This window comes from Ruegeria sp. ABV4_181 (assembly GCF_056158465.1).
This window is the reverse complement of sequence record NZ_JBSWTI010000006.1, coordinates 230,685-461,370: the sequence shown is the minus strand read 5'-3', so window position 1 is coordinate 461,370 and position 230,686 is coordinate 230,685. Positions and strand designations below refer to the sequence as shown.

The 230,686-nt window shown below is 57.7% G+C and carries 194 protein-coding genes and 13 pseudogenes (2 of these 207 only partly in view); 96 read left to right on the top strand and 111 right to left on the bottom strand.

The window, feature by feature from the left end; translation table 11 throughout:
- The 3 genes from ACXAC3_RS21580 to ACXAC3_RS21570 form a co-directional block, all read right to left on the bottom strand.
- Positions 1-1,377 carry the 5' portion of an amino acid ABC transporter permease gene (locus tag ACXAC3_RS21580; protein ID WP_475164746.1) on the bottom strand. It extends 270 nt beyond the left edge of the window, so 1,377 of the gene's 1,647 nt are visible here — the first part of the coding sequence; it begins with the start codon at positions 1,375-1,377; its stop codon lies beyond the left edge, outside the window.
- Between the two features lie 65 nt (positions 1,378-1,442).
- Positions 1,443-2,192, bottom strand: a complete 750-nt coding sequence (locus ACXAC3_RS21575) for a basic amino acid ABC transporter substrate-binding protein (protein ID WP_475164744.1) — start codon at positions 2,190-2,192, stop codon at positions 1,443-1,445.
- Between the two features lie 22 nt (positions 2,193-2,214).
- On the bottom strand, positions 2,215-3,261 hold the full coding sequence (locus ACXAC3_RS21570) for a LacI family DNA-binding transcriptional regulator (RefSeq protein ID WP_475164742.1): 1,047 nt from the start codon (positions 3,259-3,261) through the stop codon (positions 2,215-2,217).
- Between the two features lie 416 nt (positions 3,262-3,677).
- On the opposite strand from ACXAC3_RS21570, the pseudogene ACXAC3_RS21565 reads away from it, so the two are divergent.
- From ACXAC3_RS21565 to ACXAC3_RS21540, 6 genes and pseudogenes are all read left to right on the top strand, one after another.
- A pseudogene (locus ACXAC3_RS21565) lies at positions 3,678-4,979 on the top strand (GH1 family beta-glucosidase); the annotation flags it as partial.
- Between the two features lie 42 nt (positions 4,980-5,021).
- Positions 5,022-6,002: a glucokinase gene (locus ACXAC3_RS21560; protein WP_475164811.1), complete on the top strand. Its 981-nt coding sequence runs from the start codon at positions 5,022-5,024 to the stop codon at positions 6,000-6,002.
- Between the two features lie 37 nt (positions 6,003-6,039).
- On the top strand, positions 6,040-6,966 hold the full coding sequence (locus ACXAC3_RS21555) for a carbohydrate kinase family protein (RefSeq protein ID WP_475164741.1): 927 nt from the start codon (positions 6,040-6,042) through the stop codon (positions 6,964-6,966).
- 17 nt (positions 6,967-6,983) lie between these two features.
- Positions 6,984-7,655, top strand: a complete 672-nt coding sequence (locus tag ACXAC3_RS21550; RefSeq protein WP_475164739.1) for a D-lyxose/D-mannose family sugar isomerase — start codon at positions 6,984-6,986, stop codon at positions 7,653-7,655.
- A 268-nt stretch (positions 7,656-7,923) separates the two neighbouring features.
- On the top strand, positions 7,924-8,262 hold the full coding sequence (locus ACXAC3_RS21545; RefSeq protein ID WP_475164736.1) for a hypothetical protein: 339 nt from the start codon (positions 7,924-7,926) through the stop codon (positions 8,260-8,262).
- A 10-nt stretch (positions 8,263-8,272) separates the two neighbouring features.
- The gene (locus ACXAC3_RS21540; RefSeq protein ID WP_475164735.1) at positions 8,273-8,734 is read left to right on the top strand and encodes a hypothetical protein; all 462 of its coding nucleotides are present in this window, start codon (positions 8,273-8,275) and stop codon (positions 8,732-8,734) included.
- Positions 8,735-8,749: 15 nt separating this feature from the next.
- Here the strand turns inward: ACXAC3_RS21540 and ACXAC3_RS21535 are convergent, their stop codons facing one another.
- Together ACXAC3_RS21535 and ACXAC3_RS21530 are read right to left on the bottom strand one after the other, a co-directional pair.
- Positions 8,750-9,919 carry an acetate/propionate family kinase gene (locus ACXAC3_RS21535; protein ID WP_475164733.1) on the bottom strand — a complete coding sequence of 390 codons (1,170 nt, stop codon included), beginning with the start codon at positions 9,917-9,919 and terminating at the stop codon, positions 8,750-8,752.
- Entirely contained in the window at positions 9,912-11,306 is a 1,395-nt protein-coding gene (locus ACXAC3_RS21530; protein ID WP_475164732.1) for a bifunctional enoyl-CoA hydratase/phosphate acetyltransferase, read from the bottom strand. The genes ACXAC3_RS21535 and ACXAC3_RS21530 overlap by 8 nt, the downstream gene beginning before the upstream one ends.
- A 349-nt stretch (positions 11,307-11,655) precedes the next feature.
- Between ACXAC3_RS21530 and napF the strand changes: the two genes are divergently transcribed.
- From napF to ACXAC3_RS21500, 6 genes are read left to right on the top strand one after another with little or no spacing between them, the layout of a single operon-like run.
- Positions 11,656-12,171, top strand: coding sequence for a ferredoxin-type protein NapF (napF, locus tag ACXAC3_RS21525; protein WP_475164730.1), 516 nt, complete (start codon positions 11,656-11,658; stop codon positions 12,169-12,171).
- Positions 12,168-12,452, top strand: coding sequence for a chaperone NapD (locus ACXAC3_RS21520; RefSeq protein ID WP_475164729.1), 285 nt, complete (start codon positions 12,168-12,170; stop codon positions 12,450-12,452). The genes napF and ACXAC3_RS21520 overlap by 4 nt, the downstream gene beginning before the upstream one ends.
- Before the next feature lies 1 nt (position 12,453).
- On the top strand, positions 12,454-14,946 hold the full coding sequence (gene napA / locus ACXAC3_RS21515; RefSeq protein WP_475164727.1) for a nitrate reductase catalytic subunit NapA: 2,493 nt from the start codon (positions 12,454-12,456) through the stop codon (positions 14,944-14,946).
- A gap of 57 nt (positions 14,947-15,003) precedes the next feature.
- A complete protein-coding gene (locus ACXAC3_RS21510) occupies positions 15,004-15,432 on the top strand; it encodes a nitrate reductase cytochrome c-type subunit (protein ID WP_475164725.1) in 429 nt (142 codons plus the stop codon).
- Positions 15,433-15,461: 29 nt separating this feature from the next.
- Entirely contained in the window at positions 15,462-16,163 is a 702-nt protein-coding gene (locus tag ACXAC3_RS21505) for a NapC/NirT family cytochrome c (RefSeq protein ID WP_475164723.1), read from the top strand.
- Positions 16,164-16,176: 13 nt separating this feature from the next.
- Positions 16,177-16,434, top strand: coding sequence for a hypothetical protein (locus ACXAC3_RS21500; RefSeq protein ID WP_475164721.1), 258 nt, complete (start codon positions 16,177-16,179; stop codon positions 16,432-16,434).
- 16 nt (positions 16,435-16,450) lie between these two features.
- On the opposite strand, the gene ACXAC3_RS21495 is transcribed toward ACXAC3_RS21500, so the two are convergent.
- Positions 16,451-17,365, bottom strand: a complete 915-nt coding sequence (locus tag ACXAC3_RS21495) for a GlxA family transcriptional regulator (protein ID WP_475164720.1) — start codon at positions 17,363-17,365, stop codon at positions 16,451-16,453.
- 98 nt (positions 17,366-17,463) lie between these two features.
- On the opposite strand from ACXAC3_RS21495, the gene ACXAC3_RS21490 reads away from it, so the two are divergent.
- The 6 genes and pseudogenes from ACXAC3_RS21490 to ACXAC3_RS21465 all read left to right on the top strand — a co-directional run bounded on the left by ACXAC3_RS21490 (position 17,464) and on the right by ACXAC3_RS21465 (position 25,851).
- Positions 17,464-18,624: an acyl-CoA dehydrogenase family protein gene (locus ACXAC3_RS21490; protein WP_475164718.1), complete on the top strand. Its 1,161-nt coding sequence runs from the start codon at positions 17,464-17,466 to the stop codon at positions 18,622-18,624.
- A 7-nt stretch (positions 18,625-18,631) separates the two neighbouring features.
- Positions 18,632-20,647 carry an acetate--CoA ligase family protein gene (locus tag ACXAC3_RS21485; RefSeq protein WP_475164717.1) on the top strand — a complete coding sequence of 672 codons (2,016 nt, stop codon included), beginning with the start codon at positions 18,632-18,634 and terminating at the stop codon, positions 20,645-20,647.
- 3 nt (positions 20,648-20,650) lie between these two features.
- Complete coding sequence (locus ACXAC3_RS21480; RefSeq protein WP_475164716.1) at positions 20,651-21,430, top strand: carnitinyl-CoA dehydratase; 780 nt, start codon at positions 20,651-20,653, stop codon at positions 21,428-21,430.
- A gap of 328 nt (positions 21,431-21,758) precedes the next feature.
- Positions 21,759-22,634, top strand: coding sequence for a LysR substrate-binding domain-containing protein (locus tag ACXAC3_RS21475; RefSeq protein WP_475164714.1), 876 nt, complete (start codon positions 21,759-21,761; stop codon positions 22,632-22,634).
- A gap of 178 nt (positions 22,635-22,812) precedes the next feature.
- Complete coding sequence (locus ACXAC3_RS21470; RefSeq protein ID WP_475164712.1) at positions 22,813-24,534, top strand: type I secretion system permease/ATPase; 1,722 nt, start codon at positions 22,813-22,815, stop codon at positions 24,532-24,534.
- Positions 24,534-25,851, top strand: a pseudogene (locus tag ACXAC3_RS21465) (HlyD family type I secretion periplasmic adaptor subunit). Before ACXAC3_RS21470 ends, ACXAC3_RS21465 begins: the two are co-directional and overlap by 1 nt.
- Positions 25,852-25,864: 13 nt before the next feature.
- Here ACXAC3_RS21465 and ACXAC3_RS21460 read toward each other — a convergent pair.
- Positions 25,865-27,904 (bottom strand): M10 family metallopeptidase C-terminal domain-containing protein, encoded by a 2,040-nt coding sequence (locus ACXAC3_RS21460; protein WP_475164711.1) that lies wholly within the window; start codon positions 27,902-27,904, stop codon positions 25,865-25,867.
- 210 nt (positions 27,905-28,114) lie between these two features.
- Between ACXAC3_RS21460 and ACXAC3_RS21455 the strand changes: the two genes are divergently transcribed.
- The 5 genes from ACXAC3_RS21455 (at position 28,115) to ACXAC3_RS21435 (ending at position 37,607) form a co-directional block, all read left to right on the top strand.
- Positions 28,115-31,942, top strand: a complete 3,828-nt coding sequence (locus tag ACXAC3_RS21455) for an Ig-like domain-containing protein (protein ID WP_475164707.1) — start codon at positions 28,115-28,117, stop codon at positions 31,940-31,942.
- A 57-nt stretch (positions 31,943-31,999) separates the two neighbouring features.
- On the top strand, positions 32,000-32,818 hold the full coding sequence (locus ACXAC3_RS21450) for a SapC family protein (protein WP_475164706.1): 819 nt from the start codon (positions 32,000-32,002) through the stop codon (positions 32,816-32,818).
- Positions 32,819-32,924: 106 nt separating this feature from the next.
- The gene (locus tag ACXAC3_RS21445; RefSeq protein ID WP_475164702.1) at positions 32,925-34,169 is read left to right on the top strand and encodes a TolC family protein; all 1,245 of its coding nucleotides are present in this window, start codon (positions 32,925-32,927) and stop codon (positions 34,167-34,169) included.
- Positions 34,166-36,313, top strand: coding sequence for a type I secretion system permease/ATPase (locus tag ACXAC3_RS21440; RefSeq protein ID WP_475164699.1), 2,148 nt, complete (start codon positions 34,166-34,168; stop codon positions 36,311-36,313). The genes ACXAC3_RS21445 and ACXAC3_RS21440 overlap by 4 nt, the downstream gene beginning before the upstream one ends.
- The gene (locus ACXAC3_RS21435) at positions 36,297-37,607 is read left to right on the top strand and encodes an HlyD family type I secretion periplasmic adaptor subunit (protein WP_475164698.1); all 1,311 of its coding nucleotides are present in this window, start codon (positions 36,297-36,299) and stop codon (positions 37,605-37,607) included. Before ACXAC3_RS21440 ends, ACXAC3_RS21435 begins: the two co-directional genes overlap by 17 nt.
- 124 nt (positions 37,608-37,731) lie before the next feature.
- Here the strand turns inward: ACXAC3_RS21435 and ACXAC3_RS21430 are convergent, their stop codons facing one another.
- The 4 genes from ACXAC3_RS21430 to ACXAC3_RS21415 form a co-directional block, all read right to left on the bottom strand.
- Complete coding sequence (locus ACXAC3_RS21430; RefSeq protein ID WP_475164695.1) at positions 37,732-39,507, bottom strand: ABC transporter ATP-binding protein; 1,776 nt, start codon at positions 39,505-39,507, stop codon at positions 37,732-37,734.
- 290 nt (positions 39,508-39,797) lie between these two features.
- Positions 39,798-40,499 carry a response regulator transcription factor gene (locus tag ACXAC3_RS21425; RefSeq protein ID WP_475164693.1) on the bottom strand — a complete coding sequence of 234 codons (702 nt, stop codon included), beginning with the start codon at positions 40,497-40,499 and terminating at the stop codon, positions 39,798-39,800.
- Positions 40,499-42,400 (bottom strand): hybrid sensor histidine kinase/response regulator, encoded by a 1,902-nt coding sequence (locus ACXAC3_RS21420; protein ID WP_475164691.1) that lies wholly within the window; start codon positions 42,398-42,400, stop codon positions 40,499-40,501. Before ACXAC3_RS21420 ends, ACXAC3_RS21425 begins: the two co-directional genes overlap by 1 nt.
- Before the next feature lie 89 nt (positions 42,401-42,489).
- Complete coding sequence (locus ACXAC3_RS21415) at positions 42,490-44,022, bottom strand: sulfatase-like hydrolase/transferase (protein WP_475164689.1); 1,533 nt, start codon at positions 44,020-44,022, stop codon at positions 42,490-42,492.
- A 308-nt stretch (positions 44,023-44,330) separates the two neighbouring features.
- Between ACXAC3_RS21415 and ACXAC3_RS21410 the strand changes: the two genes are divergently transcribed.
- Genes ACXAC3_RS21410 through ACXAC3_RS21395 form a run of 4 tightly spaced genes read left to right on the top strand, consistent with a single transcriptional unit; the run spans position 44,331 to position 48,229 of the window.
- Positions 44,331-45,443 carry an ABC transporter permease gene (locus ACXAC3_RS21410; protein WP_475164688.1) on the top strand — a complete coding sequence of 371 codons (1,113 nt, stop codon included), beginning with the start codon at positions 44,331-44,333 and terminating at the stop codon, positions 45,441-45,443.
- Position 45,444: 1 nt separating this feature from the next.
- The gene (locus tag ACXAC3_RS21405; RefSeq protein ID WP_475164686.1) at positions 45,445-46,260 is read left to right on the top strand and encodes an ABC transporter ATP-binding protein; all 816 of its coding nucleotides are present in this window, start codon (positions 45,445-45,447) and stop codon (positions 46,258-46,260) included.
- 5 nt (positions 46,261-46,265) lie between these two features.
- Positions 46,266-47,582 (top strand): MlaD family protein, encoded by a 1,317-nt coding sequence (locus ACXAC3_RS21400; RefSeq protein ID WP_475164684.1) that lies wholly within the window; start codon positions 46,266-46,268, stop codon positions 47,580-47,582.
- A complete protein-coding gene (locus ACXAC3_RS21395; RefSeq protein WP_475164682.1) occupies positions 47,579-48,229 on the top strand; it encodes an ABC-type transport auxiliary lipoprotein family protein in 651 nt (216 codons plus the stop codon). Before ACXAC3_RS21400 ends, ACXAC3_RS21395 begins: the two co-directional genes overlap by 4 nt.
- 13 nt (positions 48,230-48,242) lie before the next feature.
- Here ACXAC3_RS21395 and ACXAC3_RS21390 read toward each other — a convergent pair whose 3' ends face one another.
- From ACXAC3_RS21390 to ACXAC3_RS21380, 3 genes are all read right to left on the bottom strand, one after another.
- On the bottom strand, positions 48,243-50,225 hold the full coding sequence (locus ACXAC3_RS21390; protein WP_475164681.1) for a vWA domain-containing protein: 1,983 nt from the start codon (positions 50,223-50,225) through the stop codon (positions 48,243-48,245).
- A complete protein-coding gene (locus ACXAC3_RS21385; protein ID WP_475164678.1) occupies positions 50,222-50,761 on the bottom strand; it encodes an RNA polymerase sigma factor in 540 nt (179 codons plus the stop codon). The genes ACXAC3_RS21390 and ACXAC3_RS21385 overlap by 4 nt, the downstream gene beginning before the upstream one ends.
- 62 nt (positions 50,762-50,823) lie before the next feature.
- The gene (locus ACXAC3_RS21380; RefSeq protein WP_475164676.1) at positions 50,824-52,404 is read right to left on the bottom strand and encodes an FMN-binding glutamate synthase family protein; all 1,581 of its coding nucleotides are present in this window, start codon (positions 52,402-52,404) and stop codon (positions 50,824-50,826) included.
- 215 nt (positions 52,405-52,619) lie between these two features.
- Here ACXAC3_RS21380 and ACXAC3_RS21375 point away from each other — a divergent pair, with 215 nt between their 5' ends.
- Positions 52,620-53,027: a fluoride efflux transporter FluC gene (locus ACXAC3_RS21375; RefSeq protein ID WP_475164674.1), complete on the top strand. Its 408-nt coding sequence runs from the start codon at positions 52,620-52,622 to the stop codon at positions 53,025-53,027.
- Complete coding sequence (locus ACXAC3_RS21370; RefSeq protein WP_475164673.1) at positions 53,024-53,386, top strand: fluoride efflux transporter FluC; 363 nt, start codon at positions 53,024-53,026, stop codon at positions 53,384-53,386. The genes ACXAC3_RS21375 and ACXAC3_RS21370 overlap by 4 nt, the downstream gene beginning before the upstream one ends.
- Positions 53,387-53,472: 86 nt before the next feature.
- On the opposite strand, the gene ACXAC3_RS21365 is transcribed toward ACXAC3_RS21370, so the two are convergent.
- The 4 genes from ACXAC3_RS21365 to ACXAC3_RS21350 are packed head-to-tail and all read right to left on the bottom strand — an operon-like array spanning position 53,473 to position 57,470.
- Positions 53,473-53,799 (bottom strand): cytochrome o ubiquinol oxidase subunit IV, encoded by a 327-nt coding sequence (locus tag ACXAC3_RS21365; RefSeq protein WP_475164671.1) that lies wholly within the window; start codon positions 53,797-53,799, stop codon positions 53,473-53,475.
- Positions 53,792-54,424 (bottom strand): cytochrome c oxidase subunit 3, encoded by a 633-nt coding sequence (locus ACXAC3_RS21360; RefSeq protein WP_475164670.1) that lies wholly within the window; start codon positions 54,422-54,424, stop codon positions 53,792-53,794. The genes ACXAC3_RS21365 and ACXAC3_RS21360 overlap by 8 nt, the downstream gene beginning before the upstream one ends.
- A complete protein-coding gene (locus tag ACXAC3_RS21355; RefSeq protein WP_475164668.1) occupies positions 54,421-56,511 on the bottom strand; it encodes a cbb3-type cytochrome c oxidase subunit I in 2,091 nt (696 codons plus the stop codon). The genes ACXAC3_RS21360 and ACXAC3_RS21355 overlap by 4 nt, the downstream gene beginning before the upstream one ends.
- Positions 56,508-57,470, bottom strand: coding sequence for a cytochrome ubiquinol oxidase subunit II family protein (locus tag ACXAC3_RS21350; protein ID WP_475164666.1), 963 nt, complete (start codon positions 57,468-57,470; stop codon positions 56,508-56,510). Before ACXAC3_RS21350 ends, ACXAC3_RS21355 begins: the two co-directional genes overlap by 4 nt.
- Before the next feature lie 177 nt (positions 57,471-57,647).
- On the opposite strand from ACXAC3_RS21350, the gene ACXAC3_RS21345 reads away from it, so the two are divergent.
- From ACXAC3_RS21345 to ACXAC3_RS21315, 7 genes are all read left to right on the top strand, one after another.
- Positions 57,648-58,883, top strand: a complete 1,236-nt coding sequence (locus ACXAC3_RS21345) for a lytic murein transglycosylase (RefSeq protein WP_475164665.1) — start codon at positions 57,648-57,650, stop codon at positions 58,881-58,883.
- Positions 58,884-59,288: 405 nt separating this feature from the next.
- The gene (locus tag ACXAC3_RS21340; RefSeq protein ID WP_475164662.1) at positions 59,289-60,917 is read left to right on the top strand and encodes a peptide ABC transporter substrate-binding protein; all 1,629 of its coding nucleotides are present in this window, start codon (positions 59,289-59,291) and stop codon (positions 60,915-60,917) included.
- A 66-nt stretch (positions 60,918-60,983) separates the two neighbouring features.
- Positions 60,984-61,907, top strand: a complete 924-nt coding sequence (gene oppB, locus ACXAC3_RS21335; protein WP_475164661.1) for an oligopeptide ABC transporter permease OppB — start codon at positions 60,984-60,986, stop codon at positions 61,905-61,907.
- 10 nt (positions 61,908-61,917) lie between these two features.
- Positions 61,918-62,847, top strand: coding sequence for an ABC transporter permease subunit (locus ACXAC3_RS21330; protein ID WP_475164659.1), 930 nt, complete (start codon positions 61,918-61,920; stop codon positions 62,845-62,847).
- 1 nt (position 62,848) lies between these two features.
- Positions 62,849-64,654, top strand: a complete 1,806-nt coding sequence (locus ACXAC3_RS21325; RefSeq protein ID WP_475164657.1) for an ABC transporter ATP-binding protein — start codon at positions 62,849-62,851, stop codon at positions 64,652-64,654.
- A 244-nt stretch (positions 64,655-64,898) separates the two neighbouring features.
- Positions 64,899-65,792, top strand: a complete 894-nt coding sequence (locus tag ACXAC3_RS21320; protein ID WP_475164654.1) for a UTP--glucose-1-phosphate uridylyltransferase — start codon at positions 64,899-64,901, stop codon at positions 65,790-65,792.
- Between the two features lie 198 nt (positions 65,793-65,990).
- Complete coding sequence (locus ACXAC3_RS21315; protein WP_475164651.1) at positions 65,991-67,067, top strand: DUF2793 domain-containing protein; 1,077 nt, start codon at positions 65,991-65,993, stop codon at positions 67,065-67,067.
- Positions 67,068-67,100: 33 nt separating this feature from the next.
- On the opposite strand, the gene fcl is transcribed toward ACXAC3_RS21315, so the two are convergent.
- Together fcl and gmd are read right to left on the bottom strand one after the other, a co-directional pair.
- Positions 67,101-68,078: a GDP-L-fucose synthase gene (fcl, locus tag ACXAC3_RS21310; RefSeq protein ID WP_475164649.1), complete on the bottom strand. Its 978-nt coding sequence runs from the start codon at positions 68,076-68,078 to the stop codon at positions 67,101-67,103.
- A gap of 10 nt (positions 68,079-68,088) precedes the next feature.
- Positions 68,089-69,213 carry a GDP-mannose 4,6-dehydratase gene (gmd, locus tag ACXAC3_RS21305; RefSeq protein WP_475164646.1) on the bottom strand — a complete coding sequence of 375 codons (1,125 nt, stop codon included), beginning with the start codon at positions 69,211-69,213 and terminating at the stop codon, positions 68,089-68,091.
- A 159-nt stretch (positions 69,214-69,372) separates the two neighbouring features.
- On the opposite strand from gmd, the gene ACXAC3_RS21300 reads away from it, so the two are divergent.
- The gene (locus tag ACXAC3_RS21300) at positions 69,373-70,677 is read left to right on the top strand and encodes a UDP-glucose dehydrogenase family protein (protein ID WP_475164643.1); all 1,305 of its coding nucleotides are present in this window, start codon (positions 69,373-69,375) and stop codon (positions 70,675-70,677) included.
- A 13-nt stretch (positions 70,678-70,690) separates the two neighbouring features.
- Here the strand turns inward: ACXAC3_RS21300 and ACXAC3_RS21295 are convergent, their stop codons facing one another.
- Complete coding sequence (locus ACXAC3_RS21295; RefSeq protein ID WP_475164642.1) at positions 70,691-71,692, bottom strand: sterol desaturase family protein; 1,002 nt, start codon at positions 71,690-71,692, stop codon at positions 70,691-70,693.
- A gap of 109 nt (positions 71,693-71,801) precedes the next feature.
- Between ACXAC3_RS21295 and ACXAC3_RS21290 the strand changes: the two genes are divergently transcribed.
- Positions 71,802-72,692, top strand: coding sequence for a LysR family transcriptional regulator (locus ACXAC3_RS21290; protein ID WP_475164640.1), 891 nt, complete (start codon positions 71,802-71,804; stop codon positions 72,690-72,692).
- Here ACXAC3_RS21290 and ACXAC3_RS21285 read toward each other — a convergent pair.
- From ACXAC3_RS21285 to ACXAC3_RS21275, 3 genes are all read right to left on the bottom strand, one after another.
- Positions 72,665-73,744, bottom strand: a complete 1,080-nt coding sequence (locus ACXAC3_RS21285) for a helix-turn-helix domain-containing protein (RefSeq protein WP_475164637.1) — start codon at positions 73,742-73,744, stop codon at positions 72,665-72,667. The genes ACXAC3_RS21290 and ACXAC3_RS21285 overlap by 28 nt on opposite strands.
- A gap of 61 nt (positions 73,745-73,805) precedes the next feature.
- Positions 73,806-74,552 (bottom strand): hypothetical protein, encoded by a 747-nt coding sequence (locus ACXAC3_RS21280; RefSeq protein WP_475164636.1) that lies wholly within the window; start codon positions 74,550-74,552, stop codon positions 73,806-73,808.
- Positions 74,549-75,121: an RNA polymerase sigma factor gene (locus tag ACXAC3_RS21275; protein ID WP_475164632.1), complete on the bottom strand. Its 573-nt coding sequence runs from the start codon at positions 75,119-75,121 to the stop codon at positions 74,549-74,551. The genes ACXAC3_RS21280 and ACXAC3_RS21275 overlap by 4 nt, the downstream gene beginning before the upstream one ends.
- Positions 75,122-75,169: 48 nt before the next feature.
- On the opposite strand from ACXAC3_RS21275, the gene ACXAC3_RS21270 reads away from it, so the two are divergent.
- From ACXAC3_RS21270 to ACXAC3_RS21260, 3 genes are all read left to right on the top strand, one after another.
- Positions 75,170-76,108 carry a c-type cytochrome gene (locus ACXAC3_RS21270; protein WP_475164628.1) on the top strand — a complete coding sequence of 313 codons (939 nt, stop codon included), beginning with the start codon at positions 75,170-75,172 and terminating at the stop codon, positions 76,106-76,108.
- Positions 76,109-76,194: 86 nt separating this feature from the next.
- The gene (locus tag ACXAC3_RS21265; protein WP_475164627.1) at positions 76,195-77,217 is read left to right on the top strand and encodes an Ldh family oxidoreductase; all 1,023 of its coding nucleotides are present in this window, start codon (positions 76,195-76,197) and stop codon (positions 77,215-77,217) included.
- A gap of 74 nt (positions 77,218-77,291) precedes the next feature.
- The gene (locus ACXAC3_RS21260; RefSeq protein WP_475164624.1) at positions 77,292-79,598 is read left to right on the top strand and encodes a Tex family protein; all 2,307 of its coding nucleotides are present in this window, start codon (positions 77,292-77,294) and stop codon (positions 79,596-79,598) included.
- A gap of 39 nt (positions 79,599-79,637) precedes the next feature.
- Here the strand turns inward: ACXAC3_RS21260 and ACXAC3_RS21255 are convergent, their stop codons facing one another.
- On the bottom strand, positions 79,638-80,906 hold the full coding sequence (locus ACXAC3_RS21255) for a replication initiation protein (RefSeq protein WP_475164623.1): 1,269 nt from the start codon (positions 80,904-80,906) through the stop codon (positions 79,638-79,640).
- 580 nt (positions 80,907-81,486) lie between these two features.
- Between ACXAC3_RS21255 and ACXAC3_RS21250 the strand changes: the two genes are divergently transcribed.
- From ACXAC3_RS21250 to ACXAC3_RS21240, 3 genes are all read left to right on the top strand, one after another.
- On the top strand, positions 81,487-82,872 hold the full coding sequence (locus ACXAC3_RS21250) for an AAA family ATPase (RefSeq protein WP_475164622.1): 1,386 nt from the start codon (positions 81,487-81,489) through the stop codon (positions 82,870-82,872).
- A complete protein-coding gene (locus ACXAC3_RS21245) occupies positions 82,865-83,932 on the top strand; it encodes a ParB/RepB/Spo0J family partition protein (RefSeq protein WP_475164619.1) in 1,068 nt (355 codons plus the stop codon). Before ACXAC3_RS21250 ends, ACXAC3_RS21245 begins: the two co-directional genes overlap by 8 nt.
- A 300-nt stretch (positions 83,933-84,232) precedes the next feature.
- Complete coding sequence (locus ACXAC3_RS21240) at positions 84,233-85,534, top strand: cytochrome-c peroxidase (protein WP_475164618.1); 1,302 nt, start codon at positions 84,233-84,235, stop codon at positions 85,532-85,534.
- Here ACXAC3_RS21240 and ACXAC3_RS21235 read toward each other — a convergent pair whose 3' ends face one another.
- Together ACXAC3_RS21235 and ACXAC3_RS21230 are read right to left on the bottom strand one after the other, a co-directional pair.
- Positions 85,535-87,046: a CRTAC1 family protein gene (locus ACXAC3_RS21235; protein ID WP_475164617.1), complete on the bottom strand. Its 1,512-nt coding sequence runs from the start codon at positions 87,044-87,046 to the stop codon at positions 85,535-85,537.
- Positions 87,036-88,253, bottom strand: a complete 1,218-nt coding sequence (locus ACXAC3_RS21230) for an ROK family transcriptional regulator (protein WP_475164614.1) — start codon at positions 88,251-88,253, stop codon at positions 87,036-87,038. The genes ACXAC3_RS21235 and ACXAC3_RS21230 overlap by 11 nt, the downstream gene beginning before the upstream one ends.
- A gap of 151 nt (positions 88,254-88,404) precedes the next feature.
- Between ACXAC3_RS21230 and xylF the strand changes: the two genes are divergently transcribed.
- The 4 genes from xylF (at position 88,405) to xylA (ending at position 92,905) form a co-directional block, all read left to right on the top strand.
- Positions 88,405-89,424, top strand: coding sequence for a D-xylose ABC transporter substrate-binding protein (xylF, locus tag ACXAC3_RS21225; RefSeq protein WP_475164613.1), 1,020 nt, complete (start codon positions 88,405-88,407; stop codon positions 89,422-89,424).
- Between the two features lie 62 nt (positions 89,425-89,486).
- Entirely contained in the window at positions 89,487-90,785 is a 1,299-nt protein-coding gene (locus ACXAC3_RS21220) for a sugar ABC transporter permease (protein ID WP_475164611.1), read from the top strand.
- Positions 90,785-91,588, top strand: coding sequence for an ATP-binding cassette domain-containing protein (locus ACXAC3_RS21215; RefSeq protein ID WP_475164609.1), 804 nt, complete (start codon positions 90,785-90,787; stop codon positions 91,586-91,588). Before ACXAC3_RS21220 ends, ACXAC3_RS21215 begins: the two co-directional genes overlap by 1 nt.
- 9 nt (positions 91,589-91,597) lie before the next feature.
- The gene (gene xylA / locus ACXAC3_RS21210; RefSeq protein WP_475164608.1) at positions 91,598-92,905 is read left to right on the top strand and encodes a xylose isomerase; all 1,308 of its coding nucleotides are present in this window, start codon (positions 91,598-91,600) and stop codon (positions 92,903-92,905) included.
- A gap of 242 nt (positions 92,906-93,147) precedes the next feature.
- Here xylA and ACXAC3_RS21205 read toward each other — a convergent pair whose 3' ends face one another.
- From ACXAC3_RS21205 to ACXAC3_RS21190, 4 genes are all read right to left on the bottom strand, one after another.
- Positions 93,148-93,756, bottom strand: coding sequence for a uridine kinase family protein (locus ACXAC3_RS21205; RefSeq protein WP_475164606.1), 609 nt, complete (start codon positions 93,754-93,756; stop codon positions 93,148-93,150).
- Positions 93,757-93,908: 152 nt separating this feature from the next.
- Positions 93,909-94,370 (bottom strand): GNAT family N-acetyltransferase, encoded by a 462-nt coding sequence (locus tag ACXAC3_RS21200; protein WP_475164603.1) that lies wholly within the window; start codon positions 94,368-94,370, stop codon positions 93,909-93,911.
- 195 nt (positions 94,371-94,565) lie between these two features.
- Positions 94,566-95,225 carry a hypothetical protein gene (locus ACXAC3_RS21195; protein ID WP_475164602.1) on the bottom strand — a complete coding sequence of 220 codons (660 nt, stop codon included), beginning with the start codon at positions 95,223-95,225 and terminating at the stop codon, positions 94,566-94,568.
- A 33-nt stretch (positions 95,226-95,258) separates the two neighbouring features.
- Positions 95,259-95,912 (bottom strand): peroxiredoxin, encoded by a 654-nt coding sequence (locus tag ACXAC3_RS21190; protein WP_475164600.1) that lies wholly within the window; start codon positions 95,910-95,912, stop codon positions 95,259-95,261.
- Positions 95,913-96,042: 130 nt separating this feature from the next.
- On the opposite strand from ACXAC3_RS21190, the gene ACXAC3_RS21185 reads away from it, so the two are divergent.
- Entirely contained in the window at positions 96,043-96,993 is a 951-nt protein-coding gene (locus ACXAC3_RS21185) for an AraC family transcriptional regulator (protein ID WP_475164599.1), read from the top strand.
- Between the two features lie 187 nt (positions 96,994-97,180).
- Here the strand turns inward: ACXAC3_RS21185 and ACXAC3_RS21180 are convergent, their stop codons facing one another.
- The 3 genes from ACXAC3_RS21180 to ACXAC3_RS21170 all read right to left on the bottom strand — a co-directional run bounded on the left by ACXAC3_RS21180 (position 97,181) and on the right by ACXAC3_RS21170 (position 99,181).
- Positions 97,181-97,816 (bottom strand): glutathione S-transferase family protein, encoded by a 636-nt coding sequence (locus tag ACXAC3_RS21180; RefSeq protein WP_475164597.1) that lies wholly within the window; start codon positions 97,814-97,816, stop codon positions 97,181-97,183.
- Positions 97,817-97,906: 90 nt separating this feature from the next.
- On the bottom strand, positions 97,907-98,710 hold the full coding sequence (locus ACXAC3_RS21175) for an isochorismatase family protein (protein ID WP_475164596.1): 804 nt from the start codon (positions 98,708-98,710) through the stop codon (positions 97,907-97,909).
- 36 nt (positions 98,711-98,746) lie between these two features.
- Positions 98,747-99,181, bottom strand: coding sequence for a VOC family protein (locus tag ACXAC3_RS21170; protein WP_475164593.1), 435 nt, complete (start codon positions 99,179-99,181; stop codon positions 98,747-98,749).
- A gap of 85 nt (positions 99,182-99,266) precedes the next feature.
- On the opposite strand from ACXAC3_RS21170, the gene ACXAC3_RS21165 reads away from it, so the two are divergent.
- A complete protein-coding gene (locus ACXAC3_RS21165; protein ID WP_475164590.1) occupies positions 99,267-100,163 on the top strand; it encodes a LysR family transcriptional regulator in 897 nt (298 codons plus the stop codon).
- 95 nt (positions 100,164-100,258) lie between these two features.
- On the opposite strand, the gene ACXAC3_RS21160 is transcribed toward ACXAC3_RS21165, so the two are convergent.
- From ACXAC3_RS21160 to ACXAC3_RS21135, 6 genes are all read right to left on the bottom strand, one after another.
- Positions 100,259-101,404, bottom strand: coding sequence for an ABC transporter permease (locus ACXAC3_RS21160; RefSeq protein WP_475164587.1), 1,146 nt, complete (start codon positions 101,402-101,404; stop codon positions 100,259-100,261).
- Positions 101,401-102,327 carry an ABC transporter ATP-binding protein gene (locus ACXAC3_RS21155; protein ID WP_475164584.1) on the bottom strand — a complete coding sequence of 309 codons (927 nt, stop codon included), beginning with the start codon at positions 102,325-102,327 and terminating at the stop codon, positions 101,401-101,403. Before ACXAC3_RS21155 ends, ACXAC3_RS21160 begins: the two co-directional genes overlap by 4 nt.
- Positions 102,324-103,184, bottom strand: coding sequence for an HlyD family secretion protein (locus ACXAC3_RS21150; protein WP_475164582.1), 861 nt, complete (start codon positions 103,182-103,184; stop codon positions 102,324-102,326). The genes ACXAC3_RS21155 and ACXAC3_RS21150 overlap by 4 nt, the downstream gene beginning before the upstream one ends.
- 212 nt (positions 103,185-103,396) lie before the next feature.
- Positions 103,397-104,287, bottom strand: coding sequence for a haloalkane dehalogenase (locus ACXAC3_RS21145; protein ID WP_475164580.1), 891 nt, complete (start codon positions 104,285-104,287; stop codon positions 103,397-103,399).
- Positions 104,284-104,709 (bottom strand): GFA family protein, encoded by a 426-nt coding sequence (locus ACXAC3_RS21140; RefSeq protein ID WP_475164579.1) that lies wholly within the window; start codon positions 104,707-104,709, stop codon positions 104,284-104,286. The genes ACXAC3_RS21145 and ACXAC3_RS21140 overlap by 4 nt, the downstream gene beginning before the upstream one ends.
- 27 nt (positions 104,710-104,736) lie before the next feature.
- The gene (locus tag ACXAC3_RS21135) at positions 104,737-105,267 is read right to left on the bottom strand and encodes a hypothetical protein (protein WP_475164576.1); all 531 of its coding nucleotides are present in this window, start codon (positions 105,265-105,267) and stop codon (positions 104,737-104,739) included.
- Between ACXAC3_RS21135 and ACXAC3_RS21130 the strand changes: the two genes are divergently transcribed.
- The gene (locus ACXAC3_RS21130) at positions 105,241-105,834 is read left to right on the top strand and encodes a TetR/AcrR family transcriptional regulator (RefSeq protein ID WP_475164574.1); all 594 of its coding nucleotides are present in this window, start codon (positions 105,241-105,243) and stop codon (positions 105,832-105,834) included. The genes ACXAC3_RS21135 and ACXAC3_RS21130 overlap by 27 nt on opposite strands.
- Positions 105,835-105,999: 165 nt before the next feature.
- Here ACXAC3_RS21130 and ACXAC3_RS21125 read toward each other — a convergent pair whose 3' ends face one another.
- Positions 106,000-106,920 carry a LysR family transcriptional regulator gene (locus ACXAC3_RS21125; RefSeq protein WP_475164573.1) on the bottom strand — a complete coding sequence of 307 codons (921 nt, stop codon included), beginning with the start codon at positions 106,918-106,920 and terminating at the stop codon, positions 106,000-106,002.
- 111 nt (positions 106,921-107,031) lie between these two features.
- Between ACXAC3_RS21125 and ACXAC3_RS21120 the strand changes: the two genes are divergently transcribed.
- The 5 genes from ACXAC3_RS21120 (at position 107,032) to ACXAC3_RS21100 (ending at position 110,906) form a co-directional block, all read left to right on the top strand.
- Complete coding sequence (locus ACXAC3_RS21120) at positions 107,032-107,955, top strand: SDR family NAD(P)-dependent oxidoreductase (RefSeq protein WP_475164572.1); 924 nt, start codon at positions 107,032-107,034, stop codon at positions 107,953-107,955.
- Positions 107,956-107,972: 17 nt separating this feature from the next.
- On the top strand, positions 107,973-108,347 hold the full coding sequence (locus tag ACXAC3_RS21115) for a DUF4345 family protein (RefSeq protein WP_475164570.1): 375 nt from the start codon (positions 107,973-107,975) through the stop codon (positions 108,345-108,347).
- Between the two features lie 275 nt (positions 108,348-108,622).
- Entirely contained in the window at positions 108,623-109,141 is a 519-nt protein-coding gene (thpR, locus tag ACXAC3_RS21110) for an RNA 2',3'-cyclic phosphodiesterase (RefSeq protein ID WP_475164568.1), read from the top strand.
- A gap of 176 nt (positions 109,142-109,317) precedes the next feature.
- Complete coding sequence (locus ACXAC3_RS21105) at positions 109,318-109,818, top strand: GNAT family N-acetyltransferase (protein WP_475164566.1); 501 nt, start codon at positions 109,318-109,320, stop codon at positions 109,816-109,818.
- Between the two features lie 164 nt (positions 109,819-109,982).
- A complete protein-coding gene (locus ACXAC3_RS21100; RefSeq protein ID WP_475164563.1) occupies positions 109,983-110,906 on the top strand; it encodes an alpha/beta hydrolase in 924 nt (307 codons plus the stop codon).
- A 92-nt stretch (positions 110,907-110,998) separates the two neighbouring features.
- On the opposite strand, the gene ACXAC3_RS21095 is transcribed toward ACXAC3_RS21100, so the two are convergent.
- A complete protein-coding gene (locus ACXAC3_RS21095) occupies positions 110,999-111,469 on the bottom strand; it encodes an aminoacyl-tRNA deacylase (RefSeq protein ID WP_475164558.1) in 471 nt (156 codons plus the stop codon).
- A 390-nt stretch (positions 111,470-111,859) separates the two neighbouring features.
- Positions 111,860-112,180, bottom strand: a complete 321-nt coding sequence (locus ACXAC3_RS21090) for a tetratricopeptide repeat protein (RefSeq protein WP_475164556.1) — start codon at positions 112,178-112,180, stop codon at positions 111,860-111,862.
- Between the two features lie 139 nt (positions 112,181-112,319).
- Here ACXAC3_RS21090 and ACXAC3_RS21085 point away from each other — a divergent pair, with 139 nt between their 5' ends.
- The 3 genes from ACXAC3_RS21085 to ACXAC3_RS21075 all read left to right on the top strand — a co-directional run bounded on the left by ACXAC3_RS21085 (position 112,320) and on the right by ACXAC3_RS21075 (position 114,491).
- Positions 112,320-112,625 carry a sulfotransferase gene (locus ACXAC3_RS21085; RefSeq protein WP_475164553.1) on the top strand — a complete coding sequence of 102 codons (306 nt, stop codon included), beginning with the start codon at positions 112,320-112,322 and terminating at the stop codon, positions 112,623-112,625.
- Positions 112,626-112,643: 18 nt separating this feature from the next.
- Positions 112,644-112,916 (top strand): hypothetical protein, encoded by a 273-nt coding sequence (locus tag ACXAC3_RS21080; protein WP_475164551.1) that lies wholly within the window; start codon positions 112,644-112,646, stop codon positions 112,914-112,916.
- 441 nt (positions 112,917-113,357) lie between these two features.
- On the top strand, positions 113,358-114,491 hold the full coding sequence (locus tag ACXAC3_RS21075) for a DUF4172 domain-containing protein (RefSeq protein WP_475164549.1): 1,134 nt from the start codon (positions 113,358-113,360) through the stop codon (positions 114,489-114,491).
- Between the two features lie 143 nt (positions 114,492-114,634).
- Here ACXAC3_RS21075 and ACXAC3_RS21070 read toward each other — a convergent pair whose 3' ends face one another.
- A complete protein-coding gene (locus ACXAC3_RS21070; protein ID WP_475164546.1) occupies positions 114,635-115,702 on the bottom strand; it encodes a LacI family DNA-binding transcriptional regulator in 1,068 nt (355 codons plus the stop codon).
- A gap of 113 nt (positions 115,703-115,815) precedes the next feature.
- Here ACXAC3_RS21070 and ACXAC3_RS21065 point away from each other — a divergent pair, with 113 nt between their 5' ends.
- Genes ACXAC3_RS21065 through ACXAC3_RS21045 form a run of 5 tightly spaced genes read left to right on the top strand, consistent with a single transcriptional unit; the run spans position 115,816 to position 121,772 of the window.
- On the top strand, positions 115,816-117,327 hold the full coding sequence (locus ACXAC3_RS21065) for a tripartite tricarboxylate transporter permease (RefSeq protein WP_475164544.1): 1,512 nt from the start codon (positions 115,816-115,818) through the stop codon (positions 117,325-117,327).
- Positions 117,324-117,779: a tripartite tricarboxylate transporter TctB family protein gene (locus tag ACXAC3_RS21060; protein WP_475164542.1), complete on the top strand. Its 456-nt coding sequence runs from the start codon at positions 117,324-117,326 to the stop codon at positions 117,777-117,779. The genes ACXAC3_RS21065 and ACXAC3_RS21060 overlap by 4 nt, the downstream gene beginning before the upstream one ends.
- Positions 117,780-117,823: 44 nt before the next feature.
- Positions 117,824-118,783 (top strand): Bug family tripartite tricarboxylate transporter substrate binding protein, encoded by a 960-nt coding sequence (locus ACXAC3_RS21055; RefSeq protein ID WP_475164541.1) that lies wholly within the window; start codon positions 117,824-117,826, stop codon positions 118,781-118,783.
- A gap of 59 nt (positions 118,784-118,842) precedes the next feature.
- The gene (gene sauS, locus ACXAC3_RS21050) at positions 118,843-120,264 is read left to right on the top strand and encodes an acylating sulfoacetaldehyde dehydrogenase (RefSeq protein WP_475164540.1); all 1,422 of its coding nucleotides are present in this window, start codon (positions 118,843-118,845) and stop codon (positions 120,262-120,264) included.
- The gene (locus ACXAC3_RS21045) at positions 120,261-121,772 is read left to right on the top strand and encodes a class I adenylate-forming enzyme family protein (protein WP_475164538.1); all 1,512 of its coding nucleotides are present in this window, start codon (positions 120,261-120,263) and stop codon (positions 121,770-121,772) included. The genes sauS and ACXAC3_RS21045 overlap by 4 nt, the downstream gene beginning before the upstream one ends.
- 220 nt (positions 121,773-121,992) lie before the next feature.
- Here the strand turns inward: ACXAC3_RS21045 and ACXAC3_RS21040 are convergent, their stop codons facing one another.
- From ACXAC3_RS21040 to ACXAC3_RS21025, 4 genes are all read right to left on the bottom strand, one after another.
- Positions 121,993-122,481: a universal stress protein gene (locus tag ACXAC3_RS21040; RefSeq protein ID WP_475164536.1), complete on the bottom strand. Its 489-nt coding sequence runs from the start codon at positions 122,479-122,481 to the stop codon at positions 121,993-121,995.
- 25 nt (positions 122,482-122,506) lie between these two features.
- Complete coding sequence (locus tag ACXAC3_RS21035; RefSeq protein WP_475164535.1) at positions 122,507-123,847, bottom strand: TRAP transporter large permease; 1,341 nt, start codon at positions 123,845-123,847, stop codon at positions 122,507-122,509.
- Positions 123,847-124,422, bottom strand: coding sequence for a TRAP transporter small permease (locus ACXAC3_RS21030; protein WP_475164809.1), 576 nt, complete (start codon positions 124,420-124,422; stop codon positions 123,847-123,849). Before ACXAC3_RS21030 ends, ACXAC3_RS21035 begins: the two co-directional genes overlap by 1 nt.
- A gap of 62 nt (positions 124,423-124,484) precedes the next feature.
- Positions 124,485-125,501 carry a TRAP transporter substrate-binding protein gene (locus ACXAC3_RS21025; RefSeq protein ID WP_475164532.1) on the bottom strand — a complete coding sequence of 339 codons (1,017 nt, stop codon included), beginning with the start codon at positions 125,499-125,501 and terminating at the stop codon, positions 124,485-124,487.
- 157 nt (positions 125,502-125,658) lie between these two features.
- On the opposite strand from ACXAC3_RS21025, the gene ACXAC3_RS21020 reads away from it, so the two are divergent.
- Positions 125,659-126,585, top strand: coding sequence for a LysR family transcriptional regulator (locus ACXAC3_RS21020; protein ID WP_475164530.1), 927 nt, complete (start codon positions 125,659-125,661; stop codon positions 126,583-126,585).
- Between the two features lie 42 nt (positions 126,586-126,627).
- On the opposite strand, the pseudogene ACXAC3_RS21015 reads toward ACXAC3_RS21020, so the two are convergent.
- The 17 genes and pseudogenes from ACXAC3_RS21015 to ACXAC3_RS20935 form a co-directional block, all read right to left on the bottom strand.
- A pseudogene (locus ACXAC3_RS21015) lies at positions 126,628-127,423 on the bottom strand (IS5 family transposase).
- 115 nt (positions 127,424-127,538) lie between these two features.
- The gene (locus ACXAC3_RS21010) at positions 127,539-129,263 is read right to left on the bottom strand and encodes a caspase family protein (RefSeq protein WP_475164527.1); all 1,725 of its coding nucleotides are present in this window, start codon (positions 129,261-129,263) and stop codon (positions 127,539-127,541) included.
- Positions 129,264-129,876: 613 nt separating this feature from the next.
- Positions 129,877-130,474 (bottom strand): annotated as a pseudogene (locus tag ACXAC3_RS21005) (transposase).
- Between the two features lie 95 nt (positions 130,475-130,569).
- Positions 130,570-131,265: an RraA family protein gene (locus ACXAC3_RS21000; protein ID WP_475164525.1), complete on the bottom strand. Its 696-nt coding sequence runs from the start codon at positions 131,263-131,265 to the stop codon at positions 130,570-130,572.
- The gene (locus tag ACXAC3_RS20995) at positions 131,262-131,957 is read right to left on the bottom strand and encodes an alpha/beta fold hydrolase (protein ID WP_475164522.1); all 696 of its coding nucleotides are present in this window, start codon (positions 131,955-131,957) and stop codon (positions 131,262-131,264) included. Before ACXAC3_RS20995 ends, ACXAC3_RS21000 begins: the two co-directional genes overlap by 4 nt.
- On the bottom strand, positions 131,954-133,078 hold the full coding sequence (locus ACXAC3_RS20990) for a cobalamin-independent methionine synthase II family protein (RefSeq protein WP_475164519.1): 1,125 nt from the start codon (positions 133,076-133,078) through the stop codon (positions 131,954-131,956). The genes ACXAC3_RS20995 and ACXAC3_RS20990 overlap by 4 nt, the downstream gene beginning before the upstream one ends.
- Positions 133,079-133,180: 102 nt before the next feature.
- Positions 133,181-134,143, bottom strand: coding sequence for a cupin domain-containing protein (locus ACXAC3_RS20985; protein ID WP_475164518.1), 963 nt, complete (start codon positions 134,141-134,143; stop codon positions 133,181-133,183).
- Between the two features lie 151 nt (positions 134,144-134,294).
- The gene (locus tag ACXAC3_RS20980; protein ID WP_475164516.1) at positions 134,295-135,269 is read right to left on the bottom strand and encodes a nuclear transport factor 2 family protein; all 975 of its coding nucleotides are present in this window, start codon (positions 135,267-135,269) and stop codon (positions 134,295-134,297) included.
- Positions 135,266-136,285 carry a LacI family DNA-binding transcriptional regulator gene (locus ACXAC3_RS20975; protein ID WP_475164514.1) on the bottom strand — a complete coding sequence of 340 codons (1,020 nt, stop codon included), beginning with the start codon at positions 136,283-136,285 and terminating at the stop codon, positions 135,266-135,268. The genes ACXAC3_RS20980 and ACXAC3_RS20975 overlap by 4 nt, the downstream gene beginning before the upstream one ends.
- Positions 136,285-137,052, bottom strand: coding sequence for an SDR family NAD(P)-dependent oxidoreductase (locus tag ACXAC3_RS20970; protein WP_475164512.1), 768 nt, complete (start codon positions 137,050-137,052; stop codon positions 136,285-136,287). Before ACXAC3_RS20970 ends, ACXAC3_RS20975 begins: the two co-directional genes overlap by 1 nt.
- 1 nt (position 137,053) lies before the next feature.
- Complete coding sequence (locus tag ACXAC3_RS20965) at positions 137,054-138,103, bottom strand: ester cyclase (protein ID WP_475164510.1); 1,050 nt, start codon at positions 138,101-138,103, stop codon at positions 137,054-137,056.
- Between the two features lie 82 nt (positions 138,104-138,185).
- A complete protein-coding gene (gene hisD, locus ACXAC3_RS20960) occupies positions 138,186-139,526 on the bottom strand; it encodes a histidinol dehydrogenase (protein ID WP_475164508.1) in 1,341 nt (446 codons plus the stop codon).
- An 11-nt stretch (positions 139,527-139,537) separates the two neighbouring features.
- Positions 139,538-140,068 carry an ester cyclase gene (locus tag ACXAC3_RS20955; RefSeq protein WP_475164505.1) on the bottom strand — a complete coding sequence of 177 codons (531 nt, stop codon included), beginning with the start codon at positions 140,066-140,068 and terminating at the stop codon, positions 139,538-139,540.
- A gap of 135 nt (positions 140,069-140,203) precedes the next feature.
- The gene (locus tag ACXAC3_RS20950; protein WP_475164502.1) at positions 140,204-141,085 is read right to left on the bottom strand and encodes a carbohydrate ABC transporter permease; all 882 of its coding nucleotides are present in this window, start codon (positions 141,083-141,085) and stop codon (positions 140,204-140,206) included.
- A gap of 9 nt (positions 141,086-141,094) precedes the next feature.
- Positions 141,095-142,126: a carbohydrate ABC transporter permease gene (locus tag ACXAC3_RS20945; protein WP_475164501.1), complete on the bottom strand. Its 1,032-nt coding sequence runs from the start codon at positions 142,124-142,126 to the stop codon at positions 141,095-141,097.
- A 70-nt stretch (positions 142,127-142,196) separates the two neighbouring features.
- Positions 142,197-143,441, bottom strand: a complete 1,245-nt coding sequence (locus ACXAC3_RS20940) for an ABC transporter substrate-binding protein (RefSeq protein WP_475164498.1) — start codon at positions 143,439-143,441, stop codon at positions 142,197-142,199.
- Positions 143,442-143,539: 98 nt separating this feature from the next.
- A complete protein-coding gene (locus ACXAC3_RS20935; RefSeq protein ID WP_475164495.1) occupies positions 143,540-144,586 on the bottom strand; it encodes an ABC transporter ATP-binding protein in 1,047 nt (348 codons plus the stop codon).
- A gap of 158 nt (positions 144,587-144,744) precedes the next feature.
- On the opposite strand from ACXAC3_RS20935, the pseudogene ACXAC3_RS20930 reads away from it, so the two are divergent.
- The 4 genes and pseudogenes from ACXAC3_RS20930 (at position 144,745) to ACXAC3_RS20915 (ending at position 148,952) form a co-directional block, all read left to right on the top strand.
- Positions 144,745-145,745 (top strand): annotated as a pseudogene (locus tag ACXAC3_RS20930) (ester cyclase).
- Positions 145,742-146,632, top strand: coding sequence for an amidohydrolase family protein (locus ACXAC3_RS20925; RefSeq protein ID WP_475164493.1), 891 nt, complete (start codon positions 145,742-145,744; stop codon positions 146,630-146,632). The pseudogene ACXAC3_RS20930 and the gene ACXAC3_RS20925 overlap by 4 nt, the downstream one beginning before the upstream one ends.
- A 688-nt stretch (positions 146,633-147,320) precedes the next feature.
- Positions 147,321-148,076, top strand: a pseudogene (locus ACXAC3_RS20920) (IS5 family transposase).
- Between the two features lie 564 nt (positions 148,077-148,640).
- Complete coding sequence (locus ACXAC3_RS20915) at positions 148,641-148,952, top strand: DUF1963 domain-containing protein (RefSeq protein ID WP_475164807.1); 312 nt, start codon at positions 148,641-148,643, stop codon at positions 148,950-148,952.
- A 586-nt stretch (positions 148,953-149,538) separates the two neighbouring features.
- Here the strand turns inward: ACXAC3_RS20915 and ACXAC3_RS20910 are convergent.
- Positions 149,539-150,221, bottom strand: a pseudogene (locus ACXAC3_RS20910) (IS6 family transposase).
- Positions 150,222-150,641: 420 nt separating this feature from the next.
- On the opposite strand from ACXAC3_RS20910, the gene ACXAC3_RS20905 reads away from it, so the two are divergent.
- The 5 genes from ACXAC3_RS20905 (at position 150,642) to ACXAC3_RS20885 (ending at position 160,690) form a co-directional block, all read left to right on the top strand.
- On the top strand, positions 150,642-150,983 hold the full coding sequence (locus tag ACXAC3_RS20905) for a hypothetical protein (RefSeq protein ID WP_475164491.1): 342 nt from the start codon (positions 150,642-150,644) through the stop codon (positions 150,981-150,983).
- Positions 150,980-154,570: a choice-of-anchor D domain-containing protein gene (locus ACXAC3_RS20900; protein ID WP_475164488.1), complete on the top strand. Its 3,591-nt coding sequence runs from the start codon at positions 150,980-150,982 to the stop codon at positions 154,568-154,570. Before ACXAC3_RS20905 ends, ACXAC3_RS20900 begins: the two co-directional genes overlap by 4 nt.
- Before the next feature lie 319 nt (positions 154,571-154,889).
- On the top strand, positions 154,890-156,080 hold the full coding sequence (locus ACXAC3_RS20895) for an MFS transporter (protein ID WP_475164487.1): 1,191 nt from the start codon (positions 154,890-154,892) through the stop codon (positions 156,078-156,080).
- A gap of 273 nt (positions 156,081-156,353) precedes the next feature.
- Positions 156,354-158,438 carry a galactose oxidase-like domain-containing protein gene (locus ACXAC3_RS20890; protein WP_475164485.1) on the top strand — a complete coding sequence of 695 codons (2,085 nt, stop codon included), beginning with the start codon at positions 156,354-156,356 and terminating at the stop codon, positions 158,436-158,438.
- A gap of 641 nt (positions 158,439-159,079) precedes the next feature.
- Positions 159,080-160,690 carry an arylsulfatase gene (locus ACXAC3_RS20885; protein WP_475164482.1) on the top strand — a complete coding sequence of 537 codons (1,611 nt, stop codon included), beginning with the start codon at positions 159,080-159,082 and terminating at the stop codon, positions 160,688-160,690.
- Between the two features lie 508 nt (positions 160,691-161,198).
- On the opposite strand, the pseudogene ACXAC3_RS20880 reads toward ACXAC3_RS20885, so the two are convergent.
- A pseudogene (locus ACXAC3_RS20880) lies at positions 161,199-161,788 on the bottom strand (transposase); the annotation flags it as partial.
- Between the two features lie 214 nt (positions 161,789-162,002).
- Entirely contained in the window at positions 162,003-162,179 is a 177-nt protein-coding gene (locus ACXAC3_RS20875) for a hypothetical protein (RefSeq protein ID WP_475164480.1), read from the bottom strand.
- Positions 162,180-162,690: 511 nt separating this feature from the next.
- On the opposite strand from ACXAC3_RS20875, the gene ACXAC3_RS20870 reads away from it, so the two are divergent.
- Complete coding sequence (locus ACXAC3_RS20870) at positions 162,691-163,659, top strand: DUF3179 domain-containing protein (RefSeq protein ID WP_475164477.1); 969 nt, start codon at positions 162,691-162,693, stop codon at positions 163,657-163,659.
- 514 nt (positions 163,660-164,173) lie between these two features.
- Here ACXAC3_RS20870 and ACXAC3_RS20865 read toward each other — a convergent pair.
- The 7 genes from ACXAC3_RS20865 to ACXAC3_RS20835 form a co-directional block, all read right to left on the bottom strand.
- Positions 164,174-165,556 carry an FGGY-family carbohydrate kinase gene (locus tag ACXAC3_RS20865; RefSeq protein ID WP_475164475.1) on the bottom strand — a complete coding sequence of 461 codons (1,383 nt, stop codon included), beginning with the start codon at positions 165,554-165,556 and terminating at the stop codon, positions 164,174-164,176.
- Positions 165,553-165,867 (bottom strand): L-rhamnose mutarotase, encoded by a 315-nt coding sequence (gene rhaM / locus ACXAC3_RS20860; protein ID WP_475164472.1) that lies wholly within the window; start codon positions 165,865-165,867, stop codon positions 165,553-165,555. Before rhaM ends, ACXAC3_RS20865 begins: the two co-directional genes overlap by 4 nt.
- A complete protein-coding gene (locus ACXAC3_RS20855) occupies positions 165,867-166,850 on the bottom strand; it encodes an ABC transporter permease (protein ID WP_475164470.1) in 984 nt (327 codons plus the stop codon). The genes rhaM and ACXAC3_RS20855 overlap by 1 nt, the downstream gene beginning before the upstream one ends.
- Positions 166,847-167,830 carry an ABC transporter permease gene (locus ACXAC3_RS20850; protein ID WP_475164465.1) on the bottom strand — a complete coding sequence of 328 codons (984 nt, stop codon included), beginning with the start codon at positions 167,828-167,830 and terminating at the stop codon, positions 166,847-166,849. Before ACXAC3_RS20850 ends, ACXAC3_RS20855 begins: the two co-directional genes overlap by 4 nt.
- 12 nt (positions 167,831-167,842) lie before the next feature.
- Positions 167,843-169,375, bottom strand: a complete 1,533-nt coding sequence (locus ACXAC3_RS20845; RefSeq protein ID WP_475164461.1) for a sugar ABC transporter ATP-binding protein — start codon at positions 169,373-169,375, stop codon at positions 167,843-167,845.
- A gap of 67 nt (positions 169,376-169,442) precedes the next feature.
- Positions 169,443-170,441 carry a rhamnose ABC transporter substrate-binding protein gene (gene rhaS, locus ACXAC3_RS20840; RefSeq protein WP_475164458.1) on the bottom strand — a complete coding sequence of 333 codons (999 nt, stop codon included), beginning with the start codon at positions 170,439-170,441 and terminating at the stop codon, positions 169,443-169,445.
- Positions 170,442-170,479: 38 nt separating this feature from the next.
- Positions 170,480-171,280, bottom strand: a complete 801-nt coding sequence (locus tag ACXAC3_RS20835) for a DeoR/GlpR family DNA-binding transcription regulator (protein ID WP_475164455.1) — start codon at positions 171,278-171,280, stop codon at positions 170,480-170,482.
- Positions 171,281-171,465: 185 nt separating this feature from the next.
- On the opposite strand from ACXAC3_RS20835, the gene ACXAC3_RS20830 reads away from it, so the two are divergent.
- The 4 genes from ACXAC3_RS20830 (at position 171,466) to ACXAC3_RS20815 (ending at position 176,176) form a co-directional block, all read left to right on the top strand.
- A complete protein-coding gene (locus tag ACXAC3_RS20830; protein ID WP_475164453.1) occupies positions 171,466-173,568 on the top strand; it encodes a bifunctional rhamnulose-1-phosphate aldolase/short-chain dehydrogenase in 2,103 nt (700 codons plus the stop codon).
- Positions 173,569-173,579: 11 nt separating this feature from the next.
- The gene (locus tag ACXAC3_RS20825) at positions 173,580-174,818 is read left to right on the top strand and encodes an L-rhamnose isomerase (RefSeq protein WP_475164449.1); all 1,239 of its coding nucleotides are present in this window, start codon (positions 173,580-173,582) and stop codon (positions 174,816-174,818) included.
- Positions 174,819-175,088: 270 nt separating this feature from the next.
- Complete coding sequence (locus ACXAC3_RS20820) at positions 175,089-175,508, top strand: hypothetical protein (protein ID WP_475164446.1); 420 nt, start codon at positions 175,089-175,091, stop codon at positions 175,506-175,508.
- A gap of 131 nt (positions 175,509-175,639) precedes the next feature.
- Positions 175,640-176,176 (top strand): AAA family ATPase, encoded by a 537-nt coding sequence (locus ACXAC3_RS20815; protein ID WP_475164445.1) that lies wholly within the window; start codon positions 175,640-175,642, stop codon positions 176,174-176,176.
- A gap of 179 nt (positions 176,177-176,355) precedes the next feature.
- Here ACXAC3_RS20815 and ACXAC3_RS20810 read toward each other — a convergent pair whose 3' ends face one another.
- The 7 genes from ACXAC3_RS20810 to ACXAC3_RS20780 form a co-directional block, all read right to left on the bottom strand.
- Positions 176,356-176,700: a RidA family protein gene (locus tag ACXAC3_RS20810; protein ID WP_475164442.1), complete on the bottom strand. Its 345-nt coding sequence runs from the start codon at positions 176,698-176,700 to the stop codon at positions 176,356-176,358.
- Positions 176,701-176,747: 47 nt separating this feature from the next.
- Entirely contained in the window at positions 176,748-177,764 is a 1,017-nt protein-coding gene (locus ACXAC3_RS20805) for a D-cysteine desulfhydrase family protein (RefSeq protein ID WP_475164438.1), read from the bottom strand.
- A gap of 16 nt (positions 177,765-177,780) precedes the next feature.
- Positions 177,781-178,509, bottom strand: coding sequence for a TSUP family transporter (locus ACXAC3_RS20800; protein ID WP_475164436.1), 729 nt, complete (start codon positions 178,507-178,509; stop codon positions 177,781-177,783).
- Positions 178,510-178,546: 37 nt separating this feature from the next.
- On the bottom strand, positions 178,547-179,287 hold the full coding sequence (locus tag ACXAC3_RS20795; protein WP_475164433.1) for an aspartate/glutamate racemase family protein: 741 nt from the start codon (positions 179,285-179,287) through the stop codon (positions 178,547-178,549).
- 28 nt (positions 179,288-179,315) lie between these two features.
- Positions 179,316-180,554 (bottom strand): NAD(P)/FAD-dependent oxidoreductase, encoded by a 1,239-nt coding sequence (locus ACXAC3_RS20790; protein WP_475164430.1) that lies wholly within the window; start codon positions 180,552-180,554, stop codon positions 179,316-179,318.
- 4 nt (positions 180,555-180,558) lie between these two features.
- A complete protein-coding gene (locus ACXAC3_RS20785; RefSeq protein WP_475164427.1) occupies positions 180,559-182,772 on the bottom strand; it encodes a TRAP transporter permease in 2,214 nt (737 codons plus the stop codon).
- 80 nt (positions 182,773-182,852) lie between these two features.
- Positions 182,853-183,860 (bottom strand): TAXI family TRAP transporter solute-binding subunit, encoded by a 1,008-nt coding sequence (locus ACXAC3_RS20780; RefSeq protein ID WP_475164424.1) that lies wholly within the window; start codon positions 183,858-183,860, stop codon positions 182,853-182,855.
- Positions 183,861-183,988: 128 nt separating this feature from the next.
- Here ACXAC3_RS20780 and ACXAC3_RS20775 point away from each other — a divergent pair, with 128 nt between their 5' ends.
- A complete protein-coding gene (locus tag ACXAC3_RS20775; RefSeq protein WP_475164422.1) occupies positions 183,989-184,957 on the top strand; it encodes a LysR family transcriptional regulator in 969 nt (322 codons plus the stop codon).
- 200 nt (positions 184,958-185,157) lie between these two features.
- Here the strand turns inward: ACXAC3_RS20775 and ACXAC3_RS20770 are convergent.
- The 4 genes and pseudogenes from ACXAC3_RS20770 to ACXAC3_RS20755 all read right to left on the bottom strand — a co-directional run bounded on the left by ACXAC3_RS20770 (position 185,158) and on the right by ACXAC3_RS20755 (position 188,216).
- Positions 185,158-186,531, bottom strand: a pseudogene (locus tag ACXAC3_RS20770) (transposase).
- Between the two features lie 105 nt (positions 186,532-186,636).
- A complete protein-coding gene (locus tag ACXAC3_RS20765; protein WP_475164420.1) occupies positions 186,637-187,341 on the bottom strand; it encodes an SDR family NAD(P)-dependent oxidoreductase in 705 nt (234 codons plus the stop codon).
- Positions 187,342-187,621: 280 nt separating this feature from the next.
- Positions 187,622-187,840 carry a GDCCVxC domain-containing (seleno)protein gene (locus ACXAC3_RS20760; RefSeq protein WP_475164418.1) on the bottom strand — a complete coding sequence of 73 codons (219 nt, stop codon included), beginning with the start codon at positions 187,838-187,840 and terminating at the stop codon, positions 187,622-187,624.
- Positions 187,841-187,844: 4 nt separating this feature from the next.
- Entirely contained in the window at positions 187,845-188,216 is a 372-nt protein-coding gene (locus ACXAC3_RS20755) for a hypothetical protein (RefSeq protein WP_475164416.1), read from the bottom strand.
- Positions 188,217-188,268: 52 nt separating this feature from the next.
- Between ACXAC3_RS20755 and ACXAC3_RS20750 the strand changes: the two genes are divergently transcribed.
- The 3 genes from ACXAC3_RS20750 (at position 188,269) to ACXAC3_RS20740 (ending at position 190,818) form a co-directional block, all read left to right on the top strand.
- Positions 188,269-188,667: a MerR family transcriptional regulator gene (locus ACXAC3_RS20750; RefSeq protein WP_475164413.1), complete on the top strand. Its 399-nt coding sequence runs from the start codon at positions 188,269-188,271 to the stop codon at positions 188,665-188,667.
- A 103-nt stretch (positions 188,668-188,770) separates the two neighbouring features.
- On the top strand, positions 188,771-190,174 hold the full coding sequence (locus ACXAC3_RS20745) for a sensor histidine kinase (protein ID WP_475164411.1): 1,404 nt from the start codon (positions 188,771-188,773) through the stop codon (positions 190,172-190,174).
- Positions 190,171-190,818: a response regulator gene (locus tag ACXAC3_RS20740; RefSeq protein ID WP_475164409.1), complete on the top strand. Its 648-nt coding sequence runs from the start codon at positions 190,171-190,173 to the stop codon at positions 190,816-190,818. Before ACXAC3_RS20745 ends, ACXAC3_RS20740 begins: the two co-directional genes overlap by 4 nt.
- Before the next feature lie 75 nt (positions 190,819-190,893).
- Here the strand turns inward: ACXAC3_RS20740 and ACXAC3_RS20735 are convergent, their stop codons facing one another.
- Both ACXAC3_RS20735 and ACXAC3_RS20730 read right to left on the bottom strand, forming a co-directional pair.
- On the bottom strand, positions 190,894-191,676 hold the full coding sequence (locus ACXAC3_RS20735; protein ID WP_475164407.1) for a hypothetical protein: 783 nt from the start codon (positions 191,674-191,676) through the stop codon (positions 190,894-190,896).
- A 162-nt stretch (positions 191,677-191,838) separates the two neighbouring features.
- The gene (locus tag ACXAC3_RS20730) at positions 191,839-192,720 is read right to left on the bottom strand and encodes a cation diffusion facilitator family transporter (protein ID WP_475164405.1); all 882 of its coding nucleotides are present in this window, start codon (positions 192,718-192,720) and stop codon (positions 191,839-191,841) included.
- Positions 192,721-192,954: 234 nt separating this feature from the next.
- Here ACXAC3_RS20730 and ACXAC3_RS20725 point away from each other — a divergent pair, with 234 nt between their 5' ends.
- A complete protein-coding gene (locus ACXAC3_RS20725; protein WP_475164403.1) occupies positions 192,955-193,653 on the top strand; it encodes a hypothetical protein in 699 nt (232 codons plus the stop codon).
- A gap of 536 nt (positions 193,654-194,189) precedes the next feature.
- Positions 194,190-194,879, top strand: a complete 690-nt coding sequence (locus ACXAC3_RS20720) for a hypothetical protein (RefSeq protein ID WP_475164401.1) — start codon at positions 194,190-194,192, stop codon at positions 194,877-194,879.
- Positions 194,880-195,119: 240 nt separating this feature from the next.
- On the opposite strand, the gene ACXAC3_RS20715 is transcribed toward ACXAC3_RS20720, so the two are convergent.
- The 4 genes from ACXAC3_RS20715 to dctP all read right to left on the bottom strand — a co-directional run bounded on the left by ACXAC3_RS20715 (position 195,120) and on the right by dctP (position 199,415).
- Positions 195,120-195,809 (bottom strand): hypothetical protein, encoded by a 690-nt coding sequence (locus ACXAC3_RS20715; protein WP_475164399.1) that lies wholly within the window; start codon positions 195,807-195,809, stop codon positions 195,120-195,122.
- Between the two features lie 823 nt (positions 195,810-196,632).
- Entirely contained in the window at positions 196,633-197,925 is a 1,293-nt protein-coding gene (locus ACXAC3_RS20710; RefSeq protein ID WP_475164398.1) for a TRAP transporter large permease, read from the bottom strand.
- Positions 197,922-198,422: a TRAP transporter small permease gene (locus tag ACXAC3_RS20705; protein ID WP_475164396.1), complete on the bottom strand. Its 501-nt coding sequence runs from the start codon at positions 198,420-198,422 to the stop codon at positions 197,922-197,924. Before ACXAC3_RS20705 ends, ACXAC3_RS20710 begins: the two co-directional genes overlap by 4 nt.
- On the bottom strand, positions 198,423-199,415 hold the full coding sequence (dctP, locus tag ACXAC3_RS20700) for a TRAP transporter substrate-binding protein DctP (protein WP_475164394.1): 993 nt from the start codon (positions 199,413-199,415) through the stop codon (positions 198,423-198,425). It lies immediately after the preceding gene.
- Between the two features lie 291 nt (positions 199,416-199,706).
- Between dctP and ACXAC3_RS20695 the strand changes: the two genes are divergently transcribed.
- Entirely contained in the window at positions 199,707-199,988 is a 282-nt protein-coding gene (locus ACXAC3_RS20695) for an HlyU family transcriptional regulator (RefSeq protein WP_475164393.1), read from the top strand.
- A 644-nt stretch (positions 199,989-200,632) separates the two neighbouring features.
- Here the strand turns inward: ACXAC3_RS20695 and ACXAC3_RS20690 are convergent.
- Positions 200,633-200,776 (bottom strand): annotated as a pseudogene (locus tag ACXAC3_RS20690) (IS5/IS1182 family transposase); the annotation flags it as partial.
- A gap of 313 nt (positions 200,777-201,089) precedes the next feature.
- Between ACXAC3_RS20690 and tnpA the strand changes: the two are divergent.
- Positions 201,090-201,500: pseudogene (gene tnpA / locus ACXAC3_RS20685) on the top strand (IS200/IS605 family transposase).
- Positions 201,501-201,504: 4 nt separating this feature from the next.
- Here tnpA and ACXAC3_RS20680 read toward each other — a convergent pair.
- The 4 genes from ACXAC3_RS20680 to ACXAC3_RS20665 are packed head-to-tail and all read right to left on the bottom strand — an operon-like array spanning position 201,505 to position 204,927.
- Positions 201,505-202,233, bottom strand: a complete 729-nt coding sequence (locus tag ACXAC3_RS20680) for an ABC transporter ATP-binding protein (RefSeq protein WP_475164391.1) — start codon at positions 202,231-202,233, stop codon at positions 201,505-201,507.
- Positions 202,230-203,051, bottom strand: a complete 822-nt coding sequence (locus ACXAC3_RS20675) for an ABC transporter ATP-binding protein (protein WP_475164388.1) — start codon at positions 203,049-203,051, stop codon at positions 202,230-202,232. The genes ACXAC3_RS20680 and ACXAC3_RS20675 overlap by 4 nt, the downstream gene beginning before the upstream one ends.
- The gene (locus tag ACXAC3_RS20670) at positions 203,048-203,950 is read right to left on the bottom strand and encodes an ABC transporter permease (RefSeq protein ID WP_475164385.1); all 903 of its coding nucleotides are present in this window, start codon (positions 203,948-203,950) and stop codon (positions 203,048-203,050) included. The genes ACXAC3_RS20675 and ACXAC3_RS20670 overlap by 4 nt, the downstream gene beginning before the upstream one ends.
- Positions 203,947-204,927, bottom strand: a complete 981-nt coding sequence (locus ACXAC3_RS20665; RefSeq protein WP_475164805.1) for an ABC transporter permease — start codon at positions 204,925-204,927, stop codon at positions 203,947-203,949. The genes ACXAC3_RS20670 and ACXAC3_RS20665 overlap by 4 nt, the downstream gene beginning before the upstream one ends.
- Before the next feature lie 120 nt (positions 204,928-205,047).
- Here ACXAC3_RS20665 and ACXAC3_RS20660 point away from each other — a divergent pair, with 120 nt between their 5' ends.
- The 4 genes from ACXAC3_RS20660 to ACXAC3_RS20645 are packed head-to-tail and all read left to right on the top strand — an operon-like array spanning position 205,048 to position 208,853.
- Entirely contained in the window at positions 205,048-205,677 is a 630-nt protein-coding gene (locus ACXAC3_RS20660; protein WP_475164381.1) for a helix-turn-helix domain-containing protein, read from the top strand.
- Positions 205,674-207,269, top strand: a complete 1,596-nt coding sequence (locus ACXAC3_RS20655; RefSeq protein WP_475164378.1) for an ABC transporter substrate-binding protein — start codon at positions 205,674-205,676, stop codon at positions 207,267-207,269. The genes ACXAC3_RS20660 and ACXAC3_RS20655 overlap by 4 nt, the downstream gene beginning before the upstream one ends.
- Before the next feature lie 52 nt (positions 207,270-207,321).
- Positions 207,322-207,780 (top strand): GAF domain-containing protein, encoded by a 459-nt coding sequence (locus ACXAC3_RS20650; RefSeq protein WP_475164374.1) that lies wholly within the window; start codon positions 207,322-207,324, stop codon positions 207,778-207,780.
- Positions 207,777-208,853 (top strand): M24 family metallopeptidase, encoded by a 1,077-nt coding sequence (locus ACXAC3_RS20645; RefSeq protein ID WP_475164372.1) that lies wholly within the window; start codon positions 207,777-207,779, stop codon positions 208,851-208,853. The genes ACXAC3_RS20650 and ACXAC3_RS20645 overlap by 4 nt, the downstream gene beginning before the upstream one ends.
- Before the next feature lie 532 nt (positions 208,854-209,385).
- Here the strand turns inward: ACXAC3_RS20645 and ACXAC3_RS20640 are convergent.
- From ACXAC3_RS20640 to nthA, 5 genes are all read right to left on the bottom strand, one after another.
- On the bottom strand, positions 209,386-210,033 hold the full coding sequence (locus ACXAC3_RS20640) for a MarC family protein (RefSeq protein WP_475164371.1): 648 nt from the start codon (positions 210,031-210,033) through the stop codon (positions 209,386-209,388).
- A gap of 429 nt (positions 210,034-210,462) precedes the next feature.
- Positions 210,463-212,016: a class I adenylate-forming enzyme family protein gene (locus ACXAC3_RS20635; protein WP_475164369.1), complete on the bottom strand. Its 1,554-nt coding sequence runs from the start codon at positions 212,014-212,016 to the stop codon at positions 210,463-210,465.
- Between the two features lie 283 nt (positions 212,017-212,299).
- Positions 212,300-212,647, bottom strand: coding sequence for a nitrile hydratase accessory protein (locus ACXAC3_RS20630; protein WP_475164368.1), 348 nt, complete (start codon positions 212,645-212,647; stop codon positions 212,300-212,302).
- A complete protein-coding gene (gene nthB, locus ACXAC3_RS20625; RefSeq protein WP_475164366.1) occupies positions 212,634-213,290 on the bottom strand; it encodes a nitrile hydratase subunit beta in 657 nt (218 codons plus the stop codon). Before nthB ends, ACXAC3_RS20630 begins: the two co-directional genes overlap by 14 nt.
- A 3-nt stretch (positions 213,291-213,293) precedes the next feature.
- The gene (nthA, locus tag ACXAC3_RS20620; protein ID WP_475164365.1) at positions 213,294-213,941 is read right to left on the bottom strand and encodes a nitrile hydratase subunit alpha; all 648 of its coding nucleotides are present in this window, start codon (positions 213,939-213,941) and stop codon (positions 213,294-213,296) included.
- Between the two features lie 505 nt (positions 213,942-214,446).
- Between nthA and ACXAC3_RS20615 the strand changes: the two genes are divergently transcribed.
- Positions 214,447-214,734, top strand: coding sequence for a DUF3303 domain-containing protein (locus ACXAC3_RS20615; RefSeq protein WP_475164363.1), 288 nt, complete (start codon positions 214,447-214,449; stop codon positions 214,732-214,734).
- Positions 214,735-214,782: 48 nt separating this feature from the next.
- Here the strand turns inward: ACXAC3_RS20615 and ACXAC3_RS20610 are convergent.
- From ACXAC3_RS20610 to ACXAC3_RS20600, 3 genes and pseudogenes are all read right to left on the bottom strand, one after another.
- Positions 214,783-215,643: pseudogene (locus ACXAC3_RS20610) on the bottom strand (DDE-type integrase/transposase/recombinase); the annotation flags it as partial.
- Between the two features lie 33 nt (positions 215,644-215,676).
- Positions 215,677-215,823, bottom strand: a pseudogene (locus ACXAC3_RS20605) (IS3 family transposase); the annotation flags it as partial.
- Between the two features lie 493 nt (positions 215,824-216,316).
- Entirely contained in the window at positions 216,317-217,264 is a 948-nt protein-coding gene (locus ACXAC3_RS20600; RefSeq protein WP_475164361.1) for a 1-phosphofructokinase family hexose kinase, read from the bottom strand.
- Between the two features lie 435 nt (positions 217,265-217,699).
- On the opposite strand from ACXAC3_RS20600, the gene ACXAC3_RS20595 reads away from it, so the two are divergent.
- The gene (locus tag ACXAC3_RS20595) at positions 217,700-219,577 is read left to right on the top strand and encodes an adenylate/guanylate cyclase domain-containing protein (RefSeq protein ID WP_475164357.1); all 1,878 of its coding nucleotides are present in this window, start codon (positions 217,700-217,702) and stop codon (positions 219,575-219,577) included.
- Positions 219,578-219,710: 133 nt separating this feature from the next.
- On the opposite strand, the gene ACXAC3_RS20590 is transcribed toward ACXAC3_RS20595, so the two are convergent.
- The 6 genes from ACXAC3_RS20590 to ACXAC3_RS20565 form a co-directional block, all read right to left on the bottom strand.
- Positions 219,711-221,084, bottom strand: coding sequence for a hypothetical protein (locus ACXAC3_RS20590; RefSeq protein WP_475164355.1), 1,374 nt, complete (start codon positions 221,082-221,084; stop codon positions 219,711-219,713).
- A gap of 3 nt (positions 221,085-221,087) precedes the next feature.
- A complete protein-coding gene (locus ACXAC3_RS20585; protein WP_475164353.1) occupies positions 221,088-223,913 on the bottom strand; it encodes a peroxidase family protein in 2,826 nt (941 codons plus the stop codon).
- Positions 223,914-223,929: 16 nt separating this feature from the next.
- Entirely contained in the window at positions 223,930-225,660 is a 1,731-nt protein-coding gene (locus tag ACXAC3_RS20580) for a thiamine pyrophosphate-binding protein (RefSeq protein ID WP_475164350.1), read from the bottom strand.
- A gap of 176 nt (positions 225,661-225,836) precedes the next feature.
- On the bottom strand, positions 225,837-227,246 hold the full coding sequence (locus ACXAC3_RS20575) for a tetratricopeptide repeat protein (protein WP_475164345.1): 1,410 nt from the start codon (positions 227,244-227,246) through the stop codon (positions 225,837-225,839).
- Positions 227,246-228,121, bottom strand: a complete 876-nt coding sequence (locus ACXAC3_RS20570; RefSeq protein WP_475164340.1) for a hypothetical protein — start codon at positions 228,119-228,121, stop codon at positions 227,246-227,248. The genes ACXAC3_RS20575 and ACXAC3_RS20570 overlap by 1 nt, the downstream gene beginning before the upstream one ends.
- Positions 228,118-228,843, bottom strand: a complete 726-nt coding sequence (locus ACXAC3_RS20565) for a hypothetical protein (protein ID WP_475164336.1) — start codon at positions 228,841-228,843, stop codon at positions 228,118-228,120. The genes ACXAC3_RS20570 and ACXAC3_RS20565 overlap by 4 nt, the downstream gene beginning before the upstream one ends.
- Before the next feature lie 237 nt (positions 228,844-229,080).
- On the opposite strand from ACXAC3_RS20565, the gene ACXAC3_RS20560 reads away from it, so the two are divergent.
- The 3 genes in view from ACXAC3_RS20560 to ACXAC3_RS20550 are tightly spaced (at most 12 nt apart) and all read left to right on the top strand, a layout consistent with a single transcriptional unit that may run on beyond the window.
- Complete coding sequence (locus tag ACXAC3_RS20560; protein WP_475164334.1) at positions 229,081-230,100, top strand: hypothetical protein; 1,020 nt, start codon at positions 229,081-229,083, stop codon at positions 230,098-230,100.
- Between the two features lie 12 nt (positions 230,101-230,112).
- The gene (locus ACXAC3_RS20555) at positions 230,113-230,307 is read left to right on the top strand and encodes a hypothetical protein (RefSeq protein WP_475164331.1); all 195 of its coding nucleotides are present in this window, start codon (positions 230,113-230,115) and stop codon (positions 230,305-230,307) included.
- Positions 230,308-230,686, top strand: the 5' portion of a protein-coding gene (locus ACXAC3_RS20550; protein ID WP_475164330.1) for a carboxymuconolactone decarboxylase family protein. 191 nt of this gene lie beyond the right edge of the window; only the first 379 of its 570 coding nucleotides appear in the window; the start codon lies at positions 230,308-230,310; the stop codon falls past the right edge of the window.

The window sequence follows — 230,686 nt, the reverse complement described above, 5'->3', positions numbered from 1 at the left end:
CCAGCGCGACAATCCCAATGAGCCGCCGGCTTCGATCTGACCCCTTGGAATCGCCTCGATCCCGGACCGGAAGATTTCCGCCATGTAGGCCGAGTATCCAACCGAAATGGCGATGATGCCACGGGTCATGTTCGTCATATCGATGCCACCTCCGGTCGCGTCCTTGACTGCGCCTGCCAGCGGCAGACCGATATAGAGGATGATCACCAGCATCGGAATCCCTCGAATGGTATCGACAAAGAACTCGGATCCGACAGCCAGAGGGTGCAGTTTGTGCTGGGCTCCGCCAACCGTGAGGGTCAGCAGCAGAAATCCAAAAACCGCAAAGGCCAGCGCGGCGTTGCGAATGGTGTCTGGCAGAAAGCTGGTCCGCCAGATAACCGGATGGCCTTTGGTGTCCATGTCAACCGGAACAAAGGCGCCGGACACGCTGTCGACGGTGTCGATCTGCGCCAGCGCGCTGGCCGCGTCCGGGGCGCTGCGGATGCGGTATTGCTGATCCCCGCCGCCGTCGAACTCGCCAAACCGGATGATGTCCGCCTGCGCCTGTGGCGTGCCGCGCACAATCGCGACCCGTGCATCAAGGCTGCCGACAAGTTGATATTCCACTTTCGGCTGCATGAAGAAGAACGTAGACACCGCAAGCAGGGCCAGACTGACGGACCCGTAGACAACCGTTGTCCGCGCCCTGGGTTTGAACGATTGCAGCCCAACCCAGATCAGACCCAGGATCGCCGCGAAGATATAGGCGAAAATGGCCGCGCGGAACGTGATGGCCACACCGGTCGCAAATTGCCAATGCGCCATGAACATAAGGTAAAACAGCGCGACTCCGGTCAGAATTTCTAACCCGAGCCGAACCTTCCCCCGCACTGCTTCGGGCAGAAGCACGGTCAGCAGGATGATCGCAACCATCACCGCGTAGGACAAAAGCAGCACCTGAAGCCCGGCGCGTACCTGCCCTATAACTTCGGGCAACAGCACCCAGGTCTGTGATGACCTGTCGATCAGTGGCGAGGTGTTTTCGCTGAGCGCGTGTAAGAACACGGATTCGGCAAAAGGCATCAGCACCTGCGGCGCTGCATAGCCAAGGGCGGCCAGTGCCAGTGCAGCCGGCAACGCCGCCAGCGCGGACAGGCGCAGCCAACCGGGTGCCCCGGCCTGAAACCGGGTGTAGCGGGCGCAGAGATATCCCAGAACAGCCACCACAAGAACCAGAAGAAACCCGACAAAAATCGGCCCGGCATTGTTGCCGATCCCAAGGATGGCGGTTAGCGACCGCAGGTATTTCGAAGAGGTTGCGAACAGGTAGATGATGAACGGGGCGGCGGCGAGCAGAACAAGATTGCTCGGGCGGATCGAGCTTAGACGCGACATGAAACCTCTCTGCTGAAATGCGGCCCGGCACTTAGGGGTGTCGGGCCGTTACGTGCCGGTTGGGCTTATTCGGTGCCCCAGTACTTTGTGACCAGCTTGTCCAGAGTGCCGTCGGCCTTGATTGCCTCAAGCCCTTCGTTGATGGCGTCGACGGTGGCGTCACCTTCCTGAAACACGATGCCCAGCGGATCGGATTGCAGCCCGGTAATCCCGACCGTCAGTTCGCCCGCGAACTCCTGCTCATAGGCCGCAGCCGAGGTGCCGTCGATGATGACGCCCTGCACGTCGGCATTCTGCAGGGCCAGAATCGCAGCCGAAAAGTTGTCATACAGGCTGACATTCTCGCGCCCGACCAGGTCTTCGGCCAGTTGGGCGTTGGTGGTGCCGGTCTGCGCCGCGAGCTTCTGGCCGCCCGCCTTGAAATCGTCCAGCGTCATGTCGGCATTGTCGACCTGCAAAAGGATGGCCTGGCTGACCACGATATAGGGTTCCGAGAAGTCCATCGTCTCTTCCCGTTCCGGCGTGATCGAAACGCCCGAGATCACCAGATCGAATTCGCCCTGCTGTAGCGCGGCAAAGATGCCGTCCCACGCGGTATTGACGAAGTTCGGGACGCAATTCACTTTTTCGCAGATTGCGTTCATCACATCGACGTCAAATCCCACAATCTCACCAGTGGTCTCATCCACGGTTTCCATGGGCGGATAGGTCGCGTCGGTTCCGATTTTCAGAACCCGCCCTTCCAGATCTGCGGCAAATACGGCCGGTGTGGCAAGCGCTGTCAGCGCTGCTGCAGCAATCAGGTTTTTGAACATCTCCGGTTACTCCTCTGTTGGTTTAGTTGGCATGCGCACGTTGCGGCGCAGGGGTGTCAGGTTGCCGCTCGATAAGGGTGGCCCTGATCTTTTTTTGGGTTTCCGTCGGCTCGGCGCCGTCCAGCACCTTCAGCATGTATTCGCCCAGCAGGCGGCTGGTATCCTCGATGGGGACGTAATAGGTGCTGGGCGGCGGCACGAAATAACGGCTCAGTTGCAGATCATCGGTCGAAATCACAACGAGATCGCGACCAACCCGAATTCCGGCCTCATGAGCAGCCGACAGCACACCCAATGTCATGGCTTCGTTGGCGCAGATACACGCCGTGGGACGCTCTGTCATTTGCATCAGTGCCTCAAAGGACTTTCGGCCCATGGATGCGGTGGTCGGGCCGTTGAAGATCAACGTTGAATCCGTCGCAAGGCCCGCAGCGTTCAGGGCGCTGGAATATCCGCGCTGGCGCTGGGTCGCATAAATCAGATCGGCCGGAGGATTGATCAGCGCAATCCGCCGATGACCCAGCCGTACAAGGCGCGCGGTCGCGTCAAAGGCCGCGGCCTGACTGTCGAAATCAACATAGGCATGGGGCGTTGCGCTATCGCTCATCCCCATGGGCACAAAAGGGAAGCCATGTTGTTGCAGGAAGGTGATGCGCGGGTCATCATGCCGCGTACCCGAGAATATCACCCCATCGGCCAGACCGTCATGGACGATCCTGGCCAACACGGTCATCGCATCCGAAATGTCGACGACGTTGAAAACGCTCAATTCATATTTTGAACCCTGTATCGCCTTCGAAATCCCGCCGAGAATGCGAGTGAATTCAACCCCCTCCCATTCTTCCGCAGCCTCAGCCGAAACGCTGACCAGAACGGCGATGCGATAGGATTTGTTGGTGCGCAGCTTTAGTCCGTCCATGTTCACGCGATACCCAAGCTTTTTGGCAGCGGCCTGAATCTCCTGTCGTGTCTCATCCTTGACTGAGGCAACACCCCGCAGAGCATTTGACACGGTTCCGACCGAGTAACCAGTTACCCTAGCGATAGACTTTATGGTCGCGCGGGCCATTACCCGACCCCTCCGGACACCTGATCCAGCAGAAAACAGCGCCAGTCCCAATGTTCCCCGACCGCCTCGCCATCGGTAAAGCCACAGCTCGCAACCTGACCGGGTTGGGTTGCCTGATTTCCCTCCTGCCTGACGGTATTAGGTTGCGCCGATGCACGCATCTCCCGGGGTTCCACCGTTAATTGAAACGTTTCAATTAGGTTGAAGCAGCGGCACGGCTCTTGTCAAGCGCTGCGAGTGGACGGGTATTTTGACGTGAAACGGCGCCCAGGAAACAAAAGATATCGTTGCCACCGGTCGGCTGAACCGTCGATGCGACGGGTCAATTCACCGGCGGATCCGGTTAAAACTAGATTGCCGGTGACCGACCTGCTAGTTGGTGGCTCGACCGGCCCTACCCCCAACAGGTTCTGACCATGAAGTACACCCGCTCTGACTTCCCCAAGGATTTCCTTTTTGGCGTTGCCACATCGGCTTATCAGATCGAAGGGCATGCGCAGGGCGGCGCGGGGCAAACCCATTGGGATACGTTTGCGGCGTCTCCGGGCAATGTGCTGCGCAACGAAAACGGCGATCTGGCCTGTGACCATCTGAACCGCTTTCAGCAGGATTTCGATCTTGTTCGGGACGCCGGATTCGACTGTTACAGGTTTTCCACAAGCTGGGCACGGGTGCTGCCCGAAGGACGCGGCACGGTGAATCAGGCAGGGCTGGATTATTATGACCGGCTGGCCGATGCGCTGTTGGAGCGCGGCATACGCCCCTGCGCCACGCTGTATCATTGGGAGTTGCCTTCGCCACTGGCGGATCTCGGGGGCTGGCGCAACCGGGACATTGCCGGTTGGTTCGCGGATTTCACCGAGGTCATCATGGGCCGCATCGGTGACCGCATGTACAGCGTTGCCCCCATCAACGAGCCCTGGTGTGTTAGCTGGCTCAGCCATTTCGAGGGCCATCACGCCCCCGGCTTGCGCGACATTCGCGCAGCGGCCCGCGCGATGCACCACGTTCTGCTGGCCCACGGCCGCGCCATCGAGGCGATGCGCGGTTTGGGAATGACCAATCTGGGTGCGGTGTTCAATCTGGAATGGGCCGAGCCCTCCGACGACACCCCCGAAGCCCGCCGCGTCGCCGACCTGTACGACGGCATCTACAATCGGTTCTTCCTGGGCGGCGTATTCAACAAGGCCTATCCCGAAAACGTGCTTGAGGGGCTGGAACCCCATCTGCCCGAGGGCTGGCGGGACGATTTCGACACGATTGGCGCTCCGGTCGACTGGTGCGGGCTGAATTACTATACCCGCAAACTCATCGCCCCTGCCAACACCGCATGGCCCGGCCTGAAAGAGGTTCCCGGACCGCTGCCAAAAACGCAGATGAAGTGGGAGATTGAACCCACCGCCCTCACCCGCTTTTTGACCCGTACCCGGCAGGATTACACAGGTGATCTGCCGATCTATGTCACCGAAAACGGTATGGCCAGCCCCGAGCGGGTGCAGGATGACGACCGGATCGACTATCTCAACCAACACCTGACAGCGGTTCAGGATGCGCTGCAACAGGGCGTGCCGGTAAAGGGTTATTTCATCTGGTCGCTGCTGGACAATTATGAGTGGGCCTTTGGCTATGAAAAACGCTTTGGCCTAGTCGACGTGGATTTCGAAACGCTCGAACGCAGGCCGAAAGCCTCATATCACGCGCTGAAAACCGCACTGGCCGGCAGCACGGTATCCGTTCCGTTGGCCCAACCTGCCGGAGCGATGCACGAGCATTGGAACTTGGTTGCCGATATCGGCGGCACCAACACACGACTGGGCGTAATCTCGAACGGTATACTGACCGATCTGCGCAAATACCCCACCGGGACCCTGCCCGAATTGCTGGAGGCGTTTCACAGCCTGCGCGACGAGATCGGCACTGACCCGCGCGCCGTTGTCGCCGCCGGGGCCGGTCCGGTGCGGGACGGAACAATCCGCCTGACAAACGCGCATCTCGACCTGTCTGAAAGCGATATCGGCAAGGCAACCGGTGCGCAGCACACATTCGTGATCAACGACTTTACCGCCGCGGCGTGGTCCGTGGCCGAAGTCACCGCTGCCGATGTCGAGGTTCTGCAGGGGACCGCGACGCCTCCGCAGGGAACGCGGCTGGTGGTTGGCCCGGGCACCGGGCTTGGCGTCGGAGCATTGATCTATTCCGGCGGCCGCTATCACACCGCTTCGGGCGAAGGTGGTCACGTCGGGCTGTCGCCGCGCCACGCTGATGAGGTCGAGATTTTCCGGGCCGCCCGCCACATCGCGCCGGATAGTTTCTTTGATGACGGCCTGACACTTGAGGCCGAAATGTTCCTGAGCGGGACGGGGCTGCCGGTTCTGTACCGGGCGGCGGGAATGGCCGCAGGGCAAGCGGATACGCCGATGCGCAACGCCCGCGACATTCTGGAGGATGCGCGCACCGGGTCTGATCCGATTGCCGAAAAAACCGCTCAAATGTTCACCACCCATCTGGGGGCCGTTATGGGCGACCTTTCTGTGGTCCTCATGCCCGTAGGCGGCGTGTTCCTTGTGGGGGGCGTTGCCGAGAAAAACCGATGGCTGTTCAAGGATGCCTTCCGCGACGCCTTCAATGCCGGCGGGCGGTTCAGCGGGTTGCGGCGTTCCATGAACCTTTATGTGTCGGAACAGGATGAATTTGGCATTGTTGGCGCTAACAACTTCTGCAAAAGTGCGCTTGCGCGGTAAACTGACCGCCTGACGACGCAAACAGAAAGGACCGGGCATGATCCTGTGCTGCGGTGAAGCCCTGATCGACATGATCGCCGCCCCGACCGTTTCCGGAGGCGAAGGATTCGTGCCTCACTCTGGCGGCGCTGTTTTCAACACGGCCATTTCGCTGGGGAGGTTGGGGGCACCGGTTGGCATGCTGACCGGCCTGTCCTCTGACATGTTCGGTCTGCAACTGGGCGATGCCCTGCAAACCAGCCATGTCGATGCAAGCCATGTCATCCGCTCGGACCGCCCGACGACGCTGGCCTTCGTGCAGTTGAAGGACGGGCACGCATCCTACAGCTTTATGGATGAAAACTCGGCCGGTCGCATGCTGACGCCCGAAGACATGCCCGCTCAGCTCCCTGCGGTGTCGGCGCTCTATTTCGGCGGTATCAGCCTGGCCTGCGAACCTTGTGCCGACGCTTATGCCGCGCTGCTGGATCGTCATGGGTCGGACCGGGCCGTCATGCTTGATCCCAATATCCGGCCCGGGTTCATCTCTGACCAGACCCGGTATCGCACGCGCCTGAATCGGATGATCGGACAGGCCGATGTCATCAAGGTTTCAGATGAGGATCTGGACTGGATCATCCCCGGACCGGAAAGCGTTTCCGACAAAGTCCGGCTGTTGCTGCAGGCTGGCCCTGCTGTTGTCATCGTGACCCGGGGCAGTCAGGGTGCCTCCGGATTTCTGGCCGACGGCACCGAAACGTCGGTGCCGGTTCAACCGGTCCAAGTGGTCGATACAGTAGGTGCCGGTGACACGTTCAACGCCGGCGTACTGGCAGAGTTGGACAGGTCGGGCCATCTGACCAAGGCCGGCGTGCGTGCGCTGACACCCGATACTTTGCGCGCCGCCCTTGCCAAAGGTGCCGAAGTTGCCGCCGTCACCGTTTCCCGCGCCGGGGCGAACCCGCCCTGGGCGCACGAGCTTTGACCGACGAGGGAACACACATGAAACGCTCAGACATCAACACCATCAAGACCGAGGCCGAGGCTTTCATCCAATCCTTCGGGGCGGTTTTGCCGCCTTTCGCCAACTGGTCCCCGGACCGGATGCGCAGCGATGAGGCGGCAGGCATTCGCGAACGGGGGCTGGGCTGGGACATCACCGATTATGGGCAGGGTCGTTTTGACGAACTGGGCTTGTTCCTGTTCACCCTGCGCAATGGGGACTTTGGCGATCTGAGCCAGGGTCGGGGCATGCTTTACGCGGAAAAGCTGCTGGTTTCGCGTGACCGGCAACTGTCCCCGATGCACCGTCATGTTGTCAAAGCCGAAGACATCATCAACCGCGGCGGCGGCGATCTGGTGATGGAAATCTATGCCTCGGACCCGCAGGGCGGCATTGACCGGGATACGTCTGTGACCGTGCCCAGCGATGGCTGTCCCGTGACGATCCGCCCCGGCGAACTGCTGCGCCTGAAACCCGGTCAGAGCGTGACCCTGATGCCCGGCATCTGGCATGCCTTCTGGGCGGAAAAAGGCGATTGCCTGATCGGGGAAGTATCGACCGTCAATGACGATCGCACCGACAACGTGTTCGAAGAACCGATTCCGCGTTTCGCAACTATCGAAGAAGATGCCGAGCCCGACTTTTTGCTTGTCGCAGATTATTTCGCGTGAAACCCGGGGCGCTTAGTGCGTCCCGCGCGGCAAGCCGCGTCCCTTCCGCGTTCCAACAACAAACATTGTCGACTCCCTTGGCGTCGACAATCCGGCCGGAAGAGATCGTCAAAACGCCGATCTTGCTGCATTGCGCCACCAGCTCTCCGCTGTAGGGTCACGACTGCGCCTGGTCAACGTGCGGGTCATCAGCAAGTACCCAGCTAGCCGCGCAATTTCCATCGGCTCTGGATAAGTCCCTTTTCCTGAACCGGAAAAGCGCATTAACATGAACGTCGAAACAAGGTTGAATGCCGCAGACCCGTTTGCGGGCGATCATGCAAGGATCGGTGTCATGGTAACAAAAGCTGAACTGGAAGCGCAGGTCGCGGAACTCCGCCGTCAGTTGGCCGAGCAATCCGGCAGTGGTCCTGCGCAGGCCGATGCGAACCATGGCGCCGCCGACCCGGAAGAAACGGTTACAGAGCGCATTGCCGATAGCCTTGAGGCGTGGTCAGCCCAGTTGGAAGAGGCGCTGACGGAACTGGAAGACCTGCCGCACAAAAAGCCGATCCTGTTTGCCCTTGGCATCTTCACGCTTGGCTATCTGCTAGGCCGTTCCCGGTAGGAGCCCAATCATGAGCCGCATTTCCCGCAACATCTCAATCATTCTGCGTGCCGAACGGCTGATTGCGCAACGGCATCTGACCATCGCAGCGAAGCGCACCGGCTTTTATGCCGCGGCAGGGCTGGCGGTGGGGCTGGCCGTTGTCATGCTGAATGTGGCGGGTTTTTTCTGGCTGTCTGCGACACTGTCGAAGCCGTTGTCGGCCCTGATCCTGGCCGCCGGAAACCTGCTGCTGGCACTTGTGCTCGCCTTGGTGGCAAACACTCAGAACGCGCAGGCCGATACCACGGCGGCCGTCGAACTGCGCGACATGGCTCTGCAAGATATCGAAACGGAAATAAAGGACAGCCTGTCTGATGCCCGCAATACGGTTCAGGGTATCCGGCGCGACCCGATTGGCGCACTGACACCTGATGTCGTCAGCGCGATCCTCAGCACCCTGATCAAATACGCGCGCAGACGCAAAGACTAGGCGAATTGACTAGTTTCAGATCATTTGCGCGGCGGCCCGCGCGATCACCATTTCTTCGTTTGTGGGGATCGCCAGAATACGGACACGGCTGAAATCTGTCGACAAAACCGTGCCTCCGTCGGCATTGCGGTTGTGGTCCATCTCAATTCCGATCCAACGCATACCGTCACACACCATCTGACGGATCCGGGCCGAGTTTTCCCCGACACCACCGGTAAAGACCAATGCATCGATCCCTTCCAGCGCGGCGGAGAGCGCGCCAAGTTCGCGCCGGATACGGAACACGTAATAGTCGATGGCCTTGCGCGCCTCGGGCGTGGCAGCCGCCAGCAGCGTGCGCATGTCAGACGAGATCCCCGACAGACCCAGCAGCCCGGATTTGCGATAGAGGACCTCGGCGATTTCTTCCGCCGTCATCCCGTCCTGCTGCATCATGTAAAGTACGACGCCCGGGTCCAGCTGACCGCTGCGTGTCCCCATCGGCAAGCCGTCCAGAGCAGAAAACCCCATGGTGGATGCAACGGCCCGCCCGCCGGACACCGCACACATCGAAGCCCCGTTGCCCAGATGCGCGATGACCACGCGGCCGTCATAAAGCCCCGGTGCAATTTCCTTCAGCTTCTGAGAGATATAGTCGTAGCTCAGCCCGTGAAAGCCGTACCGGCGCACACCCTTATCATAATAGCTCTGTGGCAAAGCGAATGTATCGTTCACCCAAGGGTGCTTGCGGTGAAACGCAGTGTCGAAACACGCGACCTGGGCCGTTCCCGGAAACGCAGCACTGGCGGCGCGAATTCCGGCAAGGCTGTAGGGTTGGTGCAACGGCGCAAAAGGGATGAAGCCCTGCAATGTGTCGATGACGCTGTCATCAATCTTCACGGGCTCGGAATAAACTGTGCCGCCATGTACGACGCGATGACCAATTGCGCGCACGTGAATATCCGGCAGGTTTTCGCGAGCCATTTCCAGAAAGGCGTGAATGGCCTCATCATGGCTATTTGTGTTGGTCAGTGGCTGGTCGATCGACCGACCACCGGCGGATTGTGCCAGCAGCCGGGGCGCATCGCCCAGACGTTCGACCTGCCCGCGCCACCGCATGCTGGGCCGATTGGCTTCCACCAGCTCATACAGTGCGAATTTCAGCGACGAGGACCCGGCGTTCAGCGCCACCACATGATCAGCCATGGAATTTCTCCTTGCTCGCAATCGCATGCAAAGCCGCCACCGCGCAGGACACCAGACGCGACGCGTCATCATCCGCGCGCGATGTCAGGATAATTGGCGCCGCAGCACCAACAACGATCCCGGCGGCTTCGGCATGAGAGATATAGGTCAGCTGTTTCGCCACCATGTTGCCTGCTTCGATATTCGGCGCCACCAGGATATCGGCGGCACCGGCGACCTCGGATGTAAGGCCCTTGGTGCGGGCTGCATTCAGGTCCACCGCGTTGTCCATGGCCAGTGGCCCGTCAACGATGCCGCCGGTAATCTGGCCGCGTTCGGCCATCTTGGACAACAGCGCGGCATCGACCGAAGACGGCATGTGCGGGTTGATCGTCTCAACAGCCGACAGCACCCCGACCTTGGGAGTTTCGATGCCGATGGAATGCGCGAGGTGGATTGCGTTCTGAACGATATCGGCCTTGGTCTCCAGATCAGGGGCGATGTTGACCGCGGCATCCGTGACCATGATCGGCCGGGACATGCCCGGCACATCCATCACAAACACATGCGACAACCGTCGCCCGGTCCGCAGGCCCTTGTCGCGGCGCAAAACCGCGCGCAGCAGAACATCTGTATGCAGATGCCCCTTCATCAGTGTCTGTGCTCGGCCCTCAACCACAAGATCGACGGCGCGATGAGCAGCTTGTTCGTGGCTGCGGGCCTCGATGATCTCGATCCCGGAAATGTCCGCATTCAATTCGGCCGCCGCGGCCGCAATCTTGTCGGGATTTCCGATCAGGATCGGTGTGATTATGCTGTTGGACTGGCCCAGCAACGCCCCGCCCAGCGAATTCGGTTCCTCCGGGGTAACCACAGCAGTTGGCATCGGATCCAGCGGTCTGGCTTTTTCCAACAAGGCGTCAAAATGGCGATGACGCTGCACGATCAGACCCGGTACTTCGATGGATTCAAATTCCAGATGTTGTGCCGGCGGCGTGACCTGCACTTCGCCGCTCATGATCAAGGCATTGTCCCCGACACGGCGCACTTCGGCCGCGCAGAGCAGATCACCATCGTCTCGCTTCTCAAGAATTGACACAACGGCCGTCAACTCATCCCCGGCCAGAACCGGGACATGAAAGGTCAGGCTTGCCTGCCGCGTCTGCGTCCCGGCCCCCGGAAGAATGTTGCCGAGAACGGCCGCGACCAGACCCGCGGGCCAAAGCGCAGGTGCCACGGCCTCGGGGCGTCCGTCGCCGTCACCGTCATATCCAGCCAGATGCAAAGGGTTGTGATCGCCCGACGCCGACGCAAAGGCATAGAGATCATCAACCGTGCATAACCGCGTCAGCTGTGCTTCGTCGCCGACCTCAAGCTGCGAGAACGTGCGGTTTTCATGTATCTTCATAGCAAGCTGATCCTGTTCAGCGTGGTCCCCTTGCACGCCTGTGATTTGGTCGCAACCTTTGGGCCACAGCCGGTATTTGGTTTGCGAACAGCAAGATCCGGCGCTGTTCTGTAGCGTTTACCGCCTTGGGGTTTAGCACGTTCTATGCCGCGCCGCCGCATAACAGTCAAATGTAACAGCTTCATCTTCTGGTGCACCGGATCACCTGCGCCTCGCCAACGCCCGGACAACTCCCGAGAACATGAAGCGCGCGAGGCTTGGGGCACGAAATTAATGAAAAAGCGTCGGTAATTCAGGCGATTTGGGGTAGGCTGGAACAGGGAATCAAGCTTAGCCAGGTCACAGCGATATGAGCGAACTGACCAGCCGGCGCGCTTTTCTCAGCGCCAAACCGCTGATGGAGGACCGCAGCATTGTCCGGCCCCCCGGATCGGCTGTGCCGGGGTTTGTCGATCAGTGCACCAAATGTGGCGACTGTGTAGAGGCCTGCCCCGAGGCCGTGATCGACATCGGGGCGGATGGCTACCCCGTCTTGCAGACTAGCACGGGACCCTGCACCTTTTGCGGCGTATGCGCCCTGTCCTGTCCGACCGATGCGCTGGATATCGAACGCCTGTCAGATTGGCCCTGGCGTGCCGCCATCAAGGGCGATGCCTGCCTGTCGATGCGCGGCGTTAGCTGCCGCCTTTGTCAGGACAATTGCGACCAGCGCGCCATCGGATTCAGATTGCAACTGGGCGGCCGCGCCGAACCCGTTCTGGACCCTGACGCCTGCACCGGATGCGGCGCCTGCACGTCGCTTTGCCCGGCCAGTGCCATTGCGCTTGAACGCATGACCCTGTCCCAGACGGAGGCGATCCAATGAATATCTGCGGGTGCCTCGCCCATGTTCTGCCGGAAAAGGCAGAAGCCGTTGCAAAAACGATGACAGAGATACCGGGCGTCGAAATACACGCCCGCGCCGAAGACGGCCGTTTCGTCGTCGTCATCGAAGACACCCCGACACGCCTGGCCTCTGAGACCATCATGGATCTGCACCAGATCCCCGGAGTGATCTCGGTGAGCCTGACCTATCACCATTTCGAAGATCTCGCGGCCCCAGCCGCGCCCCAACGCCCCACGCCAACCGACAAGCAGGAGGCTTGAAATGACCATTTCTGAATCGCGCCGGACCTTTCTGAAATCGACCGCTGCGGCGGCAACCGCTTCTGCTGCCGGGCTGCCTTTTGCAACAGGGGAAGCCGATGCTCAGATCGGTATCCCGGATATCCGGTGGGACAAGGCACCCTGCCGGTTCTGCGGAACGGGATGCACTGTTCTGGTCGGCACAAAGAACGGCCGCGTGGTTGCCACGCAGGGTGACCCGCATGCCGAGGTGAACCGGGGGCTCAACTGCATCAAGGGCTATTTCCTGTCCAAGATCATGTATGGCGAAGACCGTCTGACACAGCCCATGCTGCGCAAACGGGACGGCAAATTCGCCAAGGACGGCGAGTTCGAACCGGTCTCGTGGGACGAAGCCTTCAACATCATGGCCGAAAAATGGAAGGAGACCCTGAAGAACAAAGGCCCCGACGGTGTCGGCATGTTTGGTTCGGGGCAATGGACCGTGTGGGAAGGATATGCCGCGTCCAAGCTGATGAAGGCGGGCTTCCGGTCCAACAATATTGACCCCAATGCGCGTCACTGCATGGCTTCGGCCGTGGTGGGATTCATGCGCACATTCGGCATTGACGAGCCCATGGGGTGCTATGACGATTTTGAAGCTGCTGATACGTTTGTCCTCTGGGGGTCGAACATGGCCGAGATGCACCCCATCCTGTGGTCGCGGCTGACCGACACGCGCCTGACCAAAGAAGGCTGTGAGGTCCACGTTCTATCCACGTTCGAGCACCGCTCATTCGAACTGGCAGACAACGGAATCGTATTCCATCCCCAGACCGATCTGGCGATCCTCAACTATGTCGCCAATCACATCATAGAAACCGGGTCGGTCAACGAGGAATTCCTGTCCAAACACGTGAACATCACACGGACAGCCACGGATATCGGCTTTGGTCTCAGGGATGAGATCCCGTTGCAACAAGCCGCCGGCAACCCCAATTCCGGAGAGCTGACACCGATCAGCTTTGACGAATACGCGGAATCCGTAAAACCCTATACGCTGGACTACACCGCCGAACTTTCGGGCGTGCCCGCAGAAAAGCTGGAACGTCTGGCGCAGCAATACGCCGACCCGGACCGCAAGGTCATGAGCCTTTGGACCATGGGTTTCAATCAGCACACGCGAGGGTCCTGGGTGAATTCGCTGTGCTACAACGTGCATCTGCTGACGGGTAAAATCTCTGAACCGGGCAATTCGCCCTTCTCGCTGACCGGCCAGCCATCGGCCTGCGGCACGGCCCGCGAAGTGGGCACCTTTGCCCATCGTCTTCCGGCGGATTACGTGGTGACCAACCCGGAACATCGCGCCAAGGCCGAGAAAATCTGGAAACTGCCGGACGGCACGATCCCCGACAAAGTCGGTTTTCATGCCGTTCTGCAGCACCGCATGCTCAACGACGGGGTGCTGAACGCCTATTGGGTTCAGTGCAACAACAACATGCAGGCCGCGCCGAACATGAACGAGGAAGGCTGGCCGGGCTACCGTAACCCCGACAATTTCATCACGGTCTCCGACCCCTACCCGACCGTCACGGCCCTGTCCGCGGACCTGATATTGCCGACGGCTATGTGGGTTGAAAAGGAAGGCTGTTACGGCAATGCCGAGCGCCGCACCCAGATGTGGCGCCAGCAGGTACATGCCCCGGGCGAGGCGAAATCCGACCTTTGGCAAGTCATGGAGTTTTCCAAACGATTCACGGTTGAAGAAGCCTGGGGTGAAGAGTTTCTGGCCACTGCACCCGAGATGGCCGGCAAGACCCTGTTCGAGGTGCTTTTTCAGAACGGCAACGTCGACAAGTTCCCCCTCAGCGAGATCCAGCCCGGTCACCCGAACGATGACGCCAATCACTTTGGATTCTACGTTCAAAAGGGTCTGTTCGAGGAATACGCCGAATTTGGTCGCGGGCACGGGCATGACCTTGCGCCGTTTGAACGCTATCACGAGACACGCGGCCTGCGCTGGCCCGTGGTGGACGGAAAAGAAACGCTGTGGCGGTATCGCGAAGGTCACGACCCATATGTCGAGGCGGGTTCCGAAGTTCAGTTCTATGGGTTCTCGGACAAGAAGGCCCGGATCATCTTTGCACCATACGAAGCGCCACCCGAAGCGCCGGATGACGAATTTGACCTGTGGCTCTGCACCGGTCGGGTGCTGGAACACTGGCATTCGGGCTCGATGACCCGCCGTGTCCCCGAATTGCACCGGTCCTTCCCGCTTGCGGTTCTGTACATGCATCCCGACGATGTTGAAGATCGCGGTTTGCGGCACGGTCAGGAAATCAAAATTACGACCCGCCGCGGCGAGGTAACCAGCCGGGTGATGACCAAGGGCCGCAACAAGATGCCGCGCGGGCTGGTGTTCATGCCTTGGTTCGACGAGGGGCAACTGACCAACAAGCTGACACTCGATGCAACCTGTCCGCTTTCCAAACAGACCGATTTCAAGAAATGCGCCTGCAAGGTCGAGCGTGCCTGACGCCGGGACACAGATCGAAAGATTTGCCGCCCGGCCAAACAAGAAGGAACATGCAAGATGAAAAAGTTAATCGCCCTGGCAGCCGCCCTTCTGACCGCAATAGGCGGTTTTGCCGTCGCACAAGAGCTTCAGGATTTGCGTGGCGCCCCGGCCAATAGCCCAAGTGTCGTGAACATGAACCTTCAATGGGACACTCGCGAGGGGCGAATGGTCCGGAACTATCGCCAGCAACCGCCGCTGATCCCGCATTCCGTGACCCAGTACCAGATCGACCTGCGGACCAACCAGTGCCTTTCCTGCCACGACTGGACCAAGGCGGGCGAACGCAACGCCCCGACGCTGTCGATGACGCATTATCTGGATCGCGACGGCAACGAATTGGATTACATCGCCGGCACGCGGTATTTCTGCAACCAGTGCCATGTCCCGCAGGCCGATACGTCGCCGCTGGTTGAAAACGTGTTTCAACCATCGTCCGTCGACTGATCCGACGCTGATTTGAAAGGAGCACCGAAATGGCCGACTCCCCTGAAAAACGCGGTTGGATTGGACGGGTGTGGAACGCGATCTGGACACCCACCGCCCTGTTCAGTTCCGGTTTTCTGATTCTGGCGGGCTTTCTGGCGGGGATCCTGTTCTGGGGCGGTTTCCACTGGACGCTGGAGCTGACCAATACCGAAGAGTTCTGCACCTCTTGCCACACGATGGAAACCAATCTGGGCGAATACCGCGAAACGATACACTACAACAACCATTCCGGCGTGCGGGCGATCTGCTCCGACTGTCACGTACCGCATGAATGGAACCACAAGATCAAGGCCAAGATCATGGCCGTCAAAGACGTCTATCATGAAGTGGCCGGCACCATCAGCACCACCGAGAAATACGAGGAGCACCGGCTGAGCATGGCTGCGGCCGTCTGGAAAAAGATGAAAGCCTCGGACAGCCGCGAATGCCGGAACTGTCACAATTTCGATTACATGGACTTCACCATTCAGGAAGCCCGCGCCGCGTCAGAACACCAGCGCGCGATCGACAATGACATGACCTGCATCGACTGCCACCAGGGCATCGCCCACAACCTGCCACCGGGATATCTTGAGCGCTATCAGGAAGTTACGGAAACACTTGCCGGACATGCCGCAGGGGCGGACCCGCAACAATTGGCGGATAGCAGTCAAGAAATCCGGTCATATCTGACCACACGGGCAGACTGAAGAGGGGCGCGATATGCTGGAACTGCTTGGAACCATCGGCGCAAACATCATCAGCCTGCCGGGTATCCTTGGCCTGGCGCTGGGAATGATGACGCGCCGCCTCTGGCTGGGTGCCGCGATGGGCGGCTTGGTGGGTGTTGTCGAAACGATGATATTCGCACATTGGAAATTCGCCTCTGTCGAAACCTTCGAACTTCTGATCGCGGTGATCATCGGCCTTTGCGCGGGCACGCTGGGATCGTTGATCCGCATCAAGGGCGCCACGGTCTGAACAGGCTAGCCGGATGTCACTGGCCGCGAAACGATGTCGGGGTTTGACCAAACTCAGCCCTGAACGCCCGGGTCATGGCGCTGGCGTTTTCATACCCGCACCGAGCGGCGATTTCCGCGATGGATTGTTCTGTCTCTTCTGCCAGCCTGCGCGCAAGAATTAGGCGCAGCCGCCGGTACAATGCCTGTGGGGTGGTTCCGAGCTGGGCCTGAACCCGCATTTCGATCCGCTTTTGCGAGCATCCGATCCTGCGGGCGAGCTCGCTGATCGTCAGCGGGGTTTCCAGATTTGCCTGCATGACCGACAACGCGCGATTGACCAGAGTGTCCTCGGATTTCAGCGGCAGCGCGTAGTGATCGGCAGCGCCGCGGCTCATCAGCAGATGAGCCACCTCCATCGACAGAAACGGACCGTGATCGCGCCGGATCAGGGCTGAGGCAAGATCAAACGCCGCCATCGCTCCGGAACAGGTCATCCGATTGCCATCTATGACGAAACGCTCCCGAACTGCGTTGACCGCAGGAAAGCTCTCTTCGAACCGCGACAGCTCATCCCAATGGATGGTTGCGCGGTGATCATCCAGCAACCCCGCGCGGGCCAGCAGCCAGCTTCCGGTATCCAGCCCGGCCAATTGCGAATGCCGTCTGGCCGCCGCCAGAAGGACACGGATGGTTGGGTGCGTGTCAAGCTTCAGGTAGCCATAGGACGGCATGACAACCAGCACATCACCGGTCTGATCGCTCAGCGCCGCATCGGGTGTGACGACAAGACCGCTGGAACTGCGGATGGGGTGTCCGTCCAGAGAACAGAACTGCCACGCATAGAGCGCCTGCCGCGCCAGCGTATTGGCGGCTCGCAACGGTTCGACCATGTTGGCAAGGCAGTGGTTCGAAAAGCCATCAAACAGCAGAATATTGAAACGCTGGGCCAAAATTTACCAACTCTGCATGTTTTTGCTCCAACTCTGCATACCGCCAACATGTCTTGTACCGTTTCATTCGTCAATCACCCAGCCAAGGAAGGCGTGACATGCAGTTTGGTCTGTCAGACGAACAGGAAATGATCGTTTCCACGGTTCGCAGTTTTGTCGAAAACGAAATCTATCCCCATGAGGCGGCTGTCGAACGCAACGGCTCTGTACCGTTGGAACTGGGCGCTGAGATCAAGCAGAAATGCATCGATCTGGGGTTCTATGCCTGCAACTTCCCGGAAGAGGTCGGCGGTGCCGGACTGTCCCATCTGGATTTCACACTGGTCGAGCGTGAACTTGGGCGAGGATCCATGGCGCTGACCCATTTCTTTGGCCGGCCGCAGAATATTCTGATGGCCTGCAATGACGACCAGCGCGCGCGCTACCTGCTGCCTGCCGTGCGCGGCGAAAAGATGGACGCGCTGGCAATGACCGAACCGGATGCGGGATCGGATGTGCGCGGCATGAAATGTCAGGCCGTGCGGGACGGCGGCGATTGGGTCGTCAACGGCTCGAAGCATTTTATCTCGGGCGCTGAGCACGCGGATTTCTTTATCGTTTTCATCGCCACCGGCGTGGACGAAACCCCGAAGGGGCCGAAAAAGCGCATCACCACGTTTCTGGTGGATCGCGGCACGCCCGGTTTTGAAGTGCGCGAAGGCTATAACTCGGTCAGTCATAAAGGATACAAGAACTACATCCTCTACTTCGACAATTGCCGCCTGCCCGACGCGCAGGTTTTGGGTGAGGTCGATGGCGGCTTTGCCGTGATGAACGAATGGCTTTATGCGACGCGTCTGACGGTTGCCGCTTTTTCAGTTGGCCGCGCGCGCCGTTGCTTTGACTATGCGCTGAACTACGCCGCCGAGCGCAAACAATTCGGGCAGCCCATCGGCAAGTTTCAGGGTGTCGGCTTTCAGATCGCCGACATGATCACCGAGATCGATGCGGCAGACTGGCTAACCCTGTCCGCCGCCTGGCGTCTGGATCAGAACCTGCCCGCGAATCGCGAAATCGCCTCGGCCAAGCTATATGCGTCCGAGATGCTGGCGCGGGTGACCGACAGCACACTGCAAATCTTTGGCGGAATGGGTCTTATGGATGACTTCCCGATCGAACGGTTCTGGCGCGATGCGCGCGTTGAACGCATCTGGGACGGGACCAGCGAAATTCAGCGCCACATCATCAGTCGCGACTTGCTGCGCCCCCTGGGTGCCTAATCCGGTCATGACCAAAGATTTGACCCGCCTGCTGCGCCCGAACTCCATCGCTGTCATTGGCGGCGGCGCCTGGTGCAAGCAGGTTATTCTGCAATCGGAACGCATGGGATACTCCAGTGAAATCTGGCCGGTGCATCCCAAATCTGATCAGGTTGCGGGGCACCGGGCCTACGCCCGGCTCGAAGACCTGCCCGCCGCGCCGGATGCCGTGTTTATCGGCATAAACCGGCACTCCACGATCGAGGCCGTAAGGGCCTTGTCCGACATGGGTGCCGGGGGTGCGGTCTGCTTCGCCTCGGGCTTTTCCGAAGCCTTAGCCGAGGATGACAGCGGCGAGGGCTTGCAGGAAAAACTGATTACTGCCGCCGGTCAGATGCCGATACTGGGCCCGAACTGCTATGGCTTTATCAATGCTCTGGACGGGGCCTTGTTGTGGCCGGATCAGCATGGGGCTGCTCCGGTTGACAAGGGGGTGGCGATCCTGACGCAAAGTTCGAACATCTCGATCAACCTGACCATGCAGAAACGCGGATTGCCGATTGCCTATATGGTGGCCTGCGGGAATATGGCGCAAACCAGTCAGGCGGAAATCGCCGCCTGCCTGATCGACGATCCGCGCGTGACGGCCGTGGGCCTGCATGTTGAAGGGTTCAAGGATATCCGCGAATGGGAGGCGCTGGCGGCGAAGGCGCATGACAAGGGCGTCCCGCTGATCGCGCTCAAGGTCGGGGCTTCGGAACAGGCGCAGGCCGCCACGGTTTCCCACACCGCGTCCCTGGCCGGCAGCGATGCCGGCGCGCAGGCCCTGCTGGAACGGCTGGGTATTCCACGCCTGACGGCTCTGCCCGATTTTCTTGAAACGCTGAAGTTGATTCATTGTTATGGCCCGCTGCCCGGCAGCAATATTGCCTCAATCAGCTGTTCGGGTGGCGAGGCAAGCCTGATCGCAGATATGGCTGTTGGAACCGGTCTGACTTTCCCTTGTCTTACAAAGGACAAGAAGACCCGATTGCGTGCAGCCCTCGGGACCATGGTCGCCCTGAACAACCCGCTGGACTACCACACCTATATATGGCGCGACGAGGCGGCGATGACACAGGTGTGGTCCGGCATGACCGGCGAGGATATCGACCTGACCCTCTCGATCGTGGACTACCCGACCACAGATCCGACGGACTGGGCCCATGCAACCCGCGCTGCGCTGAATGTGCGGGCCGAGACCGGCGCGCGTTTTGCCATTGCCGCGACATTGCCAGAACTTTTGCCGGAAGATATCGCACGAGAACTGGTCGCAGGCGGCGTGGTGCCGTTCATGGGGCTGCGCGAAGCGCTGTCCGCCATTCGCGCGGCCGGTCAGATCAAGGCCCCGGCTGCGGACCCGGTGTGCCTGCCGGGCTCGGCCGGGGCAATGCGTACCCTGTCCGAGGCTGACTCCAAGCAAGCACTGGCCGATTGCGGCATACAAGTTCCGCAGAACCGCACGGTGCGCAGCCCAACCCAGGCACACGCCGCGGCACAGGCTCTGAACGCCCCGTTTGCTGTGAAGGGCGTGGGTCTGGCGCATAAAACCGAACATGCAGCGGTGAGATTGGGTGTCGAGACCGCGGAGGTGGCAGATGTCGCGGCAGAGATTGGCACCCAGGACATTCTGATCGAAGAGATGATCACCGGCGCTGTGGCCGAAGTGTTGGTCGGAGTAGTTCGCGACCCGGCGCATGGTTTCGTTCTGACGCTGGGCGCGGGCGGGGTGCTGACCGAAGTGCTGCGAGATACCGTCTCTCTGCTTGTGCCCAGCACGTCCGAGGATATCCGTGCCGCGTCCCAGAAACTGAGTATCGCGCCGCTGTTGACAGGCTATCGTGGCCAGCCGGCGGCTGATATGGACGCGGTTATTGCCACGGTCGAGGCCGTTCAGGACTATGTCATTCGAAACGCCGACTCGCTTGGCGAGGTCGAAATCAACCCGCTCCTCTGCACGCCGGATAGGGCTGTCGCGGTGGACGCTCTTATCAGAAAGGCCTGAGCCATGGACCCGATCAGAACCCGACGCGACGGTGCAATCCTTGAGGTGACGCTGGACCGGCCCAAGGCCAATGCCATCGATCTGGCCACCAGCCGGATCATGGGCGACGTGTTTGCCGATTTCCGTGACGATCCGGATCTGCGCGTGGCCATCCTGACCGGCGCAGATGAGAAGTTCTTTTGCCCCGGCTGGGACCTGAAGGCCGCTGCTGACGGAGATGCCGTGGATGGCGATTACGGTGTGGGCGGTTTCGGCGGGTTGCAGGAACTGCGCGATCTGAACAAACCTGTGGTCGCCGCCGTCAACGGCATCGCCTGTGGCGGCGGGCTGGAGCTGGCGCTGTCCGCCGACATGATCCTTGCCGCTGACCACGCCACTTTCGCGTTGCCGGAAATCCGGTCCGGCACCGTGGCAGACGCCGCCAGCGTGAAGCTGCCGAAACGCATCCCCTATCACATCGCGATGGAACTGCTGCTGACGGGCCGCTGGTTCGATGCCGAAGAAGCCAACCGCTGGGGTCTGGTGAACGAAGTTGTTCCGGGAGATCAACTGATGAACCGCGCGCGGGAGCTTGCCCGCCTGCTGGCATCGGGTCCGCCGCTTGTTTACGCGGCAATCAAGGAAATCGTGCGCGAGGCCGAGGACAGCAACTTTCAGGACACAATGAACCGCATCACCAAACGCCAGCTGCGTTCAGTGGACGTTCTTTACGCCAGCGAGGATCAGTTGGAAGGCGCACGGGCATTTGCAGAGAAACGTGATCCGGTCTGGAAAGGGAAATAGCCGGGCGTTTCGGCGCTGGATTTCGCCGGACCCGTTTCTGAGGCTCTCTGCTTCTGTCACCGGGGCGCGGTATCCGTTCGCGAAGTGGCCGAAGATCGCCGGGTTCTTTTCAATCTTGCCTGTTCCGTCCCGGAAGGGACGGTTCGCCATGCGGCCAACACCCAAGGTTTGCCCGGGTTTCTACGCGAAGTTCGCGTAGTAGCTCAAGCAGGAAAACAGTGAGACCCGAGCGCATTCGTGGCACACTGTGCAAGCAAATCCGCTCTGATACCGATGGCAAATCCATCGATCCAATTGATTTCATCCGCCCGTTCCATATTCTGAGCCTATGTTAAAATCCGAGCTCAGATCCTTTCACGCCGTGGCTACGTTTCGCGGGTTTTCCGCCGCCGCCAATGAGCTGAATATCAGCCAGCCTACTCTATCGACTCAGGTGCGCGACCTGGAGAGGCGCTATGACGTTCAGTTGTTCAACCGCGTCGGGCGCGACGTTCGCCTAACCCACGCGGGGCAGGAATTGCTGGCGATCACATCCCGGCTGCATCAGGCCGAGGTCGATGCCGAAACCTTGCTGGATTCATTTCGCGGGTTCCACGCCGGTCGTCTCAGCATTGCAGCCGTCGGACCCTTTCATGCGACCGACATGATTGTTGCCTTCAAGTCCAGATATCCGGCCATTGATCTTGAGGTCTGGTTCGGAAACTCGCAGCGATGCTTTGAGCGGGTTCTTTCCTACGAAGCCGACGTTGCGATTCTGGCCGAGGTGCAATCCGACCCGCGCGTCACGACTCGGCTCTACAGCACGCATGAGGTGGTCGCTTTTGTCAATTCGGACCACCCGTTCTTTCAAAAGGACGGTATCCTGATGTCCGACCTGCACCGGCAAAAGGTCGTCCGCCGCGAAGCCGGGTCAACAACCAGAGCAGCCATCGAGACCGAAACCGGAAAACGTGAAATCGAAATGGAACCGATACTGGAACTTGGCAGCCGCGAGGCGATCTGGAAAGCTGTCGAACAGGGGATCGGCATTGGATTTGTTGCAGATTTTGAATTTGTTCCCCACCCCAATCTGCGCGCGATCCCCATCAAGGATGCACGTGTGGAAACCAGATATTACCTTGCGCATCTCAACGACCGCGCCGAGTCTCGACTGGTGCGGTCGTTTTGCGAAACAGCGATGGAAACCAGCCTTGGCGGCATGTGATGTGGCGCAGGTCCGCCTGCGCCGGGGTCCCGTTGTTGACAGGCTGGGGCATTTCGCCGATACACCGACTTCTTCGTTTTCAGCCCTGCGACAATAAAATAAGGTGGCGCGCATCGCAGGCCTGCCTGTGCCACAATTACCTGCTGCAAAGGTCCGCTTCGTGAACATCGGAAGACACATGTCCGTACCGCCCCGCTATGAGCTGCGCAAAGTACGCAATCAGGGCGTTGTATTTCTGGCTCTGGCGTTTCTGTTCAGCGTTTTCGTCAACCTGCTGATGCTGACCGGACCATTGTTTATGCTTCAGGTCTATGACCGCGTTCTGGGATCGCGCGCCGTCGAAACCCTGACCGCGCTGTTTCTGCTGGTGGCGCTGCTTTACGGCCTGATGGCGATGCTGGATTACGCTCGCGGCAGGATCGTGGCGCGCTTCGGCGCACGGTTTCAATCGCAGCTGGACGAGCGGGTTTTTGATGCAACCTTGCGGCGGTCGCTGTTTCCCAAGGCGCGGTCGGCCCCGGCCACAGCCCTGCGGGATCTGGAAACCATTCAAAACCTCTGTTCTTCGCCGGTTCTGCTGGCGGTGATGGACATCCCTTGGACCCCTGTCTTTTTGGCGGCAATCTTCCTGTTCCATCCCCTTTTGGGCTGGCTGGCCGTGGCCGGCGGGACATTGCTGGTCGTCATTGCCCTGCTGAACCAGTTTCTGACCCAAAGCAAAGTTGCCGAGGCACAGCGCGCCTCGGCGCAGGCCAACGCCTTTTCCGAACATGCCAGACAGGCTGCCGAAGTGGTGCGGTCTCAGGGAATGCAGGAAGACATCACCATGCGGTGGCAAAAGCAGCGGACCAACGCCCTGCGCCAGACAATTGCGGCCAGCGACTGGACCGGCAGCTTTACGTCACTGACCAAATCGCTGCGACTGTTTCTGCAATCCGCCATGCTGGCGCTTGGCGCGTGGCTGGTTTTGCGCAACGAACTGACGCCCGGCGCAATGATCGCCGGTTCGATCCTGCTGGGACGGGCGCTGGCACCTGTCGAACAGGCCGTGGGTCAGTGGGGGCTGATCGAACGGGCGCGCACGGCGTGGACATCGCTGAACATGTATCTGGACGCGACCCCACCGGAACCCAAGCGCACCAAATTGCCGGTCCCCGAGGCGCGGCTGACCGCCAAGGGGCTGACTGTAATTCCGCCCGGCGCGGATACGCCTACGCTTCGCAATGTCAAACTGCGTCTGGAACCGGGTAAAGCCCTTGGGGTCATTGGCAAAAGCGGGTCGGGCAAGTCGACCCTGGCCAAAGCGTTGCTGGGATTGTGGCGGCCCGCCGCCGGTGAAATCCGCCTGGGTGGTGCCGCTCTGGATCAGTACGACCCGAATGACCTGGGTCAGCATATCGGCTACCTGCCGCAAGAGGTCACCTTGTTCAACGGTACCGTGGCCGAAAACATTGCCCGGATGTCCGAAGAACCGGACCCGCAGGCAATCGTCGCGGCCGCCAAGAAAGCCAAGGCGCACGAGCTGATCCTGTCCCTTGAAAAGGGTTATGACACATTCTTGGAAGGCAATGACAGTCAGTTGTCCGGCGGTCAGAAGCAGCGTATCGCCCTGGCCCGTGCGCTCTATGGCGACCCAGTCCTGCTGATCCTGGATGAGCCGAACTCGGCACTGGACGCCGATGGCACCGAGGCGCTGAATGCCGCTGTGAGAGAGCTCAAATCCGCGGGCAAATCAGCGATTATCATGACCCATCGCCCGCAGGCGATTTCGGAATGCGACGATCTGGCCGTTGTCGAACGCGGGCAGGTTGTGAAGTTTGGCAGCCGCGACGAAGTGCTGGGTGCCATGGTGCAAAACGCCGGCGCCATCAAACGCGGTCTCAGCCAGGTGGGCGAATGATGAAGAACAAGGCAGCAAATAAAAATCGCCCGGTCTGGCAAATTACGGTCCCCGCTTTTGTCGGCTTTCTGGCCCTGATCATTCTCGTCGGCGGTCTGGGCGTCTGGTCCGTCAAGACGCGCCTGGCCGGTGCCATCATCTCTCAGGGCGCCATTGAGGTTCAGAGCAACCGGCAGGTGGTCGAACACCCGGATGGTGGCGTCGTGGGCGAGATTTACGTGCGCGACGGTGACGCGGTTTCCGAAGGCGACCTGCTGGTGCGTCTGGACGATACCTTTCTGACGTCGGAAAAAACGATCGTCGAATCTGCAACTGTTCGAGTTGCTGGCTCGCAGAACCCGGCTGGAGGCGGAACGCGATGGGGTGGACGCCGAAACTCTGGCGGCGCAGATGCAGGCCATTCAGGAAAAGGAAGGCATCGATCCTGAACTGGTAGATGGCCAGAAAAGCCTGTTCGAGGCGCGCCTGGAGACGCTGACGCAGCAGACCGAACAACTGGGCAAGCAACTGGTTCAGATCGAAAGCGAGATCGAAGGCACCGATGCGCAGCTTGTGTCCCTGCGCCGTCAGGTGGAGCTGATTCAGGTGGAACTGAAGGACCAGCAAAACCTGCTTGTACGCGGTCTGACGCAGGCCAGCCGGGTATCGGCCCTGCAACGGGAAGAAGCCAGCCTGACCGGCGAAATTGGCCGGCTTGAATCCGCTGTTGCGCGTCTGAAAGGTCAGATCGCTGCGACAGAGATCGAAATCGTCGAACTGACCGCCACTCGGCGGGAAGAGGCGATCACCGAGCTGCGCGATGTTCAGACTCAGATTTCTGAACTGGCTGAACGCCGCCTCTCGCTGGATGTGCGGCTGTCCCGACTGGACATTCGCGCACCCGTCACCGGAACAGTTTACGGCAGCCAGGTCTTTGCACTGCAATCAGTGATCCAGCCGGCCGAGCCGATGATGTATGTCGTGCCGCAGGACACGCCCCTGCTGGTGGCTGCCCGCGTGGATGCGATCCATGTTGATCAGTTGCATATCGGGCAACCCGTGGCCCTGCGCTTTCCCGCGTTCAACCAGCGCGAGACGCCGGAGATTGACGGGCGCGTCATCACGGTGTCGGCTGATACGTTTACCGATGAAAACTCGGGCCAGACGTTCTATCGCGCCGAAGTTGTGCCCGAGGATGATCAGCTGGAACGCCTGAACGGGCAGGCGCTGTTGCCGGGGATGCCGGTTGAAACCATGATCAAGACCGACGAAAGAACGCCGCTGTCTTATCTGGTCAAGCCGATGGCCGACTATTTCAACCGGGCTTTCCGGGAGTAACTTAGCCTGCCGGTCAGAACGGTTCCAGATTGCCCAGCAGAATTGATGTCATGTCGGTGGATATCACATTGTCCACCGCAACCACATCGACGCCCGTCTGGTAGGTGACATTGGTCTTGGTGATTGCCGACAGGTCCGCCGCGCTGTCCAGAAACACCCATTCCGCGTCATGCGTGCCCGGTTGCCCAACGGCAACCTGCAAGATGGCCAGCGCATCAAGCGCGCTGACGTTTCCATCCTGGGTAATGTCAGCGGCGATCAGGATTTCGGGCGACGCCGGACCCCAGGTCGGGTCCAGCCCCACCGAGATGCGCAAAACCTGCAAGGCGTCCAGTGCGGTAATCTCTGTGCTGGCTGTCGAATAGGTCTTGATGATGTCAAGTTCGACCGCAAAGGTTCCCGCTGGCAAATCCAGATCAAACCGGCCTTCTGCATCCGCTCGGACACTGACGGTTCCGCCGCCATCGGGGGTGAACCGGATTTCTGCGTCCGACAGACCGGCGTTTGCCGTATCGGAGCGGATCGAAATATTCCCCTGCACCCCGCTTGAGCTGTCGGGGTCCAACCCTCCGAAATCTCCGAAATTAACGGGAATATGATCCGGACCCCCAAAGCCCGCACCGAAGACGTCGGCGCTGGTCAACGGCCCGCCCGAGGCCGAGATGATCTCGATCATTTCGTTGAGGTATTCGATCTGCGCCCCCTGCGCCGTGGACGTAAAGGTGAGTTGCCCGGGGCTTCGCAACATCGGATAGTCGAACAGGTCCAGCCGATCCGTGCCAGCCTGAAAGTCGTTGATGGTGGTGGGATCGCCGCCATATTGCATGACAAAGATATCGGCACCCGGCCCGCCATTCATCGTCGTGGCACCTGTACCTGCGATCAGAATGTCGTCGCCGGACCCGCCATATAGGGTCGACTCCAGAATGCTGCCGCTCAGCATGTCGTTCTGCGCAGTTCCGGCCACCGCGCCAAATCCGTCGCGCACAATGCCCAGATCGGCAATCGACACGCTCAGCTGCGTCAGCCCCGCCTCCTGCTGTGATCCGGCGATGATCTGCAACTCGTCCCCTACATGGGCAACGCTGAGCGTTTCCACATTCTGCAATCCGCTTTGAAGCGTGTCCGCAAAACTGTCCAGATGCACCAACTGACCATCGGGGGTGAGTGTGAACAGGCTGACCCCGTCGTCACCGCCACCGGCCACAACGAACACATGCCCGTCCGCTTCGATGACGGCCATGTCCTGAACCGACTCGAAACGCGTATCCAGCGTATCCAGTACGTGATCGGTGGGGATCAGGCGACCGTCACCCGCCAGTTCCATCACACTGAGAGAGTTGCTGTCCGCCCCCGCCACAATGACCCAGGTTTGCCCTTGCGCCTGCACGACCTCAACCGCCGTTGGCGTCGCAATGCCCAGTGTTGACAGCGCATCACTGTTGTCGATCATGCTCAGCGCGCCAGTGGCCCCTTCGATACTGAAGGTGCTGACTGTGCTTGTGGCCGCATCCGACGCGACCGCAAAAAAGTCACCGCCGGCTTGCACCACCTGCATCGAATCGGCCTCACCTGAAACAGATGCCGCAAGGCTCAGCGTCCCGTCACCGTTTACAATATAAGTCGCGATCTGACTGGTTGCGTCATGCGCGACAGTCAGGAGATTGCCGATCTGAACCAGCGCCGAGATGTCGCCGCCACCCACCAGAGTCCCGGTCTCCTGAAGGGTGCCCACCGTCCCATCGGGATTAAGTGCGTACCCGACCAGCCCCGTTGCTGAGTTCACGTCCAGCACCAACTGTTCTTCTCCGGCGAGGGAAATTGGTGAGCCGCTGCGACCAACCTGAAACGTGATTGTTCCGCTGAAATACTTGGTGTCCTGTAACTGCGGTACCGCGCCTTCGACCAGCTTCCAGACCGCAACGCCGCCGCCGGGACCCGTCACGCTGTACAGGTACGTTTCCCCGTTAAACGTTTTTAAAGCCGTATCGCCGATACCTGAATCGAGCGCTGCGCTTCCTGTTGCAACCACGCCTTCGAACTGAAGCATCATACCAAATCACCCCACGCCACACCTGGCACCAAATGCAGGATGATCCGATGCAAGGTCCGAAACCCGAGCGGGATTGTGGTGAAAACGAGGAGTTCGGCTTCAGTTTAACTCAATTTTTTCTGGTCCGGCCGCATGAGTCACCGATGGGGAAGACAGATGAACAAAACCTGGACCCGTCGGGCGGGCGCGGAAACCACATGTGAGGGCAAGATGACCAAAGAACCTGATCGCAAGTTCAATCCAGCCGATCTTCTGCCGGACGCAGAGCGTAAGCAGGGCATCCGCCGGTGGATCGACGGAAAAATGCGTCGCTGGGCCGGGCGTGGAATTGCCGGCGGGCTTGGATCCACGCTTTTGGCTTTGCCGGCACTGGCACAGGCGACCATCGAGGAACTGTATGCCTATCAGTTTGCGGAAACGATTCCCGGAGTGCGGTCGGTCAAGCTGCTCAAAAATGGCGATGCTCTGCTGAAACTTGCGGATGGGCGCACGATGATCGTCGCGGCCGAAAATGTTCAGGTGCTGGAAAGTGGCGCGATCATGATCGCCGAAGAGGCCGTGGCCGAAATCGCCCAGTTCAGCCTTGCCGCCGAAGCTGGTGGCGCCGCAGCGGCCGGCGGCATCAGCGGCACCGGCGCCGTATTGGGCGGCCTTGGCCTTGCCGGCGCGGCTGCTGCTGGCGGCGGCGGCGGTGGGGGTGGCGATGATGAAGAAACCGCCCCCACGCCCGAACCCCGCTATCCCAGCCTCAACCTTACCGGATCACAGGCAAACGCCCTGAGCAGTGCAAGCACAAAGATACTTGCCCCGGACGGAACGGAGACCGTGGAAATCTCGATCGGGTCTCTGACCAAAACCGTGACTCCGAAAGCGGACGGAACTTGGAGCGTTTCGCTGACGGCTGACGAGGCCGCCAACCTGCCGCAAGGGGTCAGGACGGTCACAATCCGCAACCTGGACAGCGACGGAGAGGAGCTTTCGGTCGAAACCGTCAGGTTCGATGTCGATACCGTTCCCCCCACCCTGTCGATATCGGGGTTTTCCGGCGGCGCGGTCTTGAACGCGTCGGAACAGGACAGCGATCTTAGGGTGACCGGAACGACGAATGCGGAAGACGGCCAGACGGTAACGGTCACGATCAACGGGCAGGATTATTCTGGCACCGTCTCCGACGGGAAGTGGAGCGTGAGTGTCCCCGCGACGGACCTAAATTCGCTGCCAGACGCCTCGACAATTGCCGTCACCGCAAATGTCAGTGACCAGGCAGGCAATTCGGCGGCTCAGGTCAGCGCCAGTTTTGATACGGATTTCACCGCTCCGACAATCTCGCTGAACCAGATTTCCGGGGGGGCCATCGGATTGGCCGATATTGGTGGTGATCTGGTTCTGACCGGGACAACCACCGCCGCTGACGGTCGTCCGGTTTCGGTGATGTTCGACGGGCAAACCTATTCCGGTACCGCCTCGGCAGGTGGTTGGAGCATCACCATTCCAAGCGCCGATCTGGGCGGGCTGTCCACTGGCGTTCCGGCCGAGTTCAGCGTCACGGTCCGCGACGCTGCCGGCAACACGTCGGTTCCCGCCTCCGCTTCGGTTCCGGTGGATTTGACAGGACCGTCGGTCAGCATCGCGCCGCTTTCTGTCGGCACAGTTCTTAATGCGGCCGAAATTGCCTCGGATCTGACGATTACGGGCATAACGGGAAATGTGCCGGATGGGCAGCAGGTTTCCGTTTCTCTGAACGGGCAGACCTACACCGGAACGGTCGCCGGCGGCAGTTGGAGTGTGACTGTCCCCGCCGTGGATCTGGCGGCATTGGCGGATGGTGGGACCTTTTCCGTCACAGCGGATGTGTCGGATTCCGACGCGATCCCGGCCCCGCAAGCCAGCGTTTCGCTGGCAAAGGATGTCACGGCACCTCTGCTGAGTATCGACACCTTCTCGGACGGCGCGGTCATGAACGCCGCCGAACAGGGCACGGATCTGATGATTTCCGGCACGACAACCGCAGAAGACGGGCAGAGCGTGTCCGTTTCAGTGAACGGTCAAGCCTATTCTGGCACCGCAGTCGGTGGCGCATGGTCCGTAACAGTGCCGGCGGTGGACCTTTCATCTTTGCCGGACGGTTCAACCGTGAATGTGACAGCAGATGTGACCGACGCCGCCGGAAACCCTGCGGTGCAGGCCAGCAACAGTTTTGATACGGATTTCACCGCCCCGGCTGTCGCGATCACCGGATTGTCCGATGGCGCGATCATGAATGCCGCCGAACAGGCCACGGACCTGACGGTCACAGGCACCTCGGACGCGGCGGACGGCACGCAGGTAACGGTTGAAATTGCCAGGCCAGACGGCACGGTCGATGTCAGCGGCACTGCGATTGTCACCGGTGGAAACTGGAGTTTTACGGCCCCGGCAGCAGATATGGGCGCATTGCAGGACAGTGTTTCATACGATGTCACCGCATCCATTTCGGATGCCGCGGGCAACGGTGCCAGCGCATCGGCCGGGTTCGGCACAGACTTCTCGGCACCATCTATTACGCTTGATCCACTACCGACCGGAGCGGAGCTGGACGTAATCGAACAGGGAAGCGACCTGACGATTTCCGGCACGACGAACGCCGAGGATGGTCAATCCGTTTCCGTCACCCTGAATGGTCAGACCTATACGGGCTCAGCATCCGGAGGGACATGGTCCGCCACCGTTCCCGCCAGCGACCTGGCAGCACTGTCGGACAGCACGGGCTATTCGGTAACAGCTGCAATTGCAGACGCGGCAGGCAACGCAGCGACGCCAGCGACAACTACGCTGACCACCGACCTTCGACCGGTTCTGACCCTAAACCCGGTGGGCACAAACAACGCCGTGTCGCTGTCGGATGCCCAGTCCTCGGGCGTGACGGTTTCAGGGACGTCAGTGGGTCTTGGCGCAGGGCAGGCCGTGGATGTAGCGTTGAACAGCGTTTCCATCGGCACGGCCACAGTGGGCGCTGATGGCAGTTGGTCGCTGAACCTTCCGGCATCGGATTTCACCGGGGTAACCGCAGGGGATGACTTGATCTTCTCGGCGCAGGCAACTGTCTCGGGCGGGCCGGATCCATTGCCGGCAACCAACCAAAACGCGGCGCATGTGCCCGCGGCTTACATCATCACCCAAGCGGGTATCAGCGGGTCGACCGTGACATTCGAGATCTACGCCGATGCGGATCGCGACATCTCAAGCGGCTTGGCCATGACCGCGGAACTTGGGTTCGATCCATCTGTTGTTACCTTCGATACCGGGTCCAGCATAGAAAACGGGGCTTTTGACCTGTTCCTGCCGAACCCGGTCGGGGGCTCGGCCATAAATTTCGGCGGTATTGCAACTACGTTTACTGACCTGTCGCAGCCCTTGGTAACCTTCACCATGACCGTTCAGGACCCGAGCCAACCTATCGAACTGACGATCACAACGCCTGATGGAGGTCCTTCTGTCCTGCAACTTGGCACCAGCGGCGACGACACTTTGATCGCAACCGACACCGACAATATCCTTCGCGGCCAGGAAGGAGACGACGCGATCGACGTCTCTGATGCCGGACGAGACGTGATTGTGTTCGAGGCGGATCCGACGGCGAACGGCGTGGATACCATCACCGGCTTCTTCGTTGGCCCGGCCGCCGAAGTGACCGATGCGCTGATGTTCAGCGGTCTGGAGTTCGGGACTCTGCGCGGTGATGGGCAGGACGTGGAAGCACTGGCTGTCGGGGATTCCATTGGGGCGGACACCGGCGTCGTGGGTCTGACAACGGTATTGGGCGACCTGTCCGCAGGAACGATCGAAGCCGCAGTCGAAAGCTTTGCCGGAGTTCAGGCCGGCGACGAAATCTATGTGATGGCAACGGACGGCTCAGACAGTGTTCTGGTCAAGGTCGACTATTCGGCTCCGAACTCGGCGGCTGTCGAAACGGTTGCGCAATTCACGGGTCTGGACGATCTGAGCACCCTGAGTGCGGACAACATCCTCCATACCGACCCAACAGGGGCAACCGCCTGATCCCACCAATGGCCGCTGGTTTCAATCGGCGGCCACGCCCTTTGCAAGAGGAAATAGATGGCACAGAATGGCCTGTATCCAGTGAGCTTTGCCCGTCACGGACAGCGGTTTTGGAGGCGCTTCACCTCCTACAAATTTGCTTCACACCGGACGGATTGTGCCATTGTTCTGCACGAGGTTTCGCAGATCGCTGCGGCCTTTCCAATAGTTTTCCGTGAAACCGAACGGGGCATGGAACCGCATGCCCTTTTGTCCCTGACGGAAGAAACAGACACGCCGTTTGTATCGCAGGATGGTCGATGGCTGGCCGTCTATGTGCCGTCCGCACTGCGATGCCACCCATTTCAGGCGAGTGCGACAGAAGGCCGAAATGCGCACGGATGTTCGAATTTTCAACTGCTTGTGGATGAATTGTCCGGGTTGGTGTCGACCAACCCTGATGATGTACCGTTTTTCGATAGCAAAAACGAACCGTCGGCTGAGTTGCTAAAAGTCGCGTCGTTTCTGCAGGCCCGTTTTAGGGCCAGGACTGCGACCCTCGAATTGTGCCAATTGATAGGTCAGATGGGCCTGTTCGAACCCCTGTCTTCGCACAAAAAAACCTTGCTTCCACCCGGCACTCTTGGTGTTGCGCCGTCGCGCCTGAATGACCTGTCGCGGGATCAGAAACTGCAATTGGCGGAATCGGACGCCCTTTGGCTGATACACGCCCACCAAATATCGCTGTCGCATATTGAATGGCTGAGTAAGATCCAAAACCAGTGGCGACAGCAAGTTAAACACCAAAAATATACTGAAAATTCAGACTTTTCCGATTTTCTTGATGCCATAGCCAATGCTCAGAATGGCGCCAATTTTGGAATCTGTGGGGTGTGAAACACCTATGCTCAATCGCAACCGCTCATTAAAGAGTTTCGCTTTCCTTCTTCTCGCCGCAGCCATTTCTGCCTGTGCCCCCGCACCTGATCTGGCCGGCGCTGAGATGTCGTTTTCACCCGGATCGGTAGGTGCAGGTGCGAGCGCCCCGTCACCTCGGCTGGCGCAAAGTGGGTTTGGGCAACGTATCCGGTCGGCTGTCGAGACAAGTCCGGATCTGGCGCAAAGCGCCACACGGCTGGATGTTGCTGCGGCCAATGAAGACGCCGCGAAGGGCGCGTTTCTGCCGCAGATGTCGGTTGGATTGAACGCCCGAACCGAGCGTATCGACTCGGATATAGCGGATGTCACACCCTATCTGCGCGTTTCGCAACTGGTCTATGACGGTGGTGCCGCTTCGGGTGATCTTGCCGCAGCAAAGGCGCGTGTTCTGCAAAGCCGGGGCGATCAATTGCAGACTGCAGCGGCAGCCGCGCTTGCCGCGATCGAAGCCTATGTGGTTGTGGTGGACAGGCGAAGAGTTTTGGGCATTTCGACCCTGAACCTCGCGGTCCACGAAGAGCTGGTGCTTCAGATCACTGAACGATCTGCACAGGGCGTCGGCTCCAACGCGGACGTCCTGGCTGCCCATTCGCGAATGGCGGATGCTCGCACACGTCTTGCCGATGCCAGAGCGCGGCTGGACCGGGCTGACGCGCAATTTCGGGAAGTTTTCGCGGTTCCACCGGGAAATCTGCCGTCCCCAGTCCCCGCCCCGACGCTGTCCCGAACTGACACTCAGATCGTGATGGACAGCCCTTTGGTCAGGCGGGCTGACGCTGCCCTGCTGGCGGCCAAAGCGGATCAGGCAGCCGCGCTTGCCCGGCGCCGACCCAACGTTCAGATTGCAGCTTTCGCGGATCGGGATGCTGCCAATGACGCCAATTTTGGCGTCGATCTGTCCTTCAACTACGAGTTGGACAGCACAGGTCAGCACCGCGCCGCCATAGCTGCGGCAGAAGCGCAGGTGAAGGAGGCAGAATTCGCGCGGGAATCCGTAGTCCGGGACATCAAGCGAGAACTGGAATTCATCCGCTCTGACCAATTGGCGGGCGCGGAACGGTTGCGGGCGGCGAGGATAGCCGTTCAGGCCAACGCCGACAGTGTCACCGCTGCGCGGGCGCAATTCACCATCGGGCGGCGCAGTCTGATCGATATTCTGGATGCGCAGCGCGATTACGTGAACGCGCAGGAAAGGCTGATTCTGGCCGAACAAAGCTATTTCCTGACCAACTATGCGGTGCTGAGCCTGACGGGCGACATTCTGGACCTGCTCGGGGTTTCCATGATCAGACAGAGCGAGGGACCATGACACAGCCAAACCCTGCTGCGACGACAACCGTCATGTCCGCCCTGGAAACCTGCATTCTGCACGTTGCTGCTTATCTGGACCGGCCACTGACAACGGCCGCGTTGCACGCGATTAAATCCGGACCTTCCGAGGAGTTGACCTTGCGCGACGCGATCGAAGTGACGCGGCGGGTCGGATTGCAGGTCGGGTATGGCAAGCGCAGACTATCGGCGTTTGACGCAAGCCTGGCACCCGCGCTTTTGTTGCTGAAAGATGGCAGAGCGGTCGTTCTCCATGGTCGCGCCCGCGACAATTCGCTGTTGATGTTCGATCCGGATCTGGGTGACGGTGTCGGCGAAATTGCGGAAGAAACGCTGCGCAGCGTTTACACCGGCTATGCCATATTGTTTCGACGAAACCACGAAGCAGAGGTTTCAACCGGTGACGCCTCGCCTATGAACCACTGGTTCTGGTCGGCGATGGCCGCAAATAGATGGTCCTATTTGCAGGTGGCGCTGGCTGCAGCACTTGCAAACCTTCTGGGTCTGTCCACGTCTATATTCATAATGGTGGTTTACGACCGGGTACTTCCGAACGAAGCCACGGAATCTCTGATCGCGCTGACCATGGGCGTTGGTCTGGCACTCGGCTTTGACTTTGTCCTGAAGTTGCTGCGCGCCGGTTTCATTGATCGTGCGGGCCAGAAGGCTGACATGCAAATGGGGCGGCGTGTGTTCGATCAGGTTCTGAACATTCGGATGAAGTCGCGCACGGGATCCACTGGCGCCATGGCCAGTACGGTGCGCGAATTTGAAACTCTGCGTGAGTTTTTTACGTCTGCGACACTGGTCGCGGTGGTCGATCTGCCGTTCATTGCCCTGTTTGTCTTTGTGATCCATCTGGTCGGTGGTCCACTGGCCATCATCCCCGCCCTCGCCGTACCCGTTGTTCTGCTGACCGGACTGGCCGTGCAACCGCTGTTGTCCCGCCTTGCCGAACGCAGTTTTTCCGATGGTCAGTCCAAGCAATCGGTTTTGGTCGAAGCCGTCTCTGGCCTTGAGACAATCAAAACGACCGGCGCGGCCAGACAAATGCGCAACCGTTGGGAAAGCGCGATCGAACGGCAGTCGATGCACGGTGCCCGCAGCCGCGCAATCACGCAGTTTGCGCTGAACCTGACCGGGTTCACGCAGCAGGCGGCGCAAGTATTGATTGTTTTTTGTGGCGTTTTTCTGATTACGGACGGCCAGGCAAGCATGGGCGCGCTGGTTGCCTCTGTCATGCTGACAGGCCGGGCGCTGGCACCGCTGGGGCAACTGGCGCAGACACTGACCCGCGTGAACCAAGCGCGCAGTGCCTACCGAAATCTGAATGCTTTGATGCAGGCCGAAAGCGAACGCCCGGACGGGCGCAACTGGATCAGTCGACCCGGGTACAACGGGCGCATCTCGTTTAGAAATGTCAAATTTGCCTATCCTGATCAGTCCGAGGACACATTGAAGGGCGTTTCGTTTTCGATTGAACCCGGTGAGAAGGTCGCAATTCTGGGGCCGATCGGCTCTGGGAAGAGCACTGTCACGCGTCTCATTCTGGGCCTCTACGAGCCCCGGGCCGGGTCGGTTATGCTGGACGGTGTGGATATCCGCCAGATCGACCCGGGCGATCTTCGCGGAAATGTCGGGGCCGTGTTGCAGGATGTCTGGCTGTTTTCGGGCACTATACGCGACAACATAAACAGCGGAGCCATCCGCCCGAGTGACGCCGATTTGGTGCGCGCGGGCAAGGTGGCGGGTGTCGAAGACTTCATCGCCCACCATCCCAACGGTTATGACCTGAAACTGGCGGAACGCGGCGAAGGGTTGTCGGGCGGGCAGCGCCAGTCCATTGCGCTGGCCCGGGCTTTGATAGGTCGCCCTCCGGTGCTGCTTTTGGATGAACCGACCAGCGCTATGGACATCCAAACCGAAGCCGAGGTTATTCGCCGTCTCAAAGACGAGACGCGGGATACGACGATGGTGATCATCACTCACCGCACAAGCCTGCTGGACCTGGTGGACCGGGTGATCGTGATCGAGGGTGGGCGCGTCAGCACCGATGGACCAAAAAGCCTGCTTGCACGGCATGCCCGCAAACCAAGGAACCACTTGAATGTCGCGGCATCCTGATCTCGCCGCCCTCGCGCGCGAAATGCGCGGCCGCTCTCCGGTACGCGGGTCCCTGCTGTTGCTGGCGATCTGCGTCTGCCTGATCGCCTTGGGCCTGTGGGCAAAATTCACCGAACTGGACGATGTCACACGCGTTGACGGCAGAATCGTCCCCTCGGCGGATATCCAGGTCATCGAGGCGACAGAGCCCGGCGTCCTGCGATCGCTGAACATTCGCGAAGGACAAGTTGTTGAAAAAGGGATGTTGCTGATGGAATTCGATACCACCCAGATCGACAGCCAACTCAGCCAGGAACAACAGCGAGCCTTCGGATTGATGGCCCGCGCCCACAGACTGCAGGCGGAAATCGACGGCACAGACCTCAGCTTTCCGAAGAGACTGATCAAAGGCGCGCCTGACGTCGTCAGTTCGGAAACGGCGCTGTATCAGGGGCGCCGGTCAGAATTGCAGGCAGAAATCACCATTCTCGAACGTCAGCGGGAACAGCGACAAAAGGAATATGAGGAAGGTTTGGTGGACCAGGTGACCGCCGACGAAACACTTCGCCTGCTGGCGGAAGAACGCGAGATGATGGAACCGTTGGTCGAAAAGAAAATGGAACCGGCAACGACCCTCCTGACATTGCGCCGGAGCGAGGCGGAATGGCAAGGCCACAAGACACGCGCCAAAGCCGCAACCAACAGATTGAAAACCGGGCTGGATGAGGTGGATGACCGGATTCGCGCGGCGCGCAGCCGGTTCAGGACTGCCGCCTTGACAGACCTGGCGCTGGCCACGACCGAGTTGGCAGCGCTGCAACCAGCATTACCCGCGCTGCAGGATCGGGCGGATCGCGCTCTGGTCCGGTCGCCGGTGCGTGGTATCGTCAACCGGGTTCACCGCAGCACGATCGGAGGGCTTGCGCGCAGCGGCGAAGAACTGGTCGAAATTGTGCCGCTGAATGATACCTTGCTCGTTGAGGCTTATGTCCGGCCGGAAGATATCGCCTTTCTGCATGCAGGACAGGCGGTTAAGGTCAAAATCACCGCTTACGACTTTGCCCGATACGGTGCACTCGGCGGCCGGATCACACGCATCGGCGCGGATACGATCACACGATCCGAGCGAAATGACGAAGAGGTCTTCGTTGTCGAAATCGAAACCAGCAACTCCATGCTGGACGGCAGCGGCGTCGCTGTGGAAATCATCCCGGGAATGATTGCCGAAGTGGATATCCTGTCCGGCAGGAAGACGGTCATGGACTATTTGCTGCAACCCGTTGTCAAAATAAAGGACCGCGCGTTGCGAGAGTAGACAGTTGATTGCCGCTGCGGTTTGCCCGTTTAGGGCAGCCGAAAAAATTGGCACGACGCCGGAATCTTCCCTGTTTCACGGAAAGTCCTGCCAGATCGGGGTCGCTCTCCTTAAGCCGGACGCTCTAGCCGTGATCTGACACCGGTTGCTTGAACTGCTGGTCGAACAATTGCCGGAACGTCCCGTCCTTTTCGATCAAGGTGTCAAGATTGCCTTCCTCAATAACTTCACCGTCCTGAACGACCATGATTTTGTCTGCCTCTAGTACTGTGGACAAGCGATGCGCGATTACAATCGTGGTCACGTTTTTCGTCAGCTTGTCCAATGCAGTTTTCACCAGCGCCTCAGACTCGGCATCCAGAGCACTGGTTGCTTCGTCCAGCAGCAGGATCTCGGACTTGCGAAGAATGGCACGGGCGATCGCCAGTCGCTGCTTTTGACCACCGGACAAAAACGCCCCGTTCTCTCCGACCTGAGTGTCATAGCCTTTGCGCAACTTGGTAATAAAATCATGCGCGTGGGCGGCACGGGCGGCTTCCATCACCTCTTCGTCGGTTGCGTCGGGTCGAGCAAAGCGAAGGTTCTCCATAACAGTTGCCGAGAACAGGAATGTGTCCTGCCCTACATAGGATATTTTCCGGCGCAGGGACGCGAATGTGACATCCTGCAGGTCCTGATCATCAATTTCGACTTTACCGCGGTCAGGGTCGTAAAACCGCATGATCAGACCGAAGATCGTCGACTTACCACCGCCAGATTGCCCAACAAGCGCGGTCGTTTTCCCCGCCTCGAAAGTCACGTTCATCTTGTCGATGACCCTCGGCTTTCCCTTGTAGCCAAAGGTCACGTTTCTCAGCCTAATTTTGCCAGGTCCGGTGCTCAGCTCTTTGGCATCGGGAATTTCACGCATCGGCTCTTCCTGATCCAGCAAGTCGAACATCATGCCGATCGGAACCAGCGTCGTTTCAATGACAACGCGCATCTTCGACAGGCGTTTTGCGGGTTCATAAGCCATCAGCAACGCGGTGATGAAGGACATCAGCTGGCCCGCGGTTGTCGGCTCGCTTCCCGCGATGCCCATAGTGCTGATAATTAAAACACCCGCGACGGCGAGCCCGGCCAGAAACTCCATCAGCGGGCTTGCGACCGACTGGAGCTTTGAGATGGAGTTGGCGCGGTTTTCTACTGATCTGATTGCACCGTTCATGCGCTGGGTCATGTGGTCTTCAAGTGCGAAGACTTTGATGATTGTAATGCCACCGGAGGTTTCCTGAAGAACCTTGATGATTTCAGACAGCGCCCGCATCTCGGATTGCATGATCGCACGCACGCTTTTCAGAAGGTATCGCACACAAAACAGCGCAACCGGGCCAACGACGAAGAACAACACCGACAACAGCGGTTGCTGGTAGACCATGACAAAAACCAACCCAACCAGGGTCAGCGCGTCGCGAACAAAGCTGGTGACGATTACGTCAACTAGGCGCCGGGCGGCCTGTGCACCCTGCGTCACGCGCATCAGAAGGCTGGAGGATTCCGTTTTCGCAAAAAAACCAACACCGCGCTTGATCAGTTTTCCGTAAAGCCGCTCTTGCTGAACAGCGATGATCCGGTTCCCGGCGCGGGCCAGAAACACCGCCTGAACGTATGAGGCCGCTGCCTTGCCGAAAAACAGCGCCACGACCGCGCCGGCCACCAGATACACTTGCGACCGCATTTCCGGCTCGGTCATTGCGTTGACGATATTTTCCATCATCCAGGCCGTACCGGCCGTTGTTGCCGCCACGATGACCATTGCGATCATGGCAATCCCGTACAGCCACCCCTGGCTTCGGAGGCTTTCGCCCAGAAGACGGCCAATATGACCCGTTCGCCATTTAGCCAAGGCTTCTTTGAACATTCTAAACTCCAAAACCTTTTGTAGCTTCGATGCCTGGCCGCGACATGGTCAGACTGTTGATCCGGCGGCATAGATGCGTGGTTACTGCCGGAAGATCGGGATGCTGTTAGTTATGCGCGACCGGTCCAAGAATCCATAGTTAGCGCTCAGATAATGAAAACGGGTGTCATTCATTTCAAACCATGCGCCGGCGTGAATACCCAGACCCTCGCTCAATTCATTGTTTGCACACACTTAATTCACCAGATTACCAATAACAGATCGTGCGGTTCACAATCTGGATCAGCGTATTACCGCCACTCGACATCCCCAAGAAAAATATATCCGGCCCCATAGATCGTTTTGATTAATCGGGGATTTTTCGGATCTTCGCCCAGTTTTGTGCGCAGGCGTGAAATGCGAACATCCATGGCGCGGTCGAAACTGTCGCCTGCGGCACCACCGAACGCCTCTTGCATCTGAGCGCGGCTGATCAGGCGTTTCGGGCTTTCGAGAAACAGCCGCAATACCTCGCCTTCCGCGTGACTGAAAGGCGTTTCCGCGCCGCTTCCATCCTCAAGCACGTAGCGGTCGAAATGCGCGGTCCAGCCATTGAATTCGGCAATGTCTGACTGAGTCATCTGCGTTCGCGGAGCGCGCAATCTGGCGCGTATCCGCGCCACGACCTCGGCAGGATCAAAGGGTTTGGTGATGTAGTCATCCGCCCCAAGTTCCAGCCCGGTCACACGATCCTGTACCTGCGCCCGCCCTGATATGATGATGACTGCCGCCCCCTGTTCCAATGCCAGCCTGTGCACCAGAGCCAACCCATCCGTATCCGGCAAAGACAGATCTACCAGGCACACATCCGGGGTCACGCGCTTTAGCGATGCCTCGAATTCCCGCGCGCGCGAAAAGCTGTGCGTCCGAAAACCGGCATCCTCCAGCGCTTCGGTCAGGATGCGCCGGATTTCAGGCTCGTCATCGACAATGGTTACCAGCGGTTGCGTCATCAGGCGGCCTCGGTGCGGATCAGGGCGGACAGCTGTGCCCGGGTGAACGGTTTGCGCAGGACCGGTGCCTGCGTCAGCGCCTGCCGGTGCAACGGGTCGGAATAAGGAAGCGACGTCATCAGGATGCAGGGCAATGCCGGCCGAAGCTGGGCCAGCAGATCAAGCCCGGTTCCCGCCCCTTCCAGGCGAATGTCGGACAAGACCAGCGCGATATCCCTGATATCCGCCGTCAAAGCCAGCGCCTCATCGGAAGATGTGGCTTCGATCACCGTAAATCCAAGATCCACGAGCATTTCGCGGAACTGACCACGCAGGTCGTCATTGTCCTCGACCAGAAGAACCAGACCTTCCTGCACCGGCGGCGCGGGTCGGTATGGCAAGCGCAGAATCACGGATGCGCCGTAGGGCGTGTTGCGCAGGCTCAGGTCACCTCCGGCAAGCTTGACCGTGTCGTAAACCATCGGCAGACCCAGCCCGGAACCCTTGCTGCCTTTTGTGGTGAAAAACGGGTTCAGGGCTTTTTCCAGTGCCTCCTCTGAAAATCCCGGGCCTGTGTCGGACACCGTGATCTCAACCCAGATCGCACCGATCGTGTGCGCGCTGATGGTGATCTGCCCGAACCCGCCACAGGCGTCGCGCGCGTTCAGCACAAGGTTCAGCAAGGCGTCCTGAACCATGCCCGGATCCAGCATCAGCGCTTCGTCCGGCAGGGTATTGACGACCGACAGGCCAACCCCGCGCGGCAGCGATGGTGAGGCCAGAACGCGCAAATCCTCCAACAGACCGTGCATATCGGTCGCCTTCGGCTGGGGTGTCCGGTTCCCGGTCATATCCGCGATCCGGTTCAGCAACTGCCCGCCCCGGCGCGCGGTCTGCTGCGTCGCCGCCACCAGTTCGCGCGCGTCTTCGGACAGATCCATCTTTTCAAGCCGGGATTGCATCCCCAGAATGATGGTCAGCAGGTTCGAAAAATCATGCGCCAACCCGCTGGTCATCTGTGCTGCCATCGCCCGGCGTCGTGTCTGTTGCAGCGCCACACGGGCCTGCGTTTCTTCGGTGATATCCACGGACATCACATATACGCCCCCTTCACCGTCCGGCGTGAACGACACGCGAATGCGGCGGGAATCCTGGTCCTCGGTAAATTCAAAAACGGATGTTTCGCCAGCATACGCCTTATTCAGATAGGGTTCGACCCGCCCGAACGCCGTGGCACCAAGGGCGTCAGAGATATGCATCTTTAGGATTTCCGACGGGCGCCCCGGCATCACAGAACTGAGGCGCCGGTTCGAATAATCATACCGCCCGTCCTCGTCGAGATGCGCGATATGGGCGGGCATCATTTCGGTTGTCATCCGTGTCCGGGCTTCGATCTCGGTCAGTTGCCGTTTGGCTTCGACCAGCGCAGCGTTGGTGGCGGCAAGTTTCCGGTTTGCGGCCGACAATTCCTCGGCCCGATCCAGCAGCTGCCCGGACAGTTCCTCGGACCGGGCGCGCAGCAGGGCCTCGGCCTGTTTTGTGTTGGTGATATCGGTATAGACCGCAACCCAACCTCCTTTGGGCAGCGGCGCGCCCTCGACCGAGATGACCTGTCCGTTGGCGCGGACACGTTCCAGATAATGGGGTTCGAAGGCCAGCGCCTGCGTGACCCGCAATTCCACCATTTCCTCGACATCGGCATCCTCGCCATATTCGCCTTTGGCGGCAAGAAAGCGGATCGTGTCGCGGAACAGGGCACCCGGCTGTACCAGTTCGTCCGGCAGATCGAACATCACTTGAAAGGGCCGGTTGCTGACCACCAGCCGCAACTGGCTGTCATAGATCGACAGGGCCTGACCGATCAGGTTCAGGCCCGCGGTCGTCATTTCCTTGATATGCCGTTCGGTTATGTCCAACATCATCCCCCTGCGACATATGCGTAACATCCGATCTGTCGCAGGTGTAGGGGTCTTGGACGCGACACTTTGGGCCAGCCCGCTAAGGCATCCGGTTAATATCGCAGCTTTGATTTCGGCCCTTCGGCCGTGATCGAGTGCAGGGACAACGTATGATCCATGTTTCGCATCCGGTGCCGCAACATCTGCCGCCCCAGACGGGCCAGATCCGCCGCGTAGTCCGGGTTAGGGGCGACATTCTCCAACTCTCCCCGGCCCGCGTGGTCGAACAGGATCGGCGGCAGGTCGGCGGCAAATTCGACCAAAGTGAACCTGTTGTCCCGCAGGATACCAAGGCACGAGTCGCTGTTGCCCGTCCGCAGTCTGTCCTGCCACAGCGTCGGGCTTTCCGGGTCCGCGAAATCCAGCTCGCTGAAAGAATAGGCGCGCCAGTCAGCCGGTGTCTGACCTTGCAGCAGCGGCATCAAGGAGCGCCCGTCCATCGCGTTCGGGATCGGCTGGCCGACCCAGTCGAGTATTGTCGGTGTGATGTCGATGGATTCCGTGGGCACCGACACCATCTCGCCCGCCTGCGCCTGATTGCCCGGCACCCGGATCATCAGCGGCGTGTGGTAAGCCGCGTCATAGACCGTCATTTTGCCCCAGCTGTGCCGGTCCCCCAGCATTTCTCCGTGATCGGCGGTGATCACCAGCAAGGTGTCATCGTATTGACCGCTGTCTTTGAGGTGCCGGATGACGCGGCCGATATGGTGGTCCACCTCGGTCGCAAGGCCCAGATAGATCGCACGCAAGGTCTGAATGTTCTCGATCGTCGGCGCGACAGTGTCGAAACCCATCACAAAATCCACGGGTTTTTGCTTTTCGATTGTCGGACCAAAGAACGGGTGCAGGGCCAGTTCCTCGGAAACTGTGGGAAAGCCAGCCGGTTGGGGCAGCGCGGACGGGTCGTACATATCGTTATAGGGTGCCGGGGCGACCAGAGGCGGATGTGGTCTGATATATGTCAGATGCGCAAACCAATTCTGACCGGCAAGCGGTGTAATTCCGTCAAGAAAGGCATCGGTCAGAAAGGCCGTATCGCTGTCTTCTGCGCGGTAGAGCGCAGGGTCGTTCAACCTCGGCGCGCCGCCATCCGGTGAAACCGGCTTGTGCACGTCCCAGTAGTCATCGAACACATATCCCTTTTGCATTAGATGCGACCGCCACGGAAACGACTCCTCAAGCCGCATTTCGATGACCTCGTTGAATCCGGCCATGGGCTGTTCGTATGACTTCAGAATGGGATCGTTCGGGTCGTGGACCCGCGGATCCGCCGAAGTGTCCGTGTAACCGAACAACATCGGCATATAACCGGCCTTGCGCATCTCGGTCGCGATATTAGGCGTGTCGTGCCGCAGAGGCGTGCCATTGCGAACCGAGCGATGGTTCATCGCATATTGCCCGGTCAGGATCGAAGCGCGCGACGGGCCACACGGGTTGGTAACCGAGAAATGCCGCTCGAACGTAACCGCCTCATTCATGAACGCACGCAGGTTCGGCAGATCGACATGCGCCGCCAGTGCACCGTTCAGGCAGTCGGCCCGCAGTTGGTCAATGATGATGAACAGGACATTTCCGGCTTGCCGCATATTGCTTCCCCTGATTCCACAGTCGTGGTTTTCCGCGAACTCTGTCGTGGTTCGGCAATTCCGGCAACAGGATTGTCAGCCCATGGCGTGCAAGGTGGACAGAACACCGCACCTGCCCGGGACCAAAGAAAAACGCCTGTCAGATGCGGACAATCGTTAGTCTGACACGCTACCCGCGCGCGATGTCTGTCCCGCGCTTTTGAAACTGTCACCTGCACGCAATTGCATCGCAGCAATTCCCGTGCCCTTGGCAGAAATGCGTTGCAGCACAAGGCGGTTTCACATCACATACGCCCATGACGCAGCCAATGATACAATCGGACCGCGATGCCAATGGTGTCTGCCTGCGCATTTCAGGTGAGTTGCTGACGCAATCGCTGGACAGGGTTGAAACAGCATTTGCGTCCTTCCAGCCCGAAGGCGGCAACGTCACCGTTGATCTCTCGGAAGTTGAGGCGCTGGATACCGGCGGCGCATGGCTGGTTGCCGATCTGGCGCGCCGCGCGCGGGCCGTTGGCGCGCGGGTCACGTTTAAGGGACTGAACCCCGCGCATTCCATGCTGCTCGACACCGTATCGCACAGCATACCTGACGAACCCGGAACCGAGGCAGGTCAACGCAGCTTTGTCGATTGGGTGGCCAGCGTGGGTGCCCGTACAGTGGGGGCGTGGAAAGACACGCTTTCGATGATCGGGTTTCTGGGCCTGACGCTGCATCGGCTTGGCCGAACAATCGTGATGCCGTGGCGACTGCGCCGTGCGGCTCTGGTTTCGCAAATGGAGCAGACCGGGTTCAAGGCGATACCGATTGTGGCCCTGATGGGGTTTCTGATCGGCGTTGTGCTGGCCTTTCAGGGGGCCACCCAGTTGAAACAGTTCGGGGCCGAGATTTTTGTCGTCGAACTGATCTCGATCTCGGTTCTGCGGGAATTGGGCATTCTGCTGACCGCCATCATCGTTGCGGGCCGGTCGGGGTCGGCCTTCACCGCGTCCATCGGCTCGATGAAGGTGCAGGAAGAGATTGACGCCATGCGCACATTGGGTCTGGACCCCATCGAAGTGCTGGTCATCCCGCGCGTCGTGGCCCTTTTGATCACCCTGCCGATCCTCGGTTTCATCGCCGACATCGCAGCCCTGATCGGCGGCGGGCTGATGAGCTGGATCGACCTTGGCGTCAGCCCCGGCATGTTCGCCACACGGCTGAAGGAAAACACCGGCGTCTGGCAATTGGCGATCGGCATGATCAAAGCCCCGTTCTTTGCGCTGGTTATCGGTGTCATCGCCTGCTGGCAGGCGATGCAGGTCAAGGGATCGGCCCAAAGCGTCGGTGAAAGAACAACGGCGTCGGTCGTACAGTCCATTTTCATGGTCATCGCGCTGGATGCCTTGTTCTCGATCTTCTTCTCGGTGCTTGGGGTCTGACATGGACGGAACCGTGCTGGAACAGACCGCTAAGACCGACGCGCAGCGCGAGGCTGTGATCCGCGTGCGCAATCTGACCAACCAGTTCGGGCCGCAGGTGGTGCACAAAGACCTCAATCTGGATGTCTGGCGCGGTGAGGTTCTGGGCATCGTTGGCGGCTCTGGTACGGGCAAGTCGGTATTGCTGCGCACCATCGTGGGGTTGAACAAACCCGCCGCCGGCAGCATCGAGGTGCTGGGGGTCGATGTGCTGAACGGCCCGGAACAGGAACGGCGTCGCATAGAAAAACGCTGGGGTGTTGCGTTCCAGGACGGGGCGCTGTTTTCATCGCTGACCGTCCTTCAGAATGTAATGGCACCGCTGCGCGAGCACACAGGCATCAGTGAACACCTGATGCAGGCGCTTGGCAGTCTGAAGATCAGCCTGGTCGGACTGCCACAGCTTAGTTGCGGCAAGTTTCCGTCGGAACTGTCCGGGGGCATGCGCAAACGCGCGGCTCTGGCCCGCGCCCTGTCACTAGACCCCGAGATCGTGTTCCTAGACGAGCCGACCGCCGGGCTGGATCCGATCGGGGCCGCCGCCTATGACGAATTGATCGGTGAGTTGCAGCATGCTTTGGGCTTGACGGTGTTTATGGTCACGCATGACCTCGACAGCCTGTACGCCATTTGCGATCGGGTCGCAGTTCTTGCAGAAAAACGCGTGCTGGTTGAAGGGCCGATTGAAGAAATGACCAAAGTCGACCATCCTTGGGTGCAGGAATACTTCACCGGCCCCCGGGCGCGCGCAGCGCAAGAGAAGGGGCAGGACAGGTAAAGGCGATGGAAACCCGAGCGAACTATATCCTGATCGGAGCATTCACCCTTGCGGGTATTCTTGGCGCGTTCGGCTTCTTCCTGTGGCTCGCGAAATTCGAGGTTTCGCGGCAATACGCCTATTACGATGTTCTGTTTGACAACGTGTCTGGCCTGTCGGCTGCGGGCGGCGTCAGCTTTAACGGCCTGCCGGTCGGTCAGGTCATTTCACTGCAACTGGACGACGACGACCCGTCGAAAGTACGGGTGAAACTTGAGGTCGATGCGGACATCCCGGTGACCAAGGACACGATTGCGCAATTGCAGTCGCTTGGCGTGACCGGCGTGAGCTATGTCGAATTGTCCGGCGGGTCCCCGGGCGGTGAAAAGCTGCCGCAGAACAGTGTGATCCAAAGCAAACGCAGCACCATTCAATCACTGTTTGAGGGTGCACCGAAAGTGCTGGACGAGGCGGTGACCCTGCTGGAAAACCTCAATGCGGTGGTCGACGACAGGAACCGTAAATCGGTCAGCGACATCTTGGAGAACCTGGCATCCGCGTCCGGCAGGCTGGACAAGACATTGTCCGATTTCGAAAACCTGTCCACCGATCTGGGTGGTGCGGCGAAAAAGCTGGGCGACTTTACGGATCGGCTGGACAAGCTGGCCGATACCGCCGAAACGACGCTGACCACCGGCACGGACACGTTGAAAAGCGTGAAAACCGCCTCGGAATCCGCGACCGCCGCGCTGAACAGCGCCAAAGGTACAATCGAAACGGCCGACCGGGTGATCCAGCAGGATCTCAAACCTTTCATCGAACAGGCATCGGCCCTGGCCGAACGTCTGTCGGGTTTGTCGGATGAAGGCAGCGTGGCGCTGGCGACGGTTACCGAAACTTTCCTGAATGCCAACAAGACTCTGGGGTCCATCACCGCTGCAATGAACAGCGCCAAGGGTACGCTAACCTCGGCTGAACGCGCTTTTGACTCGGCCAACAAGGTTATCAATGAAGATATCGGGTCGGTGATGGACGATGTCCGAAACGCCGCAAACGAAGTGGCCGCCACCGTACAAAACGTGACCAAGCGGCTGGATGACATCTCGGCCGATATCCTCAGCGCGTCAAAATCAGCCTCGGAACTGCTGGGCACCATCGACGGTATCGTGCAGGACAACCGCCGTCAGCTGTCCGATTTCCTGCGCGTCGGCCTGCCGCAGTTCACACGTTTCATCGAAGAGTCACAGCGTCTGGTGATCAGCATGGATCGTTTGGTGGATAAGGTCGAACGTGATCCTGCGCGGTTCCTGCTGGGGACCCAAGCATCGGAGTTTCGCCAATGATCAGGCATATTCTTGTGGCTCTGGCGCTTGTGTCGCTGGGGGGGTGCACCGGGCTGGGCACTTTGCGTCAGGCATCCAAGCCAAACGATTTGTACCTGTTGACGCCGAAAAGTACGTTTTCCTCTTCGCTGCCGCGCATCCAAAAGCAAATCGTCGTGCAGGAACCAACCGCGACGGCGGCCGTCAATACAGATCAGATCGCGGTTCAGCCCTCTCCGTTGCAGGTCCAGTACCTGCCGCGCGCGCGCTGGGTTGATCGGGCCCCGCTTATCGTCCAGGCGCTGCTTGTCGAAAGCTACGAAAACAGCGGCAAGGTGGCCGCTGTCGGCCGATCCACAGTTGGCCTTCGGGCGGATTACGTCATCGTGCCGGACCTGCGTGAGTTTCAGGGGATCGTGGTCGGCCAAACCGAAGACTCGCCCACCATTCGGGTCGAGGTGCGCATGAACATCAAGATCATTGATGAGTTCGAAGACAAGATCATCGCCTCGGATTCTTTTCAGGAATTTGTAGTTGCCGCCAGTGACCAGACTCCGGATCTGGTCACCGCATTTGATGAAGCCCTGGGCAAAACCATGCGCGACGCGGTGGAATGGAGCGTGCGCAGGATCAATGCCCACGCTGCCAAAAACCCCAGGCAATTCTGAAGCCGCGAACCTGTCAGCGGGTCAGCGTTTCGGCCAGCCTCATCAGCGTGACCGCTTCGGCCCGATATCCAAACGGGTCGTCGCCCTTTGAAGAATTGGCGAGTTCTATTGCGTCTGCATAGGACCACGAACCCAGGTAATCGCCGCCACGCAGCAACTGACCGAACCCGGCAATGGCATAGGAAAATTGGACTTCTCCGGTAACGCGCCCCTGCCCGGGCAAAATCGGCTGTTCAATCAACTGGCTATCGGACGCGCCGGGCGTCTTGTAGCGCAGTTTGAAGAAGCCAATTTCATCCGTTCCCTCGGATACCGCCTGTTCGGCATAGCGCAGCGGACCATTTCGGATCGCATCCGATCCCACCGGGGTAACTTCGTAAATTGCCGTCACCGAGTGGCCGGCGCCGATATCACCGGCATCCACCTTGTCATTCGCAAAATCTTCTCGCCGAAGGGCCCGGGTCTCATACCCGATCAGGCGGTATTCGGCGATCCGCGCCGGATTGAATTCGATCTGAATCTTGACGTCATTGGCAATCGGAAACAGCGCCCCGGTCAGTTGATCGACCAGCACCTTGCGCGCCTCGCTCAGCGTGTCGATATAGGCGGCCTGCCCGTTGCCGTTCTGCGCCAGCGCCTGCATGGTCGCGTCGTCCAGATTGCCCCGGCCAAAGCCCAGGACGCTCAGAAACGTGCCACTGTCGCGCTTTCCTGCGATGAAGTCTTTCAGCGCTTCGGCGTCGGACAGTCCCACGTTGAAATCGCCATCCGTGGCCAGGATCACACGTGTCACCTCTCCGTCCCCGGACATCCCTTCGGCAACCTGGTAAGCCTGCTGCAGCCCGGCCTGCCCCGCTGTCGAGCCGCCTGCTTCCAACTGGTCCAGAGATGTCAGGATCTTGCTCCGCTCCGAAGCCGCCGTCGGCTCCAGCACCTGCCCGGCGCTGCCCGCATAGGTCACGATCGAGACCTGATCTTCGGGTCGCAATTCCGACAGCAGCAGGCGGAAGGACTGCTTTAGCAGGGGCAATTTGTTCGCATCCTGCATGGACCCGGACGTGTCGATCAGAAAGACCAGGTTCAGAGGTGGGCGGTTCTCGATCTGCGGCAACGCACCCTGCACCCCAATATGGACAAGCTGCGTGCCTTCGTTCCACGGTGTGGGTGTCACGGTGATCGACGGGCGGAAGGGCGCGGCCCCGTCGGGCGCGGGATAGGAATAGGGGAAATAGTTCACCATCTCTTCAACTCGCACCGCATCTTTCGGCGGCAGTTGACCGCGCATCAGTGACGACCGGACAATCGAATACGAAGCCGTGTCGACGTCTATCGAAAATGTCGAAACCGGGTCTTCGCTTGTGACCTTTAGCGGATTGGTGTCCGCGTTGGCGAAATCCTCGGTTTCAGTTTGAATTTCCTGGCGATCACCGGACTCCCGAGTAAGAAGATTGCTGATCGCAGGTTCGGTTGCCGGGGACGCGGCAAGAGGCGCGCTTTCTGTCAATCCAAACAGGTCGGAACTTTGACTTTGTGCCGCAAACCCGAGACGGCGTTTAAGTTCGGGCACCGCCTGTTCTTCCACGACAACTGGAGCTTCGACGACCGGCTCCTCCAGATTTCCTTCGTATAGATCCGCTGAGGCAGCCTCATCGTCCAGTTCGGCGATCTGCGTTTGCCGCTGACTGTCACTTACCTGCGTCGGGTCCATCACATAATCGCGTGTCTGTGGTACGATCATCACCAGCGCCACGGCGGCGATTGCAGTTGTCGCGGTCAGGGCACCGCGGTGTGAGAGGGCATTCAACATGGACTTCGCTCCTTCTGTCAGGCGGGCCAGTGGGCCTCGCTTGACAGTCGGACGCATGGCGTGCGGCAATTCTTGGCTGTGCGAGAAATTTTTCTGCGCCAGTTCCAGATTTTCGGCCCGGCGCTGCGCGTTCGGAGGTGGGGTTGCATCCTCCATCAGCCTTTTGAGGTGTTCAAGATCGTCTGTCATTCTGCCAGTTCCTCTTGCCGAAGGGCGCGCAGGCGCTTGCGGATGTCCGACATGCGCCACGACACTGTGCCCTCGGACACGCCCAGCACCTCGGCGGCCTGGGCGTGGGTCATCTCGTCTTCCAGTGTCAGCGCCAGCGTGTCCTGCAATTCTTGTGGCAGGGACCGCATGGCGCGCTGCAGCCAATCGACGGCTTCCGCGGTTTCGGCTGCTTCGGCCCGGCGCATCTGTTCGATGTCGCCCCACCCTGCCGCTGCGCGGCTGTGGCTGGCCTGACGACGGCGTGCGTCTTCGGCGGCATTCACAACCACACGGTACAGCCAGGTGGTAAACCGGGCCTGTGCCCGAAACCCGGCAATTTTCGCGGGCAGGGCCGCACATATGTCCTGCGTCAGGTCCTCGGCCTGATCCGCCCGTCCTGTCAGACGGAAAGACAGGCGAAAGACGCGGTCATAATGCCGTGCCAACAGGGCGGCAAACGCATCAGCGTCCCCTTTCGCGGCGGCCTTTGCCAAATCCTCATCCGATGTAGTCATGCGCATCACGATGGGTAAGACGGATCAAAACTGTCAATCCTTGGCGGAGGAACAAAAAAATTTCAGAAATGCGCGGCCGATGCCATTTGCCAGTCTGCCGCAAAGCCGTTCGGGATCGCCTCGGACAGCAGAGCGCCCTCGTCTATGAAAGTATAAAGCTCGGCATAAGATCTTTCGCGTTCATCCGCCGTGCGGCGACGGATATCGGCGGGGCGCAGGTCTGCCACCCTTTCTTTGCCCATGGCACCCAGAAGCTCGCGAAAGCTTTCCAGCGTGGCGTCGTGGAAACGGCGCACCCGCTGACGTTTTTGCGGAATGTTAACGGCCCGCCCCCGGATCGGATCCTGTGTGGCCACCCCAGACGGGCATCGGTTGGTGTTGCAGTGCAAGGCCTGAATGCAGCCCACCGCAAACATCATTGCCCGCGCCGCATTGCACATATCGGCCCCAAGGGCGAATTTCTCAACCATGTCATACCCGGTGGCCACCTTACCCGAACAGATGATCCGGATCTTGTCCCGCAGACCCACGCCGCGCAGACAATTATTGACGAATATCAAAGCCTCGTTCAGCGGCATCCCCAGCCGGTTCGTAAATTCCACCGGGGCCGCGCCCGTGCCCCCTTCGGACCCGTCGATGGTGATGAAGTCCGGCAGGATTTCCGTCTCCAGCATTGCCTTGCAGATTGCCATGAATTCCGACGGTCTGCCGATGCACAGTTTGAAGCCGACGGGTTTACCATCCGACATCTCCCGCAGATGCTGCAAAAAATGCATCAATCCCGTCGGGCCCTCAAAGGCCGAATGAATGGGCGGGGAAATCACGTCCTGATGTTCCGGGACGCCGCGGATCTCTGCGATTTCCTTGTCCACCTTGGCCGCGGGCAGCACCCCGCCGTGCGAGGGTTTGGCACCCTGTGACAGCTTGATCTCGATCGCTTTGACCACGTCCTTTTTTGCCTTTTCGGCGAACATTTCCGTGTCAAACCCGCCCTCGGGCGTGCGGCATCCAAAATAGCCGGTGCCGATCTGCCAGATGATGTCGCCGCCTTCGGCCAGATGGTGCGGCGACAGACCTCCTTCGCCGGTGTTATGCGCAAATCCCCCATCCTTTGCACCGCCGTTCAGCGCCCGGATCGCGTTGGCGCTGAGCGCGCCGAAACTCATCGCCGACACGTTCAGGCGCGAGGCGTTGTAGGGTTTGGAACATTGCGGACCGCCCAACATGACCCGCTCTTCGCTTTCCGGCACATCTTTTGGCGCAAGCGAATGATTGGCGCGGTGATAGCCAACCGTCATGATGTCGTATTGTGTTCCAAAGGCCTGCGTGTCCACCTGCCCTTTGGCGCGGGAGTAAACCAACCCGCGAATGATCCGGTTGAACGGGCGGCCGCTTTCATTGGTTTCCACGAAATACTGCCGGATTTCCGGGCTGACGAATTCCAGCATATAGCGGAAGTGACCCAGCACCGGATAGTTGTTCAGTACGTTATGTTTGGTCGTCAGCATGTCATACAGGCCGACTATGGCGTACGGGATCAGAAATACCAGCAACCAGTGGGCGGGCGGCCAGAAGAACCCCCAAAGCAGAGTCAGCGGCAGGCAAACGTAACTCAGGATGTAATAGAGTCTGCGTACAATCATTCGTGCTCTCCCAATGTGGCGCCGGCCCGGTTTGTTCAGACAGGGTTGCCCAAGGCCAACCGTGGTACAAGTCGGCTTTTGATTGCAAGCGTTTGTGCCTGGCCTCACGCGATCGGGCGGTTTTGTGAAATTGGCAAAGCCTTTGGCGGCGGTTGATCCCCGCGGCGTCAATCGGTATCCCCGGTCAGAGGTGAATTTGGGCAGGACCATTGGCCGTGACAAAGACCCGAACCGCAGTCCGGACCACTGCCGTTATGTTCCTGGCCGTTTTCGTCGGCGGTGCAGCCGGTTCGCTGCTGCGCGAGGTGTTTTCGACGAGCCTTCCCGGCACCGCAATATTCACAGCGACATTCGGCATCAACGTCGTCGCGTGCTTTATCCTCGGCTGGCTGTATTCCATCCGGCACCGCGTTCATGCCCATGTTCTGCACCTCGGGGCCGTGGGGTTCTGCGGCGGATTGTCTACCTTTTCGTCCTTTGTTGCCGAGCTTGAGCGTATGGCCATGTCCAGCCCGTGGGCCGCAGTTTCCGCCGCCACATTGGAAATCGTCTTTGGCCTCGCCGCCGCAATTCTGGGCGAAACAATCGGGCGGCGTTTTCATTCCGCGAGGTCGCGGGAATGAACGAGCTTTACCTGCACGCCATGTTTGGGCTGGGCGGCGGCCTTGGTGCCGTGTTGCGTCACTGGATGGCACTGCGGGTCCGTCATGACCTGCCCTTGTCGACCTTGATCGTGAATGTTCTGGGCAGTCTGCTGCTGGGTTTGTGGATTGGTTACCTCGGCGGACCGGTGGACATGGGCGAGGAAGAAAGGCGGCTGGTTTTTGGGTTTTGCGGCGGGTTCACCACGTTTTCCAGCTTTGCCTTTCAATCGCTGGAACTGAGGCGCGACCGCACGATTGCACTGGCTGCCGGCAATATCCTGTTAAGCCTGATCCTGTGTTGGGCAGCGCTGTGGCTGGGTCTTGCCCTGATGAGCTAAGGCGATGGCACCGGGCCTTTGCTGCAACGATGACCGTTATCACGGATTTCAATGTCTGGGCTCTTCGCTGCTCGTAGGGTCCGTCTTTACATCGGGTAGGTATGCATCCGCACCGCAAGGTTGCCCATGATCCAAACCGTCCCCAGTATGATGATCAGCAGGACGAGTGTCGAAAACAGAACAAGGTCCAGATCCTCGCGGCTGCTGCGACGGCGGTCGATATGCAGGAAATAGACCAGCTGAACGACCAGCTGTGCCAGTCCAAGAAGGCCGATGGACAGGTAGACACCTCTGGTTTCGATCCCAAACCTGTGCGCGATGGCAAATACCGCCAGCGTCAGCAGCAGCGATCCGCCATAGCCGATCACATAGCGGCGCCTTTCGCGGCGGTGCATCTCGCTGCGCTTATCCATAGGTCAGCCCTCCGAAATAAACGATGGTGATGATGCCGATCCAGATCAGATCAAGGAAGTGCCAGAACAGAGCCAGCCGCACCACACGCGACATCAGCAGATCGGTCAGACCAAACATGCGCAATTGAATGCCCAGCACGATCAGCCACACACAGCCCGCCGCCACGTGCAAGCCATGCAGCGGCACCAGCCCGTAAAAGGCGGACAGGAACCCACTGCGCTGCGGTACACCGCCTTTTTCCGCCATCGCCATGAAGTCCCGGATTTCCAGAAACAGAAAGCTGAGCCCCAGCACCAGCGTTACGCAGAACCACAGCACGATCCGGGTCCTCGGCAGGTTGTATTTCAACGCCAGCATCGCCAGCCCGACCGTCAGGCTGCTGGTCAGCAGGATCATTGTCTGCGCGAATATGCTTGTCAGGTCGAACAACTCATGCGGACCGGGCCCGCCCGCCTGCGCGTCGATCATGGTGATGTAGATGGCGAACATCAGGCCGAAATAGACCAGATCGCTCATCAAAAAGACCCAGAAGCCAAAGGTGACGACCTCGGTGGCCTTGTGGGCGCTGGCGTGACGCCGCCCAAGGTTTAGCCCCGGATAGCTGTGCGTGGGCGCGCGTTTCATGTCGTGGCCTCCAAATCCGGGCGGGCCAGCCCGCGGTTTTCGGGCGCGGTTTCGTGGTCGCGGTCAACGGGCGTGGATGTGTGGACCAGATCAAGCCAGGCCTCGTGCTGTCTGCGCACTTCTTCGGCCGGAATGACCTCTTCGGTGTCGGTTTTGAAGGTCCAGAGAATGAAAGACAGGAGCATCGCAACAGTCATCAACGCCGCCAGCCACCAGATCCACCAAACCAACGCGAACATCCAGACACCGCTGAGCACGCAGAGGATGAACCCGATCCCCGTATTGCGGGGCATCGCGATGTCTTCATAGGCGTCCGGCTTTGGATATGCGTCTCCGCGTTCCTTGGCAGCGGCAAAGTTGTCCCGGTCCGTCACGTTTGGGATGACCGCGAAGTTATAGGGCGGCGGCGGAGCGGGGATCGACCATTCCAACGTGCGCGCGTCCCAGGGATCACCGACCGGAACGCGGGTCTTGTCACGCTCACGGATGCTGACCCACAGTTGGACAATGACCGACAACAGCGCCGCAAGGATGACCAGCGCGCCCAACACCGCGACGATCATATATGGGTGGAAGCTTGGGTCTTCCCAACTGAAGGATCGGCGGGGCATCCCCATCAGCCCCACGAAATACAGCGGCAGGAAGGTCAGCATGAAGCCGACGGTCCACAACACGACCGTCACCCGCCCCCAAAACTCGTTCAGACGGAAACCGAAAGCCTTGGGGAACCAGTAATTGTACCCGGCCAGCAGGCCGAACAGCACACCAGGCAGCAATACGTTGTGGAAATGGGCAACCAGAAACAGCGTGTTATGCACCTGGTAATCGACCGTCGGGTTGGCAAGGATCACGCCGGACAGGCCGCCGATGACAAACAGCATCAAAAAGGCCAGACCGTACAGCATCGGCACCGAGAACCGGATGCGCCCGCGAAATAGCGTCGCCATCCAGTCATAGACCTTTACCCCGGTGGGGATGGCGATCAGCATGGTGGCAATGCCGAATACCGCGTTGATCAGGGCGCTTTGCCCCATGGTGAAGAAATGGTGCAGCCAGACGGTAAAGGACAGGACCGCGATCGACATCGTCGCTATGACCAGCGAATTGTAACCGTATAGCCGCTTGGCCGAGAACGTGGCGAACACTTCGGAATAGATGCCATAGGCGGGCAGAACCAGCAGGTAGACCTCGGGGTGGCCGAACAGCCAGAACAGGTTGGCATAGTTCATCATGTTGCCGCCCAGATCATTGGTGAAAAAGTGGAAATCCAGGTACCGGTCAGCGGCCAGCATCAGCGCCGCGACCCCAAGCGGCGGCATTGCAAAGACGATCAGGATCGAGCTGCAGATGATTGTCCAGCAATACATCGGCAGCCGCATGAACTTCATGCCGGGCGCGCGCAGCTTGTAGATCGTGACGGCAAAGTTGATCCCCGTCAGCGTCGTGCCGATACCTGATACGACAATGGCCCAAATCCAGTAGTCCGGCCCCACGCCGGGATTGAACGCCGCACCGGTATATGGCGGGTAGGCAGTCCAGCCGCCGGTCGAAAACTCTCCGACGACCAAAGACACCATCAGCATCATCCCGGCCGAAACCGTCAGGCCAAGGCTGATCTGGTTCATCACCGGAAAGGCCACATCGCGGGCGCCGATCATCAGCGGGATCAGGAAATTCGCCACGCCGAACACAAAAGGCACCGCAACAAAGAACACCATGATCGTACCGTGGGTGCTGAACAGCTCGGCAAAATGCTCGGCCTCAAGAAAACCGTCGCCGGGCCCTGCTGCCTGCTGGGCGCGCATGACGACGCCTTCCAACACACCGCGTGCCAGCATGACGATAGCAAAGACGATATACATGATGCCGATTTTCTTGTGATCCGCGCTGGTCAGCCAATCGCGCCACAGCGGCCCCCACAGCCGGAACCAGGTCAGCACCCCCACCACGGCAATGACGCCAATAATGACAACCGCCGCCGCGGCATTGGCAACGATCTCATTGGTGTTTGGCGTCTGGATCAGCCCGGCGATCGGGAAGGCATCCCAGTTCAATCGCCCGAAAAAACCGGAATCGGCGGTGGTCATTGTGCGCCCTCCTGCCCGAATTCGGCGGTGCCCGGCTGTTGATCTGCCGGCAGAGGTTGGTCGCCGTGATACCGATGCAGGATGGATTGGAACAGATCACCGCCCTGCAAGGTAAAATACAGGGCGTTGTCCGGCATCTGTGCTGTTCCCAACGCCGCCTGTACCTCATCCCGATCCGTTCGCATTGCCAATGTGCGATAAGTCTCGGAATCCAGGGGAATGCCATTGGCGCGAACCGTGGCTACCCAGGCATCGAAATCCTCGGTCTGCATTGCCAGCGTTTCGAACTTCTGCTTGGTGAAACCCCGGCCATTATATTGCGTGTTTTCGCCCTGCATCGTCTCGGGCCGGTCGGCGACAACGTGCAATTGCGTGGTCATACCCGGCATGGCGTAAATCTGACCGGCCAGTGCCGGGATCATGAAAGACTGCATGACCGTGTCGGTCGTCAGAGTCATCGCCACCTGCTGTTTAACCGGAATCCCCAGTTCACCCACACTTGCGATGCCCAGATCGGGATAGATGAACAGCCATTTCCAATCCAGCCCGACGACCTGAACCTGAAGTGCCGGCATTTCGCCGAATGTGGCCGCGTACGGGTCCAGCCGATGCGTTGCCTTCCACAGATAGAACGACAGGATGGCGACAATCAGAACCGGCACGCCCCACATGACAAATTCCAGCTTCGCCGAGAAATCCCATTTGGGTTCGTAGGCGGCGTGGCCGTCTTTGCGTCTTCGGTATCGCAGGGCGATCAGGGGCACCAAAACCAGGACAGGAACCACGGCTATCAGGATCAGAAATGTGGCACGCAAAAGATGGGTCTTCTGGATCGTCGCTATCGGGCCCTGCGGTTCCATGAAGCTGTCGCTGGCCCCTGCCATCTGGGCTGACGCGGCAACGATCACAGCGGCCACCAGAATTACCGGTGACACAGTTGAGCGTCTGTATGGGGCCACGCCTGATCGTCCTCTCATGCCATCGCTTTCGGCCAACTATCGGCAGAGTCATAAGATTTCTCAAGGGTTTTTCCAAAACCAGTGATTGTCCGGTGCCGAATCCGAACAACCTTTCGTGCATCAGGCAGACGGCCTGTGGTTGACTTGGGGTCCGGGACAGGTGAGACATTTTTTTAAATGCGTTGGATCATTCTCGCCATTGGCCTGATGTGGCTGTCAACAAGCGCAACCGCGCAGGACCGCGTAGCAGTCGAGCGGCAGTTTCAGACATGGTTGCAGGAAACTGTCTGGCCGCGCGCCAAGACACGAGGCGTATCCCGCCGCACGTTTCAGCAGGCTTTTGAGGGTGTTAGCCTCAACTGGAAGTTGCCGGATTTGGCCCCGCCGGGGCAGGCCAAACAGACCCCGAAGCAGCAAAAGCAGGCCGAGTTCGGATCGCCGGGGCGCTACTTCAAAGCAGGTTCGGTTCAGGGGGCGGCGTCAGTTGGCCGTCAGATGGCGGACCGCCATGCGCCCACGCTGAGCCGCGTGGAAGCGGAAACCGGGGTTCCGGCCCGGATCATTCTGGCTATCTGGGGTCGCGAAAGCGGGTATGGGCAGGTTCCCATTCGCCATAATGCGTTTCAGGTGCTGGGGACCAAAGGTTTCATGAGCACCCGCGCCGCGTATTTCACCGATGAGCTGATCGCCGCGCTACAAATCGCCGAAGCCGGGCATGCCCCGCCCGGAGCTTTGAAAAGCAGCTGGGCCGGGGCGCTGGGTCAGCCGCAATTCATGCCCTCGAACTTTTTGGCCTATGCCGCCGATGGAAACGGCGACGGGCGGGCGGATATCTGGACCTCAGCCGACGACACTATCGCTTCGATCGGGAATTTCCTTGCGCAACATGGCTGGATCACGGGGCGGGACTGGGGGTTTGAAGTGAACGTCCCGGCCAGTGTCTCTTGTGCCCTGGAAGGGCCGGATCAGGGCAGGCCCGTTCAGGACTGGGCCGCGATGGGGATCGCACGGGTTTCCGGCAGGCCCTTTCCGGCACATGAAATGACAGGCGAAGGGTACCTGATGATGCCTGCCGGGCGACACGGCCCGGCCTTTGTGGTGACGCCCAATTTCTACGTGCTCAAGGATTACAACAAAAGCGATCTGTACGCCCTGTTCGTGGGCCATGTCGGGGATCGGATACAATATGGTGTCGGCAATTTCAGCGGACGCTGGGGCAAGGTCGGCAATCTGTACCGCTCGGATGTGGCAGCGATGCAGCGCGCATTGGAGCAGCAGGGCCATGATGTCGGCGGTGCCGACGGGTTGCCCGGGTTCAAGACCCGCCGCTCGATCGGACGCTGGCAACAGGCGACCGGCCGCGCCGCGACCTGTTTCCCCGAAGCCCGCATGAAAGCGGAACTGATTCGTTAGCGATTCGCCCTGACGTTAAGGCAATCTGCACACGGTCCCGGAAAAGGGCGGTCAATAATCAGCGTTCCGCTTTCACGAAAATGTCACGAAGTCCCAGAGTTTCATCATAATATTTCTGTCGCAGACCTCGTTTCATTCACAATCCACCTCCGGTTGCTCAATTTGCAGCCAAAGGCTTTAACCTTTTTTGAAATAGTGCCACCTTCTGCGTCAGTGAAAGGCGACTTTCGCAAACACGTTTCCGACTGCAAACCGAAAGACTGCGACGCGGTGTTCATTGCGATCTGACAAAGCAAAATTCGAACCAGTCCCGGTCTTGTACAGGGTCGGACAAACATGGTGGCAACCCGCCATCCTGTAGGGATGCGCGTGTTGTGCCGCTTCAAAAAACGGGAGTAGAAAAATATGAACAAGTACATTCGGACGTCTCTGGCGAGTCTGCTGACCTCGACCATGATCACCGGCGCCGCTTTTGCCGCTGGCACCCATCCAGAAACCGGCGAAGCGCTGGCGGATGACCAGACCTTTACCTACCGCATCCTGGACGAACACAGCTCGGTCGACCCGCAGGTTGTTGAGGACGTATCCGGCGCGGAAATCGTCCGTGACCTGTTCGAAGGCCTGATGAACCAGGACGAGGACGGCAACCTGATTCCGGGCGTCGCCACCGGATTCACCACCAACGACACCAAGGACGTCTACACCTTCACTCTGCGTGAAGATGCCAAGTGGTCGAATGGCGATCCGGTCACCGCAGGTGATTTCGTCTTTGCCTGGAAACGTGCCGTCGATCCCGCCCTGTCCTCGCCTTATGCGTGGTTCATGGAACTGATGTCGATCGAGAACGCCTCGGAAATCATCGCGGGCGACAAACCGATCGACGATCTGGGTGTGACCGCCATCGACGACCGTACGCTTGAGGTCAAGCTGAGCGCGCCGCTGCCGTATTTCGCGCAGATGACCACGCACTCCACCACCTTCCCTGCCCCGCAAAAAGTAATCGAAGAGTTCGGCGACGCCTGGACCAAGCCTGAAAACATTGTCTCGAACGGCGCTTATGTTCTGACCGAGCATCTGCCGCAGGAACGCTCGGTCCGCGAGCGCAACGAGATGTACTGGGACAACGACAACACCATCATCGAAAAGGTTGTGGCGCTGGTCATCAACGATGAAAACGTCGCCCTGACCCGCTATCTGGCCGGTGAGCTGGACCGTACCGAAGTACCCGCAGGCCAGTTCCCGCGTCTTCAGGGCGAGCACCCCGAAGAGGCCATCAGCTTCCCACGTCTGTGCAACTATTACTATACGTTCAACATGTCCGACAGCGGCCCCGAGGCCTTCAAGGACCCGAACGTGCGTCAGGCGCTGTCGCTAGCCGTAGACCGCAAGATTATCACCGAGAACATCATGGCAGGTGGTCAGCCGCAGGCTTATACCTTCGCGCCTGAAGCAACCGCCGGGTTCACCGTTCCCGAAGTTGAAATGGCCTCGATGTCGCAGCAGGAACGCGACGAACTGGCCAAGGAACTGCTGGCTGCTGCAGGTTACGGCCCCGACAACCCGCTAAGCTTCGAGATGGTCTACAACACCTCGGAAGCGCACAAGAAGGTGGCCGTGGCGCTGAGCCAGATGTGGAAGCAGAAACTGGGCGTGAATGCCGAACTGGCAAACATGGAGTGGAAGATTTTCCTGGAAGAGCGCGGCAACCAGAACTTCGATCTGGCTCGTGGCGCATGGTGTGGCGACTATAACGAAGCCTCGACCTTCCTGGACCTGCTGCAGTCGGATTCCGGCTATAACGACGGCAAGTACAACAACGCCAAGGTTGATGAACTGCTGGCCCAGGCCAAGACTGCGGACGACGCCGCACCTCTGTACACCGAGGTTGAGCGCATCATCGCGCAAGAGACCCCTGTTATCCCGATCTACCACTATGCTGGTGTCTACATGATGGACAGCGATGTCGGGAACTGGCCCGTCAATAACGTAGAGCAGAACTGGTACTCCAAGAACCTCTACAAAATCGCCGAGTAATCTTCCTTTGATCACGCTTTGCCCCGGAGTTCTCTCCGGGGCAAAGTCAATAATTGGGGGCATGGAATGCTTGCCTATATCATCCGGCGACTGCTGATCGCCGTCCCAACGATCCTTTTGCTGATCGTTGCAAGTTTCTTTTTAATGCACTTCGCACCCGGTGGCCCGTTCACCTCGGAACGGCCCTTGCCGCCCGCGGTTCTGGCCAATATCGAGGCGCGCTATGGGCTGGACCAGCCGCTTTGGAAGCAGCTTTGGGACTACCTGTACAACATCGTCGTGCATTTCGACTTTGGCCCGTCCTTCAAATTCAAGGACCGGGATGTAAATGACATCATCGCGCAGGGTTTCCCGATCTCGCTGACTTACGGTTCGCTGTCCTTCCTGGTCGCAACCGGTGTCGGTGTGGCGCTCGGTATTGCCGCGGCGATCAAGCACAACAGCTGGATCGACTATTTTGCCGTGGGTCTGGGGATCGCGGCGCAGGCGCTGCCGAACTTCATCATGGGCCCGATCCTGATCCTGACCTTCACGCTGTGGCTGGGATGGCTGCCCGGCGGTGGCTGGAACGGCGGTCAGTGGCAATATCTGATCATGCCGGTGATTGCGCTGGCGACGTCCTATATGGGATCGATCGCGCGCATCACGCGCTCGTCGATGCTGGAGGTTCTGAACTCGAACTTCATCCGCACGGCGCGCGCCAAGGGGCTGCCAACCAGAACCGTGATCTGGCGACACGCGCTAAAGCCGACGCTTTTGCCCGTCGTATCTTATCTGGGTCCGGTCTTTGTCTACGTCCTGACCGGATCGGTTTTCGTGGACATCTATTTCTCGACCGGCGGTCTGGGTCAGGCCTATGTGGGCTCTGCCCTGTCGCGTGACTATGCCGTTCTGCTGGGGGTTACGATCCTCTACGGCGTTCTGACCGTTCTCGTGAACCTGCTGACCGACCTGGCTTATGCCTGGTTCGATCCGAAAATCCGTTACTGAGGGGCTGGCAATGCTTGGTAAATCACAAAAAGCCGCCCAACTGGCCGAAGACGTCACCGACTTCACGGCCGTTCAGGGGCGTTCACTCTGGCAGGACGCGCGGATGCGGTTCGTCCGCAACAAGGCCGCAATGGCCAGCGTCTTGGTTCTAGGTCTGATCGTTCTGTTCACGATCTTTGGCCCGTATTTCGCAGTCTGGACCAACGAAGAGATCGACTGGAACGTTATGGGCGACGTGCGCGGCATGGGCATGCCGTCCGTCGAATCCGGGCACTTTTTCGGTGTCGATGACCTTGGGCGCGACCTTTACAGCCGCGTCATCCAGGCCACCACAACCTCACTGCTGGTTGGTCTGATCGGGGCCGCAACGGCGCTGATCGTCGGGACCTGCTATGGAATCGCGGCCGGATATATCGGCGGCCGGACCGACAGCGTGATGATGCGCTTTGTCGACATCCTGCTGGCGATCCCCGCGACGCTGATCATCATCCTTCTTCTTGTCGTGGCGGGACGGTCCTTCTTTATGCTCTTCATTGCCCTGGGCGCCGTTGGCTGGCTGACGATGTCCCGGATCGTGAGAGGGCAGACACTGGCGCTGAAGAACCGGGAATTCATCGAAGCCGCGCGCGCTGCCGGTGTCAGCGAGTTTACGATCATGTACCGCCACATCCTGCCCAACCTGCTGGGCGTGGTGATCGTCTACGCCTCGCTTCTGGTGCCCGAGATGATCCTGACCGAAAGCTTCATCTCGTTCCTCGGCCTCGGGATTTCCGAACCCTACACCTCGCTGGGGCGGCTGATCGCCGAGGGTGCCGGTACAATGGGCTACGGGACCCTGTGGCAGCTGCTGTTCCCCCTGACATTCTACGTCGCCATCATCATCACGATGTTCTTCATCGGCGATGGCCTGCGCGACGCTCTGGACCCGAAGGATCGCTGATATGAGTTTGTTTTCCGTCAAGGACCTAAGCGTCCAGTTCAACACCCCCGATGGTGTCGTCGAGGCCGTCAAAGGCATCAGCTTTGACATCAACCCGGGTGAATGCCTGGGCATCGTGGGCGAAAGCGGGTCGGGCAAAAGCCAGACCTTCATGGCCGCGATGGGGCTGTTGCCGCCGGCCGGGCGGGCCGCGGGCTCGGCCATGCTGAACGGCAAGGAAATTCTGAACCTGCCGGTCAACAAGCTGAACCAGATCCGCGGCGACGATGTCGGTATGATCTTTCAAGACCCGCTGACCGCTCTGACCCCGCATCTGCGGATCGGGCAGCAGATGCGGGAAGTTCTGCAGGTTCACGAAGGGCTGCAGGGGTCCGCTGCGCGGGCGCGCTGCCTTGAGTGGCTGGATCGTGTGCGTATCCCCGAAGCCAAGCGGCGTCTGGATCAGTACCCGCACGAACTGTCCGGTGGGATGCGCCAACGCGTCATGATTGCCATGTCAATGCTGTGTAACCCCAAGCTGCTGATCGCGGACGAACCCACCACCGCGCTGGATGTAACCGTTCAGGCTGACATTTTGGACCTGATGGTGCGCCTGCAAAAGGATGAAGGCACGGCAATCGCGCTGATTACCCATGACATGGGCGTCGTCGCGCGGATGTGCGACCGGATTCAGGTCATGCGTCTGGGTCAGTTCGTCGAGGCCGGAGACACGCGCGAAATCTTCCGCACGCCGAAGCACGAATACACCCGCACCCTGCTGGAAGCGATGCCGCGCATCGACGCCGGCGACGCGCCCAAGGCGCTCGACAAGGTCGACGATCCGCTGCTGCGGGTCGATGATGTCAAGGTGCACTTCCCGATCCATGTTTCGGGCGGATTGTTCGGGCGCAAGGTGCCCCTGAAGGCAGTCGACGGTGTCAGTTTTGACATCCGTAAGGGCGAAACGCTGGGGGTCGTGGGCGAATCCGGCTGCGGCAAGTCCACTCTGGCGAGGGCCGTGTTGCAGCTGATCGAACCCAGCGCGGGCAATGTCAGCTGGCTGGGCCATCCCATCGTTGGCCTGAAACGCGCCGAGCTCAACAAGTACCGCAAGGACCTGCAGATCGTGTTCCAGGACCCGCTGGCCAGCCTTGACCCGCGGATGACGATTTCAGCCTCGATCGCAGAGCCGCTCAAGACCTACCGCCCGGACCTGACCGAGCGGGAACGCAAGGAACTGGTCGCCGAGATGATGGAGCGGGTCGGTCTGAAGGCCAACATGATTAACCGTTATCCGCACGAGTTGTCCGGTGGTCAGAACCAGAGGGTGGGCATCGCACGTGCGATGATCAACAAACCCAAACTGATCATCTGCGACGAGGCGGTGTCGGCGCTGGACGTGTCCATTCAGGCGCAAATCGTGGAACTGTTGCGCGAACTGCAACAAGAGTTTGGCCTGTCGATGATTTTCATCAGCCACGATCTGTCGGTTGTGCGCGCGGTTTCGAACCGGATCATGGTGCTGTATCTGGGCCGGATCGTCGAGCTGGGTGATGGTGAGGTGATCTGTTCCGAGCCGATCCACCCTTACACAAAATCGCTGATCTCGGCCGTGCCGATCCCCGATCCGGATGTCGAACGCACCCGCCAGAGGCTAAAGCTGCCGGGCGAGCTGCCATCGCCTTTGGATCCCAAGGCGGCCCTGCGGTTCCTGCCCAGCCGCCTGTCCGTTGGTGAAACGGACTATGTGCCACAACTGAGCGAAGTTAAGCCCGATCATTTCGTGGCCGAACATGACCCGCTTGAGGCGATCATGGCCCGGACCTGACGCCCGCACCCCGAAGCCGCCATCCGGCTTCGGGGTCTTTCATTGGCATCGGATTGCACTCCGAGCATCCGGATAAGAAATCGCGCCACAGCGGGTCTTTTGACATCTTTGCCCCCCGGTGGCACCATCCCTGCGGTTCGACATCCGTATGTCTGCCGCCGTTGATTGTTTGGTCCGCAGGGCTTATGAGATGGTCCAGTGTACACGAGGACCACCCCGCGTAGTTTAAGACTTGAGAGGTAAAATGGCACGCAAGGTCACAAAGGCGATCTTCCCCGTCGCGGGGCTGGGCACCCGGTTTCTGCCTGCAACGAAATCGGTCCCGAAAGAGATCATGACCCTGGTCGACCGCCCGTTGGTTCAATACGCCATCGACGAAGCCCGCGCGGCCGGTATTACCGAGTTCATCTTCGTGACCTCCCGCGGGAAATCCGCGCTGGAAGACTATTTTGACCACAACCTCGTTCTTGAGCAGGAATTGAAAGCCAAGGGAAAAGACGCGCTGCTGGAAACGCTGAACGCGACCAATATGGAAAGCGGTGCCATTGCCTATATCCGTCAGCACAAGGCGCTGGGTCTGGGCCACGCGGTTTGGTGCGCGCGCCGCCTGATCGGTGACGAACCCTTCGCGGTGATGCTGCCCGACGATGTCATTGCGGCGGATAAACCCTGCCTTCAGCAGATGGTCGAAGCCTATGAAGACACCGGCGGCAACATGGTTGCGGCCATGGAAGTTCCCGCAGACAAAACCAGCTCGTACGGGGTTCTGGATGTGGGCGAGAACATCGGCCCGGTGGTCCGCGCACGTGGCATGGTCGAAAAACCCGAACCCAATGAAGCGCCGTCAAATCTGGCCGTCATCGGCCGTTACGTGCTGGGCCCCTCGGTGCTGTACAATCTCAACCAGTTGAAGAAGGGCAGCGGCGGTGAAATCCAGCTGACCGACGCCATCGCCGAAGATATCGGCAACGGCGTTCCGGTATTCGGCTACAAGTTCGACGGCCAGCGCTTTGATTGCGGATCCAAGTCCGGATTCCTTCAGGCCACTGTTGCGTTTGCCCTTGCTCGGCCCGACCTGCGCGACGATCTGAACACCTACCTGCACGATATCGTCGCCACAGGCCAGGCGGCCCAGTAGGCAGCGGGTTTCCTCACATCCCAACCAATGACACATCAAACCGGGCAACCCGCTGGCGGGTGCCCGTTTGTGACGTGCGGCGTGCATATTAGGAAATAGTTTCACGGGCGTTCGGCCCGGTCAGACCGGATTCATGGGCATCACGGCAATGTGGCGCGCAATGCAAGTGTCGGACCGACAGCCACAGGAGGACGCGCCGTGTCACAAAACTCGCCCCGTTTGAAACTGCCCTTTCTGCAACCCTCGCAAGCCCAGAAACACGTCACGCATAACGAGGCGCTGCGTCAGCTGGACCTGATCGTTCAGATGAGCGTTTCCGCGACAAACGCATCCACCCCGCCCGCTGTCCCGAATCAGGGTGAGGTTTATGCTCTTGGCGACACGCCAACCGGTGACTGGGCGGGACAAGGACGAATGCTTGCAGCGTGGCTGGACAATGCCTGGCACTTTGTCACGCCGGGCACGGGCTGGCGCGTATGGGACGAAGGTGCCGGGCAGATGAAGATCTGGGATGGCAATACCTGGATCACCCCCCCGGTGGAGACACAGAATCTGGAAGGGTTGGGGATTGCCACAGGCTATGACGGTACAAACCGCCTGTCGGTCCGGTCCCCGGCAACCTTGTTCAGCCATGATGGCGGCGGGCACCAGCTGAAGATCAACAAGGCCAGCGTGGGCGACACGGCCTCGCTGTTGTTCCAGTCCAACTGGACCGGACATGCCGAAATGGGTTTGTCCGGTGGCGCCGGCTTTTCCATCAAGGTCTCGCCAGATGGCGGTAGCTGGACAGAGGCGCTGAGCTTTGATCCAGCAACCGGAGCCGCGAGCGGTTCGGCGATTCAGGAAAGCGCCAGCGATACAACCACCGGTCGCCTGATGCGGGCGGATTACGGATATAGCCCGGGCAATGTGTTGGGACCGGTCACCGAAAATGCCGGAACGCCAACTGGCGCAGTGATCGAACGGGGGAGCATGGCAAACGGTTCATATGTCCGGTTTGCAGACGGAACACAGATCTGCACGGCCACGTTGCCGGCAATGGGCTGCACGATCGCAGAGGGGGCGATGTTCGCCAGCGACGCCGCGTCCTGGGATTTCCCGATTGCCTTTGCCTCCGGCGCCGAGGTCGCCGTCAGCGGCAGCGGCGGCTCGGCCGCCCGGTTCGTCGGCTTCGATGCACCGACCGAGACTGCGGTGACCTTCAAAGTGTTGGCGGCTGCGCCGGATGCAACGGCCTTGCAACCAACGGCCACGGCAATTGGCCGCTGGTTCTGAGCTTTGCTGCCGTCCGGCTCTGCGTTCGGGCGGTTAACTGGCGCGCAGGTCCGCGTCGGCCTGTTCCAGAAACCAGGCATAGGTTTCGCGGATACCATCTGCGAGACCGACCCGTGCGCGCCAGCCCATATCCGCCAGACGGGAAACATCCATCAGCTTGCGCATGGTGCCATCCGGTTTGCTGGCATCCTGCGTGATGCGCCCGGTGAACCCGGTTGTTTCGGCCACCAGAGCGGCAAGCTCTGCGATCGAGACATCCTGACCGCAACCCACGTTGATATGGCTCAGCATCGGTTGGGTATTCGCCTCATAGACGTCGCGCGGCAGGTCGAGCACAAATAGCGATGCCTCGGCCATATCGTCCACATGCAGGAATTCGCGGCGCGGCTTACCTGTGCCCCAGATCACCACCTCGTCCAGACCGTCGCGCCGCGCCTCGTGGAAACGGCGGATCAGGGCAGGCAGAACATGGCTGTTCTCCGGGTGGAAATTGTCGCCCGGACCATAGAGGTTGGTCGGCATGACCGAGCGGTAGTCGACGCCGTGTTGACGGTTGTAGCTTTCGCACAGTTTGATCCCGGCAATCTTGGCCACGGCGTAAGGCTCGTTAGTGGGCTCCAGAACGCCGGTCAGCAAAGCGTCTTCCCGCATCGGCTGCGGGACGGCGCGCGGATAGATGCAAGAACTGCCAAGTTGCAGCAGGTGTTTGACCCCGGCGGCAAAGGCCTGATGGATCACGTTGCACTCGATCATCAGGTTTTCGTAAATGAAATCCGCCGGGTAGGTATTGTTCGCATGGATGCCGCCAACTTTCGCAGCGGCCAGAATGACCACATCGGGGCGCTCGGCCTGCATGAAGTCGCGCACGGCGGTCTGATCGGTCAGGTCCAGCTCGGAATGCGTGCGGGTGATCAGCTCAATCGGCTCGCCGGCCCCCTGACGATCCCGCAGGCGACGCAGGATCGCACCACCCACCATGCCGCGGTGACCTGCCACATAGATCTTGCGCATGTCGCTCTCCTCAGCCGTTTTCCAGACTTACCGGCAGTTCATAACCATGCTCTTTTAACAGGGCATGACGTTTCGCGGTCCTGAGATCCTCGACAACCATCTCGGCGCACATTTCCTGCACGGTCAGTTCCGGTTCCCAGCCCAGCTTGGTCTTTGCGTTGGACGGATCGCCCAGCAGGGTTTCCACCTCGGCCGGGCGGAAATATTGCGGGTCGATGCGCATGATCACATCTCCGGGCTTCAGGGCCGGCGCGTTGTCGCCTTCGACGGATTTGACGGTCGCGATCTCGTCGACGCCCTCGCCTGAAAACTCAAGCGAGACGCCCAATTCCGCTGCAGACCATTCGATGAACTGGCGCACCGAATACTGTACGCCGGTGGCGATCACGAAATCCTCGGGATTGTCCTGTTGCAGCATCAGCCACTGCATCCGCACGTAATCCTTCGCGTGGCCCCAATCCCGCAGGCTGTCGATATTGCCCATGTACAGGCAGTCTTCCAAACCCTGCGCGATGTTCGCCAGACCGCGCGTGATCTTGCGCGTCACAAAGGTTTCGCCGCGGCGCGGGCTTTCGTGATTGAAGAGGATGCCGTTGCAGGCATACATGCCATAGGCTTCGCGATAATTCACGGTGATCCAGTAGGAATACAGCTTGGCCACCGCATAAGGCGAACGCGGGTGGAACGGGGTCGTCTCGCGTTGCGGGATTTCCTGCACCAAACCATAAAGTTCCGAGGTCGAGGCCTGATAAAAGCGGGTCTTTTTCTCCAGCCCCAGGAAACGGATCGCTTCGAGCAGACGCAGAGTACCGATTGCATCCACATCCGCAGTGTATTCCGGCGACTCGAAACTGACCGCCACATGGGACTGCGCGCCCAGATTGTAAACCTCGTCAGGCTGAACTTCCTGAATGATTCGCGTCAGATTCGAAGTGTCGCTCAGATCCCCATAATGCAGATGCAGCTTGGGGTTGGGCACATGCGGGTCCTGATAGATATGGTCGATCCGCTGAGTGTTGAAAGACGATGCCCGGCGTTTAATCCCATGAACTTCATAACCTTTTTCCAGCAAAAATTCGGCCAGATATGATCCGTCTTGCCCGGTAATACCGGTAATCAATGCCTTTTTAGTCATAGTATTTTCCCACGGATACTTGTGTTCCTATTTGTGGCCTCAAAAACAGCAAGAAGTACCGAATTGCAACCCAAGGCACGGCGAGGCCATTGAAACAGGCGGAACTTTCCTGAATGAATGCATTTCTAAGGCAACGATCGCGAAAAAGGATTTTCAGGTATGCGTATTGCGATGATCGGCACCGGGTATGTTGGGCTTGTCTCTGGTGTGTGTTTCTCCGATTTCGGTCATGACGTGATCTGTGTCGACAAAGCCGAACAGAAAATCCAGACGCTGCAAACGGGCGAAGTTCCGATCTATGAGCCCGGCCTGGACGTGCTGATGGCGAAAAACGTCGCCGCCGGGCGCCTGAGTTTTACCACCGATTTGGCCTCAGCTGTCGACGGGGCCGACGCGGTGTTCATCGCCGTTGGCACTCCCACCCGGCGCGGCGACGGCCACGCCGACCTCACTTACGTAATGGCGGCGGCCGAAGAAATCGCGCAGGCGGTGACAGGCTATACCGTGATCGTGACCAAATCGACCGTCCCGGTTGGGACCAACCGACAGGTTCAGAAGGTTGTCGCCGCCGCCAACCCCGATGCCGAGTTCGACGTGGCCTCGAACCCCGAATTCCTGCGCGAGGGCGCGGCCATTGACGACTTCATGCGCCCGGACCGGGTAGTTGTCGGGGTTGAAAGCGATCGCGCGGCTGATGTCATGGCCGAGATCTACCGGCCGCTCTACCTGCGCGACTTTCCGATCCTGACCACCGATCTGGAAAGCGCCGAGATGATCAAATACGCCGCCAATGCGTTTTTGGCGACCAAGATTACCTTCATCAACGAAATCGCGGGCCTGTGCGAACGCGTCGGCGGTGACGTCAAGGAGGTGGCGCGCGGGATCGGACTGGACGGCCGAATTGGCAACAAGTTTCTGCATGCCGGTCCCGGCTATGGCGGGTCGTGCTTTCCCAAGGACACTGCGGCGCTGGCCCGGATCGGTCAGGAACATGCCCATCCGATGCAGATCACCGAAACCGTCATGCGTGTGAATGACGAGGTCAAGAAACGGATGATCGAAAAGATCCGGGAAGCCTGCGGCGACAGTTTCAACGGCAAGACGATCGCCATCCTCGGCGTTACTTTCAAACCGAATACGGACGACATGCGTGATGCGCCGTCGCTGACGATCGTTCCGGCACTGATCGGCGGCGGGGCAAAGGTGCGCGTCGTCGATCCGCAGGGCAAGTCCGAGGGCGAAGCGCTTTTGCCGGGGGTCGAATGGCTTAGCGATCCATACGAGGCCGCGAAAGGTGCCGACGCTGTGGTGCTGCTGACCGAGTGGAATGAATTCCGTGCGCTGAACCTGACGGATCTGGCCGGGGCGATGCAAAGCCCCCGCATGGTCGATTTGCGCAACATCTATTCCAAACGCAAAGCCCTGCAATCGGGCTTTGACGCCTATGTCGGCGTCGGGCGCTGACCGCCCTGCCCCATTATTCCGCCAGCCAGATTTTGCGGCGACGTTCCTTGACCAGTTCATTGCCGTCTTCGGTGCCATCGTGGAAGGTATTGAACCACTCGTCCCACGGGGTTTCCCACGTGCCATAATTGCAATCGAAGAACCTGTGGTGCAGTTGATGAAAGAAATCCCCGACTTGAAACCTGGCCTTGTTGCCAAGTTTCACATGCTCGAACCCGGCATGTGAGGTCGGCGCGCCGATGCCGTGGTGAAACAGCAGGAAAATCGCGTGGACCGGGTGCGACGGCAGCAGGAAGAAGATCATCGTGTCGAACATCAGGAAAAAGCTTTCAACCGGGTGCATGGCAAGTCCGGACCACGGGCCGGTGTTGATGTTCCGGTGATGCCAGGCATGCACCCTTGTATAAAGCGGGCCGACATGCAGCAGGCGGTGCAGCCAGTAGAAGTGAAACCCTGCCCAGATCGGCACAAAGATCACCATCACAACAAACCAGACCGGGTTTGACCCGAATGTGATCATCGTGACCCAGCCATTGGCATAGGCGTACAGGATCAAACATTCCCAAAACGTCCAGAAGGTCAGCGCCGGGCCAAGCGTCCAGAACATGTTGTCCCAGACCTGATTTCTGAAGGTAAAGACCTTGGTCCCTTTCATCATCGGGCGCATGTCATAGCGGTACTCGTCCTGCTGCGTGCGGAACTTCCAAAGCGCCAGATGCAACCCGCCGGCGACCACCATCAGGATGCAGAAATTGCGGAACCAAATCTCGGCCACCCAATCCCAGCTGAACGTTTCGATCCTTGCCAGTGACGGCGTCAGGAACGTCCAGGTGATGATCGCAAAGATCAGAAGAAACGCGCGCAGAGCCAGCGGATTCCAGCTTTGCAGCAGGTATTTCAGCGCGGCCAGCGGTTTCATCGGCCAGTCCCAATAGGGCGATGTCTGAATTGGCAGGTGCGGTGTATAGTTCCAGATCTTGCGTTTGGGGCGCGGTGGCAGGGCCGGGTCTGACATGGCGGGGGCTCATCGTGTTTGCTTGATGCTGGCAAGTGTATGGGTGCGGCGCCAAAGCTCAGAACGTATTGTCTTGCCGGTCAGGCTAAGATTTGCTTAGCCTACTTCTATGTCGTCGCGTATCCCCTCGCTCAACTGGCTACGTGTGTTCGAAGCCGCAGCCAGAACCGAAAGCTTCGCGCGCGCCGCCGCGCAGCTGAACATGTCGGCCGCGGCGGTCAGCCAGCAGGTCAAGGCGCTGGAAACCCGGCTGGGAACCCCGCTGTTCCATCGTCATGCGCATGCGGTGACGTTGACGGAAGCCGGACGCGCCTATCTGCCATCGGTCCAGCAATCCCTGCTGATGCTGGAAACCGCCACCACCGGTCTGTTCGGTGAAACGCGTGCGCAGCGACTATATGTTCAATCCGTTCTGCTCTACGCGCACGGGATTCTGGCGGTTGGGTTGCCAGCCTTCCAATCCGGCCACCCCCAGATCAACCTGTCCCTTTCGACAGGAAATCTGATATCAGACTTCGCCAACCGCTTCACCGATCTGCAAATCGTGTTCGGCAATCCGACCCTGTTTGGCACTGAAGGCGACGAGTTGTTGCGCGAACGCCTGTATCCCGTCGCCCCGCAAGAGATCGCAGAGCAGATCACGCACCCGCAAGACCTGTTCGGGTTTCCGCTGATCGAAGTGTCGACCCACCGGGCCAGTTGGCCACATCTGTTCGAGTCCCTTCGACTGCCGGCCGGTCAGGCGCGATACTTTTTTGCCGACAATTCCCTGATGGCGGCGGAACTTTCCGCAAGTGGCGGTGGAATTGCGCTGGCCCGCGCCCCCGCCTCGGACCGGATCATGACACTGTCGGGGCTTGTCCCCTGCCTGCCCGGGATTGAGGTCGCGGGGCAGGAAGCCTATCACCTGATCTACCCGTCACGCACCGCGCTGCGCCCCGCCGCCCGCGTCTTTCGCGACTGGCTGCTGGACTACAGCGCCGCTGTCCAAACCCGGTAACGCCCCTGCCCCGTCACTTCGCGGATCAGGCCGCGCCGGGTGAACCGGTCAATATTGCGTTGGACCGCCGCGCGCGATGCCTGCGTCTTTTCCTGGGCAAGCGGGGCTGAAACCATGGGCCATGCCGTCAGAACATCGACAAGCAGGGGCGGCGTTCGTCCGCTGAGTTCGGCCGTGGCTTCGCGCGCGCGCCGTTCCCAGGCGCTGACCCGGTCGAGATGCAGCAACGCGGCCAGCGCGGCCTGCCCCACCCCTCTGATCCACGCAGACAGTTTCTCTGCCGGCTCTCCCACACCGCGCAGAGCGCCCGGACCGGACAGCGCCAGCGGCATGAACATCGCCCCGCCCCGCCCCATCGTCGCGGCGTGGCGCGCGGCGATAATGGCGGCTTCGGTATCCTGCCCGATCCCCGGAGATAAAGCCCGCCACGCATGAAACCCCATCGCGGCCTGGGTGACCGGATGCAACCCTTCGGCATTGCGCATAACCTCGGCCAGATCAGCGACCGCATCGGGAATCTCCTCGATCCCCTGCGCCATCCGGTCCAGAAACGCGGTCAGCCCGGATTCCCAACCGCCTTCTGACGGGCCCGGACCCGATGTCAGTCGCCGCACCGCCCAACCGGCGCGAAACAGCGCCTGAACGTCATCGCCGGTTGCTCCGATCCGCAGGCCGGTCCACAACGCCAGCCGGTCCACGCTGATCCGGTCCCCGGTCCACCAGCCAAGGTCCGAGACGTCCATCAATGCCAGACGATGTGCCCACCCTTTGGGACCGGCGCGCAGGCGTTCATCCAATGCACCGAAGGTCACCGCCAGATCGGCAAGCTCGAACGACAGATCCGACTGCGCCGCGCGCCAGTCTCGGGGATCGAACAGCAGGCGCTGGTCGGTCCTTGGCCCCGGAGGCAGGAAATCTTCGGAAGGTTCGCCTTCGTCGGATGGAAGAAACCAGAGATCGTCCTCTTCGGCCGGGTCAGCATCATAAATGCTCGGAGGGCCGATCGCTTCGGCGTCCTCATCAGGATCAGGCGAGACAGGGTTCGACGTCATACCCTGTATATTTCGAACATTTCCACCGGTTCACAAGGCGCTTTTCGGCACTTCCCGGGCATCAGCCGGCGAAAGTTGCGGACAGGATGTCCAACTCTCCGCCCAGATCCGTCTGATCATCGCTGCCGATCAGCATGTAACCATAGCCGTCCTGCGCCCAGGTCGCGGTAGCCAGCCCGCTGAGAACAGCGTGTTTCACATCCCGGCTCGGCGCGCCTTCTCCCTGACGGATCACGCAAAAGGCAAAGGGTCGCCCCTGTTCGTCTGCAAATACCACCTGAACCAGCGGTTTGCCCCTGAAGGAAAGCGTCTGCGCCCGCTTCAGTTCCATGCCGGGCAGCGCCTCAAGCGCCGCGCGGTTGAGCGAGCGGCCAAGCTGTTCTTCGGCCTGCGCAAACTGCGCGTCCAGAGCTTTGGGCGAACTGTCCAGCTCGGCAATCGTGTGCGGCGCGTAGAGCGACTGGTAAATGGCCGCCTGTTCGGCCCAGCCCATCGGCTCGGGACGCATCACCCAATAGGTCGCCGAGACCGCGATAACCGCGACCGAGGCCGCAACGGCCAGCAACCGCAACGGCCCTCCGGCAGGCTGCGCCGGGCTGGCAGGTGCTGTTTTGGGCAGATCGGGCTGCGGTGTTTCAGCGGGTATGCGGCTGAACACGGCCCCGACCACCGGCGCAATCGGATCCAGCGCCATCAGGCGGCGTTCAAGTTCCGGATCGGTCTCGACGGCAGCTTCGATCGCGCCGGCCTCGGCCTCATCCAGATTGCCTTCCAGATACGCCAGTAGCGTTTCGTCGGAAAACTTCATTTGCCACTCCGTCGAACGGCGTCCGCCGCGTCATGCTGCATCAGGTTCTTCAGTTTTTGCCGGGCATTGGACAACCGGCTCATGATGGTTCCTATCGGCACCTCCAGCAGCGCAGCGGCTTCGCGGTAGCTGTAGCCTTCGACGAATACAAGCACCACCGTTTCCCGCTGCGCTTCCGGTAGCTGCATCACTTTCGTAAACACTTCGGCGGCGAAAATATTCGTTTCCGGGTCCGGTCCGGACGAAATTAATTCCGCTTCCGGAGTAACCGACAGCGCCTGCGCCTTGCGCACCGAGCGCGACCGCACCTCATTCAGCCAGATCGACCGGCAGATCGTCATCAGCCAACTGTCCAGCCGTTCATAGGAGGTTACCTGATGGTGACGCTCAAGCGCACGCAGGCAGGTGGATTGCAGCAGGTCATCCGCCACGTCCGAGGCCCCCGACAGCGCAAGCCCGAACCGCCAGACGCGTTTCGAATGCGTCTGGATCGCGGCACGCACGGCCTGTTCGGAAGTTATCTCACCACCCATCGAATAATTCGCGACCTGTGTGTGTTTGTCTGTCACGGACCGGGCCCGCGGGGTCAGGACTGACATAACCCGAGGAGGAAAGAAATGAAACTTCTGTTGAAGGTGGTCACGATTGCGTCGTCAATTGTTGCAACCCCGATACTTGCCGACAGCTGGACCCTGTCGCCGGAGGGGTCGCATCTGGCCTATGGCACCATCAAGAAGAACACTGTGGGTGAGGTCAATTCTTTCACCGGTCTCAGCGGTCATGTCACGCCGGATGGCAAGGCCGAGATCCGGATCGACCTGTCTTCGATCGAGACCAATATCGACATTCGCAATGAGCGGATGATCGAGCATGTGTTCCAAGGGATGGACACCGCCTTGCTGATTGCCTCCTTTGATATGGCTGAAGTTTCGCATCTTGGCACTGGCGAGACCACCACGGTCGATGCCGAGGCCGTGTTGTCGCTGGCCGGGACGGATATCGCATTCGATGCCGAGATGTTTGTGGCGCGCCTGTCCGAGACATCGGTGATGGTATCAACCAACGATATGGTGTTCCTCGGCACCGGGGATGCAGGTGTGAACGCAGGCGTCGATAAGCTGATGGAACTGGCCGACCTGCCTGGCATCACCCGAACCGTGCCCGTGACCGCGCGGTTGATCTTCAACCTGGATGGCGCTCAGGCCGCAGCGGAACCCGCTGCGCCGGTTGCCGTTGCTGATATCGCAGGCGACGTCAAAGCGGGCAAGAAAGTATTCCGCAAATGCAGCGCCTGCCACAAGCTGGACCCGGACCGCCATACCGTTGGCCCTTCGTTGCATGGCATTATCGGAGCGACGGCCGGGCAAGCCGACGGGTTCCGGTTCTCAGAGCCGCTGCAATCCTCCGGCATCGTCTGGACGGCCGAAGCCCTGACCGCCTTCCTGTCCGACCCGCGCGGCACCGTCCCCGGCAACAAGATGCAGTTCCCCGGCCTGAAGAAGGACGAGGACATCACCAATCTCATCGCCTATCTGAGGGCCGAAACGCAGGGCTGATCCGGGTTCCGGCGGAAACCGGGCTTTCCAATCCCTGCATTGCCACGCTATCCCTTGTCCCACCTCAGACAAGGGAGAAGCGGGGCATGGGCGATACGGTCAAACTGACATTGGATGACATCCGGGATCTCAGCCTGTCCATCCTGACCAAATCCGGGTTCGGTCCGGATCATGCGTCTGCGATCGCCAACACGTTGACCACCTGCCAGATCGACGACTGTCAGTCGCACGGCCTGTTTCGCCTGTTCATGTGCGTCGACACAATCAAGGCCGGAAAAATCGACGGGCACGCGGAACCCGTCCTTGCGCCTTCGGACAACGCCCTGGTCCGGGTGAATGCGCAAGGTGGAATGTCATTGCTGGCCTTCGAGAAGGCATTGCCCGATTTGATCGAGAAAACCCGCACACACGGAATCGCGGCCATGGCCATCAACCGCTGTTTCCACTTTTCCGCGCTCTGGCCCGAGGTAGAGCGCTTGTCCGCAGCCGGTCTGGCGGCGATGGCGATGGTGCCCAGCCACGCCTGGGTGGCGCCTGCCGGGGGCACGCGCGGAAGTCTGGGTACAAACCCGCTGGCCTTCAGCTGGCCGCGTCAGGGACAGGACCCGTTCACCTTCGATTTCGCCACCAGCGCCTTTGCCCGGGGCGAGATAGAACTGTATCGCCGCGCCGGAAAGCCCCTGCCCGAAGGCGTCGCCATCGACAAACACGGCAACCCGACCACCGATCCGCAAGCCGCTATGGACGGCGCGATGCTGACCTTCGGCAGTTACAAGGGCTCGGCCCTGTCGATCATGATCGAGCTGATGGCCGGGCCGCTGATCGACGACCTGACCAGCCTGGAAAGCATGGCATTTGCGGAAGGTGCAGGTGGCGCGCCCTATCATGGCGAGATCATCCTCGCCTTTGACCCGGAACAGTTCAGCGGGGGCCGCGTTGCCGAAAACGATGCCCGGGCCGAGCGCCTGTTTGCCGATATCACAGATCAGGGGGCCCGCCTGCCCTCGCAACGGCGCTTTGCCGCCCGGGCCCGAAACACCGCCCGCGGATATGTCGAGATTGCGAAAACCCTGCACGATGATCTGCGGGCTTTGGCTGATCAGGCATAGCAGCGCCAAGACCCCTTCCCCTGGCTCCCGGCGCTGGCTAAGAAGCTCCTCCAACCCAAAGTCAGGAGGCCCCCTTGGACCGAATTGCCCGCACCATCGCCACCGAGATCAATGCCCGGCCTGAACAGGTCGGTGCCGCGGTGAGGCTGCTTGACGAAGGGGCGACCGTGCCATTCGTTGCCCGCTATCGGAAAGAGGTGACCGGCGGGCTGGACGACACGCAACTGCGCACGCTGTCCGACCGCCTGACCTATCTGCGCGAGCTGGAAGCGCGGCGCGACACGATCCTGAACTCGATCAGGGAACAGGGCAAGCTGACCGACGATCTGGCCAAATCCATCGCGCAGGCGGACACCAAAGCGCAACTGGAAGATATCTACCTGCCCTACAAACCCAAGCGCCGCACCAAGGCGATGATCGCGAGGGAAAACGGGCTGGAGCCGCTGGCCGATGCGATCCTGGCGGATCGCGCCACCGGTCCCGAAGTTATGGCGCAGGGTTACGTCACCGAAGCGGTGCCCTCGGTCCGCGACGCCCTGAACGGAGCCCGCGATATTGTCGCCGAGCGACTGACAGAGAACGCCACCCTGCTGGGCGAGTTGCGCAATTTCATGCAGCGCGAGGCCCTGCTGAATTCGAAGGTGATCGACGGAAAGGAACAGGAAGGGACGAAGTTCAGCGACTATTTCGATCACACCGAATTGTGGGCCAAAACACCGTCGCACCGGGCGCTTGCCATGCTGCGCGCTTCGAAGGAAGGCATTGTCACACTTGACATTGCGCCCGAGCCCGAGGCCGGCGCTGCCCGGGCCGAAGCCATTGTGGCGGCCCAACTGCAAACCCGCGGCGACGGTCCCGGCGATGTCTGGCTGCGCAAAGTGGCGGGATGGACCTGGCGGGTAAAGCTGTCGCTGTCGATGATGGTCGAACTGATGGCTGACCTGCGGTGCCGGGCGCAGGACGACGCGATTCAGGTTTTTTCGCGAAATCTCAAAGACTTATTGTTTGCAGCACCTGCCGGTGCACGTGCGACCCTGGGTCTGGACCCGGGCATTCGCACCGGCGTCAAGGCTGCGGTCGTCGACGCCACGGGAAAAGTGGTTGCAACGGACACCCTGTACCCCTTTCAGCCTAAAAACGACCTGCGCGGCGCGCAGGCCACCCTTCTGACCCTGATCGCCAGCCACAAGATAGAACTGATCGCCATCGGCAACGGTACGGCCAGCCGGGAAACCGAGAAGATGGTTGCGGATACCCTGAAACTGCTGCCGAAGTCTGTCGCCACGCCCACCAAGGTCGTTGTGTCCGAGGCCGGCGCGTCGGTCTACTCTGCATCTGAACTGGCCGCCCGCGAGTTTCCCGACCTCGACGTCTCGCTGCGCGGGGCCGTTTCGATTGCCCGACGGTTGCAGGACCCGCTGGCCGAACTGGTCAAGATCGAGCCGAAGTCCATCGGCGTCGGTCAGTACCAGCATGACGTGGATCAGCATCGTCTGTCGCAATCGTTGGAATCGGTGATCGAGGATGTGGTCAACGCGGTAGGCGTCGACCTGAACACGGCATCTGCGCCCCTGCTCTCTCATGTGTCGGGTCTGGGCCCCGGTCTGGCCGAAGCCATCGTCCTGCACCGCGATCAGCACGGGGCGTTTCAGTCGCGCCACGATCTGTTGAAGGTTGCGCGCCTCGGACCTCGGGCCTTCGAACAAAGCGCCGGGTTTCTGCGCATTCGGGACGGCTCGGAACCGCTGGACGCCTCTTCTGTCCACCCCGAAGCTTATGAGGTCGCCCGGCGGGTCGTTTCCGCCTGTGGCCGGGATATTCGTCAGATCATGGGCCACGAGGGTGCGCTCAGAGGTTTGCGGGCCGAGCAATTCGCCGACGGCACCTTTGGCCTGCCTACCGTGCGGGACATCTTCGCCGAACTTGAAAAGCCCGGCCGCGACCCCCGACCCAGTTTCGTGACCGCAACCTTCACCGATGGCGTCGAGGACATAACCGATCTGAAACCCGGAATGGTGCTGGAAGGCACCGTAACCAATGTCGCCGCTTTCGGAGCGTTTGTGGATATCGGGGTGCATCAGGACGGTCTGGTGCATGTCAGTCAACTGGCTGATCGTTTTGTCAAGGACCCGCATGAGGTGGTCAAAACCGGCCAGGTTGTCAAAGTCACCGTGGTCGTTGTGGATGTGCCGCGCAAGCGGATCGGGTTGACCATGCGCAAGGATGGCGGGGCCTCAGCCCGTGAGGATCGTGCCAGTCAGGGCCCAAAGAAGAGCACAGGTCATTCAAAACGCAACGGATCGCAACGCGCAAAATCCGGGCAAAATGAGCAGAACAGCGCAATTGGCGATGCGCTGCGTTCCGCGATGAAGAACCGGTGACGAAATGAGGGGCTGCTTCAGGTGCCTCATGTGCGATGGTTAATGGATGGGTTCAAAGGCGTCGGGTTCGAGTTCCTGCCAGAATTCAAAGATGGCGGCGGCATTCAGTCCCGAACGCCACCCATGCGCGCGGAAATGTTCGCGGTCGAGATCATTGTCCAGACCGGCAAGGAACAGCCGTTTATCCGCATCGCGCTGCGTGGGGTTTCGCCGCGAAACCAGCTCTTCCACGACTTTGAATTTACGGGACCGCTCTGCCCGATCCGCCGCACGCGCGGCATAGGCCTGATCCTCCAGCGCCTTTTCAGCGTCTCTCTGCCGCGCAGCTTCAACCGCTTCGGGGCTGGGTTCCTGGCGCGCGTCCTTTTCCGGCTGCTGATAGTTGTCGCGCAAGGCTGCAGACAGATACCCGACCGTGGACTTCACCCCATCCTGACCGGTGACATAGTCCAGCTTCTGCTGAACGTAATCTTCACCGTGTTCCGAAATCCATTGACGGGCCAGCCGGTCCGATACCCCTTGCTTGCGTAGCGTTTTGTATACCTGCAAATTGCGGACGCCATCGCTGTCATCGATCTCGAACATCGCCTTTTGCGGGTTTCCCTTGATCAGAAACCGAATCTCGGTGACGGTGCGTCCTTTTTTTTGAAACTCGGGCTCGATCAGGATGTCCGAGCTTTTGTTCACTTCGGCGACGGCCGGCTTGATGATCTTAGCGTTCAGATGTTTGAAGCTGCTGTAGTAATCACTGCCATCCACGCCCATGAGCTTCCGAAAGACCTCCAGCGCCCACCACCCGGTCGAACCGGTTCGCACAAAACGATAGCAGTTTTCGTAAAGCGCCAATCCGTGACCAGAGCTGAAATTCCTCTGGATCTGGACATTGATCAAAGCATAGATTTTCGGGTCGTACAGCTTCTGCGCCAATGCCGGAGAATAGGCATACTCACACACACCGTTCTTGAGCTTGGCAAAACTCAGCAGCGACGACACCCCCCATTCCTGGCGCCCTTGCTCGTCCAGCATGTCCCACTCGGCCACAGTTTCCGCCAGCGCCCGCAAGCTGGCACGCAACGTGTCGAAGTCGTTGGAATTGTACCCCACCATCATCGCCAGAGTGCGCGCGTCGATCGTGTGCGTTGCGGCGGATGTCAGGGCGTCATAGGCGTTCAGCAAAAGCACATTGGACAGCTTGCGCTGCAATAGCGTGAGCTTTCCGCTGATATGAATCGCGGCGACATTTTTTTTCACCGTCTCCCGGCGCAATGCCCCGGTCAGGTGATCCATGTTCAGGTCTGTATCCGGCATGATTCTGCCTGGCTGCTCGTTTTGGTATTTGTGGCATGAAAAGTACCTGTGGATCAATCTTCTTTGGGTACCCAAATACGGGGGCACATGAATCCCGTGTTTGGGTACCTGAATGCGAGTGCGGTCGAGTTATCCCCAGAAACATCGGGGACAATCCAGGATGCCGAGTCCCAACACCTCGGATCGCGTACAGTTCGATGCCGGATTAGGGTCTAAAAGTCACAGAAAATCAGCAACCTGCGAATCGGAGCCCTTCTTCCCGGATTCGGGCGCTATCTCTCCTGTAAGCGGGTACCTTCAGTCCTGTATTCTGGTGCCTTTCGCACCGGAATCGGGTACCCATTTGTATTTTAGTGTTTGAAATATATCGCCTTTTTGGGAGTAAAGAATCTAAACTCTCTAAAAAGAATAAACTCTTTGTTCTTCCTGGTGTGCTTCGTTCTTTGGGTTTCGTGGCGAAACCGGACTTCTATGGCGAATTCTGTGGAAAACCCGCGTACAGAGGATAGCTTTGAATGCTGATGTTCGCTATATTGAGCTATATACGCCGGTAAGGCGAACATTACCTGAGGCATCGACAGTGAATAAATCTAACCAACCTCCCTTGCCCCCTTACCTGAATCTGGATCCCGAACTCGCGGCGGCAAAGTTGCCCGATCCTATCGGAACCTCACGATTCGCAAAAGCAGCGGCATTCTGCGCCAAGGGGCGTGAAGACCTGGCCCGTCGCGGCTATGCACCCGATGGTGAAAAGCGCCTGCGCCGATTTTCGATCTGGGAAATTACCAAGTACCTGATCCCCATTGCTCCTGCCCATCTCCGACGGGTTCTGAAAGCACATCCCGAACTGCCGCAGGGCGAAGGCGAGGCCGGTTCCAAATGGTTTACGCTGGAAGAGGTTCTGACGCTCAGAAAGCACTTTGCCGCCGAAGGTGTCAGCACCAAGGAATACCTGCCTTACCGGCCGGAGGGACTTCCGGCAAAGGTGGTCGCTGTTGCGAATTTCAAGGGCGGTGTCGGCAAAACCTCGACCGCCGCGCATCTGGCCATGTCTGCCGCTCTGGACGGGTACAAGGTTCTGGTCATCGATCTCGACAGCCAGGGCTCGATGACGTCCATTCTCGGCGGCAATGTCGCTGATGAGTGGCAAACGGTATTTCCGCTGATCGCCAAGGACTATGCCCGGGCGGTGCAAGAGGAAAACCGGGTGCGGGCCGCTGCGGCGCAGCCGGAAATTCCGCTGGATGAAACCCTGCAGGAGGCGTTGAACACCCTGCCCCGCGACGTGATTCAAAAGACGCACTGGCCGAATATCGATCTGATCGGCGCGCAGCTGAACCTGTACTGGGCCGAGTTTCAGATACCGGTTTGGCGCATGGGATTGCGCAGCTGGCCGTTATGGGACGGGCTGACCAACTTTCTGAACGATGAAGGTGTATTGAATGACTATGACATCGTCTTCCTCGATACCCCTCCTGCACTTGGGTACCTAACGATCAACGCACTGGCCGCCGCCGATATCCTGCTGGTGCCATTGGGGGCGTCTTTCCTTGAGTTCAACTCAACGGGGCGGTTTTTCGACATGCTCTACACCACCTTTGCCAGCATTGAGGATGGTGAGAATGCAGCCCAGAGGGCAGCCGGATTGCCGGAGCTGAAGTTCGAGTGGGACGTCGTGAGGGCGATCGTGACCCGGTTTGATGCCAGTCAGCAAACAGACATGGCCAATGTGATCCAGGCCTATTTTGGGGATTTCATGAATGCCTACCGACAGGACTATACCGCGCTGGTCGGTCAGGCGGGGGAGCAGGTCAACGGAATTTACGAAGCGGATTACCGGGACTTCAACCGGGACACTTATGTGCGGGGCCGTGAAACCTTTGATCGGACCTATGCGGAATTCAAAGAGGTTCTGATCGGATGCTGGTGGCGCGACGCACAGATGGGAGAAGAGGCAAATGGCTAAACGCAGAAGACTGACCGCACCGGACACAGCCGAGCTTGAACAGCTTGAAGCCGGTTTCGCCGCGAAACCCTCGATCAGCCCGTTCGAGGGGAAATCGTCGACCCCGCCCATAGCGCAGGTTGCAGCAGAGGCGGCGACCCTGAATGGCATGACAGCCGTGACTGATCGACTGGCGCTGGCGCAGGATCAGGGTGACGCCGCACGTTGGCGTGATGCGCAGGATGCCGGGCTGGTGGCCGAGATGCTGCCCCTTGATCGGATCGACGCCGATTTCATTCGCCGGGATCGCATGGTCGAGGATGAGGAGGCCATGGCTGAGCTTCTGGACTCGTTGCGGGTCCACGGATTGCGCACCCCGATCGAGGTCACACGCGATGGTGACGGTTGGGGGCTGATCTCGGGGTTCCGGCGATTGAACGCATTCCGGCGGCTGGTGGAAACGGACGCCCGGTTCTCCGAGATCCCGGCCTTCATCCGCGATGCGGGATCGGGGCAGGGTGCCTATGTCTCAATGGTTGAAGAGAATGAACTGCGTGCCAATCTCAGCCCGTATGAGCGTGGGCGGATATCGGTTTTAGCGGCGGGGCAGGGAGTATTTGCCACGACCGAGGCGGCGGTCGATGTGCTGTTTGCGGCCGCATCGAAGGCAAAGCGGTCCAAGGTTCGCAGCTTTGCGGTTGTGCACGAGGCCCTTGGCGACTTGCTGCAACATCCCGTCGCGCTGTCCGAGAAGGCAGGATTGAAGCTGGCCGCGGCGTTGCGCGACGGCGCGCAGGCAAAGCTTCGCCAGGCGCTGGCCGGGGCAGGGACGCTGGACCCGAAATCCGAATGGGCTTTACTTGAGACAGCATTGAAGGATGCGCCCGCGCCGGAAAAAGACACGTCGCGCGGAGGCCGCCCGCAACAGGTGCAGCGTCTGGTGTCGGTATCCCTGCAGGGCGGAGGAAAAATCTCGGGTGAAGTTTCTGCAGACGAGTTGCGAATTCGCATTCGCGGTCGGGAGTTTTCGGCCGAAGATGCTCAATCGCTTCTGGAACAGATCGCCGAACATTTCGAGTAGTTTCGCGGCGAAACCGGGTTGGGTGCGGGATAGAGCGAAAGGAAAACAGGGTATCCTGCCACAGTCTGTGCGAATCCTTCGCCCGCGTCTTTAGAGTGGTTTGGTCATCGTGAAAATTGACTTCGCTACCTAGTGCGCAAAAAGAATCATTTTTGCGCACTAGGTTTGACAAGCCCTGACAGATGGGGATGTGGCGTAAACCGCACCGAATCCAATTTTCCCAACGTTTCCGCCGATGACGTGCTCACCTGAATTACTCTACAGTCCAACACAGAGTCCGAAGTCCACCGAGGGAGAGATATGCGGTTCGCGGCAAGAGTTACGGTTTGGGGTCTTATTCTTGCGACTTGCTCTGGCGTCGCTGCCCAGGAATTGGGACCGCGCCCGGAATTTGCCGAGCCCGACTTTGAGGCCGTTGAGTTGGGGCAGTTGCTTTTCTACGACCCGATCTTGTCCGGAAACAAAAACATCAGCTGTGCAACTTGTCATCACCCCGATTTGGGCACGTCAGACGGCCTTTCGCTTGGCATCGGCGAGGGCGGGGTCGGGCTTGGGACAAAGCGCAGGTTCGACCCGGACAACCCGCCGGAACAGCGCATCCCGCGCAATTCCCCGGGCCTGTGGAATCTGGGTGCCACCGAGTTCAAATCCTTTTTCCATGACGGGCGGCTTGAGGCCGACCCGACAAAACCCAACGGTATCCGCACGCCGCTCGGCCAACATATGAGACCCGGTTTTCAATCTGCTCTGGCCGCTCAGGCGATGTTTCCGGTTCTGTCGCCTGATGAGATGGCGGGCCATTATTCTGAAAATGACGTGAGCAAGGCGGTAAGGCTTGGTCTGCTCACGCAGGAGGGGGGTGCGTGGGATCTGATTGCGGCGCGCGTCGCGGCAATCCCCGAGTATCGGGATCGTTTTGCGCGGGTGTCCCCCGGGGAAGAGATCACGTTCACAGCCATCGCCAATGTGATTGCGGATTTCATCGCCTTCGAATGGCGCGCCGACAACAGCCCGTTTGATCGTGCGATGCGGGGCGAGGCGACGTTGCCGGAAGAAGCCCGGATCGGGATGGAGCTATTCTATGGTAAGGCCGGGTGCAGCGCCTGCCATTCGGGCTGGTTTCAAACGGATCACAGTTTTCATTCCATCGCGCTGCCACAGATCGGCCCCGGGAAGGCGGCCAGATTTGAAAACCATGTCCGGGATGACGGCCGCCTGCGGGTGACCGGCAACACAGAGGACGCCTTTACTTTCCGCACACCTCCCCTGCGAAATGTGACCCTTACCGCGCCTTACGGGCATAACGGTGCATATGCGCGGCTTGAAGACATTGTGCGTCATCACCTGAACCCCGCGGATGCGCTGCGCAGCTATTCTCTGGACATGGCGCTGTTGCCGGATTTTCCGGGCTCGGATGATCAACGGCCCCTGATGGATGCCGAGCATGTAGCAGCAATCGCCAGAACCGGGGACCTGACCGAGATCAGCCTGACGGATCGGGAAGTTGACGCGATCCTCAGCTTTCTGGGCAGTCTGGAAGACCCGGCCGTGCGGCTGGGCGTTCCGGACAGCGTTCCGAGCGGTCTGCCGGTCGAGCGTTGATCATCGCTCAATCCGAAGGGTCTGGTCGAGGTCATACTCCTGCCATTCACCGGCTTCGCCGTCGGGCCAGATAATCCGTAGCTCGGCTGTTTCTGCGTCCGCCATCCCGAAATGATGAGGCCCCGCGATGCCACTGGCATGCCCGCCGCCGACTGTGATTTCGCGGGTCTGGACGCCCGATGCGGTTCTGACCTCGATAAAGCCGCCGATGGCGAACCGGTTCGGATGGTGCTGCGCAACATCCACCAACAACCAACCTCCCGTCCCGGGCTGGTTCTGAAAAACCTCAAGTGCCGCGCCGCGATTGACGACCACCAGATCCAGCCATCCGTCATTGTTGAGATCGGCCAACGCCGCGCCCCGCGACTTTGCCATCGACGCAACACCTGATTGAACCGAGGTTTCGACGAACCGCCCATCCGTGTTCTGCAAAAGCAGGTTGTTGGGGTCGCTCAAGGCCGCGTCCGGCATCTGCTCAACATTTCCCTTGGCCACGAAGATATCGTCCAGGCTGTCATTGTTGACGTCGCCAAACTGTGCATGCCAGCCGGTCGATGGGCGGCCATCTTCACCGACATGTGGCCGATGCGCCGTGGTGCCTTTGTCATAGGTCGCATCGCGCCAGGTCGGGCCGCCTGCTTCAGGATCGAACACCTGCAGTTTCTGGTCGCCCATCGATGTCAGATAGACCTCGGGGAAGCCGTCGCCGGTCAGATCCCGAGAGGCAATTCCCATGCCCCAGATCGAATAGGGCAGCCATCCGTCCGCGGGCGCATAAAGAACGGGTATCTCCTCCATCGCCCAAAGCTGTTCCTGTCCGTTCCGCACATAATAGTGGCGGTCATTGCTGACACGCAGGTCCGCCCGGCCGGTCCGCGACCAGTCTGAGAACAGAAGAGACAAAGAGCAATGGCCCGGTTCAAGGGTTTCCGGTTGGCGATATTTGTCCCCATCCGGCCGATACAAAACCGTTGGCCCGCAGGCTTCGAACGGTCCGTCGGGGTTGCTGCGGTCCACATATGTACCGAAGGCCAGCGTGGGCAGGGTCTGATCCGCCTCCCAGGTTGCTGAGAACCCGGTTGTCCAATAATCGCCTGACTGAAAGCCGAGAGCGTCAAAGGGGCTGAATGCGCAATCCGGTGCGCCCTTCAAAAGCAGATCGGCACCGACGCGCAGAACGGCCAGATCCATCAGGCCATCCCCGTCGATATCCAGCGGGTAGGCACCGGTGACACCGGTCAGGGCCAATTGATCCGGGGTGTCCGCGCGAAACGCGACGCCGTCGCCTGATATGTTCCGGAACAGTTTGGATGGATTGGCACCGCCTGCCGCAAAGAGCTCGGGCAGGCCATCCACGTCGCAATCGAAAACGGCCACGCCGCCGCCCACAAAATGCTCCCAGGCGCCGTCATAGACATGTTCCTCTATGTCAACCGGCGTGAATTGGGGGGTCCGGACCTCGGCGCTGGCTGCTGAGGCAAAGGCAATGAGGATAAAAAGTTCAGGACGCATTTTTGGCCAGTTCTTTCACCTTGAGGATCGAGACCTGTTCGATGCCGTATGCCGCTGCACCCTTGGCCCACATCAGGTCGCCCCAGTGATGAACCTTTATTTCCGGCAGCGGGGTGTCAACATTCACCACGCCGCTGCGGATACGGTTCATCACGTCTTCGGAATACAGGTGTTCCAACCCCATCTGCGCCCCGGAAAGAATAATGCACTCGGGGTCAAACAGGTTGATCAGGTTCGAGATTCCCAGACCAAACATCTGGCCCGCTCGAGCAAGGACAGAGATTGCCATTTCGTCTCCGGCGCCGGCCCGGTCGTGGATATCGGCGACCGTACTGGTGTTCTTGCTCTGGTCGCCGACCGTCATTTCCCGGATCAGCGCATAGTCTCCGACATACGCTTCCAGACATCCACGCTGGCCGCATTGGCACAGCGCACCGTCCAGCTGAACTTTGGCGTGCCCAAATTCGGCACCGCAGCCCCGTTCCCCCCGAAACAGCTTGCCGTCCAGCACGATGCCAAGGCCGACACCATGTTCGATCGTGACCACCAGAAAGTTTCTGAGACCCTTACCAAAGCCGAAATGCTGTTCTGCCTTGGCCACGAGGTTGGCGTCATTCTCGATAAAGGCCGGGCAGGGCAGGGCGGTGGACAGCAGCTGGCTGAAATCGACATTTCTTTCCGTCAGGGATGACGACCAGTGCACAAAATTCCGGTTGGCGTCGACAAGACCGGCGACGCCGATTGAGACGCCTGACAGGTTTTCAAGCGTCCCGTCGATCTGGGCGCAGGCTTCTTCCAGCACGGTTCGAATGGTCTTTACGAATACTTCCGGTGTCATCTGGGCGTCGGGCAGCTGATGTTTGTACGAGGTAACAGAGGTGCCTTCGAAATCCACCAGGATCACCGACAAGACGTGACGCGCAACCTTCAGACCCGCGACCAGGTGGGTGCCGCCGTCCAGTTGAAGCAGTACGCGGGGTCGTCCCCTTTTCGCGGTTTTCGATTGCTGTTCACCTTCGATCTCTTTGATCAGGCCGGCCGAGATAAGATCAGCCGTGGCTGCCGTGACCGTCGCCGGACTTGTCTGCAACGCGCTGGCGATGTCGATCCGCGAAGTCGAACCCCTGGTCCGGATGTGTTCCAGAACCCTCAGCCGGGTCACGTTTCGCTGGTCCATGGAGTTTTGAGAATCTTTGCTTTTCAGCATCTTGTTCCCCTGATTCTGGTATTCGCCCCAATTTATTGGGTTTCCGCAGGTTCTGATAGAGTAAATATTTTACTAGCTAAAATAAATATGATATTCAAAATTCTGAGAGTCACGAATCGAGATACGATGGCTCGGCAAACGGGAGGAAGTCATGAAAAGAATTCTCAGCTTTTCGGCTGTGGTTGCATTGTTGGGCTCGACAGCGTTCGCAGAACCGGTCGTCGGCGTCAGCTGGTCCAATTTCCAGGAGGAGCGCTGGAAAACGGATGAAGCCGCGATAAAATCCGCACTGGAAGCCGGTGGCGCCGAGTACATTTCGGCGGACGCACAGTCGTCATCCGCAAAACAGTTGTCGGACATCGAAAGCCTGATCGCGCAGGGCGTGGACGCCCTGATCATTCTGGCGCAGGATGCGCAGGCGATCGGACCGGCTGTTCAGGCCGCTGCGGATGAGGGGATTCCGGTTATCGCTTATGACCGCCTTATCGAAGATGATCGCGCGTTCTATCTGACCTTTGACAATGTCGAAGTTGGGCGGATGCAGGCTCGCGCTGTGTTCGAGGCGATGCCCAAGGGCAATTACGTGATGATCAAGGGATCGCCCACTGACCCCAACGCTGATTTCCTGCGCGGTGGTCAGCAAGAGATCATCGGGGGCGCGGTCGACAGCGGTGATATCGTGATCGTGGGAGAGGCCTATACCGATGGCTGGCTTCCGGCCAACGCCCAGCGGAACATGGAACAGATTCTGACCGCGAACGAAAACAACGTTGATGCGGTTGTTGCCTCGAATGACGGGACAGCCGGCGGCGTCGTTGCTGCACTGACCGCGCAGGGTATGGAAGGCATTCCGGTCTCGGGTCAGGATGGCGACCACGCGGCGCTGAACCGGGTTGCGCTTGGCACGCAAACCGTGTCGGTCTGGAAGGATGCCCGCGAGCTTGGCAAGGCAGCGGGTGAAATCGCCGTCGCCCTGAGCAGCGGCACCAGCCCGTCCGACGTTGATGGTGCGGTAAGCTGGACATCGCCCGGTGGGACCGAGATGAATTCGGTCTTCCTGGCACCGGTTCCGATCACCAAGGACAACCTGTCGGTTGTTGTGGATGCAGGATGGATTCCGCTGGAGGACCTGTGTCAGGGCGTCGAAAACGGACCCGCCCCCTGTAACTGAACCCATCATCCCTGGCCCGCAACGACGGGCCGGGGATATTTGCTGAATTTGAAAGATCGGAAATGACCGAAACTTCGTCTCAGCCGGTACCTCAGAAAGCCAAACCCAGCCTGTTCCAGCAATTGGAACTGGATATGCGGCTATTGGGCATGATCGGCGCGTTTGTCATCCTGTGCATCGGGTTTAACATCGTCACGGATGGGCGATTCCTGACGCCCCGAAACCTGTTCAACCTGTCGATCCAGACGGTATCTGTGGCCATCATGGCCTGCGGAATGGTGTTTATCATCGTCACCCGCCATATCGACCTGTCGGTCGGCGCGCTGCTGGCGACGACTTCGGCGGTGATGGCAATGACACAGACCGAACTGCTGCCGCATATGTTGGGGCTGGGGCTGAACAACCCGGCGACATGGGCGATCACCATAGTCGTCGGATTGTTTGTCGGCACACTGATCGGCGCGTTTCACGGCTGGATGGTGGGTTACCTGACGATCCCCGCCTTCATCGTGACGCTTGGCGGGTTTCTTGTCTGGCGGAACGTTGCCTGGTATCTGACCAGCGGGCAAACGATCGGGCCGTTGGACAGCACATTCCTGATGTTCGGCGGCACCAACGGAACTTTGGGCGCAACGACAAGCTGGCTGTTCGGATTGTTTGCCACGGCCGTCGCCATTTGGGCCTTGTGGAGCGGCCGGCGTGCGAAAGCTGCGCATGGCTTCCCCGTCAAACCCGTCTGGGCGGAATCCACATTGGCGGGCGTCATCGCGGTCGCGATCCTGGGATATGTCTTTATCGTCAACAGCTACTCTATCCCGACCCGCAGATTGCAACGCATGTTTGAAGCCCGCGGCGAAACGATGCCGGAGGGGTTGGTCGTTGGATACGGCATTCCAATCTCGGTCCTCATCCTGATCATTGTTGCGGTGACCCTGACCGTTGTGGCCCGTAAGACCCGATTTGGCCGATATATCTTTGCCACCGGCGGCAACCCGGATGCGGCCGAGCTTTCAGGCATCAACACCCGCCTGTTGACGGTCAAAATCTTCGCCCTGATGGGGTTTCTCTGCGCCGTTTCAGCCGTTGTCGCCTCGGCCCGGCTGGCCAACCATTCCAATGATATCGGCACGCTGGACGAGCTGCGCGTGATTGCCGCTGCGGTTATCGGCGGAACGGCATTGTCGGGCGGCATCGGCACCATCTATGGCGCGATCCTCGGTGCACTGATCATGCAGGCGCTGCAATCCGGGATGGCCATGGTGGGGGTCGATGCACCGTTCCAGAACATCGTCGTCGGCAGCGTTCTGGTGCTGGCCGTATTTATCGACATCGTCTACCGCAAGCGATTGGGGGCTAAGTGATGCAGGTTCAGGATACGAAAAAGACGCCTTCGAACACCGGTCGCGGGTCAGGTGCCGCACCCCTGGTCGAAATGCGCGACATCTCGATCTCATTCGGCGGTATCAAGGCGGTCGATCATGTCTCTGTCGATCTCTACCCGGGTGAGGTTGTCGGCCTTCTGGGGCATAACGGGGCGGGGAAATCCACGCTGATCAAGGTTCTGTCCGGTGCCTATCAGATGGACCACGGCGAGATTCTGATCGACGGCAAACCGGTTGAGATCGGCAACCCCCGCGATGCGCGGGCCAACAATATCGAGACGATCTATCAGACGCTGGCTTTGGCCGACAATCTGGATGCGACGTCAAACCTGTTCCTGGGGCGCGAGATGACGACGCCCTTCGGCCTGGTCAACGACGCCGCGATGGAGGCCGAGTGCCGCAAGATCATGGCGCAGCTGAACCCGAATTTTCAGAAATTCAACGATCCTGTCTCGGCCCTGTCCGGCGGGCAGAGGCAATCCGTCGCCATTGCCCGGGCTGTCTATTTCAACGCGCGCATCCTGATCATGGATGAGCCCACCGCGGCCCTGGGACCGCATGAAACGCAAATGGTGGCCGACCTGATCCACCAGCTCAAGGCGCAGGGTATCGGGATCTTCCTGATCGACCATGATGTGCACGCGGTCATGGAACTGTGCGACCGCGCGTCAGTGATGAAAAACGGCAAACTGGTGGGAACGGTCGATATCGCCGACGTAACAGACGACGACCTGTTGTCGATGATCATTCTCGGCAAACAACCAGGTCAGAAAGCAGAGTAGGGGGCAGGAATGACAAGCGGTTTCTTCGAAGGGATCGAAAAGGTCCGGTATGAAGGCGTGGACAGCAGCAACCCGCTGGCCTTTCGCCACTACAACCCGGACGAGGTCGTCATGGGCAAACGGATGGAAGACCACCTTCGGTTTGCCGTTGCCTGGTGGCACTCCTTTGCCTGGGAAGGCGGCGACCCCTTTGGCGGACCCACGTTCGAACGCCCCTGGCATCCGCAGGACGACATGGGCCGCGCCCGGCTGAAGGCCGACATCGCCTTTGAGATGTTTGAACTTCTCGGCCAACCATATTTTTGCTGGCATGACGCAGATATCAGACCCGAGCAGGGCAATTTCGCCGACAATCTGAGAACGCTGGAGGAAATCACCGACTATATCGGTGAAAAGATGCAGACGGCAGGAACAAAGCTTCTGTGGGGTACGGCCAATTTGTTCAGCCACCGCCGCTGGATGTCCGGTGCCAGTACAAATCCCGACCCCGAGGTTTTCGCCTTTGCAGCCGCGACCGTGAAATCCTGCATTGACGCGACCCACAAACTGGGCGGCGAGAACTATGTGCTGTGGGGTGGCCGCGAAGGGTACGAAACCCTGCTCAACACGGATATGAAATCCGAACTTGATCACATGGGACGCTTTTTGAACATGGTGGTCGAGTACAAGCACAAGATCGGGTTCAGCGGCACCATTTTGGTCGAACCCAAGCCGCAGGAACCTTCGAAACACCAGTATGACTACGATGCCGCCACCTGCATCGGGTTCCTCAGAAAATATGGGCTGGAAGATGAGGTGAAGCTGAACCTAGAACAGGGTCACGCCATCCTTGCCGGCCATAGTTTCGAGCATGAAATTGCCGTGGCGACGTCCGAGGGAATGCTGGGTTCGATAGACATGAACCGCAACGACTATCAGTCAGGGTGGGATACAGATCAGTTCCCGAACAACACGCCCGAGGTTGCGCTGGCGTATTACCACATTCTCAAATCGGGCGGGTTTACCACTGGCGGAACGAATTTCGACGCCAAAATACGCCGCCAGTCAATTGATGCCGAGGATCTGGTTGCCGCGCATATCGGTGGCATGGATATCTGTGCCAGAGGGCTGAAAGCCGCAGCGGCAATGATCGAAGACGGTGGACTGGATGCTGCGTTGACAAACCGGTACGCAGGTTGGACCTCAGCGGAAGCACAGTCCATGCTGTCCTCGGGCCTGGAAGACATCACCGCGCGCGTCCTGTCGCAGAACATCAACCCGGCTCCGCGATCGGGGCGTCAGGAAATTCTGGAGAACTATGTGAACAGGTTTGTCTGATCGCCGTCAGTTGCCGCGCGCTTTTTGGTTGATGGTGGCATTCGTAAACCAACTAAGGGCAGAAGAGAGCGGGTTAGCCGAACCTGCATGTCGACATGGTGTTTATCCCTGATGAAATCGACCGCACGAAATGACGACTGAAGGTCCCTGGGTCATCGCGTTTTTTGCCCGTTTGTTCCCTTGGCAGACGTGAGTTCAACGAAAACTCATGGCGGCGGGCAATCATACGATCTGCAAAAAACCTAATTCTCGATGATCAAATCAAAGTCGTCGGCGGCAACCCGATTGGCAAAATACCAATCCTCGGCCTCGTGCCACTGCTTTTCCCAGGTACCCAGTCTGCCTTCGCGCACTGTCATCCGCCTAAGTCTTTCGGTTCTGCTAAGTCGCACGAGCACCGACAAGTCTATGAGATCACGCAATTCGGGACGCGCTGAATATACGCCCTCCAGAATGACAACCGATTTGTTTTGCAGAGAAATTCTGTGGGGTATGCGCGAGCCATCGAATTTCTCCCAATCAAACCGGGAGTAGTCACAGGCACCTTTTTCTTTGAGCGCCTTGATCACCCGGGATTGAAAGCGCCAGTCGATACACTCGTCTGCAAGGATCTGAGGCGGGTCGCTTCTGATTCCAATACCGCCGGCAAAAAAGTCGTCCCCTTCGATAATCACTGCATCAAGTTCTGGGCCAAGCGTTTTGGCGATGGTCGACTTGCCGGACCCGCTTTTGCCGTCAATTGCGATGATGATCGGTGAGTTTTGTTTATGGGCAATTACCAGCCCATCTATGCACCCGACAATTTCGCCGATGTGGTCGGGAAATCTGAACATGGTCGAGCCTTTTCTCATCCAAGACGCTCCGGTTGGCGGTTCCGTCTAATCCTCCGGCAGGGCGTGAACCGCGGGCTAAAGTTCAGGCATTCATCTGACAGGATACAGAACATTCAAAAGTTTCTCGCCTGAGCTGGAATCCGACCCTAGTCCCAGCTCCCAACAACGTTTCAAGTTTCGCCTGTTTCGAAAACAAGGCGGGGCAGGTGCCGCCCCGGAACGGAGCCAGACGGTACGCTGCCCGATTCCACGCAGCCCATTGTCTTGTAAAAAGGAACGGCATCCGGATCGGCCTCAACAATCATGCACGAAGCATGTCCGAGTCGCGCCTTGCGCGCAGCCCATGCAAACAGACGACGCCCGATACCCTTTCCCATATGCGCGGGATCAACAAACAGCTTTTCCAGATGGCAATTCCCGGCGCTGACAGAAACCTGCGCCACGCCGGTGATTTTGGCGCCGTCCACGGCCAATGTGACTAAATCGGTGGCCAGGTCTTTTTGCGTAACGGTCAGTTCCTCACGGCATGCGCGCAGGAAATTCGCGTCATATCCCCAATGGGCTTTGGAACGAAGGCACAAGTCAGATACCGCCTTAAGCTCACTTTGTTCGGGGGAACGCAGTTTCGTCACCTTGGACCCTCCTTGTCGATTGTTGGGCTTGGTTGCATTTCGAAGCAATATTACTGGCGCATGACGCGGCCATCGTGCTGAGTTTGGCCGGGGTTGCTCGGGCCGCCAAAATATCCGAACAACCCCGATCATCGCAGATTTCAATTGCCGGGCATTCGTCGGCTTAGTCTGGCCGCATGATCACCCATTAACCCATCACGATTTTTGGGCATCCGTGGATGGCGGGAAGATCACCGTTTGCTGGTTGGAACAATCGTAGTAACCCACCAGCCCGTCGCCTCTGGCCGTCTCGGGCACGGTATAGGAAACGCTTTCATCCGTGCACCCGGCCCGGAACGTCGACAGCATCTGACGCTCATTGCCCATTTGCAATGGTCCGTGGTCGCGCAACACAAGATGGATTTCCGCGTCTGAATGGACAAGCCCCGTTCCAAACCAGGCGTTTGGCAGGTTGCCCAAGGGCTGAAAGGTCGCGAACCGCGCATGTCCGTCGGGGTCCGCGATGGCCCCATCGGCAAGCCCGAGATCCGAGCCCACCTTGTCCGGAGACCCGAGAACATCCGTGCTGGGGCAGGGCGTCGCGCTGCAGTTTTGCGGCTGATTGATCGCCACAAACCACATCGTGTAGGCATGGCCGGGTGTCAGGTCCGTGGATTTTACATCAACAAATATCCCCTGTGCGGACCGAACCATGGTCGCCGACGCGCCGTCGACCACTCGGACTTCGCCCTGCGACCGGTGTGTGTTTACACTCGCATGCTGCATGCTCAGGTCCATCGCGTGGGTTTGCGTTGCTGCAACTGCGGCGAAAATGCAAAGGACCTGCGGCAGTCTGAAATTTGACGGGTTTTTCATGGTAACAATTCCTTTCAATCAAAGTCAGGCTGGTTATTGCGGCTGATCGACCACGCGCATGTAGGGTTTGATTGTCTGCCAGCCCTGAGGATAGCGCCTGCGCGCTTCCTCATCTGTGACCCATGGCAGGATCATGACCGGGTCGCCGGGGTGCCATCCCGCCGGCGTGCCGACATCGTGCCGCGCGGTCAGAAGGATCGCGTCGATCACCCGCAGCACCTCTTCGAAGTTCCGGCCTGCCGTCATCGGATAGGTCATCGCCATCTGAAGCCGTTTGTCCGGTGAGATCAGAAACGTGCTGCGGATGGTGAACAGGTCTTGCGCGGTTCTGCTTTTCAGGTCGAATTCCGCAGAGGCCGGGATCATGTCGTAGAGCTTGGCGACCTTCAGATCGGTATCCGCGATAATCGGGTATCTCGGGCGCGCGCCCTGGGTTTCCTCGATGTCGCCCGACCATTTGATGTGGTCTTCGACGCTGTCCGTGCCAAGCCCGATGACCTTGACGCCCCGTTCGGTGAAGTCAGCATGGTACCGCGCCATCGACCCCAGCTCGGTCGTGCAGATCGGGGTAAAGTCCTTTGGGTGACTGAACAGCAGGCACCAGTCCGTTCCAATCCAGTCGTGAAACCGGATTTCACCCGCTGTACTTTCGGCGGTGAAGTCCGGAACAATATCTCCAAGTTTCATTGTCGTTCCTTTCTGTGTCTGGGCTGTTCGATTGCCCGAGGCAGAGGTAGACCTTTGCGAAAACCTGATGAATGATCGTCTGACCGGATTGCATTGCCGATCTGCCGGAAATCGGGTGGCGAGGGCTGGAATGGATGCGTTATCAGAAATTCTGCGGGCTGCACGGCTGACGGGTGGCGTGTTCCTGCATGCTGAATTCAGCGAACCCTGGTGCGTTTCTTCGGCGCTGAAAGCGTCCGATTGCAGCCATCTTCTGGGTCCCGCCGATCACATGGTGCTTTATCACTACGTTCTTGAAGGCTGCCTGACCGTGGTTGACCCGGACCACAAGGCGCATGTCTTTTTGCCGGGGCAGGCGGTCATACTTCCACGCAACGATCCGCATATTCTGAAAGGGCAGATGGCAGCCGCGACAGTTCCTGCCCTGGATGTCACAGACCAGAGCCGACCGGGCGAGCTTATGGTCATTCGCCACGGCGGCGGGGGCGCGCAAACGCGAATTGTCTGCGGATTTCTGGGTGGGCAGGGGCTGAGAAATGATCCGCTTCTGTCCGCTCTGCCACCGGTGTTCCGCTATAACGGTTCCGACAGCCGGTCCGGTCGCGTCGTGGAAGCTTCGTTGAAGTTCGCGGCGACAGAGATTTCCGAAGGAAGGCTGGGATCCGAGGCTGTTCTGGCGCGGATTTCCGAGCTCTTGTTTGTCGAGGCCGTCCGGGATCATATCTCGAATTCACCAGCCGACGGTCTGCTGGCGGCTTTGAAGGATCGCGCCGTCAGTACGGCGATTGGGCTGATCCACAGGTATCCCGGGGAACGCTGGACAATCGAATCCCTAGCCCAGAATTGCGCCGTTTCCCGTACGGTACTCGGTGAACAATTCAATCGGTTTTTGGGCTGCTCGCCCGGAGAGTTTGTGCAAAACACCCGCATGCAACTGGCAGCGCGCGACCTTGCGGAACAGCAACTGAGCATCGCCGATGCCGCGGCGCGGGTCGGCTACGCATCAGAAGCCGCCTTCAGCCGGGCCTTCAAGCGCCATTTTGGCACGCCCCCATCTGAGTGGCGGAAAAGCAAGACGTAGGTCCGGGCGATGACCTTTTTCGGAAACTTACAGGTTTGAAAAGGTGGCGTTTTTTGCTGCCATCGTGTCCAACGGCGTTGGGACGCAGGCGTTCCGTTCGGAAGCCTCCACGCGGATCGGGCGATTCAGCAGCGGCAAATCGCCCGAAAGCGCGGCCAGGGGGTAGGCCGCGGGGTGGCGGCGGGGGTCAGGCCGCCAGTTTGACTCTGGGGGACGTTCCCTGCGCCTTGTGAACGGCTTGCACGGCAGGGTCTGCCGCGAGTTTGCGGATCACGCGATCAATGTTCTGATATTCGGAGGTTGATTTATCAAAGCCATAGGCCCAACTCGCCATCGGATACAGAAAAGCGTCCGCCACGGATTTTTTGCCGTCCACCATCCAATCGCGACCCTCCAGGTGCTGGTCGATCAGGGTCAGTGCCTTGTCGACAAGCATATGGCTGGCGGACTGAACGGCGGCGTGCCCGCTTTCGTCAGTGGTAAACCTCATCGGCATAAAATGCGGCCAGAAATAGGGATGCAGCGTACCGGACAAATAGACCAGCCATTTGTGCAATTCGATCCTGTCGGGCGAACCGGCAGCCGGACCGATTTCGGCATCCGGGTTCTGGTCTATCAGGTAAAGAAGAATGGCCATACCTTCGGGCAGGGCGAGGTCTCCATCCACCAATGTTGGCACCACCCCGGACGGGTTCAGCTTCATGTAGTCCGGTGACTTCATACCTGCAAAATCGAGATGCTCGACGTCGTAAGGCTTGCCGATCCATTCAAGGGCAATATGCATCGCAGTGGCACAGGTGCCGGGTGCCGAGTAAAGTTTCATACCGTGGTTTCCTTGTTTTGATTAGGGGCGATCGTGACGTTTTGTGGTTCGAAGCAGGGCCAAGCCACATGACCTGACCCTGCCATTCCTTCAATTCCACTCGGCGTTGGGGTCGACTTTGAACAGATGCTCCATGAAAATCGGGATCAGCCCTTCGGTGTTTGCCGAGCGCGCGTGATCGCGGGAAAGCTCAGCCGGAACCACGTTCCAGGTAATCGGCTCGACACCGGCGGCGATCATCCGTTTCATCCCGTTCTCATGGCTTTTCTGCGAAATACTTCCAACGGTGTCTTCGGGGACGTAGACGTCATACCCTTCCCGTTCGGCTTCGATAGCGGGATAGGCCAGGCAAACATCTGTCCACAGCCCGCCCATGATCAGCTTTCTGCGACCAGTGGCCTCTACGGCCGCAACAAATTCCGGCTCTTCCCAGGCGTTCACATTTGTGCGGTCGACAAAAACAGCGTTTGGAGCCAGTTCGCCAAGCTCTTCGATCATCGGTTCATACCCTTCGTAACCGACGGACACGTGGCTGAAGATGATCGGGATGTCATAGAGGACGGCCGTCTTGATCAGCCCGGTCGTGTTGTTGATCAGATCCTCATGATCAATGCTGTTGACGCCACGCAAGATGGGCGGTTGGTAGTCGATCAGGATCAGCGCCGAATTCAGTGGCGACAGAAACGGATCTTCGCTGGCTGGACGTATCGGCGTGCCTTGGTAACCTTCGGGGTATTGACCGATGCGGTCCTTGGTCTGGATCATCGTCTGGGTCGCAAAGCGCTCCAGGCGTTGGGCGCGCAGCGTGTCGGAGGATGCGACATCCGCGATGGCAGATCCTGCGGTCAAAGTGGCTATGGCCACCAGTGTGGTTGTTCGGATGAGGTTGTACATGATTTTCCTTTCTGCCCGGGTCCTACCCGGAGTCATCTATTCTGCGTGAACGTGTTCGGCGATCAGTTGCGCGACCGAGGGGCCGGGGCCGACAAGCTCCAACACGTTGCGGTCGGGATCGCGGATAAAGATCGTCTTGGTGCCGCGAAACTCGCGGCGCCCGGTGATCGCAATTTCGTTCTGAGTGACGAATGCTTCGGTTGCTTCGGCGTCCTTTACCTTTAATGCGAGGTGCGTGATGCCGGGGTATTTTTCGGCCTCGTCCATCAGGACGTTTTCTCCGGCTTTGGCCGTTGCAGGACCGAGCAGGTTGATGTTGATGCCGGACGGGTGCAGCATCACCAGCGGATGGCCCGCGTCATAGCCACCATCGGCGATCAGCTCGAACCCGAGTAGTTCATAAAAGGCAACAGACGCGTCGCGCTCGCTGATCCGGATACCGATGTGATCGAAATTTCTGATGTCCAACATGGCATAGCCCTTTCCTTGCTTGCCACGAAGGTAGTAGGGCCTGTATTGAACTTTAATAGCGCAAAAAGAACGGCATCTTTTCCAAATGGATTATAGTAAGGAACTTTTTGACGGCATGGTTCTGTTCTGCGCGGTTGTGGAACAAGATGGTATGAGCGCGGCAGCCAAGCGGCTGGGACACACGCCCAGCCATGTGAGCAAGGAAATCGCCCGGCTGGAGACCCGGCTGGGAACCCGCTTGCTGAACCGGACGACCCGCAGGATCAGCCTTACGGAATCCGGTCGGATTTACTATGAAAACGCCTTGCGGATGATCAATGACGCGCACGCCATGCAGGACCGATTGCAGTCAATCGGAGACCGGCCGTTCGGAGAATTGCGGATGAGCGTGCCGGTCGTCTTTGCGCATGGCTGGCTCAATCAATGGCTGCCCGAGTTTCTTGAGCGATGTCCGGATGTCGATCTTCATATCGACATTTCTGAGCGGCATGCAGATATGATCGGCGAAGGTTTCGACCTTTTGGTGCGTATGGGCGTGTTACCGTCCACTGACCAGATATCCCGAAAGCTGTTCCAAACCCGGGGTCTTACAGTTGCGTCACCCGCCTACCTGAAACGGCATGGAACGCCGGTTCACCCGGAAGAGTTGCGAGATCATGCGCTCATTGATTTTTCCTTTCACATGAGAAATCAAACCTGGAGCTATGCCGGTCAGGCAGGAGAAATTTTCACTGTGCCTGTTTCACCAAGAGTTCGATGTGATGATGCACATACCGAAAAAGCCCTTGCTATCGCAGGCAGAGGGATCACGCGCCTTCCCGAGGTTGCATGTCAGGTGGAACTGGATGCCGGTAATTTGGTTCCAATTCTAGTTGAATTTGAGAAACCTCCGCTCGGTGTCCACGTGATTTACGCAAGCCGCGACAACCTGCCGGCCAAAACCCGTGCGATGATTGATTTTCTAGTGGAGAAAAGCCGTTAACGACAGGCTGGCACGCCGAGCCGGGCGCGGAAAGAAAATTGCGCAAGACGGGAAAAGGGTCCTTCGCTTTCAGCTCAGAAAAGCTGGGCCACTTGCTAACCCAACCGTTTCTTGAACCTCAGGGTCGCAGCAACCAACCCGAAGACAGCAAACCCGACCATCCAGAGGATTTCCCAGCGCAATTCATACAGCGAAGCGTCACGCAGAACGACACCCCGGATCATATCCATGAAATGGGTTGCGGGCAGAACCTGTGCGATGATCTGGACCGGTTGCGGCATGCCGTCGAAGGGAAACATGAACCCGGACATCAGGATTGACGGAAGCAGAACGAAGATCGTCATCTGCATCGACTGAAGCTGGTTCTGGGCGAGAGTGGAAATCACCAGCCCCAGCGACAGGCTGGCGATGATGAACAGCAGTGTCACCACCAGCAGCGTGCCCAACCCGCCATTTATCGGGACATCAAACAAAAGGTGCCCAAGACCCAGAATGATCGCGACCTGCACAAGCCCCAGAAAGATGTAGGGTATGATTTTGCCGATCATCAGTTCGATCGATCTGATCGGCGTGTTGATCAGCATCTCCATATTGCCGCGTTCGCGTTCCCGGACGATAGCGGCCGAGGTGAACAGGATCATTGTCATGGTCAGGATGACGCCCACAAGCCCGGGAACAATGTTCACAGCGGACCGCTGTTCGGGATTGAAATAGAGCGTCACTTCGAAGGTGGGAACCTGCCGGTTCGGCGGTAGTTTCAGTAACTCGGTCAGGGGCATCATCCGCAGGGATTTGATGGCACTGGCGACCATCGTGTCCGAGCCATCCACGATCCAGTGGGCGACTGGCCGGCTGCTGGTCTGATCAGTTGCGTTGGGCAGGCCCAGCCCGACAGAAGGGCTGCGTGCGACGCGGTTGGCCACATCAGGCGGAATGATCAGCGCAGCGCGCACACGTGATTCCGTAATCGCGCGTTCGGCATCCTGCGGGGTGGTCAAATCTTCGGTAATTGTCACCACTTGCGTGGCCTGAACCAGCTGCGCCAGCGTTCGGGACAGCTCTGTCCGGGATTGGTCCACAAGCGCGACGGGCACGTGGCGCAGGTTGGTGTTGATCGCATAGCCGAACAGCAACAGCTGGATCAACGGGATCATGATAACCATCGCAAATGTCATCCTGTCCCGCCGCAATTGAAGCAGTTCTTTCTTCAGAACGGCGGTGATGCGACGCGGAGAAATCATGACTCCGGCCCTCGCGTTGCGCTGACAAACACGTCTTCGAGGTTTGGTCGCTGCGGCGTCAGGGACAGGTCCGGAAATGCGTCCAGCCGGGTGTGCAGCATGTCCACCGGTTTCGGTTCGGACTTATCCACCAAAACGCGCAGCCGCGACCCGACCTGCGCGGTCGACAAAACCTTGGGCGTGCCATCCAGCGCGTGCTTGACCTTTCGCAGGTCCGGACCTTCGACTTCGACGACGTCGGCCTGCAGATCATCCATCAACTGACGCGGGGACCCGTCGGCCTTTTTTACGCCGTGCTGAAGAATGGCCAGACGGTGACAGCGTTCCGCTTCGTCCATGAAATGGGTGGACACAATCATGGTTGCACCCTGATCGACCAGATCGAACAATTGCTCCCAGAAAGTCCGGCGTGTTTCCGGGTCGACCGCCGATGTCGGTTCATCCAGAAACAGCAGTTTCGGTCGATGCATGACGGTTGCCGCAAGGGCCAGTTTCTGTCGCTGGCCGCCACTCATACTGCCGCTGAGCTGATGGACATTCGCCGTCAAATCATAGGTATGCAACAACTCTTCAATTCGCGTTGCCGCGTCTTTCGGGTGGATGCCGTAGATTTCCGAAGCGAACCTGAGGTTTTCCAGCACGGTCAGGTCGCGGTAATAGGAAAAGATCTGGGTCATATACCCGATTTCGTTTTTCAGGGGCTCTGCCGCCTCGGGCATGGAGCGTCCCAGAACCGAGATTGATCCGCTGCTGGGCGTCAGCAACCCGGTCAGCATGCGCATTGTCGTTGTCTTGCCGCAACCGTTGGGGCCGAGAAATCCGTAAATCTGTCCGGTTCTGATCTCCAGATCCAGATTGTTGACCGCTGTATTGTCCCCAAACTGCCGGGTCAGCCCCTGCGTCGTGACGACGACATCCTTCATGGCATGCGGACCTGCACCGGCACGCCAGCAGGTAAATCCGGAGATGCGGCTGGCAGGTCAATTTCGGCCAGATACACAAGGCGCGTCCGATCATCCTTGTTCAACCCGTAATAGGGCGTGAACGATGCGTCGTCGCTGATCCACCTGACGATGCCTTCCAATGGCGCCTCAAGCCCGTCAACGCGCACCTCAAGTGTGTCGCCCGGCTTCAGACTTACGCGATGCGGTTCCGGAACGTAGACGCGCGCATAGGGTACTTGCCCACTGACCAGCACCGCCACCGGGCTTCCTGTGGTCACACGCTCTCCGAGGTTCCAGGGGAGCGAGTCCAGCACACCGTCGCGGGTCGCAACAACGGTCAGATCGTCCAGAACGGTCTGTTCCGCATCAACCAAAGCCTCGGCCGCCCGCACATTGGCCTCGGCCACGGCGAGGTCTTCGGGTCGGGTGCCGTTTTGCAGTTCCTTCAACGACTCCCTCGCGCTGGACAGTTCGGCCTGCGCGGAATCGCGCAGTGCCAGATCATTTGCCACCTGCGCTTCGGTTACGACCGAGTTTTCGACCAGTTTCGCGTTTCGGAGGTATGTTGCCTCGGCATCGGCCAATCGCGCGACTGCGCCGGCGACCTTGGCTTCGGCGATGGCGATTTCTTCCACGCGCGGGCCGACCTGTAGCTTCAGAAGCGTGGCCTGTGCCTTTTCAAGCTCGGCCTGCGCCAGATTCAGCTTTGCGGTCTGCAAGGTGCCATCGAGTTGAACCAGCGTATCACCGGCTTTGACGACAGCCCCTTCGGCTACCGGCAGATCCACGACGATCTCGTTGGCCGTCGCGGTCAGGGCCACACGGTCACGAGCCAATATGCCCAGAGCCAAACTCGTATCGGAACCGGAGCATCTGTCCAGAAAAGCTGGCAAAACCGCTGCGAGTATCAAGGGTATTGGGATCGTCATATTCAGCAAGGTTCAACTCCCGTGACCGGCCTCTGGTCGTGTTGAGGCAGTTATCAAAGCATACAATCAGGAAATCCAATTTGTATATGCGGTCCGGCCGACACCCGCGCCGCCCATGCTCAAACGGCAAGATGACTCAGCCAATCCTCCAGCTTTTCGCCGATCAGATGCGGATTGTCTTCCTGAAGGAAATGGATACCTGCGCCGATATCCACCACCTCAAGATTTTGAATAGTCTGACGACACCAGGCGACCTCGTCAGGGCCGATTGTGCCGCCGGGCGTGGCGTGGAACATCAGCATCGGGGTCCGGGTTTCACCGAGCCAGCGGCTATAGCGGCTGACGATGTCATGAACATCCGTCGGTGTTCCGTCGATCGGAATCTCGCAGGGCCAGACCCGAACTGGTTTGCGGCTGCGGGCGGTGGGGAACGGGGCGCGGTACTGCTCCATCTCTTGCGGTGTCAGATCACGCACGATGGCGCTTGGCAGTATCTTGTTTACGAACATGTTCAGGCCCGAGATCATCACCCATCCCAGCGCGGGGGTCCGCATCATACGAAACCCGGCGCGGAAATCGGGTGGGAATCCAGCCCAGGTCATCGGCCGGATTACAGCCTCCATGAACGCGATGCCGCGCACGTTCTCCGGGTGCCTGCAGGCATAGTGAAACCCCAGGGCCGAGCCCCAGTCATGGATGACAAGCGTGACGTTTTTCAGCCCCAACGCGTCGATGAACCCGTCCACGAACGGGACGTGGTCGACAAAACGATAGGGAATGTCAGGCTTGTCGGACTTACCCATGCCGATCAGGTCCATCGCGATGGCACGATGCTGCCGAGCAGCGTAAGGAATGATATTGCGCCACAGATAGGAGGAGGTCGGATTGCCATGCAGAAACAGAACCGGCGCGCCTTGGCCTTCGTCGACATAGTGGATGCGCTGCCCGTTCACCTCGACGAATTTGGATTCAAACGGAAAATCGGGTGAAATCGCCTGTTCAGTACTCATTGAGCCGTCCTTTTGGATTTTCGTGTCTCTTCGATCATACCCAGCGCGTCATCGTACCACGCGGGCCGGGACGCCCATCCGGCAATCGTGTCAACGGGGCCGGATGGCGGGCGGGTCAGACTGCTTACGGGAACGACAAGAAACCTCCCATTCTGCGTCTCGAAGGGCAGGGATGTTCCGCAGAACCGGCAAAACACCCGCCGCACTTGAGAATTGGGTGCGTCGAAGGATGTCAGCACGTCTTTACCCTCAAGCCATTCGATTTGATCGGGCCTTGTGAACGCATTTGCAACATGGGCTGATCCCGACGCTTTTTGACAATAATTGCAGTAGCATAACTTGAACGCGGTCATGTCATCCTGCACCCGAAAGCGTACCGCGCCGCAGATGCACTGCCCGTCTATTCCACAGCTATTGGTCATCGGTACGCCTCGTGCTTTGCGATTGCTTCAGCCGCGATTCGCAAAATACGCCCGCACAGATGCGGTAAAGGTCAGAGCCATGCTGATGATCGCGATCACAAAGCCGATGATCGCGGTCGCCGGGATCGAAACCAGAAAGTCTACGGCGATCGCTGCGCGAATGCCGATCATGCTGCGCTTGAGGATGGACGCGACAATGCAGGCAAATGTCAGCATGTACCCCAGCATCGTATACAGCATCAAATTGGCCGCTGGCGTGCCTGCCAGTTCTCCGACCTGCAGCCCGAAAAATTTGAATGCGGCGAAAAAACCAAGGGCGAGCAGGATTTTGAGCGCGTTCAGAATGAAGATGACGCGCAAGGTTACAGGCTTTGTTGCCCCGGGTGTCGGGTCGATGGCGGCCATTTCAAATCTCCCTTTTTTGTTGGAACGGCGTTGCGCCGAGTATTTGCCGCAGCGCGCCCGGAATGCTATCCATGTGGATAGAAACCAATTACTATCCACATGGATAGAAAAATCAAGGAGATTTCTGTGGCGCGTAAACGCAAGACGGATCACGACAGCGCGGTGGCGGGCGCGCTCGACCTGTTTTGGCGGCGTGGATATCACGGTGCCAGCACGCGGGAACTGGAGCAGGAGACGGGGCTGACCCGCTTCACGCTGCAAACCACCTATGGCGGGAAAGAGAAGTTTTTCTTAAAGACATTAGATACTTACCTGGACAACGCAGAGGCGCGGCACTTCCCCGACCCTGACACCTGTTCGCTGGATGATCTGGGCAACTGGTTCAGAGGCATAGCGTCGCGCGAACGCATGCCCAGGATCGACGATGCCGGATGCCTCGCCTTCAATTCAATCAGCGCATTTGATCGCTCGGACCCGGAGATTAACGCCCGAATCGAGAGATACCTGAACACGCTGGAAGGCCGGTTTGCTGAGATCCTGAGCCGCGCAAGAACCGAGGGCGCGATCCGGACAGAAGTCGATCCGGATGAATCTGCGAGGCTGCTCATAAGTATTTTGTTGGGGCTGCACACGATTTTGAAGGCGCGCACATCGGATCAGTTCCCCCAAAGTTACGCCGAGGCAGCGGTTGGGCTCATCGAAGGATGGAAGGCTTGTTAGACCCCGTGCGTAAAATGACGCCGGGGAATCAACGTCGATGCCTCGAATGGCAAAGTTACCAGTTGGAGGGAAAAAGCCGTGCCGAACACGGGACCGGCAGTGTCGGAGCGATCCGATCTATAACGCCCAAGGAGACAACGTTTCTGCGGGGTCGTTGAACGTCGGCTAACCGGTCGGCACGGTACCAGAGACCCAGAACTCGTTTCGCCTCGACCTGACACGCTCGGCCAGAAAATCGACGAATAACCGAACCCGTGCCGTGTTTCGAAGATCGCGATGCAACAGCAGCCAGATGCTCCGATAGGGTATTGGCTTTTGGAAGGGCGCCCGGATCAGATTGGGATGGCGGTCTCCGAGGTTGCACGCAAGATAGGCCATGCCCAAACCGGATGCCGCCAGTGTGATCAAGGGCACCAGTTCCGACACCCGGTGTTTCAGCGTGGCCTTGGGATAGTAGCTGGCCTTTACCCATTTTGCCGTGGTCGCTTCTTCGGGTTCGTGCCACCCGATAAGGTGCAGCCCCTTCCCGTCGTTGTCCCTGATCCGTTCGGCGTAGTCGCGCGAACAGTAGGCTGCCTGAGACATCTGGACGAGCTTTCTCCCGACCACATCATCCGTCACTTCGTCCGCGACACGCAGGGACACATCCGCTTCCCGGCGCATCAGGTCGCGGATATCGTTGGTGAAGTTCATGTTGAGGTTGATGTCCGGGTAGAGATCGGCGAAGGCGGCAAAGTCATCCATCAGGGATGTCATCGCCAGCCCATGAGGCAAAGTGACGTAGATCGTGCCAGACGGCTGTGCATCGCGGCCGACGATGACCCGCGACGCAGCGGTCATCTCAGCCTCGACCCGCTCGGCATGCGGCATCAGGTCTTCGCCAAGCTGGGTCAGGGCCAGACCGGATTTTGAGCGATCAAAGAGCCGGCTGCCCACGCGCTCTTCCATGATCGACAACCGGCGCGTCAGCGTGGTGTGGTTCACCCGGATGCTTTCCGCGCCCCCCCTGAGGGTTCCAGTCCGGGCAACGGCCAGAAAATACTTCAGATCGTCCCAGTTGAAGGAATGGCTTTCCTGTATCGACATGGGCGCAGTGTTTCAATTTTGAGCCATTGTGTCCAGAAATTGCCATCTACAGTTCAATTTTCGACCGCTTTACCCTGGACCCACCAAACACGAAACCAGGGAAACCGTCCCATGAAACCAATTCAATCCGTTTTGATTACCGGCGCAAATGCCGGGCTGGGCCGCGAGGCCGCCCGGCAGCTTGCCCTGCAGAAGGGCATCGACAGGATCTATCTGGCCTGCCGCAACCGAGGCAAAGCCGTGGCTGCAAAGACCGCTCTGGAGAGCGAAACCGGGCGCGAGATTTTCGAGATTGTCCTGATGGATGTGACCGATCCCGCCTCGGTCCGCGCCGCCGTGGGGGACCTCAAAACCCCCGTTGACGCTGTCTTGCTGAATGCGGGCGGCACCGGCGGGCGGCAGCCCAACAGCCTTACCGATGCGGGTGTGACGAACATATTCGCAACCAATGTTCTGGGCCATGTGGTGCTGGTGGATGAGTTGTTGGAGCGTCAACTGGTGACGTCCACGGTGCTTTACGCCGGGTCCGAAGCCGCCCGGGGCATTCCAAAGATGGGAATGCACCGACCCGACCTGTCCGACGGAACCGTGGCTGAGTTCCGGTCCATCGCTGACGGCAGCAAGTTTGGCCCTGAGGGCGATCCGATGCAGACCTATGGCTATGCCAAGCTGACCGCGACCTTGTGGATGGGGGCGATGGCCCGCCAGCACCCGCATATCCGATTTGTCACCATGAGCCCGGGCGGCACGGCTGGTACGGCGGGCTTTGACGATCTGCCCCTCATGAAACGGATCTTTTTCAAACATGTGGGCGGCGTGCTGATGCCCCTGTTCGGCATGATGCACAGCGTCGAAACCGGGGCAAAACGGTATCTGGACGGGTTGCTGAACCCGGAATTCAAGTCCGGCCATTTCTACGCCAGTCAAGCGGGGTATCCGACAGGGCCGATCGTGGATCAGGCCGGCATCGATGCGGCTCTGTCGGACATCACCGCTCAGGACAATGCCAACCAGGCTCTGCGCCAATTCGCCTGAAACCAAGGAGAAACGAAATGGAAACCACTCTGAACATTCTTGTCATCCTCGCAACCCTCATGCTGGCGGGACTTGGCATCATGTCGATGTTCGCGCCCCGGCGCATGGTCGCCAACTTTGCCATTGAACCGGTGGGCGCGGCGGGGCTCAGCACCATCCGCTCGGTGATCGGCGGGCTGTTTCTGGCCTCGGTGGCCTTACTGGTTACTGCCCTGATGACCTGTCAGACGCTGGGCTTTCTTGCAGTGGCGATCCTGATGGGGGTCGTGGTTTTCGGGCGCATCGTCGGCCTTCTGGCCGATGGGTTCGACAAAGCAGTTTTGCCGCCCCTGCTCGCTGAGTTGCTGATCATCGCGGTATTGATCTCGGCATATGGGCAGTTTTCCGCATAACCGGATTGGCGTTGGGTGGACGGCCGCAAAGACCATGCGCTGTCGTTCACCCGGGTTTCAGACCACAATCGTGCGAGGTTTCACCAGTTTCCGCGCCGTTCAGATAGGCGATCGGCATGACTACCCCCGCCATGCGGGGCACTCACCTTGATGCGGGATTGATGCAAATTCACGATGCCAATGCGTGCGTTTTGTCTGTGCCCGGACCTGACAGTGCCCGGTGGAATGGTTAGTGTGATACGAACCCGATCCCGCAGTCAAACCAAGAGAAGCCCATGAGGTCCTTCGTTGCCATTTCACTTTGCGATGAGGTGAAGGCGGCCCTTGCAGCGCTGCAGCGCGCATTGCCGGTCGGTCGACCGGTACCGCCGGATAACTTGCATCTGACGCTGGCCTTTCTGGACCATCAGCCTGAAGAAGCGCTGGAAGCGCTGCATGAGGAGCTTCTGACGCTGTCAGCCCCGCCCTTCAGCCTCTCTTTCACGGGGATCGAGTGTTTGGGGCGGGTTCTGGCCGTCGGGGTTGCAAGTTGTGATGCGCTGACCGCTTTGCACAGGAAGGTCCAGACCGCCACGCAGCAGGCCGGGATCGTGCTGCCTCGGCGACGTTTTCGCCCGCATGTCACGATCATCCGGTTAAGACCCGGTCAACCCGAAATGGGCCGGCAGAGCCTGATAGACCTCAATTCGGACCCATTGCCGGATGTTATGGTCACCAGCTTCGCACTCTACCAATCCACCCTGCGCCCCGAAGGCGCCCGACACGACGTATTGGCGCGCTACCCTCTCACCTGAATTGGCGCCGGAAGAGCGATTTTGATCTGTTCCGATTGATTGTTCGGCCTGCGGCACCGCAGGTGAACGGGTAGTTGCGCTCTGAAGAGTGTGCGATCCAATCATTTCCACACGCTATAGTTTCAAAAATGTTCGGTGATGCGAATATTCTAGGCTGAAGATAAAGGCACCTTTACATGACCCTGATCCCTACTCTGACAACCCCGCGTCTGACTTTGCGCCCTATGCGGGCGAAGGATTGGGATCGTTACTCCCGCCTCATGGCGTCTGACCGTTCGGTCCACATGGGCGGACCTTTTTCCCCGTCCGTCGCATGGGGGATGTTCTGCGCGGACCATGCTCAATGGGAATTCTTCGGATGCGGCGCACTCATGATTGAGAGCACGGCCAACGGTATTTGCCTTGGACAGGTCGGTATCAATTCCGGGCCGCTGTTCCCGGAGTTCGAACTGGGCTGGTTTCTTTACCCGGACGCGGAAGGACACGGGTTTGCATTTGAGGCCGCAAGCGCACTGCGGGCATGGGGGCGTGATGTCCGCCAACTCGAAGCACTTGTAAGCTACATTGACCCGAACAACACAAGATCGGCACGTCTGGCAGAACGGTTGGGCGCAACGCTGGATTCAACTGCCCAGCGGCCAGATCCTGCGGATCTGGTTTACCGGCACTTTGGGTAAGAAGTGACTATTCATGCCGTAACCAGAATCTACTGGTTCCATGAGGTAAGTCGCAATTCCAAGACCCGGAACTCTGTAACCGGCCAAAACGACTGGCCCCGATGTCTTTGCGGAAAAGGTGTTTCGTGGCAGACTTCCCGGATTGAACGAAAGGAGTAATCCGGATGGCCCTGTTCTTTTCCCGTCGTACCTATAATGCATCAAAGAAGAAATTTACCATAAAGCCCGCGGCCAAGACGCGCTATGTCAATATCACCCAATCCAGTTCAGATGGGCGGATCCGAAAGGGAAGCATTGTCAAAAAGGCAAAGTGGCTTGAGCTTGTTGGCGACCAGGGCAGCGACAATGAGGTCCTGATCTACGTTCACGGGTTTAACACGTCCCAAAAGGGCATGCTGGACCGGTTGGCAAAGATCGAAGCGGGCGTCAGATCCAATGGTTATCGGGGTGCCGTGGTGGCTTTCGACTGGCCAAGCGACGGGTCTGTGCATGCCTATGACAGGGACCGTTCCGACGCAAAAACGGTTGCGCCTTTTCTGGTCCAGGACGGCATTTTGCCTTTGCTGTCCATGTCACCGCGTCCAAAGGTTCACATAGTAGCGCATTCCATGGGCGCTCTGGTTGTCCTGCGCGCCTTCTCCGATTTCGGGGATTCCGCCGGGCCGGGCAACACCTGGAGCGCGGACCAGGTCATGTTTGCCTCAGCCGACGTGGATTCAACCTGGCTTGAGAAAGGCGCCTGGGGCGGGTTGGTACTGAAAAAACGCAGCAAACGTTTCACGAATTACTACAGCGGGCGGGACAAGGTTCTGGCTCTGTCCGGAGGGTTGATAAACGGCGGTCGCGACCGCGCGGGTCACGTCGGAATGCCGGACCTCACGACAAAAGGTCATTGGGACATTTACTGCAACGAGCAATACAAACGCGATGTGCCCAAACCAAAGCGGACCCGGATCTATTCGCATCGCTGGTGGTTCGACAATGACGGGTTTTACAAGGACCTCGCGTTGACAATTGGGGGCAAAGACTCAGAGACAATGCCGACCCGAAGAAAGACAACCGGAAGCGATTTGGCCTTGCTGACCTGACGGAGCCTGACTGGCCCCGTGTATTAGGCAGTTTTTCGGACCCAAACGCCCGCAGGTCCGGATTGCGGTGCCACGTGGATAGCCAGACCGACCTAATGCATGCAGCAGAATGCGCCGTGTTGGACATCTTTCATCAGCGTGTCGAAATCTTCGCCGCGCATTTCGATCAGGGTTTTGTGGTCGCCGGCCTCGAACCAGATTTTATCAAGCCCGGTCAGGCTGTTGTCGACGACCGTAGGCAGGTTATAGGCTTCGCCCACAGGGGGAACTGCGCCAAGAGCACAGTCATCAAAAAGATCCCGCATTTCGGATTCCGGGGCCAGCCCGAGACGGCGGTTCATCATTGATTGCAGGGCGGTAAGGTCGACCTGGTGATTGCTGGGCAGAACAGCAAGCATCGGGCCCTCCTCCATGTGGATGAGAACGGATTTGGCAAGGTGATCACCGGGCACATGCGCCGCCTCGGCGCATTCGCTGGCGGTGGCGGCATAGGGGTGTGGGACAGTGTCAAACGGCAGCCCTTGGGCGTCCAGATGATGTTTCAGACGAGTTGCAATAGTCATGGTGCCCTCCGTATCGTCGAAGGCGTCCCGGTCGCGAAACGAACCACCGTGCGCATCCAGGGCGCGAATGAGTGTGTGAGTCCATATTGTGCGCCTAATACGCCAGTCGGGCAAGGGTGCGGGACGCCGCACGAAAAGGGCCGGACCGAAGTCGAATAGTACGACAAACAGGGGCGCGGCTTTCCCAATCGCCCGTTTTCGGATCATTTTGCGCATGGCCTGCGAGGGTAGATGGTCGATGTTCCACAACGTCCTAGCAACCGCCTAACGTTCCGGCAATCCGCCAAGCTTCAGGCCGGTCAACAGCAGCGTCTTCGCCTCACACTTCAATATTCGAAATGCCCTTCGATATAGCGGACCGAAAATTCAGGTCTGAGGGCGAAATGATTTTCAGGACTTCTTCGGCCTATTCCCTGCGCGCCTGATGGCCAAGTGCCGCCAGTACAAAGGCATGCACCTATCTCGGCTGGGGTACATTATCGCCTTGCCGCCCCACACAACGACGCCGTCATAGTTCAATCGGAAAAACTCGATAAGAGATATCCGGGCCAGAAAAATGCCGATCAGCGTATCGCGCGGGCTGGTGCGGATCGCAGTATCTAGGAGGTCGCTGGCCTCATCCAAATGGCCAAGATGGACTTTCGTCGTCGCCAACAGGTGATACGACCGGGCGAAACTGGGGTTCAGCTCGATGGCCCGCTGAAACGCCATCAAGGAGCTTTCCTGGTTGCCGACGACAAAGTGCATCGCACCAAGGGCGTGGATGCGAACGATTCTCTTGGATCAAGCTCAATGCTTTTTGGGCATAGCGAAAGCCAAGGTCAAAACCTGCCTGCCTCTGGCCTTCAGTATGGATCCAATACTCCCCGAAGGCTTGCCCGGCATTGGTCAACACAAATACCAGGATCAACTGCCGGTCTGGCGTCAGGCGGTTGACGGGGAACATCCCGACTCGCCGACTTTTCTTGAGGGTTGCAGCGCCTGCGTGGAATGGCCCAGTGCCCATTTTGGGCGCGTGTTTTGCGACGCGTTTCCGGGCGCGAAGGTGATCCTGCCCTCGCGATCGGCTGAAAGCTGGTGGGAAAGCTATTCGGAAACCACCAATGAGTTTGTAGTGATCGCTCTGAAGGGTGAGCCGAGACTGACAATAGTCTAGGCCGAGCTGCGCCGGGCGATGATCGGCGAACGGTGCTTCAAGTCGCACTACGCGGACAAGCCGGCCACGTTCGCCGCCTATGAAACCCACGCCCGGGACGTCAGCGCGCATGTGGAACGGCATTACCTTGTTGAAGGTTGGCCCCTTATTTTTTTCAAAAGTGCGCAATATCCAAAGAATGTGATCCTGTTTTCAGTGCTCAACTATTTGCGATGGTGCTTCCTTTCAAACTTGGAAGAAATCATGTCTGAGCGTGGCTTACCCGTTGACCACTCCACGATGAACCGTTGAGTCAAACGTTTTTCCTGTGCATTCGCTGAAGTAGCTGTCGTCTAAATGCGCCTAATTTCTGCTGCTGGCAAACTGACTTCGGTAAGACCGCTGAAATACTCGGTATGCTCAATAACATGGTACAAAGACCATGGCCCAACTATACGCTTCATGGTTCTCGAATATCTTCCAAAGTGCTGAGAACATACAGTCTCCAGGGGCTTACTAAATTTCATTGCTGGCCAAGATTGAAAATGGAGAACTGTCTTTAGGTGAATTGCTATCGCGGACCTCGAATGCTTCGTATGTATTAGCAAACTGGAAGAGATTTTCTGTCGTCAGTTTGCCCTTCTGATCAATGATTGAACTGAACTGTTCGGGAAGAGGTGAGCTATAGGATTGACCCCTATGGATCAAAAAGTAATAAATAATGAGTTATAGATTGGATCCTTATACCTCACGATGTGGAACTGGGAGAACCCTGATTGGCCGGCTTTTCGTTACGATGCCGCAAGACTCGAACCGTACGAGCAACAGTTCCTGTTGTCCTCAGGGAAAGTTCTCGGAGCGGTTCATCATGTGAACACATCGGATCGAGATCAACTGCGTATCGACCTGCTAAGCGAAGAAGCGATGAAGACCAGCGCAATCGAAGGTGAGATGCTGGATCGGCTCAGTGTGCAATCGTCACTGCGTCGGCAACTTGGGCTGGCTCCTGACAGCTATCCATCCAAACCGCGCGAACAGGGTGTTTCAGAAATGATGGTGGATGTTTATTCCACCTATTCGGAACCACTGTCACACGACACCCTGTTTCGGTGGCATGACATGCTTCTGTCTCATGACAGGCATCTGGAAACGATTGGAGCATACCGGAGCCATGAGGATGCGATGCAAATCGTCTCAGGCCGTCTCGACCGTCCAACAGTGCATTTCGAAGCGCCGCCTTCACGTCAGGTTTCGACTGAAATGAAACAGTTCATAACCTGGTTCAATCGGACCGCACCGGATGGTCCCGAACCATTGCGCGCACTGATCCGGGCCGGATTGGGCCATCTGTATTTCGAAAGCATTCACCCCTTTGAAGACGGCAATGGCCGATTGGGGAGGGCGCTGGCGGAAAAGTCCCTGGCGCAGAACATTGGTCAGCCAAGCCTGATTGCGCTTGCTTTCACGATCGAGCGAGAACGGAAGGCATATTATGATCAGCTTGAACGTCATCAAAAGACTCTGGACGTGACACCATGGCTTATCTGGTTTGCCGAGACTGTCCTGACAGCGCAGCAGGTGACTCTTCAGCGCGTCGGCTTCTTTATAGCCAAGACGCATTTCCATGACCGTCACCGTGATCAGTTCAACGCCCGCCAAAACAAGGTAGTCGCCCGTTTGTTCATGGCTGGGCCAGAGGGGTTCCAAGGGGGGTTGAGCGCCGAGAACTATATCTCGATCACGGGAACATCGCGCGCCACTGCGACGCGGGATCTTCAGGATCTGGTAGAAAAGGGCGCTCTGACTCGAACAGGTGAACGCCGGTATACACGCTATTGGCTAAAGTTGGACAGGGACGAGGAAAAAGGGTTGAGTAAACAGCAATAAGTTCCTTCATACGAAGTTGCAGTCTCGCCTGCGACAGCGCCTTCTCCCGTTAAGCGAAAACGGACATTCAATTCAGTTGGCATCCAGAAACTTCAGTAATCCAGGGCAAGTGCTCGTTGTTTTTCGCCAAACGTACAATGCGATTACGGTCCGCGGGGCAATTGGATTGCCTTGGATGGGTGGCAAACCGCCACCGGACCAGTTGTTCCTCTGACGATGCGCTCCAATTCGCAGCAGATTCTAAAAGGCTCCGGATCGTCCGAGGTAATGTAGTCGGTGAACCTCTCGCCGGCGAGTTTTCCTATGGTTTCTGCCGGGATGCGAATGGTGGTGAGCCCTGGCTCAACATCCGCTGATCCTTTGAAATCTCCTATGCCGATGATGGACAGATCATCGGGAACCTTCAGTCCCAGACACTGGGCAGCATACAAAGCGCCCTGTGCAATGACGTCATTTCCGCACAGCAGAGCCGTAGGACGAGAGCCTTCAGTCAAAAGGGACATGGCTGCCTGCTTGGCCTGAGATACACTGTATGGCGCTTCGTACTCATGCTCACGTGGAACGGATATACCCCATTCGTCAAGCACGTCATGCACGGCGGAAAGCCGGTTTTGGGCCCTGTCATTGCCGGTGGTTTTGGGAAAGATCAGTCCAATGTCACGATGTTCCAGGGCCAGCAGGTGTTCTGCCGCAAGGCGCCCCGCCAAGCGATTGTCAGCCCCGACACACGGTAGGAGCGAATCTTCCGAGTAGTTCCATATGGCAAGCGCAGGTGTTCTCTGCTGCTCGATCAGCCGGGCGGTGGCTTCGGAATGTTCCAATCCAACCAGCGCTACCCCATCCACGCGATGCTCTAACAGCTTGCGGACCATCGCGTATTCACGATCGAGATCATAGCTATGCGACGCAAGTAACAGACTGAATCCGGCTGTGTCGATGGAATCCGAAAAGGCCTGAATGACTTCGGCAAAAATGGCGTGGTTGATCGTAGGGACAACAAGGCCGATTGTACCAGAGCGTTTGCCATGCATCGTCTGCGCCGCCCGGTTTCGGATGTACCCCAACCTTTGCACTGCCCGATTGATCTTTTTCCGAGTTGCGGGGCTGACCAAATTCGGGTGATTGAAGGTGCGTGATACCGTGGACGGTGACACTTTGGCGGCCTTTGCAACTGCTACAATATCCACCTTATCCTTTTGATAATTAGCCATAATATTCTTCCATCTGGCCGAATTTATGAAAACATTTGCAATACTATTTTCATCGCCTAACCTGATTTGTCAACAAAAGTAAAAGTGTGACCCGACGGGTTGGGAGGCCCTGAATGGAATTCATTTATTACTTCGGAGATGTGTTCACACCGCTGTCGTTTTTGCTGCTGTTGGGCGGCACGATCGGAGGGTTGATCCTGGGCGCGACGCCCGGTCTGTCACCCACGATGGCTGTCGCTCTGCTGATCCCGTTCACCTTCCAACTTGAAGCGGCGCAGGGGCTGATCCTGCTGGGCGCCGCCTACACCTCAACCGTGGCGGGCGGTGCGGTCAGCGCCATTTTGCTCAAGATTCCCGGCGCGCCGGCCAACATTGCGACGACGTTGGACGGGCACACCATGGCCAAGCAGGGTCAGGGTGCGCGGGCGCTGCAACTGTCCTTTCTGGCCTCGGCCGTGGGTGGCATCTTTGGCGTGCTGTTGTTGATCTTTCTGACCCCGGTTCTAGCCAAATGGGCGTTGGCGTTCGGTCCCTCGCACCTGTTCTGGCTGGCCATTCTGGGCGTGACGGTGATCGGGACGCTGGATTCCGCCTCGGTGGTCAAAGGTTTGCTGTCGGGCTGTATCGGGTTGTGGCTGGCGACCATCGGGTTTGACGACATCATGGGGGCGCAGCGCTTTATCTTTCACCCGGCCTTGGGCGGAGGCATCAACATCATTGCCGCGCTGATTGGTTTGTTTGCGATCCCTCAGGTGCTGACGATGTTTGCAAAGGGTCGCCACAACACGGGCGCCGAGGTCATCGAAGTTCAGCGCCATTCGATCCTGGCCGCGTTTCGAGAGCTGTTCCGCCGGACCCGCGCGCTCAGCATCGGAACACTGACTGGTTCGATCATCGGACTGATCCCGGGTGTTGGTGGGCAGATTGCCGGGCTGGTTGCCTATGATCAGACCAAGAAGTTTTCGGCAGAGAAGGACAAGTTCGGCACAGGGCATTCCGAAGGCGTGATTGCCGCGGAATCCGCCAATAACGCGATGGTCGGCCCGTCGCTGGTACCGTTGCTGACACTGTCGATCCCGGGCAGCCCAACTGCTGCCGTTCTGCTGGGCGGGTTGCTGATCCACGGGATTTTTCCGGGCTCGGATCTGTTCGACAATCACCCGGACGTGGCGTGGACCTTCATCAACTCCATGCTGATCGGGCAGGTCTTGATGTGCATTTTCGGGCTCTATGTGGCCGGTTTGGCCGCGCGCGTCGCGCAGGTGCCGCAATCGGTCATGGCGGCCATCGTTCTGGCCCTGTCGGTCTTTGGAGCCTATTCGGTTCAGGGCTCGATGGGTGATGTCTATGTCATGGCGTGCCTGGGCATCGGCATGTTCTTTCTGGAACGTTTCGGCTTTTCTGCCGCGCCGCTTGTTCTGGGTCTGATCCTTGGACCCATCGCCGAGGCCAACTTCATTCAAGGCGGGATGATCGCTGACGCGACCGTGGGCAAGGCGTCGTATTTTCTGACCGGCGGACTGAACCTGCTGCTGATCGCGGTGGTGCTGGCCTCAGTTGCCTACTCGGTCTGGATGGAACTGCGCCACCGTCGCTACACCACCAAAGAGGAGGCACAGGCATGAACCGCTCACAGCATGTTTTCGGGTCCGGTCTGGTTTTTGCAGTGGGCCTTTGGGTGACCTGGGTCAGCTATACACAGCAACCTGCCGAGGCGTTCCTGTTCCCGCGCCTTATCGCATCGGTCTTTGTGGTTCTGGCCGGGTGGACCTTCGGCAAAGCGATCATGGGATTGTCCAAAGTCGGGAACGGTGTGACACGCACGATGTTTGTAAACATGCTGCCGGGGCTGATCGTCACGCTGATCTACGTCTTCTGGGCGGCAAAGTCGCTGGGCTTCTACACGGCGACGGCAATCGCGTTTTTCATTCTGCTGTCGATTTACGATCCGGCCCCGCATTCCGAAACAAAAACCTGGGTCAAGCGTGGCGTCATCACGGCGATCTTTGTGGCGGTGATGTACGGCCTCTTTGCCATGCTTCTGAACGTCTACACACCAAGGGAAATTCTGTTCTGACCGCACAGAGGATGCGGGTGAACCAAAATAGGGAGGAAACGCAAATGAAACGAATTATTGCTGGCGCGGCATTAGCCCTTATGAGCCTGACAAGCGCGGCTCTGGCCGAGGAATACCCCGAGCGACCGATCATGATGATGGTCAGCTATGGTGCGGGTGGTGCGACCGACTTTCAGGCGCGGATTGTCACCATGACGTCCGGGAATGAAGATGCGCTGGGGATGCCCATTGCCATCATCAACAAACCCGGCGCCGGCGGGCGCGTAGGCTGGAACTGGTTCGCAACCCAGGCTGACGCCGATGGCTACACACTGGCTGCTTACAACGTGCCGCACTTCATTGCCCAGTCGATCAAGGGTGGGGTCGAGTATTCGGCTGACAGCTTTGAACCCATTGCCAACTGGGGTGCGGACCCTGCGGTATTTGTTGTTGGTGCGGATAGCCCGTTCAATTCGATGGAAGATGTCGTTGCGTACGCCAAGGAAAACCCGGGCAAGCTTACGGTGTCCGGCGCTGGCCTTTTTGTGGGTCACCACATCGCGGCGCTGCAGATCGACAAGGCTGCGGGCACCAAGATGGCCTATATCCCGACCAAAGGTGGCGGGGCCGCGGCCATGAAGGCGGTAATTGCCGGTGAAGTTATGGGCGGTATCAACAATCTGTCGGATGCATTCCGCGCTCAAGAGGCGGGCAACGTCAAAATCCTTGGTGTCGCAGATCTTGAGCGTAACGCGTTCCTGCCGGATGTTCCGACGATGATGGAACAGGGACTGGACGTCGACAATTCGTCGGTCAACTTCCGGGGTGTGATGGTGCCCAAGGGGACTCCGCCCGAGGTGATTGAGAAATTGGCGGCAACGGTACCTGCGATGTTCGGCAACGACCGCGTGGCCAAAAAGATGGAGGCTGGCGGATCACCCATGCACATAATGACACGCGATGAGGTGATCGAGATGTGGGCGCAACGCCAGCAAACACTGAACGAATTGCTGGCGGGGCTCTGATCTGAACAACCTTTCCGGGGCGGAAGCGATCCGCCCCGAATAAACAATCGAGGACCAAGATGAACGCTCAGGACGGGATTTCCCCAGAAATCGCTGAAGTAGATCGTATCGTTGCACGCGCGCGGACCGCTCAAAGAGCCTATGAAAATCGCGGCAGCCAGGTACTTTATGACAAAGCGGCGCTGGCGGCGGGCTGGGCCATCATGGAACCTGCCCGCAATCGGACACTGGCCGAGATTGCGGTGGAAACGACCGGTCTGGGCAATGTGCCCGACAAGATCACAAAGAACCACCGTAAGACACTCGGCCTTCTTCGTGACATAGCCGGCGCGAAAACCTACGGCATCATCAGTGACGACCCGGCGACTGGTATCACCGAAATTGCCCGCCCTATCGGCGTGATTGGCGCGGTTGTGCCATCGACCAACCCTGCCGCAACGCCCGCAAACAACATCATCAATGCGCTCAAAGGCGGCAATTCCATCGTGGTGGCACCGTCGCCCAAAGGCGTGGCGTCTTGCGAGTTGCTAGTCAGCTACATCCACTCTGAATTCGACAAGCTTGGGCTGGATCGTGATCTGGTTCAAATGGTCCCCGCGCCGGGCTCAAAAGCCAGGACACAACGGCTGATGGAATCTGTTGACCGGGTGATCTGCACCGGCAGTCAAAACAACGTCCATCGTGCGCAATCCTGCGGTACACCGGCCGTGGCGGTTGGTGCCGGCAATGTCACTGTGATTGTGGATGAGACCGCCGACTTGCAGGCAGCGGCGGCCAAGATCACCGCCTCGAAGTGTTTTGACAACGCAACATCCTGCTCATCGGAAAATGCTCTGGTCGTGGTGGATGCCGTCTATGACGCCTTTGCCGCGGCGATGGCCATTGAAGGCGGCGCCCTGGTGCCGTCTTCCGAAGCAAGTGCCATCATCACCAGGCTTTGGCCCGATGGTCTTCTCAACCGTTCAGCCATAGCGCAGGATGCCGACAAAATGCTCGAAGCCCTGGGGATGGCAGGCAAGGTACCTGAAGGGACCAGGTTTCTGGCGGTCGAAACCGACGGCATAGGCCCGGATCACCCGTTATCCGGTGAAAAACTCAGCCGGGTATTGGCGCTCTACCGCGCAGCGGATTTTGAAGAGGCCAAGGCCATCGCCACGCGCATTCTGGAGCATCAGGGGGCCGGGCATTCGGTCGGCATTCATACGGATGACGACACTCGTGCGATTGGGTTGGGACGCGACCTGCCCACCTGTCGGGTCATCGTAAACCAGGCACATACCTTTGCCACTGGCGGCAGTTTTACAAATGGCATGCCCTTTTCACTTTCGATGGGTTGCGGCAGTTGGGGCGGGAATTCCATCGACACCAACCTGCATTGGCGGCATTTCGTCCAGACCACCAAGATCGTGCGCGAAATACCTCTGCGGGAACCCGCGCTGGAAGAGATTTTCGGCGACTACTGGTCGGAGGCCGGTCAATGATGGATCCGCCCACAGGAACCGTCCGCGACTGGCTGGATCACCGAGCAAGTCAGGGGGGAACCGGGTTCGTTTTCCCGGACGGGGCGCCGGATCTGAGCTGGCGAGAACTGCGCGAGACGGCCCGCCGTGTTGCGGTCATGTTAACCGGAAAGGGTGTGGCAAAAGGCGAAAGCGTTGCGATCCTCTACCCCAATTGCCGTGAGGCGCTTGAGGTTTTGTTCGGCGTTCTCTACGGCGGATTTCGAGCAACGATGATTAACCTTGTCGCGGGCGACAGCGCCGTCGCCTATGCGTTGGAACACAGTGGTGCACGCTGTGGTTTTGTGCATTCCGGACAAACGGAACTGTTCGAACGCACAGCCGATCCCAACAGCATCACCCGGCTGCAAGTTACTGATGCGGCTGATGCCGAAGGTGAACTGCATAACATTTCATCCAATAGCCATGCGCTGTTGATGTACACGTCGGGAACGACCGGTCGCCCCAAGGGTGTGGTCCACACGCATTCCAGCCTGCTGGCAGGTGGCTGGACGACAACGGTAGCGCACGAGTTGACCGAGGTTGATCGCGGGTTTTGCGTATTGCCGATTTATCACATCAACGGGCTGTGCGTGACAGTTATGGGCACGCTTGTGTCCGGGGGATCGTTGGCCATGTGCGAACGATTTTCGGCCAGCCGGTTCTGGGACAATCTGGGTAGGGTTCAGGCGACCTGGTTTTCGGTTGTACCAACCATCATTTCTCACTTGCTGCACTCGGATGCCACGCCGGATGCCCATGTCTGCCAGCGCGTGCGTTTTGGTCGCTCCGCATCTTCGGCATTGGCACCGGACGTGCAGCGGGCCTTCGAAGACCGTTTCGAAATTGCCATCGTGGAAACGATGGGATTGACCGAAACCGCCGCACAAATCCTGTCCAATCCCCTGCCTCCGGGCGTTCGCAAGATTGGGTCCCCTGGCATCCCTTACGGAAACGAGGCAGCCATTTTCGACGCGAACCTGCGCCCTGTTCCACACGGAACGGAAGGCGAACTGGTCATTCGCGGACCGAATGTGATGCTGGAATACCTCAATAACCCCGACGCCACCGCAGGCACGTTTAGCTCCGACGGATGGTTGCGAACAGGAGATCTGGCACGGATGGATGAGGACGGATACGTTTTCGTCACCGGGCGGCTGAAAGAGCTTATCATCAAGGGTGGTGAAAATATTGCGCCGCGCGAAATTGACGAGGCCCTTTATTCTCATCCCGACGTTGTCGAAGCCGCAGCTTTCGCACGTCCCTGCGACAGCTACGGTGAAACCGTTGAAGCCGCTGTCAAAATTCGAGAAGGTTCCGAGTTGACTTCTCAGGACTTGTCGGAGATTTGCCAGGCCCACTTGGGCCAGTTCAAGTCCCCCGACAAAGTTCATATTTTGCTGGATCTTCCGAAGGGACCGTCGGGGAAAATTCAAAGAAACAGAATTCTTGAGATCGTCAGTGAGAAGGCTGAGGGCCGCAAGATTTAAAATCAACGACTAATCAGTTAACCTCCGTCCGCTTTCTGTGCGACGAAAGGGGAAGAACAGCCCCGTTTCAACAGGTGCTGCATCTTGCAAGACTGACTGTTATTGGAAATGCTCCACCGGGCAAGTTTCACGACATCATCATTACCGGCTCAACTGAAATAACGTGTCAAAAAATGGCGGCACGAGGCCGCCATAAGTTCCAACAGGGAGGGTGGTATCATTACTTGCTGTTGGGCACGACCAGCGTTGGGATCGTTGATCGCCTGAGCACCCGTTTTACAACAGTCCCGATAAACGTGTGGCCGGTGCCTTGTTCGTGAGTACCCATCACAATCAGCTGACATTCCAGTTCCATTGCGCGCTGCAAGATCATTTCAGCGGAATGGCCGTCAACCAGCTCGACTGATCCAACGGCTTGATAGGCATCCTTGTCGTCGTCAGACAGTGAGCTTAAAAAGTCCTTCTGATTTTTCTTAAGCAACTGCTTCACTGAATTATGCCTTTCGCCGATTGCCTTCGCGCGGGATTCATCATCCTGCAAGAACATCTGCAGCGTGACGATGGCGTCCTGTGACAGAGGTTCGGTCACGTGCAAGACGTGAACTTTGGCTCCATGGGCGCGCGCGATCGACAGAGCGTGTCGCAGCGCGTTGTCTGAGTTCCGGGACAAGTCAGTTGCGAACAGAATATCTTTGATTTCAGGTAGCATTAGGAAATCCTTTCCGTTCCAACGATCAGTAGCCCATCACGCGTGGCAACCACAGTGCGATCTCCGGGAAGAACGCAATGATGAAAATCGCGACTGTGTTGATGGCGGCAAAAGGCAGGGCCGCCACCGATATCCGTTCTATTGAGATGTTGGATATACCCGATGCGATGAACAGGTTCTCACCAAGCGGCGGGGTCTGAAAGCCGATACCCAGGGTACAGACCATAACGACACCAAAGTGAATCGGATCGATCCCCATGCTGTAAGCCACCGGCAGCATCACCGGCACCAGGATCAGGATGGTGGCCAGTGTCTCCATGAACATGCCCACGAAGAGCAGGAAGAAAATGACCAATGTCCAAATCACATAAATGTTGTCAGTGATCGACAGCATGCCATCCGCGATCACCGCCGGGATCTGGTTTTCAACCAAAAGGCGGCCAAACACGGTGGCAGTGAACATGATCAGCAGAACACGCCCGGTCAGCCAGGTGGTGGTTTCCAACGAGGTGAACAGCTTCTCCCATGTCAGTTCGCGGTAGATGAACGCGCCGACAACCAAAGTGTAGAAAATCGCAACGATCGCGGCTTCGGTTGGCGTGAAGAACCCGGAATAGATACCGCCGAGGATCACGACCGGAGCCATGAGTGCCCAGAATCCTCTGTACATTTCGCACCAAATCTCACGCACAGACCATCCTTCGGCTGAACCTCTGTAGCCGCGTTTCCTGGCTAGAAAATAGTTCATAGTCAGCAGGCTGCCTGCGATCAGGAAGGCGGGCATGAACCCGGCGATAAACAGTTTAGGGATCGAAACGGTCTGGAACTGACCGTGTTCGGCAACCGCTTCGGGTGGGGCAGGCATACCCAAAGCCGCAATTCCGAAGATGATCAACGGGATCGAAGGCGGGATCACAATACCCAGTCCACCCGACGATGCGGTGATTGCCGATGAAAAGCTGCGGCTATAACCGCGTTCGATCATCGCCGGTATCATGAGCATGCCTACGGCGGCCGTTGTCGCCGGGCCCGAACCCGAGATCGCGCCAAAGAACAGGCAGGCGAAGACGGTTGCGGCTGACATGCCGCCAGTGAAAGGGCCGGCAAAGCTCTCCGCGACATTGATTAGCCTTCGGGAAAGACCTGACGCTTCCATTAACGCCCCAGCCAGAATGAAGGCCGGCAAGGCCATCAACGGGAACGATCCCACGGACGTGAAGGCGATCTGGACGAATTTGATCGGGTTTTCGCCCAGGTAAAGGAATGTCAGCAGGGTTGAGACACCCAGAGCAACTGTGATCGGTGCGCCGATAAACAGCAGCAGCAAAAAGGCTCCAAACAGGAGGAGTACGATTTCGGATCCCACTATTTCTTCTCCTGATCTTGAGTAATTGAGTCGAGATCGATTTCGGTGGCGCCGGTTTCGGCGCGCACTTCATCAAGGTCGATAGCATCGGGATCGGCCAGATCCTCATCAAGGATGATCTTTTTGTAGTTCACCTGAAGGATGCGGATCGTCATCAGCGTGAAGGCGATGGGCAGAACGATATAGACCCAGCTGAGATGGAACCCCAATGTCTGAGAAGACTGGAAACGGTTCATTCTGTTGAAGATGAAATCAATCGCCAGGTAGATGAAGTAGACGTTGAAAAACAGCCAGAAAAGATCCGCGAATGCTTCGATGAATTTGATCGCACGCGGTGGCAGGAATTTGAACTGGAAGGTTACCCGGTTATGGGCATTCATTTTGGCCGCGTAGCTGGCCCCGAAAAAGACGAACCAGACAAACATATAGACTGAAAGCTCTTCGACCCAGGAAAAGGAAAAATTGAAGAGAGTTCGGACGACGACCTGCAAGAACAGAAGGCAGACAAACAGCGCAAGGAGAGTGCGGCAAATGTAGCTTTCTATATTATTGAGTATACCCCAGAATTTTGTCATTGGCCCCTCGCTGTTTTGAGGAAAGCGCCCAAAGGCGCTTTCCATTTATTGCTACCGGAAGATTATTCCGAAACAGGGTCGCGACCAATAGCGGCCAACACTTCGTTCAGCTTTTCGACGCCGCCGATGCTATCGTAAAACTTCGGCCATACGGCCGCGGTGGCCAGGTCGATGAACTCTTGTTCGTTGTTTTCCGGATCATCGATCTGCATTCCCTTGTCGAGCAGGATTTGCTTGATCTCAGCTTCCTTGTCGCGCAGGAACTGGGCTGACGCTGCGGTGGCTGCCTTACCGGCTTCCAGTACGATGGCCTGATCCTCGGGTGACAGGTCCTGGAACACTTGCTCGGAAATGATCAGCGGTTCGATCGAGAAGATGTAACGAATATTCGTGACGTATTTCTGAACTTCGTAGAACTTCATCGCGTTGATGGTGGTGTAGGGGTTGTCCTGACCATCCACAACTTTCGTTTGCAGACCGGCAAAGGTTTCCGACCATGCCATCGGCGTCGGGCTGATGCCCCAGGCCTTGTATGTGTCGATCATGATCTCGTTCTTGGGAACGCGAATGACCAGACCTTCAAGATCCGCAACCGATTTGACCGGCTTCTTTGAGTTCGTGAGGCGGCGGAACCCAGTATAGGTCCAGGCGATGATACGAACACCCGCGTCATTGATGGTGTTCTCGGTCAGTTCCTGGCCAATCGGACCCTGGGTCAGCGTTTCTGCATCTTCCAGGCTAAGAATAACGTAAGGCAGGGTGAAAACGCCGACGGTGGGCGAGAACGGTGTCACATTGTTGATCGCCAGCAGCGACATATCCAGCGTGCCGATGGCCGCATCGTTGACAGTGTCTTGCTCCGAGCCAAGCTGGCCGTTTAGGAACAATGTCGCTGTGTGCTTTCCGCCCGATAGTTCTTCTAGGGCATTCTTGAAGCCCAAACCGGTTGCTTCCTGGCTGGAGCCGCCGCTGTCGCCAACCGCGATCTTGAAGTTCTTCGCAAATGCCGGAGCCGCGAATGTCAACGCGGCAACCGACGCCGCAGCTGTCGCAGCCGATAGTGTTTTGAACATTTTCATGAATAGGTTCTCCCTTTGTTTTTCTTAGCCTTGGCAGAAATGCCCCGGCTGCCGTGTCGCTTACGGACGCCGATCATTGTACGGGTTATAGTTTGCGGAAAGGTCGCAGTTAATACAAAGTTATTGACCCATGGTTCGATAAATTGGAAACTTTAACATGGCCAAGAAACATGCCTTACATCGGGTATCGGATGCAGATATTCGGCTCCTTAATATCTTCAAGACTGTTGTGGCGTGTGGTGGTTTCACCGCTGCCGAATTCGAGCTGAACATAGGCCGCTCAACAATCAGCAAACACATATCCGACCTGGAAACCCGTTTAAAACTGAAACTGTGTCACCGAGGCCCTGCGGGATTTTCACTTACGTCTGACGGGCAGCATGTCCTTGAATCTTCGGAGATCCTTTTTGCCTCCATCGACAAGTTTCAGGAACAGATCGCTGAAGCGCGAACGGAACTGACCGGCAAGCTTAAGATCGCATTTTTTGATCATTCTTCTTCGAACCCGATGGCAAATGTATATGGCGCAATTCAAATGTTCCGCGACAAGGCGCCGGGCGTCACGCTGGACATTTCGATGGAACCGCCAAACATTATTGAAGAAGGTGTCATTAACGGCGGTTATAACCTGGGTATAGTACCTCTACATCGTCAATCACCGATGTTGACTTACACGCATCTCTATACAGAAGATATGCTGCTGTTTTGTGGTCGGGGTCATGAGTTGTTTGAACACCAAAACTATGAGTTCAACATCAAAGAGCTGAGGCGCCACTCATTTGCGGGGCTGAGTATCAACTCCCCCAACATGGCGGTTCATCAAAAGTTAAAGTTGCGAAAGTCCGCCTTTGTGCAAAATGAAGAGGCATTGGCCCTTCTGATATTGTCGGGCCGCTATCTCGGGTTCTTGCCAACCCACACAGCCCGTCCATTCTTGGAAACCGATCTGGTTCGGGTAATAAATTGTAAGGTTGCAAGATTTTCGACCACCATGGCAGCAATTGTACGAAAAAGCGCCTCCGAAGGTCGACGGCTGAATTTATTTCTTGATTGCTTAACAAACTCTCATTGCAACATTGAATAGTTTTCAAAAGAAGCCAGTCGACTCGCACCTTAGGGTCAGGATTCATAACCAATAAATGACGGTCGCAGCGAGAGCGATTGCTGATAGAAAGACCTTTGGGCATCTGTCGTAGCGTGTCGCTACGCGCCACCAATCCTTCAGCCTGCCGAACATAATCTCAATTCGGTTATGCCGTTTGTATCGGCGCTTGTCGTACATTATTGTGGTCTTATGTTGCTTTCGACCTGGGATGCAGGCACGTATCCCCTTGTCTTTCAATGCATCTCGGAACCAGTCTGCATCATAGCCGCGATCCTCGAGCAGCCAGTCGACATCTGGAATACTGCTCAGAAGTGCCCGCGCACCGATGTAGTCACTGACTTGGCCTGCGGTTACAAAAAGGCTGATCGGTCGCCCTTGGCTATCACAGATAGTATGCAGTTTGGTATTCATGCCGCCCTTGGTTCGACCAATCAGGCGGCCACACTCCCCTTTTTTGCGGCCATGCTGGTCGCGGTACAAAGTGCTTTCAGATAGGTCGCGTCCACTGCCTGGCAGTCGAAACGCAGTTTCGATGAGAGGGGACCATCACTGTCTTTTCCTCGCCGTGTTCGGCTGCCAGACCGACCATCATCCGAGCGAAGATGCCTTTCTCGCTCCATCGTTTCCACCGGCTATTAAGCGTTTTGTGGGGTCCGTGTTCTTTGGGAGCGTCACGCCACCGCAACCCATTGTGATTGATGAAGATAATCCCGCTAAGTACCCCTATATCATCGACCCGTGGTCTGCCGTGCGACTTCGGGAAGAAAGGGGAAAGCTTGGCCATCTGCTCGTCGGTCAGCCAGAAAAGGTCGCTCATGTCACCGCTCTGGTTTTCGAGCCGTGAATCATGCAGCGCATAGAAAATCTATGCATCTTGACCCTAATCTGACGGAAGGCCAGAAGGCCCGCTACTAGCGCAAGATGCGGAATCTTCACATGCCCGACGCGACGATGAACAAAAATACAAATAAAACGACAAACAGCAGACCAATATAACTACAGACACGCATGAACTTGTCCCACGGACTTAGTGACTTCCATAGCCTTTTTTTCGACGTCGCGGAGGATTGAGTTTCTGATACGGACGATGTGTTTTGGAAGGTTTCCTTTGTTTCATTCGCGCGCTGTTTGGCCGAGGAAACTACCTCGTTTGCACCAGACTTGAGACGTTCCCATTTCTCGCCGAAATTCACTGCATTAGAAGTTTCAGGCGGTGGCAACTTCGCCTGCTTTCGCGGCGTAGAAGGTTTGTTCGCACTCAACCGCTCCCATTCATCGAAAAACAAGCCCGGTTTGAAATCACCTTGCAAATGAGTATCTAACAGCCGAAAACGACGGCGCTGCACCGGGTCCATTTGGTCGAGATTCAGCTTCAACAATCCGGTCAGTCGATCCGACTGGCTTTCTGAAAGAAGTCCTTCATGTTGCAAGTCGTTGACCTGCTTGCGAAGACGCCGTGCGAGGTCGCGATGTGGTTGCAAGCCGGTTTTTCGCAGGGTGACAGCGCCACTGCCTGAAAAGTTGAATTTCTGCGGGCGCTGAAGGTGTTCGACCTGCATCATCTCTTCGAGGTAATCAAATAGTTCACGAGTATCGACTGTACCATCACCGTTTCGGTCAGCCGCACCTTTCAACCCGTTCAAGAGGTGTTTCGTGAACACACCATGGCGATAGCTCTCGGTTTCCCGAGCTACTTGCGTGCTGGTAGCCGAAGTCATCACCAAAGTGCGGCTGTTTGCTCCAAGCTCCATTTTAAGTTGCTCACTCAGGGCTGAGCGAGAAGCATCCTCTCCAGCAGCGCCCGCATAGCAGCAATCGAGTATCACCAATCGGAAACGCGCCGTTGCCTGCTCAACAACATCAAGCAGGTTGCCGTATTTCAAAGCTGTTGAATGGACAAGATCTGAGCGCGTATTTGCAAATGCCAAATGTAATTTTTGATTTCTTACCAAACCGTGACCTGCGTAATAAATCAGTAAAAGATCACTGCGCTGTGTCCCGGTGGTTATCCGTTCAATCGTTGTCAGTGCATCGGAATGGTTGCCTTGGGTTATCAGTTCGACATGATCAAATTGTTCGCCAGTCTCACCCTGTAGCAGATTGTGAAGCGCCGTAGCGTCGTTACGTGCGTAGCTCAGATCGTCCAATTCAGGGTCTTCGAATTTGTCCATTCCTACGACAACCGCAGTCTTCTTCGTTGTTTGGCTGGATCCAGTTTGCTTCTGTGAGGGCTCGAAAAGTTCGATTGTCACGTCTGATTGATCGGTTTCCGCAACAGCTTGAGATGAAGTTTGCGAGGCATCTGGGGCAAGTCTGGATAGAACGTCAAATACCTTTTTCTCGCTAAAGTTTTTGGCGTCAAATGCTATCTCTGTACCGTCATCTGTACGCAGTGCGAATGCGACTGATTTTTCTCGGACAACGTAAGCTTTCAAAACTTGGATTAACGACGACACTGCGGCTGATTGCGCAACTTCGATCCAGAGCTGCGGGTCAAGCAGTAACTCAAATGCGCGCTCTCCTGGTGCGGGCTTGCGCTTCGCACGGGCAGATTTGACACCGGCCGCTTTGTTCAAGTCACGATCAAGCAGCGCCACAAATGTCGACAGCGCTTGATCATCCAGTTCAGAAGATTGAATATCCAGCTTAATAGCCATGATTTATTACCCGACACAGCAAAAAAAATCTAATACGATTGCCGTAACAGACTTAGGAATAATAACAGAAATCGTGCTAAGTGTCCAAATAGCGGCTGCGTATGAGATTCCTTTTGCAGCAAACAAAACGACAGCGCTATCAAGTTAGAAGCGCCTCTGCCGCTTGTAGAGCAGGTTCAGTCTTAACTTTCACACCCATGAGCTACAAAACAGGCCAAGCAGATTGGAGCGCCGATCTCAGGTTTTTGATAGGCTGGGATAATACTTGAAGCTTCCATTCAATCGAAGTCATTGAATGGGGAATTGCGGTGCGACGTATGAACCAGTGCGGGTCTTGGTCTTACGCTCGTAACGAATGGTCGGCATGCTGGCACGCCTGCAAAGTCGTGGATACGTGCTTTATGACCAGAACGGGCCGCAACTTTGAGCGATCCTTGCAGACAACCGGTAAATTCGGAAGTGATGCTGACGCTGGCTGCTGGCTCATCAAGCGGTGATGGAGCTCAGATAGCAGATATCCGTATTATGAACGTTGGCGCCCTGCCATTTTCAAAAAAACGTCACCGGATTTCACTTCATCCAGCATCTGATCGAGACGTCATAGGGTCCGGATTCATAACCAATAGATGACAGGTGCTGCGAGCGCGATGGCAGAAAGGAGGACTTTGGGGCAGCGGTCATAGCGGGTTGCGACGCATCTCCAATCCTTGAGCCTGCTGAACATGATCTCGATCCGGTCGCGGCGTTTGTACCTCCGCTTGTCGTATTTGACCGGGGTTTTTCGTTGTTTGCGGACGGGGATGCAGGTGCGTATCCCTTTGTCTTTTAACGCCTCTCGGAACCAGTCTGCGTCATAGCCGCGATCCCTGAGCAGCCAGTCGACTTTGGCAGGCTGCTGAGCAACGCCCGCGCGCCCTTTTGGCGACCATGCTGGCCGCCATTCGATGTGCCTTCAGGTGGATCGCGTCGATCATCACGGTCTTCAGTTCGCCGTAATCAGCGGCCAGATCAGCCATCATACATGCGAAGATGCCTTTCTCGCTCCAGCGCTTTCAGCGGCTTTTGAGCGTTTTGTGCTGGCCATAGGCTGCCGGTGCATCGCGCCACTTTAACTCTTTGCGGTTGATGAAGATAATCCCGCTCAACACCCGCTTGTCATCAACCCGAGGCTTGCTATGCGATTTCGGCAAGAAGGGTTTAAGACGCACCATCTGCGCGTCGGTCAGCCAAAAAGACTGCTCATGTCACCGCTCCGTTTTCGGAGCCGTGAATCACGCGGCGCGGCGGAAATCAATGCATCCTGACCCTAAGTCCGCGAGGCTTCAAACGCCGCCCATGCTTTTTCAAAGGTGTCGAAATCGAACCCTGACGCGCGGGCGGGTTCCAGGATAAGTTTTTCGGTTTCAAGCAGCTTGATGATCGCCTGTTCAAGCTCGGCCACAACTTCGGGCGGGATTACCAGAGCGCCATGCCGGTCGGCATGCACCAGATCGCCGTCCTTGATCGACAGGCCGAAGATTGTCACCGGCGTTCCAACCTCTGTCACGTGCACGAATCCGTGGCTTGGCCCGACAGACCCGGCAACCACCGGAAATCCATCCGGCAGGTCGCCAAGGTCCCGCATCACGCCGTTGGTCAGCGCACCGCTGATGCCGAAACTCTTGTGGACGGTCGTATTGATCTCACCCCAGTACGCACCAATGCAGTCGGGGTAATCCGAATCTTCCACCACGGTCACAGCAGGACCGGTGCCTGCGGCCATGTGCCGGTAGTAATCCATACGGCGCGCGCGGATCACGTCGGGGGCCTCGGTCGGCGGGTTCACGGCGGCAATCTTCGCGGTACGGGCATATCCCACAATCGCGCCCACATCGGGATCAGAGCACAACATTGTGCCCCGGGTAAAACCATTGAAACCGCGCTTGCCCTGGGCGACTTCGATGGCGTTGCAAACAGTCGGGGTGTCGACCTTTTTCAGCAGGTCCAGCAGGGATTGTTTCATATCATCTCCAGCCAGCGGGTCAGAGCCGCCGTGGTTTGTTGCGGTTGTTCCAGAGTCGGCAAATGGCCGGCGCTTTCGATGATTTCCAACCGGCTCTGCGGCATCAGATCGTGCATCAATTCATGCCTTGAGACGGGGCACAGGGCATCGTCGCGCCCACAGAGAACCAGCGCGGGGCCGGTGAAGTTGCGCAGCGTATTGCTCTGATCAGGTCGATCGCGCAGAGCTTTGGATTGATTGATGAAAACGTCCGGCCCAAGAGCTATGGCCATATCCATGCACAAATCCAGAATGGCGGCGCGGTGCGGGCCGTCGGTCAGGTAGTTCGGCTTCATCTCTTCGGCCATTACCTTGCGCAGATTGCCGAGTTCGACGGCATTGATCTGAGGGCCGCGTCTGGCCTTGACCTCGTCCAACTCTGCCAGAGGATTGGTATCCATCAATGCCAGACCTGCCACACGGTCTGGGGCCTGCCGCAGGATCTCCATCGCCACGATGCCACCCATGGAGAGCCCCGCCATAGCGAAACGTTCAGGCGCATAGGCCAACACATCGGCGGCCAGCGCCTGCATTGTGTCCTGTCCGCCGATTGGTGCGGCCAGGACCGGGTATTTGCCTGACAAGGCGTCAATCTGTGGTGTGAACAACCGCGCATCGCACATCATGCCGGGCAGAAGGATAAGCGGCGTCATTTGACCAGGGCAGCCCCTTCGGCAAGCGCGCCCAGCTTGGCATAGGCGATATCCGGATCGACCGCGCCAAAGCCTGCAAAGGTGCCAAAGCCGCAATCCGATCCGGCAATCACGCGTTTGGCACCGACAATATCGACAAAGCGTAGGGTGCGTTGGGCGACCACCTCGGGGTGTTCCACAAAATTGGTCGTGGTGTCGACCACACCGGGCACCAGAATCTTGTCATCTGGAATCTCATCCTTGCGGTCACGGAACACCGTCCATTCATGCGCATGTCGTGGGTTCGAAGTTTCGAACAGCACATAACGAGACTTGGTGGACATCAGCGTCGAAAATACCTTGTCCATGCCGATATCACAGCAATGCGGGCCCTCGTAGTTGCCCCAGCAAATGTGAACGCGCACTTTGTCAGATGGGACGTTTTGCAACGCGTGATTTAGCGCCTCGACATGCATGTCGGCGATTTTCACGAAATCATCGTCGGACAGATCGGTGAACAGCATGTGGCGCGACAAGGCAAGATCCGGGCAATCCAGCTGCAAATCCAGACCCGCACCAACGATGGTTTCATATTCTTCCTTCATCGCATCGGCCAGCGCGGCCAGATAGGCCTCGCGCGTCGGATAGAAATCATTTTGCAGAAAGAGGGAAATCACCCCGGGGCTGGCGGCGTTCATAAAACCGTGCTCGACCCCGTGTTCGGCCATGGCCGCCTTGAGATTGTCGATATCCTTCTGCAGTTCACCCTGTCCTTTCGAGCGCACCTCGCCGACGCACATGGGTCGCGCGTATTGCGGCGTTCCACCGTCATCCGCCAAACGTTGCAGAAAGCCCGGGAACATCTTGAGATCCGCCGGCGCATTGCGGGGACTGTCCCCATCAAAGCCGATATAGCGATCCTTCACATAAGTGGCATAGGAGATTTTCGAGGTCTCACCGTCCGAGACGATATCAACCCCGGCCTCAATCTGTTTTCGCACTGTCTCAGACACGGCAGCGGTTATGCAGGCATCGAACGCGGCCTGATCGAACGGTTCCTCCCGCTCGCGCGCGAAGATGAAGTCCACGACCTCCTGACTGCGCGGCAGGCTTCCCACATGGGTGGTTAAAATGCGGGTCATGTATTCATCTCCCTTCAAATCTTGTTCCTGCGCCGGGCCGGAAACCTGGTGCAGGATGCGCTGAGCATGCCCCGATTGAAATCGGGACACGCAATTATGGCCTCATGCACCTGTCCAGGTCGCTCCAGCCGGATCGTCGGTGGCAGTGATACGGTACAAACCCGCTTCGCCGGTCATCGAGGGCTCGGCGCTGTAGCTTTCATCGGGCAGAACCAGCGCGGTATCCCCTTTGGACAGAGTGGTTTCGACCTCATTGATCGTGACGCGCCAATGGCCGCTGGCCGGCATCAGAACCACAGGCTTTTCTGCCTTTAACTGATCAGCCACGGCAGAGCCGCGTGTCAGGAATTCCACCTCGAAACCGGGCTTGTCCTTGATCAGACCATTTTCGCCGATCACAATCGCCGGCTTGTCCGCCGACAACGCCATTAGGTCCCAGTAGCGGGCGACATATTTGCCTATCACCCCATCAACGGGAACTTCGGGATACGCTTTCAGCTCCTCCTCGGTCAGCAATGGCATGGGCTGCACGTTGTGCGGCAGTTCTTCGCCCTTTTTGCTGTCATAAAGTACGCCGTTATTGCCCAGCACCAGCCCATGGGCCTGCGCGTCCTGAATAACTTGCGGAGCCCATGTCACACCGCCACCGGCGTCATCCCCGCCCAGCATCGACATGATCATGCCGTAGTCCTGGCCGACATTCTCGAACCCGCGGAAGATGCCGGTTGGGATGTTGAAGATGTCCCCTTCTTCGGCGATGAACTCACCTGCGGTCCCGTAACGGCCCCAGAAGAACCGCCAGCGCCCCTTGGCGACAAAGAACACCTCGGCGGTGGTGTGGCTATGCAGCGAGTTACGGCATTTCGGCGGTTGCCCTGCTGCGCCGATGTTGAACCCGATCTTGTCGGTGATGTGGACGTGCTGATCAGGGCTTTCGCTGACGCCGCCGCCAATGATGGTAAAGTTCTCTTTCTGGTCCGAGCCCGGTGTGTGGGCGTCAATGAACGCGGTTTTACAAGGTTTCAGTTCGCCATAACGGACGATGCGGCTTTCGATGGTACTCATATATTGTCTCCTTTAGATTTGGGTTTGATCGGATCAAACCAAACCTCCCGGCGGGCGATTGTTCAGCCGCCGGGCGCGCAGGCTGGCGCGGTGGGCGTGGAACCGCCGCAACGCCTGCCCGGCATCCAGATTTGAGACAGGGCGCGACATTCTAGAGATCGCCAGTTTTCAGCAGGATCTGTTTCCAGATCGAAGTTTCGTCAAACAGCGTGTATTCCTTGCGCAGACCCCAGGGACCAAACTCGGCCTGGCTGATGCCAAGCACGAAGACCTCGGCCCCGGTCGGCACGCCGAAAACGCCCCAGCCGTCATGCTTGCCGTGCAGCGTCCAGCGGATCGCCGCGCGTGGTGGCATCATCGGATCGTCCCGTCCGATCTGATGGTGGATCTTGAACTCGGCATTCGGGAAAGAGGCGCGCAAACCCATCCAGAACCGATCAACCGGCCTCCAGCTATGTCCTGTGGTGCCGCCGGGATATTCCGACAGGACGGCGCGGTCATATTCTGCCTCGATCACGCCCATATCGGCATTCATGATCCGAGACAGAATGTCGGCATATTTTTGGCCCCATTCGTTGTCGTTGCCATGGCCTTTATAAGGACCAGACTGATCGTTTGCGGGCGTGTAGGGCTGAATACAGGCGTCAGGTCCGCCCTCGCGGGCGATCAAGTCGCTGGCGTATTCCTTGGGATCCCAGCCCAACTGTTGGACAATCGCGCTTTGGTCGCGGATCAGCCATTCGTCGTTGATCTGGTTATTGATTGCGTGGCAGTCGGCGAGGATGCGATAGACCAGCTTTTTGCCGGTTGCCTTGCCATAAACGCCATCGCCCAAATGCGTTGCCGTGGACAGCAGGCGGTGCGACGACAGCATGCCCTCTTCCGGTGTGCCCGACCAGATCACATCCTCGCCAAGCAATGTTCGATCCGGAAACTCGGCCAAAGTCGCCATCGTGGCGGCGATAACCCCCTGATTGCCGACCACAACCGAACCAGGCGAGCGCACCACGATATCCGGCGCATAATAGTGGTGCAGGGTGGCGATACCGCGATCCTCCCAAATCTCTTTGGTGATCCCGATGATAAAGTCGGGGAAATCTTTGAATTTGGGATCAAATCCCTTCATGTCTTCCATCCTTCAGGTATACGGGCCGAGCCGCGAACAATTAGCGGTCCGTCAATTTCAACCCTGCGCGGGCCTGCATCGGAGTCCTCAATCTTGCTGAGCAAAATATCCACCGTTTCCGCGACCATACGGTTGGCGGGCTGTCGAATTGTGGTCAGGTTGTAGGCTGGCCATGAGGCGACGGTCACATCGTCATACCCGATGACCGAAACATCGTCCGGAACAGACAACCCCAACTCGAACCGCAGAGTATCCATCACGGAAATGGCCATGTGATCATTGGCGACAAAAACGGCATCGGGCGGGTCGGAATCGAACATCTTTAGCGTGGCTTGCCGGGCTTCTTCAGCCACAAAATTTCCGACGCCGCGAGCGTGCAGGTTAACACCGGCCTCCTGCAAGGCCGCAACGAAGCCAGTTTCGCGGTCACGCTGGGTAGAGGCGCCTTCCCATCCAGCAATATATCCGATCTTCCTGTGCCCTCCGGCCAGCAGGAATTCAGCGGCCTTTCGTCCTCCGGCGACGTTGTCGGATGTGACCGACGACATTGCAGTGTCGTCTTGTGCCCGGTTGAACAGCACCATCGGAACACCTGCGGTTCGGCAGCGGTCGGACAGATCCGACGACAAAGCCACCGAAGCAGCGATGATTCCGTCGACCTGAAAATCGAGTATTTCCTCGACCACACTGTCGATGTTGCCAGCCTGATGTGAGGCCATGAATATCAGCACGTGGTATCCACGCTCCTGCAAAGCGTTCGTCAGCTTTTCCAGCGCTTCGGGGTAGAACTGGTTGTTCAGGTAAGCCACGACCAGGCCGATGATCCGGCTTTTCCCGGACACTACGGCACGGGCCAGAACGTTCGGGCGGTAGCCCAGTTCTTCGGCGGCCTTGCGCACCTTTTCTATAGTTTTCTTGGACGCCGATGCACCAGGCGTGAAAACGCGACTGACCGCAGATTGGCTGACCCCTGCGAGGCGGGCAACTTCCATGGATGTAACCTTGTTTGTCGCCATCAGTCCGCCGTCCAACCTCCGTCCACCATCAATGCCGTACCGGTCACCAATGCCGACGCATCCGAGGCCAGGTAAACGACGGCCCCCATGATGTCTTCAATCTCTCCCGGGCGACCAAGTTTGATCTTGTCCAGGATCCAGGCCCGTTTGTCCGGGTCGTCGAAGGTCGATTTTGTCAGATCCGTCAGGATGAAGGTGGGGCAGATCGTGTTGACCCGGATCTTAGAAGGACCGAATTCCAGCGCCATCGCCTTTGAGAAACCTTCAACCGCGAATTTCGATGCGCAGTACACGGCGCGTTCGCGACCGCCGACATGGCCCATCTGACTGGAGATATTCATCAGCGAACCGGGGCGACCGGCGTCGAGCAGGCCCTTGGCAACGGCCTGGGTCAGGAAATAGGCCCCTTTGACATTAACGCCCATAACGGCGTCAAAATCATCCGGTTGCGTATCCACGGCCTTGCTATGGCGGGCAAGCCCGGCGGAGTTCAGCAGAATATCGAATGGCCCGTTCTGTGCCACGGCTTCAGTTGTTGCCGCCACGTCCGAGACATCCAGTTCCAGAACCTCTGCCAACCAACTCCGCGCCGACATATCCTGTGCGATGTCTTGCAGCGCACCAGTACGTCGCGCCGCCAGTGTGACCTCAGCACCATGTTCCGCCAGCGCCACGGCGCAGGCCATACCGATGCCGGACGAGGCTCCGGCAACCAGCGCGCGCTTGCCGCTCAGGTCGAAACTCGGTGTGCTGGGGAATTGGGGCATATCAGACCTCGCCGACCGGGAACGGAATTGTGCCCGGAACACGTGCCTTGTTGAACTCGCGCAGGCGGGCAAAGACATCTACGCCCAGTTGCCGGTAGGCGTCCAGCAGATCGACCATGACCCAGTTCTCGCGGATCAGCCCGCCTTCCAATCGCCAGAAATCAAGACTGCGCATGGTGATCCGCTTGCCCGAGGGTGCAATGCCCATCCAGCCATCATGAGTGACGGTCTGGATCATATCGGGCCAACCGGTCACAGCGGCATAGTCGCCATCGCCAAAGAAGTGATAGTTGATCTCGTCCACGTATTTTCCGCGGTCGGGCATACCGTTCAAAAAGGGTATCTGGTGCCAGTTGCGGAAGCCCGCGATGCCGCGCCCGGTTCCAATCCCCGCAGGGCCGTACCAGTTCATGCGCGGATGCCAGAATTTCTCCATCTCCATCACTTCGGGCCCACCCTGACTGGGGTGTTTCTTCAGATGGTTCAGCATATCGACGATATGGGTACACGAGGCCATTGAATTCGCCTCATCCCAAGGCCCGGGCACGATGCCGTCCAGCGTCGCCGGGCCGGGAATGCAAAATTCCAGCCCTAGCGACGGGGCCATCGGCCATGCCCCGGCCTGCATCATCACTTCGGGAATGTCCCAAAGCGTCTGGATCTCGACAATTTTGTCATTTTCGAAGCGGTAGAATTCGTGGAACCGCATATGGGTCAGATGCCCGGTCGGCGGGATGTCCAGCCAGGGGGTCACGAAGGTCCCAACGTAATGGCCGCCACAGCCGATCCAGTCATTGCCATGTTCCGTAACCCCGCCCATCACGATCCAATCCCGGCGTTCCAAATCAGGCATGGATTTTAAAAGCGGTGCGTAGCAGGTGTCGTAGAGTTCCTGGGGCCCGGTCAGGTCGCCGAATGGATGCGGCATATGGATGACGGCATCGGGCGCAATCACCGCGTCCAGCGCGGCCCGGACGCCGGTTTCGTCAAAGTTGTACATGGCCTCGCGCAAGGGCGCGATCAGGGCCTTGTGGGTGGAATGTGTGTCCATTGCGAAATCTCGCATTTTGTTAACTGCTTCTTTCTCAAAATCCGTGACGCCCGGGCGGTCCCGGGCGCAAGCTCTGTGGCGGTCACGAGGATGCCTCGGCAGTCTCGCGATAAGCCGCACCCTCGCCGTACGGCACGTTGATGCCCCCATAACGCCGGACGCGGATGTTGCATTGCTCGGCATGGCCGACAAAACCTTCCAGCATGCACAGGCGCGAGCCGTATTCGCCGATCATCGTCGCAGCCTCATCAGTGACGACTTTCTGATAGCTGTGCGTTTTCAGGAACTTGCCGACCCAGAGGCCGCCGGTATAACGCCCTGCCTTTTTGGTCGGCAGGGTGTGGTTGGTACCGATCACCTTATCTCCGTTGGCCACGTTGGTGCGCGGGCCAAGGAACAACGCGCCGTAGCAGGTCATGTTTTTCAGAAACCAATCGTCGCGATCTGTCATGACCTGAACATGCTCGGAGGCGATGTCATCGGCGACTTGCAGCATTTCGTCATAGCTGTCGCAAACGATGACCTCGCCATATTCCGCCCAGCTGACCTTGGCGGTGCCTGCAGTGGGCAGGATGCCGAGGATACGGTCAATCTCGGCAAGGGTTTCTTCGGCCAGTTTGCGCGAGTTGGTAACCAGGACACAGGGGCTGTTATAGCCATGTTCGGCCTGCCCCAGCAGATCGGTCGCACACAGCTCGGCATCGGCTGCGGTTTCATCAGCGATGACCATGGTTTCGGTCGGACCAGCGAAGAGGTCAATGCCGACGCGGCCAAACAACTGGCGCTTGGCTTCGGCCACAAAGGCGTTGCCGGGGCCAACCAGCATATGAACCGGGTCGATGGTCTCGGTCCCGATTGCCATAGCGCCGATGGCCTGAATGCCGCCCATGACATAGATCTCATGCGCGCCGCCCAGATGCATCGCCGCGATCACTGCCGCATTCGGCTTGCCCTGAAACGGCGGGGTGCAGGCGATGATACGCGGCACACCCGCAACCTTGGCCGTCGCCACCGACATATGCGCCGAAGCCACCATCGGGAATTTACCGCCCGGCACATAGCAGCCAACAGATTGCACCGGGATGTTCTTGTGACCCAAAATCACACCGGGCATCGTTTCAACTTCGATATCCAGCATCGAGTCTCGCTGCGCCTGCGCGAAGTTCATCACCTGTTTTTGGGCGAATTTGATATCGGCCAACTCGCGTTCGGTCAGCGATGCGATCAGGTCGTCGATCTGCTGTTGGCTCAGGCGGAAACTCTCAGGCGAATAGTTGTCGAATTTCTCGGACAATTCGCGCACTGCCGCGTCACCGCGGGTTTCGATATCCTTCAGCGTCGCCTCGACAACGGCGCGTGTTTTAGCGTCGTCTTCGGCCCGGTCGGCGTCAGATTTGCCGCGTTTCAGATATTCAATTGCCATTGTCCTAATCCTCAATTGTCGGGCCGGGGCGGAGTTTTCTCTCCCCGGTCGAATGTTTCCCAGCCTTCGCCGTTGAACAGATCAACGCCAAGCTGCGCGGCGACATGGGCGAAGTCGACGTTCACCCAATTGTCGACGATCTTGCCGTCGACGACTTTCCAGAAATCCATATAGCGGATCTCGACCCGCTTTCCGGTCGGGGCGATGCCCAGGAATTCACCGGAATGGGTTGCCTCTTGCCGGCCAAAAGCCGCAGCCCATTCGCCCATGTAGAGGCGCGCTTCGTCGATGCAGGTCTTATCCGAAAAGGCGGCCTGAAACGGGCGTTGCCAGTTTTCCTGAAACTCTTTCAACCCGGTCTTGGTACCGCAGCCCTGATTGCCCAGCCAGCGGAACCCTTCCGAGAAAAACTCACCAATATCGTCGATACGGTGGTCGTTCAGACCGTCGACCATCGCTTCGATTACCGCGCAGGTCTCATCGGTTTTGCTCATGTCCGTGTCACGAGTCAGCACGGCCTGTTCTGGGCGGGAGCCCTTCATATCTCTCTTCCTTTTATGGCTACCAAGGGACTTTCTGTGTGGACTGGGAGGGTCAATCGGCCGTCAGAAAATCCCTTGGCATCCGGTTGAGCGCCGGATGGCGCGCAACGGCGTTATGTCTGGCTGATGCGCTCATCAGCCCTTGACCGCCCCTGCTGTCAGACCGCTGACGATCTGGCGCTGGAAGAACAGGATCAGGACAAACAGTGGTGCAGTGGCCGAAACCACGGCCGCGACCGCGTACATGACCTTGCCTTCGACCTGGGTTGTTCCCATGAAGCTGTTGATGGCGGGAATGATGGTCTCATTCTCTTCACTCAAGAGCATCACTGCCACGGTAAAGTCGTTATAAGCCAGCAGGAAGCTGAACAGGCCGGTGGTGATCACGCCGGGCCACATGACCGGTACGATTACATGCCGGAAGGCCTGGAACCGGGTGCAGCCATCAACCATGGCGCTTTCGTCCATGTCCTTGGGGATGTTCTTGAAGAACGAGTGCAGCATCCACAGGGTAAAGGGCTGATTGATCGCCACAAGCACGATGATGGTGGTCGGCAGGATGCCCCAGACATTCCACTCGAAGAACCACAGCAAGTAACCCGAGACCAATGTCATATGCGGCATCGCGCGGAACACAAGTGCAGCCATCAGGATCCAGAACGCATAGCGGAAACCGGACCGCGCCAACGCATACCCCCCGAGCGTTCCGAAGGTCAGCGAGATGAGCACAGTGAAGAAAACCACGATGCCGGTGTTCTTGAAGTTGAACCAGAAATCTTCCAGAACCCATGCCCCGTGATAGCCGGCACCGGTAAAGGCACTGCCGGTTTGCTCGATCGTGTTGGCTCCGGTCAGGGCATTCATCCAGTCGGCCTTGGACAAGAAGTCGGCCTGTACCTTGAAGCTACCCCAGAAGGTCCAGAAGAACGGGAAGGCGGCGATAATCAGCCAGAAAGCCACGAACCCGTAAGAGAACAGTTTTAGCGGGGTCATGCGGGATTGTGCTTTGGTCGCCATGTCGTGTCCTCAGTGAGATTTACGGGTGAAGTCACGCCAGGTGCGAACAAGCACCGGTGACATCAGGATGACCGCAAGAATGATGGTAATCAGCGATGTTGCGCCTGCTGACGCGTAGAGCGGATTGCCGCTTTCGCGCAGGTCGTTGTAGATGATCCAGCTGAGCGACTGTGCATGGGCTTCGGCCTTGAAGCTGACGATCGGCTCAAAAACCCGGAAGTTATCCATGATCAGCATGAGCGTCACAAACGAAACCAGCGGCATCAGGTGTGGCACGATCACGTGGATCAGGCGCTGCCACTTCGTCGCGCCATCGATCTGCGCCGCTTCCATGGTGTCATCGGGGACGGTTTGCAGACCCGCGTAGAAGGTGATGAAACTGAACGGCAATGTGTGCCACACGCCGTAGACCATCAGCATGGTCCATGTCAGCGCCGTCGAAGCCTTCAGGCTAAGTGACGGGTCGTTGAATATGCGCTGAATTGTGGCGCCAATTACGCCGTCGCCATCGACCATCCAGAACAGGATCAAGGAGCCAACAAGCGGCGTAACGAGAAACGGCAGAAGCGAGATGAAGATCGCAACCCCTTTAAGCGCGCGGGGCAGGTTGTTGACACCTACGGCAATTGCCAGCCCCAGGGCCAGGACCAACGGCGTGACAATGAAAGTATAGGCCAAAGTGAATGTCAGGGCGCTGTAGAATGGCAGGTTATACACCTGAGCCCAAAAATCGCCCAAGCTGTCAGAATTCGCCCATGCCTCTCCGATCTCGGCAAATGCCAGGTGCGAACGGTTGATATACGTGCCCAGACCATTGAACTGACCCAAAGGCTGCTCTTCACGCAGCTTGTTTGTTGCCTCGATGTCGACCGTTGTGGTCGGGTTACATCCAAACGGGCCGCAGCTTTCGGAGACCAGCAGAACCTGCTCGTGCTCGACAAAGAGCGATTGGACAAAAACCGAGACGATCGGCAGAGCAATGAACAGGACCATTGCGGAAAGCGTTGGCAGAATGAACCAGAAAAAGGTGCGGTGCTTCATAGCGTACGTCCCAGTTTTTTAGTCCGGAAAAGATGAGGGGGCTGAATGCACCCCCTCAAGTCGGGGAGTATTACTTAAGGAAGCCGGCTTCTTTGGCTGAGGTCCTGTAAGCGGCTTCGACATCCGCCAACGCCTGTTCAGCACTTTCGTCACCCTTCAGGAAATCTGCGAGTTCCGCGCCGAGTGCGGCATGCAGCAGGCCAATTTGCGGGATCATCGGATAAGGTTTCGCACCACCTTGTACGGTTTCGGCAACACCTGCCGCAGCCGGTCCCGGCTTGAACCCTTCAAGCAGCCAGACGGCATCGTCGTTGTTCGCAGCTACCATTTCCGGTGTCAGCGCGCTGATCAACGCAGCAAAGGTTGCTTCGGCCTCTTCGTCCGACACGTTGGATGCGATGGTAATACCGTCCCACCACAGCGTGGCTGAAGGGATCGATCCACCGCCAACGGTCGGTGCAGCAGACAGAACCGTGTTCGAGGTCACTTCTTCGGTGGACCCTTCATCATCCAGAATTGGCGCGCCACGCGAACCCCACATGACCGCAAGAGCCGCCTGACCGGATTCCCACAGGCCCTGCGTTTCGTTCGACGCGTGGGTCAGGTGGTCTGGATGGGCGTATTCCGCCAGCGCCTTCATGACTTCCAGCGCGGCCACGCCGCTTTCGTTGTTGATCGACGGCTCGGCCGAACCGGGAACAAAGAACTCACCGCCATGACCGAGATAGATCATGTTGAACACCTCGGCCAGGTTCCATCCGGTCTGAAGGTTCATTGCGATCGGATGTTCCATGATACCTGCAGCCCGGATTTTCTCAGCCGCTTCCAGAACCTCTTCATAGGTTGCCGGAATGCCCTCAAAACCAGCCTGTTCCAGAATATCCTTGCGCGAGAACAGGTGCTGCGAGTTGGCCATGAAGGCCACGGCCATGACGTTGCCATCAATGGTGATCAGCAGGTTCGGCGGAATGCTGTCCTTGTATTTTTCAACCAGATCATTCAGCGGCCGCACCAGACCGTCGTTCATCAGTTGGGTCAACGTCGAGTTGGCCAGGATCACCGATGTATATTCCGAAGGGTTCGGTGTCAGAGCCGCGTTCATGATCGAGCGCGCTTCGGTGGTGTGGTTGGTGTTGAATTCAGCCGCGGACCCCGCACAATTCGCTTCGGCGGCTCCTGCCACTGCGTGGATTGCCGGGAAGTCGCTGGCGAGGATTCGAATGGACTGACCTTCCGGCCCACAATCGGCGGCGTAAGCTGCCGAACCCATCAGCCCTACAAAGGCGGTTGCTGTTGCGATTTTTCTCAGGAACATTTCTGTCTCCCTGTCTTTTTGAGAATTTGAGCGCGTGGCCCGTGCGCGCATGAAGTTTTTTCGCCGGGGTTTGCCCCGATCATTGAGCAGGGCCGTGTTCAGAGCCGGGCGCCGGTCCTGCCATCAAACAGATGGCAGATTTCAGCTGGAACCGAGATCGACACCATGTCGTCGATCTCTGCCCGGAAATTCTTGTCCGCTTTCACCGAGACCAGGGCACCGCCGACGCGAACCGAAATCATTGTGGCGTCGCCCAGCAATTCTTGCGTGTAGATAGGGGCGTTGATCTGCCCCTGTCCTTCCGCCGCAAGGCTGGCATCTTCGGCCCGGAAGCCCAAGGTCATCGGGCCGTCCGGAGCTTTCAGCCCGGAGATTTCAACGTTTTTGGCGGTGAAGGTGCCACCCCGGGCTTCACCTTCCATAAGGTTCATTGCCGGGTTGCCGATAAAGCTGGCCACAAAGGTGTTGGCCGGGGTGTCGTAAATGTCAGTCGGGCTGCCAACCTGCTGCACAACGCCCTGTTTCATGACAACTACGCGATCGGCCAGCGTCATCGCCTCGATCTGGTCATGGGTGACGTAGATCGTGGTCACCGCGAGTTCGTGGCTGAGGTTTTTGATCTGTGCCCGGGTGGAAACGCGCAGCTTGGCATCAAGGTTGGACAGCGGCTCGTCCATCAGGAAAACGTTCGGCTCGCGCACGATGGCACGGGCAAGCGCGACGCGCTGACGCTGACCGCCCGACAACTCTGCAGGTTTGCGGTGCAGGAAGTCATCCAGCTCGACCATGGCGGATGCGCGACGTACTTTTTCGTCATGCGTGGACGGATCGATGCCGCGAACCTTCAACGGGAACCGAATGTTCTCATAGACGTTCATGTTGGGGTACAAAGCGTAAGACTGGAACACCATCGCGACGTCACGATCCTTGGGCTCCATGTCATTTACTCGGGCGCCATCGATCAGAATGTCACCCTCGCTGGCGTCCTCCAGACCGGCGATCATGCGCATGGTCGTTGTTTTGCCACAGCCTGACGGACCAAGAAGAACCAGAAACTCTTTGTCGGAAATTGTCAGATCGAAATTGTCGACCCCGACAAATGAACCCCAGCGCTTTCCAACGTTGCGAAGTTGTATCTCGGCCATTGAGTCCCTCCCTGCGGGTCACCGTGCATACGTTTGCAAAAAGCATAGACAACAAGGGAAACATCTGGCAAGCTTTTTTTGCATGCGCATGCAAGAGCAAACCCGGCCGCTCTACAAAGTCGTCAATGCAGCAGGTAAGGCACTGAAAGAAAAAGCTAATGTCCTATCAGACCGAAAAAGAAGTCGTTCTTGAGTACTACAAGGCACTAGGCAACGCTGAACAATCGGATGTCGCCGACGCCGTGTCTGAGTTCTGCGCGGAAGACTACCTGTGGCGCGGGTTTCATCCATTTGATGAGAAGCAAGGCATTGAAGATGTGGCGAAGACATTCTGGCACCCTTTGATGTACAGCCTAAAGCATCTGCAACGGCGGATGGACGTTTTCATGGCCGGCAAAAACGAGTTGGACGGGTTCACCTCGGTCTGGGTTGTGTCGATGGGACACCTGATGGGCCTGTTCGACAATGCATGGCTGGGTATCGCCCCAACAGGCAAGATGGCGTTTCTGCGCTATTGCGAATTCAACAAGGTCGAGAATGGCAAAGTCACCGAGACGGCGATGTATTTCGACATCCCGCATTTCATGATGCAGGCCGGACTGCAGCCCTTCCCCCCCAGACTGCGGCCCATCTGGTTCAACCCGGACCGATGACGCATGACGGATTGATGTTCGGCCCGCAACCCGCCGAAGAAGGCGAGAAAACCCTCAGCACGATTAATGCCATGATATCCGATATCGGCCAGTGGAACAGCGGCCTGAGCCTTGAGGACGAATTGCGCCGGACGTGGTGCGAAGACATGATCTGGTGGGGACCGGCAGGGATTGGTGCAACCTATACGATCGAGCGCTATGTAAAGCAGCACTCAGGCCCGTTCCGCGCTTCCTTTGCAGACCGTTCAAAGACCAAGCACATTTGCCGCATGGCGGAGGGTCACTATGGCGGCTTTTTTGGCTGGCCGAATTTCACGGCGCGGCCCACCGGTGGGTTCATGGGCATGCCCGCCACCGACAAGGCCGGTGAATTCCGTGTGATCGACATTTATCGACGCGAGGGTGACAAGCTGGCCGAAAACTGGATTTTCATCGACCTGCTGCATTTCTGGAAACAACAGGGTGTCGATATTCTGGGGCGCATGGCGAAGGTGCCGCGGACATGACCGGCTGGATCGACGCGCATCACCACCTTTGGGACCTTGAGGCAGTGCACTATCCGTGGCTGATGGCACGTGGAGTGGAAAGGTTCTTTGGCGACCCGACGCCAATTCAGCGGAATTACCTGCACAACGAATTCCGGTCCGAAGCCGCGCCTTGCGGAGTCCACGCCTCAGTCCACATTCAGGTGGGGGCCGAAAACGGTCTGGACGAAGCCAGATGGGTTCAATCCGTCGCCGATGCCAACCCGGACTGGCCGATGGCGCAGGTTGCGTTCTGTGATCTGACCTCGGTCGACCTGTCCGCTCAGCTTGACGCGTTTCAGGCCCTTCCAACGGTGCGCGGCGTGCGCCAGATCGTCGGCCGCGCACCGGGAGAGGATGCGAAGACCGGCACCAATTCTCTACTGGAGGATCCGCGATTTTTGGGCGGGTTGCAGGAAGCTGGTCGGCGCGGTCTCAGCTTTGATCTGCAACTCGTTCCGGGCTTAATGGAGAAGACAGGTGCGGTACTGGCGCAGGCTCCGGATACAAAGGTTGCGCTATGTCACGCGGGGTCGCCGCACGATCGAAGCCCTGAAGGATTGAAAGACTGGGCCAAACACTTACGGTACCTGTCCGATCTTCCTCAGGTTACTTGCAAACTTTCTGGCCTGGGCATGTTCGATCACAACTGGACCACGGAGAGCATACGCCCAATTGTGGATGAGTGCCTTGCACAGTTCGGAGCGGATCGGGTCATGTTCGGCTCAAACTTCCCGGTCGACAAGCTCTACCGCGATTACAAATCTCTGACAAAGTCTTACCGTGATCTGGTTCCCGTTGAGGCACAACCGGCGGTGTTCAGAGAAACCGCTGCGCGTTTCTATGATCTTGAGGTGCCGTCGGATTAAAGTTCACTTCTCAAACCACAGTAAAGCCTGAGTGGATCGACTACAACGGCCACATGCAAGAGGCCCATTACCGGCTGGTGTTCAGTTTCCGGCGCACCGTGGGCAGCAATAGTTTGCGTCCAAGTGCGTCTGGTGCGTTATTCTCAAGACGCCGCGCGGCGCGCGGCAATCACTGGCGATGCTGTGGTCGGCGGTCTCGATTGCTTCACGAATGGCCAGCCCGTGTTCATGGAGGTGCTTGCCTTCCTCAGTCAGGTCCACTGCGAGCATGTTTCGGTTCAAGAGCCGAGCGCCATAACCGTCCTCAGTTGCGCGATGGCTTTTCCAGCCGTAGATCGACACAGCCCGTACAACTTGCCGGCGGTTACGAAACACCCGGTCTCAACGACCGGGAGAAACAGGAGGATGTCATTTACCTTCGATCTGATTATGACTCTTGTGGCATGAAATTCGTATCTGAAACGAACTCCCTTCGTCACTTACTGCGCCTAAGTCATTCGCCAAGACAGTCCGCAATAGGAGAAAGACTTGTCCACAAAATTTGGCCGTACGAACCCTCCGGTGCTGCCAGATGCAAGCAAGGTTGGGTAACCCCAAATCTCCAGCGCGCATCCCGGTGCCCTGGGGTCAGGACCCATTGATTTCCGCTTGGCTGCGTGATTCACGGTTCGAAAATCGAGCGGTGACCATGTCTGATCTTTCCTGGCTGACGGATGCGCAGATGGCGCGTCTTGAGCCTTTCTTCCGCAAGACCCACGGCAACCCACGCGTTGATGATCGACGTGTGTTGAGCGGCATTATCTTCATTAATCGCAATGGGTTGAGATGGCGCATGCCCTTCGGCGTATGGCCCACACAAGACGCTCTATAACCGTTGGAAGCGGTGGAGCGACAAAGGCATCTTCGCCCGGATGATGGCCGGTCTGGCTGCCGAACACGGTGAAGAGAAGACCGTGATGATCGATGCCACCTACCTGAAGGCCCACCGTACCGCGACCAGTTTGGGCGTCAAAAAAGGGGGCGTGGACGCCTGATCGGTCGCACCAAGGGCGGCATGAACACCAAGTTGCATGCCATCTGCGACAGCCGGGGACGTCCGCTCAACCTGTTCATCACCGCCGGTCAGGTCAGCGATTACATTGGTGGGCGGGCACTGCTGAGCGGCGTGCCGGATGTCGATTCGCTGCTCGGGGATCGTGGCTATGACGCCGCTTGGTTCCGGGAAGCGTTGAAAGACAAAGGGATACGCGCCTGCATCCCTGGCCGGAAGCAGCGGAAGAAACCGTTTAGGTACGACAAGCGTCGTTACAAACGGCGCAACCGGATCGAGATCATGTTCGGCAGGTTGAAGGATTGGCGGCGTGTGGCAACCCACTACGACAGGTGCCCGAAGGTCTTCCTGTCAGCAATCGCCCTCGCAGCACTCGTTATCTATTGGCCATGAGTCCCGACCCTAGTCAATATCTTGCTTTGTCATTTCAAGTTCTTGAGTGTAAGCGAGTTTACAAAGGCAGTATTTTGCTGGGCACGTTGAATTGACACGCCCCGCTCGTCGCACCAGTGAGCGCAAAAGGATTGGTCAGATTGGGTTGGATTTCGCGTGGTATGAGAAATGAAGGCCCTCCCTGAGCAAAACAATTGATCGAGAGTTGAAGTTAATTTGTCCGAGGCAGCATTGCCCTCACACCTGACTTTCCGGCCAATACATTCGCATTTATACCCTACCAAATATCTTGAATGTCTGCTGCGAGCCCAATATGCCAGATGCTGCAATGCAAACAGACAACGGCTTTGTCGCAAAGCTATATCCGGCAAGCCTTGCGATAGACTTCGTTCGCCAAAAAACCGCCATACTTTTTGGCCATGCATGCGCAACCTGACTCTGAGAGAACCCATCCTTTGAAGATTTTTAACCGCTTCTTTCCAAAAGCAGCCGAATAAGAGCATCGACCCTGACGCCAAAGAACTCTTAGTTCGCGTTCTCGAAAATGAGTTTGTGATCGTGGAGATGCAAAACGCCGCGAGGACCGAGGCCGGTCCATCTGCAATCCTGACTCCGGCAGAGCCACGGCCGGTCGAAGATGCAGTGGGATGGTTTGGCGGAACGGCAAAGTTGCCAAAAGAACTCGCATGGCCAGAAATCGAGGGGACACCCCTTTGTTTCCTTGCGCAAATCGACCTGGCACAGCTACCGCGAAAAATCTGGTCAGGTGTCGGCCCACGACGTGGATGTTTTGTTTTTTTCCACCCTATGCACGCCCAGCAGAATGTTGCCCAAACCGGCTATTGGAGAGATCGCAGCGAATTCACGCTTTGCTGACAAAGCTGAACTTCACCTTCCGGAGCCGAACGTCTGCAATCTAGAATTTTTGACGACTTCCTGCGCGTGGTTTCGATTGTCAGATAACCGTAGCGAAAGTAGCAGCAAACCCTGTTCCGTAAGACAAATGGCAGAACGGGCTGCCCCGTCAATTTAAAACAAAAGTTTGAAACACAACCACCACACGGACAACTAACATGACAACACCGTTTCATAGCTGGCTGAGCTCCCGACTGTCGGACAAGATCCGAGCTTATTTTAATACCATTTGTGGAACGTGGTCGTGAGAAAAGTGCCAGAATTGCTTCTTTCTCATCCCTTCCAATACGCACTCGGCTACAGTTTCAGGGTCCATACCGTTATCCATAACCTGGGCCACTTCTTTTTGAAATGCGTCTGTTTTCCCCGATATTGGTACGTCTCTTTGAGCCGCGACAGGACATTCCCCATCGACAAGATGTGTGGCGCGCCGAGGCAAAGAACAGAGGAAGTAACACCGGAACCAGAAGCCCCTAAGTCTCGTTCAGGTGTTGTCACGTAAACACCCAGTCTACAAAGATGTGCTGGTGCTCAGATTTCAAGCAGCTCATGTGGCAGCATTCCACTCGTCAAAAGTCTCGAGACGGTGATATCGAATTGTTAAGGCTGAGCGGCGACGCCGAAGCGATTGCGGATGGTTGAGTAGGTCGCCACGAACCATTGCAACCCTCCTGGAGAGCGATGGCCTTGCGTCGTCCTTTCCCGCTTTCGGAATGGGAGATGACTATTATCAGCTCGATTGTTGAGGCCCTTGTGCGACCAATGATCCAACCGTAGCGCGACCTCATACTTGGCGGCACCGTATGAGCGCAATTTGTCCGCGATGATCCGCTTTGGAATGAAACCAAGGGGCTTTTTCAGGCGGCGCAACAGCTGTTTTGCCGCCCGTTTGTCCCGTTTCAATTGGAGGACTTCGTCCAGCACCATGCAATGCCGGTCGATCGCGCGCAAACGCCAGTACTTGCGACCTGAAATTCTAAAGGCAACTTCATTTAGATGCCAGACATCACCTGGACGTTTCTGTCTCTGCCGCAGGTTTCGAGCTACCGCCGGTCCGAATTTGATGACCCAACGCCGGACAGTTTCGTAAGACACGTCGATCCCACGCTGCAGAAGCACCTCTGCAACTTCACGCTGACTCAGTTTTAAGCGAAGGTACAGCCTCACCGCGTGCGCGATGATCTGAGGAAGAAGCCGCTGGCGCTTGTAGCTGATTGACGATGACTTCATCGATGTCACCTATGTCCAATTAAGGGCGTGTGCGACCGAGTGACAGTTAATGTAACAACACCCAAAATTCCAAGACAGATGCGAAAAAGCGAAGGCTATACCTGTCCATTCCAAGAATTTGTGACACAATCCTCAGATGAGCGATACCTGGCCCAGTTCATAATGAGCCGTTTGACGGAATCAGGGCCGGATGGTACCATTTCACCATATTTTTTAGTCCTAATTCTTTTACGCGCAGACTTGATCTGCGCGCGTTCAAGTTGATGAGTGACAGCAATTTTCGAAGGCTGGCCCCAACAAATCGAAGTGACCTCAAACATCTGGCAGGTCTCGTGATACTGATACTTTAGTGTCGGCCAAACGGAAACCGGACAGTGTCGCTCGTTATTCAGGACCTCAGTTTCAGAGGAGCATCTGGTAATGGCGAATTCCAAATCGACGAAACCAAAGACACGAAAACCAGGTAAAAAGGGCTCGGGCGGTTCCGGTGGTGGGAACGGCCGGGGATATGGCGGCGGCGGTGGTGATGATGAACCAATCGGCGAAGTGCCTGAAAACCTCGATGTTCACGAAGCCTTTTTGAAGCATCGGCTCGAAGGGGGTGAAACGCCCTCCTCACAGGCCTATGCCCGTGCTGCCCAACAATTCAAAAAACTTCCAGGTGCCATCCGTGGCAAGCCTGCTTTCATCCCTCCCGCCCCTCCTAAGGACGAAGAGGAAGATAGCGGCGATACCAGCGGCGGAGCGGAGGGCAAGAAATGATACCGGGAACAGTTTGGAAACCCATCGGCCCAAGCCCGATCACGGGCGGGCGCGAAGATAACGGTCTGATCACATCAATAGCGACGCATCCCAGCGATCCGGACATCGTCTATGTCGGTACTGCCGACGGCGGCGTCTGGAAAACCGGTGACGGCGGTGACAACTGGCTGGCCCTTTTTGACGAAGAGCTGTGCCTGGCGATCGGAGAGCCCAATTGCGTGGCCATCGATCCGGGGGACACCGATGTGATCTATGTCGGCACAAGCACGAGAGGTGCGGTCTCGGTTCAGCAGAGGGTTGGCATTTTCAAATCTTCTGACGGTGGGTCGAGCTGGATTCTGCTCGGTTCGGGTTACCCCGAGGGCAACGATGGTAACGCAGATGATTTCGCGAACCGCAATGTCAATTCGATCATCGTTGATCCGGCAAATTCGCAGATCCTCTATGCCGCGACGAACCGTGGTGTCTGGGTCTCGAATGATGGCGGCCAGAACTGGGTTCAGGGTACCGGGACCGCGAATTTTGACGCCCGCTCGCTGGAGCTGGACACCACCTCACCGGCCGGTGCACGCATACTTTATTCGGGCATGAGCCGTCAGGGCGTATTCCAGTCCACCGATGGCGGTGCCAACTGGGCACCGGTCATGACGGCAGCCACCCCGGCGGTAGCGGCCGTTCTGGGTGGCGGTGTGGTAATGGGTCAGGTCCTTGCGCGGCTTGCGCCACCGGCGTCGCCGCCCGCAGCGGGTGGCATCCAGGTGATCTATGCCGTCATTGCGCATAACGTTCGCGGCTCCAACCCCGATCCGATCGGTCTGTTCATGAGCACGGACCAAGGTGCGACATGGACTCAGCAGGCCGCAGCGGGCGCTGCCGCCGCAACGACCTTTGCAGGCTATTGTATGACGCTTGCGGTTGATCCGGCTTCGCCCGGGGATGGTGCCAACGACATCTTGTACTGGGGCACGCAAAACCAGGTTCGCTCGGCTGATTCCGGTGCAAACTTCTCCAATGTTTCGAACGGTCTGCATGCCGATACCCATGCCTGGGGCTTTTTTCAGCCGCCAGCGCCGGCGGCGACCACGATCTATTGCGGCAATGACGGTGGTATATTCCGATCGACGGATGACGGCGCCTCCTGGACAGCTCTGAATTCCGGCGGCTTCCAAACGACGCTGATCTACAACATGGACATCAAACCCGGAGCCACGGGCGACGTGACCGTCGCGGGCTTTCAGGACAATGGGCACAAGCGCACCGACGGCGCGCTTGGGTGGACATCAATCGGTGGGGCCGATGGCTGGGACATCGTCTATGACGGTGTGACCGCAGATCGCATGCTGTTCACGCGCAACGGCGGGAACCCCGCCACTCGGGTGCGCCGATCAACCGATGATGGCGGCAGCAACAACGATGTGACGCCGTGGGCAGCAGGCAGCGCTGAAGACGCCTTTTATTTGGCCAGCCTTGCCGCCGATCCTGGCAATGACGGGATCTTTTACGTCGCAAGCAACGCAAATATCTGGCAGAGCCTAGATGGCGGCGTCACCTGGCGTACGATCTTTCCGATCGCCTCGGGCTTTATTACGCCACGGATCGCTGTGTCGCCGACCAACGGTAACAACGTGGTCGTTTCCGCCGGTGGGCAGGTCTTCGTGTCGACCAACGCCATGGCGGCGACGGTTGGCCTTCCGAATGGCGTCACTTTCGCCAATATCACACGGAACCTGCCGGGTCGAAATGTCACCCGGTCGGCCTTTGATCCCAACGATGAGACGGCGATCTTCAGTGTGCTTGGCGGTTTCGCTACGGTTGGCGCGCCTGGCCACGTTTTTCGCACTACGATTGGCGGCACCCAATGGGCCGATATATCGCCCGATGTAAACGTGCCGTTCGGCGCCATTGCACTGGACGGGGACGAGACACCGTCGACAATCTATGCAGGCTGCGACCTGGGCGTGCTGCGCTCAGTGGATCGGGGCAATACATGGTACGTTCTGGACGACCTGCATTTCCCCAACGCTCCGGTGACCGATATCGTTGTCGGGCGCGGATCAAACGTGTTGCGTGCGGCAACCTATGGGCGTGGCGTCTTCGAATTTGCCGCGCCCGAAGGTCCGGTCATTGCCGTAAACCTTGAGGACAGGTTCGAGTTTGGAACGGTCTGCGAAGGCCCGGTGTCGCTGACATTGCAGGTGTTCAATGTCGGCACCGACGACCTGATCATAAAAAGCGTGCAGCGTATCCTTGGCTCGACCGCGTTCAGTATCGAAGCCTTCCCATCGACGCCCCTGTCGATCGCTCCCGGAGGAGAGGTCGATTTCACGCTGACCTATACGCCTTCGGCGCCAGGCGCAGCGGATCTGGCAACCATCCGGATCGCAAGCAACGACGCGGAGTCGCCAACCGTGGATCTGCTTGCAAGCGGCGAAGGCGGCACCGCTAAAGCCGAGCTGTCGATTGCCGATAGCGGCGATTTTGGTGAGGTATGCGTTGGCAAGTTCCGCGATCAGGGGCTTGTGATCAACAATTCCGGCCTCTGCCCGCTTCTGGTCAGCGGTATTGTGTCTTCTGCGCCGGTATTCTTTGTGCCCAACACTGTGTCCTTCCCCCTGAAGATCGCGCCAGGTGCCAGCATGGTATTGCCGCTGCGCTATCAGCCAACGGCGTTTGGCAGTGACCTGGCGGTGATCACAGTCAGCAGCAACGATCTGGATAGCCCGGCGCAGCTTGAAGTTTGCGGAACTGCGCCGCCTCCGCGGCTGGTCCTGTCCTTCGCCGATGATGGTGATTTCGGAAAAGTTTGTGTTGATCATTTTAGCGACAAGCCGTTGGTGCTGTCCAACAGCGGCAAATGCCCGCTGACGATCACTGCAATCTCGTCGAATTCGGCAGAATTCATCGTGCCACAGGTCCTGACCTTCCCGATCGTCATTGCTTCGGGGGCTGCTTTGCCGGTGACCATTCGGTTCCAGCCGACCTCTTTCGGCGCGAAAGCAGGTACGATCACGGTGGTCAGCGACGACCCGATGAGCCCGGCAAGCATCGATCTCACCGGGATGGCCCCAAGTGGTAGGCTGAAGATCACAGGAACGGGGTGCTTTGGCGGAGTCGAACTGGGTACGCACGCCCTGACCACATTTGCAATCTGCAACACCGGCGATTGCGATCTACATGTGACCAAGGTGGGCTTCAAGCAACCCAGCCGCTGCGAAGAGCTCTCTCACTGTGATAGTTGCGGATGCGATTGTAATTGCGGGTGTGACTGTGGATGCCAGGACGACGGTGATGACAAACACAGCAAGAAAAAGCGGCACTGCGACCAGAAGTGTCTCAACTTCAAGATCGTCAGCAATCCGTTCCCGGCGACGGTTAAGCCCGGCTCTTGTCTGGATCTGATCGTGAAATACACGCCGACCTGCAACAACTCAGCTTGTTGCAAGCTTGTGGTCAAGACCGACGATCCAGACAACAAAAAGGTGTCGATCTTTGTAACCGGTCACTTGAAACGCACATTGCACTCGGCCCTGAAGTGTTGGGCCGGGCAAGAGTTGAGTGACATGATCAAGGCGGGGAAATCCTGTTGACCCATCGCCGACCGATCACACGTTACCAAGGCACAATGCCGGTGAAGCACCAGCGTCCCAGTTATGGGTCGTTGCTTACTCTATCGCCCGGGCTCGCGGTGCTTCTTTCGGCATTTCTGGTTGGGGCAGTTGTCGCCATGTTGATCATGAGCGTGTTTATCCTGGCAATCATAATATTGGTTCTGGGTTTGTGCGCCTTCGGATTTGGCCGGCGTTTGCTTGTTCGCGGTCGCAGTCCGACCCGGCGGTCACTTGACGACACAGGCCGAGGTTAATTTTGTTGCCCGGAAACAAGGTCACGACCGGTGGGTCGGCGCTTGTGGCTCTGTTCCTCGCCGACCTAATAGTGCGGACAAGTTATCAGATCGGCAAAGCGCCAGTGCTGCCTGTCTTTGCACATGGTCTTGGTGCCTCGCCATTGCTGCTCGGCGCCATCATATCGGTATCGACCGCAACCGGGCTGTTTATCAAGCCGCTTTTTGGGTTGCTGTCGGATTATCGCGGGCGGTGGATCTGGCTGCTGACAGGAACCGCTCTGTTCACAGTTATCCCGTGCCTCTATCTGTTTGTCGAACACCCCTCTGATCTGTTTGTTTTGCGGCTTGTGCACGGGCTCGCGACCGCGATCTATGGCCCGGTGACCATGGCCTATGTCGCCGCCTGGCGCAGCGAAAAGGCGGCCGAAGCCTTTGGCTGGTTCGGATTGGCTCGCACCGCGGCCTACATCCTTGGCCCGCTTATCGGTGGTGTCGCGTTAACGTTCGCAGCACCGGAAATGATCTATGCCGCAACCTGTTTTCTTTCAGCATTGGCGTTCATTCCTACTCTGTATCTGAAAAATGCAGATCACGTCGCAAGCCCCGGAAAATGGTCGCTGACCGGCGCGGTGCATTCCATCGCGTCCAGCCGCCCCCTCATTGTCCTGGCTTTGATCGAGGGCACGACATACGTTGCGATCTATGCTGTCAGGGCGTTCATGCCGGTCATGGCTCTTGTGGCCGGTCACCAGCCTATTGCGATAGGCACATTCCTCGCGATTCAGGAGATTGCAAATGCATTGTTACGCCCGCCGATGGGCCGGCTCGCCGATCGGACCCGTCCGGTTTTGCCGCTTCTGCTCGGTCTCGGAGCCCTCGCCGCAGGGTTGTTGGTGCTGTCGGCTATAGGCCCGACGCGTTTCGCAATGCTGACGGCAGCGATTTTCATCGGCGCAGGTCAGGGCGCGTTCGGCCCGGCGACGTTATCGCTTGTCTCCGGCGCAACACCGTCGCAGCACCTCGGCCTGGCCTTCGGCAGCATCGGCGCGATCCGGAACGCGGGCAAGATCGCCGGCCCAATCGTGGCCGGTGCGCTGGTCAGCACCATGTCCTTTCAGGCTTCGTTCGCAAGCATTGCAGCGATCCCTTTGATGATTGCATTGTGGATTCTGTGTTTATCCCGAACCTCTTTGGTGCTCCATGTCAAAGCCGTGCGCTTCGAACGGGTGGAGGCACAACGGGGGAGGCGTTAGATGGCCTTGTCAGGTTCCTTTCGTCCCCCATGACTGTGTCTCGAAATCAGAAATCACGCAAAACTCCTGTCAAAGTCGTCACATCTACAACGACAACCTGCGCCGTTTCACGATGAACCGCCTTCGACCGAAACAGTTGAAAGCGGTTCTGACTTAGATACACGCCGAAAGCAAAACCCCGCCAACTGCACCCTCTGCGCCCTGCCGAAATTCAGAAATACGCCCATATGTGGTACCTTAGGGCATTCGAATTCACGCATTGGGAGAGGTAAATTGGCAGATCGCACAGTTACCCGTGCTGCCCGCAACGCTGACGGCAACATCATCGCAATCGGCAACCCATCCTCGGACTGGCAACAGCGCGACGCAAACTGGGCCATTCAGGACATTCTTGAGGACCGGCACCGTTACCTCATCGAATCCGCCACGGGCGTCATGCGTCCCATACAGGTGGTGAACGACCCCGACGGGCCGTATTTGCGTTCGCAGGCCGATACCACGGAAGAAAACAATCTCGACAATATCGAAGAGCTCGACCTCTCACCGTGGGAGGTTGCGCTCGACAGCACCGAGATTTTCGCGATCCATGCCGCTCTGGTCCCGCATAGTCACGAAGGGCAGGTGCTGATGATGGGCGGGGACGAGCATGACCCCAGCATGGCCGAGAATGACGATTTCCTGAACACCCGCATCTATGACGTGCGCAACAATCGCATAATCAGCATCAACTCGCCCGAAGCGGATGTGTTCTGCTGCGGCCACGCCTTTCTGGCGGATGGCCGTCTGCTGGTCGGCGGCGGGACCGAACACTGGAACCTCAGGCCGACCCCGCCGGATGACGAAGGCGAAGGTGGGATGCCGGACCCCGACCCGCATGTCGACATGCACGGGCAGCCGCGCGATCACTGGAGCGGCGCAATCGAATGCGCAATTTACAACAATGACGGAACCTGGACCGCAGCGGCGGACATGTTGTTCCAACCCGATCAGGATCAGGAACGCGGCGGCGGGCGCTGGTATCCCACGCTGCTGACATTGCCGGACGGGCGCGTGCTTGCCGTTGGCGGGCATCCACGACTGTCCGATGGCCGCCACGGCGCCTGGCTGCCCGAAACATACAATCCCGCCGATGACAACTGGACCTATCAGCCCGGCCATTGGATTTACGTCAACTGGCAGGATGTCCCGGTCGAACGCGAAGACCCCGAAGGCGACGACGAACTGGGCGAACCGATCCTCGATGTGGACGGCAATCTGATCGAACTCTTCGAATTTCCCGAAGGGCAGACACGCCCGGTTGTGGAAACCGAAGACGGGCCAGTGCAAGATCCCAACAGACGGTGGAATTACCTGTACTATCCGCGCATGTTTGTCGTCCCGGAAGGCCGAGTGTTCATGGCCTCGCCGAATGACGGCAACTGCCGCTGGTATGACATTGAAACCGGTCTGCCCACCGGTCCGTTCATCGACGGGCCCACCCATGGGGGCACCTATGCCGAAACCAACCACACTGCGGTGCTGCTGCCGCTTCTGCCGGATGAAGACGGCAACTACGCCGCGCATGTACTGTTCATGGGAAATTCCGGGCCCCGTCGCCTCAGTATCGGCACCAGCGACGCCACCGAAGCTCCTGCATGGCAGGAGACACCGCCGCGCGACTGGCCCGATATCCCGCCACCCGAATGGCCGCAGATCCCGCCCAAACGCCGGCACGGCATCGCCACGCTGTTGCCTACCGGCCAGGTCCTGTTTTCGGGTGGGATCAATGAGAATGCGGATGCCGGCCTGCCCGATACCGCTGCGGTGCACGCAGCCGAAATTTACACGCCCGGGATCGACTGGGATACAGGGCGCATCACCTTTGAGGACGAAAATTGGGTCACGACGGCCGAGGCAGGCATTACCCGCAACTACCATTCCGTGGCGCTCCTGCTGCCCAACGGCCGGGTGATGACGGCCGGGTCGAACATCAACGGCAGCTCGGGCGGGGATTCGGTCAAAGAGTTCGCGCTCGAAACCTACACACCTCCCTGGTTCCACAGCACCTCCCGGCCCGAAATCCTGCAAGCGCCGGGAACGATCGGCTACGGCGATACCTTCTCGGTCCACTGCACGCGTGCCGACCGGATTGAACGCGTGGCGCTGATGCGCTGCGGCTCGGTCACCCACGCCTGGGACGGCGACCAGCGCTATGTCGGGCTGGAATTCAGCCGGGGCGATGACGAACTGACTGTCACCGCGCCGCCCAATGGAGCAGTGGCGCCCCCGGGGCCCTATATGCTCTGGGTGATCGCCGAAGGCGGCCCCGACTCAGCCGGCCTGCCCTGCGCCCTGGCGCCGTTCGTATTGCTGTCTTGAGGGTTCGGTGTATTGCCACCGCGGGAAGTAAAGGCCTGTGTAAATCCGAGAATGGAGGCTACGCAGCCAAGGTGGAAGCCTCTTTTTTCTGCGTCCAAAATCAAAAGCACAGTGACACCAATCCGGGTGCGTAGAACACAGACCGTGTTGTTGCCGTGCTGTTAAGTTTACCATGCCTCCAGGTTTTACTGAACGAGTTGATCGACGAAAAACACATTGCTTGGAGTTTTATGGACATGATTAACAATCGCCCCGCGCTCCGTCGCTTTCATCCGGACTACAAGGACGCCTTTGTCTCCTTCATGCATGGCGGGGGTTGACGGCACTAGCCGACACTCCAATGGCAAAATCGCACGTTGCGATCCACCAAGACTTGAGCGGCCCAAAGGAGACATCCAGCGTAGACCTGCGATGCTGCTTTTCGGCCCGGCAATCCTGCCGTTCGCTGCAGATCCGAAGTCGAGAGCTGCATGAACTCACGCATCGCGGGTACCAAGTTAGATTTTCGGGCATCAGCGGCTGCTTTTGGCGCACTCACCTCAGCGTCTTTGCAAACTTTCAGCATGAACCTACACACTTTTTTCGTGACAAGATCACTTGAACTGTAAAGGTTTGCTCAAACTCATAGACGGAGTCCCAGCATGGAAGTCAAAAGTCGGCCGAACGTCATTTTAATCTTGGCCGATGACATGGGCTTTGCAGATTTGGGGGTCACCGGATCAGAAATACGCACCCCGAACCTCGACTCGCTCGCACGCAATGGCGTGCTGCTGACTTCAATGTACAACTGCGCCAGATGTTGTCCGACGCGTGCCTCCCTTTTGACCGGGCTTTATCCGCATGATGCGGGCGTCGGTCATATGGGTGCCAATCTTGGTACGCCCGCTTATCAGGGGTTTCTGCGCAACGACAGCGCCACGATTGCGGAACATCTGAGAGCAAACGGTTACCGGACCCTTATGTCAGGCAAATGGCATGTTGCCGGGGATTTCATGGCCAGAGAGGTCGACAGTTGGCGCGTCGGAGATCTGGAGCATCCAACACCACGTCAGCGCGGGTTCGATCGGTTCTACGGGATTGTTGACGGGGTCACACATTTCTTCTCGCCCCACTACATGCTTGAAGATGACAGCCGTGTCGAAACCTTCCCGGATGATTTCTATTTCACAGATGCAATCACCGACAAAGCCATAGGGATGATCGAAGAAACACCAGACAATCAGCCATTCTTTCTTTACCTCGCGCACACCGCACCGCATTGGCCCTTGCATGCCCATCCAGAAGATATCGCGCGCTATGACGGCGTGTATTCCAAGGGCTGGGATGCGACGCGCACAGCCCGACATGAAAGAATGAACGGGATGGGTGTGTTTCAAATGAATTGGGACATTTCACCTCGCGACGCCGATGTGCATCCATGGGCCAGTGAGGAAAACACCGATTGGGAGGCACGCAAAATGGCGACTTATGCGGCCATGGTGGACCGCATGGATCAATCCATCGGCAGATTGGTTGCAGAGTTGAAACGCATGGGTCAGTTCGAAAACACGTTGATCATGTTTTTGTCTGACAACGGTGGTTGCGCGGAGTTCATGGCCGAAGACGGATGGGCCAAGTTCTTTCCCGACACGACGCAGGATGGGCGGCAAATTACAATGGGAAACCGCCCGGACGTGATGCCGGGCGATGCTCTGACGTATCAAAGCTATGACAAACCATGGGCGAATGTCTCGAATGCGCCGTTTCGGCTGTTTAAGCATTATGTCCATGAGGGCGGTATCTCGACCCCGCTGATTGCCCATTGGCCAAAAGGGATTGTACCGGCATCCAACGCGCATGCGGCCTGTCACGTTGTTGACATCCTGCCCACCATTCTGGAGGCCACGGGATGTGCCTACCAAACCGAAGTGGGTGGTCACGCAATTCAGCCCATGCAAGGCCAATCGTTGATGGACGTCTTTCGCGGCAAGGATTGGGTCCGAGAAGAACCTATCTTTTTTGAACATGAGGGCAATTCCGCAATCAGGCTAGGACACTTCAAACTTGTCAGGCAGCACGGTCGGGATTGGGAGCTCTACGATATCGAAGCGGACCGAACAGAGCTGACGAATTTGCGGGGCAGCAATGCCAAATTAGAAGCGAAGCTAATCAAGCAATACGAAAGTTGGGCGCAGAAGACGGGTGTTTTGGATTGGAACGTTGCGCTTCCCAAACTTCTTGAAGCGTGGAAGATCGAAACCGCGGAAGGTTAGACTTTCTTGCAATTAGCGGCAAAGCAGAAATCATCAAAATGGGCTCTCTGCCGCCCGCCGTACCTACCGTTCGCTGCAGGGGCAAAATTGAGGGCTAGTTGAATTCAAAGTCTGCGGGCAAAGGCGACCTTGGATCTTGGCACTTCGCTGAAGCAGCAGCCCTTCGCGGTTGCGGCAGACCTACCGCTGCCACGCAGCGGGCGTCAACGTGGCCTGAGCTGAATCCGTAATTTCGCCGCAGCTTCATCGGAAAACTCAGACCGGAACGAAGCTGACCTTGGCAGTTTTCCGATCAATGGCTTCACCGGGAAAATCCCTAAAACAATCCGAAAAACCGCAAGGTTTAGATCATTTGGTTGATGTTCTTGCGATAAGCCATAGCAGCATCAACACCACAGATGCCATCAGATCGAATCTGCATCGGGCGCGATGTTTGTCCGTTGTCAGGGATTTTGGGACAAATGGCGCTTTGATCTAAGAGAGGATGTGGCTCATCCGATTGGTCTGATTATGCGGCGGATTTGCGGTGAAGCAAGCGCCGGGTTTCGAGTGCCTTCCGATTAATCCTTTCTCGTTGTTTCAAAAGGGTGTGGCCGCGCTCGAAGTAGACATCGGCTGGGGTGCTGTTTTGCAGGCTCTCGTGATAGCACCGGTGGTTGTAATAACCGACAAAGGCGTCGATCTGCTGCTGAAGGTCACCGGGCATATAGTAGTTTTCCGATAAAATGCGGTTCTTGAGAGTCTGGTGCCAGCGCTCGATCTTGCCTTGGGTCTGTGGGTGATATGGCACGTCTCGGACATGATCTTTTTCCTGATCTTCCAGCCATTCAGCAAGTTCACCAGAGATGTAGCTGGACCCGTTATCGCTGAGCAGCCGTGGCTTGTGGAAGACGGTCACCTGGGCACAGTCCGAGGCCTGCAAGGCCAGGTCCAGCGTATCGGTGACATCACTGGCCTTCATCGTCCTGCAGAGCTTCCTGCGATGATATAGCGGCTGAAATCATCGAGGATGGTCGACAGATAGAACCAGCCTCAGCCGATGACCTTTACGTAGGTGAAGTCGGTCTGCCAGAGTTGGTCCGGCCGAGTGGTTTTGTCTCCGCGTGCTCAGAAGTGCACGAACACCGTGCGCCTCCCGGCTTTTCATATGAACGGGGCTGAACCAACCCGTCCGCAGGATTTGGGCTACGCCACGAACATCGTTCCGATCCGTCTTGTTACGCATCGCCGATAGGGCGGTATTCACCTGACGCGCTTCCCTGCGGACAACTTCAAACCCTTCCGCTTTCAAACCGTAATACGAATGTTGACTTTATGTGCCGGGTTCAAAGCCAACACGCTCAAACGGAAAGCGTAGCGCAGTTAGATATCCGGCGATCTCCTCAATCTCACAAGGCTGCTCTCGCTCATGCAGAACCGTGCCCTTGCCGTCGACAACACAAATAGGGAAGGACCGCAGCGAAACATCCAAGCCCGCAAAATACTCCATTCAAAATCTCCCATGTTCACAGATCTGCTGTGATCCTATCGGGAGCTCGACCTCTGGTCAGGGGCGCTCAATTACGCATGCTATGAGCCGTTTCTCCAAGTTTTCTCTCGACGATGAGTTACTTGAGGCCGGTACAGCCATGGAGCTTGGAGGGCATCCTTTGTGAGTGTTTCAGAAGCCGCGTCCTGGTCAGGGCTCAAAATCGATACTATCCGCTATCACGAAGCGGAGGTGGCAGTTCCAAACGTGGCCCATGATAAGGACAGGCAGCGTAGATTTTACGACCTGATCGGGCCTTGCGTTGCTGGCGCCTTGCCGGTTTTGGGGTACAGTGAACCATGTTGTGCAGGTCCTGGCCGGAACCCCGGCTCTCGCCTCCACCCTGGTTTGCCGACGCCCCGAGGGAGCAATCCGATACCGGAGGCATGAATTCTCTTCACATTCTTGTGCCAGCCCTATGCAGACAGGTGTCCAGCCGTCAGGATTGCGCATCCACCGACCGGAGATGCCGATGCGCCGTCTTGTCCTGTTCGCCTTTCTCTTCGTCGCCGGTACAGCGCTCGCCAGCCCTGATCGCTGGAAACTTGAGTGGCCGCAGACCAATTTCAGCCGCAGTGCGGTCACGGATTGGTCCGAGATTCAGTCCGGCGGCCCGCCCAAGGACGGAATCCCTGCGATCAGCGATCCCAATTTCTTGCGCACCTCTGACGAAACGAGACTGGGCAAACGCGAGCCGGTGATCACGCTTGAGATCGACGGGGCCGAGCCGCGAGCCTATCCAATACGCTATCTGATATGGCACGAGATTGTGAATGACAGGGTCGGCGGAATCCCGGTGGCCGTCACCTATTGCCCTTTGTGCAATTCCGGCATGAGCTTCGATCGTCGCACCGCTGCGGGCACGCTCACATTCGGCGTCACAGGCAAGCTGCGCCATTCCGACATGGTGATGTATGACCGCGAAACTGAAAGCTGGTGGCAGCAGGCCATCGGCCGGGCCATCGTCGGCGATCTGACAGGCACCGAACTCAAGGCCCTGCCCACTTGGATGGAAAGCTGGGAGGAGTTCAGCAGCCGTAACCCGGATGGGCTGGTGATGAAGGAACCGGCCTATAATCGCGACTATGGGCGCAACCCTTATCGCGGCTACGACACCTTGTCGCGGCCTTTTCTCTATTCTGGTGAAAACCCGCCCCATGGTATCAGCCCACTGGCGCGCTTGGTCCGTGTCGGCGACAAAGCCTGGCCTCTGGAGAGGCTGAGCGCAGAGGGTGAGATCTCTGAGGCCGGGATAACGCTCACCTGGCGCGCGGGGCAGGCCTCGGCGCTCGACACCGGTCGCATCGCCAAAGGGCGCGATGTAGGCTCCGTCCGGGTGCGTAACGCATCGGGACAGGATATCGCCCATGATGTCATGTTCGCCTTTGCATTCCACGCCTTCTGGCCGGAAGGCAAATGGATGCTGGCCGACGGGGGTTGAACGTACCGGGCCCTGCATCGCCAGCGACTTCCCGGTCACTCTTTGCTGGGGGATTGTTTGGTAAATCGATCTGATACCAATTGGGAGGGGGTTTCAGAACCGGCCGCCTTCATTAGATTGGCAAGAGTCAATAAAACCAAAGAGTTTAGAATCTGTATGTAGCAGTCGGGCGAGGATCAGGAATCAAATCCGCCCGTTTTCGGTGGTTTTCGCCGCCGCACGAGTCGAAAATCCGAGACGTTCCACACTTTGTGCCGCTAAAGCTTCGGGCGATTTCCTTGAGCCTTGTGCAACCGTAGCATTTGGCGAAATAGGTCCATTATGTCCGAGTTCATCGTGCCGATCCATCAGCATATTTGGCGTTGCAGTGAAAGGTAGGAAAGCGGGCTGCAACCTCAGAAACTGAGTGAAGTGAGTAACGGTGGGAAAGGGCCGATGAAGACAACGTGACTTGTTGTTCGGTCAGTGCTGCGCTGTCTCCATGGTTCGTTGCGATCCCGCAGACGCCGTCCGATCAAACTTTAGTTAAGGTTCTTTTCCACTCGGCTGCATAACGCGAAAACATATTGCTCACTTGTTTGTCAGGGACTGGAAGCGCGGGTATCTGGTGTCGTTGACCTTCACTGGGCGCCACGAGCAGAGCTGCTCCCTGACTCGTTCCCGTCGAGCTTTCTGTCGGGACGACAGGAGAGGACGTAGCCACTCCGAGCATCTTAAGGTACGCTGCATTCCGTGCGAACGGCCCTTCAACGATCACAGGGCCTCTATGGCCTACTAGGTCAAGACAATGAGACGTGACCAAAGCGAGGTAAAAGCCGACTGCAGCACTCCGTTGGCCCGACCCTTTTGGTGGATCCCCACCAAGCCAATGCGTTTGGTGCCCGGCGAACGGACCTGTCTCTGATACCACAGCAGGCAAAAGCATGCAGCCGTTGCTCAGCACCTCAAGCATATCAGAGGCCTTAGCCTGAACAGCCGGTCCACCGAGAGCAAGATCGTGTTCTCGCCCACCCATGAAGCGCGCTGATGGCACCGCATCTCCAAAGGCGTTGACGTTGACCAGCGTGTCGAGTGCGGGGTCGAGGACGACGGGTTTGCCACCAACCGCCATTGCGATCACCCAGGTGCCGGTCGAAACCACGCTGAAGGGCGGCTTTCGCATGACAAGATGCGACAATAGCGAGGCATTGGAGTCGTGGATGCCGCAGAATACGGGTGTCTCTGCAGACAACCCCGTTCGCTGGGCGACCTCTGGTGTGATGGTCCCGAGAACGTCACCGGGCTTGCGAGGCGGTGCGATCTTTTCAGCGATCCCGAGCGTCTCCGGCAAGGAAGAAAACCGATGCTGAAAGGGGTTCCAAAGATCCGTGTGACACCCCAGCGACGTCACCTCCGTAGCAAGGACGCCCGACAGGCGATGCGCCCAGAATTGCGGGTAGGTCACGATATCGGAAACCCGTTTTCGGAGTGATGGGTCGTTCGTGAACTGCCAATGGAGTTGCGCACCGAGGTTCAGACCCATCGACAATCGGGGCGACCCAGTTTCTGCAAATGGCGGCCGGATCGCATTGTACTCGCTCGCAAGATCGTCCGGACCTGTGTGTTCATAGTCGAGGATGGGGGCTGCCAGCGATCCATCCTTGGCAAGGAGTGCGCCGGCTGCGCCATGCGTTGTGATCGTGATTGCTGCTATACCGTGCTCGGTATCGAACGATGCGAGCCCGTCCAAAATGAACCGCCAATGCCCTTCAACATCGAAATGCGGATAGCGTGGGCCTGGCAGGGCCGCGTTCGGCCGCGTGATTACAGAGATCTCGGACTGGTCTGAACAACGTACCAGCGCCAGCTTGGCATTCGTCTTGCCAATATCGATAACAGTGATGTTCCCGCTGGTCATGGCATATGAAAGACTGTGGTTAGCGGCACGGCAACGGGCTCGTTGTTGTCGTGGGTTTCCATGATATCGGCCATGTGCGCCCACCACTTCTTCATGATCTCATGAGATGGTAGATCATCCATACCGTGGTCGTCCCTGCGCCAGAGAACACCGAACAGGAAATTTGTCTCCTCGTCGAGGTGGATGGAGTAGTCCGTTACACCTGCCTCCCTCAGAAGTGCCATAAGTTCCGGCCATATCTCGTCATGCCGTTTTTTGTATTCGTCGTTTGCCCCGGGATTAAGGCGCATCTTGAACGCGTATTTTTCCATCATGTCCTCCACTTTTCCCACAGGCGAGGCAATGCAATGACCCCGATCAGCAGAAGGCCGATGACGATGGACATGACGATGCCCGGCACGTTGAGAAGGCCAAGCCCGAAGGTGACGAGCCCCATAACGAAGGCCGCGATCACAACACCGGGGATCGAGCCCGAGCCTCCGAGAATGCTCACTCCGCCAAGAACCACCATGGTGACAATTTCGAGCTCCCAGCCAAACGCGATGGACGGACGCGTAGAGGCCAGCCGTGAAGTCAGACAAATTGCTGCCACACCGGACATGAGCCCGGTGAGAAGGAACAGGATGAACTTCACACGGGCGACGCGGATGCCCGAGAACTCGGCACCGATCGGATTGTTTCCGATGGCATAGACCGCCCGCCCGAAGTTCGTCTTGTGCAGAATTACGAAGTAGATCAGGGCGATAATCGCGAACAGCACGAACTCGAAAGAGATCACCCAAAATACATAACCCTGTCCGAAGAAAGAGAAATCTGACGGGTAACCGCGATAGGCCTGATCCCCGAGAACGATATAACTGATCCCGCGAAACAGGCTCATCGTGCCGATGGTCACAACAATGGATGGCAGCCTCATTTTTGTGACGAGAAATCCGTTGAACGCCCCGCAGATCAGGCCGACACCCAGCCCGATCAGCACAAGCCCTGAAGTACCCACGCCGATCTGCGCGGCGGCGCCCATCGCCGTGGACGCGAGCGCAATGATTGAGGCCACGGAAAGGTCGATCTCGCCTGCTATGATCAACAGCGCCATTGCAAAGGCGATCATCGCTTTTTCCGTGAAATTGAAGGTCATATCGCTCAGGTTCCAAGCGTTCAGGAAATAGGGCGATGTGAAGCTGTTCACGACGAAGATCGCGATGGCGACAGCCAGAAGCAGTGTCTCCCAGCTTTTCAGGCGCCGTTCCAGCGGCGATTGTAAGCGATCCGGAATGAAGCGTGTGGTGTCGGTCATGTGGCATGCTCTGCGCGCTTGAGGATGATCCGGCCCTTCTCGCGGTTTGCCTGCGCATTGAGAGCAACCGCGATAATGATTGCGCTGCCGGAGATCGCCAGTTGCCAGAAGGGCGAGATGTTCACGACCGGCAATGCGTTACTGATAATGCCCAGAAATAACGCGCCAAGCATTGCTCCGACAACCGTGCCGATGCCGCCCATGATGGCAACGCCCCCAATCACACAGGCGGCAACGACACTGAGTTCGAACCCTCCTGCGAGGTCGACGAAGGCGACCGCAAAGCGCGACACCCACAGGTAACCGGTCAAACCCGCAAGCGCCCCCGATATCGTGAACGCCCAGAACTGTGTGCGACCCACGTCGATGCCGGCATACGTCGCCGCATGTGGGTTTCCACCAGCGGCATAGAACGCTCGGCCAAGGGTGGTTCGCGACATGACGATCGAGAAAACAACAACGGCGGCGATGGCGATCCAGCTCATCAGTGGCAGCCCGAGAAGCTCGGTTCGAGGGAACGCCTTGAATGGATCGCTGAACTCGTGTGCGTTGATCCACTTCCCCTCGGAAAGCAGGAAGATAGTGCCGCGGAAAATCGTCATCGTGCCCAGGGTGACAACGATTGGGGGGATCGCCAGCTTCCAGACAAGGACACCATTCACCATCCCGAGCAGCGCGCCAAACACAACTGAGATGACTATGATCACCGGCACCGGTAGCCCAGGCACAGCGACATTGATCATGGAAACGACCATGCCTGTGAGGGCGAGATTGGCGGCAACACTTAAATCGATGCACCGCGTCAGGATCACGATCATCTGACCGATGGCCAAAAGGATCAATGGTGCAGTGTCATTGAAAACGTTCGCAAGATTAGATGGTGTAATGAAAGCCGGGAACCGGGACGAGATGATTGCAAGAAGAAGAACGATCGCGCCGGTCAGCAACACTTCGCGGGACCTGAGGATTTGCTTCGACATGGTTCGTCCCTCCTAAATTCCCGCCGCGTGCCGCACGAGTGTTTCTGGGGTCATCTCGTCGCCTGATAGTTCTGCGGCAATCCGACCTTCGCGCATCACGATAACGCGGTCGGACATGCCCAGGATTTCGGGGATTTCCGAACTGACCATAATGACCGCCAATCCCTGAGCGGCCAGTTCCGCCATGAATTCGTGAACTGCGGCCTTCGAGCCGATGTCGATGCCCTTGGTCGGTTCATCCAAAATGATAACCTTTGGTTGGGTGGCCAGCCACTTGGCAATGACGACCTTCTGCTGATTTCCACCCGAGAGATTGCCAACGTCAATGTCCAGAGAGGCCGCGCGAAGATCGAGCCTTTCGGTGTATTCCCGAGCCAACTTGAATTCTTCGGCCAGCCTCAGAAATCCGTTCTTTGAGGTGCGGCCAAGCGAGGGCAGGGTGACGTTCTGGAAAATCGGAAGCGCTGTGATTGCGCCCTGTCGGCCGCGGTCTTCTGGAACATAGACAATGCCCTTGCCAACGGCATCTGCAGGGGACCGGATGACCGCGCGCTTGCCGTCGATTGTCACCTCGCCTGCTGAGGGGCGGGTTATACCAAAGAGAGATTGCATAAACTCTGAACGTCCCGCGCCAACCAGGCCGTAGAAGCCCAGAATTTCCCCGCGGTGCAGAGTGAAACTGATATCGGCGAACTCGGTCGGATGTTCGTAGCCGTCGACAAAAAGGATCTCGTCGCCGGTATTGTGTTCCCGATCGGGGAAGATCTGGCTGACATCCCGGCCGACCATCATCTTGACCAACTCAGCCTCGGACACATCGGCGATTACACCGTTGCCCACCAACGCGCCGTCCCGGAAAACCGTGTAGTTGTCGGCAATGCGGAAGATTTCATCAAACTTGTGGCTGATGAATAGGATGGCCTTGCCTTGCCCTTTCAGCTCTTCAACAAGCTCATAAAGCTCTTCGATTTCCTTCTGGCTGAGCGCGGCGGTCGGTTCATCCATGATCACAACACGTGCGTCGATCGACAGCGCACGGGCAATCGCCACGAGATGCTTGTTCGCAATACCCAGGTCTTTGAGTTTCGTTCTGGGATCGATGTTGGCACCAATGGCTTTCAGGATTTCTCGGGCTTTGTCCATCATCGCAGTCGTATCGATCAGGCCGAAACGCCCGCGTGGTGCGTGGCCGAGAAACACGTTTTCTGCCACTGACAATTCATCGAAAAGAACTGTCTCTTGGTGGATCGCGGTGACGCCAGCATTGCCAGCGTCCTGAGCGGTCGGGAACCGAATGGGCGAACCATCGATCTTTATTTGACCACCATCCGGTTGATAGATGCCGGTCAGAATCTTGACGACAGTCGATTTTCCGGCGCCATTCTCTCCGACCAGTGCTGTAACCCTGCCGGGGAAGAGTTCAAGCGAAACCTCTGACAAAGCCGTAACGCCCGGAAACCTCTTCGTTACTCCGTTCAGCGAAAGAACCGGTACTTTGGTTTCATCGCGAGTGAGCGCGGGCTCGGGATCTGCTTCCATCAACATAAGGTTCGGCTGCCATATCGGAGTAGTGTCGGCGCAACGATAACGCTGCGCCGATCCGTTTCAGCGATCAGAATATGTCTTTGAACTGATCAATATTCGACGCGTCGTAAGTGAACGGGTCCGACATCGCGGCAGAGTTCGTGTCATCCAGCGTCACCGACCCCATGCGCCCCGTCGGAATTTCCGCACCCGGCTCGGCGGTTGCAGCATCCGAGGCCAACGCGTGCGCTATCATCGTTGCCGAGTAGCCAAGGTCGATCGGGTTCCAGATTGCGAAGCTTTCCGTGGCGCCAAATTCGACGCAACCCGCCATCTCGGATGGCAGCCCCAGCCCGGTAACGTTTATCTCGCCGATCTTGCCCGCGTCAGACACGGCCTGGCACGACGCAAGAATGCCGACTGTGGTTGGCGCGATGATGGCCTTGAGGTCCGGGTAGGACGCCATCAGGCCTTGTGCTTCGCGATAAGACTTGTCCGAAAGATCATCGCCATAGACAGTTGCGACCAATTCGATGCCTTCGTAGTTCGGCAGGACCTCTTCTGCAGCAGCAATCCATGCGTTCTGGTTCGTGGCCGTAGCCGATGCCGACAAGATGGCCACCTGGCCGCCATCGGGCATGTGGTCAGCCGCAAGCTTGATGATTGTGTTACCAATCAGCGGGGTCGAGGACGGGTTCAGGTGCATCATCCGACCCTCTTCGTTGACGCCTGAATCCCACGATATGACTGTGATGCCGCGCTGCATCGCACGCTGGAGCGCAGGAGATACGGCGTCCGGGTCGTTGGCAGAGATCGCGATGGCGTCGACGCCCTGAGCGATCAGAGAGTTGATGACCTCAATTTGACCTTCTGCGGTAGTGTCGGTCGGACCGGTATAGATGACCTCGACATTACCAAGCTCAGCCGCTGCCTCCTCAGCGCCTTCCGCAGCCGCTTCAAAAAAGCCGATACCCAGCGCCTTGACAACGAGCGCGATGCGCATGTCCTCTTGTGCGTGCACAGCACTTCCTGCCAGCATGGCGGCCGCGATCGCTGTGCCGCCGAAGAGTCTTCTGGTCATGCTCATGGTTAATCCTCCCTGTCGAGCGATTGTGAATGGTCCGCTTAGGTCGAACCGGTTTCGGCCGCGGCGTTCTTTTCCGCCACGATTAGTCTGATTTCGGCAGCCTCCAGCATCGCAGCAGCCCGGTCGGGGATGCCCGTATCTGTTATGACAACGTCGATACGATCCAGCGGGCAGAGCACGAGGCTGGAGCGGGAGTCGAATTTGCTGCTGTCGACCAAAACGACCAACTCGTCCGCCTGACCCATGAGCTTTTCCTCGGCCTGGATGAGAAGGGGATCACTTTCCATCAGGCCAAGAGGGCCAATTCCCTGAGCCCCCATGAACATGCGGCGCCCATAGAAATTGCGCGAGACATCATTTTCGAACGGAGACAGGATGATGTTCTGTTCTCGGTATATCGCACCACCGGGCAGCATGACGGTGTTCTTGGAATGCTTGAGCAGGTGTTCTGCAATCGGAAACGAATTGGTAAAGACCTGCATGCGCCGGTTGGCCAGCGGATGCACCATCTGGAACGTCGTGGTGCCCCCGTTAATAATGATCGGATCACCATCTTCGCACAGCTCGGCTGCGGCCTGAGCAATGGCTTGCTTTTCGTCAATACGAATGGATTCGTTAACAGCAAACGTCCGCCCCGCAAGTCCGACGAATTGAGGCGGTGCGATCGCTTCCGCGCCTCCGCGAACGCGGCGCAGCTTTTTCTCTATGTGAAGCGTGGCAATGTCCCGGCGAATGGTGGCTTCAGAAGCACCGGTCAGCCCGCAAAGATCGGCGACACTGGCGAATGGGCGGTCCTGAACCGCAGACAAGATAACAGTATGACGCTCAGTTTCGTGCAATTTTGCCTCCCTTGGCCCAGCACGATGTCCAGATTCGTATCACTTGTCAATCATTTTCAATCACAAACAATCATTCTGCATCGCAGCATGATTGTTTGTGAGCGTTTTTGATTGACAAAGTGACACAACCCCCGCACCCTCTCTTGCAACGCACATCCTGAATTTGGACGCAGCCGGAGGGTCAGATGTTGAAGACCGTTGAAAAACAACCCCTTGAGAACCTCTGGGAAGATAATGCTGCAGCAAAGATGAGCGAGTCGGAAAAGCTCCTCTATCGCTCCAACCTTCTTGGATCGGACAAACGCATTACTAATTACGGCGGCGGCAATACGTCAGCCAAAGCGATGGAGCGCGATCCACTGACAGGCGAGGATGTCGAAGTGCTTTGGATCAAAGGTTCGGGCGGCGACATAGGCTCGATCAAAATGGATGGGTTCGCCACACTTTACATGGAAAAGCTGAAGGCGTTGAAAGGTCTCTATCGCGGTGTCGAGTTCGAAGACGAAATGGTCGGCTACCTTCCGCACTGCACGTTCAAGCTGAACCCTCGCGCTGCGTCGATTGACACGCCGTTGCATGCATATGTGCCAATGAAACATGTGGACCACCTCCATCCCGACGCGATCATCGCGATTGCTGCCTCGAAGAATTCGAAAGAACTGACGCATGAGATCTTTGGCGACGCGATTGGCTGGCTGCCGTGGAAGCGTCCGGGCTTTGAACTGGGGCTGTGGCTTGAGGATTACTGCAATACCAACCCAAACGCCAAAGGCGTCGTGCTTGAGTCACACGGCCTTTTCACCTGGGCCGACGACGCCAAGGAATGCTACGAGCTTTCACTCGCGATAATTCAAAAGGCGATGGACTGGTTCGAGGCAAAAACAGCTGACGACTCTGACTTTGGCGGTGCTGCTCACCAAAGTCTTTCGCCTGCCGGCCGCCAAGCTGTTGCCGCGCGCCTGATGCCCGCGATCCGCGGCATGATTTCGGGCAAGCAGCACATGGTCGGCCATTTTGACGACAGCGACGCCGTCCTTGAATTTGTGAATTCCACGAATATGCGTCCGCTCGCGGCACTCGGCACTTCCTGCCCCGATCACTTCCTTCGCACGAAAATCCGTCCGCTCGTTGTGGACTTCGACCCGGCCAAGAACAATATCGATGACGTGCTGGGCGGCTTGCCCGATCAGGTCGCGGCGTATCGAGACGACTATGCCGCTTATTATGAGCGCTGCAAACACGACGACAGCCCGGCGATCCGCGATCCAAATGCGGTCGTCTATCTGGTCCCGGGTGTCGGCATGATTACCTTCGCAAAGGACAAGGCCACCGCGCGTATCTCGGGCGAGTTCTACATCAACGCCATCAACGTTATGCGCGGGGCCTCGTCAGTTTCCCAATATGTGGGCCTGCCGGAACAGGAAGCCTTTGACATCGAGTATTGGCTTCTGGAAGAGGCTAAGCTGCAGCGCATGCCAAGGCCGAAATCGCTTGCGGGCCGCATAGCGCTTGTAACAGGTGGGGCCGGTGGCATCGGTGCTGCGATCGCTGAGCGTTACCTCTCCGAAGGGGCTTGCGTCGTTTTGGCGGATATCGACGCAGAGGCGCTTGAAGCAGTCGAAGAAAACCTCTCTGCGCGCTATTCTCCCGACGTTGTACGCAGTGTGAAAATGGACGTCACCGACGAGAAGGCTGTCGAGTCCGTATTCGCATTTTCTGCTGTCGAGTTCGGCGGCGTGGACATCCTTGTTTCAAACGCGGGTATCGCATCTTCCGCACCGGTTGAAGAGACCTCACTCGCACTCTGGAACAAGAACATGGACATCCTGTCCACGGGCTACTTCTTGGTCAGCCGCGAGGCTTTTAAGCTACTTCGCGTTCAGGGTATCGGCGGCTCGATCGTCTTTATCGCCTCTAAGAACGGCCTGGCCGCCAGCCCTAATGCGTCGGCCTATTGCACAGCCAAGGCCTCTGAGATTTATCTGGCACGCTGTCTCGCGCTGGAAGGTGCAGAAGCTGGGATCCGCGTAAACGTGGTCAATCCCGACGCTGTCCTGCGCGGTTCGCGTATCTGGGAAGGCGAGTGGCTGGACCAGCGGGCCTCGACCTACGGCACCGACAAGGACGGGCTCGAAGAGATGTATCGCCAGCGGTCCATGCTCAAGCGCGTCGTCCTGCCAGAAGACATAGCAGAGGCCGCCTACTTCTTCGCCTCTGACAAGTCTGCCAAGTCGACTGGCAACATTGTCAATGTCGATGCCGGTAATGTTCAGGCCTTCACGCGATAGAGGTGGCTACTATGACGTACGAAATCGCAAAAGCCGTCTTTTCCGATTGGGGTGTGGATACTGAGGCTGCACTTGACCACCTCGCCACGATCGCAATCTCGATGCATTGTTGGCAGGGCGATGACGTGGTGGGCTTCGAGACCCGAAGCGGCACTTCGGGCGGTGGCATACAGGCGACCGGCAACCACCCGGGGCGCGCCCGCACACCTGACGAACTGCGCGCTGACCTTGAATTCGCCTATGCCCAAATTCCAGGCACACATCGGCTGAACCTTCACGCGATTTACCTCGACACGGATGAAACGCCCGACCGGGACGAAATCGAGTATCGCCACTTCGCGCCGTGGGTCGATTGGGCCAAGGATCAAGGCATTGGCCTAGATTTCAATCCCACGTTTTTCTCGCACGAGAAGGCCGACGACAATCTGACGCTCAGCCACCCTGACAATGGTATTCGCGACTTCTGGATCGAGCACGGCCGCCGCACTCGAGACATCGCGGCAAAGATGGGAGCGGAGCTTGGCTCATCAGCAGTCAACAACATCTGGGTGCCAGATGGATACAAGGACATTCCCGTCGACCGCATGGCGGCACGCGCACGGCTTGAGGCCTCACTCGATGCCATGCGCGCCGAAACCCAGGACCCGGCGCAGATGGTTGATGCGGTCGAGAGCAAGCTCTTTGGTATCGGTGTCGAGGCCTGCACGGTCGGCAGTCACGAGTTCTACATGGGCTACGCGATCCGTAAGGGAACGCTCCTGTGCCTCGACATGGGGCATTTCCATCCCACCGAGAACATCTCGGACAAGCTGAGTTCCGTGGCGCTCTCGCTAGACGAAATCCTTCTTCACGTCTCCCGGCCCATGCGGTGGGACAGCGATCACGTGATCCTTCTAAACGATGACATACAGGCGATGGCTAACGAGCTCGTGTTTGCCAACCTCCTCGACCGGACGCGCATCGGGCTGGATTTCTTTGATGCGACGATCAGCAGAACCGCAGCCTGGGTGATCGGGACGCGGAATATGCAAAAGGCACTCTTGCGATCTCTGCTTATGCCGCAAGCAGAACTTAAGACCGCGGAAGCGACGCTGGACTTTACGAAGCGTCTCATTTTCACCGAAGAGCTCAAGGACCTGCCCTATGGAGCAGTCTGGCAGGAGTTCTGCGAAAGGCATGACGTGCCCTGCGGCCTTGCCCTTTCAGGCTCGCTGGACGCCTATCAGGCGAGCGTGAGCGGACGCGGATAAGTCATCTAAGCTTAAAGGCGACTTTGTTCGCATTGTGTAAGTCCAGCCACTCTATAATCTTGCGCTTGCAGCGAACAGCAGGTTCGACGGGCCGCGCCGCAGCGTATAGCCGGTCGGTCGAAGGTCGGGAAAGGGCCGTCCCCGAAAGGATCTCCTACAAAGAATAGACCGTAGCTGCACTGCCTTCGATGTCCACAACGAGCCCAAACTGTTTGTTGATGCTGCACCGCTATCGGCTTCATATAGGCTGAGCCAATGGAAGGAAGCATGATGACCAAGCGCGAACTATTGATAGATGGAATCAAGCCAAGTGAGCTTGTGAACCTTGATGATTTAGAAGCCTACGCGCTCGCCAATCGTCCGATTGTTTTCTCCGTCGGAGAAGCGGAAGTTCTTGCTGAGTTTTCCAAATCGGGAAAAGTGCTTTCGGTTGAAATTGCTGTTGTTGAACAAGGTGGTGAAGGCGTGTTGCCGGTGTTGATCGACACAATCGAAAAAGCGGCATTGATACGGGATATCGTTGCTATTGAGTGGTCGGTTCTCGCACGGAACTGCTCAACCCCAAACCCAAAATTAATGCGAATTTTAGAGAAAATCGGCTTCGAAGTGCGACAGCTCGACAGCGGTACAGAGTTTTATTGGCAGCGACGATCCACCAATGATTCACTATTGCAGCGCACTGCGCGCTAGATCTGCTCTGTCCGCCGTTCTGTCATCCACGGGTCTTGCAGCTAAGTTCCGCGATATGAACCTTGTTGCAATTTTCGGCAACGCAGCATCAAGTGCATTGAAGGTCATCGAGCCACGGAAGGGGAATTGATTTGAGTCGTAGGTTTGTTCTGCTGACAGGGTGCTCTGGCGGCGGAAAATCGACTCTGCTGAAGGCCTTGGAAGAGCGCGGGTTTCCGACAGTCCAAGAGCCCGGCCGCCGCATCGTTTCAGATGAACTGGCCGGACAAGGCAAGGCTCTGCCATGGGCGGATAAGAAGGCGTTCGCACTGCGCGCAGTTGAGATGGCTAAGTCTGACTTACAGGTCGCGAAACACATTGATGGCATTGTGTTCTTCGACCGTGGTTTGATCGACGCGGCTGTCGCTTTGGCACATTCTGGCGGCCAAACGATGGAGGAGACACTTGGTGAAACCCAAGCATACTGGAAGCGCGTTTTTGTGGTCCCGCCTTGGAGGGAACTGTTTGCCAATGACGCTGAACGTCGGCACAAATTCGATGCAGCAGTGCAGGAACACCTCCGCATCGAGGAAGCTTTGGATGCGCTCGGCTACATCAGAATTGAGTTACCCAAGGTGCCGGTTCAAGAACGGGTCGAAATCGTGTTGGGGGCGTGCGGCGCACTGTAGCTCGGAGGTCCGCTTCGTCCGCTCCTGACCAGTTCGTTTTGCGCTTAGGTTGCCACTGAAGATCGCGACTTATGAGCAGGCAGCACTTTTTCGCAAGTAACGGCGCACCAACTGGGCACGTATGCCTGCAATACCTAGCAGACCGTTTCGCCGATTTTGCGAAAACCCCCGGTAGCGGTTCAGTCACAGGCTGCCGTCACAATCATTTCAACCTTCAACACATTACGGGCAAGTTTGGACTCTCCGCAGGCGCGGGCTGGAGCGTGGCCTTCTGGTACCCAGGCGTCCCAAACGGCATTCATTTCAGCAAAGTCGGCCATGTCGGCCAGCCAGATTTCGCATTTCAAGATGCGAGTCTTATCGCTGCCGGCTTTAGCTAAAAGGTCTTCGATCTTGGCCAAAATGTCGTGTGTTTGTTCAGTTACCGTGGGTGCGTCCGATGTCTGGCCGCAAAGATAGGCAACGCCGTTGTGTTTGACGATACGGCTCATGCGTTGGCCGGTTTCGATCCGGGTAATGGTCATGTTTCGAGTTGATCCTGTTAGTGAATTTTATGGTGGTTTGGGTGGAACTAGGATTGGTTATCTACCAACTCGTTTTGGTACCCAAAGAGAGCAGGCAACCCACCTGTGTGCACCATGACTACTTTCTGCCCGGGTTGGATTTCTCCTGCATTTACCAAATGCAACAATCCAGCGAAAGTTTTCGCGGAATAGACGGGATCAAGAAATATTCCTTCGGTGCGAGCCATCTTTTCCAATGCAGCCCGTGTCCCTCCGCTGAGTTTCCCGTAGCCGGGAGGCAGCGCTTCATCCAGAACGCTAACCCTGTCCTGCAAAGGCGCTGCGTCGATATCCAACATATCCGCCAGTTTCTGCAGAACGGCGTACATTCGGATCATTTGCTTATCGCTGTCCCGGCGTACGCAGGCGCCAAACACAGAAGCGGAGTTGTTTTCCAAGGCTACTCCAGTCAACAAGCCTCCATGTGTGGCTCCACTACCTGAGGGTACGACAACCGCATCGATATCCGGCATCTGACGACACAATTCTTTTCCGGCGACGACGTAGCCCAAAGCACCCAAAGGCGGATGGTTTAAACCCAGATGAATGACATAAGGTTTGCGCCCTTGCGCCTTCAGTTCGTCGGCACGCGCGTGCAACGCTGCGTCCGCACCGACTTCGTCCTCGCCCTCGGGGTAGGTCATGTGTTCGGCACCCAGAATTTGTGCCAACAACACATTCCCAGAGCTGTAATACGCTTCGCCCATATCCGACACACGCTCTTCCAGTTGCAGAACGGATTGCATGCCCAGTTTTGCTGCGGCGGCTGCAGCGGACCGAACAAAGTTTGACTGAACTGCGCCGGTGATCAGAATGGTATCCGCGCCTTTCTGAAGGGCATCACCGAAATAGAACTCAAGCTGCCGCGTTTTGTTACCGCCAAACCCAAGCCCGGTTAGATCATCGCGTTTCAGCCAGAGGTCGATACCCAATTCCGAAGACAACCTGTCCAGCCGCTCCAATGGGGTTGGGCCTGACATGAGTTGGGCACGGGGAAATCCGTCCAGTTTGTTGTCTTGTGTCATCGTCTGCCCTTCGAGTTTACGCGACCGCAAATGCGCGATGAAAGAGAACGCCGCAGGCTATCAGAGAAACCACGCGGATCGCCGTTGTGACCAAGGTCTGAGGCAAATGGGGCCCCACTGCACGACCAAAAAGGCTGCCGATCAGTGTGAGCGCCAGGAAGCCCCATAGCTGCGGGCCATAGGCAAAGGCCTGCGTCTCGGATAGGCTGTGCAATAGGAATGCGATGCCGTACGCCACCAGCGCAATGGGTTGTACCAACTTGGCAACCTCTTTGGCTGGGCGGCCTTTCGCAATCAACCCGAAAACCATTAGCGGGCCGGGCGTCGCGGCCCAAACAGTCGCCAGCCCGGATAAGCCGGAAACGGTCGAAAACCCTGCTGCTCCAATTGAGCGACGCAAGGGCAGCAAGGTCGTCACAAGCCCGATCAGCAACAGGCTGGCCGTCAAGGCAAGGACAAACGCCTCGCTCAGCCAGGGGTACACGACAAGGCCCGCGACCACTCCGACGAGGCATCCGATGATTGCCGTGCGAATGGTCTGTCGGTCGGCCTTCAGCACCTGTCGGTCTGTCGCGACCGCTGAAACGATGGTATTCAACAGCAGCAGCATTGGGACAGCCGTTGATGTACCAAGCAGGATCATCATCGGCGGTCCGGCAAGGATGCTAAACCCGATGCCGACGCCGACTTGCAGCATTGCGCCAAGGCCGATGGCAACCAACAGGATGGTTAGGTCAACGGACACTTAAATCCCCCAAGTACCACGCTATAATTCAGTTCCTTTAGGTCCAAGGCATAATGCCAACATAGGATTTGCGCGTCGCAACGGTATGCGCCATCTGCGCCAGTGTCGTCAAATCGAAGACGGGAAGCTGCAACTCGTCCTGAAGGCGCGCGGCATATGGCGGCAAGTCGGTACACTCCAATACCAAGGACCGTATCTCCGGTGAATTATCTCTGAGTTGCCGTGCGGCCTCGAGCACTTCGGCCTCGATCAAATCTGTGTCCATGCGGGTTCGCGTATTCCGTAAGATCACTTCAGCGAATTCGCTGGTGTCCTCCAACCCTTGTACTGCGACGGGAATACCACCTGCTCCGACACCTTCGAAATGCTTCGGCGTCAGAGCAGATGCATCTGCGGTCAACACGCCCACCGGGGCATTCGCCCCGGTAATGTGAAAGGCCAGAGGCACCTGTATCAAGCTGGATGCAAAGACGGGTACGGAAACAGACGCAGCCAGTTCCTTTTGAAATAAAGCCAGAAATCCACAGCTTCCCGTGATTGCCCGAACACCCTCGGCCTCAAGCCGTTGCGCGCCCTTGATGAAGGGGGCCAGAAGCTCGGGCGTCGGGTTGTTTAGCAGGGTCGGGACGGTAATGCCGTCGATCATTTCGTAGAGAACGGGAAAAGGAAGGCTGGACGGATTCTTGATGTGCCCGGGCGGTTTGGGGAAATAGCTTTCAAGGCACAAAACCCCAATCGAAGCCCCACAGATGTTTTGGCCGCCTTCGTAAATTGGCATGGTGCTCAGGTCCTTTTGCATAGGGGAATTAGAAACGGGCCAGCGAGAACGGGTCCAGGTTGATATTCGGGCTGCGTCCGGACACCAGATCCGCCACAAGCTCTCCGGTCTTTGGCGCCATCATCAGCCCGTAATGAGAATGACCGAACGCGGCCAAAAGCCCGTCCTTTCCGTTCAGCGGCCCAATCGCTGGCAGGCTGTCGGGAAAAGAGGGGCGCCGACCCATCCAGAACTGTGCCTCGCCAGTATTGAGGTCCGGCACTAAGGATTTTGCCTGATCGGTCAGTATCTTTTCTTTTCGCGGATCGGCTGGGGCATCGACACTGCCAAACTCGGCCGTACCGGCGACCCTCAGACCGCCCTGCATCGAACTTGCGACGACCTTTGCGTCCACATCCATGACCGAGTTGTTCAGCACAGCCGAAGGGGCCCGAAATTCAACGTGGTAACCCCGTTCAGCCACCAACGGCACAGGTATGCCAAGGGGTTTAAGCAGGTCGGCGGACCACACTCCGGCTGCAAGGACAATATTGCGCGCGTGCAGCGTGTCACGTGACGTTGCAAGCTGCCAAATGCCGCCTTCGGTGTGGCTCAGCCTAGTGACTTCGGTCCGCACAAACTCGGCCCCTTGCGCACGTGCTTTTTCGGCCAATACAGCGCCCAAACGCCCGGGAGAAGTTGCGCGGGCCTGACCTTTGATCACAATCGCAGCCTTGAGGTCTTTTGAGAGCGCCGGTTCCAGGCGCCGCAATTCAGCGCCGTCGACACGCTCCAATTCACCTCCCTTTTCCCGGCGGATCAGATAACCAAGATCACTCAGGTTGGCTTGTTCAGGGTTCCGGAACGCGTGAATATAGTAACTGTCCGCGATCAGCGCTTCGTGACCCGTGCCCTGCAGGTGCCGACGGTACAGATCAATGGACGGGCGGCATAAAAGCTCCATCGCATCTGAGACTTCGCGAACCGTCTTTTCGCCGGACTTGCCCAGAAAGCGCAGCCCCCACGGGATCATCTTCGGCCAGAAGGACGCCCGGACTGAAAGCGCGCTTTTCGGGTCCAACAGCATCTGGGGCAGCTTTTTCCAGATGCCCGGAACGGCCTGCGGAATGATCGACCAGGGCGACACAACCCCCGCATTGCCGAAAGAGGTTTCCTGTCCCGGGTCGCTCCGGTCGACTAGACGGACCGGTATGCCCCGTTCTTGCAGCGACAGCGCACAACAGATGCCGACGATCCCTGCGCCGATGATGGTCACTTGCTCTGTCATCGCATCAGGCCGGGGAATGACTGCGATTGCGCGCGATCAGTTGGGTGACAATGACCGGCGAGGCGACGGCAAGCGCGATCAGGTCAGCCGTCAGGCTGGGCGCAACGAAGATCACCCCCGCGATGGCCATCAGGATACGCGACGCGATGTTCAGCGGTTTCAGCCAATATCCGACCACAGCTGCGGACAGGGCGATGACCCCGGCGATACAACTGGTGGCGGTGTAGGTGAATTCCCACAGGTTGAACCCGGTTGAGGACACGAACAATAAGACCGGCGCATAAACGAAGGCCATTGGCGCGATCACCTTGCCCAACCCAAGGGTAAAGGCAGAGAGACCAGTTCGGAACGGATTGGAGTTCGCAATGGCCGCTGCCGCATAGGCCGAAGTGCAGACTGGCGGTGTGATCTCGGATACCACACCGTAGTAGAGTACGAACAAGTGGCTTGCGATCGGCGGGACACCCAGCTGCGCCAGCGCGGGCTGTGCGACCGAGACCAGCATAATGTAAAGCGCTGTGGTCGGGATGCCTGCGCCCATCAGGATGCAAACGATGGCAATGAAGACCAGCGAGATGAACAGTTGCAGGTCTTCCATCGCAAACAGCTGCCAGCTGCCGAACGAGATCATATTGTACAGGTCTGAGGCCAGATTGCCTGCACCTTGAGTGACCATGAACCCGATACGGAAGCCAATGCCGGTTGTGTTGATAACACCGACAACGATGCCGACGGCGGCAGCGGCGGCACCCACGGCCAGCGAGTATTTCACTCCCAACTCAACCGCTTGCAGCATCTCGGGTACTTCGATGCGTTTCTGCGGGTTCAGCGTGGCGATTACCGATAAAGCACACAGGATCGCCGTCATCGTCAGATCGAACCCGCCATCCGAGAATTTCCACAGCACGAAGGCCAGGAACGCCGCGGCATAGATCAGCGTGGGCGGCTGTTTGATGCGCGACATGCCTGCGATCACCGCCAGTGAGATACCGCAGAAGGCGGACATGAACGGCGTGTAGCCGGTAAACAGCACGACCAGCAGACCGATCAGAGGCACGATGTTGGCCCAACCTTCGGCCCAGACAGCCTTGAGCTGCGGCAGCTGCTCTTTCGCCAAGCCTTGCAGGTTCAGCTTGCGTGCCATCAGGTGCACCACCGCGAAGACTCCGACATAGTGAAGGATCGCGGGGAAGATCGCGGCAATGACGATGGTGGTGTAGGGCACCTCAAGGAACTCGGCCATGATAAAGGCGGCGGCCCCCATGATCGGCGGTGTGATCTGCCCTCCGGCCGACGACGCGGCCTCGACGCCGCCCGCAAAATGGCCGGGGTACCCAAGGCGCTTCATGTTGGGAATTGTCAGCGCGCCGGTCGAAACGGTGTTGGCCACCGAAGAGCCCGAGATCGTGCCGAAGAACGCCGAGGATACCACCGACACTTTTGCCGGCCCGCCGGTATAGCGGCCCGCCAAAATGGTTGCATTGTCGATGAAAAGCTGCCCCAACCCCGTGCGCTGCGCGATCACGCCAAACAGGACGAAATGGAACACGATGGTCGAGACGACCCAAAGGGTGACGCCGTAGATTCCTTCCTGCGGGAAATACATCGACGACACGAAAGTTTTGAAGTTCACGCCCGGATGCTGCAGCAAGCCGGGGAAATACGGGCCCAACAGGGCGTATGAGATAAACACGCAGATGATCAGCGGCAGCACCCAACCCAGCGTGCGGCGTGCGATGTCCAGAACCAGCAGGATGATGATTACGCCCAAAACCACGTCATAGGTGTTCGGGTTGCCCATTCGGAACGTCTGTTCCTCGATACCCAGAAACGGAATGCCGCGCCATGCGACCCCAACATACAAAGCTGCGATGATCCCCAGCGCCATAAAGACCAAGTCGTACAGAGGGATGTTGCCGATACGGTACCGGCTGATCTTGAGCGCATAGAGGTTTTTGGAGCCGAAAATCGGAATTGTCGCGTAGACCAGAATGAACAGCAGCGACAGATAGATACCCATGTGCCAATGGTCGGCGGGCAGGCCAAAACCGGCTGTGAAGAATTCGTAGAACGCAAGAATCAGGGCGACAAAGCGCAGCACCTTGCCCGCGGCGCGCGTGACCTGCCGGACGGCGGCACCTTCGTCGAATTGTTCTTCGATGGCGGCCAGTTCCTCTGCCGTCAATTCGTGGTCATCAAGTTTCTGGGTCTCGGACATGATGGCCCCCTGATTTCGCATAATTCCGGAGTGCGGTGCCCCACGCAGGGGCACCGACGACAGGTGTCAGTAAGGTACGGTTACTGAAGCAGACCGGCTTCTTTATAGAATTTCTCGGCCCCCGGATGCAGCGGCACACCCAGCGCCTCGACACCATCCAGCGCCGTATCAGGCGTGATCTGCTTGCCCTTGGCATGGCCATTGTCCAGCAGCTTGCGAGTATTGTCGTTCCACAGTGCCTTGGTCAGGCCATAGACTAATTCGTCGGACAGTTCCGAAGACACCACCAGCATCGCGCTGACCGCCGGGGTCTTGGTTTCCCCGTCGATGCCTTCATAAACCCCGCCTGGAATGGTCGAGGGGATATAGGCCGGGATGATCTCATTGATCTTAGCCATGTCTTCGTCGGTGAAAGAATGCAGGTTCATCCCCTTGGTCGAGGACAGCTGCACCATCGCGGCAACCGGCCAGCCTGCAGCATAGAAATAGGCGTCAAGCTGACCGTCGGCCAGACGCTCGGCGCTCTGGCTGTTGTTCAGCTCGGCCTCGTCCATGTTGTCGCGGTTGACGCCCCAGGCGTCCAGCATCTGCAACACGGCGACCTGCGTGCCGGAACCGGCCTGCGCGATACCGACGCGCTTGCCTTCCAGATCGCTCAGGTCGTTGATCGTCTGACCGGCTGGCAGCACCAGATGCAGGTCTTCGGGGAACAGGTTTGCGACGATGCGCAGGTTGGGGTGGGGTTTGCCTTCGAACTTACCCTCACCCAGATACATCGAGCGGGTCACGTCGGCGGCGGCAAGACCGGCCTCAAGCTCGCCATTCTGGACGGCGGCGTTGTTGAAGACCGACGCGGTGGTGGATTGCGCGATGGCGATCAGGCCCGGCACGCCGCACTGGCCGCCTTCTTCGCAGGGGCGCGAGCCAGGAGGGGCGGAGATTCCATTTGCGATGGTGCCCCCGATGGGGAAGTAAGTTCCGCCTGCGCCGCCTGTGCCGATGCGGAAAAAAGTTGGATCCTGTGCCAGCGCCGGGGCGGCAAGCGCACTTGCCAGGGCCAGTCCCGTCAAACATTTCACAAATTTCATCATCATCTCCCTTGTTGGATCGTCGGATTCGGTTTGGCCGAATTTCGATCCCGCAAGCGTAGTGGCAATTATCATAAATACAAATTTGTTATATTTCACAAAACTAAGGTTTAGTTTATATAATTACCATGAACCTGATGCAGTTGACCGTTTTTCGTGAGGTGATGGAGACCGGCTCTATCTCTCAAACCGCCAAGAAACTGAACCGCACTCAGCCTGCGATCAGTCTGGCCTTGAAGAACCTTGAAAAGACCCTTGGCCTGACACTGTTCGAGCGTAAGGGGCGGCGATTGGTCCCTGTTCCCGAAGCGCGTTACCTTTTGGCCGAAACCACGGGTATTCTGGACCGCCTGGCGACGATTTCCAGTACAATGGAAGGGTTGATTAAAGGGCATTCTGGCAGCCTGAATATCGCTACAATGCCGGGCCCATCCGCATTCTTGTTCCCGCGTTTCATCAGCCAATCAGTCGGCGAGAACCCCGAGATACGTATCACATTGTCTACACGCAGTTCGCCTCAGATTATGGAGCTTGCGGGCACGCAAAATATTGATTTCGGCTTCGCAGACTTCGAGCATTCAACCAGGAAAGAGCCTCAGTATTCAACAGAACTGATCCAGGCAGATTGTTTTTGCGCCGTTGATCGTGACAGCCCGCTTGCTTCGCGCAGGACTGTATCCATTTCTGATCTCGACGGGGCCCCTATGGGGGGATTGCATGCCACGCATCCGTTCCAGCGCAAAATTCGACAAGAGTTTCAAGAAGTTTCAGCTAACTACAACCCAACGGTGACATGTCAGTACTTTCTACCCTTGATACCATTTGTGAGCTCAGGTCAGTGTTATTCGATCGTGGATCCGTTGACCGTAGCGACTGAACGAGAACTAAACCTGTCCAACGGAAAAGTCGCGTTCGTGCCCTTCAAAATACCGCACAGATATGAATATGCGCTCCTTGAGCCCGTTCACCGGCCACCGTCTCAATTGGCGTTAAAGATCAAGGCGGGCTGGAAAGCGGAAGTGTTAAAGATGTTGTCAGCGGTGAAAGCCAACCCTCATGCAACTGGGATAGATGAAGCAGGAAGCGAGCAAAGCTGAACAACAGTGTTTTACAAAAAGAAAACCGATGGGAGGGAATGTACATCTGGACCGACTTGCGACAAGTAGGCGAATGTCGGCTATGGGACCAGAACCTCCGGTTTCTTGGATCAGACCGAAGGTTGGCTTTGTCCGGATAGTGTTGAAAAACGGGAGGTTTGGGCCCGCCTTGAGTGTCTCGCCAACGCGAGCTTTTCGTTTCAGCCCGTTGGTGCCGGCTGCGGGACCAGTTTTGCGAGTTTCCTGAGGTTCTGGGCAGTGGCTGCGAGTTGGAACTGTTCGTATGCATCTTTCGGTCCGCGTAGCCGCATCATCGGCACGCCTATGTATCGTTTCAAATGGGCAAACAACATTTCGACTTTCCGCCTTTGAATGAACGAAGTCATGTAGGCGTCGGTTTTGCGGATATCGCGGGCCACGTCGCGAGCTGCTTCATGGACGGAACGCATGAGGCGTCTCCCGTTGTCCTTCGGACAACATTGAGGCTTTAGTGGGCATACGTCGCAATCGTGCTTTGAGGCGCGGTATCTGACGAAGCCGTCTTTGCCGCCATTTGCTTTTCGTGGCTTGGAGAAATTCCGTCGATACGTTTGCAGAGGCTTGCCGCCCGGGCAGGTGTAGCTGTCGGATGCCAGGTCGTAGAAAAAGTCCTCGCGTGAGAATGTGCTGTCTGTCCGCTTCGATTTACCTCAGACCGGAATGTGCGGAGCAATGCCGCGTTCCTCCACCGACCAGCCAAGCATCTCGGCTGACCCGCAGCCTGCATCACCAACCAGCTTGTCCGGCTTCACGCCGAAGCGATCCGTAATCCGGTCGAGCATACGGCGTGCTGAAAAGGTCTAAGCGGTTCGGATTGGAACTGACGGCTCTACATTGGCAATGATCGCATTGTCCAAGTCCACCGTATAGTTGGTGGAATATGCAAAGAACGCTGCACCACCATCTGCCCCGGTCCAGCGCGCGGCGGGGTCAACAGGCGAGATGTATTTGGGGACGACCTTAGTCGACGCGCCGAATGCGGCATCATCCAGTGTTTCAAGATATTCCTGAACTACGCGCATAGTCAGCTCGGGCGGCAGACCTTCTTTGCTATCAACGCCGCGCGACTGGTTTGCGTTGGCAGGGATCAGGCTGGCGTCGACGCCAAAGCTCTCGCCCCCAACAAGACCTTCGTCAATGCAGCGCCTCAGAACGGTTTCGAAGAGGTGTCGGAAGAAGTCGCTTTCCCGGAAGCGCCCGTGCCGGTTCTTCGAAAAGGTAGAATGATCCGGCACAGGATCGGTGAGGTCGAGGCGGCAAAACCACCTGTACGCCAAATTAACGTGGACCTCCTCGCAAAAACGGCGTTCGGACCGAATGCCCTGACAGTAGCCTAGCAACAGCATCCGGATAATCAATTCTGGATCAATCGAAGGGCGACCATGCGAGTTGTAAGATGGTGCAAGCAGTGGGCGGATTTCAGACAAATCCAGAAACCGATCAATGCCGCGTAACGAATGGTCCGCAGGCACAAACTCTTCAAGCGAAAACTCGTAGAACAGCGCGCCCTGCGCCACCTGCCTCGGTCCCATTATCGCTGCACCTCCACTCTCAACTGGAGTAAATCAGTGCCATACCAACCAATCAACGGACTTTTTCAACACTATCTCCGCACAGCCGTCATTCACATTGCAGTCAGTTCACCACTTCTCGCCGAATGGACGAATGTCGAGTTCAAAGGTCCATGCGGACTTGTCTTGCTTTACGAGCATCAATGCGGTTTCTGCAATCTTGTCAGGTTTAATGAAGAACTCGTCAGGTTCGTTCGGTGCGAAATTGGTCCGTGTGTCTTCGGTATCGATCACACCGTCTATGACGAGGTACACAACGTGTACGCCTTTTGGTCCGAGTTGCTTTGCCAGCGAGTTGGCTAATGTGCGTTGAGCCGATTTCGAGGGTGCGAAGGCCGTCGTCCATACATTTCCGCGAAGGGCAGCGGTGGCACCGGATGCAACGATGGTACCAAACCCGCGCTCGGACATTTGAGGCCCAAGGACTTTGGCTGTCGTGAAGAGGCCCAACGCGCCGACGCGCCAACTCTGCTCGAACTGAATTTCCGATACGTCATCGAGCGCGCCAAATTGTGCAAGGTCCGCGTTGTAGATAGCAACGTCGATCTCACCGAGGTCGTTTTGGACCGAAGTCAGTGCATTTTTGAGAATTTCAGGATCTCCAGCGTCACACTTATATGTTCTCACGGAATTGCCAGTGTTCGGTGTTCCTCTGAGCCCTTCGCCTGATCTGCTGAGAAGCGCGAGGTCGTATCCTGCATTTTGGAAGGTTTCGGCATAGGCAGCCCCGAGCCCCGGGCCAAAACCTATTATTACGCAGACCTTGTCGCCCATGTTAATCTCCCTCTTCGTGCTGGTCGTCTTTGTCCAGCTATATCACTTATCAGCATGTCTCGCAGAGAACGCAGGTTTGCCTGAACAGCCGAAATTGATGCGGTCTGAACCGACCCTGTGACTACTGAAACGGTCAGATGACCGCTCTGAGCCCCACGTTGACCGATGCCGCGCTAAGTCCCAATTGCAGCAACGCGCAGAAAGCCGACTTTGCAAACTTTGGCGGACGAGCCAATGCGGGCAATCAACATCTTTCTCGGATGTTGCGGTTGCGGCCTGCTTATCCACAACAGCAGTCACCTAGTTGAATTGGCGGACACGGAACCGTTCCGTAAGAACAGTAAACACAGCAATCGCCTTCTAGGGGCTTCAATACCGCCTTGCATGATCTGCATTCATAAAACCACTGGCACGAGTCGGTTGGCATTCTTTCGGTTTCAACGTGCCCACACTGAGGGCAGGTCAAAGTGCTATCGAGCACCACAGTTTGTTTTGTCATTGTTTCACATCTGCATGATTAGATAGTCGTTGATTTGAACCTCATTGAACACGATAGTCCATGCCAGCACGGTGATTGCCGTGCTTCCGACAAGCCACCATTTCAGATTTACCAACGTCCCGTATCGATGCGATACGAACCACGAAACAGCGACCAGCGCTGTTGAGATGGCGAGAACATAATAGCTTGCCGCCGCAATTTGTCCGAATACCGCCAACCAACTGCCACCCCAGCCGAGCAACATCATGATCATTGGAAGAACACAACATGTCGCAACCCCCAGAGCGGAAACCGATCCCAGGTAGCTGAGGGTCACATATTTCTTCACCTTTTGCTCCCCAAGATACTCGATTTGATTGTGTTGAGGCGTCGACATTCAGGGTGTATAACTCCTGTAGCGGCTACAGGATCAAGAGGGGGCACTTCGCGTGATTGCGATAGGTGAGGCTTCCCGGCAAAGCGGGGTCGGAATAGAAACCATCCGCTACTACGAACGCGAAGGCATCGTACCAAAACCCGCACGAGCGCTGAACAACCGTCGCCTCTATTCAGCAAGCGAGGTGGGAAGACTGCGATTTTTGAAGAAGTGCCGTGACCTGGGGTTTCCTCTTTCAGACGCAAAGGCGCTTTTGGAGCTGTCAGAAGGAAGTGCTGAAGACTGCCGATCAGTGAGAGAACTGGCCGAGGCACACATTGCCAGCGTTCGAAGCAAGATTGATGAGCTCAGACGCCTGGAACGCGCCTTGAGCGAGCTTACGGCCAATTGCAATAGCGGAAACGTTCACTGCCCGATGCTGCAAAGCTTGAGAACGATGGATGAAATCTGACTCTGGCCACCGTGCCGAAGCTCAGTGTCTGAGATATTGCCAGATCACGTCAGACCAAGGTCTGTGGTGCGATAACAGGTAGTAGTTCATAGTCGATTTCACGATGAGAGCGAAAATAGATGACCTGACGATTGGAAATTGGTCGTTGTCGCGAGTCTTTCTTGCGGCCAGCATCTTCGTGATGGGCGCTGCTACGGCAATAGTCGGGGTCTGGGTGTCAAATCGAATTCAGAACGCAGTCGTGCAGAACTCCGCCAATTCCGCGGCGCTGTATATGGAAAGCGTTGTTTCCCCGCTCAGCCAGGAATTGGCACATGGCGACCGCCTTTCTGAGCAGGCGAGCCTGGCACTGGATGAGATTTTCATGAGCCAGCCGATGCGTGACCGCATTGTCTCCTACAAATTCTGGAAGCAAGGCGGAGTGATTGCGCATGCCTCGGATACAGACATCATTGGAAACCGTTTCAATCCAACGGACGACTTAAGGCGGGCATGGAACGGTGATATCTCCGGCTCTTTCGAAGAGCTTGATCATGCTGAGAGCGCCGCCGAGGCGGCATTGGGTATACCATTGCTTGAAGTTTACAGCCCCATCCGCGAACTCTGGTCCGGCGAAATCATCGCGGTTGCGGAGTTCTACGAAAGGGCCGATCAGCTGGAGTTAGACTTGGCCAAGGCCAGGCGAACAAGTTGGCTGGTCGTCGGTTCCGCATTTCTGGCAAGTACGATTGTTCTGTATTCCATCGTCGCAATTGGCGACAAAACAATTCGACGACAGGGGGCACTACTTAAACAGCGCCTGACAGAAAGTGAGAGGATGGCTGAGCAGAATGCCTTGCTGCGGTCGCGTGTGGTCGAGGCGTCAGAAAGGTATGCCACGCAAACAGATCGGTTTCTCAAGAAACTTGGTGCAGAGCTACATGATGGTCCGGCACAATACCTGTCGCTGGCCGCCCTTAGACTGGAGGCGGCGTTTTCCAAAGGGCCCGAAAGGCCTAAAGAGGCCGAGGAAATTCAGCAATCTTTGCAAAAATCTCTGGCTGAAATTCGTGCTATATCACGAGGGCTGTCGGCCCCGGATATCGACAGCCTGTCACTTGGCGATGTTGTGAAGAGAGCCGTAGAGGATCACGCAGAACACAGCCCGTTGCGGCCGGATGTTTCGTTCCGGGGTAGCCAGGTTCCGGAGTTGTCATTGTCCGACAAACTGTGCGTTTTTCGGTTCCTTCAGGAGACGCTTTCCAATGCCGCGAGATATGCCCCGGCTGCCAACTGCACTGTGATCTCTGAGGCGCAAAACGACCGCATAGTTGTAAAGGTCAAAGATGACGGACCTGGATTTGACAGGTCAGAAGAAACCGCGTTGCGTGACGATGGCGGCCAGGGGCTTATGGGCTTGCAAGATCGGGTCGAAAGTATTGGTGGCAGGTTCGAAGTCGCGTCGAGACCCGGTGAAGGCACCACCATTGCCATGACACTCTTTCCCAGAAAGCTGGGTGCATCATGACTACATCTGTTGTGATAGCCGATGATCATCCAATTTTCAGGGATGGTTTGCAACGCACATTGAATGAAGCTGAAGGATTCGAAGTTTTGGCTGCTGGTTCGAATGCTGAAGAGGCCGTATCGCTGGTCAACGCGCACCAGCCCGACATAGCTGTTCTTGACCTTTCGATGCCCGGCGGTGGGATCAAAGCGACGCGCGAAATCGCAGCGATGGCAAATCCGCCCTTTATCGCAATCTTGACGGTCTCGGAGAACAGCAGCGATGTCGCGGACGCGTTGGAGGCGGGCGCGTTAGGGTACATCGTGAAGGGAGTGACGGCGAGCGAATTGACAGCTTCCCTACGCAGCATCGCCGAGGGTGAAGGGTTCGTTTCTCCGGGCTTGGCCTCGCGTGTACTACTTCAAATAAGGACTGACACCGCCACATCTAAGAACAGCAGCATTCTCGATGACCTCACGCATCGTGAGGAAGAAATTCTTCGACGTGTGGCCAAGGGGTTTAGCAATCGGGAAATCGCTGAGGAATTGGACCTTCAGGAAAAGACCGTGAAGCATTACATGACGGCAATCCTGTCCAAGCTTCATGCGCGAAATCGGGTAGAAGCCGCCCTCATTGCCCATGATGTTTGGAATAAGAAGGACTAACTGCGGTCTCTATGACGACGCTGACGGCCCCTCGCCAAGAAAAGCCGCCAACGGATCATCGACTGAAGCTGTTGTTCAGTTGGCAACCGCCTGTAACCTCCGGCGATCAGAGGCTGTTGCGTTTCGTTCAACAACAGTCCGGTTGAACGGGTCTTTCAACTCGTAGCGTCCAAACTCAATCTCTTCTTTCCAGCCATTGGCATAGTTTACTTCGATATTGTTGCCCTGGCGTTCAATTTTCGTGGGACGGCTACCAGCAGTGCCGCCTTGCCCAGCAGAGCGTACGCTATCGATAGAAATACCATTCGCCAAAGACCGCAGCCTTGAGACGTCAGCACCGGTCGCGGGGCGTTCTTCAACGGTTCGGTTCTGAGCATTTTTTCTCTCAAACCGCCCATTTTCGATCTCTTCCTTGGTTCCGTCGGCGTAACGCACTTCAATGCCGTTAGCGTTTGTTTCGACCTTTGTTACCCCAGCCGAACCCGACGGCTTGCCCCCAGATTGAGAGCGATCTTTCTTTCCGCTGCCTCTATTGGAGCGTTTGGAGTCATCGTCGTCGTCATCATCGTCGTCGTCGCGACCACCTTTGCCTGATCCTGAATTGTCGTCACGATCATCATCTCTGTCATCGTCGCGATCATCGTCCCTATCGTCATCACGATCATCATCCCGATCGTCGTCGCGATCATCGTCGCGACCATCCCCGTCTTTCCCCTTGCCGCTCTTGGCAAAGGCATATGACGGTTCAAAATGTAGGCGACCATCGGCGTCAAACGCTGGTACGTAAGGCGTCGCTACAATCAACGAAGCCAAGGCCGCAGTACTAAGAAGTTGACCAAGCTTTCTTTGAATTTTCATTTTCGCCTCCAATTCTGATCGCCACGTTTTGTGACATTGGAGGCAGACTAACTCTGGTCTGGCTTGCCCACATCGGGCTTAGGTCTGACGAATTTCAAGCCGAACGTCGTAGTCAAAAAGCAAAACCAACCGAGTTTGGTTTAGAACAGCCTTATTACCAGTTTAGTGGGAACTAACTCCGTCGCCCTTCAACTCGTCATCAGGTTCAAGATGAATGACAAAGACAGACCCCGGGTACATACGCTCCAATACTTCTTCGATGTCATTGCATATGTCGTGCGCTGCGCTGACCGGCATTGTGCCGTCCACAACAAGATGAAACTCCACGAAAATAACATTTGCGGATCTGCGCCCCTTGAGGTCGTGGTACTCTAACGCTGCGCCGAGATTTGCTTCGATTGCACTAGAGACAGTCTGCAAGTCATGATCGGAAAGGCTCACATCCATCAGGCCATCGACAGAAGCCCGGATAACTTTCCATCCTTCCCACAAGATGTTCAATGCAACAAGAATTGCCAGAACCGGGTCCAGGATCAACCATCCGGTGACAAGCGTGAGAATAAGTCCCGCGATCACACCAACTGAAGTCATAACATCTGTAAAAATGTGCCGGGAGCTTGCTTCCAGGGCGGGCGACCCCTCGCGTCTGCCGATCGTAAGCAATAGGTAGGCCCATGCACCGTTCACGCCCGTGGCAACGATATTGATGGCAATTCCAAGCAGTGGCGCATCGTCAAGTTGCGGATTGGGAAGGGCCTGCACGGCTTCTCTGATGATCAGGAACGCTGCCAGCACAATAAGTGCGCCCTCAACGACGGCGGATAGATACTCGGCTTTCTTGTGACCAAAGGGGTGGTTTTCATCAGGAGGTTTATTGGCAACCCGAACCGCAAAATACGCCAGCAGCGCCGCGACGACATTCACGGTTGATTCCATTGCGTCTGACAATAACGCCACCGAGCCGGTTAGCCACCAAGCCAACAGTTTCAATGCCAGTACCGCGAGGGATATTGGAATGCTCCAAAGAGCGATTTTTTGTGTCATTCCGTCATGTCCCTCAGTCAATCGTTACAATAAATCCTGGGAACAGGTGAGCTACCGTACTTAACACGTGTGACGGGAGTAAGGTAAAAATGAATAGGGCCACAGGGTCGGTCATGCACGACCGGTTGTAGTGAATGGCGCCAACACCATAGTGTCATAAATCCGTCACTCAGATGGACCCGATGGTTACATATAGCTAGCATCAGTGATCAAACAGCAAGAAGGGAGACACACATGTCGAAGTTCACCAGCAGAAAAACTGCTCATGGGGTTGTTGCACTCGTAATCTGCTGTATCGCGGCGACCGGACACGCGCAATCGGCAAGCGAAGAGATGTCGTTCTTCATCACTAGCGTCGGCAAGGGCGACGGCGCCAACCTGGGCGGCCTCGAAGGTGCCGATGCTCATTGCAATGCGCTTGCTTCCGCGACCGGTTCTACCAAGACTTTTGCGGCCTATCTGAGCACCTCAATGTCCATTGATCGCGGCACCGACCCGATGACAATCACCAATGGCATTTCTGCACGCGACCGGATCGGGTCGGGTCCTTGGTATAATGCCAATGGAGAGCTTATCGCCAACAATGTTGATGACCTGCACAGTGACGGTGTGAATATCAATCTACAGACCGCGCTCGACGAAAACGGCAACCCTGTCAATGGGCGTGGCAGTCAGCCGAACAAACATGACATTCTGACCGGCTCCGATTCCGCTGGATATTTCTCGACGGCAGGTGGTGACACGACATGCAGCAATTGGACTTCGAATAGTGAGGACGGGTCTGCGATTGTTGGGCACCATGACCGTGTAGGTCTCAACGATGCCCGAAACATGTTGTCCTGGAACTCATCGCACGGCTCGCGCGGTTGCGGAGAGGAACATCTGCCACGTTCTGGCGGGGCGGGCCTATTTTATTGCTTCGCAACCGACTGAACAGGCAGCATTGGTACGCGCGTCACCCTTATTGCGCCTGATGTTGCCATGTCTGGAATAAGGGGAGCGTGCTGGAAGTGGTAATTGGGCCATGAAGCCCAATTACCGCTCAGTTACGCACTTCGTAAACCGTGATTAGTAATGAACATTCGGTTTGGCCTGCATTCTGCCGTCTGAGCCAGGCGCGGCGCGGATTTGGTGCGAGCCTTGAAACACCTCTATGCATTGGAAAGCTCTCAAACTGGGCTATAGGGCGACTTAGGTTGAAAATTCATCCGTGAAATCGGCGTATTTCTCGGGCAACAATCTTGAACGTGTCGAGCGCTCGCCACTCTGGGCTGTGTGGCCGACACAGAATTAGGAGACCCGCAATTTCTATCGACAGTTTTGCGGACACAGAGATTGGAAGACACCTGGCGGAAGCTGCACGTCGTTGCCGCATGGTGTTCTTCACTGGATTACCAGCATCTGGAAAGTCGTTCCTACTGCGCCAACAGATATCCATTTCGGTCTGCTTGGGACGTCGCGTGCATATCATGCGTTGGGATACAGGGCTCGCTTCGTTTCAAACCGACGACATATTCGCAAGGTATCCAGATGTTTCGGATGGAACTCATCCGTTGATCCGAAAGGCAGCCGGATTGTGGGGCCGGAGAGCCCTGGCGCGATGGCAGGCAGAGAATACTGATCCAAACGACATGATTGTCGGTGAAGTCCCCATCATTGGAAACAGATATTCTGAGTTCACCCAAGTGCAGCCGGATCCGATTGAACCAGCCCTCGCATCCGCGGGAACCACATTCATCTATCCGGTTCCCACAATGAGTTTGCGCGACAATCTCGAAGCCATTCGAAGATCTACGTTTGCGAATCCTAGACATCCCAATGAGGCCAGAGATGCGCCTCCATCGACAATGGAACTGGCCTGGCGCCAGACATGCGCCAAGGCTGTGGAATTGGGCTTAGTTTCTGAGGCGGGCATCCATTCTCCATACGAAGAGACGATCTATGTCCGGTTATTTGAGCACTTGCTGCAACACCGAAACGCCATCGGAATTGTGGTCGATACGATTTATTCAGATGCCGGGTCAGCCCATGACCTTGAGGGCAACATCTTAGAACTCAGTGCAAGCCCGGACGAAGTACAGTGTGCAATCGCGGAGGTAGAGGCCGCTTTTACGGTCGAGGAAGCTGCCCAAGACGTTGAAAACTGGCATCAGGTGTAGCCTCATGCAAATGCCCGCGTCTTTGAACATCTTGGAAACTAAACGTCTAATTGTGAATGCCCGCTTCGGACTGACTGCGGTCCATTGGAGTAAAAATACGGATGGATGCAAAGTCCGCATTGCCGCGCCGTGCTTTGCAGCCAAGGTCCACAGCGAATTCCCTTTGAATGATGCTGCGTCGTCAACAAACGGCGGCTCTAGGTAACACCATGCTAAAGCAATACCTGGGAGCGGTTGCCTTTAGCGCACCAAAATACGCAAAGGGCCGATTACTTTGAACCCCGCCTCGCAGGCAGCATCAAGTTCAGCGCCCCGTTCATATCCCACAACAGGAAGATTTGGGCCGACGGAGGAGGTCGCCGCCAAAGCCTCAGAGTAAAGTAACGTATCGTTTGATTTTGTAGAAAACACATTTGACATGCCAACTACATCTTTCGAAAGGTTGGCAATACAGCCGGCTTCAATGGCTTCTTCTGACATGCGCGCAAGGAAAACTAAGTTAGGGTCATTCAAGCAGCCTGGATTGAAGATCAGCTCATCTAACGTGCTATCGTTCCCGTTCCATGCTTGATGCCAGTTCGAAAGATCATGCACATTTTCGACCCGAATCCATTTCGTCGATTGTTCTCGGGAGACGGCATCTGACCAAATCCATGATGCTTCGAATGCAACTCGCAGGCCCAAAGCATCGACATCCAAGCACGAAAAACTGTCTTTGATACCGCTATGCCCACGAATCCCAGCGTTGAACTCGCTAGAAGCGTTTGGATCAAGCGTGACTATTTTGGGGTAGTACGGGAGAGGGGTGTCGATGCAAAAGTACGCTAGTTCATTGCGCTCGGTACGTACTCCGTTTGCGGCCATGATTGCAGCACAAAGGTCGGCGTTGTTGTGAGCCGCTAATATCGCTTTGTCTTGCGTATTTCGCATATGATTACCTTAGTTTGGGTAGCCTTGGATTGCCACTTCAGACATTGGTGCGCATACCGCGAAGATCGGCAATGTCCCGCTCCTTCTCCGTTCGGTGCAGATGAAGTGGACGGCTGCGCCAACCGAACCCGGCCATTGGGGCTTCAAGCGGCGAAACATCATGTAGAGCCCGTATTGCTGAAACATTTGTTCAATCTTGTTCTTTTTTTGGCGGCGCGGCCTCGCAGAAACTTACCCCAAAAATAGCCTACAATTGTCGAAATGGCCGATATCCCACAATAGGCAGAAATCATGACTAAGTTCGATTTTGCAGTTGGGTCAAAAACCGACAGAACCAGTGCAACCGGACACAAAGAAACAATAAAAACTAGCCAAAAGGAAGCACGGTAGAAGTCCAAGAGTGCTCCGAGACCAAATGGAATATTTTAAGTTGAAGCTATAAACAGCATGCAGATCCCGCTTCAGAAATGTCCTTACTTTCGCAATCATTGGCCAGAGGTTCGAGTTGTTCAAGGTCGCCTTTGTCCCGCAGAATGCAAGTTTGGTTGGTCCTTGAATTCGTGCTCGCAGCGATTGGCAACAAAGCGGGCTGCGAGCGCAGCATCTTGACCAGGTGTTGAGGGTCCGGTCTGGGCCTTTGACTATGGCGGCTTGCGCCTAGGGTGTAGCCCGACGCGCAAAGTAGAAACACCTTAGGCCAGTTGTGCCCCTCGAACGATTGTCATTACCGCTTTGGAGAGTCAGATCTCCCTGTAACCCTGAGATTTGAACATCAATGATTGACGCTATTCCCGGTCCAAACAGCTTCCAATTGTCTCGTCCCTTAGAAAAGAATATTTGGCACGTAGAGTGCTATCGCGGGAAACAGGACCAACAGGCCGATCGCCATTAGATGGATGACCCAGTAGGGTATAGTAGCGATCGCAACCCGCCCCAAGGGCACCTCGCCGCGCGTGAGCGATGTCAACACGGACAGGTTCAGCCCCACAGGTGGTGTCACCTGACCGATCTCGATCACAATCGTGATGATGACGCCAACCCATATTGGGTCAAACCCAAGCCCGGTCAAAAGCGGAAACACGACGGGCAACGTCATGATCATCAGTGACAAACCGTCGAAGAAACAGCCGAGGATCAGGTAAGTCAGCAGAACCACAGCCAGAACGGCATAGGAGCCCAAACCCGAATGCGCCACTGTCTCAAGGATTTTCTGAGGGACCCCCAATACGCTGACCGATAGTGCGAGTATGGTGGCACCCAGCACCAGAAATCCGATGGAGGAAAATAACAGCACCGAATTGTAGACCGCATCTTTCAGTTTGCGCAGCGTCAGATCTCCCCACACTGAAGAGATTATTATGGCAATCACAACGCCCAGCCCCGCAGCCTCAGTCGGGGTGGCGATCCCACCCACGATGGTACCTATGACGGCCATGATCAATACCAGGATGGGCCAGATTTCGCGAAAGCCCATTATGACTTGCCACAGATCCGTTGCTTCGGCTGTGCGCGGAGCCAGAGAAGGCGTTCGCAGGCTGCGGATCAGAATGTACGTCATGAACATCAAACCGACCATCAATCCTGGTACAATCCCGGCAGCAAACAGGCGTCCAATGGATGTTTCGGTAAGAGCACCGTAGATCAGAAACGAGAGGCTTGGCGGGATCAGCAGCCCCAGTGTCCCGCCTCCAGCAAGGCTGCCGACGATCATATCCTTGTCGTAGCCGCGACGCGTCATTTCAGGATAGGCGACCGACCCGACGGCGGCGGCAGTCGACAGACTTGAACCGCTGACCGCGCCAAATAGCGTGCAAACGGCAATATTGGTATGCAATAGGCCCCCGGGAACGCGGCGGAAAATCGGGGAGAACGCGGCATAAGCGCGTTTGCTGATGCCACTGCGCAATAGGATCTCGCCCAGCAGGATAAACACCGGCACGGCGCTGAGCGTGAACGAGTTGAAGACGTTCCAGATGGCGTCAATAGCCAGAGAGGTCGCCCCGTTGGAATAAAAGTACAGGATGACCATCCCGGTCAAACCTAACGCTGCTCCTAGGGCCATACCGGTGCTTGCAGTGGCGACCAGCACGCCAATCAAGGTGGTCCACAGGCTCATGAGCGCTGCGCCGGTTCGGGCAGGATCCCCGCGAGCCTGGCAAGCAGGATCATTGTGCAAATTATCAAGGACATAGGCAGCATCGCCATCCACGGATAAAGCAAGATCCGGGAAGTCAGCGTTTTCAAGTTCCGTTGGTAGGCAAACTCGAACCACTCATAGGATTCAACCAACAACCATCCAAAGAAAACTATGCTCAGCACCGCTCCAGCCGCCGCTACCCATTTGCACGCAACGGGACCAAGAGCGCTCGTCAGCAGTGACACTTTCACATGTTCGGATCTCAGCGTGACCATCGGCAGTCCCATCAGGAGACTGACGCTAAGCAACAGGCCTACGACCTCTTCGGTCATATGCAACGGTGCATTCGCGAATTTTCTCAGTACGACGCTGGTGGCAATAAAACCGATGATCGTCACGATCCCGAACGCGGCCAGCCCTGCGCAAGCGAGGGCCAGTTTTTCAAGCCCCCAGGCGATTGAATTCTGGACGCGCAACTAGCGACCCAGAGCGTCCAATACGCGCTGGCGGTATTGTGGGGCCTTGCCGCCTGCTTCTTCGGCCAGTTCTGCCCAAATGCCCGTCACGGCTCCAACAAATGCGTCTCGATCCGCCTCAGGAAAGTCCTCGCCCCAGACAATGCCTTGCTCGACCAGTGTTTCACGGGCCGCCATCTCTCGTTCGAGATCGTCGTCGTATTGGTTGGTTCGTTCCCACAGGCCATCAGCGGCGGAGGAAACGGCAGCCTTGAAAGCATCATCCGCCGCATCCCACTGGTCGTTCGACACGCCAATTACATAAGGGCCAGACGCCATCGGATAAAGGAATGACCCATATTTCGACACTTCCTGCAGCGACACGGTATGCGCGTAGAGCGCCGGATAGAGGGCGCAATCCACGACACCGGTTTTCATTGCCACATACATCTCTTCCTGCGGAATGATCTGTGCTGCTACGCCAAGCCGGGTAAAGGCCTCTACCTGATCGCGCGCCCAGACGCGCAACTTTTTCGTCTTCAGTTGCTCCAGAGTGTTCACCGGCTCGTCCCTGCAAAAGACCGATACCGACAGCATCGGGATGGCCGCATAGCCCACGGATGTAATGCCCCAATCCGAATAGGCCTCGGCATAAATCTCCCGCACGACAGGCAGCGCCTGCTTGAATTCTTCAACCGACGCAATTGTACCCTGAACCACGACCGAGCTGAGTTCCGGCGCGTCGCGGCCAAGGTAGTTCGCCCACATCAGGCTCATCTCGACGGCGCCCTTGGGCACAAAGCGCAACACGTCGGTATTTGGAAGCCCGAGCGATCCGCCGCTGTAAATCTTTAGCGTGGTGCCAGTGTCTGCAGCATTCACCTCGTCGACAAACTGCGACAGCTCGGCGGATTCCGGTCGCGTTTCGGGCAAGAAGTTGTTGAAGCGCCATTCATCGGCCGAACCAATGGTGGCCGTTAGACCAAAAGTCAGCGCAAGCAGGTGGTGTTTCATCTGACAACTCCCCTTTTGTCGTTTTGCAGTTGGAGCATTGCATGTGAAACCAATTGAGCCAAGCGGCATCCGCGTAAATCGCCATAACTGCGGGTCTGATACGATATGGAGCCCCCGTGTCCGAAACGCTCATTCAGGGGTCCGGTTCTTCACTGCAGATCCGGACGCTCAGACCTTGCACGGTGAGGGCCGTCGGATCGAGCATTCAGTGAATTGAACGCGCAACGCGCTTCACCACGTCTTTGAGCAGTGTTAGTCTCCGATCCGAGCAACGCCGAAAGGAACCTCCGCATGTCCCTGTTTTCAAAACTCTTCGGAGGCGGTGAAAAGTCGGATCCGGAGCCTGTCGGGTACAAGGGGTTCGACATCTTCCCCGACCTGATAGCCGAGGGCGGCAAGTACCGCCTGTCCGCCCGTATCGAAAAGACCATCGACGGAGATCGCAAAACCTATGTGGTGATCCGGGCGGATGTTTTTGACAGCCTGGATCAGGCCGAAAGCTTCAGCATTACGAAAGCGAAGCAGGTGATTGACGAGCAGGGTGAAGGCATTTTCGATTCCGGAGACCGGTAGCTTGAAGCCCGCCCTGCGTTTTGACTTGTGCCGCGTGAATGGCGTCTTGTAAACCACGCAGCAGGGTCCAACGTGCAACACAAATTGCACGCGGTGTGTTCCTTTCTGCGGCAAACACCCCGAACATATCGCTCGTTTTGCCGCTCAATACTATTGACGATTGCGATTGAGCCATCCTGAACAAAACTGAACTGAGGCCAAATCAAAGACAGCGAGACCAACAGCCCAGCTATGACCCACACTCGGCTCAGCACAACTGCGATCCGGTAGGCTCGAAGTCGGGCAACCGAGTTCTTCCGGCAGAGCACAGAGGCTAGATCCGCCGCAGATACATCCCGCTGCTTTGCCTATGGCGCGGCTTGTTGACCGGTTCCTGACATATTGCGCATTCAGCGAGTGTTGGGAATGCGGGTGCAAGCGCAGCATCACCGACCCAAGCTAGGCGACGACACGGGACCGTCCTCAACGGGCCCATCGTGCTTCGTGACCGAAGATATCGCACGGTCTCTGAGGTCGGTTGCTAATCCAAATACTGTCGATTTCTGCGTGGCTTACGAATGCCTGCTTCCCCGCGTTTGGGTCCGGGTTCATAACCAATAGATGACGGTTGCTGCGAGCGCGATGGCAGAAAGGAGGACTTTGGGTCAGCGGTCCTTGCGGGTTGCGACGCATCTCCAATCCTTGAGCCTGCTGAACATGATCTCGATCCGGTTGCGGCGTTTGTACCTGCGCTTGTCGTATTTGACCGGGGCCATGCGTTGGTTGCGGCCGGGGATGCAGGCGCGTAACCGATTGCGGTTGATGAAGATAATTCCGCTCAACACCCGCTTGTCATCAACCCGAGGCTTGCCATGCGATTTCGGAAAGAGGGGTTGAAGATGCGCCATCTGCGCGTCGGCCAGCCAAAAAAAGACTACTCATGTCACCGCTCCGTTTTCGGAGCCGTGAATCACGCGGCGCGGCGGAAATCAATGCATCCTAACCCTAGCTGCTCCGTGCTGCACGCTACAGCCAAGTGAAAACTGCAATCTTTAGTTTCCACGTCTTGGAGCAAACCCTCCGATTTCCAGTCGGATCAGCTTCAGCGCAAAGAATCATTCAGTGGACGCCGGCAAGCACTGCGTTTTCTACCATCGATACCATCTGGTGTGGTCCACCAAGTATAGGTTCAAGGTGCTGACCGGTCAGGTGCGCCTGCGGGTACGTGACATCATTCGTCAGATATGCCGTGAGAACGATGTCGACATCCTGCGCGGGGTCCTGTCATCAGATCGCGTCCACGTGTTTGTGTAGGCGTCGCCAAAAATTGCCATCTCCGATCTAGCACGCAGAATGAAGGGCCGTTCGTCCCACAAGATGCAACGGGAGTCTCCAGCACTGCGCAGGCGCTATTGAGGCCACTGGTTCTGGGGCAGGGGATATTTCTCAACCACAAATGAGGCGATCACAGAAGACATCGTCCTGCAATACCTCGAAAATCACATCGCCGATCCTGCCAAGGCCAGTCGGTAGTGGTTCAGTATCCGACTGATCGTTGGAAAAGTTCTTTTCCGTAGTCAAACGCGAAATTGCCGGTTCGCAATGTGGCTACATCCGCAAGCCCCAGGATACGCCCCGATTTCATGATCGCCAGCCTGTCACACAAGAAACTGACAACCGGCAGATCATGTGTAACAAGAAGGAACGTCAGGTTTTTTTCTTCGCGCAGGGACTTCAGCAAGTTCAGAATCTCTGCCTGAACGCTGACATCCAGGGCGCTGGTGGGTTCGTCCAACAGCAATACCGGAGGATCAAGCATCAGCGCGCGGGCGATGGCAACCCGTTGACGTTGTCCGCCGGACAGCTGATGTGGCAGGCGAAAGCGGGAGCGTCGGGGCAATCCCACGGCATCCAGCATGTTCAGCACTTTCCGGTCCCGATCTGGCATTCGGTGAATGACAAGCGGCTCGCTGAGTGTATCGTCGACCGTGCGACGCGGGTGCAGGCTGCCATATGGGTCCTGAAACACCATCTGAACCTGTCGCGCCAATGTCAGGCGATCTGCGCCCTTCTGAGGATTTGAACCAATCCGCACACTGCCGCTGGACGGTTTGACCTGCCCGGCAAGCGCTTTGAGGATGGTCGATTTGCCGGACCCGGATTCACCGACAAGCGCAAAGCTCTCACCGGCTGCAACACTGAACGAGACGTCATGCAGAATTGTGGTTTCGTGATATTTTACCGCAAGGTTCTGAACCTGAATCATAGCGCGCCTCGGTCCAGAACCGGAAGGCGTGCGCGGTTTTCATCGATTTTGGGCAGGCTGGCCACCAATCCGCGGGTATAGGGGTGCCGGGCCCTGTAGAGTTCGCCGGAACCCAGTTCTTCGACAATTTTGCCTTGAAACATCACCAGTATCCGGTCGCACCAGTGCGCCACCATGTTCAGGTCGTGCGAGATCAGCATCAGGCCCATGCCGCGCCGTTGCACGAGGTCGTCGAGTATCTGCAGCACCTGACCCCGCACCGAGACATCGAGCGCACTTGTGGGTTCATCCGCGATCATCAGTGCCGGTTCCATCACCACCATCATGGCAATCATTACCCGTTGTCCCATGCCACCGGACACTTCATGCGGATACAGCTTTGCGACGCGTTCGGGGTTTTCGATGCGCACATCTCGCAAGGCGTCCAACATGCGTTGGCGGCGTTCACCCGGGTGGTTGGTACCGTGTACGGCCATGGCCTCTTCGATTTGGTCGCCGATACGAATGACCGGATTCAGGCTGAATTTCGGGTCCTGCAGCACCATGGACATGCGCGCGCCGCGCATCCGGCGCATCTCAGCCTCGGGCAGATTGCGCAGATCAGTCCCATCGAATTCAAGTTGGTCCGCGGACACGCGTCCTGGGGGCGGGATCAGCCCCATGATGGCCCTTCCGGTCATGCTTTTGCCCGAACCGCTTTCTCCGACGATGCCCAGCCGTTCGCGGCCAAGATCAAATGACAGACCCCGCACAACCTCGACCGGGCCGTGGTCCGAGGGGAAGGTAACGCGCAGATTTGCAACCGAAAGCAGGCTCATCCGCGTGACCTTTGTTTTGGGTCCAGCACGTCACGCAGCCCGTCTCCGAACAGGCAAAAACCCAGCGAGACGATCACGATTGCAAAACCCGGCATGGTGGCCACCCACCATTGGTCAAGTATGAATGAGCGCCCGCGCGAAATCATCGCGCCCCATTCCGGCAAGGGAGGTTGCGCGCCCAGGCCAAGGAAGCCCAGTCCGGCGGCCGTCAGGATGATCCCCGCCATGTCGAGTGTGACACGAACGATGGTCGATGACAGGCACAAGGGAACGACGTGAAGCGCGATAACACGCAAAGAAGAGGCGCCTTGCATGCGTACGGCATCAAGAAACTCGGCGTTTCGGAAAGTCAGCACCTCGGCACGCGCGATCCGTGCATAGACCGGCCAGGCGGTGATGGCGATGGCAATGACGGCGTTTTCGATCCCCGGACCCAGCGCCGCGACAAAAGCCAGGGCAAGGATCAACCGGGGCAAGGACAGAAAGATATCCGTCAGCCCCATCAGGATGCGATCGATCCAGCCGCCGAAATAGGCGGCGAACGTGCCAATCAACAAGCCAAGCGGGGCGGAAATCACCGCCACCAGCAGAACGATCATCAGGGTAATGCGTGCACCGTAAATGACGCGGGACAGGATATCCCGGCCCAGCTCATCGGTGCCCATCCAATGGGTTGCGGATGGTGGTTGCAGGCGGTTCGCCAGATCGCCTTCGATGGGTGAAAAAGGCGCGAGCCACGGTGCCAGCGCCGCTACGATCAACAACATTAGAATGATGAAGAGCCCAACCATTGCCAGCGGGTTGCGGGTCAATGCGCGGGCCAGCCTGTAGGATTGACCCAACCGAGCTTGCATCCGTGTTTCGGGATCGTCGGAAAGCAGATAGTGACGGACGGTCATGACCGCGCCCTCGGGTCGAGCAGGCGATAAAGTGCATCAGATGTCTTGTTGATCCCGACAAAGACCGCACCGATCACCAATGTTGCGCCAAGTACGGCGTTCATGTCGGCATTCAGAAGGGCGGTCGTCAGATAGCTGCCGATGCCCGGCCAACTGAACACAGTTTCAATCATCACCGAGCCTTCCAACAATCCGGCATAGCTCAGCCCGATCACCGTAATCAGTTGAACGCGGATGGGGCGGAACGCATGACGCCACAGGACCAGCCGTTCGGGGACGCCTTTGACACGTGCGGTGATGATGTATTCCTGACTCAGTTGTTCAAGCATGAAGCTGCGTGTCATTCGCGCGATATAGGCAAGGGCAAAGAAACCGAGGATTGTCGCTGGCAGGACGATGTGATGGAAGGCGCTTGCCAGTGCGTCCCAGTTTCCGTCGATGACGCTGTCGACCAGCAATAGCCCGGTGCGCGTCGGCACCGTACCGTCGAGGAAGAAGTCGATCCGGCCCGGGCCGCCAACCCAACGCAGGTTGGCGTAAAAGACCACCAGGCCAACAAGCCCCAGCCAAAATGCAGGGATGGCATAACCCGCCAGACCGATCACGCGGATGACCTGATCCGCCAGCTTTCCCTGCCGGGACGCCGCGAAAACACCCATTGGCACGCCAAGAAGCACGCCGATGATGATGCCGATCGTGGCCATTTCCAAAGTGGCCGGGAACACGCGTGCCAGGTCTTCGGCCACCGGGCGGCCTGTGGAAACTGACATACCAAGCTCGCCACGAAGCACTTCAGTCACGTATCGCATGAATTGCACGGCAAGGGGATCATCCAGACCCAAATCCAGTCGCGTCGCCTCGTATGTTTCTGCGCTGGCCCTGTCGCCGACAATAGCAACCACCGGATCAATCGGAACCACCCGCCCGATCACAAAGGTGATCGCGAGCAGGCCGAGAAAGGTCACGACCAGCGTCATAAAGAACTGGAAGACGGGGATTGATCGGGTCAAGTTCGGCTCCGTTTCACCCATATTATCAAGATTTTTTGACTGATCAAAATTTTTTTACTAATATCAAAAATTGTTGCAGGAGAGTTCATGTCCCAACCCATGCCCAAATTGGATTCTGCGCGCCCGCCTGCATTTGGTGGTCGCATCAGGGATTTGCGCCGCAAGGCAAACATGACGCTGCAGACACTTGCAGATCAGGCCGGTATCTCGGTGGGCTTTCTAAGTCAGGTTGAGCGGGACAAGGCGACACCCAGTCTTGGAACACTGGCCAATCTTGCGGCGACTTTGGGAGTGAATGTGGATACCTTCATCTCCACGCCAAAACCTGCCGACAGTGTAACCCGGCAAGGTGAACGCCCCCGGTTCGCGCTGGCGGATTCGTCGTTGTCTTACGAACATATTTCGACGGTTTTGCCCGGCGGAACCTTGTCATCGCTGATTATCCATATCCCTGCCGGATACGCGTCAGAGGTCACCGCTCATGTCGGCGAAGAGCTTATTATCGTGCTGGAAGGAACCGTGCGCCAGACGCTGGACGAAACGCATTTCGTTTTGCACCCGGGCGACAGCCTGCACTTTATGGGCGATACCCCGCATGCCTTTGAGAACGTAGGCGATGGGCCGGCCAAACTCTTGTGGACCGGCACCTCGCCCAGATTGCTTGGCCCCAAGCCGGGCGCACAAAACAATCACGACATCAACAGGAGAGACCAATGAAACACGTCCCTGACATTGCCAGATCGCTGGCGGTGAGCATTGTTGCCCTTTCGACCGCTCCGGTATTGGCGGAAACACCTGCCAATGCGCTGGTGATCGCGCAGAATATCGACGACATCGTGACCATTGATCCTGCGTCGGCCTATGAGTTTACCTCGGGCGAATACGTAACGAATACTTATGACCAGCTGGTCCAGTACGACGCCGAAGACACCACTGTACTGGCACCGGGTTTGGCGGAAAGCTGGGAGATTGATGCGGATGCCAAGACCGTAACGTTCCAGCTGCGCGATGGTGTCGAATTCACATCAGGCAATCCCTTGCGTGGTGAAGACGTGGTCGGAAGCTGGAAGCGTGTTCTGATTCTGCAAAAGGCGCCGGCCTTCATTCTGGAAAACCTGGGTTGGTCCGCTGACAATCTCGAAGAGATGGTCACAGTGGACGGGAACACTGTCACAGTGCGTTGGGATGGTGATTTCGCGCCGTCTTTCGTGCTGAATGTTCTCGCCTCACGCCCGGCAGCTATCGTGGATTTCGAAACCGCAATGGCAAATGAGGTTGACGGAGATATGGGCCACGCCTGGATGAACCAAAACAGTGCCGGAACCGGAGCCTTTACGCTTGCCCGATACGCACCGGGCGAAGTTCTGATGCTTGAGGCAAATCCGAATTACTGGAACGGCGCGCCCAAGACCGAGCGGGTGATGATCCGCCATGCGCCCGAAGCGGCAACCCAGCGGCTGTTGCTGGAATCCGGTGACGTGGATATGGCCAAGAACCTGACCCCCGATCAGGTGGCCGGTCTTGAAGGTAATGCCGATATCAAGGTTGAAACCTATCCGCAGACCGCGGTGCACTGGTTCAGCTTCAACCAGAAACACGAACCGCTGACCAATCCCGCGCTGTGGGAGGCCTCGCGCTATCTGGTAGATTACAATGGTATGGCCGACAGTTTCCTTAAAGGTCAGATGGAGGTGCATCAGGCGTTTTGGCCCGAAGGTTTCCCCGGCTCTCTGACCGACACTCCGTTCAGCTATGACCCGGACAAGGCCAAAGCGATCCTTGAGGAAGCGGGCGTCGAACTGCCCCTGACCATCGAGCTTGACGTGATCAACGCCGCGCCGTTTACCGATATGGCGGCCAGTTTGCAGCAGACTTTCGCGCCAGCAGGGATCAACTTTGAGATCCTGCCGGGTACAGGTGCGCAAGTGATCACAAAGTACCGCGCACGCACACATGAAGGGATGCTGCTGTATTGGGGCCCCGACTTTATGGATCCCCATTCGAACGCCAAGGCCTTTGCCTATAACGCCGACAACTCGGACGACAAATACGCATCGACAACAACCTGGCGTAACGCATGGATGCCGCCTGCCGAGATCAACGACAAGACCAAGGCGGCCTTGGCTGAACAGGACGCGGACAAGCGCAATCAGATGTATATCGAACTGCAGAAATCCATGCAGGACGAAGCACCGTTTGTGATCATGTTCCAGGCCGTGAAGCAGGTTGCGATGGCGGACAATGTCGAGGGTTTCGTGAACGGGGCCAACGCGGATTACGTCTATTACCGCCTTGTCGAAAAAAACTGATGGTCCAACCGGGAGCGGTTTTCGCTCCCGGCATTCTTATTGAAAGCGTTTCATGACACCCGACAAAGTATTTGCGGCATTGCATCGTGCAGCTGATGCCGCATGCGGGGCGCGTCTGTTCACGGTCACCGTTTTGGACAGAAAGGCGAATCTTGCCCGCCGCGCCTATTCCTCGCACCCCTTGGATTACCCCGTCACAGGGACCAAGCCCATGGGCAGCAATGACTGGACTGAAATGGTACTTGAGCGCGGCGAGACATTTGTCGCCAACCAAACCGCGGATTTCGCGCCCTATTTTTCAGATCATGATCTTATCAATGAGCTGGGATGTGAGGCGGCCTTGAACATCCCGGTGCGCAAAGAAGGGTTGGTAGTCGGCACCGTGAATATCCTTGATGAAGCAGGGCATTTCACTCAGCAGCGCGTGACAGTGCTGGAGCAACTGGTCAAGGACGCGCAGACAGATCTGCACGCTGCTTTCGATGACGCGCAGTTGGAGGATAACTCATGACACGGCTTGAGCGTTTGCGGGGTCGTATGGCAGCAACCGGGGTTGACCTTGTTGCGTTGTCGCCCGGCGCGCATATGCACTGGCTATTGGGGTTTGCACCGCATCCTGACGAGCGTCCGTGCCTTCTTTTGATTGGCCTCGACAAAGCAGGGTTTTTGATGCCTGCGCTGAATGCTCAGGATGCGAGACAGCACACCGATTTGCCGTTCTGGGAATGGGGCGATGACGAAGGCCCGGATGCCGCGTTTGCGGATGCGTTACGCGCCATAAACGCGCGACCCAAAAGCGTTTCAGTTGATGAGGCCATGCGCGCTGACCATGCGCTTTTGTTGCTGGATGCCATGCCTGACGCCAGGCGCGGCTTTGCCTCGGGCACGATCGGTGCCCTGCGGATGATAAAAGACGCCTGCGAACTGGCTGCCCTGCAGGAAAACGCAGGCATTGCCGATGCCGCACATGCCGCCATTCGCGAAGCGCTTCGCGATGGCATAACCGAGCGCGAGTTGGTTCAGGTCGCGAAATCCCGGTTCGAAGCGGATGGTGCACGCCTTGCTTTCGGGATTGTCGGGGCAGGGGTGCATTCTGCGTTCCCGCATCATCAATCCGGTGACACGCCGGTGCGCTTGGGGGATGCTGTCCTTGTCGATATCGGCGGTCAAAAGGGCGGCTACTTCTCGGACATCACACGCATGGCCTGCATGGGTCACCCACCCGATGGGTATCAGGAAATTCACGACATTGTTGATGCTGCGGTCAAGGCAGCGCTGGCGTCCATCAGACCCGGTGTCGAAGCGGGGATGATAGATAAGGCCGCCCGCGATGTCATTGATGCGGAGGGATATGGCGAATTCTTTACCCACCGCACCGGGCACGGGCTTGGGACCGAAATACACGAATCCCCCTACCTGACCGGCAATAGCAACCTGGTTCTGGAGGAAGGCATGGTCTTTACGGTTGAGCCAGGCATCTACCTGCCGGGCCGGTTCGGTGTCCGTCTGGAGGAAGTCGCTGTCGTCACCGCCGATGGTTGCCGCATCCTGTCGAACCTGCCGCGCGACCTGTTCACAGCCTAAGGCCATCCAATTCTATGCTGTCGCTCTGCAATAGCTCTGGCTGTTTGCCAATCGATTCATATAGACTTAGCAGGACACTCGTTGGGCGCGAGGGCTGCTTTCCTGTTCCTGCATCAGCTCGTGTTCCAGTTCTATGGTCGGCTCATTTTCAGCTCTAGCTCTCCCTGTCCCAACCAGTTTGTTGATCCCGCGCCCTTTCAATTTCCTGCCGAATTTAATCCTGAATCTGCAGCGAAGATCCACTACGTCGAGCCATGCTGAATATCTAAAGTAGAGGCAAAGCAACCGCGAACAGATGCTGCGTAAACAATATCCGCGAACGCACAAGACGGTTTTGTTGCGCAAAATGTGCGTTTGAGCCGTGCCAGGCTTTGCTCTCGCGCCTAATGTCAGTAGCACGGGTTACTGGCGCAGCAGTTTGAAGGTCGGTCGAAAGTGCGAACTGGGCCGCTTTTCAGCAAAAATGGTCAAAATTGCAAACTGTGGGCCTTCCGGGCATCAGGAAACCTCACTGACTGGCCTTAACGCCAGGTCAATTCCGCAAGGAGAGCATTTGAACAAATTCTCCAATGCCGGAAAGCATCAGGTCAACAGAGACGGCGGCCAACAGTATACCCAGAATATTGGTGCCAATTTGAACCGTCGTTTCGTTTAAATACCGCGCGGCGGCGCCTGCGAAGACCATGGAGATCCAGAATTGCAAAGCGATCACTACTGCGACGGCCAGTACTGTTGAAAAATCGGTGAGCGAATTTATGCGGCTGCTGAAAATGATGGCTGTTGTAAACATTCCGGGACCGGCAAGAAGCGGGATGGTCAATGGATAGACACCAATATTCCTGGTCCTTGAAGCGTTAGAAACCCCAGCCGTTGAGACGCGTTTTTCAACTTTGTCTTTTGCAACAAACAGCATCTTAAATGCGAGGGCTAGAATGATCAGGCCGCCCGCAATCTTGAATGACGGCACATTGATGCCCAGAAAGAGCAGGAGTTGATCTCCGACGATGACCGTAACGATTAGCGCGCAGAACATTGTTGCTGCGGCAGTAACGGATGTTCGTAGACGCTCCGCACTAGAGAAGTCCTGGGTCATACTGACAAAGACGGGCACTGTGTAGAGAGGATTGACGAACGCAAGAAGAGCAAGAAGAAAATCAAAGAACAAATCTTGGTTGAACATGGAGACTAACACCTGACTGGCAATGCCGTTTCAAGCTCATTGCAAATCAAAATAACTCATATCGCGGAAATGCTCCAGTTCAGGCAGCGCGGTCGGATGCGTCCTTGGCCAGCCGCATGTTTAGTAGAGCGAATCCGAAACCAAGATCGAATTCCCGATAGGATAACAGTTGAACAGCGGACAAGCGACACGGACAATGGAATGTACTTTGAATGTGTTTCGGGGCTCATGCACGCTGAGCAATGTCGATAACCGCGGCAAGGTTTTGGGTGAGGTGATTTACCTTGTTAGATTTGGGAGGCACACCGCCTTGAACGACCTCCCGCTCGTGCCTGAAAGGATTATCTCAATGGATTGAGCGCCAAGAACGCGCCAACAGTCAAATTGGGACGGTCTGTTGAAGTCTCTCTCAAAAATTGCCAGACCCGATCAATCGATGTGTGCGGTTGAGAGCCGCTCAGCCGCCAGTTTCTTCAAGGCAAGCCGGTCCACTTTTCCGGTGGTGTTCAAGGGTATCTCGTCAAGGAAAATGACGACTTCCGGGGCCTTGTAGCCAATTTTCTCCCGGGCCAATTCGACGACATCCTGGCTACGGGGTGCCGCAACACCGTCTTTCAATGATGCATAAGCCCAAACGTTTTCGCCGTGCACAGTATCATGCACACCAACCACTCCGGCTAATTCGATCGCCGGGTGCGCCATGACTGCTTCTTCCACTTCCTGCGGTGCAATGTTCGATCCGTCATGCACGATGATCTGTTTTGTCCGTCCAACAAACCAGAAATACCCGTCAGCATCGACTCGCATAATGTCTTCTGTGTTGAACCATTCGTCCTGAACAGCTTCTGCGGTTGCCTTGGGATCTTTCCAGTATCCCAGGAACATCGGATCACCAGACAGCCACAGGTCACCTTCTTCGACCTCATTCCCTTCTGAATCTCGCACGGACATTGAATAGCCCGGGCAGACGATTCCGACCGATCCTTGTTTGGTTTCCTTGTTGGGAGGGTCAAATAGACAGTCGGCGGCTTCTGTCAGCCCATAGGTCTCTTTGATTTCCAATCCCGTAAGACTGCTAAACTCCTTCTCCAAACTGACAGGAAACTTGTCTCCACCGGTGATGCATAACCGAAGTGAACTGAAATCGGCGCGTTCCGCATTGTGATCTTGCTGGAGTGCAATCAACGCGGCGGGTAGAGCAACCAAGACGGTGGGGCGCCATTTGCGCAAAAGGGGCAACACCACATCACTGTCAAATCGGTGATCAAGTATTACGGGTGCACAGACCAACAGCCCTGCGAACGCCGTCGACAAACCGCCGACATGAGAAATCGAACCACCCGGGAACACGACATCCTCATTGGTCAGACACATTGCTTGCGCGAAACTTGCTGTGATCGAGCCAAAGCTGCGAATGCTGTGCATGACCCCTTTTGGGGTGCCGGTGCTGCCGGATGTGAAAAATATGAAAGCCAACGCATTCAAATCGGGCTCTGGCAGCGCAATCGTTGGAGGATCAAGCTGAAGCAACTCCTCAAAAGATCGCGCACCTTGCACATGCCCGCCAACTGAAATCCGCCCCAATGGCAGCCCTTGTGCTTGTTCGCTGGCCTCAAGGTCCTCGAACCGCTCGGCATGAAACAGCATGATTCGCGCTTCACTTACCCTCAGTGCGTAGTCGATGTTCGTTGCTGTGTAACGATAGTTTAGGGGAACCACGACTAGCCCAGCCTTTAGGCATGCCAAATAGTGCACGAGCAATTCACCGCAATTAGGCACGAGCGACGCGACGCGATCCCCCGGTTGCAGGCCCAATGCGAGCATATGCGCGGCAAGCGTTTCGATTTGTCGCTTCAATTGTTGCCATGTCCAGCCGTTGGCCCCTGACACCAGCGCTGGGTCGGCAAACGTGTCAGCAGTGGTGTGTCCTAGAAGATCATAAAGCGGAGCGGGGCCCTTTAACTCTGGTCCAGTAATTGGCATGAGCATACCTCGCTGTGGATACACGTCTCAGATTTGGTGTGAAGGTACCGATGATAAAAATGCCTTTGGTTCTTCGGCTAATATAGCAGAATTGTCGTTTCACTCGAACCAGCAGTTTTGGGCCACAGGTGACGATATTGATCTTCGCGGTCTTTGCCAGGGACGTCGTTGGATCGGACGTTCAATTAGGGGGTCCACCATGCCCATCGCAAAGAGCCAACCCAGAAAAAGTTGGTACCATTCGAAACACCTAAACCCCTTTTTGCGACGAGCATACGAGTGTCTAACCCGTTGTAGGGTCCTCTAGTAGAGTGACCGGCTGGCCATGGGGAGTCCGCCTGTAGGCATCTTCCCAGTCGTTGCGTCTTTGCTGAAGCGCTTCACCAGGAATGAGCGCGTTTTCAGCAACAATACGTTCCAGTGCTAAAAGGACATGACTGTAATATGTGCTGCCATCGGCCGGATCCCCGGCCACGCGGGCTTTTTTGATCTCGGCGCCCAGGATAGTCGCCCACTCGGCCGGTGAAAAATGCCCCATTTCTTGAAGTGCTATTGAAAGGGCAAGCACTTCAGCCTGCCAAGGTTCGGTTAGTTTCGCGCTTGCGGTTTGCAATGTCTCATTCTGGCTCAAGATAGCTCTCCCATAAGCAAGGAAAGACCTTGTCCCCAGGGGCCGCAGCATCGCTCCACAGATCCTGGGCGAGAAAGCCGACACTGTAGAGCGGTTCAGGTCTTTCGTCGCCAATGGCGTTGGCGTCGGGCAGAACGTGCCAGCCGTGGTATTGCTCTATCACACCGACATGCCCACGCACGTAGCGTGGCAGACGCGTTGCTCCGAGTGGCGAGTGAAATTTAGCGCGGACCCGGTCACCTGGCTTGAAAGCCGGTGGGTCCGCGACATCGCGACGGCTGTCGAGACCCTGTTCGAGCATTACCGAAACCGCCTCGGGTGGTAGCGGATCACCTACGTCCTTTGGCAGACTGGATGCCACACCGGTTGCCAACTCGTCGATGCTGACCCAGCCCACGTTGGCCAGAACGCCAATATCGCGCCAGTACCAGCGATCAAAATAATCGCTTGTCAGGTAAACATCGGGCGGTATGCATTCCAGAACGTGGCGCAACCAGTCGACGTTGAACCCGCCAGGTTGTGTATAAGACAACTCAAGACAAAACATACGGGCGCGCCACTCGGTCTTTGAAAATGGCTGCTCACGCGATGGATCAACTGTCCCGAAACCATGCATCCCACCCATGTCGTGGACGCCATCCATGACTCAGTTCCCTTGCTCTGTGGTGGTTACTTTGGCGGTGCCGACCATTGCATCGCGCGACACGAGGGCCGCGAGCTCAGCTTCATTTAATCCCTCGGTATTAGGGGGCCGCTCGGGCAACACCATGTAGCGAACGTCGGCGTTGCTGTCCCACACCCTGACTTCAACGTCATCGTCCAGTTCCAAGCCGAACTCCTTAAGCACGCCGCGCGGATCACGCACTACGCGCGAGCGATATTCAAAGGACCGGTACCAGGTTGGCGGTAATCCCATTATGGCCCACGGATAGCAGGAACACAGGGTACAAACGACAACGTTGTGCCGCTTGGGCGTGTTCTCAACAACCACCAAATTGTTGGCTTCGAGTTTGGGGTATCCCAATTCATCGACCGCCTTTCTGGCGTCAGCCATAAGGCGCTCTTTGAAGGCTTCATCGGACCAGGCTTTGGCAACGACGTGTGCCCCATTCTTTGGACCCACCTCGTCACTGAATACTTCAATCCATCGGTCGATTGTTGCGCTGTTGAGCAGACCCTTTTCGACTAGCAGACTCTCAAGCGCTTTGACCCGCAGAGCCGGATCAGAAGGAAGATGCGAATGCAGTTCCCTCTCAAGTTCCATGATCTTTTTGGTATCCTTGGGTACTTTCATCTGAAGCCCCTTAGTATGCATTTACATTCTATCACCTAAGTTAGTGGCAAAAAACCAAAAACCTGACGGCCAGAAAATGCGCAGTCAAATTCTGACGGGCATGTTGAAGTCTGACATTGTTCGATCCAACTGACGGATTAACTGCGACAACGTCTAGGGTCAGGGCCTCGGTCAATGGGTCATTCCTGTCAAGAATATCCACGCAGAGTAGTTGATACACCAAAGTGGTGCTATGGGCTCTTGTGTTAGTCGCCTTGCTACCCATCTCGCCTTTCGGTCGAGATCCGTTGGGTAAACCTAACAATCAAACTTTGGGGTCAAATACCTAGGTTCTATTAGGACGGTGTTGGTACTTCTTGCTACCGCACGCACCTCTCGCTAAGAAATCGGAGCAAACTACCTGTAGGCTCAATGATGACAAAACAGGGCGGTTGAGCTACAAATCTAATTCTAAATTATCTTGATGCGAAGCTACTCCGAACCTTTTAAAACCGAGGATCAAACTGTGTATTTTCACATTCATTTTGAGTTCACTCCAGAAACCCGCGACGCTGCGCTAAAGCGGTTCATGAATGCCGGTGACGGCATTCCCGACGGCGTGCAGTCCATATCCGGTCCATGGTTTTCGACCACTCTTTTGGAAGGGTGGGGAATTGTTGAGGCGGACGACGCATCAGTGCTTGCGAAGCTGCTAAGCGGCTGGACGGACTTGGCCGTTGACCACATCGCACCGGTTTTGAGCGGTGAGGACGTCCTCGAACTTCTCCCATTGAAACCCAATCCCAACGACTGACTTCGTTGTTATGGTGAGCAGCCTTATCTGACTGGTCCAGATTGATTGTTAGTGCGTCATCGGCCTGTGATCCATCGGGATGATGGTTTCCGGGGCTGGTGGGCGACAGCCCAAAGCAATAAGGGCAATCTTGGTGCTGTAATGCCTCCTGCAATTTTCGATGTGTATCTGCGCTCCGCGCATTCTATTGAAGATCTCGCCGTTGAGCAGTTCATCCCGCAACCGCTCGTTGAAGCCTTTGCAATACCCGTTCCCCAAAAGGGAACCTGGCTCAATGTAGACGGTCTTCGCGCCGACGGCGGCATCGAATCCCGGATGGCCCCAGTGATTAACTAGGGGCCATTGTCGGACCGGATGAACGCAGGTGTTCCACGCAGGATAAACAGATCGGTTTGAGCACCGATCAAATCCGCCGAGTTCAGCTTCCGCTTGACCCTGATAGCCAATCATTTCCGACTGTACTCATCAATGATGTTCAGCGTCCGGAAGACCTTCCTATCATCGGTTCGGCAATGAACGACGTCATAAGACCATACGTGGTTTTGATGCTCTGGCCGAAGCCAGACAGATGATCCGTCATTCAGCCAGAGCCGCCTATTCTTAGGCGATTTTGCTGGAACCTTCAGCCCCTCGCGCAGCCAAAGCCGTTCGACACGACCATCACTGACCGCCCAACCTGCATCTCGGATCAATGCTGCAACCTTTCGATATCCAAATCGACCAATTTAACAAGCCAGTTCGATCAGTCAGCCACCAGCCTATCTTCATCGGTACAGCGCTTGGGAACATAACTTTGTGTAGAGCAGAGTTGAACCAATACGCGGCGGCGGTGTGGTCAGACACTTTGAACTGACCCCGGGCATGATCGATGCAAGCGCGACGCCGAGCGGGGCTCAGAAGTTTCCCCTCGCGGCTACCTTCAGGAACAATTTGTCCAACGTCATATTGCCTACGCCAGCGGTAATAGGTTTGTTCGACAACTCCGATCTTCCTGATTGCATCAAGACGGGACTTTCTTTGCCCCATCAACACCTCGACCTGCCGCAAATTCGCAACTATCTCTTCGGGCTTTGGTCGGTTGTTTGCAATTCTATGTCCTCCGTTTCCTACACATAGCGGTGGACTAGTTCAATTGGGGAGGCTCAGAGGAATCTGCCGACGACCTTGTCCTTACCGGTCGTCACATACAAGTATTCGGCGCAAAATCGCCCGGTTCTGATGCCCGGGATTTCAATTATGAGATCGAGTTCAAGGACGTCCGCATCTATCGGAGTGAACGAACCGACTGTGACGGAGTGACTATTGCGCCGCCGCTTGTCGAGCCACCGATGATTGTCGTTGCCGACGATGTGACACCAAGAGAGATTGTTGGTGACGCGCTGATTTCGCTGATCCGTTATTACTTTGGAATTCCATAACCGGAAATCGCGTTTTCAGTATCGCAGCGAGCTGGACGCGCGCCTTTTGAGCAACGTGGTGCCGCGCGTATGGCGACTAAAGATGGTCGATACACAGCATGGCGTGAACGCCAAGCTGCCCGGCAATTTGATGCAAACCGTCAGCTTTTGGTATCCACGGACGCTCAGATCCGTGTCAGCTTTGTCCCGTTGCGCAGTTTTTCAGTCGCGGTTTTGTCACACAATCGGGTCGCCTCTGAGGTGACCGCCGCTGCCGCCGCTGCGACACCTGTGCACAGGCATTCCTGGACCGGCTCGCCTCGTGCCGCTGAAATCGTGAAGCCGCCAACAAAGCTGTCGCCTGCGCCGACCGCGCTCACAACCTCGACTTCGGGCGGAACGGCGTGCCAGGCCGCATCCCCGGTCACAAGCACCGAACCGTCAGCACCCCGTGCGACAACCACCTGTTGTGCGACACCACGGGTCACCAGCTCACGCGCAAAAGTGGCGGTGTCGGCAACGGCGGGCAATTCGCGGCCTGCAAGCTCCTCGGCTTCCTCGACGTTCATGCGAAGCAGATGTATGGCCTCATGCGATGTCCCGGCCAGATGTTTCAGGGCAGGTCCGGATGTGTCCACGATCAACCGCGCATTCCGGCCTTCGACATGGCGCGCCAATATCGACGGAAAGTCCTTTGCGACACCCGGCGGTTGGCTGCCCGACAGCACCACAAGCGACCCGGCACCGGCCGCCCTGTCAACAGCAGCCAGAGCCCGATCGACATCGCTTTCGCCCCAGACAGGACCGGGCATCACGAACCGGAACTGCTCTCCGGTGCTTTCGTCAATGACGGATACAGACCGCCGTGTTTCGCCGGGGCCCTGGATTGCGACGGTCGACCCGCCTTCAAAAGCAAGCAACTCCAGAAGCTGCGCACCCGTTGGGCCACCAATAGCAATCAGTGCCGTTGCTTCACCGCCCAACATACGAACGGCTCTGGCCACGTTTATGCCACCGCCGCCCGGATCAAATTCAGCTTCTGAGCAGCGAAGTTTTGGACCTGGCAACACGTGCGGAGCGGTCGTTGCAAAATCGACGGTAGGATTGAGCGTGATCGTCAGAATGGTGGTCATTGCGAGCCTACGCAGGTTTGTTAGCGTTAACGTAACGGGATATTTCTACCTAACAGGCGCAGATGCTTCCACCCCCTTTTGGTTTTCGTGCACTTATAGAATTCCGCGAGTTTCCAATCGTTCCTGCTTTGGTGTGAGGAGTTCCGCAATGTTCTGACCCTCGGGACAGCGCGCCGAAGTGGAAAGGGAACCTTGTTTTCCCGGGCGTAACGTCACGCGGCACAACACTGGCGCACCGGGGATATATGTTAAGCGTTTCACTGTGATACACAGGTCATATGACGGATTTTGATACCCAAGCGTTTGGTCTGTTTGATGCTGGCTGCCGAAGCGCTGACCTTAAGAAACGCCCTTCGGATACTGTGGCCATCCGCACTCTGAGGTTCGGAGCGTGTTTTCAGAGTCGCCTGGGCACAGGCTCACGGAGGTAGGAAATTGGAACGCCGTCTCGCCGCAATACTTGCCGCCGACGTAGTTGGCTATAGCCGCCTCATTCAGAATGACGAAGCCGGCACTCTGGCAAAGGTAAAGGCACATCGGGAAGACCTGTTCGAACCGATCGTATCGGCGCGAAACGGGCGCATTGTGAAGCTGATGGGTGACGGTTTGCTGATTGAATTTGCCAGCGCCGTCGAAGCGGTCCGATGCGCCGTTGAAATGCAGCATTTCGTAGGGCGCGAGAACGAAACAGCTCCGGACGACGCCAGAGTTCGATACCGGATAGGGCTGAATCTGGGGGATATAGTCGTCGATGGCGACGACATACACGGCGACGGCGTCAACATTGCTGCGCGCCTTGAAACCCTGGCCAGGCCCGAGACGATCTGTTTGTCGGCGAGCGTGTTTGAGCAGGTGAAGGATAAACTTGAACTCAACTTCGATGATCTGGGGATGCATAAGGTCAAGAATATTGCTGACCCGATCCATGTGTACAGTTTGGTGCTGGATGAAGACGCGGCCGCAACGGTGTCGCCAATTCCCCGCGTTGCTATAATACCGGCGCGGCGTTGGATGGCGCTGGCATCTGTTGTCCTGCTCGCGCTGATCCTGGGCGTCGCAGGTTGGTGGAAGACACAGACCTCTGTCACGGGTTCGTCCGAAGTTGGTGGCCAGACTCTGTCTGCGGCCGGTAAGCCAGCCATTGCGGTCATGGCTTTCGACAATTTGAACAACGATCCCAGCAAGGACTACCTCAGCGACGGGTTGAGTGAGAGTATCCTGACGGCCTTGTCCCGGTTCTCGGATTTCTTCGTGGTCGCTCGCAATTCAAGCTTTGCCTACAAGGGCAAGCCGACCGAGGTCGAACAGGTGGCCCGGGAGCTGGGGGTTCGCTATCTGGTTGAAGGTGGTGTTCAGATTGCCGGTGACCAGTTGCGTGTAACCTCTCAGCTTATCGATGCGACGACCGGCCAAAACATCTGGGCCGACAGTTATGACCGGAACCTGCAGGACATCTTTTTGGTCCAGGATGAAATCACCAGAACCATCGCGTCGTTGCTTTCAGCGAACATTGACCTGGCCGAATATGACCGGCTGAAACGGCAACCCACCGACAGCCTTGGGGCCTACGAGCTGCGCAAGAAGGCGCAGGAGGAATGGTTTACCTTCACCAAACAAGGCAACATCCGGGCCGAGGAACTGAGCGCGAAGGCCATTGAACTCGACCCGAATTATGCCGGGGCGTACATCGAAAACGCCTGGGCGCATATCAACGGCTACCGCTGGGGCTGGACCAGCACGTTGACGCGGGACGCATCGCTGGACCGCGCCTTTCAGATGGCCCGGAAGGCGATTGAATTGGAGCCCTTCAACTTTAAGGGCCATTGGGTTCTGGCCAATGCCACGACGCAGACGGGCAATCTGGACCGCGCGGCCGCGCTTTATGACAAGGCTATATCACTCAATCCGAACTCGGCGTCGGTTCTGGCGGATTTAATCGACCCGCTGGTGTATGGCGGCAACGCGCCTGAGGCTGTTGAGCGGATGAAAATGGCGATCCGGCTGAACCCCCATCATCAGGACTGGTATTTGTGGAATCTGGGGTGGGCCCAGTATTTCGCGGAAGATTACGCGGCTGCGGTGGCATCCTTTGAAAAGATGAACGAAATCCCGGACGGTGTGAAACGTACCCTTGCGCCCGCCTTGCTGCACGTCGGGCGCGAAGGAGATGCGCAAATCATTATTGGCGAGTTTCTCTCCGCCAACCCGGGGTATTCCATTGAAGAGGCACAGAAAGCGCCGTTTGCCAGCGATGATTATCGGGATCGATGGCTGGAGGATCTGCGGATTTTGGGGGTTCCGGAAACCGGTTGATTTTGCGTTTAGTCCATGCCGAAAGAGGGGAACATTGGTTTCCACGGAATGATGATGCCTCGGGTGCACGCGGCCCGAAGCTGTGCGGGGCAACTGAAGGCACGTAGTTCAGCACAGGCGAAAACCCGCAATCCTATTCCCAATTCGAGTCGTGTTCGCGCTGAGCTGTCGTCAGCCCGTTCTGAAAGAAAGTGTCGTAGTATTCATTTTCTACGCGATGGGTTTGCAGCCAGATGCCGGGCGCGTGGATTGCCTCGCAATGGGCCGGGAACCGGCCATGGGTGTCGTAGATATAGGTGCAGATGTCACGGGCACATTCGATGATGTCCTGCTCGTATTCTCCGGCCTCTTCCAGATACTTGCTTCCGAAATCGCCTTTGTAGATCCGCTCAAACAGCGCCTCGTTCTTGTAGATACCGTCAGGCCCGAACTTGCCGGACACCACCGCATCGACGGCGTCGGACATGGTGGCGTAGTAGGGCGGGCATTTGCCCTTGATCAGATGCTCTCCGTGATGGCGCAGGCCGACCGCATGGGCGCGCACATGCTTCATCGCCGCGATCGGCAGAGTATGCCAGCGCAACAGATCCATCAGCCGCCATTTCGGGGTGACATAATCAAAGCTCAGCATGGTGCCGAACCGGTCACTGAACTTCGGATCACCCATCAGAACCGGCGGAGAAATCGCGGCATGAATCCAACCGCCCAGACCCAACGCCTCGGTTACCAGAAACAGGTTCTGGATCAGCAGGTCGGCTTCGATCTGGGTCCGCATCTGTCCCAGCACGCCCAGCGGGATTTTGATGTCGGGATTCAGAAAACCCTTGTCGATCCACTTTTTCACCCCGGCAGGGCGATAGAAATTGCGGTCATCGACAATGACGGGCCGCGCCTTGTCGGGCTGAGTCAGGATATACATCAGGGCGTTGATGTATTGATAGGACAGGTCGACGACGGGAAAGAAAATCGTCGATCCGGGCGTGTTCGACAAAAACCGGTTCGAATCCAGATAGGCCGGAAAATCGCGCATCCCTTCCGGCACATCGATGCGACGGTCGAGGATGCGGACCTTCGCCTGTTCGGCGCGGTCGATCAGCACCTCGGGCGTCCAGTTCGCGGTTCCGCCTTCCAGCGGGTCCAGGCGGCGCAGGAAATAGGTGCCGCTGTCATTGATCATGAAGAAATGGGTGCCCTGTGCGTTGTCAGGGCTGCCTGCGGTCCGTCCCTCCATCACCAGATTTGGCTTGGACATGATCGGGTCGCCGCTTTCGTCATCGAAAAACGGACGGTCGGGCATAGTGATGCCACTGGCCCCGGTCGCGGCGATCAGGATCGCTTCCTGCAGGGGGGACAGCGGCGCGCGGTCATTTTGGGATGTCCAGCTTAATGATCCGGCAACCACGTTCGACCCGCGGCTGACCCGCTTGGTGCGCCGGTTCCACAATGTTCGCGCAAGCGGCGCGTTCAGGAACGAATCCAACCCGCTTCGGGCCTTGTCATCCGGCATGCCTCAGCCCTCCTGCACCTTGTGCCAGGGCGCAAAGGCCGTGGCGGTTTTCGGCAGCACCGGCGCAAATTCTGGGAAGTGCCGCAACAGCAGGGATTTCATGCCGTTTTGCGCAACCCAGTCCATGCCGAGCTGCGTATAGATTTCGGGCCGGAAATCGGTGGTCAGGAACCGATCCGACTGCAACCGGCGCGATGCCATCAGGACAAAGACCCGGAACGCTGTATCCGAGAACCCGAACCCGTCTGGCGGGGTTTCCCCCAACAGGCCAATCACGGTATCGACCTTGTCGATGTCACCGTATAGCTCCTTCAGTATCCGGTTTGTTTCGGGGCTTGCGGTCAGATCGTCCCACTCGGTCACCGGCGGCATATGCAGGCCCTTGCGGAATTCGTTATAGCGCGGAACGCGACGGGCGCGGGTGCGCACGATGTCCACCACCGAAAGGTCGATCAACTCGCCAAACCTTTCGAAGTTCTGCAGGGATTTCGGAAAATTGTGCAACGTAATCGCGCCGGGATGCGCGATCCCTTGTGAATAGAGACAGTCGCGCAGTCCCAGATTGCGCAGCTGCTCATCCGTCTGTTCGCCCTGAATCTCAAGAAATCCGTGCCGAGCCTTTTCCCGGCCCGTTGCGAAATCAAAGAAGATATAGTCGTCCGGGATCAGAGGATGCATCCGGTAGACGGTCGCAAACTCTTCGGTCAGGGCATAACGCGCGGTGTGGTGATCCGGTTCGGTTTCGGGAATGCCTTTCAGCGCGTGCACCTCCGTCAGCCAGATGCCCAGCCGTGTCAGCCAGGATTTCGGCGGACCATACCAGTTGGTCTTCATGCCGATATCCAGCGCCTCGGTTCCCAATACGGCCGGGGTCCATTCGACGGTATGGATCTTGGCAATCAGGGCGGACACGATCAGGCGCGCGGTCTGGTACACCCGTTCCTCATCCATTTTCGGATAGGCGTTTTGCAACGCGTCACACAGCACATTGTGCTCGCGGGCGAACAACGTGTGCAGCGTCGACAGGCCCAGCCACCAGCTTTCATTGAACCCGGTCAGTTCGAACCCCTTGGTGTTCAGCGGCAGGTAGCCTTCTTTCGTCAGCTTGAGTTTCGCCCCGTCGCGCAGTTTTCTGGCAGCTTCGGAATTGACACCGTAAACCTGCGAGCCGTCCCACCAGTGCGAATTCTCATTGGCAAACAGGAAAGGATCGTCCGCGCCCTGCTTGGGAATGTTGCCTGCAATCCGCATGTTGCGTTCTGGGTCGCCACCAGGCCGGTTCTTCCATTCAGGATAGCCGTCCGGGATCGGGACGACATCATCGTCTTCGTCCAGCTTGCGGCGTTCATGAGCGACCCAGTCGTGAACCTGAAACTGAATCCACGATGCGGCCAAGATGTTGAGGATTTTGGCCGGGATGAAGGCCTGACGGTCCATCAGTTTGCGTGCAACCTCGATCGGGTTCGGACTGTCTCCGGGCTGCACCTGCGGTGGCATGTTGCGCCCGAACGTGGCGCCTGCCGCACCCATCCTGGGATCGGACAGGTCGTTATAGCTGCCGTCATGGGTGCGGAAAACGCGATGTTCGGGCGAGGGTTCGGGTGGCACGGACCGGGCGCTGGGAACGGTTTCTTCGGGGTCCGTGTCGATCAGGTTCTTTTGCCGCAGATCGTGCCGCAGCGCATCCAAATTGAGAAGCTGCACCAGCAGGAACGGAATCCGGTGCCATGGCACGCGTCGGTTCACTGCCCGCAGTATGGATCGGGCGGCCGTGCCGAATATCCGGTTCTGAAGGGGCGGTGGCGGTGCCTTGAACCGCTTGCCCTGTCGATGGGACGCGGACGCGTCATAAGCAGCCTTGCGCGCCCGGTTCAGATTTCCCAGCGGGCGAAAATCCTCAGTCGTATTCCAGGGGTTGAACCCCATGGTTTCGATGTCCAGCGCCTCAGACAATGCGTCGGGCGTGGACAGATCGCGTTGCGGCAGAACCAGTTCCGCAACCTTGATCGGCGGGCTGACCAGTTCGTCCCATTCATGCGCCGCATCCTCGATAGGGGTCTGGTCCTCGGACACAAACCGCTGCACGAAAAGGTCGAATACGACATCTCCCTTTGCCTGGCGTACCGCGTATTCCGTCGACAGCCGGGCGGCACCGGCATAGGTCCCCGAAACGCCTGCTGCGTCTTTTGCCGGCTTGAAAGTATAGCGCACTGCTTCGTTGCCCCAGGCGATTGCGCCGCGGCTCCAGTAGCTTTCCAGCGCTACGCTGTCACAGACCCGCAGCGCCGTTCGCACATTGCCCAGCATGCGTCGGGTCTCGGCAAATCCCAGCACAAAACACAGGCGCACCAGCCCGATCAGTTTGGAAAGCCGCCCGCCTGATACGGCGTGGGCAAAAACCACGAACTGCCGGGCGTTCCGGGCGTGCGGCACCGGGAAGTTTGTAGCCAGCAGGTCGTGATCGACACCGTCAGCTTCCGTTACGCGCACAGCCAGCCCGCGCAGATCCTTGTCCTCATCGGATTGGGTTTGCGAAGAAGCGTTCGAAAACCGTACGATTGCCGGGTACGTGCTGCCGGACCGGACAAATCCAACCTGCAGATCATCCGGCAGGTCATCAGCGAACCGCAATTCGGCACCCCTGAAGGCCGCGATGGGCTTTTTGTGAAACGCCCGGTCAACCTGGCGCGCGCCACCTGCTGCCATGGACTTCAGCTGCGCGGCCATCATCATTTCGGCAAGTGCCTTGGTTTCCTTCAGTTCAGCCTCGGGCGACCCGCCCACGTATTCCTCTCGCCACTTGCGCAGGGGTTCCGAGCTGCCGTCCATGGGGGCCTCCTCTTCGCTACAATCCAAACCGCGTGCGTATGCCATTCCAGATCGCGGCCAGAACGCCTTCGGGATGAGGCGAGTAGTTGGGCAAAGCCAATCGCGTGATCCTCGCATCGATGAGGGATGGCCGACCACTTGCCAGGGCCGCGGCAAACGCCTGCTCAAACTCGTCCAGCTGGTTGGCGACATAGCCATCGGCGCCACAGGCGCGGGCATAGGCGGCATAGTCGGGGTTGTCGAATTCGACCAGTCCGGTCTTGAAGAAGGCAGAAAGCTGATAAAGCTTGATCAGCTTGAACTCGCGGTCGTTGAAGATGACCCAGACCACGGGAATGTTGTACTGCACCGCTGTCATCAGTTCGAAACCGCTCATCAGATACGAGCCATCGCCAACCGCGGCGACAACGGGACGGTGCATTTCCGCATACTTCGCGCCGATCGCTCCGCAAACACCGATGCCCATCGGCCCGTACGTCCCCGGCTTGCGGAAGTTCTGACCCTCTTTGAGTTCCAGGTAATACCCGGCCCAAGCGGCATGAGCCCCGGCATCCGCCAGCACGACCCCGCCCGGCGGCAGCAACTGCGAAATCTTTTGTACCATTTCGCCCGGATGCAGTTGTTTCTGCGGTGAAATGATAAAACGATCGTCGTAGTCTTTTGGCCGGTAGTCCCGCTGGGGCACCGGTCCGATCACCGCGTCGAGGCGTTCATACAGGCTCTGCAGGGCTTGCCGCGCGTCCCCGAGGATCACGTGATCCGCCTTGTAGAACTTGTCGAACTCACCCGCATCCACGTTGATATGGATCAGCGTCTTGTCGTCAAACAGCCCGTCGAAAAAGTCGAAAGTCGCGTGCTGCGCGAAAGAGTTGCCAACCGCCAGCACCACATCCGCGTCCGAGAACAATTCCCACGCCGCCTTGTGCCCTGAATCGCAATAGAGCCCGATCGCAAGCGGGTTTTCCTCGGCGACGATACCTTTGCCGTCCATCGTAGTAAGCAAAGGTATCTGGAACCGTTCGACGAACGATTTGGTGATGTCATTGGCCCCGGAAAGGATCGCGCCGAAACCGGCCAGCATAACCACGGTCTTGTCTGCCTTGATCGCCTGTTCAAGCACGCCCGACACCCTGTTCAGGTCATCGGGTTCTGGCGTTACACCGGTTTGGGGTTGGCTCAGCGGCCGGAAATTTGTCACTTCGACCTTCGGATCTGTGATGTCCTCGGCGATCGCAACATGCACCGGGCCGGGCCGTCCCTCAAAGGCGATGTCGATCGCCTTTTGCAGCGTGTCGATCAGGTCATCCGGGTCGGTGACCAGAAAATCCGCAGGCTCACCGGTTTCCGCGTCTTTCTTGGTGGCGGCGCGGAACATCATCCGCGAATCCGGCGTACGCGCCAGCCCGGATGTTTCGTTCAACCCGCCACGCCCCTGCCACGCAACCGTGGAATAGCCGCTGATCGCCAGTAACGGATAGCTGTCGGTCAAAGCCACACACATGCCAGAAATCAGGTTGAACGCGCCCGGTCCGGCCGTGGCGAAACACACACCCAGCTTGCCGGTGAACATTGCGTGCCCACAGGCCATAAAGGATGCACCCTGTTCATTCTTTGCGATTATCGGCCGGATTTTTTCCGATGCGTCCAGGGCAAGCATCATCCCCGCGGCGTTTTCGCCGGCCCCGCCATATGCAGCATCAACCCCAATAGTCTCGAGAGCGGCAACAACCGCGTCGTAAACCCGCATCTAATGCCATCCAACAAAAGGTCTCAACAATAACCGCCGATGATAACAGAAACTGCGGTTTTTAGAAACAGTGCGGAGGGCTTCTCGCGTATAAGTAGTGCTGCGCGTGGACAAAACGGGCACCAATCCGCCCTCGCGCGCCTGACACCGGCGGGTTCCAGACGTGGGATAGGCCGTTACCGATGGTCGTTGCGGAGAAGGTCCGGGTTCTGTTCAGCGACCTTTCGCACCACATCCAGCGCTTTCGGCAGGTTTGAAGTGTCGATCCCCTGGGGCGTGCGTTCTGCAGAGGTCAGAAATTCGAGGAATTGTAACAGATTACCCAGGGCTTCACCGTTTTCCGGATCGACCGAAAGCGCATCTGCGAACCACCTTGCCGGGTCGCGATAGGGGGGAAGCGCATCCCCGGAACAGCACAGCATCGCGTCTGCCACACCAAGAGCATTGCGATAGTGGGTATCTGTCGGCGCCAGCTCAGCCGCGCGCAGAAATGATTTGCGCGCTGCGGACCAGTCCTCCAGTTCCGACGCCGCAATAAACCCGGTCAACCCATGCGCCAGCGCACGCAGTTCCGGCTCGTCACCGGTCAGGTCATTGTCCAGAAAGCGCCTGAACGCCGCCATGGCCTGTAACGGAGCCTGTCCGGGCACTGGCGGATACTCGATCAACTCCTGAACCTGCCTGAGCCGCAGGAACCCCAGGGTCCCATTCAGAAAGTCAAGCTCGGGCAGGCTGTTGTGAAACATCCGTGAGGCGTCCGGGTTCGCCCGGATAAAGCCGTGATCAGGATACCCACCCATCATATCCGTCACCTCGATCCAGCCCGGCTCGTTTGTGATCCGCACGCTGAACGCCCTTGGCTGCTCTGGTTCGAACACCAACTCTTCGCTGGACGCATTTAGATCCGGCTCGGCAAAGACCCGGCTGGCCTCCAAAAACGCGCTGTCGATGCTGTCGAACAGCTCTGCCGAAATAACGCGCGGCGCAAAGGTCACGTCCAGCACTGGTACTGTGAGAGACAATCTCCGATCAGACCTTGCAAGGGGCATCTGCAGGGTTTCTTCCGCAAAGTTCAGCGGCATCGGCTGCAGAAACTCGTATTGGGGTGAGTGGCGGCGAAACCCTCTGAGCCTGGATTGCACGAAAATCTGTTCGTCTTCGATGAAGATCCGCCCTTGCAGGAAGACAAGGATCTGATCCGTACGCAGTGGCTGTGAAGCGCCTTCGGTCAGCAGCATGCCGAGAACCTCGTCAGGGTCACAGCGCCGCTCCAGAAACATATGCGCGACCACGCCCAGACTGCCATAGGTCGGCTGGTGCCAGCTGTCCAGCTTGAACAGCCACGAAAACCGCTGCGCCGTTTTCTGCAACCTTTCCAGCCGGTTGCCATCGGATGAGGTCGTTTCGGCCGCGGTTGCAAGATATTCCAGCGGCACGATATTCGCGGCGGACCCGTCAAAGATGTAAGGGTTGTCACATGCGGTGAAGCCGCCTGCCTCGGCCTGCCGTAGTCCGGGAAGGACGCTCGGCCCACAAAGGAAAACCGCTGCCAAAACTGTCCTGAGTACATCGGTTGGGTGTTTCATCACTGACCTCCACCGCCGTCGGTCTGAGAGGGAAGCAGGTCCACGCAAACGCCGCTGTCCGTACCGTCACCGCCACGAATTTCCTGAAGAATTGGAAGTGTGCTCTGATCGCCAAATTCGGCAACCGTCTGTTGATAGACCCGATCCGCACCGTTATGCGCGAAATCCCCAAGCGCCTCCCATTCATCCTGATCCAAACCCAGAAAATCCGGCCTGGGCCGCGCAGCGTCGAGTGTTCCGATCGCGTCGCAATAAAAGCCACGCGCGCGCAGCAGCATCATCTTGCGCTCCTGCGCCTGGGATGCCTCGGCCACCTTTTCATGCCTGAGACCAAGCGCCAGCGCGGCCAGAAGGCGCAATTCGGCATTGCCGCGAAACAGCTCCGCCAACCCGGCATCGATCTGCGTCTGTTCATACAGGGCTTCGTGATAGCCGGGCATGCGGGGCGGGCGGGCATTGTGGTATTCGTAGTGGCGGAGCGGTACAACGACATAGGCCACGATGATGTCACCGCCGCTGACGCGGGCCCCGACCTCAAGCAGCACCCTTTCGTCGTTAAGCACCCCGGTCACGCTTGCGTCGTAATTGTTAGGGTCCCGCATCTGCCGTTGCGGGCAATAGATGACCTTTGCAAGCGACCCCAGCGACGCATCGGCCTTGTCGAAATGCATTTCGAAGGCGGCAAGCAAGGCGCGCCTCTTCCGTTCGCTGATCGAACTGACAAGATCCATCGAGCCAATCAGCAACTTGTCATTCGGCGCGGTCGCGTCCGGACAGCCCTGAAGCTCGGCCTGCGCCTGAAACGCAAGAAAAACCGCAGCGGCAAAGGCAGCTCTGGTCAGCCACGAGCGGCACACATCGGTTATTTGGGTCACCAAAACTTCCACCATGGTTGCGCCCTCTGATTGGCTCTTTCGATCTGTGTCAGCGCTGTCCGGATCGCCGTCTCGAAATCCGGCTGGGCGCCCGACGGCACGCCAGCACCGGTCAAACCCGCGCTCAGTCGCATCAACGGGTCCACCGCGTCGCGACATCCCACTGTGCCTGCGATTTCAGCCACCGCTTTGCGCGTGCGCCATTTGAAAGTCTCGGTCGGGTCGTCAATGACGCGCACGATGACGTCGCAGGTGGCGTCATTTGTGATCAGTCCGGCCTGTTCCAGCCCAAGCTTTCCCCAACCGATCTGAAATTCGTTCCCGTGATCGATGAATTGCACAAGCGGATAGGCCGCAACGCTTCCGAACCCTCCAAGAGCAAGCGCGGTTGCCTTGGACTTTTCAGCGTCGTTTTCCAATTCAGGGCTGTTCAGATCGATAACATATGTTTTGAGCTTGTCCGCCGCATCAGCCGTGAACCGGTCGCGTTTCAGATCAAGCTCGACGCTTTGAACCAGCAGATAGGCCAGAAAAAAGGCGACCGAGGTTTTGGTCAGCGACATCAGTAGCTCGGCAAACCAAGCACCTGCCCGGCTGTCTTTTGCTACGGGTTTTTCGGTTTCGGCCTGCTCTGCACTCCCGCGACTGCGCGTATAGAGAATGAGAGCCTCTGACTGGTCAGAGGCTTCACCTTCGGGCGTATGTGCACCGTTTCCGGCCATTCCGTGCCAGGCGTCGCGACGCCTGTGGGCTTGCGTAACCCTATCACAAGACGGCTGAATTCAGAAGAATGCCGCCGGAAGACAGCAAATGGCCCATGCCGGAACGTCTTGTCGGACATACCCGGCCTGATCCCAAATTGCCGCAGGATCCAGAGAGTATGCTGCCGGACCGATGCCGATGGCCCCGATTTATGCTAGGGAAAATACAGGGAACATCAGAAGCGCAAGAGGTCAGGCGTGTCTAACCGTCGAGTAGAACTGCGTTATTTCACGATCGCGCTGTTACCGGTGCTGATCTTCGCTATTCACGAAATCATGCAAACGCACCTGATCGCCAAAGACCTGGACGTACCGCTTGAGATACTTCAGGACGAAGACATCTGGCTGGAAGCCGTCGGACGTTTTCGGTTTCTGGCGGCATCGTGGTTTTTTGCAGCGCTTGCTATTCTGGCCGTCGCGGTGCTTGTCCGGAACCTGATGCGCCTAACCGACCGAAACACCAGACTTGCCGCCATTGCCACCACCTTGGCCGTGTTTGCCCTGGCCCTGTTGCCGACGATCCAGCAATACGCAACGGCAAGCGCGCCCCGGATTTATCATCAGGTCGGCAAGGAGGTTTTCGAAACGGCCTTGTCCAAAGGGACGCTGCCGGGCTGTCTGTCACCTGACGATTACTGGCTGTTGGGGCGCTGCGGGGACATACCGGTATTTACCATGTTCGGGCGGGTGCTGGACATCATCAACGCACTTGCCGGGCTTGCGGTTGGCGCGTTGATTGCGGGCATGATCCTGTGTCTGGCGTCCGGCGACGGCGAAACCGTTGAAGATACCGCCGATCAACTGGGCAGAAACCTGCATCAGATGCGGCAGCAATTGTACCTGACCAGTCTGATCCTAACCTTTGGCATGTTTTTTGCCTCAAGCTGGATGTACTGGCCTTTGCCCCTGATCGCCGAGTCCGCCAAGGCTGACTACACTGCGCTTGTGACCGCGTCGGCCTTGTTCACCGGAACCTATTTCTGCCTGCTGATGCTGAGCTTCTACCTTCCGGTGGCCCTGATTCTGGACGGCAGGGTCAAGAAATTGTCGCGGATCGCTGGCCGCGGCGTAAAGAGCGACGACAGCTTCGATGTCGAAGGCTGGAAGGCATCGCACGGGCTGAAAGAAGGGGCCGGAGAAATCCTGCGCGCCGGATTTGCGCTGGTCGCACCGATCCTTGCCTCCTTCGCCGGAGGCATCTCATCCTTTGCGGTCTGAGTGGCGCTGGCTATGATCAAGCAGCGTTCCGAAATTACTGTGCGCGACTTTGGTCTGTTCAGCACCAACTTAGACCTGATGAGCCACAAGCAGGGTGGCATCGAAGTACAGCGTAGGCTCTGGATGCGATTATCAGGGTTGCGCGGAACAATTTACTTTCGTCAAAATGACGAGATTGGTCCTCCGATCATTTGGGGAGAACATTGAATGAAGCGTCTGTTCCCTTCCTTGCCGAGGGATGCGACTCTGGGAAGTGTCTTTCAGGCTTTTCCGGACAAGCTCGGCCCCTGGTGTGAGTATGAAAGTCTGGTGATGAGAGGTGAAAGCGACCTCTCGGTTGGAGAACGTGAACTCATTGCGGCCTATGTCTCGGGGCTGAATGCCTGCGATTACTGCCACAACGCACACACCGTCTTTGCCCGGGCATACGGAATTGATGTTGAGACGATTGAAGCACTGATGGAGGACCGGGAAACCGCGCCGGTTCCGCCAAAGCTGAAGCCGGTTCTTGCATATGTTGAGAAACTGACTCTGAGACCAACCCGAATAACCGAGGCCGACGCGCTCGCGGTTTATGAGGCGGGCT

Coding starts and splice junctions, on each gene's coding strand:
- ACXAC3_RS20885 (WP_475164482.1), top strand. CDS start 159,080: ATGGAAGTCAAAAGTCGGCCGAACGTCATTTTAATCTTGGCCGATGAC.
- ACXAC3_RS20555 (WP_475164331.1), top strand. CDS start 230,113: ATGATCAAGCAGCGTTCCGAAATTACTGTGCGCGACTTTGGTCTGTTC.
- ACXAC3_RS21550 (WP_475164739.1), top strand. CDS start 6,984: ATGAAACGCTCAGACATCAACACCATCAAGACCGAGGCCGAGGCTTTC.
- ACXAC3_RS21240 (WP_475164618.1), top strand. CDS start 84,233: ATGCGGTTCGCGGCAAGAGTTACGGTTTGGGGTCTTATTCTTGCGACT.
- sauS (WP_475164540.1), top strand. CDS start 118,843: ATGAACGCTCAGGACGGGATTTCCCCAGAAATCGCTGAAGTAGATCGT.
- ACXAC3_RS21470 (WP_475164712.1), top strand. CDS start 22,813: ATGTCCGTACCGCCCCGCTATGAGCTGCGCAAAGTACGCAATCAGGGC.
- ACXAC3_RS20955 (WP_475164505.1), bottom strand. CDS start 140,068: ATGAAGGGCTCCCGCCCAGAACAGGCCGTGCTGACTCGTGACACGGAC.
- ACXAC3_RS20830 (WP_475164453.1), top strand. CDS start 171,466: ATGTTGAAGACCGTTGAAAAACAACCCCTTGAGAACCTCTGGGAAGAT.
- ACXAC3_RS21370 (WP_475164673.1), top strand. CDS start 53,024: ATGAACGAGCTTTACCTGCACGCCATGTTTGGGCTGGGCGGCGGCCTT.
- ACXAC3_RS20590 (WP_475164355.1), bottom strand. CDS start 221,084: ATGCCGGATGACAAGGCCCGAAGCGGGTTGGATTCGTTCCTGAACGCG.
- oppB (WP_475164661.1), top strand. CDS start 60,984: ATGCTTGCCTATATCATCCGGCGACTGCTGATCGCCGTCCCAACGATC.
- ACXAC3_RS21180 (WP_475164597.1), bottom strand. CDS start 97,816: ATGAAACTTTACTCGGCACCCGGCACCTGTGCCACTGCGATGCATATT.
- nthA (WP_475164365.1), bottom strand. CDS start 213,941: ATGAAAGTACCCAAGGATACCAAAAAGATCATGGAACTTGAGAGGGAA.
- ACXAC3_RS20825 (WP_475164449.1), top strand. CDS start 173,580: ATGACGTACGAAATCGCAAAAGCCGTCTTTTCCGATTGGGGTGTGGAT.
- ACXAC3_RS20810 (WP_475164442.1), bottom strand. CDS start 176,700: ATGACCATTACCCGGATCGAAACCGGCCAACGCATGAGCCGTATCGTC.
- ACXAC3_RS20695 (WP_475164393.1), top strand. CDS start 199,707: ATGTCCCTGTTTTCAAAACTCTTCGGAGGCGGTGAAAAGTCGGATCCG.
- ACXAC3_RS20745 (WP_475164411.1), top strand. CDS start 188,771: ATGAGAGCGAAAATAGATGACCTGACGATTGGAAATTGGTCGTTGTCG.
- ACXAC3_RS20855 (WP_475164470.1), bottom strand. CDS start 166,850: ATGACCGACACCACACGCTTCATTCCGGATCGCTTACAATCGCCGCTG.
- ACXAC3_RS21360 (WP_475164670.1), bottom strand. CDS start 54,424: ATGAAACGCGCGCCCACGCACAGCTATCCGGGGCTAAACCTTGGGCGG.
- thpR (WP_475164568.1), top strand. CDS start 108,623: ATGAGGTCCTTCGTTGCCATTTCACTTTGCGATGAGGTGAAGGCGGCC.
- ACXAC3_RS21265 (WP_475164627.1), top strand. CDS start 76,195: ATGGGCGATACGGTCAAACTGACATTGGATGACATCCGGGATCTCAGC.
- ACXAC3_RS20740 (WP_475164409.1), top strand. CDS start 190,171: ATGACTACATCTGTTGTGATAGCCGATGATCATCCAATTTTCAGGGAT.
- ACXAC3_RS21220 (WP_475164611.1), top strand. CDS start 89,487: ATGACCGAAACTTCGTCTCAGCCGGTACCTCAGAAAGCCAAACCCAGC.
- ACXAC3_RS21345 (WP_475164665.1), top strand. CDS start 57,648: ATGCGTTGGATCATTCTCGCCATTGGCCTGATGTGGCTGTCAACAAGC.
- ACXAC3_RS20775 (WP_475164422.1), top strand. CDS start 183,989: ATGAACCTGATGCAGTTGACCGTTTTTCGTGAGGTGATGGAGACCGGC.
- ACXAC3_RS21560 (WP_475164811.1), top strand. CDS start 5,022: ATGCACGAGCATTGGAACTTGGTTGCCGATATCGGCGGCACCAACACA.
- ACXAC3_RS21185 (WP_475164599.1), top strand. CDS start 96,043: ATGGATGCGTTATCAGAAATTCTGCGGGCTGCACGGCTGACGGGTGGC.
- ACXAC3_RS20950 (WP_475164502.1), bottom strand. CDS start 141,085: ATGGCGACCAAAGCACAATCCCGCATGACCCCGCTAAAACTGTTCTCT.
- ACXAC3_RS21175 (WP_475164596.1), bottom strand. CDS start 98,710: ATGTACAACCTCATCCGAACAACCACACTGGTGGCCATAGCCACTTTG.
- ACXAC3_RS20755 (WP_475164416.1), bottom strand. CDS start 188,216: ATGTCGACGCCTCAACACAATCAAATCGAGTATCTTGGGGAGCAAAAG.
- ACXAC3_RS20870 (WP_475164477.1), top strand. CDS start 162,691: ATGCGCCGTCTTGTCCTGTTCGCCTTTCTCTTCGTCGCCGGTACAGCG.
- ACXAC3_RS21380 (WP_475164676.1), bottom strand. CDS start 52,404: ATGATTGTACGCAGACTCTATTACATCCTGAGTTACGTTTGCCTGCCG.
- ACXAC3_RS20845 (WP_475164461.1), bottom strand. CDS start 169,375: ATGTTGATGGAAGCAGATCCCGAGCCCGCGCTCACTCGCGATGAAACC.
- ACXAC3_RS21530 (WP_475164732.1), bottom strand. CDS start 11,306: ATGAAGATACATGAAAACCGCACGTTCTCGCAGCTTGAGGTCGGCGAC.
- ACXAC3_RS21340 (WP_475164662.1), top strand. CDS start 59,289: ATGAACAAGTACATTCGGACGTCTCTGGCGAGTCTGCTGACCTCGACC.
- rhaM (WP_475164472.1), bottom strand. CDS start 165,867: ATGGAAAAATACGCGTTCAAGATGCGCCTTAATCCCGGGGCAAACGAC.
- ACXAC3_RS21245 (WP_475164619.1), top strand. CDS start 82,865: ATGGCTAAACGCAGAAGACTGACCGCACCGGACACAGCCGAGCTTGAA.
- ACXAC3_RS21155 (WP_475164584.1), bottom strand. CDS start 102,327: ATGAAGGATGTCGTCGTCACGACGCAGGGGCTGACCCGGCAGTTTGGG.
- ACXAC3_RS20600 (WP_475164361.1), bottom strand. CDS start 217,264: ATGACCACCATTCTGACGATCACGCTCAATCCTACCGTCGATTTTGCA.
- ACXAC3_RS20720 (WP_475164401.1), top strand. CDS start 194,190: ATGCGTTGGGATACAGGGCTCGCTTCGTTTCAAACCGACGACATATTC.
- ACXAC3_RS20945 (WP_475164501.1), bottom strand. CDS start 142,126: ATGAAGCACCGCACCTTTTTCTGGTTCATTCTGCCAACGCTTTCCGCA.
- ACXAC3_RS21120 (WP_475164572.1), top strand. CDS start 107,032: ATGAAACCAATTCAATCCGTTTTGATTACCGGCGCAAATGCCGGGCTG.
- ACXAC3_RS21410 (WP_475164688.1), top strand. CDS start 44,331: ATGATACAATCGGACCGCGATGCCAATGGTGTCTGCCTGCGCATTTCA.
- ACXAC3_RS20980 (WP_475164516.1), bottom strand. CDS start 135,269: ATGAAGGGATTTGATCCCAAATTCAAAGATTTCCCCGACTTTATCATC.
- ACXAC3_RS20925 (WP_475164493.1), top strand. CDS start 145,742: ATGACCGGCTGGATCGACGCGCATCACCACCTTTGGGACCTTGAGGCA.
- ACXAC3_RS21400 (WP_475164684.1), top strand. CDS start 46,266: ATGGAAACCCGAGCGAACTATATCCTGATCGGAGCATTCACCCTTGCG.
- ACXAC3_RS21365 (WP_475164671.1), bottom strand. CDS start 53,799: ATGGATAAGCGCAGCGAGATGCACCGCCGCGAAAGGCGCCGCTATGTG.
- ACXAC3_RS21125 (WP_475164573.1), bottom strand. CDS start 106,920: ATGTCGATACAGGAAAGCCATTCCTTCAACTGGGACGATCTGAAGTAT.
- ACXAC3_RS21460 (WP_475164711.1), bottom strand. CDS start 27,904: ATGATGCTTCAGTTCGAAGGCGTGGTTGCAACAGGAAGCGCAGCGCTC.
- ACXAC3_RS21430 (WP_475164695.1), bottom strand. CDS start 39,507: ATGTTCAAAGAAGCCTTGGCTAAATGGCGAACGGGTCATATTGGCCGT.
- ACXAC3_RS21205 (WP_475164606.1), bottom strand. CDS start 93,756: ATGAGAAAAGGCTCGACCATGTTCAGATTTCCCGACCACATCGGCGAA.
- ACXAC3_RS20795 (WP_475164433.1), bottom strand. CDS start 179,287: ATGCCAATTTACGAAGGCGGCCAAAACATCTGTGGGGCTTCGATTGGG.
- xylF (WP_475164613.1), top strand. CDS start 88,405: ATGAAAAGAATTCTCAGCTTTTCGGCTGTGGTTGCATTGTTGGGCTCG.
- dctP (WP_475164394.1), bottom strand. CDS start 199,415: ATGAAACACCACCTGCTTGCGCTGACTTTTGGTCTAACGGCCACCATT.
- ACXAC3_RS21140 (WP_475164579.1), bottom strand. CDS start 104,709: ATGACCAATAGCTGTGGAATAGACGGGCAGTGCATCTGCGGCGCGGTA.
- ACXAC3_RS20670 (WP_475164385.1), bottom strand. CDS start 203,950: ATGACCGTCCGTCACTATCTGCTTTCCGACGATCCCGAAACACGGATG.
- ACXAC3_RS20935 (WP_475164495.1), bottom strand. CDS start 144,586: ATGGCCGAGATACAACTTCGCAACGTTGGAAAGCGCTGGGGTTCATTT.
- ACXAC3_RS20715 (WP_475164399.1), bottom strand. CDS start 195,809: ATGCGAAATACGCAAGACAAAGCGATATTAGCGGCTCACAACAACGCC.
- rhaS (WP_475164458.1), bottom strand. CDS start 170,441: ATGAGCATGACCAGAAGACTCTTCGGCGGCACAGCGATCGCGGCCGCC.
- ACXAC3_RS21040 (WP_475164536.1), bottom strand. CDS start 122,481: ATGCTACCTGAAATCAAAGATATTCTGTTCGCAACTGACTTGTCCCGG.
- ACXAC3_RS21000 (WP_475164525.1), bottom strand. CDS start 131,265: ATGAAACAATCCCTGCTGGACCTGCTGAAAAAGGTCGACACCCCGACT.
- ACXAC3_RS21575 (WP_475164744.1), bottom strand. CDS start 2,192: ATGTTCAAAAACCTGATTGCTGCAGCAGCGCTGACAGCGCTTGCCACA.
- ACXAC3_RS21545 (WP_475164736.1), top strand. CDS start 7,924: ATGAACGTCGAAACAAGGTTGAATGCCGCAGACCCGTTTGCGGGCGAT.
- ACXAC3_RS20735 (WP_475164407.1), bottom strand. CDS start 191,676: ATGAAAATTCAAAGAAAGCTTGGTCAACTTCTTAGTACTGCGGCCTTG.
- ACXAC3_RS21390 (WP_475164681.1), bottom strand. CDS start 50,225: ATGACAGACGATCTTGAACACCTCAAAAGGCTGATGGAGGATGCAACC.
- ACXAC3_RS21490 (WP_475164718.1), top strand. CDS start 17,464: ATGCAGTTTGGTCTGTCAGACGAACAGGAAATGATCGTTTCCACGGTT.
- ACXAC3_RS20990 (WP_475164519.1), bottom strand. CDS start 133,078: ATGACCCGCATTTTAACCACCCATGTGGGAAGCCTGCCGCGCAGTCAG.
- ACXAC3_RS21440 (WP_475164699.1), top strand. CDS start 34,166: ATGACACAGCCAAACCCTGCTGCGACGACAACCGTCATGTCCGCCCTG.
- ACXAC3_RS21385 (WP_475164678.1), bottom strand. CDS start 50,761: ATGACTACATCGGATGAGGATTTGGCAAAGGCCGCCGCGAAAGGGGAC.
- ACXAC3_RS21420 (WP_475164691.1), bottom strand. CDS start 42,400: ATGATGTTGGACATAACCGAACGGCATATCAAGGAAATGACGACCGCG.
- ACXAC3_RS20865 (WP_475164475.1), bottom strand. CDS start 165,556: ATGACCAGCGGGAACATCACTGTTATCGATATTGGCAAGACGAATGCC.
- ACXAC3_RS21055 (WP_475164541.1), top strand. CDS start 117,824: ATGAAACGAATTATTGCTGGCGCGGCATTAGCCCTTATGAGCCTGACA.
- ACXAC3_RS21195 (WP_475164602.1), bottom strand. CDS start 95,225: ATGAAAAACCCGTCAAATTTCAGACTGCCGCAGGTCCTTTGCATTTTC.
- ACXAC3_RS21020 (WP_475164530.1), top strand. CDS start 125,659: ATGGCCAAGAAACATGCCTTACATCGGGTATCGGATGCAGATATTCGG.
- ACXAC3_RS20965 (WP_475164510.1), bottom strand. CDS start 138,103: ATGGACACACATTCCACCCACAAGGCCCTGATCGCGCCCTTGCGCGAG.
- ACXAC3_RS21510 (WP_475164725.1), top strand. CDS start 15,004: ATGAAAAAGTTAATCGCCCTGGCAGCCGCCCTTCTGACCGCAATAGGC.
- ACXAC3_RS21395 (WP_475164682.1), top strand. CDS start 47,579: ATGATCAGGCATATTCTTGTGGCTCTGGCGCTTGTGTCGCTGGGGGGG.
- nthB (WP_475164366.1), bottom strand. CDS start 213,290: ATGGATGGCGTCCACGACATGGGTGGGATGCATGGTTTCGGGACAGTT.
- ACXAC3_RS20875 (WP_475164480.1), bottom strand. CDS start 162,179: ATGGAGTATTTTGCGGGCTTGGATGTTTCGCTGCGGTCCTTCCCTATT.
- ACXAC3_RS21095 (WP_475164558.1), bottom strand. CDS start 111,469: ATGACTATTGCAACTCGTCTGAAACATCATCTGGACGCCCAAGGGCTG.
- ACXAC3_RS20580 (WP_475164350.1), bottom strand. CDS start 225,660: ATGCGGGTTTACGACGCGGTTGTTGCCGCTCTCGAGACTATTGGGGTT.
- ACXAC3_RS21450 (WP_475164706.1), top strand. CDS start 32,000: ATGGCACAGAATGGCCTGTATCCAGTGAGCTTTGCCCGTCACGGACAG.
- ACXAC3_RS20940 (WP_475164498.1), bottom strand. CDS start 143,441: ATGTTCCTGAGAAAAATCGCAACAGCAACCGCCTTTGTAGGGCTGATG.
- ACXAC3_RS20645 (WP_475164372.1), top strand. CDS start 207,777: ATGACACGGCTTGAGCGTTTGCGGGGTCGTATGGCAGCAACCGGGGTT.
- ACXAC3_RS21075 (WP_475164549.1), top strand. CDS start 113,358: ATGTGGAACTGGGAGAACCCTGATTGGCCGGCTTTTCGTTACGATGCC.
- ACXAC3_RS21215 (WP_475164609.1), top strand. CDS start 90,785: ATGCAGGTTCAGGATACGAAAAAGACGCCTTCGAACACCGGTCGCGGG.
- ACXAC3_RS21475 (WP_475164714.1), top strand. CDS start 21,759: ATGTTAAAATCCGAGCTCAGATCCTTTCACGCCGTGGCTACGTTTCGC.
- ACXAC3_RS20640 (WP_475164371.1), bottom strand. CDS start 210,033: ATGTTCAACCAAGATTTGTTCTTTGATTTTCTTCTTGCTCTTCTTGCG.
- ACXAC3_RS21425 (WP_475164693.1), bottom strand. CDS start 40,499: ATGACGCAACCGCTGGTAACCATTGTCGATGACGAGCCTGAAATCCGG.
- ACXAC3_RS21405 (WP_475164686.1), top strand. CDS start 45,445: ATGGACGGAACCGTGCTGGAACAGACCGCTAAGACCGACGCGCAGCGC.
- ACXAC3_RS21085 (WP_475164553.1), top strand. CDS start 112,320: ATGGATCCAATACTCCCCGAAGGCTTGCCCGGCATTGGTCAACACAAA.
- ACXAC3_RS20975 (WP_475164514.1), bottom strand. CDS start 136,285: ATGGCGACAAACAAGGTTACATCCATGGAAGTTGCCCGCCTCGCAGGG.
- ACXAC3_RS21320 (WP_475164654.1), top strand. CDS start 64,899: ATGGCACGCAAGGTCACAAAGGCGATCTTCCCCGTCGCGGGGCTGGGC.
- ACXAC3_RS21090 (WP_475164556.1), bottom strand. CDS start 112,180: ATGGCGTTTCAGCGGGCCATCGAGCTGAACCCCAGTTTCGCCCGGTCG.
- ACXAC3_RS20985 (WP_475164518.1), bottom strand. CDS start 134,143: ATGAGTACCATCGAAAGCCGCATCGTCCGTTATGGCGAACTGAAACCT.
- ACXAC3_RS21100 (WP_475164563.1), top strand. CDS start 109,983: ATGGCCCTGTTCTTTTCCCGTCGTACCTATAATGCATCAAAGAAGAAA.
- ACXAC3_RS20905 (WP_475164491.1), top strand. CDS start 150,642: ATGGCGAATTCCAAATCGACGAAACCAAAGACACGAAAACCAGGTAAA.
- ACXAC3_RS21255 (WP_475164623.1), bottom strand. CDS start 80,906: ATGCCGGATACAGACCTGAACATGGATCACCTGACCGGGGCATTGCGC.
- ACXAC3_RS20655 (WP_475164378.1), top strand. CDS start 205,674: ATGAAACACGTCCCTGACATTGCCAGATCGCTGGCGGTGAGCATTGTT.
- ACXAC3_RS20820 (WP_475164446.1), top strand. CDS start 175,089: ATGACCAAGCGCGAACTATTGATAGATGGAATCAAGCCAAGTGAGCTT.
- ACXAC3_RS20765 (WP_475164420.1), bottom strand. CDS start 187,341: ATGGGCGACAAGGTCTGCGTAATAATAGGTTTTGGCCCGGGGCTCGGG.
- ACXAC3_RS20915 (WP_475164807.1), top strand. CDS start 148,641: ATGCAAAACGCCGCGAGGACCGAGGCCGGTCCATCTGCAATCCTGACT.
- ACXAC3_RS21160 (WP_475164587.1), bottom strand. CDS start 101,404: ATGATTTCTCCGCGTCGCATCACCGCCGTTCTGAAGAAAGAACTGCTT.
- ACXAC3_RS21445 (WP_475164702.1), top strand. CDS start 32,925: ATGTCGTTTTCACCCGGATCGGTAGGTGCAGGTGCGAGCGCCCCGTCA.
- ACXAC3_RS20665 (WP_475164805.1), bottom strand. CDS start 204,927: ATGACGCTGGTCGTGACCTTTCTCGGCCTGCTCGCGATCACCTTTGTG.
- ACXAC3_RS21435 (WP_475164698.1), top strand. CDS start 36,297: ATGTCGCGGCATCCTGATCTCGCCGCCCTCGCGCGCGAAATGCGCGGC.
- ACXAC3_RS21285 (WP_475164637.1), bottom strand. CDS start 73,744: ATGACGTCGAACCCTGTCTCGCCTGATCCTGATGAGGACGCCGAAGCG.
- ACXAC3_RS20805 (WP_475164438.1), bottom strand. CDS start 177,764: ATGACACAAGACAACAAACTGGACGGATTTCCCCGTGCCCAACTCATG.
- ACXAC3_RS21065 (WP_475164544.1), top strand. CDS start 115,816: ATGGAATTCATTTATTACTTCGGAGATGTGTTCACACCGCTGTCGTTT.
- ACXAC3_RS21485 (WP_475164717.1), top strand. CDS start 18,632: ATGACCAAAGATTTGACCCGCCTGCTGCGCCCGAACTCCATCGCTGTC.
- xylA (WP_475164608.1), top strand. CDS start 91,598: ATGACAAGCGGTTTCTTCGAAGGGATCGAAAAGGTCCGGTATGAAGGC.
- ACXAC3_RS21060 (WP_475164542.1), top strand. CDS start 117,324: ATGAACCGCTCACAGCATGTTTTCGGGTCCGGTCTGGTTTTTGCAGTG.
- ACXAC3_RS21535 (WP_475164733.1), bottom strand. CDS start 9,919: ATGGCTGATCATGTGGTGGCGCTGAACGCCGGGTCCTCGTCGCTGAAA.
- ACXAC3_RS20995 (WP_475164522.1), bottom strand. CDS start 131,957: ATGACGCCGCTTATCCTTCTGCCCGGCATGATGTGCGATGCGCGGTTG.
- ACXAC3_RS21145 (WP_475164580.1), bottom strand. CDS start 104,287: ATGAGTACTGAACAGGCGATTTCACCCGATTTTCCGTTTGAATCCAAA.
- ACXAC3_RS20660 (WP_475164381.1), top strand. CDS start 205,048: ATGTCCCAACCCATGCCCAAATTGGATTCTGCGCGCCCGCCTGCATTT.
- ACXAC3_RS20635 (WP_475164369.1), bottom strand. CDS start 212,016: ATGCCAATTACTGGACCAGAGTTAAAGGGCCCCGCTCCGCTTTATGAT.
- ACXAC3_RS21270 (WP_475164628.1), top strand. CDS start 75,170: ATGAAACTTCTGTTGAAGGTGGTCACGATTGCGTCGTCAATTGTTGCA.
- ACXAC3_RS21025 (WP_475164532.1), bottom strand. CDS start 125,501: ATGAAAATGTTCAAAACACTATCGGCTGCGACAGCTGCGGCGTCGGTT.
- ACXAC3_RS20790 (WP_475164430.1), bottom strand. CDS start 180,554: ATGACAGAGCAAGTGACCATCATCGGCGCAGGGATCGTCGGCATCTGT.
- ACXAC3_RS21540 (WP_475164735.1), top strand. CDS start 8,273: ATGAGCCGCATTTCCCGCAACATCTCAATCATTCTGCGTGCCGAACGG.
- ACXAC3_RS20760 (WP_475164418.1), bottom strand. CDS start 187,840: ATGACAAAACAAACTGTGGTGCTCGATAGCACTTTGACCTGCCCTCAG.
- ACXAC3_RS20725 (WP_475164403.1), top strand. CDS start 192,955: ATGTCGAAGTTCACCAGCAGAAAAACTGCTCATGGGGTTGTTGCACTC.
- ACXAC3_RS21290 (WP_475164640.1), top strand. CDS start 71,802: ATGTCGTCGCGTATCCCCTCGCTCAACTGGCTACGTGTGTTCGAAGCC.
- fcl (WP_475164649.1), bottom strand. CDS start 68,078: ATGCGCAAGATCTATGTGGCAGGTCACCGCGGCATGGTGGGTGGTGCG.
- ACXAC3_RS21010 (WP_475164527.1), bottom strand. CDS start 129,263: ATGGCTATTAAGCTGGATATTCAATCTTCTGAACTGGATGATCAAGCG.
- ACXAC3_RS21480 (WP_475164716.1), top strand. CDS start 20,651: ATGGACCCGATCAGAACCCGACGCGACGGTGCAATCCTTGAGGTGACG.
- ACXAC3_RS21170 (WP_475164593.1), bottom strand. CDS start 99,181: ATGTTGGACATCAGAAATTTCGATCACATCGGTATCCGGATCAGCGAG.
- ACXAC3_RS21105 (WP_475164566.1), top strand. CDS start 109,318: ATGACCCTGATCCCTACTCTGACAACCCCGCGTCTGACTTTGCGCCCT.
- ACXAC3_RS21230 (WP_475164614.1), bottom strand. CDS start 88,253: ATGCTGAAAAGCAAAGATTCTCAAAACTCCATGGACCAGCGAAACGTG.
- ACXAC3_RS21505 (WP_475164723.1), top strand. CDS start 15,462: ATGGCCGACTCCCCTGAAAAACGCGGTTGGATTGGACGGGTGTGGAAC.
- ACXAC3_RS21355 (WP_475164668.1), bottom strand. CDS start 56,511: ATGACCACCGCCGATTCCGGTTTTTTCGGGCGATTGAACTGGGATGCC.
- ACXAC3_RS21165 (WP_475164590.1), top strand. CDS start 99,267: ATGGATTATAGTAAGGAACTTTTTGACGGCATGGTTCTGTTCTGCGCG.
- ACXAC3_RS21295 (WP_475164642.1), bottom strand. CDS start 71,692: ATGTCAGACCCGGCCCTGCCACCGCGCCCCAAACGCAAGATCTGGAAC.
- gmd (WP_475164646.1), bottom strand. CDS start 69,213: ATGACTAAAAAGGCATTGATTACCGGTATTACCGGGCAAGACGGATCA.
- ACXAC3_RS21520 (WP_475164729.1), top strand. CDS start 12,168: ATGAATATCTGCGGGTGCCTCGCCCATGTTCTGCCGGAAAAGGCAGAA.
- ACXAC3_RS20785 (WP_475164427.1), bottom strand. CDS start 182,772: ATGTCCGAGACCCAGAAACTTGATGACCACGAATTGACGGCAGAGGAA.
- ACXAC3_RS20650 (WP_475164374.1), top strand. CDS start 207,322: ATGACACCCGACAAAGTATTTGCGGCATTGCATCGTGCAGCTGATGCC.
- ACXAC3_RS21300 (WP_475164643.1), top strand. CDS start 69,373: ATGCGTATTGCGATGATCGGCACCGGGTATGTTGGGCTTGTCTCTGGT.
- ACXAC3_RS20585 (WP_475164353.1), bottom strand. CDS start 223,913: ATGGACGGCAGCTCGGAACCCCTGCGCAAGTGGCGAGAGGAATACGTG.
- ACXAC3_RS20680 (WP_475164391.1), bottom strand. CDS start 202,233: ATGATTCAGGTTCAGAACCTTGCGGTAAAATATCACGAAACCACAATT.
- ACXAC3_RS20730 (WP_475164405.1), bottom strand. CDS start 192,720: ATGACACAAAAAATCGCTCTTTGGAGCATTCCAATATCCCTCGCGGTA.
- ACXAC3_RS20900 (WP_475164488.1), top strand. CDS start 150,980: ATGATACCGGGAACAGTTTGGAAACCCATCGGCCCAAGCCCGATCACG.
- ACXAC3_RS21330 (WP_475164659.1), top strand. CDS start 61,918: ATGCTTGGTAAATCACAAAAAGCCGCCCAACTGGCCGAAGACGTCACC.
- ACXAC3_RS20850 (WP_475164465.1), bottom strand. CDS start 167,830: ATGTCGAAGCAAATCCTCAGGTCCCGCGAAGTGTTGCTGACCGGCGCG.
- napF (WP_475164730.1), top strand. CDS start 11,656: ATGAGCGAACTGACCAGCCGGCGCGCTTTTCTCAGCGCCAAACCGCTG.
- ACXAC3_RS21045 (WP_475164538.1), top strand. CDS start 120,261: ATGATGGATCCGCCCACAGGAACCGTCCGCGACTGGCTGGATCACCGA.
- ACXAC3_RS21325 (WP_475164657.1), top strand. CDS start 62,849: ATGAGTTTGTTTTCCGTCAAGGACCTAAGCGTCCAGTTCAACACCCCC.
- ACXAC3_RS21500 (WP_475164721.1), top strand. CDS start 16,177: ATGCTGGAACTGCTTGGAACCATCGGCGCAAACATCATCAGCCTGCCG.
- ACXAC3_RS20970 (WP_475164512.1), bottom strand. CDS start 137,052: ATGCCCCAATTCCCCAGCACACCGAGTTTCGACCTGAGCGGCAAGCGC.
- ACXAC3_RS21415 (WP_475164689.1), bottom strand. CDS start 44,022: ATGCGGCAAGCCGGAAATGTCCTGTTCATCATCATTGACCAACTGCGG.
- ACXAC3_RS21555 (WP_475164741.1), top strand. CDS start 6,040: ATGATCCTGTGCTGCGGTGAAGCCCTGATCGACATGATCGCCGCCCCG.
- ACXAC3_RS21280 (WP_475164636.1), bottom strand. CDS start 74,552: ATGAAGTTTTCCGACGAAACGCTACTGGCGTATCTGGAAGGCAATCTG.
- ACXAC3_RS20675 (WP_475164388.1), bottom strand. CDS start 203,051: ATGAGCCTGCTTTCGGTTGCAAATCTGCGCGTTACCTTCCCCTCGGAC.
- ACXAC3_RS21570 (WP_475164742.1), bottom strand. CDS start 3,261: ATGGCCCGCGCGACCATAAAGTCTATCGCTAGGGTAACTGGTTACTCG.
- ACXAC3_RS21070 (WP_475164546.1), bottom strand. CDS start 115,702: ATGGCTAATTATCAAAAGGATAAGGTGGATATTGTAGCAGTTGCAAAG.
- ACXAC3_RS21030 (WP_475164809.1), bottom strand. CDS start 124,422: ATGACAAAATTCTGGGGTATACTCAATAATATAGAAAGCTACATTTGC.
- ACXAC3_RS20565 (WP_475164336.1), bottom strand. CDS start 228,843: ATGGCCGGAAACGGTGCACATACGCCCGAAGGTGAAGCCTCTGACCAG.
- ACXAC3_RS21080 (WP_475164551.1), top strand. CDS start 112,644: ATGATCGGCGAACGGTGCTTCAAGTCGCACTACGCGGACAAGCCGGCC.
- ACXAC3_RS20575 (WP_475164345.1), bottom strand. CDS start 227,246: ATGAAACACCCAACCGATGTACTCAGGACAGTTTTGGCAGCGGTTTTC.
- ACXAC3_RS20710 (WP_475164398.1), bottom strand. CDS start 197,925: ATGAGCCTGTGGACCACCTTGATTGGCGTGCTGGTCGCCACTGCAAGC.
- napA (WP_475164727.1), top strand. CDS start 12,454: ATGACCATTTCTGAATCGCGCCGGACCTTTCTGAAATCGACCGCTGCG.
- ACXAC3_RS21115 (WP_475164570.1), top strand. CDS start 107,973: ATGGAAACCACTCTGAACATTCTTGTCATCCTCGCAACCCTCATGCTG.
- ACXAC3_RS21455 (WP_475164707.1), top strand. CDS start 28,115: ATGACCAAAGAACCTGATCGCAAGTTCAATCCAGCCGATCTTCTGCCG.
- ACXAC3_RS21235 (WP_475164617.1), bottom strand. CDS start 87,046: ATGCGTCCTGAACTTTTTATCCTCATTGCCTTTGCCTCAGCAGCCAGC.
- ACXAC3_RS21190 (WP_475164600.1), bottom strand. CDS start 95,912: ATGAAACTTGGAGATATTGTTCCGGACTTCACCGCCGAAAGTACAGCG.
- hisD (WP_475164508.1), bottom strand. CDS start 139,526: ATGGCAATTGAATATCTGAAACGCGGCAAATCTGACGCCGACCGGGCC.
- ACXAC3_RS20780 (WP_475164424.1), bottom strand. CDS start 183,860: ATGAAATTTGTGAAATGTTTGACGGGACTGGCCCTGGCAAGTGCGCTT.